Below are 230686 nucleotides of genomic sequence, written 5' to 3'. Positions count from 1 at the left end.
CATGGATACTGAACAGAACAACGAAACCAACGAATCCGCCCCGGCTGCGCAACCCGAGCGGATCGATATCATACTGGCATCGGGAAGCCCCCGTCGCAAGCAGCTACTCGAAGATGCGGGCGTCTGCTTCACCGTGCACGTATCAAAGGTCGATGAGGCGCTCGACGCCGATCTGCTCGCCGAGCCCACCGAGGCGGCGAAGAAGCTTGCCGAGCGCAAGGCCGGTGCGGTCGTGCAGGAGGTCCTTGCGAGCGATTACCGCGGCGCAGCCATCGTGATCGGGGCCGATACGATGGTCGTGCACGACGGCACGATCTTCGGCAAGCCTCGCAGCCTTTCCGATGCTACGGGTATGCTCCGCAAGCTGTCGGGCGATACCCATGAGGTGCATACCGCCGTGTCGGTTTGGATGGTGATGGCCCCCGAGCCCGAAAAGGTCTCGCTCGGGTTCAGGACGTTTTGCGATACGAGCCTGGTCACGTTCAAGGAGCTCGCCGATGACGAGATCGCGGCGTACCTGAAGTGCGGCGAATCGTTCGACAAGGCGGGGGCGTACGCGATCCAGGGAAAGGGAGCCGATCTCGTAGACCGCGTCGAAGGTGAGCTCGATACGGTGATCGGCCTGCCGGTCAAGCGTCTTCTCGCGGAGTTTCCCGATCTGCTCACCGGCGAATAAGCCCAGCACAGTAAGGCAAGAGCACCCACATGTGAAAATCGTGGGGGCTGGTGCCGTGTTACCGGATTGTGATTTAATCCCAACCTCGTAATGATACACTTATCGCTTGTGAAGGAAGGCGGAGCGACTCGGCCGCAGCTGAGATTTCGCAGCGGGCTCGGATCGTCGCTCTGAAGGCACGGATCAATTCGGTCCATCGTCGTTGAAGGGCTTGTTGTGCACGAAGACATACAGGAAGTATTGTTCTCAGAAGAAGAGATTGCCGCACGGGTAGCCGAAATCGGCGCCCAGATCACAAAAGATTACGCGGGTGTCGTGGAGCAAGACGGCCAGGGGATCATCCTCATATCCGTTCTGCGCGGCGCTGCGATCTTCATGGCGGACCTCGCTCGCGAGATCAAGCTTCCCCTCGAGATGGACTACATGGCCATCTCGTCGTATGGAAACGGCGCGAAGAGCTCCGGCGTCGTGCGCATTCTGAAGGACCTTTCGTCTGAGGTCGAGGGACGCCACATCATCGTGGCGGAGGATATCTTGGACAGCGGTCTGACGCTCACGTACCTGATGAAAAACCTTGCTTCCCGCAATCCCGCATCGATCGAGGTCGCCACGCTGCTTCGCAAGAAGACGCTCGCGCAAGCCGAAATCGATTGCAAGTACGTCGGCTTCGAATGCCCCGACCAGTTCATCGTCGGCTATGGGCTCGACTTTGCGGAGCGCTACCGCAACCTGCCCTACATCGGTATTTTGAAGCCCGAGGTCTACTAGGCTCGCACACCCGATTCGCCCACGCAAACTCGGCAACAGAAAGATATAGGCTACATGGCAAACCAACAACAAAGACAACCGCAACCGCCTAGCACGAGAACGACTATCATTTCGGTTGTTCTGTTCATGATCGTTGCCTTCTTCGTCGGCAGCCAGTTCATGAACATGTCCAACACGACCCAGACCGATACGCTCATTACATCGGAGTTCGTCCAGGCGGTCGAGCAGGATCGCGTCAGCAAAGTCGTGTACAACGCGGGCGATTATACCGTTTCCGGTACGTACTATCCCGCCATCACGTCGGGTTCGACCGCGTCTGCCGCGTTCAACGCAGCGTTCGATGCGCTCAACGCGAAGATGGGGATGCAGAAGAACCCGATCGACGGCAAGCCTCTTGGGGGCATTGCCACCGAGGAGCTCTCCATCCAGACGCTCGGCAACGAGCGCAACTACACCTCCACCTACGTCGGGCAGGATTCGCTCGGCGAACTGATGGCGGCCCATCCGAACATTCAGTACGAGATCAGGCTTCCCTCCGGCTTGCTTGAGCTTCTGGGAACGTTTCTGCCCTTCCTGCTGCTTGCGGGCCTGCTGATCTTCTTCTTCACTTCGATGCAGAAGGCCAACAACTCGCAGATGTCGTTCGGCAAGGCCAAAACGAAGAAGACCGCCGAGGAGCGCCCCGACGTCAAATTCTCCGACGTCGCCGGCGTTGACGAGGCCGTCGAGGAAATGACCGAGATCAAGGACTTCCTCGCCAATCCCGCCAAGTACCAGTCGATGGGCGCGAAGATCCCCCGCGGCTGCTTGCTCGTCGGACCTCCGGGTACGGGCAAAACGCTTCTGGCCCGTGCCGTTGCAGGCGAGGCCGGCGTTCCGTTTTTCAGCATTTCCGGTTCCGATTTCGTCGAGATGTTCGTCGGCGTCGGCGCTTCCCGCGTGCGCGATCTGTTCCAGCAGGCTAAAGAGGCATCGCCCTCCATCATCTTCATCGACGAGATCGACGCGGTCGGCCGCCAGCGCGGCGCAGGCCTCGGCGGCGGTCACGACGAGCGCGAGCAGACCCTGAACCAGCTGCTCGTTGAGATGGACGGCTTCGATTCGAACGATTCGGTCGTGCTCATCGCAGCCACGAACCGAGCCGATATCCTCGATCCGGCGCTTCTGCGCCCGGGACGCTTCGACCGTCAGATCGTCGTTGACGCACCCGACGTGAAGGGCCGCGAGAAGATCCTCAAGGTCCATTCCAAAGACAAGCCGATCGGCAGCGACGTCGATCTTGCCAAGGTCGCCAAGCTCACGCCGGGCTTCACGGGTGCCGATCTGGCAAACCTCATGAATGAAAGTGCGCTTCTGACCGCCCGTCGCGGCAAGAAGATCATCACGCAACAGGAGGTCAGCGAATCCATGGAGCGCGTCATCGCGGGACCTGAGCGCAAGGGTCGCGTCATGGACGAGCAGACCAAGCATACGATCGCCTACCACGAGAGCGGCCACGCGCTCGTCGGGCACACGCTTCCCAAGGCCGATCCGGTGCACAAGATCTCGATCATCTCGCGCGGCCGTGCGCTCGGTTACACGCTTTCGATCCCGAAGGAGGACAAGGTCCTCAACAGTTTGGGCGAGATGCGCGACGAGCTGGCCGTGTTCATGGGCGGTCGCGTGGCCGAAGAGATATTCTGCGAGGATATCACCACGGGCGCATCCAACGACCTCGAGCGTGCGACCAAGATGGCCCGCGCAATCGTCACGCAGTACGGCATGAGCGCCGAGTTGGGCACGCAGGTGTTCGGGCAACCCAACCACGAAGTGTTCCTCGGCCGCGATTACGGCAATACGCAGGATTACTCCGAGCAGACCGCCCGCCGCATCGACGACGAGGTTGCCCGCATCATGAAGGACGCGCATGACCGCGCCTACGAGATCCTCACGAAGAACCGCGAGCAGATGGACCTCATGGCGAGCGTTCTGCTCGAACGCGAGACCGTCGAGGGCGAGGCGTGCGAAGCGCTGCTCAACAACACCTGGTCTGACTACCTCCACCGCGAGAAGGATATCATCGCCCGCAAGGAGGCCGAAGAGGCCGAGGCCCGCCGCAAGGACGAGGAGGCCATGAAGGCCGCCGAGGAGGCGCGCAAGGCCGAGGAGCAGGCACAGCTTGCCGATCCGAACTGGCGCGACGCGGAGGTTGCTCCGGGCGATCAGAACCCGAACGACCCCGGCCGTCCGGCTGCGCCCGGGTCGCAGAACTTCTTCAACGAGCTGGAAAACCGCTTCCAAGAGCTGCTCGACGATTCGGCGGTCGATCCGAATGCGAAGAAGCCTTCGGACGGGAAGTCGACCGAGGCAGCCGAGGGTGACCATGCCGTCGATCCCCAACAGGAAGGCAAGCCGGTTGAAAAGTCCGAAAAGAGCGAGAAAGATGGCGATAAATAGACGATGAAATGGTCTTGCGCTGAATTCGAATTCGATTGGAGGATGCCCATCTTGATGGGCATCCTCAACGTTACCCCCGATTCCTTCTCCGATGGGGGCATGCATGCCGATTGCGACGACGCGGCGGCGCATGCTATGCGCATGGTGGACGAAGGCGCTCGCATTATCGATGTGGGCGGCGAATCGACCCGCCCGGGTTCCGCCGAGGTGGCGGTCGAGGAAGAGCTTGCCCGTACGGTGCGCGTAGTCGGCGAGCTCGCATCCCGCGGTCTCTGCGTGAGCATCGATACCCGCCATGCCGAGGTTGCCCGTGCGTGCGTAGAGGCGGGCGCCTCCATCATAAACGACGTGTCGGGCTTCCGCGATCCGGCGATGGTCGAAGTCGCGCGAAACTGCAATGCGGGACTGGTGGTCATGCATATGAGGGGCGAGCCGAAGACCATGCAGGACGATCCCGTTTACGACGATGTGGTCGATGAGGTAAAACGCTACCTCGCCGATCGGGCGGCCGAGCTCGAAGCTGCGGGCATTGCGCGCAATCGCATCTGCATCGATCCGGGTCCCGGGTTCGGCAAGACGCCGAAGCAAACCAACGAGCTGCTGCTCAACATGCAGGAGTTTGCGCGACTCGGCTATCCGCTCATGGCGGCCGTTTCCCGCAAGAGCTACATCGGCGCGCTCTACGGCATCGAGAATCCGCTTGATCGCGACGAGGTGTCGGCGAGCCAGGCGCTCGCCGCCGTCGAGCTCGGGGCGAGCATCGTGCGCGCCCACAACGTTGCCATGACAGCCGAGGCCCTCAAGGATCTGAGGCCGTATTGTTTCTTGGGGCTCGGGTCGAACGTTGCGCTCGTGGGCGAAGCGGGAGAAGAGCGCGAAGCGAAGATCGCCGTGCTCAACGAAGTGATCGGCAATCTGGTGGCGCTGCCCGATTCCCAGCTCATCGACATTTCGAGCTTCTATGAGAGCGAGCCTGCGTACTTCGAGGATCAGGATCCGTTCGTGAACGCCGTTGCTCTTATCCGTACCGGTATCGGACCCCATGATCTGCTCGCATACCTCCATGCGATCGAAGAGCGGTTCGGTAGGACGAGAACCGTCAAAAACGGGCCCCGTACCTGCGATATCGACATCCTCGATTACCAGTGTTACGTGTGCGACGACGAGCGCTTGACGTTGCCGCATCCCCTGTTGACCGAACGCGATTTCGTCGTGAAGCCGCTGCTCGAACTGAGGCCCGGCCACGTGCTCGCAAACGGCACGCCGGTAACCGAGGCTACGGTCGAGGTGGGTCGTGCAATCAAACTCGACCAGCGGTTCTAGGCGGCGCCCGTGCTCGATGCGCAGGCTATAGCGAAGGGGATGGGGCCGACGCGCGTCCCGTATGCGATTCGGTGCTTCGAAGAAGTCACCTCGACTAACGAGGAAGTGAAGCGGCTTGTAGCCGCAGGCGCGCCCGAGGGCTCGGTTGTAACGTCGATCGTGCAGACCGGAGGTTACGGACGCCAGGGAAGGCGTTGGTCGAGCCCAGCCGGCAGCCTGTACCTCTCGCTTCTGCTTCGTCCTTGCGATCACGGTATCGCTGCATGCGATCTTTCCACGTTAAGCCTTGCGCTTGCCCTTGCGGTGCACGACATCCTCGTGCCGTATGCGGCCACCGCCGACATTGCGGTCAAATGGCCGAACGATGTGATGTGCGCAGCGGGAAAACTCTGCGGCATCTCGCTTGAGGCTGTGGGCAATGCGGTGTGCATCGGCATCGGCATCAATGCATTCGAGCCCGAAAACGTAGTGCACACCACCGGCTCCTATCGGGCCGCTTACCTTGAGCGCATTGCCGACCAGGCCATAATGGGACCAGATAAGGAACAAACTGCTGTGCTCGAAGAGCTTGCGGCCAAGCTTTTGGTTTCGATCGATCGCCTGTACTTCCAATGGCTCGATAAGGGATTCGAGGCGTTGGCCGAGCGGTACAACGGGCGATCGTTTCTCAACGGTCGGGTTGTCGGCATTTCGTCGATCGACGGCACCGTTGTCGATGAAGGCGAAGTCCTGCATGTCGACGAGCGGGGAAGGCTCGTGCTTCTCGGCGACGATGGAACGAAGCGAGCGATCGCTTCGGGGGAAGCACACGTCGTCCTGTAAGCGCGCCGATCGTATCGAGCCGGTGTTCGCGTTGCCGACCTTCCGCTACCGAAAATCATCCGTAGACCCGTCCGACGTGGGGTTACGGGGGTCGATCTTCTTCCATTCCCCCTCAATAAGAGTAGAATGATGACTTTCGGAGGAAATCGCACAGCATAGCAGGGAAGGTACTTGGGCACATGTCAGCCGCAGCAGCACAGAAGCCGTCGACCGACGCACGCAACGGGAGCGCGGAGCCGTGTGAAAAGCCCGGTGCCGGATTGTTGCAACCCGGCGATCCGCACCGTACCGACGGGCCCGGAAAGCCGGCTCGAGACGATCGGGTAAGCCGTATGGGAACGGCTTCGATCCCCATGCTCATCACCGAATTCGCCATTCCCGCTATCCTCGGCATGCTCGTCAACGGCGCCTACAACGTCATCGATTCCATTTTCCTCGGCCAAGCTATGGGCGAGATAGGGCTGTCGGCTGCGACGGTCGCCAACCCGATCATGACCGTGTTTCTGGCCATCGCGATGCTGATCGGCAACGGCGGCAACGCGCTTGCGGCTTTGCGGCTCGGACAAGGCAGGCGCGACGAAGCGGAACGCAGCCTCGGCAACACGGTATCGCTCAGCATCTTCTTTGCGATCGTTATCGCCCTGTGCGCAGCGAGTCCGCCCGTTCTCGATGGGCTCCTCACGCTTTCGAGCGCAACCGACGAGGTGCGACCCTACGCCGCATCGTTCATACGCATCATCTGCTTCGGCTTCGTGTTCCAGTGCATCGGCATGGGCGTGAACAACTTCATCCGTACCGCCGGTGCGCCGAACCGCGCGCTTGTGACCATGCTGATCGGCGCGGTTTCCTGCACGGTGTTCAACTACCTGTTCGTGATCCGGTTCGGCTGGGGCGTCGAAGGCAGCGCCCTCGCAACGATCTGCGGCCAGGCTATCTCGTGCGCAACGGTGCTCTGGTACTTCATCGTAACCAAAAACGTGCCGCTGAAGCTCCGCCTTGCGGCCATGGCGCCCGATCCGAAGGTGCTCGGAACCATCCTTTCGCTCGGTTTGGCGAGCTTTGTAGTGCAGGCGGGCATGGCGGTGGTCAGCTTCGTGATCAACCTTTTGCTCGTGAAGTACGGCGCGATGAACCCCATCGGCGCCGACGACGCCCTTGCCTCCATCGGCGTGGTGCAGCGCGTTGCCATATTCACGACGTTGCCGCTCGTGGGCGTGTCGATCGCCATCCAGCCCCTCCTTGGGTTCAACTACGGTGCGAAGCTCATCGGCCGCGTACGCAAGACGCTGTGGTACGGAATTGCCGCCGCAACGTCTATTGGCGTTCTCATGTGGGCCATCGTCCACCTGTTCCCCGAAGCGATCGTGGGAGCCTTCGGCATCAAGCACCAAAACCTTGTCGAGTTCACCGTATTCGCGCTCAAGGTGCAGCTCATGATGATGCCGTTCATCGGTTTCCAGATCGTCGGGTCGAACTACTTCCAGGCGACGGGACAGCCGCTCAAATCCATCATCCTCTCGCTCACGCGTCAGATACTGTTCCTCATTCCATTGCTGTTCGTCCTGCCCGAGATGCTGCCGCACGTGCTTTCCCAGTTCACGAGCCTCGATGCAATCTACTTCGCTGCGCCCATGGCCGACTTCCTCTCCATTTTCACGACGGCGGTGTTCATCGCATTCGAAATGAAGCGGCTCGGGAAGCTCGAACGTGGGGAGATTGCCGCGAAGTTCTAGGTTCCTGCGCAGCGTGCGGTTTGACGCGGGAGTGCGCTGCGCCCACCTGCTTGTCCGCCGCGCTTGTCGCGAGAGCGCTTCGCGTCACCCTCGCGCTGTCGCCGCGCTTGTTCGCCTCGGCCTCTTCTGGGAACATGCATGTCCGAGGAGGTTTCAGTGAATGATACGATTGTGAAGAAGAAGACGGCGACGCGTACGCGATCGCTCGCGTTTTGCGGTTTGACGATTGCCCTTATGGCTGTTTCGGCTTGGATCTCGATTCCCTTGGGCCCGGTGCCGTTCACGCTCCAAACGTTTGTGATGGTGTTTGCGCTCGTTGCGTTGACGCCGGGGCAGTGCCTGGCTGCGATCGGGGGCTATCTGGTCATCGGAGCGATCGGCGTCCCGGTGTTCTCGTCGATGCGCGGCGGCATCGGCGTGCTTTTGGGGCCTACGGGCGGGTTTCTCTGGGGATATCTTATCGGTGCCGCCTTGGCGCTTGCGCTCTTGTGCGTGCTCGGCCGGTACGGCGGGGGGAGAAGCGATGAGAAAGGACGTGCTGCGGGCGGTTCGGCAAAGCGGGATCGCGCTGGTCTTGCCGTGAGCTTTGCCGCGGCGCTGCTGTTCATCGTTGTCATGTACGTGTGCGGTTGGGCTCAATACATGGCGGTGAGCGGTGTGGGTCCAGGCGTTGCGTTCGCTGTTGCGGTCGCTCCGTTCATCGTGGTCGACCTTGTGAAAACCGTTGTCGGCGTACTTACCGCACGGGCTGTCAAGCAGGCGATCCGCTGACCGTCCGCTTGACAGCGCGTGCGGGCGGCGGACGCTAAACCCACACTTGGTTGGGCTTGCGCACGGTGGCTATCGGCGCGAGCTTTTCGGAGATCATCGCAGCGACGGGTGCGGGAAGGACGCGGGCACCTTCGGGGCATGCGGATGCGCATCGCATGCATTGGAAGCAGGTTTGCCCGGTCGTGTTCGGCGCATCATGGGGTATGGCCTGAACGGGGCAGTTGATGGCGCATATGCCGCACAGGGTGCAGTCGTCGGTAACCGAGGGGGTCCAGGCTGCCGCAGGCGATTCCTTGTAGGGGCGGTTTCCCGGGATGCCTATCGGGGTGCTCACCCCCCCTCTCGGCCGCCGAAGCGAGTTTTTCGGCGATGCGCTTTGCGAACGCCTCTGCGTCACCGCAATCCTCCGTATCGGGTCTGCCTGCGGCGACCGCGGGAAGCATGGAATGGCGGGCGATGAATGCGCCCGATGCTATGACCGAAAACCCTTGGCGGGCGAGGATGTCATTGAGTTCGACGAGCGCATCGTCGAAATCTCGATTGCCGTACACGACAACGCTTGCGGCCCGCATTCCGTTGCCCCTGATGCGGGAGATCATTGCAGCCGCAGGTTGCGGTACACGGCCGGCGAATACGGGAACGGCAAACACTGCGATATCGGAGTCTTCCGGTTTGCCTGTCGGTGCAGAAACAGGATGCTCGCCGCCGAGTGTTGCGGGATCGGCAAGGTCGATCATCTGAGCATCGGCATCGAGGGCGAACCCGAGAACCGATGCGATGCGCTTCGTTGTTCCCGCGGGGCTGAAGTGATATACGTATGCGCTCATGCGACTATCCTTTCGAGATGGCATCAGATCGGATGCGTGCTGCCAACGATCATTATACCTCCGAAGGAATACGCGTTGACAAGCGGAAACGATGTTCTATAGTATGTGGGAGCGATATCATGTAGGTACTTGCGAAATGGTGGTGCCTTGAAAAAAGCCCTTTTTGTTGCGATCTTCGCGACCGCTATCGCGTCGACGGTTGCGCTACTCGGCTGCATGTCGACCGACGCGGTTGATGCCTCGGAGCCCCAAGGCGATATCAGTGCGCCGCTGTTCAGCAGCATTACATCCGAAGAGGCGAAGCGTATGATCGATGAAGGCGACGTTGCCATCGTCGATGTCCGTACCGAATCGGAATACGACGAAGCTCATATTCCCGGAGCCATATCGCTTCCCTTCGACGAAATAGGAACGAACAAGCTGGGCTCGCTTCCCGATCTCGACGAGACTATCATCGTGTACTGCCGTACGGGCGTGCAGAGCAAATTGGCCGTCGGAAAGCTCATGTACATCGGCTACACCGATGTTTACGATCTGGGCGGCATCAGGGATTGGACGTATTCCACCGAACGGGGATCTTCGATCGGCTAGTGTTTGACCAGCGGAAATGAAGCTGTTCGGGGGATACTAACCAGAGTAGTATGCCGAAATTCCGATCCCATCACCTTATTTTTCGTATACAGTCACGCGTTTTTCATTTCATGCTCTCGATTCGGCCGCCCGGCGAATGGCGGATGCTTTCCTCAACGTTCACGACGAGGAAGGATGGGAGTGAGAGTATGGATAAATCGGAAGGCATCAAGGTCCCTCACGAAAAACCGTACCGCTATCAAGAAGGCGAATACACGGTAACGCGCGGAAGCGCATGGTCGGGTCCCGGGTGCCATCTCGGGTGCGGTGTTCTGCTGTACACCGACAAGGACGACAAGCTGGTGAAGGTCGAGGGCGACCCCGAAAACCCCTTCACCCAGGGACGGTTGTGCGTCCGCTGCTTGGACATGCCCGAAATCGTCAACCACAAGGATCGTCTCAAGTACCCGATGAAGCGCGCTCGCGAGGATCGCGGCAAAGACAAGTGGGAGCGCATCACCTGGGACGAGGCGTACGATATCACCGTCGAGGAGTTCACTAAGATCAAAGAGAAGTACGGTGCCGAATCGGTGGTGTTCATCCACGGCACCGGCCGCGATATCGCACCGTGGCAATCGCGCCTGTGCTGGTCGTTCGGTTCGCCGAATTACGGCAACGTGCTCTCCGGCAACGCGTGCTACCTGCCCCGCGTAGCCGGCATGGCGGCGACGACGGGATCGTTCTGGGTCGCCGATGTTTCCCAGCACTACATCGACCGTTACGACAATCCCGATTGGGTCATGCCCGAGGTCATGTTCATCTGGGGCAACAATCCGATCATCGCTAATTCCGACGGGTTCTTCGGCCACTGGGTCATCGACCTTATGAAGATGGGTATGAAGACGGTCGTCATCGATCCGCGCGTCACGTTCCTTGCCGCGAAATCGGATCTGCATCTGCCTATCCGGCCCGGAACCGATGCAGCGCTCGCCCTCGGCATGCTCAACGTCATCATCAACGAGGAGATCTACGACAAGGAATTCGTCGATCTGTGGTGCTACGGCTTCGAGGAGCTCAAAGAGCGCGTGCAGCAGTTCCCGCCCGACAAGGTGGCCGAGATCACGTGGATTCCCGAAGAGAAGATCGTCCGCGCTGCCCGCATGCTCGCCGAGTGCAAGCCCGCAACGCTGCAATGGGGTCTCGCCATCGATATGACGCGCGAGGCGATTCCAGCAGGCCAGGCGATCGCTGCGCTCTTCCAGATCACCGGCAACGTCGACAACCCGGGCGGCATGGTGCCCCCCGCGGAGATCATGGCGTACTCCGGCGGCTGGGGCAGGGATCTTCTTCCTCCCGAGCAAGAGCCCAAGCGCCTCGGGCTCGATCGCTACAAGCTGCTTCAGATGGGCTTCAAGCAGTCGTCTCCCGACGTGCTCATCGAGACGATGGAAACGGGCGATCCCTACGAGATCCACGGAGCCCACTTCCAGACCACGAACGGCTTGGCGTGCATGGCCGCCGACCCGCAGCGCGTCTACAAGGCGTTCAATAAATGCGATTTCATCGTGTCGGTCGATCTGTTCATGACCCCGACGATCATGGCGCTCGCCGATGTGGTCATGCCGGCGGCAACGTTCGCGGAGCGCAACGGCATCCGCGTGGGCGACGGTCCGCAGCGCGGCGAGGTCATCAACAAGGTCACGCAGATCGGCGAGTGCAAATCCGACATGCAGATCAACCTCGAGCTGGGCAAGCGCCTCAATCCCGAAGCCTGGCCGTGGGAGACGCCCGAGGAGATGTTCACCGAGCTTCTGAAGCCGACCGGCTACACCTACGAGGAGCTGCGCGAAGCGGCGCCGGTGTATCTGCCCGTCGAGTACTACAAGTACAAGAAGGGCAAGATGCGCGCAGACGGCCAGCCCGGGTTCCAGACGGCGACCGGCCGCATCGAGTTGTGGTCGACGTTCTACAACGCGGCCGAACTCGATCCGCTGCCGTATTTCGAAGAGCCCGATCCGGGTCCCGGTTCGACCCCCGAGCTTTTCGAGCAGTACCCGCTCGTGCTCACGACCGGCGCCCGCAACTGGAACTACTTCCATTCGGAGCACCGTCAGGTCGAGCGCTTGCGCAAGATGCATCCCGATCCGATCGTGCAGGTTCATCCCGAGAAGCTCAAGGAGCTCGACATGGTCGACGGCGAGTGGGTCTGGATCGAGAACCAGAACGGTCGGGCGAAGATAAAGATCGAGGAGACGCCCATCCTGACCGATCCGCGCATCGTCGCTTGCGACCATGCCTGGTGGATGCCCGAGGCAGACCCCGAGAAGTTCTTCGATGTGTTCGAGTACAACATCAACAACCTTATGGTGTACAGCCCGGGTAAGAGCGGCTTCGGCTCGAACTACAAGACGAGCATCTGCAGGCTTTACAAGATCGAGGATGGTGAATAGTCTCATGACGAAGTACGGAATCCTGATTGACTACGAATGGTGCACGGGATGCCACTCCTGCGAGTTTGCTTGCCAGATGGAGCATCAGTATCCTGTCGGGCAGACCGGCATCCTCGTAAACGAGATCGGCCCCTGGAAGATCGAAGAGGACGTGTGGCAGCTGGCCTACATGCCGGTTCCCACCGACCAGTGCGATCTGTGCGCAGCTCGCACAGAGATGGGAAAGCTTCCCACGTGCGTATCCCATTGCCAGGCGAAGTGTATGGAATACGGAACCCTCGAGGAGCTTTCCGCTAAGCTGACGGAGAAGCCCAAGCAGGCGGTATTCGCTCTCGACTAAGTTTGGACCGGGGTTCGCCGACGATGCCGGCGAACCCCGGTTTGCACGAGCTTGCCCCGATCGATGCCCGAAGCGCGCGTCGGCCGGTGGGCTTTGCCGTTCAGCGCATGTGACCGATGGCATGCGCCGCTTCGAAAGGAAAGACAATGGACACCATGGTTTTGGTGGTAGCGGCGATAGCGGTTTGCGTCGTGATCGAGATGGTCGGGTTCAGAGCCTACAAGCGCCACAAGGCGAAAAAGGAATCCCGGTTCACCAAGGAGCATCTTGCGGAAGTCTACGACGATCTGCAGGATGCGCGTGCGTTCTGCTTGGCGGCAAGGCGCCGGTACAAGGACTTTGCGACGAGCGCTGTCGACGGGCATCGCCTGCGCGACGCGGCTATCCTCGAAGCCATGGCCGATGGCGAGAAATCCCATCTGACGGAGCTCGAGGAGTTCCGAGAGCGGTTGCACGCAGAGGCGGTGAGTCCGGCGAACCTGCAGGCAGCCGGAGCATCGCTCGACGATTCCCTGCGCGCTTTTGCGAAAACGGTCGACGGATGGGCCTCTGAGTCGTGTACGGATTTTGCCGCTCGTGCGCGCTTGCGTGGATACGGCGACATCGCACGCATGTACAAGCGCATGCAGGAAGTGGAAAACCTGTATGCGGGCATCTGCCTCGATATAGCGGAGGGCGTCGAGGACGGCCTCGACGATCTGTCGCGCTGCCCTACGTGCGGGACGATCGTAACGGGTCGAAGGCCGGCGTTCTGCACCGTGTGCACGCAGCCAGGATTCGAATTTGTCGGCGTGCCGGCGGCAGATGAGCGGCAAAAGGTCGATTCGGGTTTGAGGGAGCAGCAAGGTTGCCTGTGAAAAGCCGTGCATGCGTTGCCGATCGAATAGCGTTTTGATTTGAAGAAGAGGCGGATATCCGCCTCTTCTTGCGCTTCCGATCCGGATGCCCAATGCGTGATTGGAAGGCGTGCCCCGGCTTTCCGATGCGCAATCGCGACGAACTCGGGATTTCGCGCTGTCGCCGGGCTCTCCGCGGGATCGGCGTCGGCTTTGGTTCGATGCCGGCAGAGCGCTCCGCTGCTCGTGCCGGATCGCTGTCGGCAGGGGCTTTGTGTGATCTTGCTCGGAGGTAGCCGTCCATGGCTTCGAATGAGCGCGGGCCAGCCTCGGTTCGCGGACGGAGCATCTCGTCCGCCGGCAATCCAGCTTCGACGCCCTACTCGTAGATTCCGATGGCGATCTAAGGCTCTCAAGGTTTCGGACGTACGTGTGTCGATTCCGGTTTGCAGCAGAATCGTCCCTTTTGTTGCAACGATGCAATGCTGAAACGTAGCCGTGCTGCATCGTTAGGCGGGCTCTTGGGCGCTTGCCAACTGGCACAGCAACGCCTGCCTGCTGCGCCGTCGCAGGAGCAGAGCGCTTCCAGCCAGAAAGAAGCGGACCCGAACCTCGTGGGAGGTTCGGGTCCGCGGCTAACTCTTCGGGTTAGGCAGCTTGCGGTCAGTATCCCAGCATGCTGACGAGCGGAGCAAGGATGGTTGCGTGAAGAGCGACCATTGCGATAGTGGGGATGATTCCGGCTTTGAAGAAGTCGGCCATCTTCCATTGGTTGTACTTGAAGGTCATCATGTTGTTGCTGTCGACGCCGAGCAAGAACGTGCTGTTGGCGTTGAATGCGATGATGACGGCGAAAACCGCAGCAGAGACGCCCATGCTCGGGCCCATCGCCGCAAGGGGAATAAGGCTGATGGCGATCAGCGCCGGGCCTACGGGGATGATGAGGCGCATGAGCGGCAGGGCGACGGCGGTTGCCGCAACCACTGCGAAGGCGCTCACGGCGAGCTTGCCGACAGTTGCGCCGAACAGCCAACTTGCGGCACCCTGCTCTTTGATGCCGCCTGCGATCGATTGGACGCAGCCGATAAGCAGCACGATGCTCCACTGAACGCTGGCGATGTACTCTTTCCAGTTGAGCACGTCGATGCCCGGAAGGAAGAACACGGCGAGGCCGGCGACGGCGATGGCCGTGGCGTCCCAACCGGTCCAGTTGCTGGCAATCCAAGCTGCGATCATGGCGAGGAGGATGACGAGCACCTTCTTGTCGAATCCGTCGAGCTTGCCGATGGAAGCGCCGTTCTTCTCGATTGCCATCATCGTAGCTTCCGAGATACGGTCGGTTTTGAAGATGAGCGAGACCGAAAGCCAGCTGACGATGAGCACGATGATGGCAATCGGAGCGCAGATGATGATCCAGTCGAGGAACGAAATGGTGAACCCGGCGTTTGCCGCCAGCATGTTGAGCGTCATGATGTTGAGCGCGGAGCCGGCGGGCGTGATCATGCCGCCCATGATGGACGCGTACGCAATGCCGATCATGAGCGCTTTGCCGAGGTTCGCAGCGTGCTTGGCATCGCCGTTCTGCTTCTCGAGGTCGATGATGCTGCTCATGGCGATGCCTGCGAACAGCGCCGTGCAGGGCAGGTTGGAAACGAACGCAGAGACGACGGCCGTGGCGAGCATGAATGCGAGCACGGTTGTCTTTGCATTGCCCTTGGTGAGGTGCATGAGGGCAAACACGATTTTCGTCGGGATCTTCGTTTTCAGAAGTGCCGAAGTGATCCCGAACGAGGCGAGGATGAAGAAGATGACGTTGCTGATGAAGTTAGCCCAAACGCCCGGTGTGCCGTTGTAGGGAAATATTCCGAATCCTGGCATCAGGCACATCAAGGCGAGACCCGATATTGCCATCGGTACGGGTTCTGTGACCCACAAGACGATGCCGGCTACCATGATTGCGATGGCCATTTTCCCCTCGTAGGTCAATCCTTCCGGAACGGGAAGGAAGTGCGCGATGATAAGGATCACGATTGCAACGCCTATCAGGGCGAGGCGCTTGCCCAAAGGCTTCTCTTGCGTATCTTGTTTTGTTGCGGACATGTGATCAATCAACCCCCTTAGATATATGGTTCGTGGATACTGCTTGCACTGCGGCCACCCGTCCCCTTTCTCGCATGCCGCCGCAATGGCACAACTCTTGATGCCATTACTTTCCGCGTTTTCGCTTTCGAGGTAATCCGATTAATCTCACTAAAACGTGCTCCAATCATCAAAAAATGCGCCTGATGGCCCGCGAGTAGGCGAATCCTACTCTCAGTAGTACGGTTTTCGATGCTACGGGGGAGAAGGCCGATTATTGTATATGAAGCGCATGCCGAACGAAAGACGGAAGACGCGCTCGATGCCGGGAGGCTTGCGCGATGCGCGAACAAAACGCAACGCTTTGTGAAGCGGATCGGATTCTCCGGTTGCTAGGTAATGTGGTATATTGTGCGACTTGGTAGGCGTGGGGCCTCCGAAGCGTTTTGCAGCAGGAAGAAAACAAGAGGGAATGCGTCGGGCAGGGCGTTGCCAACTTAATATTTTCGCAGCTCATCGACTTTACTACTATAGGTAGTATCGGTGCTCGTTCTCCCGATGGTACTCATTTTGCGATGAGCGAAGCGGGATTTTCCGTTTTCAAGCCTGATTCGCAACCGATTGCCTGTCGGTATCGTTTCCCCTGGAAAGCCTCGGATAAGCATTCTTTGCCCGAAGCCGTTCACGTATTGCACGACGAGTAGAAGGGGATCGATCTGCAATGAAGGAAAAACGATTTACGGCAGACGGGGGGCCTTCGAACATGAAGCGAGCGCTCTGCATCGGGATCGCGGCGGTTCTCATTGCGGCGGCGTGGCTGGGGCCGACCCCCGAAGGTTTAGGCGAGGCGGGAAAGATGTCGCTCGCCCTCATGGTGGCCGGCATTTTCCTCTGGGTGACCGAGCCGATACCCGTGGCCATCTCGGGTCTGATCATCATGGTGCTCATGCCCGTCTTCGGTATCATGGAGTACAACGCAGGGGTGTGGTCGGGGTTCGTAAGCAGCGTCATCTTTTTCATCATGGCTTCGTTCGGCATTACGGCCGCGCTTCTGAAAACGAAGATCCCGACGAAAATCGTGTTCACCCTCATGAGGCTCACCAAGGGAAACTCGCGGGCGACGGTGCTCGCATTCATGATCGCGGCGGCCATCCTCTCGTTCTTCATCTCGGACCTGCCGTGCACGGCGCTGTTTGCAGGTATAGCGGTGAGCAGCATTCTCGAAATCGAGGGGTGCGAAAAAGGGTCGTCGAAGCTCGGCAAGGCGCTCATGATCGGCATCACCTACGCGTCGGTGGTCGGCGGCCAGGCTATTCCGTCGGGCAGCGCCATGAACATCATGGCAATGAACGTGCTGGAGGCGAACACGGGCATTGCGATCTCGTTTCTCGATTGGACGCTCATCTGCATGCCCATAGCGATCATCCTGCTGTTCGTCTGCTGGTTCTCCATTACACTCGTGTTCAAGCCGGAGCCCATTTCCGAAAAGACGATCGCCTGCATAGACAAAAAGGGCATGGAAGTAGGCAGGTTCGAAGCAATCGACTGGAAGGTGCTCGGCATCATGGCGATTGTCTTCACGTTGTGGATCGCGAGCAATTGGACGGGATGGGACGCCACCGCGATCGCCGTGCTCGCGCTCATCCTCTTCTTCGCACCCGGGATCGACGTGCTCGATTGGCGCGAGTACGTGGCCGCCGTTTCGTGGAACATCGTTCTGCTCATCGGGTGCGTGCAGTCGATTTCGGGCGGAGTCAAGGAGCAGGGTGCTGCCAGTTGGCTCTTCGGCTCGACCGTCGGCAAGGTGGCGCTGAGCGGAACCGCGATCGTGGCCGCTTCCGCTGCGCTGCTGCCGCTTCTGCGCCTCGTCATCCCCGTGGGCCCGGCCTTCATCGCCATCAGCCTGATTCCCCTGTGCGCCATTGCCGGCGCCATCGGCGTGAGCCCCGTGGTGTTTACGGTCATCGTCGCGGTGAACGCGTCGACGACGTTTCTCATGGGCGTCGACGGGAACAACATGCTCTCGTATCGCTACGGGTACTGGAAGATGGTCGATTTCTTCAAGGCGGGCGTCATTCCCACCGTTGCCATGATCGCTCTCCATGCGACGATACTGATGCCGCTGGTTGCGCTGGCGGGGTACTAGGAAGCCGTCTTCTTATCCCGCTCGTTGATAAGGATGACAAGGAAAGACCCCGCCGAGATTGGATCGAGTGGGGTCTCGTGGCTTTCTGCGGCCGCTTTATCGGATCAGTGAAATACGACTTCGGTGGAATCGACGATCGTGATGAGCTCCTGCTGGGAGTTGACTCCCATTTTCTGGTAGATGTGGTACACATGGGTTTTGGCGGTATATGCCGAGATGTTAAGCTGCTCGCTGATGAATTGCGCATTGCGACCCTTAGCGAGGAACAGGAGTATTTCGGTTTCACGATTGGACAGGCCGTATTCCTCTGCGGCTTTCGTGCAGCGTTGCTTGAAATGCCCCCCTTCGGCGATTTCGTTATCGATGCTTTTGTCCGCAAAGGCGTTGTCCTTGAAGGGGACGAACGCGGCGAGCATGGCTAAAGCCAGTACAAGACCGAGGCCTATGAAGGGTACGAAATCGAAGAGTGCGGCGTTAGCCTTTTCGATCGCGAGGCACGCTGCCCAGCTGATGGCCATGCCGAGTGGGAGTACGAGCTGGCCTCGCGCGATGCGCCAGAACGGCGACGGCTGCCCGCTTGCAAACCCGACGAGCGCTGCGAGGTTGGCGAAATCGAAATAGATCAAAGCTCCTAGCAGGAAAAGGCAGCACGGCGTTCTGAACGACTCATCGAGGAAGGCGAGCCCGAGGAAGCCAACCGCCACGAGCAGCAGCGTAAGTTTTTCGGCGATTCCGAATGGAATATAGCGCTTGATGAGGGTCGTACAGCCCATTTGCACCAGTCCTCCGACGGCTATTGCCAAGGCGACCAAGGCAGGCTCGAGATTCTCGATGCTGTCGCAAAGATGATAGACCGCGAAGCCGAACAGCACGCCGAAAATTGCGACGGTGAAACCGGTAAGAGGGAAGAGCTTCGTCTGCTCGACGGGTTGGTCGGGCATTTTCCCGCTTCCTGCAACATGGGTGCGAAGATAAGCGAACGTTGCAAGCGAGCAGAGCGGGAAGAGCAGGAGGGCGATATCGCCGTAGGGAGCCGTGAGGTTGCAGGAGAACAGGTAGACGATCGCCCCTATGACGGCGCCTGAAGCAAGAAACGCCCCGACATCTTTTTGCCAGGCGATCATGAACACCTTGGGCCACTCGAGAAAGATCAGGGAAAAGCCGCCGCCCGCGAGCGCCCAGACGACTATGTCGAACCCTAAAGGAGCCGATCCCGGGCTGGCGATAAGATTGAGTACGCCGATTGGCAAGGTAAGCGCTAGTGCTACAAGCGGCATCGGATCGGGATTTGATCTGTCGAACAGATTGCGTTTGAGGTAAGCGAGCATCATGACGGCGAACATTCCGGTGAGGAAGGCAAGCTTCACAACCATTGAGGTTTCGTGGCCAAGATGCCGTGAAGCGCTGGGGCCGAACATGAGCAAATAGAACCACGCCCAGAAAAAAGCAAACCCGACTGATGCCATGGGAAGCATGGTTCTGACATGTGCCTTTTTGAGATTCAGGTCAATCAATGGCATAGGCTTCTCGCATATCGGATAGGGGATCGTCATGGAGCATTATAGCCGATTGTTCTCAGGCGACGATTGGCTGCCGGACCCGAGGAGCATCCGTGAACAGGGTGCTCCTCGGGTAGCGGCCGATTGGAGGTTTCAACTAGTGCTTCGGGGGCGCGGGAGGGGTTTTGGGTGCTCCGGGTGCGCCCGGGGCCGACGGTGCACCCGGAGCACTTGGGGCCGACGGTGCACCGGGCATGCCTGGCATGGCGGGACTCGAAGGAGCTTCGGCGCCGCATTCGGGACATACGGCGGTTCCCGCTGGACAAGTTGCTCCACATTGGGGACACGTTGCATCAAGCGATACTGCTGCTGGTCTGAAGCACATATTCTTCTCCTTGCATTCTCGGTTTGCAGATTACCTGAATGCTAGGCGATGGGCGACGCATCCGAAACGCAAGGAAAGACGTATTCGTGCGAGAAGGGATACCAAGGTGGGTAGTAGGGATGGTAGTACGGTGGTTCATCCTTGGAATATGAAGTGGTGAAATGGGGAAACGTTATATTATTCCCGTGCGGGTTTCGAACTGCGTGCTTGTGCTTCTGCGCAGAACGCCTCGAACAGCACGTTGTTGTCGGCGAGGTATTCGGGGTGCCATTGTACGCCGATGCAGAATCGCTTCGACGGATCCTCGATGCCCTCGATCACGCCGTCGGCGCTTAGGGCGCTGGTTGAGAAGCCCGGAGCAACGGTGCGGATGCTTTGATGGTGCATCGAGTTGGTTTCAATGCACGTCGCATTGCCGAACAGCGCAGCGAGGCGCGTGCCGGGCTCGAGTAGCGTGACTTGACCGGTGCGGTCGAATGGCTGCTCCTGCAGGTGGTTTTCGTCGGTAATACCGCATGCGGCAAGGTCTTGATTGAGCGAGCCGCCGAATGCGACGTTCATGATCTGCATGCCTCGGCAGATGCCGAATGTGGGCATATCCTGCTCGTAGGCGGCACGGGCGAGGGCGATTTCGAATTCGTCGCGTTTGCGGGATACGCGGGAAACTTGTTCGAGCACTTTATCGTCGGTGTACAGGCGGGGATCGATATCGCCGCCCCCGGTGAGCATGAGGCCGTCGATGCGCACGAGAATCTCATCTATCGAAGAGCAATCTGGCTGGGGTGGCAGCAATATCGGCGTGCCCCCTGCTCGTTCGACGCTTTGCAGGTATTCGATCGTTACGCGTTCGATGTCGATGTCGTCGGTGGTCGTGCGGGTTGTCGTGATGCCGATGATCATAGCCGCTACGATACGGCGATCGAGGGGATTGCCACGATGAAGCAGGCGCCGCCGTCGGGCAGGTTGAGCGCCTCGACGGTGCCGTCGTGCGCTTCCACGACCGATTTGACGATGGCGAGTCCGAGCCCTGTGCCGCCCGTTCCGCGGCTGCGCGAGGTGTCGGCGCGGTAGAATCGATCGAATAACCGCTTCGGGTCGGTATCGCCGAAGCCTGCGCCGTCGTCCTTGACGGCTATCACGGAATTGCCGCGCAGGCCGAACAGCTCGATGGTGATGTGGCCGCCGGGTTCGATGAATCGGCTCGCGTTTTCCACCAGGTTGGAAAGCACTTGTTTCAAGCGGTCGGGGTTGCCGAGTACGTCGGGCGCTTCGCCGATGATTTCGGTGATTGCCCCGCGGTCGCGCAGGATAGGATCGAGTGCATCGAACACTTCGCGCGAGAGCGTCTTGAGATCGACGCGCTGCAGCTCGTAGCGGATGCTGTCGTCTTCGATGCGCTGCAGGGTCAAGAGATCGTTCGAGAGGCGGCCGAGCCGCTCGCTCTCGTCGATGATGATCTTGCAGAACTTCTCATGTAGCTCGGGGGGCAGATCGGGATCGAGCAGCATCTCAGCGTTGCCGTGGATGGCGGTGAGCGGCGTGCGCAGCTCGTGCGCCACATCGCTGATGAACTCGGCTTGCCTGCGTTCGCGAATGGCAAGGTCAGATTGCTGCACAAGGGCCTTTTCGGCGAGTTCCCCGAAGTTTTCAGCGAGACAGTCAGCTTCGTGAAGTCGTCCGTCGGGCGCTATGTGTACGCCGGCGTTGCCCGAGCAGAACGCTTTTACCTTCGCGCAGAGGATGCGCAAAGGCTCGGAAAGAAAGTGTCCGATGAGCAGGCTGATTATGAAGGTGATGCATGCGGCGGGCAGAAGCAGGGCGAATGCCATGGCGGGCGCATCGAACGCCAGAACGCACACCAGCACGACGATCGTGCAGGCCAAAAGCGTCAACAACGTCGAAAGCAGCGAGAAATATGTCTGCAGCCGTTTGATGGCGAGCCTTGGCGTCGCGCCGGGCTAGGGGTTACTGCTTGAAACGGTACCCGTAACCACGCACCGTTTCAACGAGGCCGGGATCGTAGCCAGCAGCACCGATCTTGTCGCGTAGGCGCTTGATGTGGGTGTCGACCGTTTTCGTTTCGGTCAGGTACTCCCAGCCCCACGCATCGCGCAACAGGTCTTCGCGAGAAACGACCTTGCCGGCGCTCTTCATGAGGCTTGCAAGGAGTTCGAACTCGCGCGGAGTCAGATCGATTTCGCCGTTTTCTCCCGAAGCGGTATGGGCGTCTTCGTCGAGCGTGATGCCGCTTGCGGTGATGGCATGGTTCGCACCGGGAAAATCGCCGCCGTTGCCGCGACGCAGCAGCGCGCGAACGCGGGCGATGAGTTCGCGGACGCCGAACGGCTTGGCGAGGTAGTCGTCCCCGCCGATCTCCAGGCCGACAACCTTGTCGAGCTCGGTGTCGCGCGCCGAAAGGAACAGGACCGGTGCGGTCGTCTTCGCGCGCAATCTGCGGCATAGCTCGTAGCCGTCCATGCCAGGGAGCATGATGTCGAGAACGAACAAGTCGTAGGCGTTCTGCATGGCGAGCGCAAGGGCGTCTTCGCCGTTGTCGACGACATCGGTGTAGAAGCCTTCCTTCTTCAGGGCGTAGCTTACGAACTCGGTGATGGACGGTTCGTCATCCACCACGAGGATGCGGCTGGGGGATTCGTTCATGTCCGACCTTTCTGAACAGGTATCAACGCCAGGGGGCGTCCCGTGATTGCTATAATAGCACTATAGACAGTATGGTTCTCGGTCAAAGGGATTGTCAAAAACATGTTACTTGCTATCGACGTCGGCAACACTCAAACGGTATTAGGCCTGTACGAAGCAGACAAATTGCTCCATATGTGGCGGGTTGCCACCAACAAGCTGCACACCTCCGACGAACTTCGCATCAAGGTTAAGCCGCTTTTCGAATCGGAAGGCATCGATGCTTCAGGGGTCGATGGTGCCGCGCTTGCGTCGGTGGTTCCCCGGCTGACGGAGTCGTGGCATGACGCCATGGTTACGATGCTCGGGAAAGAGCCGCTTGTGGTGGACGCCCGGGCTGCGGGCGACCTGTTCAAGTCGACGTATGCGCACCCGGCCGAAGTCGGTGCCGATCGCGTCGCCGATGCGGTTGCCGCCCGCATCCTTTTCGGGCCGCCCTGCGTCGTCGTCGATTTCGGTACGGCTACCAACATCGAAGTTATCGACGAGCAGGGGTACTTCATCGGGGGCGTCATCGCTCCCGGGGTCGAAACGTCGGCAAATGCGCTGTTCTCGCGCGCGACCAAGCTCGCCGCGATCGACCTTGTCGATCCGGGTACGGCTATCGGGGGCACGACCGAGCAGGCCATCCAAGCGGGCATCGTATACGGCGAAGCCGATCGGGTCGACGGGCTCATGCGCCGCATCTTCAAGCAGCTCGGTTACGAGACGCAGGTCATCGCGACGGGAGGCTTAGCAGAATCGGTGGCGCGCATCTCAGAAACCATTACCGTGGTTGTGCCCGAACTGACGCTTGACGGTTTGCGACTCATTTACGACGCTCAGAAGTAGCGGGCCCGTTCGCGCGCGGCTGCTCCATTTCGAAGCTTTGGGCCGGCCCCCTTCCAGCTCGGCCGCGGGAGCGCCTCGTCGTTGCCCGCCCGCCGTTGCGCAGCATCGGGCGTCGTCCGATGCTGTGAAATCCCGAGCCGCTGCGGGTCGTTTCTGGTTTCTCGCGGGATCGGCCTTCCGCTGTATGAGATTTACGATTGTGAACCCCATGGAGCCTGATTCCGGGCGATATCTTTAAGCATCTGCACTAGAACGCCTGATCAAAAAAGTAATATCTTATATCCTTGAGGTCACAATCGTAAATCTCATGCAGAATCGTTCCTTTCCGTCCCATGCAGAATCCCACCCGCCTTCCTGACGATTTGGGATCGGCAGGCTGTTCATACCGTTTTGGGCGGTCGACGGAAGCCGGCTCCAAGCTCATCCATCCGCCCTCGCGCCCGCGTCCGGTCTGCCGCCCTCGGGTTTCCCGCGTTTCCGTCCCCTCGGCTGGTCATCTTGTGCGCTTGGTGAAATACGGTATACGCTCGGTGCGCCGAACAAGTAGAATTGCCTGTATCCGGTGCGTGCGCCCGGGCGTTCAGACGAGTACGAAATGAGAAAGTGAGGGCCTTCGTGTTGAGCGACATTGAAATTGCCCAAGCAACAACCCCAAAGCACATCCGCGAGATAGCCGAGGCCGCCGGCGTACCCGAGCAGTACCTCGAGTTGTATGGGAACCACAAGGCGAAGGTCGATTACAACCTGCTCGCCGACGTCGACCATACGCCCGGAAAACTCGTGCTTGTGACGGCGATCAATCCGACGCCGGCTGGGGAGGGCAAAACGACCACGACCGTCGGTCTTTCCGACGCGCTTGCCCAGTTGGGCAAAAACGTTGTTGTCGCGCTGCGCGAACCGAGCCTCGGACCCGTGTTCGGCATCAAGGGCGGCGCTGCTGGCGGCGGGTATGCCCAGGTCATTCCCATGGAGGATATCAACCTCCACTTCACAGGCGATTTCCATGCGATCGGCGCGGCCAATAACCTGCTCGCTGCCATGATCGACAACCACATCCAGCAGGGCAACGCCCTCGGCTTCGACGTGCGCAAGATCACCTGGAAACGCTGCGTCGACATGAACGATCGTCAGCTTCGCAACATCGTCGACGGTTTGGGTGGAAAGCCCAACGGCATGCCGCGGGAAGACGGGTTCGACATCACGGTTGCAAGCGAGATCATGGCCATCTTCTGCCTTGCCACCTCGATTATCGATCTCAAAGAGCGCCTTGCGCGCATCGTGGTTGGCTACACGGCCGCCGACGAGCCGATCACGGCGGGCGATCTCAAGGCTCAGGGCGCCATGGCCGCACTTTTGAAGGATGCGCTCAAGCCCAACCTCGTTCAGACCCTCGAGGGAACTCCTGCCTTCGTGCACGGCGGGCCGTTCGCCAACATCGCGCACGGCTGCAACTCGATCATGGCGACGCGCATGGCCATGGCGCTCGGCGATTATTGTGTGACGGAAGCCGGGTTCGGCGCCGATCTGGGTGCCGAGAAGTTCCTTGACATCAAGTGCCGCCTCGCTGGGCTCAAGCCCGATGCGGTCGTAGTCGTCGCTACGGTGCGCGCGCTCAAAAACCATGGCGGCGTTTCCAAAGACGAGCTCGGCAACGAGAACCTCGAAGCCCTCGAGGCGGGCCTTCCGAACCTTCTCCAGCATGTTGAAAACATTACGGGAGTCTACAAGCTGCCCTGCGTGGTGGCCATCAACCGATTCCCCACCGATACCGAGGCCGAGTTGGCTCTCGTCGAAGAGAAATGCAAGGAGCTCGGCGTGAACGTTGCGCTTTCCGAGGTGTGGGCAAAGGGCGGAAAAGGCGGCATCGCGCTCGCCGAGGAGGTCGTGCGCCTGTGCGAGGAACCCAACGATTTTGCGTTCTGCTACGAGAGCGATCTTTCGCTTGTCGAGAAGATCGAGGCCATCGCCACGCGCATCTACCGCGCCGACGGCGTTGATTTCACACCCGCTGCGAAAAACGAGCTCGCTCAGCTCGAGTCTCTCGGGTTCGGGCATATGCCCGTCTGCATGGCGAAGACGCAGTACAGCTTTTCTGACGATGCGGCGCTGCTCGGCGCACCGCGCGGCTTCCGCATCACGGTTAAAAAGGCGAAGGTCTCGGCGGGTGCCGGATTCGTCGTGGCGCTTACGGGCGACATCATGACGATGCCGGGGCTTCCCAAAGAACCTGCGGCCTGCCGTATCGACGTCGATGAGACCGGCAAGATTTCAGGGCTGTTCTAAAACGAAGCACGGCAGCCCGAGATCCGGGCGTCGAGTGCAGGCAAGAGAGATGCCGCATGGGCGGCGAGGCGACCGAGCGCGACAGGAGAAGAGCATGCTCGATACGACGTTCATTATGGATTTGGCGAGCAAAGCCCCAACGCCGGGCGGGGGAGGAGCCAGTGCGTACATGGGCGCCCTTGCGACGGCGCTCGGATCGATGGTGGGAAACCTTACCGTGGGGAAGAAACGCTACGAATCGGTAGAGGCCGACACCTACATCGTTTTGGAGAAGCTCGCCGACCTGCGCACACGGTTGATCGAACTCGTCGATGAGGACGCGCGCGCCTTCGCACCCTTGGCGAAGGCGTACGGTATGCCGAAGGCAACGCCTGACGAGCAAGCCGCGAAAGATGCCGCCATGCAGCACGCCCTTACGGGTGCTTGCGAAGTGCCGCTCGATATCATGCGCTCGTGCGCCCGGGTTATCGAACTGTGCGAATTCTTGGCGTACAACGGAAGCCGCATGGTGCTTTCCGATGTGGGCGTTGCGGTCGTGTGCGCGAAAGCCGCACTCAACGGCGCAAGTCTCAACGTGTTCATCAATGCGAAGGATATCGCCGATCGCGAACGCGCCGAGGGCTACGCCGGCGAGGCCGATCGGCTCATCGGGGATTCGGGCGCCCTGGCCGACAAACTGTATGCGTACGTGCTCGACGAGATCAGATAGGCGGATTCATGGCAAAGCGTTTAGCCGGCAAGCCGGTAGTCGAGAAGATTGCAGAAGAAATCGGGGGCCGCGTTGCTTCTTTAGCGGATAAAGGCATCGTGTGCGGGCTCTCGCTTCTGCGCGTGGGCGAGCGTCCCGACGACCTGTCGTACGAACGTACGGCGGAGAAGCGGGCCGAATCGCTCGGCATCGAAGTGCGAAAAACCGTGCTTGACGAGGGGGTTTCCCAGGCTGGTATCGAAGCAGCCATCGACGAGGTGAACGGCGACGAGTCGATTCACGGATGCCTGATGTTCCGTCCGCTGCCGAGTGATATCAACGAGCAGGCCGTATGCGACGCGCTCGCAACCGAAAAGGATATCGACGGCATTTCGTCGGCAGCGCTTGCCGCCGTGTTCATGGACCGCGATTTCGGATTCGCCCCGTGTACGGCTGCTGCATGCATGAGGGTACTCGATTACTACGACGTTCCCCTCGAGGGCGCCCATGTCGTCGTGGTGGGTCGCAGCCTCGTGATCGGCAAGCCGATCGCCATGATGCTTCTACGCCGTAACGCTACGGTGACACTCTGTCATTCGAGGACCAAAGACCTTGCTGCGGTGATGCGGGCTGCCGATATCGTGGTGTGCGCAACGGGCCGTGCTCGCATGTTCAAGGCAGAGTGCTTTTCGCCCGATCAGGTTGTGCTCGATGTCGGTATCAACTTCGACGAGGCGGGAAAGCTCTGCGGCGATGTCGATTTCGACGAAGTCGAGCCGATCGTAGGCGCCATTACACCGGTTCCCGGCGGCATTGGCTCGGTGACCACCTCGGTGCTTATGGCCCATGTGGTCGAAGCCGCCGAGCGGACGACCTCGGCCTAGCATGTTCAGCAGGAAGTTCGTCATAGCCGACCCCGGTAAGTGCATCGGCTGCAAAACGTGTATGGCGGCGTGCCTCCATCGACACGATATCGAAGGCGACGTTGCTCTGCCCCGGTTGCAGCTCGTTACAACGCGCACCGTTTCGGCGCCTGTCGGCTGCCATCATTGCGTCGATGCCCCTTGCGTCGAGGCGTGCCCTACCGGGTGCCTCTACTCCGATGACGAGCGCGTGGGCGTGCGCAAGGAGAAGTGCATCGGATGCCGCAACTGTATTCTCGCCTGCCCGTACGGCGCGGTCGATATCGTAACCGAAGTGCTGGCAGCGCCCGAGCAGAGCGAAGGGGACGGCGACAAGAAGCCGAAGCGACGGCGCAGCCGCAGAAAATCGACGGTGATCAAGTGCGATCTGTGCGAGGGCCATGCGCAGGGATCGGCCTGCGTGAGGGCGTGCCCCACCCATGCGCTCAGGCTCATCGATCAGCGGTTTTTAGAAAAGGGAGCGCAGAGCAAACGCAGGGAGGCCGCGAAGGCTACGGCTGCGTACTCGACGCTGCATTTGAACCAGGACCTGGGCGGAAGGTAGGGCCATGGAGAAGCATATAACCGTATGTCCGTACTGCGGGGCGGGTTGCAAGATGAACCTGGTGGTAGAAAACGGCTATGTCGTCGAGGCAGAGCCTGCCGACGGCGTGACGAACCGAGGAGAGCTCTGCCTGAAGGGCCTGTACGGCCACGACTTCGTCAACGATACCAAGATTTTGACGCCGCGCCTTACCCATCCGATGATCCGTCGCGAAAAGGGTGCCGAGCTCGAACGCGTGAGCTGGGACGAGGCACTCGACTTCACCGCTGAGCGCCTCAAGCGCATCATTGACGAGCACGGTGCCGAAGCGATCATGCTCACCGGCTCGTCGCGTGGACCGGGCAACGAAGCGAACTTCGTCATGCAGAAGTTCGTGCGGGCGTGCTTGGGCACGAACAACATCGACAACTGCGCCCGCACCTGCCACGCGGCTTCGGTCATCGGGCTCATGGAATCGGTTGGATCGGGTGCCATGAGCGTGAGCATCCCCTTGCTCGAGGAAACCGATTGTATCTTTCTCATCGGCTACAACCCCGCGGCCAGCCATCCGATCGTTGCGAGCCGCATCGTGAAGGCGAAGGAACGGGGGGCGACTCTCATCGTCGCCGACCCGCGCGTCATCGAAACGGCGCGCATCGCCGATATGTACCTTGCGCAGAAGAACGGCTCGAACATCGCGCTCCTGAACGCACTCGCCTATACGATCGTCGCCGAAGATCTGGCAGATTGGGATTTCATCGAAGGGCATACGGTCGGCTTCGACGAATGGTGGAAGACGGTCGAACGCTACGCTCCCGAGGCGGTTGCCGATGTAGTCGGCGTGGCGCCTGAGCAGATTCGGCAGGCGGCGCGCTTGTACGCGATGGCGGAAACCGCCGTTATCGGATGGGGCATGGGCATAACCCAGCAGCGCCAAGGCGTCGATAGCGTACACGCCATCGCGGCGCTTGCGCTCATCACCGGTCATATCGGCAAGCATGCGAGCGGATTGGCGCCGGTGCGCGGTCAGAACAACGTGCAGGGCTCGTGCGACATGGGCATGTGGCCGAGCCTGTATCCCGGATACCAGCGCATCGACGACGACGCGGTGCGCGAGAAGTTCGCCCGCGCATGGAACGTGCCGATCGAGAAGCTCTCTCCTGTCGAGGGTCGCAAGCTCACCGATCTGCCGCACGGCGTGGCCGACGGCAGCATCCGCGCGTTCTACAACTTCGGCGAGGATCCGTTGCAGACCGAGCCCGACACGGCGCAGATGCGTCGTACGCTCGAAGACCTCGATCTGCTTATCAGCCAGGACATCTTCATGACGCAGACCACGACGCTTGCCGATGTCGTGCTGCCCGCCACTTCGTGGGGTGAGCACGGGGGTGTGTTCACCGCGTCTGATCGCACCTTCCAGCGATTTTCAGCTGCGGTGCCTCCCAAGGGCGAATGCCGCCATGACTGGGAGATATTCCAAGACCTCTCCTGTCGCATGGGCTATCCCATGTCGTATACGTCGACCGAAGAGATCTGGAACGAGATCCGCGAGCTGTGCCCGCTGTTCTTCGGTGCGACCTACGAGAAGATGGAAGGTCTCGGGCATGCCCAATGGCCTATCCCCGATATCGACCATCCCGGATCGCCCGAGCTCTACGGAGGCGGTGCGTTTACGACGCCTGACGGCAAGGCGCACTTCTTCGCGACCGATTACGAGTCGCCGACCGAGCTTCCCGACCGCGAGTACCCGCTCGTGCTCTGCACGGTGCGCGAGGTGGGGCATTACTCGTGCCGATCCATGACCGGCAACTGCAAGGCGCTCGCGGCGCTTGCCGACGAACCGGGCTACGTGCATATGAACCCCCTCGATGCTGAGGCGCGCGGCATTGACGAAGAGCAGCTCGTATGGGTGTATTCGCGTCGCGGCAAGATCATCTCGCGCGCGGCTCTCGACGATCGGATCAACGAGGGGGCCGTGTACATGACCTACCAATGGTGGGTCGGCAAATGCAACGAGCTCACCTTGCACGTGACCGATTCGCAATCGGGCACGCCCGAAGACAAGTACGGCGCCTGCCAGGTGGAGCCCATCGCCGACCAGCTGTGGGCCGAGCGCCATATGCAGGACCTCTACACCGAACTCAAAGACCGCCTATTCGCCGAGGCATCCCGTCAGGATGAGGTTGCCGATGTTGCTGTGGCCGAAGCGGACCCGTCGGCCGAGCTTGGCGAGGGAGATGTGCCGGGCACGGTGACCGAGGCGCGCACGCGTGCGATTGCCGAGGCCGAGAAAGCGGCGCGAAAGGCCACCGAGGCTCAGAACGCGCGTTTGGCGCTCGAGAGGGCATGGGGCTCGGAAGAAACGGCCGTATAGGGGCGGTTTTGTACAGGGAAGCGAGGTGAGGGCAGCTTGAACCGATTCGTCATCGTGAATCCGCATCGGTGCATCGGATGCGATGCCTGTGCCGTTGCATGCAGCGAGAGCCATCGAAAACTTGCGCTCCGTCCCGTTGCGCGCCTGTCGATCATCAAGACGAGGGATGTATCCGCTGCCGTCACCTGCCATCAGTGCGAAGGATCTCCCTGCATGGCCGTGTGCCCGGCCGATGCCATCGTCTGCGACGGCGATCGGATGCAGGTCGTCGAGGATCTGTGCACGGGATGCCTTCTCTGCGCTCTTGCGTGCCCGTTCGGGGCGGTGTATCCCTCGATGCCCTCGAGCTCGCGTCCCCGCGGCGTTCTGTTCGGCCGCGCTTCGACGGCACGCTCGTCGGGTCTACTGCGCCAGAAGGAGACGGGCGACTACTCGTGTGTTGCCGTATGCGACCTGTGCGCGAAAACCGCCGACGGACCTCAGTGCGTAAAGGCTTGCCCGACCGATGCGCTGCAGGTGGTCGATCAGGCGTCGCTTGAGGTGTCGAGCCGCGAGAAGCGCCTCGGTGCCCTCGAGAAGATGATGGTGGCCATGCGCGCAGGCGGACAAGGGGGTGCCCGTGGTTGAAGGATCTATCCCATCGCCTCGATCGGGCGGCGGGTGTAATGCGAATGCGCGCAGTGCTCGGATCTCGCACGGCAGAGGCAAGCCCCATCACGATTTCGGCGCGTGCATAGCCTGCGCCGCCTGCGCGGTGGCATGCGAGCCCCGCGCCATCGGCATCGTCGTCGACGAGGACGAGGGAACGCTTGTGTGGATGCTCGATTTCGAGCTGTGCACGTCGTGCGGCGCGTGCCACGAGGTGTGCCCGACGGGCGCGATGGGGTTGCTTTCCGGCGTCAATCCCGCCGATGAGGCCGAGCCGCCGAAGCGATGCGTGTTCGCGCTTGCCGAATGCGAGGAGTGCGGCAAGTACTATGCATCGAGGAAAGAGGTTGCGTATGCGAATCGCTTGCTTTCCCAGCTCGATCATGCTGATGCGGCGCTAGCCCGCACGATGACGAGGCTATGCCCCGAATGCAAGCGCACTCGCGATGCGCTGGCCGCGGATCGGCGGACGGGGATGGGCGGCGCGTAATGGGACAGGGTTCGCGTGCGTACATGACGAACGTCTCGGCTTTGCGCATCGCGCGCGATGGAAGCTCGTTGCGCGATGAGGCGATCGCAGCCGAGGTGCCCGTGGTCGTGCGATTCGGCAACGAAGCGATTTCCCTTACCTGCACGCCGTGCGATCTCGAGGATCTCGCCTTCGGCCTGTCGTTTTCTTCGGGGTTCATCGAGCGGGCCGAAGAGGTGCGTGCGGTGAGCGTATGCGAAGAAGCCGACGGTTTTGTCGTGAGCATCGAGCCGGGGTGCGAGGTCCGTCGCGCAATCAGCGGGGTTTCGGCTTCGACGAGTCCGTGTCCGGCCGTTGTTGCGCCAGCGCTTCCGGGGTTCGACGTAGGCCTTCTTCCCGAGGGCCCGCACATTGCGCCCGAGGACGTATGGAAGGCGAGCGACGAGCTTTTCGCCTTGCAGGGCATGCATCAGGATACCGGGGCAACGCATGCGGCGATGTTCGTGGACTGCGCAACCGGGCGGCGCTTTGTTCGCGAGGATATCGGACGCCATATCGCCATCGACAAGCTCATCGGCTCCCTGTTGCGCGAAGGCGTCGATCCGTCGAGCGGGTTTATGTTCCTCTCGAGCCGCTGCGCCCTCGATCTGGCCATCCGCTGCGCGCGTTTCGGCATTGCGATCGTTGCAACCATCTCGGCTCCCACGAGCGCCGTCGTTGAATTCGGCGAGCGTGTGAACATGACACTTGCGGCCTTTGCGCGCAAGGATCGCTTCACGGTGTACACCCATCCCGAGAGGATCGATCGGGCAGGTTGTTGATTGGGCGGCTCGGGCATTCGCGATCATGCTGCTTCGGCGACCGTGCTGGCGACATCGTCCGCGTGGTCTCCATGGCCGTGCTGACCTTGTGCATGCCTAGATTAGCGCTCGCGGTTGTCGTATCATAGCATGCATGGCTAACGGACTCACATACGTGCGGCAGACCACTTCGACCGAAGCGACCAAGCAGCTGGCGACGACGCTCGCCCCGTACCTGCGAGCCGGCGATGTGATCGTGCTCAACGGCGATCTCGGTGCCGGCAAGACGCAGTTCGTCCAAGGGGTTGCCGCGGGCCTCGGAATCGGCGGGCCGGTGACGAGCCCCACGTTCAACATCCTTTTGAGCTATATGGACGGCAAGCTTCCGCTGTTCCACTTCGATCTGTACCGGCTCGATGCATCCGATCAGCTCGAAGACATCGGCTATTACGAGACGGTTGACGGGCCGGGTGCAACGTTCATCGAATGGGGAGACAAGTTTCCCGATGCGTTGCCGTACGGCTATCTCCAGATCGACATTACCGTTAACGAAAACGGCATACGGATCGTCCAGGCGCACTCGTTCGGCGAACGCGCGCGCAACCTGCTGTTCGTATGGGCGAAGGATTCGAAATCCCGCCTTGTGCAAACCCAGTAGGATGCAGCCCGCGATGCGAATCGGCATGTGCGCGATAAGCCCCGAACCCACAGAATCGAAGATGTAACTACTATGAGCGAATTGACACACCCGTATATCCTTGCGTTCGACACGGCAAACGAGATCATAGCGATCGGACTCGGCGCACTCGATCCTGCAGACCGAAGCGTTTCTCTGGCTGCCTCGGTGGAAATCGAGGCCCATCGGGCGTCGAACACGCAGCTGCTGCCGCGCATCGACGCGCTGCTTTCCGAATGCGGTATCGACAAACATGCGATCGCTTGCGTGGTGTGCGGGCGCGGACCGGGATCGTTCACCGGCGTGCGCATCGCGATGGCTACGGCAAAGGGCGTCTCCGCAGCTCTCGAGGTTCCCCTGTACGGCGTCTCGACGCTCGATTCCATCGCATGGGGCTTGCAGCATGCTGGCGTGCGCGGGCATGCTGTGGTGGTAGCGGATGCCATGCGCAAGGAAGTCTATCCCGTTCGGTTCGAGCTATCGGATGAGGGCATTGCCCGTCTTGAGGCCGACAGCGTGGTCAAGGCCGACGAGGCTGCCGAACGCCTTGCGGGCGGGTGGCCCGCCCATTCGGCTGCAAAAGAGGGTGCGGCGAACGCTGCGGGTTTGGAGGCCGATGCGGTCAACGCCGCCGATGCGGCTGGCTGTACGGGCGCGGTTGCCGATGCGGCTGGCGGCGCATCCGCTGTTCCCGTCGTGGCGGGCGATGCACTCAAAAAATATGCCGATCTGTTCGAGCCGTGCGGCACGTTCGCCGACGAACCTCTCTGGACGCCGACGGGGCAGGGCCTGTTGCTCGCAGCTCAAGCGGCGTGGCGCGAAGGCGACATCGACCCGTTCGATGCCGCATTCGGCAATCCGGCGTTCGCTTTGCCGGTGTATACGAGGTTATCGGATGCTGAGGAAAACGAACGTATCCGATTGAGCAAGAACGAACCCAAAAATCTTCGCACCGGCGTACAGGATACGGGCATAAGGCGCGATCAGCGCGCAACGGTGCGCGACAGCGCGATCGAAAACGCCCAGGCGGATGAAAACGGCATCACGTACCGACCGCTCGATGCGGCGCATGCGCAAATGGTTGCGCATCTCGAAACGGAGCTCATGGGCACCGACGCGTGGAGCGAAGCGCTCGTGCTCGACGAGCTGCCGCGCAAGGATCGCGTGTGGTGGGCCGCTTACGATGCGGACGATGCGCTTGTCGGATATGCGGGGGGGTGGATCGTTGACGGTCAGGTGCAGATTCTCAAGGTTGCGACGGTGCCCGCCATGCGGCGTTGCGGCATTGCGCGATCGCTTTTGGCTCGCATCGCGAGCGATGCCCGCGATCTCGGCGCCAAGAGCTGCTCGCTCGAAGTTCGGGCGTCGAACGAATCGGCACAGGCTTTGTATCGCGCGCTTGGGTTCGAATCGATCGGCATGCGTCCGCGCTATTACTCGGATCGCGAGGATGCCGTTATCATGGAAGGTCCCCTTCCGCTCGATCACCACGATGTGGCGGGCATGGAGCTTATGGTGCACAGCGATGCCGAACCGTGCGATACCTCAGATGAAACGGCTGTTCAGCGGGCCGATTCACGCGAGCGTATCGAAGGCTCCCAACCGCTCGTCCTCGCCATTGAAACTTCGTGCGACGAGACGGCGGCTGCCATCGTCGACGGGCGGGGATCTCTTGTATCCGATGTGGTCGCATCCCAGATCGATTTTCATGCGCGGTTCGGCGGCGTGGTGCCCGAAATCGCCAGCCGCAAGCATATCGAAGCCATTTGCGGCGTTACGGACGAATGCCTCGACGTCGCGGCGGAGCGAATCGGCGTGCCTCGGCTTCGCTGGCGCGACCTTTCGGCGGTGGCGGTTACCTACGCTCCCGGCCTTGTGGGAGCGCTCGTGGTGGGAGTCGCCTTCGCGAAGGGTGCCGCGTGGGCGGCCGATCTGCCGTTTATCGGCGTGAACCATCTCGAAGGCCACATCTATGCGAACAAGATCGCCACGCCCGACATCACGCCGCCTTTGGTGGTGTCGCTCGTGTCGGGCGGGCACACGATGCTCGTCCATGTGAAGGCGTGGGGCGAATACGTTACGATGGGCTCGACGCTCGACGATGCGGTGGGCGAGGCATTCGACAAAGTTGCGAAGGCGATGGGCCTCGGGTATCCTGGCGGCCCCGTCATCTCGAAGCTCGCCGCCGAAGGCGATGCGTCAGCGATTGGTTTTCCGCGTGCCATGCTCCACTCGGGAGATCTGCGGTTTTCCTTATCGGGGCTTAAAACCGCCGTTATCACGTACTTGAGAAACGAGGAGGCGGCGGGACGCACGGTGGACAAAGCCGATGTTGCGGCATCGTTTCAGCAGGCGGTCATCGACGTGCAGGTGGCGAAAGCCGAGATGGCGCTCAAGCTGACCGGGGCGAAGGAGTTCTGCCTCGGTGGCGGTGTTGCGGCGAACCCCGCCCTGCGCGCGGCGTACGGGGTCATGTGCGAGAAGCTCGGGGTGCGGCTTACGCTGCCGCCGATGAGCGCATGTACCGACAATGCGGGCATGATCGCGCTTGTGGCGCTCGACCGCTATCGGGCGAAGCGCTTCTTCGGCCTCGATGCCGATGCTCAGGCGCATGTCGATATCGATCAGCCATATTAGGAACATAAGGTTAATGTCGACGATAGGATGACTTTTTTGGAATGCGGCCTCGATAATACTTTGCTGAAGAACCGAGGGGTGGCGGTAGGTGGGAGGTCTTGTGCGAGGGGAAAATAGCTTAGATAACGAACGGGGAAGGGGCCTGTTAACCGAGGCTATGGAGGTGCTTAGAGGCAACCTGCTTCTCGTACTTGGAAGTATTGCTTGGTGGGGAAGCCACTATCTGCTGCTTTGGAATGCTCGCATTGCTGCCGTCGATTCTCTTATCAGCGGATACGATGGTAGGTTCGTCTTGACTATTGCCGGAACCGTGATCGCCTTGGGCGTAGCAACTTTGGTTTCGCGCCGTAAGCCCCAGTTCACCTTTGCTGGATGGCGTGGCTCGTACGTGGTTTTCGCCGTTTGCGCCTCGGTGGCGCTCGGCCTGCTTGTTATACCCGCTTTGGGAGAATCGAATCCTATGGTAACGGCTGGCGGTGCGGTGCTTTCGGGCGTGGGGAACAGTTTCATGCTGCTTCTTTGCGGGGAGTTGCACGCGCGCATGGGAGTACGGTTCATGCCCTTGGTCTTTGCAGTTGAGACGGTTGCTGGAGTTGCGGTATTTTTCCTCCTTTCCTGGCTACCGGTTGTCGGAGAGATGGCTGCATCGGCGGTGCTCATAGTGATTGCCGCTGTATCTTGCTATGCTTATGCCCGTTTTGCCCGTCCCATGTATGCAGATCGGGTTCCCGCAAAAGTCGATATGACCGTAAAGCCGCTGGTGGTTCTTGCCGTGTTAACGGGCTTTGCCTACGGTCTCGTTCGTACTTTTGCGGCTGGGGGTCTTGAGCATTCAGGTGCATCCGCAGGAATGGAGTCGGAGTACATAGGTACCTGTATCTGCGCCCTTCTCCTGGTCGCTGTTTTTCTTCTCCAGGGTCGACAATCGCTTTTTGAGCAATGCCTCCTTTTCGTCGTGCCCCTCGTTGCTACGGGCATGCTGCTGGTATCGCTGCACGGGGTGATCGATGTTGTACCGACGGCTATCAATACAGGCGGGTTTGCCTGTTTCTTCAATCTGATGTGGTACTTCGCCGCGGTGTTGGCTGTACGCGATAAGAAATACCGGCTGACCTTTCTGGTTGCTTTACTGTTTTTCAGCAGTCAGCTCGGTCAGATGCTCGGTGCACTTGTGCCCACGCAATTCTCGAATGCATTCTCAAGTGGACTAACGTACCTTCTCTTGCTCGTGTCGACGCTCTTTATGTACTATCGTGCAAAAACCGCCCAGAAAAACCTGGACAAGGACGGCATGTCGGAAGATCCGTTTTCGATCGAAGGCGAAGAGTGCTTGGAAGACAGTGCAGTTGATGCATGGATCCAGCGGTTCGGTTTTAGCGCTCGGGAGGCGCAGATAGCGATGCTGCTGGCGCGCAGAATGCCTTATAAGCAAATTAGCGCTGGTTTGTTTATTTCGGACAATACGGTGAAAACCCATGTTCGCAACATTTATAAGAAAGCGGATGTCTCGTCGCGCGAGGAGCTTGTTGAGGCGTTGCGCGATATCGCGAAAAATGGGTGAGGAAATACGATTATTGTAGGGTATCCCCAGATAGGGACCCTGTGGGAAAATCACACATTATTCGCGATTGTTGAAGAAAAAAACGGTTCCTAAAATCCTTCCCAGGCAGTAAACCACACCGAATGGAGGGATTCGCTATGCGCGAAACAGTAAAAAGCTTTGATCGCCGTACGTTTATGAAAGGAGGTATCGTTGCTGCTGCAGCGGCTGCAACGGGCTCCCTTTTGGCATCATGCTCTCCGCAGGCAACCGAAGGCGTTGCAAGTGCAGAAGACAATGCTGACAATATGCAGCCAAGCGCTTCTCGAGTTGCGGTTGGGTATGCAAACCCCGATGGAATTGGCATACCCGTTGCGCCCGACTCTACGGAAGATGTCGATGTTGTCGTGATGGGTTCGGGCATGGGCGGCTTTACGGCGGCCATGTTTGTCAAAGAACAAGACCCCGATGCGATAGTGGTCATGTTGGAGAAGCAGAACGCGTTGGGCGGAAACACCAACTTTGCCGAAGGTGGTGCCGGGTATCTCAATATGTCGCCCGAAGAAGCGCGGGCAGCGGTCCAGGCCGAAATGATTCAGCGCAATTTCGTCGTGGATCCCTCTTTGTTTTACGCGCTTCGCACTCAGCAAGGTGACTGTGCCGACTGGCTGTTTGGCAAGCATGGAGTTAAGATCGAAGATTATGGCAGCGGACAGCCTCTGTACGAAGGCGGTACGGGGGCATCCGCCATCGCTACGCTGACGCCTCAAGCTCAGGAACTCGGCGTTGATATACGTACCGAAGCACGTGCTTTCGCTCTCGTTCTCGAAGACGACTACACGGTTTCCGGCATCCAGTACAAGGCCGCAGACGATAGCGTTGTCCAGCTCAATGCCAAGGCAGTTGTTATCGCTTCGGGAGGCATGAACACCAATCCCGAGCTGCTCAGCCTTTACTCGAACGTTGATTTAGGCAAGGTTATGCCGCTGGGTACCGGTCAAGATGGCGACGGCCATCTTATGGTGGAGCAAACGGCACACGGTCGAACCGGGCTGCAGACAATAGATGGGTTCTTTGCGGGAATTGGTACGGCCGATGATCCATGTGGTTTCAACTCCGATCTCAACACCGCTGCAGGATTTCAATTCTCCAGCATGTTCGTGAACCAGTACGGCAACCGATTCTACGATGAGTCGTTCGGATTCAACACTGGATCCCAGCTGTTCTTTACCTGTATCCCGCAGGTTGTTCTATCGCAAAGCCAGGCTTTCTCGGTGTTCGATGAATCCTATGTTAGTAAATGGGAAGAGGGCCAGTGGCAGAACGGCCACAACGGTTTCGATAGCGCTACGAAATCAGGTACGCCGCTTGAGATTCGTTCGGAAATCGAACGAGTAAAAGATAAGGATTGGTTCTATCAAGCCGATACGATTGAAGAACTCGGCAGGGCGATTGCCGCCGACGTGGAAAGCTTCGATGTTAATGCTTTTGTCGAAACCGTTGAGGCCTACAATAATGCAGCCGAGGGATCTGCAGATGAATACGGGAAGCCGCAAGAGTTTATTTGGCCGCTTAAAACCGCTCCCTTTTATGCGGCGAAGGCTGGTGTGAACGCATACAATACCAATGGCGGGATCCACATCAACACTCATGCCCAAGTGGTAGACCCCAATGGAAAAGCAATTGCGGGGTTGTACGCTTCGGGCATTGCTACCGCTGGATGGGATAGCCAAGTGTATGGCGGCGGCACCAATCAACCGGTTGCCCTCTGGTGCTCTTGTGCGGCGGCGCGCCATATAGTAGAAAGCCGTCTTGGCAAAACGGTTGCAGATGATTGGATGGGCGATATCCCCATGTCCACGATTCTCGGTGAAGGCTATACGAACGCTAATCCGCTTGGCTAGGCTATACTTTGTAAGAAAGAGCAAAGCAGTTGATTCTCGGTTCGCAGGGAATCAACTGCTTTGAGGTTTAGGGTGGTCGATTGACGGAATGGGAAGCGTGTGTGAAAGGATTCTCCAAACCGAGCGTCTCGCTTTGCGGAAGCTCGACAATGGCGATTTCGAGAACCTCTGCACGATCTTGCAGGATGAAAAAGCCATGTATGCCTACGAGCATGCATTCTCCGACGCTGAGGTGCGGCAGTGGTTGCGGCGGCAGATCGATCGGTACGTGCGTGATGGCTTCGGGCTCTGGGCGGTCATCCTGAAGGAGACTGGGGCATTCGTCGGACAGTGCGGCCTCACCTTGCAGGAGTACGGCGAGACGCAGGTTGTCGAGGTCGGGTATCTGTTCGCTCGCTCGCAGTGGCATCGTGGCTACGCAACCGAGGCGGCTTCGGCTTGCAGGGACTATGCGTTTGAAACAGTTGGCTCCGACGAGGTGTTCTCGTTCGTCCGCTCGACGAACGAGGCGTCTAAACGCGTTGCCGAGCGAAACGGCATGACGCCGCGCGGTACGTTCGTCAAACACTACTGCGGCATCGATATGCCCCACGTCGCCTATTCGATTACGCGGGCGGAATGGGAGAACGCATTGTCGGCCCAAAAACACGGTTTCGGCGGTGATTCCGTGTCTTTGGGTCGACAATAGCTGCGTGCCCGTGCTTGCAGCATGACGGCGGGCACGGGCACGCTTTACGGGCGTCGTTTCGGCATGGCGTGGACGGCTCCGCTGCCGAGCGCTTCGAGCGCTTCGCCGATCGCCTCTTCGAATGTGGGGTGGGGGCGGATCGCGGAGCCCATCTGCTCGATCGTGAGGCCGTTCGCCACTGCGACGGCGAGCTCCCCGATCATGTCGGTCGCGCGACCGCACATGAGCTGCGCGCCGATGATGCGACCCTCTTCGTCGGCGACGATCTTCGCGAAACTGCGATCCTGCCCGGTGATCACCGACTTCCCGTTGCCCGCCATGGCGAACTTGCCCGTGCGCACCGCGATGCCTGCCTCCTTCGCCTCCGCTTCGGTCATGCCGACGCAGGCGATTTCGGGCGACGAGTACACGCACGACGGTACAAGCAAGGGGTCGAAGGAGCTGCTCTGCCCCGCGATGGTCTCGACGGCTGCGATGCCCTGCGCCGAGGCGGCATGGGCGAGCTGCGCTCCTGCGGCGGCCACATCGCCGATGGCAAACACGCCCTCGACCGACGTGCGCATATGCTCGTCGACGGCGATGCGGCCGCGTTCGAGCTCGAGTTCGAATCCCCCGCTGAAGAGGCCTCCTGTGGCAGGGGTGCGTCCGGTGGCTATCAACACGGCGTCCGTATCGGCGCGGAATTCGCCGCTTTTTGCGCTGTAGCGAACGCTCAGCGTTCCGTCCGCTGTGCGCTCGATCGCTTCCACGAGGGCGTTTGCAACGATCGCGCAACCGCGCTTCTTGGCTGTCATCGCGAGGCTCTGGCCGAATTCGCGATCCATGGTCGGCAGGATGCGCGCAGCCGCTTCGAGGACGGTGACCTCGGCCCCGAGCGCGGTGTAGATCCCCGCGAACTCCATGCCGATCACGCCGCCCCCAACGATCACGAGACGGTCGAGTTCGGGCACGGTTTCGAGCAGATCGTCTGACGTGAGCACGCCAGCTTCGCCGATACCGGCGATCGGGGGCATCGAGGGGGCGGAGCCGGTCGCGATGATGAGATGGTCGGCGGAAAGCTCGCGGATGGCGCCGTCGGGCGAGGAAACCGCGATAGAGCCGAGCCCCGCGATGGTAGCCGTGCCGCGTAGAAGCGTCACGCCGTTCGCATTGACGAGCGCCTCGACGCCGTCTTTGAGCGAGTCGCGCACCTCGACGACGCGTGCGCGGAGCGCATCGTAGTCGACCGCAGCCGAGCCGAACTGTATGCCGAGCGGCGCGGCATGCGACAGCTCGGCATACAGTTCGGCGGTGTGAGCCATGGTCTTCGTGGGAATGCAGCCGCGGTTGAGGCACGTGCCCCCAACCTCGTCCCGCTCGATGAGCGCCGTCTTGATGCCAAGTTGCGCGGCCCTGATGGCGGCGACGTAGCCGCCCGGGCCTGCGCCGATGATCGCCAGTTCGAAGTATTCCATGCTGTCGTGTCCTTTCCTGTGCGGGCGGAGCCTGCGTGGGCGCCGCTGCCGCTCGGGGGCTCGAGGTTCTGTTCTAAAAGCTGCTGCGGAAGAGCGCGATGCAATCTGCGCGCATCGCACGTTGTGCGTCCGTTTCTGCTTCGAGGGCTTCAAGGTGCCGCTCGATTGCGCTGAATTCGTAGGGGCAGCCGATCAGGGCCTCGCCGAGCCGTCCGATGTATTCGGCATCGAGCGCATCGGAGAAGATGCGCGCATTCGCGATGGCTCCTTTTTCCACAAGCACCTCGACATCGAGGTTGCCCCATGCGAAGCGCTCGTCGAGCGCGTGGGTGAACGGTGCGGTGTGCCCGAGCCTCCACGCGTCCGAGGCGAAACGCTCTCGACGCCGTGCGACGTCGGCTGGGTCGAAGCGATCGGCATCGAGGGGTTGCGCTGCCGATCCGAACGATTCCGAAAGCGCTTCGATGAGCGCGATCGAGAGCGTTTCCACCGTGATGCGCGTGTTGAGCGCAGCGAGGTTCACCACGCGCGAGCGCACGGAGTCGACGCCCTTGGCGGCGAGCTTCTTCGGGTCGGGTTGCAGATAGCGGGCGAGTTTGCCCATGTCCACGTCGATCATGAGCGTTCCGTGGTGGCAGCGCTTGCTGCCCGAGCGGAAGAACGCGTTGCCCGAGAACTTCGCCCCGTCGACGGTGGCATCGTTGCGCCCCGACACGCGGGCGCCCAAGTCGAAAGAGCGCACGGCGCCGCACATGATGTCCAGGTAGCGGGCCACGTCGTAGACGCCGTCGCGTGCGACGAACGTGAAGTTGAGGTTTCCGATGTCGTGGAAGACCGCGCCTCCCCCCGACAGACGGCGGGCGATCCTTCCGCCGTCGGCTTCGAACTCGGCGATGCGGCATTCCTTCCATGGGTTCTGGTTGCGACCGATCACGATGGTGTTCTCGTTCTGCCAGAGAAACAGGATGCACTCGTCGGGCAAGACGGCGTCGACGAGCGCTTCCTCGGTCGCGATGTTCTCATAGGGGTCGGTCGACTCGCTTATAAGGAAACGTGGCGTGATCGTATTCGCCCCGGCTCGGCCCGCAGCGGCCGCGCGGGAAACCGGCGGTTTCGGCTCGGCAGGGACCGCTGCGGCCGAGCCCGATCCGGTCGGCTCCGTTTCGTCGGGGGCAGCATCGGCTGCGTGAGGCGCAATCGGGCTCGCCATGCCTACTCGGCGCCTTCCTGCGCGGCAGGCCTCTCGGGTTCCTCGGGCGTCCAGCGGACGACGGGCTTGCGCGCCGCCTGCACCTCGTCAGGCCTGCCGATTCTCGTCGTAAGCGGTGCGCTGTGCAGCGCTTCTGCGTTCTCGTGGGCCTCGTGCCAGATGGCGCGGAACGCCTCGGCCGCAGCGTCGAGCGTCTCGCGGCTTTCGGTTTCGGTCGGCTCCACCATGAGGGCCTCGTGCACGATGAGCGGGAAGTACATCGTGGGCGGGTGCATCCCGAAATCGAGGAAGCGCTTGGCAACGTCGAGTGCGCTTGCGCCCGTTTCCTCCTTGAGGGGGCCGAGGTCCATGACGAATTCGTGCATGCAGGGCCCGGGGTAGGGCATGGTGTAGAGGTCCTCGAGCTTGCGCATCAGGTAGTTTGCGTTGAGCACGGCGGTGCGCGCGGCCTGAGGAATGCCTTCTTTGCCGAGGGCGAGGATATAGGCGAGCGCGCGGACGGTTACGCCGAAGTTGCCGTAGAACGATTTCATGCGCCCGATCGAGTGCTCGGGTTCCACGAGAACGTAGGCGCCGTCACGCTCCTCGACGACGGGAGTCGGCAGAAACGCTGCGAGGTGCTCTTTGCAACCGACGGGACCCGAACCCGGTCCGCCTCCGCCGTGCGGCGTCGAGAACGTTTTGTGCAGGTTGAGGTGCACGCAGTCGAATCCCATATCGCCGGGGCGCACGATGCCCATGATGGGGTTGAGGTTCGCTCCGTCGTAGTAGCACAGGCCGCCCGCCTCGTGCACGATGGCGCAGATCTCGAGGATGTTGGGATCGAACAGGCCGAGCGTGTTGGGGTTGGTGAGCATGAGCCCTGCCGTATCGGGCCCGACCGCCGCTCGCAGCGCGTCGAGGTCGACGCCGCCTTGCTCGTTCGAGGGAACGTTGACCGTGTCGAACCCGGCCATCGAGGCGGTGGCGGGATTGGTGCCGTGAGCCGAATCGGGCACGATGATCGTGGTTCGGGCCGTGTCGCCCGCGGCCTTATGGTAGGCGCGGATGAGCAGAAGGCCCGTGTACTCGCCGTGCGCGCCTGCGGCGGGTTGCAGCGTGACGGCGTCCATGCCGGTGATCTCGGCCAAAAGGTCACAGGTGAGCGCCATGGTTTCAAGCGCTCCCTGCACGGTAGAGGCCGGCTGCAAAGGATGGATATCGGCGAATCCGGGAAGCGTTGCGATCTCTTCGTTGATGCGCGGATTGTACTTCATGGTGCAGGAGCCGAGCGGGTAGAACCCGTCGCACACGCCGAACGCCTCGTCGGCGAGGTGGTTGTAGTGGCGGTCGAGGTCGACTTCGGCCACTTCGGGGAGGTTGGGCGCCTTGGCACGGCAAAACCGCTCGTCGGGAAAGGCTGCTGGCACGTCGCATTCCGGCAGAAGGGAGGAAGCGCGGCCGGGTTTCGAGAGTTCGAATATGAGGTTCATCGCGCCCACTCCTTTACAAGTTCGACCGCCTCATCGATCTGAGCCTTCGAGTTCATTTCGGTGGCGCACCACAGGATGCCGCGCTCAGGGGAACCGTGCGGACGCCCTTGGGCTGCGGCTTCGGACGTGCCGGAGCCGCCGGATGCGGCATCGGGAACAAACTCGATGGGCAGCCCCATGAGTACGCCGCGCTCGGCGAGCGCTCGTTCGAGCGCGGCGGGGTCGAGCGGGCAGGTGGTCGCGAACTCGTTCATGAACGGCGCATCCCATGCGAGATCGAACCCGTCGATCTCGCAGAGGCGCTCGGCCAGATAGTGCGCTTTCGCATAGCTGGAGCTTGCCGCCCGAGCGAGGCCGTCGGGGCCCATGCAGGCCAGGTAGGTGCCCGCGGCGAGCGCGCAGAGCGCTTCGTTCGAGCATACGTTCGACGAGGCCTTCTCGCGGCGGATGTGCTGCTCGCGGGCTTGCAAGGTCAAGACGAACGCGCGATTGCCCTGCGCGTCTTGCGTTTGCCCGACGATGCGTCCGGGAAGCTTGCGCATGAGCGCCGAGGTGCAGGCGATGATGCCGAGGTAGGGGCCTCCGAACGAAAGCGGGAGTCCGAGCGATTGCCCCTCGGCCACGCAGATGTCGACACCGAGTTCACCGGGGCTTGCGAGGATGCCGAGCGATACGGGGTCGGCTGCCATGATCGCTTTAGCGCCCGCTGCATGGATGGCTTCGATCAGGTCGCCCGCATCTTCGAGGATGCCGAAGTAGTTGGGCTGCTGGATGATGGCGCATGCGGTCGCCTCGCCGAGCGCGGCAGCGAACGCGGGCGCGTCGGTGGCGCCGCCCTTGGCGGGGATCACCTCGACCTCGACCCCGCGGCTTTCGCAGTAGGTTTTCACCGTCTCGATGGTCTGGGGGTTCACGGTGGCCGATACCACAACGCCCGAACGCTTGCGATCCTGGCACATGAACACCGCTTCGGCGGCAGCGGTCGCCCCGTCGTAAAGCGAGGCGTTCGACACGTCCATGCCGGTCAGCTCGCATACCATCGACTGGTACTCGAAGATCGACTGCAGGACGCCCTGGCTGACCTCGGCTTGGTAAGGCGTGTAGGCGGTCACGAACTCCTCTTTGGAGATCACGGTTTTCACGAGTGCGGGAACGAAGCGCCGATAGGCGCCCGCTCCGCGGAAGACCGAGCGGAAGACGGTGTTTTCGGCGGCCATGGCGCCGAGCTTCTCGCGCAGTTCGAGCTCGGTCAGCCCGCTGGGCAGGTCGAGCTCGCCTGCGCGGGCGGCTTCGGGCACGATGGCGTACAGATCGTCGGTCGAGTCGAACCCGAGATCGGCGAGCATCTGCTCGCGTTCGCCCGAGGTCGACGGAAGATAGCTTCCCATGTAGCGGGCCCTTTCTGTTCGGGGTTCGCCGTGGCTGCTTATCGGGAATCGGGGCAACCGTGCGGCAGGGTGGTTATTGTGCGCAGCTTTCGGCGTAGGCGGGGGCGTCCATCGTCTCGACGGCGATCGAGGCGGGCTCCACGCGCACGAGCCAGGCATCCCAGGCCGATTCGTTGATGAGCGCCGGGTTGTCGAGCAGCTCTTCGTTCACCTCGACGACTGTGCCGTCGACAGGGCTGATGACCTCGGAGACCGCCTTGACCGATTCGACGTCGGCGAACGGCTCTCCTCCCACAAGCTCGTCGCCCACTTCGGGCAGGCCGACGAACACGAGGTCGCCAAGCTCCTTTTGCGCGTAGTCGGTCAAGCCGATCGTGGCGTTCTCGCCGTCAACGGCGACCCACTCGTGGGTTTCGGTGTACATGCGGTCCGCGGGGTAGTCCATGATGGTCCTTTCTTCGGGCGTCGGACGATCCGACGCTGTTTCCGGTGTACCGCGCGGGCTCCTTTGCCTGTGCGGCCGTGCTGCCGAAAAGAGGCGGAACGGGCGTTCCGTCTGAATCTATCGCTTCCTTTTGTAGAACGGCATGGGTGCGACGCGCGCCTCGACTTTCCGTCCGCGCACTTCGACTTCGAGCGAGTCGCCGATTTCGGCCGATCCCGTCTCGACGAGCGCCATGGCGCAGGCCTTTTTCAAGAACGGGCAGTACGTGCCCGAGGTGGTGGTGCCGATTCGCTTGCCGTCGGCGAACACCGGCTCGTGCTCGCGTACGATCCCGCGTCCCGTAACCTCGATGCCGATGCGCGTGCGGGCTGGCAATCCTTTTGCGGCGATGGCCTCTTTGCCGATGAAGCCGGGTTTTCCCATCTTCACGCCGAATGCGAGGCCCGCTTCCATCGGATCGACGGTTTCGTCCATCTCGTGACCGTACAAGGGCATGCTCGCTTCGAGGCGCAGCGTATCGCGGGCGCCGAGTCCGCAGGGGACGAGTCCGTCTTCGGCGCCTGCACCGATGAGCGCCTCCCATAGCGCGGGTGCTTCGGCGGGCGCACAGTACAGTTCGAAACCGTCTTCGCCCGTGTAGCCGGTGCGCGAAACAAGGCAATCGCAACCCGCAACCGCAACGTGCGGCTCGAACGTGTAGTACGCGCTCGGAAGTGCCGCTTCGTCGGCCACGCGGGCGAGGATCGTCTGCGCGAGCGGGCCCTGGACGGCGATCTGCGCGATCTCGTCGGACAGATCGCGCATCACGGTATCGTCGAGCAGATGGTCGGCCATCCAAGCCACGTCCTTGTCTTTGTTGGCGGCGTTCACTACGGCGAGAAACCGTTCGTCGTCGAGACGGTATACGATGAGGTCGTCGACCATGCCGCCGTCCTCGTAGCATAGCGCCGTGTAGCGGCAGCGCCCGTAGGCCATGTCGCTGAAATCATTGGTCATGAGGCGGTTGAGCGTTGCGAGTGCACCGGGGCCCTCGAACAGCACCTCTCCCATATGCGATACGTCGAACAGCCCGCAGGCGTTTCGCACGGCAAGGTGCTCTTTCATGAGGCCGGTGGGGTATTCGATGGGGAGCAGGTAGCCGGCGAAGGGCACGATTTTTCCTTCGGCAGCGAGGTGGACGTCGTACAGGGGCGTCTTCTTTTCCATGAGCCAAAACCTTTCAGGGCGGGGCCGGATGCAAAAAGGCGCGCTCAGGGATTGCCCCGGGCGCGCCTCTGTCTCCATACCTGAAAGATGAACCCCGCAGCCGTGCAACCCGCGTGGGCTTGCTTCTTCGGTGCCGATCGAACGGCTTTCCAGAGGTTTGTCGGATTCCAGTCCTTTTGCCTGAGAGTTTCTGCCCCTTCGGCTCCCGCGTGCGCGGGCATCTCCCGGAATCGTCATCCAAACGCTGTGTGCGGGGTCAGAATACCATGCGCTTTGCGCCGGGTAAACCAACGGCTCGCGAACGGTTTGCCGTGAGGATGATCGGGCGTCGCGGCGGCTTTCTGCTTGCGTTCGAGGTCCCTGCCAATCGCGGCGGCCCCCGATCTTGCGAATGTGGCAGAAATTTCGACCTGTGCCAAAATGTACTATAGTAAGTAATTGATGCGTGCGTTTTCAAAGATCCGCGACCAGGTGTTTCTCCGGAAGCTGCCGAAATATCAATAATGTATCTGATTCCATAATTGGCATAGGTCGAAATCTCTGCCATCTTCGGGTCATCCGCCGCTAAATCGGGGTCGGCGCGGTTCCCGCAGGGCCCCCGATGGCGATCCGGCGTTCTTGGAAGCCGAACGGGCTTATGCCGATGACAGTACGGGACGCTACCCGAAACTGGCCCCCGCTGTCAAACCGCCCTCGGCATGCGCCAGCCCTTGCCCACCCTTGCCCATCGCTCGCACGGCGCCCGTCGCCTTGCGCCCCGTTTGTCCGACACGGCGGCCAGAGTCGGCCTCTTTGGCTTATGCGCAGATGCCCGTCATCTTTATCCGATCTTAATACAGTGCCTGTGACCTTAACAACGCGTTAATGCGGCTCGGATTAACCTAGAGTCCAGCCCGGGCGGTAGTGCGCACGCAGCCCGGGCGCAAAGAAGGAAATTCGGAAAGGTTGGAATGAGATGGAAACAGTTGCCGGCGTCATCGGCGTCCTGAGCATCGCCTTGATGCTCTATCTGTTTTACGTGCTGCTGAAAGGCGGTGATGAAAGGTGATGGACGAACTGCTGGAATACGGTATCTACGTCGCCCTCCTCGTTGCCCTCGCCATACCGCTCAGCGGGTACATCAACAGGGTGATGGCCGGAGAAAAAACGCTGCTCGGCCGCGTGCTCTGCCCGGTTGAAGGCGTTCTCTACCGCGTGATCGGGGTCAGCAGGAACGAGAACATGAACTGGAAGCGCTATCTGCTGTGCGCTCTCGCGTTCTCGGCGGTATCGCTCATCGTCTTGTGGGCGATTCTCATGTGCCAAGGGTTCTTGCCGTTCAACCCCGAGGGGTTGCCCGGTCAATCGTGGGATTTGGCTTTTAATACGGCAGTGAGCTTCGTGACGAACACGAACTGGCAGTCGTACAGCGGCGAGAGCTCGCTGAGCTACTTCTCGCAGGCGATCGGCCTCACCGTGCAGAACTTCGTAACGCCCGCCGTTGGCATGGCGGTCCTGTTCGCCCTGTTCCGCGGCATGGTTGCCGAAAACAGTGAAGGCCTCGGATCGTTCTGGGTCGACGTTACGCGCGGCGTTATGTACGTGTTCATCCCGCTGTGCTTGGTCATGTCGATCGTCGGTATTGCGAGCGGCATGCCTGAAAACCTCAGCGAATACCAGGAAGTCGATCTCGTCGAGCCGGTGGGCATCGATGCGGACGGCAATGCGGTAGCGGCTGACGATCCGTCGGCGGTCGACACGGTCGACAAGCAGATCGTGCCCATGGGACCGCAGGCGAGCCAGGTTATGATCAAACAGCTCGGCACCAACGGCGGCGGCTACAACGGTGTGAACTCGGCGAGCCCGCTTGAGAACCCCACGCCGCTCACCAACATCATCCAGTGCATCGCGCTGCTGCTCGTGCCTATCGCGCTGCTGTTCAGCTTCGGACGCTTCGTCAACGACCGCCGGCAGGGCAGGGCGGTGTTTGCGGCCGTGTTCATCTTGCTTGTCGTATCGCTTGGCCTCATTGCGTTCTTTGAGCAGTCAGGTACGCCCCAGCTTGCGCAAAACGGCGCGGTCTACATGGGCGTCGATGGCCAATCGGGCGGCAACATGGAGGGCAAGGAGGTTCGCTTCGGCGTTACGGACTCGTCGCTTTGGGCCGCATTCACCACGGCCGCGTCGAACGGCTCGGTCAACTCGATGCACGACAGCTACACGCCCATCGGCGGCATGGTACCCATGGTGCTCATGCAGCTCGGCGAGGTCATCGGCGGCGGCGTGGGCTGCGGGTTGTACTCGCTCATCGGGTTCGTGATGCTCACGGTGTTCATCGCGGGGCTCATGGTCGGCCGTACGCCCGAGTACCTCGGCAAGAAGATCGGGCCGAAGGAGATGCGCATGGCGGTGATCCTGTGCATCACCACGCCGTTCGTGATACTCGTGGGGGCTGCGGCGATGAGCCTCGACCCTGCGACGGTCGATAGCCTCAACAACCCCGGTGCCCACGGTTTTTCGGAGGTGCTCTACGCGGCAACCTCGGCGGGGGGCAACAACGGATCCGCATTTGCGGGGCTCAATGCGAACACGCCGTTCATCAACGTCGTGCTCGGTCTGGAGATGCTCGTGAACCGCTTCGTTCCCATCGTTGCAACGTGCGTTCTCGCCGGCAGCTTGGCATCGCGTAAGAAGGTTGCGACCACGGCGGGCACGCTATCGACGAGCAATGCGATGTTCGTGTTCCTCCTGATCCTGATCATACTCCTCGTAGGCGCTCTGACGATGTTCCCGGCCCTTGCCTTGGGTCCGATAGCCGAACAACTTCAGATGGTAATGTAGAAGGTAAGGTGCGAGAAACCATGGCAACTGCCACACTGAAACAATACGACACGAAATCGCAGGCGAGCCGTGCCGTACGCGATGCGTTCGCGAAGCTGAATCCCAAGGACCAGGTGAAGAATCCGGTCATGTTCATGGTGTTCGTTTCCGCCATACTCACGACGATCCTGTTCGTGCTTTCGCTGGCGGGCATCGCCGATCAGCAGCCGGGCTTCATCCTGGCCATCGCCGTGATCCTCTGGCTCACCGTCCTGTTCGCGAACTTCGCGGAGGCGATAGCCGAGGGGCGCGGCAAGGCCCAAGCCGACTCCTTGCGCGCCGCGAAGCGCGATGTGCAGGCCCACAAGATCACCCAGGGCCTCCTCGCCGCAGGCCAGCATGAGGGCGATCCCGCTTCCCTGTACTTCGCGCGTTCCGAAGAGGTCAACTCGGCCACGCTCAAGAAGAAGGATTACGTTTTCGTAGCGGCGGGCGAGCAGATTCCCGCCGATGGCGAGGTCGTCCAGGGCGCCGCTTCGGTCGACGAGAGCGCGATCACGGGCGAATCGGCGCCGGTCATCCGCGAATCGGGCGGCGATCGCTCGTCGGTAACCGGTGGCACGACCGTGCTGTCCGACTGGCTCGTCGTATGCGTGACCCAGGAAAGCGGCAAAAGCTTCCTCGACCAGATGATCTCCATGGTCGAATCGGCAACACGTAAGAAGACCCCCAACGAGATCGCGCTGCAGATTCTGCTCGTAGCCCTCACGATCATATTCTTGCTCGTAGCCGCATCGCTGTTCACGTTCAGCGGGTTCTCGTCGGGCCTGTCCGATATGGCCAACCCGACCACGATCACCTCGCTCGTGGCCCTGTTCGTCTGCCTTGCGCCGACCACCATCGGAGCCTTGCTTTCGGCCATCGGCATCGCCGGCATGAGCCGTCTCAACAAGGCGAACGTGCTGGCCATGAGCGGGCGTGCGGTCGAGGCGGCGGGCGACGTCGACGTGCTGCTGCTCGACAAGACCGGCACGATCACGCTCGGCAACCGCCAGGCGAGCGAGTTCGTCCCCGTCGACGGGGCAACCGAGGAAGAGCTCGCCGATGCGGCGCAGCTCGCGAGCCTCACCGACGAGACGCCCGAAGGCCGCAGCATCGTCGTGCTCGCCAAGGAGCGCTTCAACATCCGCGAACGCGAGCTCGAGGGGTCGGGTATGGTGTCGATCCCGTTCTCGGCGGCTACGCGCATGAGCGGCGTCGATTTCGACGGTCATGAGATTCGCAAGGGCGCAGCCGATGCGATTAAGAGCTACGTTGAGAAATTCGGAGGTTCGTACAGCGATGAATGCAGGCAAAGGGTCGAAGACATCTCTCGCGCAGGCGGTACTCCGCTGCTTGTTGCTCGGGATCATCGTATTGTGGGCGTCATCTATCTGAAAGACATTGTCAAACAGGGCATCAAGGAGAACTTCGCCAGTCTGCGCAAGATGGGCATCAAGACCATCATGATCACGGGCGACAATCCGATGACCGCGGCTGCGATTGCCGCCGAGGCCGGCGTGGACGACTTCCTGGCCGAGGCGACGCCCGAGGCGAAGCTCGACATGATCCGCCGCTATCAGGCGGAGGGTCACATGGTGGCCATGACGGGCGACGGCACCAACGATGCGCCGGCGCTCGCGCAGGCCGACGTGGCCGTGGCGATGAACAGCGGCACGCAGGCCGCGAAGGAGGCGGGCAACATGGTCGATCTCGACTCGTCGCCCACGAAGCTCATCGACATCGTCATGATCGGTAAGCAGCTGCTCATGACACGCGGATCGCTGACGACGTTCTCGATCGCCAACGACATCGCCAAGTACTTCGCGATCGTCCCCGCGCTGTTCGTTCCGCTGTACCCCGAGCTCGATGCGCTCAACATCATGCGCCTTACGAGCCCCGAAACGGCGATCCTCGCAGCGATCATCTACAACGCGCTGATCATCGTCGCGCTCATCCCGCTCGCGCTCAAAGGCGTGAAATACCGCGAAGCGTCCTCGCAGAGCCTGCTTACGCGCAACCTTCTCGTCTACGGCCTTGGAGGCATCGTGTTGCCCTTCGTGGCGATCAAGGCGATCGATCTGCTGCTTACCTTGTGTGGCATGGCTTAAGGGAAATCGAGAAACGCGGCGTGCGGTCGGATGGACGGGCGCCGCACGGATACGACGGATATGCGATTGCGATCGAATGCGAAAGGAAGCGCGATCATGAAAGACTACAGCATAGGAAAAACGATCGGAAGGACTGTCGGGTTCTTCGTGATCATGAGTGTGATTTGCGGCGTTTTGTATACGGGCGTGTGCTTGGGGATAGGGCAGCTTATCTTCCCCTATCAGGCGAACGGCAGCATCATCGAGGTTGACGCCGATGGCGACGGCGTGAACGACAGCCGTTACTGCATGCTGCTCGGCCAGCAGTTCGAGGACGACGATCATCTGTGGGGCCGTCCGACGAACTACAACCTGTCTACGTTCACCGACGACGAGGGCAACCCGATCGCCTGGGCGGGTGCTTCTAACCTGACGCCCGCGGGCGAAGAGTTCGAGCAACTCGTAGCCGAGCGCGTCGAGAAAATCCGCGAGGCGCATCCCGAGAAGGGCGATGAGCCCATCCCGAGCGACCTCGTGACGGTTTCGGGCAGCGGACTTGATCCCGACATTTCGCCGGCGGCGGCCGAGTATCAGGTGGAGCGCCTTGCGAAGAACACGGGCAAGAGCGCTTCCGAGATCCGCGAGATCATCGAAGCGTGCACCGAGCAGCCGACGCTCGGCGTGCTCGGCGACGCTCGCGTGAACGTACTGAAGGTGAACCTCATGCTCGACGGGGTGCTATCATAGGCAAAGCGCGGATGGGCGCGCCGTTTCGTGCGGCGCGCCGCCGTGCTCTGAGGTGAAGCGAGGACATGGTTTATGGTTGACGACAGTGCCTTTGAGATACGGCGCGATCCCGATGCGATTCTGCGCCAGATCAAAGAGGCCGAGCGCAGCGACGAGCCGGGGCGCGGCAAACTCAAGATATTCTTCGGCTACGCGGCAGGCGTCGGGAAGACCTACGCGATGCTCGAAGACGCCCATGGATACAAAGAGAAGGGGTTCGATGTGGTTGCCGGCTATATCGAGCCCCATACGCGTGCCGACACCACGGCGTTGCTCGACGGGCTCGAGCAGCTTGAACGCCGCACGATCGAGCATCGCGGCATCGCCCTGCGGGAGTTCGACCTCGATGCGGCGCTCAAGCGCAAGCCGCAGATCCTGCTTGTGGACGAGCTCGCGCACACGAACGCTCCCGGTAGCCGGCATCGGAAGCGCTATCAGGACATCGAGGAGCTCCTGCGAGCGGGCATCAACGTGTTCACCACCGTGAACGTCCAGCATCTCGAGGGATTGAACGACAAGATCTCGGCCATCACGCAGGTTCGCGTTGCCGAGCGCATTCCCGATTCGGTGTTCGATCGAGCCGATTCGGTCGAGCTTATCGATATCGAGCCCGATGACTTGATCGAGCGGCTCAACGCGGGAAAGGTGTACGTCCCCGATCGCAGTTGGGTAGCACTTTCGAACTTTTTCACGAAGAAAAACCTTGCAGCGCTGCGCGAGATTGCGCTCAGGCGCATGGCCGACCGCATGACGCGCTCACCCGATGCGAACGGAACCGCCTGCCGCGTCGAAGCGGGGGAGGATGTGCTTGTCTACGTAACGCCCGACGCGGGCAACGTGAAGGTGATTCGCGCTGCGGCAAATATGGCCGAGGCGTTTCACGGGGCGCTCACGGCCCTCGTCATCGAGTCGTCGGAAAGCAAGAAGCTCGATGTCGAAGATCGGCAGCGGCTGCGCTCGAATATCGATCTTGCAGAGGAGCTCGGGGCGCATGTCGTGACGATGCACGGCGACGATGTTGCGGTGCTCATCTCCCAATACTCCATGACCGCAGGTATCACGCAGCTGGTGCTCGGCAGCAATTCAAGCGGCAAGGGTCTGTTCAGCTCGAAGGAAAACCTTGTAAACCGGCTGACGCACCTGTCGTACGGCGCGGTTATCAACGTGGTTCCGGTGAAGGATCTACCCGCTCAGTTCAGCCGGTTCCGGCCGGCGACCGGGTTCAAGCTTACGTCGGGCGATGTGCTCAAGGCGCTTTTGGCGGTTGCGCTCGCTACGGCCATCGGGTTGGCGGTGCACGAGCTCGGGTTGGCCTCGTCGGTCATCCTCATGGGCTACATGTTCGTGATCCTGCTGATTGCGACGCGCGCCGACGGATTCTTCTACTCGCTTATCGCAGCGCTCGGCAGCGTGCTCGCGTACAACTTCTTCTTCACGGTGCCGCGTTTCACGTTCGATGCGTACGGGATCAACTATCCGTTCATCTTCGTGTTCCTCATGGTCTCGACGCTGGTTGCCTCATCGCTGACGGTACGGATGAAGCGGCAATCGGAAGCCACTGCGCGACGCGCCTACCGCACGGAAGTGCTGCTCGAAAGCACCCGCGAGCTTCAGGCGTCGACGTCGATCGAAGCGTGCTTCGCCACGGCCGCCAAGCAGATCATGAAGATACTCGATCGTCCGGTGGTCATGTACAAGGCGGGGTCCGAAAGCCGCCTCTCGAAACCCGTGGTGTACGACGTACCCGGCAGCGGGGGAGGCGATGCGCAATCGGCGGAGCTCGTTTCGCCTTACGAAGTTGCCGTGGCCTCATGGGTTGCCGCGAACAACGAGCGGGCAGGCGCTACGACGAGCACGCTGGCCGAGGCGCGGTGTCTGTATCTGCCCATCCGGTCGAAGGGTGCGGTGTTCGGAGTGGCCGGTCTTGTGATGGAGGAAGATAGCGAGGACTTCGGATCATTCGAAAAGAACCTGCTCATCGCTTTACTCGACGAGTGCGGACAGGCATGCGAGCAGATCGATTCGGCGCGCGAGCGCCACGAAATGCGTACGAAGGCCGAAAAGGAAGAGCTCAGGTCGAACCTTCTGCGGATGATCTCGCACGATCTGCGCACGCCGCTTACGAGCATCTCGGGCGATGCCGATATGCTGCTTTCCGAGGGCGCGCGCTTGAGCGAGGCGCAGAAACAGCGCATGTACGAAGACATCTACGAAGATTCGAGCTGGCTCATCAGCTTGGTAGAGAACCTGCTTTCGGTAACGCGCATCGACGATGGGAGCATAGAGCTCAACATGCAGCCCGAAATCGTCGGGGATATCGTGCGCGAAGCGGTGTCGCATACCAATCGCAAGGGCGCCGCCCACGACATCCGCGTCGATGTTCCCGACGAGCTGCTCATGGTGAAGGCGGACGCGCGCTTGATCATGCAGGTCATCATCAATCTGGTGAACAATGCCATCTCGTATACGCCGCCGGGTTCGCGTATCGAGGTATCGGCCCATCGCGAGAAAACCGAAACGGGGCATGCGGTGCGCATTGCGGTGGCCGACAACGGCTCAGGCGTGCCCGATGCCGATAAAGAGCGCATATTCGGTATGTTCTTCACCGGTTCGATGGCGGGTTCGCTCAAGGAGGGCGGCGATGCTCATCGGAGCATGGGGCTTGGTCTGGCGCTCTGCCGCTCGATCGTGCGCGTGCATGGCGACGATCTGACGATTTCCGATGCCGAGCCTCACGGCAGCGTGTTTTCGTTTATGCTACCCGAAGCAACCATGGACGGGTTGGGCCATGGCGGCGGCTTATCGGATTCAGAACACGAAGATTAGGCAGGAAGGATAGGTAGATGGGCGAAAGCGCGCGAACGATTCTCATCGTCGAAGACGATGCGGCTATCCGCAATCTGGTAGCGACCACGCTCGAGGTGCACGGGTATCGCCATCGAGAGGCCTCCTGCGGCAAGCGGGCGCTGCTCGAGCTCACTTCGTCGACGGGGATCGACTTGGTGATCCTCGATCTGGGACTGCCCGACATGGACGGCGTCGACATCATCCGCTCGGTTCGCGGCTGGTCCCGTATGCCGATCATCGTGCTGTCGGCGCGCATCGAGGACGCCGACAAGGTCGAGGCGCTCGACGCGGGTGCCGACGACTACCTCGTGAAGCCGTTTTCGGTCGAAGAGCTGCTCGCGCGCTTGCGCGTTGCCCTGCGCCGACTCGACGCCGGCGCTTCGACCGAGGAGGAAGCGGTGTACGAGAACGGCGATCTGCGCATCGACTACCGTGCGGGAAGCGCAACGTGCCGTGGTGAGGAGATCCACCTCACGCCGATCGAGTACAAGCTTCTGTGTCTGCTTGCCCGCAATACCGGCAAGGTGCTCACGCATACCTACATTCTTCGGGAGGTGTGGGGTACGGCCTTTACCTCCGATATCCCCTCGTTGCGCGTGTTCATGGCAACGTTGCGCAAGAAGATCGAGCCCGATCCCTCGCATCCGATCTACATCCAGACGCACGTCGGCATCGGGTACCGCATGATGCGGGTGGGAGATTAAGCTGCCGGATCGCCCATCGCCTAACGGTGCGGCTCCCTCGCTTCGCGCGGAAACGCGAGCCGTGCGACCACGAGCGACAGCACGATGCAGACGATCACGCACCAGATGGTCGTGGTGAAGCCGAACGTGTCGTTGACGGCGCCCCAGACGATCGTGGCGATGCCGACGCCTACATCGGTGGCGAGCAGGTACAGCGCGTTGGCGGCGCCCCATCTCTCGGCAGGTGTGTTCTTGACCGCGACCGATTGGCAGATCGGCATGCTCACGCCGAGGCAGATGCCGTAGAAGAAGCCCGCTGCGTAGTAGAACGCCCCGTTCGCCTCGGATGCAAGCAATAGCAGGTATGCGATCACGCCGCATGCTACGGCTGCGGCGAATACCTTGAGAGGTGCGATGCGGTCCATATATGTGTCCGATTTCAGGCGTACGGCGATCATGCTGACAGCCGATACGGTGAAGAACAGCCCCGCGTTTCCGATGCCGAGCGACGTTCCGTACAAGCCGATGAAGAAGATGCCGAATCCGAACGCCGGGCTGAGCACGACCATCGGCAGTGCGCCCGGAAGTGCGCGCGCCTCGAATGTGCGACGGATGCCCGTTGGTTCGGGATCCTCCTCGGCCATGGTCGCCGCACCGCCCACGGTCTGCCCGTTTGCTGCAGCAGGTTCGCCCCCAGACGGCGCGTTTCCCGTTGCGTTCGCGATACGGTCGGAGTTCGCGGTGCTCGCCTGTGCTTGTGCACCCGCGGCCCCGGCATCGGGGGAAGCCGCGCTGTTTTTTCGATCGGCGTCCTTCGCCTCCGCGCGCATGCGGTACACGGAAGTTTCAGGGAGGGTTTGGGGATTGCGCTCGTAGCGGCAGAAAAGGGACAGGACGAGCACGGCAAGCGAGATGCCCGTGAGGCCGAAGTACAGGTTGTCGGGGGCATCCGTTGCCACGAGGAGCAGGGCGAGAGCGGGCCCGATCGACATGGCAAGTGCTTGGCCGAGTCCGTAGTAGCCGATGCCCTCGCCGAGTCGGGAATAGGGCAGCACGTCGGCTGCCGCCGTTGCGGCGGCCGTGGTGACCGCGGAAAATCCGATGCCTTGCAGGAAGCGGTACACGACGAACGCGAGGGGGTCGTTGAACACGACGGGTCCCGCTGTTCCCGCAACGAGGAACAGCGCTCCGATCGTCAAAGCGAACGCGCGTCCCCTCGAATCGATCACCGGGCCGCAGATGAATCGGGTGATAGCTGCGGCGACCGAGAAGACGGCGGCGAGCATTCCCGAATAGGTGGCAGTGCCTCCCATGCGATCGATGTAAACCGACGTTCCGGCATTGAGGCCCTGTCCGGTGACGAAGCAGCCGAGCGCCAGTCCGACGATCAGGATGAAGACAGGCGTCCAGAGCTTCGGCTGCGGTTTCCGGCTCGATTGTTCGGTTGGGGTATCCATGCTTCCATCATACCCGTTACGCAGCGTATTTGATCATCCCGAAGGAATGAAATGTCTGCAAGTCGGTAGACGAAGCGATTTTAGAGGTTTTGAAGCGATGTGGGAGTCCGCGGTCGCCGCATTGCGGTCAGTCCTTTTTCCACCGCTTCAGCGTGGCGAGATGCATGCCCAGAATGGCCCTTGCCTCGTCCTCCGAGTAATGCGAACCGTTTTCGGCGTTGAACTCGTCCAAGTACCGCAAATTCTCCTCGATCATCTCTTCCATGGTGCGGTTGTTGGTGAAGCCGCCGTTCTGGTAGCAATGCGAGCAGAACTCGCCGCTGACGCCGCCGTCGGGTTCCGTTCCCAGGTCTTCGGCCTCCCGAAGCGACATCGCGCAGCTTTGGCAGATCGCGGTCTCCTCGCCGCCGAGCAGTTCGTTGATCGAGACGTTGAACTCCTTCGAGATGAGCTTGAGCGATTCGGGGTTGGGCGTTGTCTTCCCGTTCTCCCAGCGCGAAACCGCCTGGCGCGTAACCAGCAGCCGGTCGGCCATCTCGTCCTGGGTGAGACCGTTTTTGCTGCGCAGATCCGCGAGCACCGTTTTCATTTCCATAATCGCGCCTCCTCGGCTCGGTTTCCCTGTTGTCTGTGGATGATGAGCCCAGTATAGAGTTGTTCGGGCACGCAGGCTAGCAACTGCGTGTTGCTCTTGCAGGTTCGCCGCACCCGTGTGCGCGCAAAGGTGCGGGCTCCGAGAGCTAACGGCACGATATCGGACTAGCCTCGGGTTTCCCCACGCACGCGCAAAGGTGCGGTGCCGTGCGGTGCCGCACCCGGAAGTTCGAGAGGGCGGCGTTGATGCCGCTACTTGACCGCCGTATGGACGGCGGCGATGCCGCCGGTGAAGTTCTTCCAGCTCACATTGTGGAACCCGGCGTCCTCGAGCATGGCGGCGTACGATTTCTGGTCGGGGAACGCTTTGATCGACCTGCTGAGATAGACGAACCCCTCTTTGTCGCCCGTGATAATCCCCCCCCAGAACGGGATCATGTGCTTGAGGTAGAAATTGTACAGTGCACGCCATATCGGGTTGGGCGGCGTGGAGAACTCGAGGCATACGAGGGTGCCGCCTGGTTTGAGCACGCGGATGATTTCGCTCAAGGCCCGCCCGCGGTCGGGCATGTTGCGGATGCCGTATGCCATCGTGACGATGTCGTAGCTGTTGTCGGGGTAGGGGATGTTCTGCGCGTCGACCACGTCGAAATCGATGGGAACCCCGCACCCGGCGCCCTCGTCGTAGTGGGTTTTGGCGACTTCGAGCATTTCCGGTACGAGATCGGTGATCTGGATATGCGCCGGATGAGCAGAGCAGGCAATGGTGAACGAGACGTCTCCCGTACCCCCGGCGATATCGAGTATGCTGCTCTTCTCGGTGATCGGGGCGAGTTCGATCATGCCCTTGAGCCAGCTTTTGTAGGCGCCGAAACTCGAGATGGCGTTGAACCGCTCGTATTTTTTTGCGATCGCCGAGAAAATCTCGTAGACGCGTTGCGAGGATATTTCCGCGGGCGCTTCCTTGCCGGTGGCGGTGTCGATGGTGCATGATGCAGATGCTTCTTCGCTAGACATGGGATCCTTCCGGCATGTGCCGTCTCGATTGCATTTACTGCAAATGATAACCGAAGAACCAAATTTTTAAAGCACGGCGGGCTGCCGATGTCCTCAGCGGTTACGACGCTTTTGCCCCGACTCCCGGGCTCCGCCGTCGCGAATCGGGGTTCAGCCGCCTAGCAAGAACCAACGTGCGCCGGGTTCGGGCTTCGAGACGCTCGGCTGTTATCGAGCGCCCATGGGAGCGAATAGGTTCTCGCTTGCCGGCTGGCGAGGGCCGCCGCGCACGTTGTCGGAGAAGGGCGCCATGCATGTCGTCGGCGTGCGAAGGCCGCCGTGCATGTTGTCGGCGAAGACTGCCGTGCAGGTCGTCGGCGTGCGAAGACTGCCGTGCAGGTTTTTCATCGTTGTGTTGCGTTTGGGGGCACCTCAAGGATTGCCCTTCCGTCTGTCTTCACAGTAATGCCTGATCAGAGGTTTACAGTGAACCTCAATTTGAAACGGATCCGCTCAGCGGGGTGGATAGCGACCCGTACGACGGCCCAAAGTGCAACACAACGATGAAAAACCCGTATCGCACAGCGCATCCGCCGTTAAATCAATGTCGACATGCGCCCGTTCGGGACTCCGGAGCGTCAGGTCGCGTTCGGGACTCCGGAGCGCCAGGTCGCCATCAGGCGCTACGCGAGGGCGCATCAATCCTGGTTTAGCAGCGGGGCAGCTCGTTGCCAGCAAGCGGCGGGTGCCGATTTTGCCGGATCGGGGGCTTTCCCGGAAGCGATCGAGATTGCTTCCGGGAAATCAAGAGTTCTCGGCTCTGAAAACTATCCGAAACATTGCGCCGATAGTTTGATAACAGCAAGTTAATCGTGTGTATTGATGCGGCCTCGTGATATTGTATCGGTCAGTACCTGATGAGACCGTTGCTTGGCATCGCACACGGCGTCTGCGAAAAGGCAACAGGTGAGGAGTGTTAACGAACATGGCGAAGGTTACCGATATTTACGGCAGCATGGTCTTCAACGATGTGACGATGCAGGAGCGTCTTCCCTCGACGACGTACAAGACCCTGGCAAAGACCATTGAAGAAGGTAAGCCCCTCGACGAAGAATGCGCCAACGACGTCGCGCACGCAATGAAGGAATGGGCCATCGAACACGGTGCGACGCACTACACGCACTGGTTTCAGCCCCTATCCGGTATCACCTCCGAAAAGCACGACAGCTTCCTCGATCCTACGGGCGACGGCCGCGCCATCATGAAGTTCTCCGGCAAGGAGCTCATCCAGGGCGAACCCGATGCATCGAGTTTCCCCTCGGGCGGCCTGCGAGCCACCTTCGAGGCTCGCGGCTATACCGCATGGGATCCCACGAGCTACGCGTTCATCAAGGACGAGGTGCTCTGCATCCCCACGGCGTTCTGCAGCTACACCGGCGAGGCGCTCGACAAGAAGACGCCGCTTCTGCGCTCGATGAGCGCAATCGAGGAGCAGGCGAAACGGGTGCTCGCGCTGTTCGGCGAGCCCGAGCGCCACGTGGTCACCACGGTCGGCTCCGAGCAGGAGTACTTCCTCATCTCCGAGAAAGACTACGAGCAGCGTCAGGATCTCGCCCTCACCGGCCGCACGCTCTTCGGCGCACCGCCCTGCAAGGGCCAGGAGCTCGAGGAGCACTACTTCGGCGCCATTCGCCCGTCGGTCAACGAGTTCATGAAGGAACTCGACGACGAGCTGTGGGCGCTCGGCGTTCCGGCCAAGACCAAGCACAACGAGGTGGCGCCTGCGCAGCACGAGCTCGCGCCCGTATTCACCAATGCGAACCGCGCCATCGACGAGAACCTGCTCACGATGGAGAAGATGCGCCTTCTGGCCTCGCACTACGGCCTTGTGTGCCTGCAGCACGAGAAGCCGTTCGAGGGCATCAACGGCTCGGGCAAGCACAACAACTGGTCCATTTCGGCGGGCAAGACAAACCTGCTCGACCCGGGCGATACGCCCATGGACAACCTGCGTTTCCTCGTGTTCCTCACCGGCGTCATCCAGGCGGTCGACGACTACCAGGAGCTTTTGCGCATGTCGGTCGCATCGGCCGGTAACGATCATCGCCTCGGCGCGAATGAGGCCCCGCCCGCCATCATCTCGATCTTTTTGGGCGACGAGCTCGGCGAGATCGTCGATGCGCTCGTCGACGGCCACGAGTACACGAACGCCGACAAGGTCGCCATGGATCTGGGCGTGGCGGTGCTGCCGAACTTCCTCAAGGACAATACCGACCGCAACCGCACGAGCCCGTTCGCGTTCACCGGCAACAAGTTCGAATTCCGCATGCCGGGTTCTGCTGTGAACCTTTCCGACGCGAACATGATCCTCAACACCGCCATGGCGAAGAGCTTGAAGGAATTCGCCGACGAGATGGAAGGCAAACAAGGTGCGGAGTTCGAGGCGGCTGCGATCGCCTACATCAAGAGGACGCTGACCGATCACCAGCGCATCATCTTCAACGGCAACGGCTATTCCGACGAGTGGCCGATCGAGGCAGAGAGGCGCGGGCTTGCAAACCACCGCACGACCGCCGACGCGCTGCCGTGCTACATAGACCAGAAGAGCATCGACCTGTTCGAGGAGTTCGGCGTGCTCAACGAGGCGGAGGTCCGCAGCCGCTACGAGGTCAAGCTCGAGAAGTACAACAAGCTTCTGAACATCGAGATCCGCGTCATGAAGCGCATGGCGCGTCGCACGTATCTGCCCGCCATCAACGAGTACCTCGGCGAGCTGGCCAGTACGGTGAACGCCGTCAAGGCAGCGGTGCCGGGTGCCGATACCACCCAGCAGGAGGAAGTGCTGAACAAGCTTCTGACCGGCGTTTCGAAGGCGAACGAGGCGCTCAAGGCGCTCGATGCGCTGCATAAGGAAATTGCGGCGCTCGATGACGAGCAGGAGAAGGCGAACCGTTACGCGCACGAGGGCATCCCCGCCATGGAGGCCCTGCGCACGGAGATCGACCTGCTTGAGAAGATCACCGATCGCGATCACTGGCCGGTGCCCACGTACAACGATATTCTGTTCTACGTGTAGGAGCTGCGGCGATCGGGCATTGCTCTGACCGAGTGCGTGCTATGGTCGGCGCACGGGCGCATGCACCCGTTTAGGGGCAACGGCGGCTGCGGAGTTTTCCGCAGCCGTTTTTTCATGGGCGTCCGGCTTCGGGCGGCTGCGGCTATGCGAAGGGCTCTGCCTAGATTCGAACCTCGGCGGCAGATGCGCCTGCCGCTTTGCCAGCCCGCTTTTCCTCGATGTCCTGCGTACCCCTGTTGAGAAGGTAGATTCCGCCAACGACCAGCGCGATGCCCGCGCAGGTGGTCCAGCCGAACGGATCGCCCCAGGCGGCAATGCCGATGGCTGCGGTGGCTACGGTGCCCACGCCGCCCCAGATGCCGTATGCCAAGCCGAGCGGCAGCTTCTTGAGCACAATCGTGAAGATGCTGAACGCGACAACGTATGCGGCGATGGTGGCTGCGGTGAACAGCGGATCGGAAAACCCGTGCGAAAGCTTCATGGCGGTCGTACCGCATACCTCGGCTGTGATGGAGATGGATAGCAGGATAAACGGGTTCATGGTCATACTCCGATCTTCAGGAACACCACGCCGACGATGATGGCCGCAATGCCGATCGCCTTCTTCGCGTTGAAGCCCTCATCCCAGACGATGGCTCCGATGATGGCTGTGAGCGCTACGCCGGCGCCTGTCCAGACGGCATAGACGAACCCGAGGGGAAGCTCGTTCAGCGTTTGCGCCATCAGGTAGAATGCGATCAGGTAGCCGATGGCGATACCGATGATGGGCACCTTTTTCTCGAAGCCGTTCGACAGCTTCATCATCGCTTCCGCAAACACCTCAGAAACGATGGCAGCTGCGAGCAGCAGGTATGCGCTCATAAGGGTCCTTTCTGTGCAGTTGCTCGGGGCGAAACAGGCCCGGCGGTTGTCGCATGCCCGCTTGTTCGCTTGTTTGTCCGCTGTGAAAGGGTAAACTATCCCATTATGGGAGAGTCAACGGTTTTCTACGTAAGATCGTCTGTTCATCAAACCGTCAAACGCAGTTACCTACCTGGATGCGAGGAGCCGGATATGCGCAACGAGCTGCTATCGATCGGCGAGGTTTCGAAGATGAAGAACGTCGGCGTGAAATCGCTGCGGTACTATGAGCGATTGGGCATCTTGCCTCCCGCTTTCGTGGATCCCCAGAGCGGGTACCGCTACTACTCGATGAACCAGATGGTCGATATCGATGTGATAACCACGTGCATCAGCCTCGGCATCCCGCTCAAAGAGCTTACCGATTACCTGCATCCGCACAGCGTGCTCGATATCGAACCGCTGCTCGAACGAGGACGGGGCATCGCGGTGCAGCGCCTTCGCGCGGCGCAGGCCGCCCTCATGCAGATCGACGAAGGCCTTGAGCAGATCAAGGTGCAAAACGAGCTAAAACGCGAAGCGGGTCCCTATTGCCGCGAACTCGACGAAAAGCTTGCGCTCATGCTCCCGTGGGAAGGCGAGGCGTTCGATGCGAAGCGCTATGTTGCGGCGATCACCTCGCTGTACGGCCAGCTCGACGGACTTGGTTTGGTGCCGCTTTTCGTCCAGGGCATGGCCCGGTTTCCCGATGGCGCCCATGCGGGATGGAACGTCGTCGTCGAAGTGTGCGAGGGGGAGGCGCTTTGCGGGGCGGGTGGGTATGCGGGAAGCGCAAAACCGCGTAAGAGCGAGCGGCTTGCCGATTGCAGCGTGTTCGAAAACGGTGCGGTGCTCGGCGTTATCCCCGGGGGAATGTTCACGGGAAGCCGCATCGTCGAAGACGGGTTCACGGGGTGCTTCGAAACCGCATGCGCTCAGGTTGGCGAAGCGCGCGTGACTTTGGCGCTGGAGGTCTGGGACGCTGAAACGCATGTCGAATCGTATGTGGTCGAACTGCTCGAGCGAGACTGAATCGCGCGTTTTCCTGGGCGGAAGAGCAGCCCTACCGGCCTACCGGCCATCGGGCGAGACGAGCGCTTTCGCATCCCAGGTTACGGTGAACGTCGTGCCTTTCTCCTCGGTGCTGCGGGCCGCTATGGCGCCGCCGTGCTCTTCGGCGACGCTGCGGGCGATCGCAAGGCCGAGCCCGTAGCCGCCGTCGCTGCGCATCCGCGCTTTGTCGGCGCGGTAGAAGCGGTCGAAGATGCGGGGGATGTCCTCGGGCGGAATGACGGCGCCCGAATTCGATACGGATAGTTCGACGTGGCGTTCGGTGCGGGCGAGCGCCACGTCGACGCGCCCGTGCTCGCCCGCGTACTTGTAGGCGTTGTCCAGAAGCGTGCTCACCAGACGTTCGAGCCGCAAGGCATTGCCGTCGATCCAGATGCTCTCTTCGACCGTCGATGAAACCTCGATCTCGTGCTCGAACGCGAGCGACTCGAATTGGAGCAGATTGCGCTCGACGATGTCGCTCAGATCGACGGGGGAGAACGCGTACTCGCGCTTCGGGGCGTCGGAGCTCGCAAGAAACAGCATGTCGCCCACGAGCTTCTGCATGCTCTCGGTTTCGGTTTCGATGGCCTCCACCCATTGGCTTTGGCTCGCGACGGTTTTCTCGGGATGCTTGAGCAGGATGGAGGTGTTTGCAAGCATCACGGTGAGCGGGGTTTTCAGCTCATGGGACGCATCGGCAACGAACTGCTGCTGCTTTCGCCATGATTCCTCGACGGGGCGCAGCGCCCACCTCGAAAAGAGCAGGCTGATCGCAAAGAACACGAGCAGCGCGCCGATGCCCACGGCTGCAAGCGTTAAAGCGAGCGTTTGCCATTCCGAAGCGGAGCTCATGTCGGCGAATGCCACGAACGTGCCGTTGTCGTTGGTGCGCTTCATGTAGTAGAGGCCGAGCGAATCGAGCTGGCCCGATCCGTCCTGTGCGGCGGCAACCTGCTCGGATGCCTGCGCAAGCACCTCGTCGGTCATCGAGGCCGTCGTCGCGTCGGAAACCGCCGCGAGCGTTTTATCGGAAGCGATCTCGTAGACTGCTACGGGGATGAACCGCCTGCCTTCCCCTTTGCCGCCGATCTCGAAGTGCTTTCCGCCTTCCGGATCGTCGGTGGGGACGTTCGCCTGCTCGCCGCCGTCAGGGGAATTCGTTGTGGGGGGCAGTTCTTTTTTCGGCATGGTGTCGTGGTCGATCGCCGAATCGAGCGCTGCGTACACATCGCCTACCGCCTGCTGGTAGTTGATGACGCAGATGGTCGAGAACACGGCGAGCAGGACGACGGCCACCATCGCCATGATGATCGCCACGAACTTGATGCGGAGCTTTCTCATCATGGCGTCTACGAGACGGCCCTCGCTTTGCTATCGTCGCTTGAGCCGTTGGCGCCGACCTCGGCGGTCAAGCGGTATCCGGCCTTTCGCAGCGTTTCGATTGAGGCGGACGAGCCGAGGAATTTAAGCTTCTTGCGTAAAAACGATATGTAGGCCTCGACGTTGTTGTCTTCGGCGCTCGATTCGATGCCCCACACTTTGGAGATGAGGGTTTCCTTCGATATGACCTGGTTCGGATTGAGCATGAGGATCTTGCAGATCGAAAACTCCTTCAATCCCAGGTGGATCGTCTTCTTTTTGCAGGCGAGGTCGAAGCTTTCGAGATTGAGGGCGATGTCGGCGAATTCGACGGTTTCGAAAACCACTTCGCCTTGGCGGCGGGTGAGCGCGCGGAGGTGGGCGAGCAGCTCGGCAGGCGAGAACGGCTTGGTCATGTAATCGTCGGCTCCGCTGTCGAGCCCGGTGATCTTCTCGGGGATGGCATCGCGGGCGGTGAGCATGAGGACGGGGGTGGTCACCTTGCGGCGCCTGAGCTCTGCCACGACGTCGAATCCGTTCATTTTCGGCAGCATCACGTCGAGGATGACGATGTCGTAGATGCTGCTTTCTCCCCATTCGAGGCCCGTTGCCCCGTCGTGCACGAGATCGACCCCGTAGCCGTTCTCCTCGAGGATGTGGCCGAGGGCGGCCGCAAGGCGCATATCGTCTTCGACGACGAGTATCTGCATGATGCGGCGCTCCTTTCCTTTTGAGCCGCCCCCGCTTCGTTTCGCAAGCGGGCGACGGGCTGCCGATGCGTTGCATCCATTGTACCCGCTTGGCTGAAATTGCCCTGAAACTGCATCGGTTCCGTGAACGCCGGCGGGCTGCGTAAGCGTTTCAGGGCGATTTAAGGAACGACCCGTAGCATACTGCATCATCGAAGTCCTGCATGCGGTTAACAACCCGCACAGGGGTTTCGGGCACGGGAAAGGAACAACGCCATGAGTACCTATGCAGACGTATTTGCGCGAAAGGAAATGAAGTACCGCTTGAGTCCCGAGCAGTACCGTTTCCTGCGCGCTGCAGTCGAAGAACGCCTCGAACCTTCCGAATTCGGTTTTTCGCAGGTGAGCAGCCTCTATTTCGACACGCCCGATTTTAGGCTCATCGAGCGCTCGCTCGACAAGCCGCTGTACAAAGAGAAGCTCCGCCTGCGCATATACGGCGCGGCGACCGATGATGCCCAGGCTTTCATCGAGATAAAGAAGAAGTTCGAAGGCATCGTGTTCAAACGGCGCGTCTCGATGACGCTCGCGGCGGCGCAGGCATATCTTGCGGGCGAGCCCTATGAAGGCGCTTGCGCCAAAGCCCCCCTCGCCGATCCGCTTGCCGCCGAACAGTCTCTTTCTCTCCGCAGCATCCAGATCGCCGCCGAAATCGACTTTTTCAGGGAGCGGTACGGACGCTTGGCCCCCTCGATGCTCGTCGTATGCGACCGCAGCGCGTTTGCCGACCCCTTGGGCGGCGAGCTGCGCATCACGTTCGATGCTGATATTGCGGCCGATTCCCAGGCGAAAGCCATTCACCGCACCGATCGCCTCGAGCCGCTTACGGATCCCGGCGAGGTGATCATGGAGATCAAGAACGCAGGGCCCTTGCCGCAGTGGCTCGTCGATGACCTAAGCGCGGCGCGCGCGTATCCCCAACCGTTTTCCAAATACGGCACGGCTTATCTCTCGCTGCTACGGGAACAGCCGCTGCATACGCAGGCGGACGCGGTCGTCCCGGCGGCGTCTTTCGCCGGTACGCGCCGCGGGCGCAACGAAAACGACACGGCGGTTCGTGCGCGGCATGCGGGTGAAGAAGCGCTTCGCGGGCGCCATGTTCGGGTAAACGAAAGGAAGAGAACCTATGCTTGATTCAATGTTCACGTCGGTGTTCGGAACGAGCGAATCGTTGGTTGCCAGCGTTTCGTCTGCCGATTTTTTGCTTTGCTGCCTTGTGTCGTTGGCGCTCGGCTGCGCCATCGCGCTCATCTACATGTTCAAGCACAACTACTCGAAGAACTTCGTGGTTACGTTGGCGCTTCTGCCCCTCATCGTGCAGATGGTCATCACGCTTGTCAACGGCAACCTCGGTGCGGGAATCGCGGTTATGGGCGTGTTCAACCTCGTGCGGTTCCGTTCGATTCCCGGCAGCGCCAAAGATATCGGCAGCGTGTTTCTCGCCATGGCCATCGGGCTCGCCACGGGTATGGGTTTTCTCTGGCTTGCGGCCGTGTTCACCGTTATCGTCGGCATCGCCAACGTGGTCTACGTTGTCTCGCCTTTCGGCAAGAAGAAGGAGCCGGGAAAATCGCTCAAGATCACGATCCCCGAAGATCTCGATTACACGGGTCTGTTCGACGATGTGTTCGAGCGCTACACGTCCGCGCACGAGCTCGTTGAAGTGCAGACCACCAACATGGGCAGCCTCTTTCAGCTTGAATACGAGATTCAGTTGAAAGGGCCCGAGTTCGAGAAGGGCATGATCGACGAGATGCGCTACCGCAACGGGAACCTCAAGATTACCTGCGGCCGGATGGCCGCTGCAAGGGATGTGCTGTAACTATGAGCCACACTATCGAAGAAGCACGAGAAGCGAAAACCGCCTGCGATCATCGCGGTTTGCCTATGCGAAAAACCATCGGATGCTTCGTCCTTTCGGTCGGGCTTGCGGCGGCGCTCTGCCTGCCTGCCTGTTCGACGCCTGCCGAACCTGCCGAATCGACTGGCGAATCGGCAACCGCCCCGATCGACGTCGCCTCAACCGACTCCTCGACGGCAAGCGGGGAAATCGTATCGTCCTCAAACGTTGCGGGCATGGACTTCGAATACACCGACCGCGATCAGGATGCGAGCTACGACGAAGCATCGGCGACGCGCATCGCGCTGTCGCAGGCGGGATCGGCCGTCGAAGGTTCGGGGGCGGCATCGGACGGGTCGACGGTAACCGTAACGGACGAGGGCACCTATATCGTTTCGGGCGAGCTTGCCGACGGGCAGCTCGTGGTAGAAGCCGCCGATACCGCCAAGGTTCAAATCGTGCTTGACGGCGCGACCATTCACAACGAGGACGGCCCGGCAATCTACATCAAGCAAGCTGACAAGTGCTTCATCACGTTGGCAGACGGATCGCAGAACACGCTCAGCGACGGGGCGCAGTACGCGCTCGACGAGGGTTCCGACGAACCATATGCGACGCTGTTCAGCAAGGATGATCTTACGATCAACGGAACGGGCACGCTTGACGTGACGAGCTCGTATCGGCATGCGATCTGCTCGAAGGACGATCTTGTCATCACGGGCGGCACCTACAACGTGGACGCGGCCGAGGACGGTCTGCGCGGCCGCGATTGCGTGAAGATCCTCGACGGGGCGTTCACTGTGAACGCGCAAGCCGATTGCATCAAGTCGAACAAGGATACCGACGATGTGCGCGGCTTTGTGAGCATCGACGGCGGGACGTTCGATCTTACGGCAGGCGATGACGGCATCCAAGCGGTCACCTACCTGCGCGTTACCGGCGGAACGATCGTCATCGACGCTGCGGACGATGCGATGCATAGCGATCTCGATGCGCTCATTGCGGGGGGCGATATAACGATCAACGCGGGCGACGATGCGGTGCATGCGGAAACGTCGCTCACGATCGACGGCGGCACCATCGATATCTTGAGCTGCTACGAAGGCTATGAAGCCGAGAAGCTCGTCATCAACGACGGTACGACCCACATCGTGGCAAGCGATGACGCCATCAACGCCGCAGCGGCTGAAACGCCTGCCGACAAAGCCCTAGCCGAAGAGGGCGGAACCGCAACGACCGAAGATGCTGCGGCGGCCGATACGGCAGATGCGGGCGCAGCGGGGTCGATGGAGCCGCCGACCGGCGGTACGGCCCCCGACGGCGAAAGCGCTTCCGTCGGCGAAGTGCCGAGCGCGCCCGACGGCGGGGATTTTTCAGGCAGCGAGGCTCCGGCAGGCGATAGGGTCCCCGGCTCATCAGATCAGTCGAGCGAGGGGGATAGCGAACGCATGCAGAACGGCGGCGCACCCGACAACGCTTTTGCCGAGGGAGGTGCGACCATGGGCGATGAGAATTGCCTCATCCAGATCAACGGCGGCTACACCGTGCTCGAGGCCGACGGCGACGGCGTGGATTCGAACGGCAACGTCGAGATCGCGGGAGGCGTGCTGCTCGTGACGGGGCCGACAAGCAGCGGCGACGGAGCATTCGACTACGACCTCTCGGCCACTATCACGGGCGGCACCGTGCTTATGGTCGGTTCGACCGGTATGGCGCAGAACTTTACGGGCGGCGAGCAGCCCTTTTCGTTCAATACCGTAAGCGGCAACGCCGGTGAGACGGTTGCCGTAACCGACGAGTCGGGGGCCGTACTCGTGTCCTACACCCCGGCCAAGCAGTTCGGCATGGTGCTTGCCAGCTCGCCTGCGTTCGAGGAGGGCGGCAGTTACCGGTTGGTCGTCGGCGGCGCGCTCACCGATGCGAACGGCGACGGATACGCCGATTCGGGTACGGTTTCCGGCGGCTCATCGACGTCGATAACCGCTTCGGCTACGGCAACGGGCGGTATGGGGGGTCTCGGCATGGGCGGGGGAGGGATGGCTGCCGGAACTCCCGGCGATGTGCGGCGCGGTATGCGCGGCTGAGATCGAGCCGGTGGTCGTCGGCCTCGGGAACCCTTCCCCGATCGATAGGTGCGCCCGCATCCGCGCGGGCGCATGCGCGTTTGAGTGCGATCCGCTTCGCAGCGCTGTCCAAGAAAATATGTAAAGTATTTCCTAAATCTGAGAAATATAGTATCCTGCATAAATAATAGGGAATCTAGTACATGAATGCGAAAAGGCAGCATATGAGGCAAACGATAGCGAACAAACGTATGACTCGGGGGGGGGTAGATTTTCATCGCCTCCTCAGCCTCCGGGCGACAACGGGCTTTTCTGCGGCGCGAGGCGGGTTGGGCGACGAACGGGCATCCGTTTGTCTGCGATGGCGACCCGCACGCCATCATCGTTAACGCACGCGTTTCGATCGTGCAGGCGACTCGATAAAGCATCGGCGTCGATAACGGGGACGGCTCCGCTTGCGGAGCCGTCCCCGCTTGCCGTTTCACTGGCGAGCAGACGCGTGCGTTGCACCCTTGCATCGAACCGGGCGAGTGGGGGGCGCCATGCATGAAGCTATGAAGGCCTGCCTCGACATCAAGAAGGAAACCGATACGCTCCTTCGATCCGAATACGGGCAGCTGACGGCGCGGCAGTACCTCATTCTTGCTGCGATTTCCGAACACGGGGAGTCCGCCAGTCTGACCGAGGTTGCTCGGGACAATCGGCTTTCTACCCAAGCGGCCCGAACGTTCGTCAACAGGCTCGAGGAGCGGGGCTATCTTACCGTCGTGGGGTCTCAGACGGGCGATAAGCGAAAGATCGTCATTCGCCTTACCGAAGCGGGCGAGGGGATCGTAAGCGCGTGTCCCGAAAGCCATCTCGATATCGATCACAAGCTGGTTCGGGAGCAGCTCAACGCGGTTATGGCCAATGCCGATCGCTTTTTCGAAGCATGGGCGTGCTCCTCTCGGTGATGCATGCGCCGTTACGCTACGGCTCGCGCAAGAGCGATCTTTTCGCCGACGGACATGGTGCTGTCGGCTGATGGATGCCAATGACGATTCGGAATCTGAAAGGGAAGCAATGAACAGGAAAACGGTTTCATCATCAAGAGCATTGCGCTTGGTTGTCGCTGCAATGCTCGCACTTGGGCTCGCGCCCGGGTTCGGTCTCATTTCGCCTCCGCATGCGAAAGCGGATGATGCCGATAGCGTTTCTTCGATTCAGCCGGGAGACTCAGCCGATGCTCTCGCCGACGCTGATGCAGATCGGGCAGGGGGTGCCGAAGGCGGACAGGATGCCGCTTCGGGAGAAGGCGCAGCAGAAGAGGATGCATCTGCGGATGTCGGGGATTCCTCTTTCGAGGATGGCGCGGTTGCCGCAGAAGTGCTTGATATCGACGGCGAGGCCGAAGACGAGGGAATCGAGCTCTTGGCCGGAGCGGAAATCGACCTTTCTTCGCTTGCTGCCAACAGCACGATCGCGATCGACGGAACCAACGTCGTCGTCGGAGGCGCGACAACGGCTCACGATGGCACGGTTACGCTCAAGGGATCTTCTTCCGCATCCGATGCGGTCATAACGGTGGCGTCTGACTTCCAAGGAACCATCGTGCTCGACACCGTCAACCTCGAAAAGACCGACGCGTCGAGCATTGCGATCCAAGCTGGGGCGGTTGTCGATCTCAAGGTGCGAGGATCGGCAAACAGCATCAAGAACACCGCGACCTCGGCCACCCGCAGCTATGCGGTGATCTCGGTTCCCGCTGGGGCGACGCTCACCGTCTCCGGCGAAACCGGTGCGGACGATGATGTTCTGGCGGTCGAGGCCACCCATATCCGCGCGAACAGCTCGGCGGCCATATTCACTACAGGGGCAACCATCGGCAGCGCAGGAAACACCGATTCGGGTCCGATCACGATCGAGAACGTAGCGCTTTTGGTCGATGCCCGCGTGGAGAACACCGATACGGCAACCACCATGTATCCCGGCGCGGGATTCAGGGGCGCCATCATCGGCTCGGGGTACATCGGCGTTTCGGGCGAAATCCTCGTGAGCGATGCCGTCGTCGACATTGCGGCGACTCCGGTCGTTGCGGGCTCCAAGGCTGCCGGCAGCGTGAACGGTGCGCTCATCGGCTCGGGCAGCGGAAACACATCGAACTATACCAACATCCCCGTCACGTCGGGCGCCATCACCATCGAGCGCTCCGAGGTGACGGCTGTCGCGAAGGCCGTTCAGGGCGGAAACACCGGTGCCGTCATCGGGTCGGGAGCCTACGGCTCGGCTGGGGGCAAGATCCTCCTTGCCGACAGCACCGTCAAAGCGATATCGGGATCGAGCGATACCGCGTACGGTGCGGCCATCGGCTCGGGGCGTTACGGCAGCGTCGCTGCGATCGAGATCGACGGGGGCGATGTGTTCGCCGTCGTCGAGGCGTCGCAGGGAACCTACGGTGCGGGCATCGGCTCGGGCGAGGGCAAGGATACGACCACGAACCGCGTGTCGGTCGGCTCCATCCTGATCGACGGCAATCCGACGGTCGTCGCCTCGTCGCAGGTGCCGCGCGACAGCGCCACAACCCTGTTCGATACGGGGCTCGGCCTGCCCGTTCCCGCATCGGAATCCACTTCGGGCGCCGGCATCGGCGGCGGCAAGGATACCGATCTTACGTCGCTTATCATCAACTCGGGTACGATCAAGGCCGCGTGCCTAGCGAGCTCCGCCTCGGGTGGCGGGTTCGCGTTCGGCCCCGGCATCGGCGCCGGCGGCCGTTACAGCTCGGGCAAGGGCGGCGTGCTCGGGAACCTGACGATCAACGGCGGCTTCATCGAGGCCACCTCCAACGGCTGGACCTCGAACTCCCACGCCATCGGCGCGGGCGACGGCAGCAACCTGAACAAAGGCGTCGTGACCATCAACGGAGGTACGGTGGTGGCGAAGTCCAAGCCGTTCAGCCCCACGGTGAGCAACGGCCGTGCCGGCATCGGAGCCGAGCTGGTGATCATCAACGGCGGATCGGTGTTCTCCGAGTACGGAAACCGTCGGGATACCGATATCATCGGATACGGGCAGAGCAACTGGAAGAACAGCCAGGGCGAAAACGTGTTCCCGAGCATTCTCACGGTGGGTGTTGCTTCTGCTGCGGTGACGGCTGGATCGGTTGACGGCGTCGCCTGCGCAACGACTCCGAGCGTGGGCGTGTACGGTATCAACGACGTGATCACCAACGCCGATGGTGAAGTGATACTCTGGTTCCCCGAGACGGCAACCGACGTCGAGGGCTCCGTCGAGCTGACGGCGTTCGATGGCACCGATTCCAAGGACTACGCGATCGACTACGTGCGCAACAGCTCCGTTGATAGGAACTACTTCGATCCGTCGAGCTGGAACGCGTACCGCCCGGCTCCGATGAGCCAGTACGTGACCGTTTCCTTCGTTACCAACACCGCTCAAACGGTTGCCGATGCGCGCGTGGAGGCGGGGGCGTCGGTGACCGAGCCGACCGGTCTTACCAAAGACGATCAGGTGCTCGAAGGTTGGTATACCGATGCGGGCTTTACGGCCAAATGGAACTTCGCTGATCCGGTAACCGCGGCCATGACCCTGCATGCGAAGTGGGAGGATCCGAGCCCCGACGTGTTGACCATAGCGCGCCTCTTCGGCGCCGACCGTTTCACCACCTCGAAACAAGTGGCAACGTACGGGCGCGACATCGCCACTGAAAAGACCCTGATCGTTGCATCGGGCGACGATCAGCACTTCCCCGATGCCCTTGCGGCAAGCTCCCTTTCGGGCGCTCGCGGCAATGCGCCGATCGTTTTGACCCAGCCCGATTACCTGGGCGATGCGGCTCGGTCGGTGGTGGAGGCTGCGCACGCGGTCGAGAAGATATACATCATCGGAAGCGTATACTCGGTGTCGGCCGAGGTGGAATCTGCACTGGGCGCAATCCATCCTGAGGCAGAGATCGTTCGTTTAGGCGGAGCCGCCCGTCAGCAAACGGCCGAGTTGATCTACGAGGAAGTCGGAGCGTCCGCATCGAAGACGGCAATCCTTGCGCGTTCCATGGATTTCCCCGATTCGCTCTCGGTCTCCTCATGGGCGGCGGCTACGAAGAGCCCGGTGTTCTTGAGCTCGTTCGACGAGCAGTCCTTCAACCGATCCACGGTAGACGCCATTGCTGCAGGCGGCTTCGATCGCGTGCTCGTACTCGGCGACGAGAATGCCATTCCCCAATCGGCTGTCGATGAGGTGCGCAACGCGGCGGGGCTCGCCCCCGGCGATGCGATTCGCCTTGGCGGAGCCGATCGCATCGAGACATCCCTGCTCATTGCAGAATGGGCAACCGATCCGGCGCGCGATCCTTCCGAACGCCTGTCGTTTGACAACCTTGCCATCACCCGCTCCGATAAGCATTCCGATGCGCTTGCAGGCGGAGCGCTCCAGGGGATGCACGGGTCGGTGGTGCTCCTTACGTCAACGGGTGCGGTCCATCAGGGCGTCCTTGAGAAGATAGAGGCTGCCTCGGGCGACATCGCCGAGATCCGCTTCTTCGGCGACGAATACTCCGTTGCTCTCGACGTGGCGAAAGCCTACATCAAGGCGATTCCCTGCGATGAATACGCGTGGAAACCCGATAGTTCGGTGATATTCGATCTGGATTAGCAGCGAGCGTCGGCAACGCATGGGCTGGCTGGCATGCGCAACGAGGCGCGCCGTTACGGCGCGCCTCTGCGTGCAGCAGCCGAATCTGTGCCTTTCGTTGAAAAATCCTCCCGCTGCCAGAAAACTCCTCTCGCTTTAGCCGATTGGAGTACAATGAACAGATTCATTAACCAGCACGAACGGCGAGAGGAAAGGGTGCGCGATGGCTGATATAACACCAGTCGATTACATCTGGAAGAACGGCGAGATGGTGCCGTGGGCTGAGGCCAATACGCATATCCTGTCGCACTCGCTGCACTACGGATCGGGCGTATTCGAGGGCATTCGCTGCTATCAGGATCCCGATAGCAAGAAGAGCTACGTATTCCGCCTGCGCGACCATATGGAGCGCCTGCATCGCAGCTGCAAGATGGTTTTGATCGACCTTCCCTATACGGTCGACGAGCTGTGCGATGCCACCGTCGAGCTCATCCGCAAGAACAACCTTCCGGCCTGCTACATCCGCCCGATCGTGTACCGCGGCTACGGCGTGATGGGGGTCGACCCCACGGGCGCTACCGTCGACGTTGCCATCGCAGTGTGGCCGTGGGACAGCTACCTCGGCGAAGATGCCCTCGACAACGGCGTTGCCGTAGGCGTGTCGTCGTGGCGTCAGCGTTCGAACAACGCCATCCCCCCGGCGATCAAGGCCACGGCGTCGTACATGAACTCGATCCTTGCGAAGCTCGAAGCCAAGCAGCATGGTTACGCCGAGGCCATCATGCTCAACGAGGCCGGACTCGTATGCGAGGGCACGGGAGAGAACCTGTTCATCGTGCGCGACGGCATCCTTTCCACGCCGCCGCTATCCGACGGTCTGCTCGAGGGCATTACGCGCGACACGGTGTTGTGCCTGGCCGACGATCTCGAGATCCCTTCGGTAGAGGAGAGCTTGACCCGTTCGGACCTCTACATTGCCGACGAGGTGTTCATGACCGGCTCCGCTGCGGAGCTTACCCCCATCGGCAGCGTGGACGGCCGCGTTGTCGGCAAGCCCGGCGAGATCACGCGTTCCCTCCAGAAGCGCTTCTTCGATCTCGTGTACGGTCGTATCGAGGAATACGCCGACTGGCTGACCGAGATTTAGCATACGCCGCATTGCAGGGCGAAACCGCTTCCGTACCGCTTCGGCGGATTGCGCCAAGCGGTTTCGCCTTTCGCTATGAGGAGGCCTGCGCCGCTTAGGGCGCGGACGATCTTCCGAACGAACCCGATCCCTGCGATCCGAAAAGGAGCGAAGCCGTAATGGACCAGCGAATACTGACATACGACAGCACGCTACGAGACGGGGAGCAGAGCGAGGGCATTACGCTCTCGCTTGAAGACAAGCTGCGCATCGTCGAGCGGCTCGATGCGTTCGGAATCGATTTCATCGAGGGCGGTTATCCGGCTTCCAACCCCAAAGACATTGCGTTTTTCAAGCGCGTGCAGGACATGGATCTCAAGCATGCGAAGATCGCCGCTTTTGGTTCGACCTGCAAGAAGGACACCGCTCCCGAAGACGATAAGGGCCTTGCCGACCTGCTCGGCAGCGGGGCGCCCATCGTGACCATCGTGGGCAAAACGTGGGATGAGCAGGTAACCCGCGCGCTGCTCACGTCGCTTGATGAGAACCTCCGCATGATCGGCGAATCGGTTGCCTACCTCAAATCCAAGGGCGTGAGCGTCGTCTTCGATGCGGAGCATTTCTTCGACGGCTACAAAGCGAACGCCGAGTATGCCATGGCGTGCGTGCGTGCGGCCAGCGCCGCTGGGGCCGATTCGATCGACCTGTGCGAGACCAACGGAGGAGCGTTGCCCTTCGAGGTTGAAAAGATCGTCCGCGCCGTCGTGCGGGAGCTTCCCGGCCAGCAGATAGGCATCCATTGCCACAACGATACCGGCTGCGCGGTAGCCAGCACGCTTGCGGCCGTGCAGGCGGGCGCAACGCAGGTGCAGGGCACCGTTAACGGTTTCGGTGAACGCGTGGGCAACTGCGATATCCTCACCACCATCGCCGATCTTGAACTCAAGATGGGGCGTTCGACCGTGGGTCCGGATAACCTGCGCCAGCTGACGGCCGTTTCGCAGTTCGTAGCAGAAACGTGCAACATGGCTGTGCCGACCCACCACCCCTACACGGGCGCTTCGGCGTTCGCGCACAAGGGCGGACTCCATGCGAGCGCCATCGCACGGTTTCCCGAAGCCTACGAACACGCCGACCCCGAGCTGGTAGGCAACACGACCCGCATGCTGGTGAGCGAGCTCGCAGGCAAGGCATCGCTCGTGGCCAAGGCGAAAAGCCTCGGCATCGATCTGTCCGATAAGCCCGAAAAGACCCAAGAGATTCTCGACACCATCAAAAAACGCGAGCACGAGGGCTATTCCTATGAAGTGGCCGACGGTTCGCTCTGCATGCTCCTCCAAGCGATTCTCGGCAATTTCAAACCGCATTTTCGCTTGGAGAGCTTCCGTGTGATCGTCGACGACTACGAGGACTCGGGGGCGCGTGCGAAAGACGCTATGAGCGAGGCGACCATCAAGATCCACGTCGGCGACCACCGCTTCGTAGCGACCGGTGAAGGCACCGGCCCCGTAGGCGCGCTCGATACGGCGTTGCGCATGGCGATCACCGAGTTCTACCCCGAGGTCGCGGGAATCGAGCTGGTGGACTTCAAGGTGCGCATCCTCGACGAGAACGTGGGCACCGATGCCATCACCCGCGTCGTCATCACCTCGCGCGATGCGCACGGCGTGTGGGGGACGATCGGCGTTTCCGAGAACATCATCGAGGCCTCGTGGAACGCGCTCGTCGATTCGGTAGAGTACGGCCTGATGAGAATGGGAAGGTAAATGAGCGATCTCAGAACACCCGAGGTTGACAACCTCGCCTTCGCCCTTGCGAAGCTCGACGATCCCGACATCATCTTCGCGCTCCTCGAGGACATGTGCACGATCCGCGAGATCAAGGAGACGTCGCAGCGGCTCGACGTTGCCCGACTGCTTGCGGCGGGCAAGTCATACTCGGCGATCGAGCAGATCACCGGCGCGTCGGCAACGACGATCGCCCGCGTCTCGAAATGCCTCTCGTACGGATCGGGGGGCTATGCGGCCGCCTTGGCCATTCTCGAAGAGAAGAACGCCTGATCCGCGAGGGCGTAATCCCGGTATACGACCTGCGCCGAGGGGTTCGTAGCCCGATCGGCAGCCACGCGGTCTTCGGGGTCTGCCGGTGCCCATCGACGGTTGGTGGATGCTCCGCTGCCTGAAAGCATGGATCCCCCTTCAGGGTGCTCGAAGATGGCAGAAAACAAAGGATTTTCGTCGTGTCGTAAGTTGGCCGAAGGAAAGCGCTTCTCGAGCGCGTCGCTGATCTGGAAGATCAAGCCGCTTGGATGCGGCTGGCTTGTCCGCAAATCAAAAGTCGCTTCGCGACGACGAAAAACAGCGGTTTTCTGCCGCGGATGCGACACGTTGCCGTCAGACGTTCGCCTGCGGACCTCGAAGGCATACGCTCGATGCGGTAGGCACGATTTCAAGTTCTGCCTGTATTATGTTTATCATACCCCGCATAAACATAATAACTTCCATATATGCGAAAATTCTCAATGTTGGTAATTAATTATATATTCTGGTACGGAATGCCGCCCGAATGCGGTATATTTACTATAAATAAAGTATCAATTAAGGGTTTCCCTTCGGCGAGGGCGGTGGCAGGTGGCTGGTGGTCATAACGAATCGGTATACTATCGCGTGTTCGACGACGCGCTGGCTCTTTCCGAGAAAATCGAACAGATGGGCAGGAAACGGTTCGATGAACTGACCGGCAGGCAGGTTATGTTCCTTGCCATGATCCGCTCGTTCGAAGAGCGCCCCTCCCTGGGCGACATGGCCCGTAAAGCCCGCTGCTCCCACCAGAATGCGAAAACGGTGCTTGCCGCGCTTCACAAGAAGGGCTTTCTCGATTTTCGTCTTGACGAGCGCGATCAGCGCATTTTGCGCATCCATCTGACCGAGAAGGGCGAATCGGTGGGTGCGCGCGCTCTCGAAGAACTCGACAAACTCATCGACCGTATCGGGGAGAACATCGACCACAATGCCGCTGAGGCGTTCGCCGATGTGATCGCCGAGCTATCGGAGGCGTTCGGCGGCACGTTCTCGGCGATGGGCGAATCTCAGGATAGGGCTGAAACGTCGTAGCTGCGCTTCGGCGTTCAGATGTCCGACAGACGGTTCGTCCGTTCGTCCCTTGCATTGCTCCGCCGCAGGGAAGCGAATGCGCCCGACGCCCTGAACCGGCATGCATTCCGCGATACAATGGTCTCTCGACTGCAAAGCATGGCATGCGTCCGATTCCGTCGGGCGACACCGATCATGCGCGATGCCGTGCGGCGGATGCCGCGTGAGGGAGAGACCACCATGACCATATCGACGGTGCGTTCGGCAGCGCTCGGCGCTGCAGCGCGATCCGATTCTGCCCGTTGCGCAACAAGCGCCGACGCCGATGTTGCGAGCGATGCGCATCAAAACGGGCAGGGCGGCAAGGTCAAGCGGTTTCTCGCCCGCAAGAACATCGAGATATCGCCCAAACGCTACGGCGTCGACGCCCTGTCCGCCATGGCGCAGGGGCTGTTCGCCTCGCTGCTCATAGGTACGATCCTCTCCACCGTCGGCGAGCAGGCCGGTATCGGAGCGCTCGTGACCATCGGGGGTTTCGCCAAGGCGGCGACGGGCTTCGCCATGGCGGTGTCCATCGGGTTCGCGCTCCAGTGTCCGCCGCTCGTGCTGTTCTCGCTTGCTGCGGTCGGCGGCGCGGCCAACGAGCTCGGGGGTGCAGGTGGCCCGCTCGCCGTATTGGTCGTATGCATATTCGCAGCCGAGGCGGGCAAAGCCGTATCGGGGGAGACCAAGATCGACATTCTCGTCACGCCTATCGTGACGATCGGAGTCGGAGTCGGCCTCTCCTTGTGGTGGGCGCCCGCAATCGGAGCTGCGGCGAGTGCGGTCGGCGGTGCCATCATGTGGGCCACCGATCTGCAGCCGTTTCTCATGGGGCTTATCGTTTCGGTCCTCGTGGGCGTTGCGCTGACGCTGCCCATCAGCTCGGCGGCCATCTGCGCGGCGCTGAGCTTGACGGGTTTGGCTGGCGGGGCTGCGGTTGCGGGGTGCTGCGCGCAGATGATCGGCTTTGCGGTCATGAGCTTTCGCGAAAACGGTGTTGGCGGGCTCGTCGCCCAAGGCATTGGCACTTCGATGCTCCAGATGGGCAACATCGTGAAGAACCCGCGCATCTGGATTCCCCCGACTGTTGCGGCGGCCATCACGGGCCCGCTTGCCACATGCGTGTTCGGTTTGCAGATGAACGGCCCTGCCGTAGCGTCGGGCATGGGTACCTGCGGGCTCGTCGGTCAGATCGGCGTCTATACCGGATGGGTGAACGATGTGGCGGCTGGACTCAAGCCGGCCATCACGGCCTTCGATTGGGCGGGGCTCGTGCTCATCTGCTTCGTGCTGCCTGCCGTGCTTGCGTGGGCGACCGGTCTTCTGCTGAGGCGCTTCGGCTGGATCAAGCCGGGCGATCTCAAACTCGATCTGTAGGCGAGCGAACCTTTCTCGCGCACCGCACGTACACCGTATGCACCGTGCGATCGGATCAGGGTCGCGCGCATGCACTCGCTTTGCTGCGCCCGACGCGAATGCCGCGCCCATTGGAAGCTCCAGGCGGATACGGCGACGAAGGTAAATGATCGGTCCCGATACGGTATCGTTGAAGTAACAATACGCTAATAGCCCGTCATCGGTTAACGAACGCCATGTTGATTGCTCAACGAAAACACCATCATGGAACCATGATACTAATCAACCGTTGATGGAGGTTGTTGTGAAACCCCGTACGAAAAAAAGCCTGCTCGCATACTTGATGGCAGCGCTGCTGGCGATCAATATCGTCCCGCTGTCCGCGTTCGCCTCAGGCGATGGGCAGACCGAACCAACTACCATAGAGCCCACCCAAGCGGTAGGCGAACAGCAGGGTGCCGTCTTGGGCCAACCTGCGGCCACTCCAGGCGAAGGCGATCCTGCCAACGATGCTTTAGCCGGTAATCCGAGCGAAGGCGATGCGGCGGGTTCTGATACCGAGGGCGCAGGCGAGGATGCGGCGGATAACTCCGGCTCCGATGCTCCAGACGGCCCAGACGCCGACGGCATGCTCGAAGGCACCGACATCCTGGAGGCTGGCGATAAAGGCGAAGCGTCTTCGAGCGAAGCGCTGCAAGGCGATGCCGTCGAGTTGCGCGAGGGCAATCCGGTTGACATCAAGACGCTCTGGCCCGCAGGCACGCCCGATGCCGACCGCACGATCGTCGGCGGCATGACCGTCGATCTGACCGACGCGAGCGGCAATCCTCTTCCGCAGGGCCAGGATCCGACGATCGACTCTCGCATCCATATGATGTTCCCCCTGAAAGTACCTGCGACCGTGACCGCTCAGATCAAGGCGGGCGATACCTACTCGTTCGACTTGCCGAAGGATATCTCGATCGGCAAGGGCATCAACGATGTAGCTCTTGCCGACCCCGACGATCCGAGCGTCGTGTATGCGACGTTCAAAGTGACCCCCTCGGGTAAGGATGCGCCTGCGAAGGTGACCATCGCCTTCGCCGATGCGATAAACGGCCAAGGCGACGTCGAGGGGACGCTCGGCTTCTCGGGCGGCTTCAACGCCGAAACGATCGGCGAGCCGGGCAAGATCACGCTCGAAGTGCCGTACGAGAAGAACATTCCGCCGACGAGCATCACGATCACGCCGGCAACCGACAGCGACGTAGCGAAGGCGGGTTCCTTCGACCAGCCCACCAACCCCACGGCGGTTATCTGGTCGGTTGACGTGAACAAGAGCCTCAAGCAGATGACGAACGGCTCGGTGTCCGAGGAATTTCCCCAAGGGCTCACCTTTGCCGGCGTCGACGTGTACCAGGTGCCCGTCGATTTCTACGGCAACGTGGTGGGCGATGTAGGCAGTGCGGGCTGGATCAAACTCGACGCATCCGACTACATGGCATCATCCGACGGATCGACCGTCGCGCTCAATGCGCCGTACGATTCGACTGACAAGGCATACCGGTTCGTTTACCGCACGACCATCAACGAGGATGTGAAGCCTCAGACCGGCGGCGGCGTCTCGTTCACGAATACCGCCGTGCTCCACTCCGATGAGGCGGGAACGGCGGGCTTGCCGGCGCAGGCTAGCGTTTCTGCGCATTTCGGGAAGACGCTCGACAAGTCGGGCGCTACCTACGATCCTTCGACCCGTACCATTACGTGGAGGGTGCAGTACAACTACGGCGGCCATGCGATTCCTGCGGGCAGCGCGTGGGTCGAGGACATCTGCGACTACCCCGATCTCGAGTACGTCGACGGGTCGGTGACGGTGCAGAAGATGAAGTTCGACAGCCAGGGCAAGGCGGTGGTCGACAGCGACATAGCCGAAGGCGCTGAAGCCGGCAGGTTTACCTTTTCCAACAATCCCGACGAGCACCGCATCAGGGTCGATCTTAACGGCGGCGTGGATTACCCCGTACTTGTGACGTACAAGACGAAGGTGACGAGCGTTGTCGATTCCAACAAGACGTATGTGAACACGGCTCTTACCGAGGGCACGCCCCCGCCGGTCGCCCACGACAGCATCACGATCGGGCAGCATAACATCATCAAGCGGATGAAGCATGCTGATCTGGACGCGAAGACCCTCACGTGGTCCATCGACATCAACACGAGCCGCTATGAGATGCAGGATTTCCGTCTGACCGATTCGCTCGTGCTCGGGCTCTCGCATACGATAGCCGACTCGGGGGCGATCGTCGTATACGACAAGACCGCCGGCACAACGGTTCCTGAAGTGCAATCGTTCGGCGAAGACGGATACCTCCTATTCCTCTCGACCGATGCAAACGGCAACCACATCGGGTTCAACATGCAGTTCACGGGCGCGTACGCCAAGACCGACCACGCATTCGAAGTGGAGTACACGACGAAGTACGATGCAATGCGCAATCCCCCCGACGGAAGCCAGACGTTCATCAACAGCGCGGCTTCGACGTGGGAGGATGCAGACGGCACGACGCATACCAACGACTACACGGCAACGTATCGACCCACGCCGCCCGACGGTTCGAACGGCATGAAGTCGGGATCGTACAACGCCGTCGAAAAGAGGATCACCTGGAGCGTTCTCGTCAACTACGCGCGAACCGGCTTGTTGAACGCATCGATCAAAGATGCGATCCTGCCGGGGCAAACGTATGTCGACGGGTCGCTCAAAATCTATCCGTACACGATTCGATCGAACGGTTCCACCGTCAAGGGCACCGAACTGACACCTGAACAGATGGCGAAATTCGACATCGATCTTCCGGGCGAGGGCAACAACCAAACCCTTACGGTCGGATTCCCCGACGGAGACAACCTGTACTGGATCGAGTTCGACACCTCGGTTTCGGGAACGGTCATCGCGGCCACGTACGACAATACGGCAATACTTCACAACGAGGCTGAAACTTCCGGCGACATATCGCTCTCGGCAAAGGTGTCGGTGAAGCATGGGGGTTCGCTCGTCGAAAAGAGCGGTATCCAGGATGCGGATGGCTACGCCTCGTGGAACCTGACGGTGAACCCCGCGAACTCGACGCTTTCCGACGTGCTCGTTACCGATACGCCATCGAGCAATCAATCGGTTGATCTCGATTCGCTTGTCGTAAACGGAACAACGGTGGATGCAGCGGGCAATTTGACCGTCGATCCCCAAGCCGTACTCAAGAAGGATACGGATTACACGGTCGATTACGTGCAAGACGGTACGGGACAATGGCAGCTCAAGATCGCCTTTGCGAACACGATCGAAAGCGCGTACGTGATCAGCTACCGCGCAACGGTCTACGCTGATTCGAACAACCCCATGAGTCAAACGACCAATACGGCGAAGATCACGGGCACCAACAAGATCGAGGTGGACGACAACACGACGAGCAGCGTGCTCGTTGAGCTGAACAAGGGCGAAGGCGTTCTGAAAGGGACGCGCAAAGATCTCGTCATCCACAAGGTGGATGCGGACGGCGCGAACCTCGCCGGAGCGAAGTTCCAGCTGTTCAACGCGAACGGCCAGCCCGTCGGCGGCGTCGCTCAAAGCGACGAGAACGGTACCATAACCTATGCGGGCATCGTGACGGGAACGTACACGCTCAAAGAAGTCGAACCCGCACCGGGATACACTATGAGCGAGGAGCTGGCGAACGGGATCGAAATCGAGCTCAAAGCCGATTCGACTCCCTTCGAACTCGAGAACGATCTGACCGAGGTAAGCATGGTGAAGCAGAATGCCGACGGCGATCCCGTTGCCGGAGCCAAGTTCGCGCTCGAGCGGTTTGACGGTTCGTCGTGGACTGCGGTCGCCGATCTTCCTGCCCCGCTCGATCTCGAGTCGGCGGCAGACGGCTCGATCGTCATCCGAGGGCTCGAACCCGGCCATTACCGCTTGAGCGAGATCGAAGCGCCGTATCCTTACGTGCTCGGAGAGCCGCTGGAGTTCGATGTTTCCTATCGCAGCGACAGCGCCAAGATCGTCGATCCCCTCGTTTTGCCCCCGTACGTGAACGAGCGCTTCGCAGGCGAGCTCCGTATCCTTAAAACCGACACGGATGGCAATCCGCTTGCAGGTGCCGAGTTCGAGATTCAAGATACGATGGGCGCCATCGTGGAGGAAGGCATCATGACCGATGCCGATGGCCGCGCAACGGTAACGGGGCTTGCCGAGGGATCGTACAGCCTTATCGAGACCAAAGCGCCTCAGGGTTACAAGCTCGATTGGACGCCCCATGCGTTCGAGGTCGCGTACAGCCAAGGGGGCCAGACGATAGAGATTACGCTGGAAAACGAGCTTGAGCCCGCAACGCCGAAACCTCCCGAGCCGAGCCCGAAAACGCCCGAACCGCCGACACCTCAATCGCCGGAAACCCCGCAGGTTCCCAAGGTGCTCGCGCAAACGGGCGATCGGGCCTGGGTGCTCGGTCCGGCAACGCTTGCGGGTCTTGCTGCGGTGGGAGTGCTCGGCATGCTGGTTGCGATCATCCTCCGCAGGCGCTCGGCTCGGGGCGAAGGCAGATAAGCCTGTACGACGATAGAACGGGGAAACGCCGGCATGCAAGCGCGTGCCGGCGTTTTTTCGCGCGCTTCAATCCGAAGTTGGAAGTTATTTAGTAATAACTTCCTTAATTTGAAAAATCATGCTATCCTACGTAAGTTATTACACTCTATCGAAAGGGATGCTATGGTTTTCGACACCGCCTTTTCGAGATTCGCCAAGCCTGTTCTTACGTTTATCGTGGCAGCGTGTGCGGCTTTTCTCTTAATGGTTCTTCCCCCGACGGCGCATGCGACGGTGATGCTCGACGGAAGCGCCCCCGAAACGCTGGCCGATGCTGGCAGCAACGAGATGTTCAACAAGCGCGAATATCGCGAGTCGACCATTCCGTACGCAGCTGAGAACCGCGCGTACTACCTGCTCACGCAGGATCCGATCTACGCCGCCTACGGGCCCGACGAAACGACGACCGTATCCTATGGCGGACAGGATTTCACCGCTCGAATAATCTACTGCGAGGATGGCCTGTTCAATTCAGGCGGCGGCCTCACGGGGGCGGGCGGGCTTCTGAGCGGCCGCGTCTATCCGGCTGAGGGTGTGACCATCTTCGTCGAGGGCGGCACGTTCCACAACCAGCACGTGAACAACTACACGGCGCTAACGGGCCCCAACCTTGCCATCGTCGGCCTCGCCGATCCGAGCGGATCGAATCCCGCGGTATTCACCAAGGCTCCGCGCACATCGACTCCGGGCCTCGAGCGGTATCTGGTCAACGATGCGAACGTACGCTACGAGAACCTCGTGTTCGACGGTCAGAACAACGGCATGTCCTCTGCGAGCAGCCGCGGCCACTACGTGATCTCCGTTAGCGCGGGGGACAAGCCCTTCTATATGAAGAACTGCACGATCAAGAACTTCGGATCGTCCAACAACCGCTCGGCCATCAACATGGTGCTCGCCAACACGGGGCAGGTGAACCTTGAGGACATCACGATCGACAACGTGAAGACGAGCAGCGCGTACGCTTACTTGCAGCTCAATGCGGGAACCAACGTCAACGTCGGCAAGATCACCTTCCTCAACGCGAACTCGACCAAGCGCCTGTACTTCGATCACACGACCGCTGCAACGGTGGGCCAACTGCGTCAGGGCGACGCCGCCTTCAAGGGTCCGCTCGTCACCGACGATGCCAGCAACTACATCACGGTGAGAAGCTATTCGCTCGGCAACCTCACGGTGCCCGCCGAGTACCGCTATGCGGTCATGAACACGAGCACGAGCACGTATACCACCGATACGATCAAGATATACAATTCGCTTTCCGCCATTCCCGACAACGTGGCGTATCCGATCTACGACATCGTCGACAAGTCGTGGATCGTGCGATCGGGCAGTGCCTACAAGTCGGTCGAATCGCAGCTTGCTGGCATCAATACCGTGCTGACGAGGGTGGCCCAGCCCTATCCAGCCGACACGACGACGATGGATGCGAGGTCGGGCCGCGGTTGGACTACGAAGGCCTATATCCGAATCGTCGCCGACGAAAACGGTGTTGTTCCCTCGTTCGACGTCCCGGCTTTTTCAGCCACGTTTTGCGACACGGCCGACCCCTACGTGCTCATCAGGGCGGCCGGCGATGCGTCGACGCCCTTTGCCGGCGATCTTGCCGAGGCGGATCTTGTGCCGTTCGGCAAGGACAGCCTTGTTGAGATGGATGCCGTTTCGGCCGACAAGGTGAAATTCTACGGCATTGACTTTCACGGAATCGATCCCGTTGCGGAAAACAACCCGCAGCTCACGCTTGAGCGAGTGCATACGGGCATCGCTGCCCAATCGATCGATCCGGTGATCGCGGGCGCGAGCGACGCATCGTTTGCGGCTTGCCGCTTTACCGGTTTGGTGAACGATCTTACCGTTACGGCACCTGCGCTCGAATCGAACAAAGCGACTGTCGAGCTGAAAGACGGCTCGTTCTCGGCTGCTGCCGAGCCGGGAAACGTGTTCGCTTCGCAGGGTACGGTGCTGCCCGCAACCGAGACGGTGTTCGCCGACGACCCGACGCTTGCGTGGGAATCGAGCGATCCGAGCGTGGCGACCGTCGATCCGGCAACGGGCGAGGTTACGCCCCTTGCGGTGGGAACGACGACGATTACCGCGAGGGCCGCCGATGCGCACAACGCCGGCGAGCTTGAGAAGCCCGCAGCGTCTTTCGAGCTCGAAGTGCTCGATACGCCCGATCCGCCCGATCCGGTCGATCCGCCCGATCCGGTGGATCCGCCCGAAAACCCCGACCCTGAGGATCCGGGCGACACTCCCAAGCCCATCGACACCTCGCCGAAGGATACGCCGAAGAAGGGCATCCCCCAGGTGGGCGATCCGCTCGGTGCGGTTTCTGCCGCAGTGCTCGCTGTCCTTGCGGGCCTGAGTGCGATCGCGATCTTCGCGAGGAAACGGCAACGCGGATAGCCGATCGGTTCACTTCAGCCCGAACCGCACGAAGCCGAGCTAAAGCAACCTAAACCGAACTTAACCGAACCAGACCGAACCAGACCGAACCGAGCCCCGTCGCGCGAGCCTATGCGCGGCGGGGTTCTTTGCGCTCAGTTGTCGTGCTCGAAACGCTCCCGCAACGGGCGCAGCACGGCGCAATAACGGTGAGATCACCAACGTTACAGCAGATCAAGGGGAATATTTCGAATCACGTAAAGCTCTTTATTCTGATTATATAACTGATAAAGTAATTGATATCAAACACATCATCTAACCGCAGCCGAGAGCTTTCGGGCTTTCGGTTCGAAGAGAAAAGAGGACGGTATGGGAACGATCAAACGCATGGCGCTGTTTGTGTTCGCCATGGCGACTATACTCGGTGTCGGCTTTCTTGCGATGCTCTGGTTCGCCTGGGATCCGGTTATGCCGGCGATCGGTTGGCTAGCAGGCCAGCAGTGGTTCTTCATCGTCGAGGCCGTGCTGCTCGGCATCGTGCTCGTCGGTACGATCGCCTTGCTCGTGTGGGCGATCGCGGCTCCGAGAACGTCGTCGAGACTGCGCATCGAACGCGAAGACGGCGAAGTCGACATCTCGCGCGATGCGATAGTCTCGACGGCGCGCAATACCATCGAAGCCCATCGGGGGCTTGCCGCCAAGGACGTTCGCATGAAGATCGTCGGCAAGCGCGATCCGAAACTGCGCCTGCGCATCAAGGTGGATCCCGGTCGCAGCGGCATGCTGGAGCAGCTGGGCACTACGCTCACCAACGAGGTGACGACCGCGGTGAACGCGCTGACGGGGCACCCGCTCGACAGGCTGCGCATTTCCTTCACCAAGGTCGAATCGGCTTACGCGGCCAAGGGCGCAGGAGCTGCGTCGGTGCAATCGTATCAGCCCCAACTGCCCCAACAGCCTGCCCGAGCTCCGCATCCCGCGCGCGTTCTGACTGCGGAGGAAATGGCGGACGAGGCGGTCGCCGGTTCCGAGGGAGCATCCCTTAACACGGCTGCCGCAATGGCGAGATAGGAGGTTTTCCATGGCACAAACAGCAACATGGGCGCCGTCTTCGGCGGCTCCGTCAACCCAGACGATGCCCGATCGGTTCGGATACCCCGACACCTCGCTGGCGCCCGATCTGAAGAGCGCCGATACGGCGCAGAAGTCATCGGCGCCGCAGGAAGCGCCTGCAGAGCAGGAGCGCAACGAGGAAATGTTCCCCAATGCGAAGCGGGCATGGTTCTCTTATTACCGAGCGCACCGCAACCAGGTTGTCTGCGCTTCGGTCGGCCTGCTTTTAGCGGCGGGTTTTCTCATCATCGGTTTTTGGCCAACCCTGCTTTTGGCAGTGTTCATATCCGCAGGCGTTCTGTACGGGCGCTACAAAGACGGCGACCGCAGAACGGCTGCCACCGTCAAAAGCATCATCGATCGGTTGGATTAAGGCATAGGCAATCATCCGTGAAAGGAGTCAGCAATGACACAGGAAGCAACGAGCACCGTGAACACCGCGAACAACACCATGAACCCGAGCGGGGGAGCCGCATCGTCAGCCGAACCTGACTACAAGCTCGTTATCGACGAGGTAGTCGTCGAGAAGATCGCGGCGTATGCGACGCAGAAGATCGACGGCATCGTCGAGATGAAGGGCAATCTGCTCTCCACCATCCAGGAGGGTCTCGGCGGCAACGACCGCACCAAGGGGGTCAACGCCGACGTCGAAGACGACGAGCGCGTTTCGGTCGATCTCTCGGTCATCCTCGAGTACGGCAAATCGGCCGTCGAGGTGTTCGACCGCATCAAGAAGGTCGTCGGCAAGAGCATCAAGGAAATGACTGGCCTCGACGTCGAGGAGATGACCGTGCATGTGGTCGATGTCATGACTCGCGACGAGTACAGGCAGAAGCAGGGTGGTAACGACAAGCCCCAAAGCGCGGCGGCGTAGCCCGGCAAGGCAAACCCAGCGTCGGGTTCGCCTCGGCGCTTTTCGATACCGGACCCCGTCTGAGGGCGGGGTCCGTCCAAAGAAAGGAGAACACCATGGTGTACAAAACCGGAGAGAAGCCCGGAAAGGGATCGTATAGGTGCCTGAATTGCGGGCAAGTCGTCGAGCTGAAAAGCGATGATGATCAATTGCCCCCATGCCCGAACTGCCATCACGAAGAATTCGAGAAGATAGCATAGGCTTCGGCGGATCGAAAAAACTCGGCAAAACGCTCCTGCACCCAACGGTTGCAGGAGCGTTTTTTTGCCTTCGGGCACCGACTCGCGCAACCGCCGTTCTGCTATGATAGGCGCATAAGAGATCCGCCGCCTTGGGCGGCTTTACTTTCTAGGGGGTTTCATGTCAACGATCCTGTTTGTCAACGCCTGCATGAGGGGCGAGAAGTCGCGTACGCTCAAGCTGTGCCGCGAATACCTCGCCGAAAAGGAAAATGTCGTCGAAGTCGATCTGGGGAAGCTCGCTCTTGTGCCGTTTGACGGCGAAGCGGCTGGTCGCCGAGCCGATCTGCAGAAGGCGGGAGCGTGGGACGATCCCGTGTTCGACCTCGCAAAGCAGTTTGCCGCGGCCGATGAGATCGTTATCGGGGCGCCGTATTGGGATCTGTCGTTTCCTGCTGCGCTCAAGACGTACATCGAGTACGTTTCGGTTTGCGACATCGCATTCCACTACAGCGAACAGGGGAGGGCCGAGGGCTTGTGCAAGGCGAAATCGCTCACCTACATCACCTCGTGCGGCGGTTTCGTCGAGGGGGCGAATTTCGGATACGAGTACCTTAGCGGCATTGCGACCATGTTCGGCATTCCCGAAACGCGTTTCGTTGCAGCGGAGGGTCTCGACGTTGTCGAGCTTGATGTGGAAACCCAGATGGCGAAAGCGTCGAAGACCATTGCCAAGTTGAACGGCCGATGAGCACAAGCGCTTCGGTTGCTGGGAGCACGCCCCGATCGCTCGCTGTTGCCGTTATGGTGCAGCGAGCGCTCAACCTTGTCGACGTGCGGTTGGTCGATCATGGGTTACGTGTGGCGGTGTACGTTGACGCGATGCTCGACCTCGATCGTTCGTTCGGGCCGGAAGATCGCCGCGATGCGTTTCTGATCGCGCTGTTCCACGATATCGGGGCGTACCGGACCGAAGAGATCGATCGCATGGTCGACTTCGAAACCGAAACGGTATGGGAGCATTCGGCATACGGATACTTGTTCCTCAGAGAACTCTCCCCGCTCTCCCGCATGGCCGAAGCGGTTCTCTACCACCATGCACCCTGCGATGCGTTCGATGGGGTCGAACCGACGATCGCCCATGTAGCCAAAATCCTCCATGTTGCGGATCGGGCCGATGTGTTTGCCCTTGAGTTCCCCGATGCTTCTCGCCAAAAGCTGCATGCGCGCCTCAGGCAGGGTGCGGGGCATCTGCTCGACTCAGAGGCTGTCGAGCTGTTCTGCGCTGCGGACGAGGTGTTTGACCTGGAGAGCCGCATAGCTGAGAACGCAAGCGTCGGGCGGGCTCTTGCCGCGTATCCCATCATCGATGTCGACGCCCCGTCCTTTCTCGAGATGCTCGTGCACGTGATTGATTTTCGAAGCCGGCATACCGTTGCCCACACGATGACGACGGCGCAAATCGCTTTTTCCCTTGCGCTTCGACTCGGTGTTGCCGACGAGGATCTCGGCGCCATCTACAATGGGGGATTGGTCCACGACCTCGGCAAGATCGGCGTTCCCCTTGAAATACTCGAGAAGCCCGGCAAGCTTACGGAAGCCGAGCAGGCGATCATGCGAACCCACGTCGAACTTACCGAGCGCATCATCGACGGATGCGTATGCCCTCAAGTTGCCCGCATCGCGCTTCGGCATCACGAAAAGCTCGACGGGTCGGGCTACCCCCATGGGCTGGCCGCCTCCGATCTGACCGAGCTCGAACGCATCGTTGCGGTGGCCGATATCGTGAGTGCGCTTGCGGGCACCAGGAGCTACAAGGAGGCGTACGGCAGAAAACGCGTAGTCTCGATCGTAGGCGATATGGCAAGCGAGGGATTGATCGACCGCACGGTAGCATCGGTGCTCATCGGCGAATACGATGCCATTATGGAAGAAGTGAGGCACGTTTGCGCGCCGATCATGTCCGCGTACGAACGCATTCAAGAGGAGTATGGTACCCTTATCGCCAAGCTGGTCTGACGGCTGGCGTGAAGGTACCGGATCGTTTTGAGCGCGTATAAGGAACGGGCATGAAGAAACTGCTGATAGTTGTTGATTACCAAAATGATTTCGTCGATGGGGCGTTGGGCTTTTCCGGAGCTGAGATGCTCGACGAACGCATCGCTGCCAAGATCGACGCCTACCGCGAGGCCGGCGATGAGATTGCCTTTACCCTCGACATGCACGGGCGCGACTACCTCGATACGCTCGAGGGAGCCAATCTGCCCGTCGAGCATTGCATCGAAGGAACGCCGGGCGCCGAACTTTTCGGTATGGTCGCCGAGCGGGTAAAGGCGTGCGATCCGGTATTCGAAAAGCCGACGTTCGGCTCGAAGGAGCTGTTCGGCCGTCTTGTCGCCATGCAGAAGGTTGCCGACGAGGTGGGTACGAAGCCGTTCGAAAGCATCGAGTTCGTGGGACTCGTTTCAAACATCTGCGTGATTGCGAATGCGGTCCTTGCCAAGACGGCATGCCCCGAAGTGCCGATCATCGTCGATGCCGCATGTACCGATTCGTTCGATAAAGAGTTGCAAGACAAAGCATTCGACGTGATGGAAGGCCTGCATATCCAGGTGATAAACCGCTAGGCGGCCGATGGGAATCGGGTAGCTTCCTTGCGGGCGCACCGCCGCACGGCATTCCGATGAGGGAACCCGGTATTGCGTAAAAACGGCCGCAGTACCGGGTCCTTCCGAAACCGGAGTACGCAGGCTCAGCAGCGCTGCAAAGCGTCGCGTGCATCGCGGGCGAACGATTCCAGAATGAGCTGGCATCGCGTTCCGATCGGGGTCTCGTTCTCTTCGAGAAAGCGCGCCGCATCGGCGATGGGCAGCGTAAACACTTCGATGAACTCCGAGGGTTCCGGCTCGGGATCTCTTTGCTTTTCGACGAAGGCGAACACGACCTGAACGCTCTCTTCCGAAAGCCCCGTCGACGAATAACCGGCTTGGGGCAGCGCGTGAAACTTCGGTTTCCCATCGATGAGATGGAATCCGTATCCCGTTTCTTCGCGAAGCTCTCGCTCAAGGCAGTCTTCGAGATCTTCGCCCGCTTCGATAAGGCCTGCGGGAAAGGCGATGCACCAGCTGTTCAGCGGATAGCGGAACTCGCGAATGAGCACGAGCTCGTTATCGGGCGTGCGGCCCACGATGCAGATGGCATCGGCTTGCTGCTCTCCCGATCCTGCGCGTTCGAGCTCCCGTCGATAGGTTTCGGCGTTTTTGCGGGAAACCGATTCGTAGGAGTAGAGGCTCCCGTCGGGCATGGCATAGGTAAGCTCGTATTTCTTGATCCATCCGTCGCTCACTTGCTTGACGTCGTGCAGGATGGGCTGTGGGCGGCTTTCCCGATTGCTGGCGAGCGTCGGGGCGCCGATGGTTTCGTGCTGCATGAATCCTCCTAGAAATCGAATACGTCTCCAACGTTTGCAGCGATGCAGAGATCTGCCTGCCGATCGCGCGGGGTGGGAGAGCGGTTGATGATGACGAGGTGCGATCCGCGGAAATAGTCGATGAGGCCGGCTGCCGGATAGACCGCAAGCGAAGTACCGGCAACGACGAGCATACCCGCCTGCGCGATGGCTTCGATCGACGCCCGCAGCACGCGTTCGTCGAGCGGCTCTTCGTAGAGCACGACATCGGGCTTCACGATACCCGCGCACGCAGGGCAGCGGGGGATGCCGTCGTCATCGAGGGCGTGCAGGGTGAGCACCTCGTCTGCCGAATAGGACATTCCGCAGTTCATGCAATAATTGCGGAGCACGCTGCCGTGGAGTTCGCGAACGGCCTTGCTCCCTGCCGCCTGATGGAGCCCATCGATGTTCTGGGTGATCACAGCCCGTATAGTGCCCTCGCATTCGAGTTCGGCGAGCTTGCGATGAGCTTGGTTCGGCTCGGCATCGGTGAATACCATGCGGTTGCAGTAGAAGTCGAAGAACTCGGACGGATGCTCGTCGAAGAAGCTCCGGCTGATCATGGTTTCCGCGGGGTAAGGGTACTTCTGCACGTACAGGCCGTCGGGGCTGCGGAAGTCGGGGATGCCGCTTTCGGTGGATACGCCCGCACCCCCGAAGAACACGACGCTGGCGGGCGGTGCTGCGGCAATCAGCTCCCTGAACCCTTCGATGGCCCGTTCCGTTTCGCTGTGCGCCATATATCCGTCCTTGCTTTCGCGGTGTTGCCGTATGAGCTACCGCTACCACTATACTCCGACGGCGCATCCGTGGCGATTCCGATGCGCGGATTGCGGGTTAACGGATAAAGGCAGGAAGGACGGCATCGCGTGCAATGCCGTCCTTCCTGGAAGTGCTGGGTGCGGTTTGGGCGTGCGTCTCGAGGCCCTTGCCCTAGCGGCTATTCGAGGCCCGCAAGCTGGCGTCCGACGAGGTAGCCGAACGTCATGCAGCGGCCGAGGCTGTTCCCTGCGAAGCGGGTACTGTACTGGTTGGCGTAAAAATCGCCTGCCGCCAACCCGATGGCGTACAGGCCCTCAAGCGGTTGGTCTTCTGCGTCGAGTACTTCGCAGCGCGCATTGACGTGCAGTCCTCCCATAGAGGCAAGCGAGGCTGGGCATGTGTAGAACGTAGCGAAATAGGGGCCTGTCAGCTCATGGAGCTCCTCGGCCTTCTTATGGAACGCCTCGTCGACGCCTGCTGCGCAGTAGCCGTTGTACTCCTCGACTGTTTCGGCAAGTGCATCGGCGGGAAGGCCGTAAGCTGCGGCGATCTCGTCGAGCGTGTCGGCTTTCATGAAGATGCCCTGTTCGACGAGTGCTTCCCACTTGGCAAGGAACTGCTCGGGCGTTGCCGTCCATGACGGATCGTCGGCTCGATACGATATGGCGGGCAGCTGCTCGGCGTACGCCGCGTTCCATAGAGCGCACATCTGGGCGCCCGGTTGATTGAACTGGGCGGCCGCCATATTCGATTGGCCGGCTGTTTCGTCGATGAAGCGCTTACCGAGCTTGTTGACCAGCACGTTCTTGATGCAGTTGGTCGATCCCCAGAACATCATAGGCGGATGGTCGCCGCTCGCCTGCATGGCTGCGCCCGCCCAAAGAGCCTGCTTGATGCCCGAGCCATCCCCCATGTTGAACAGAGGCACCTCGTCCCCGCACGGGTTGTTTGCGATGGTGGGGCAGAAGTGCGCGTGCATCTCCGGATCTTGATCGTAGGTTCCCGTGGCGATGACTACGCCCTTTGTTGCCGTGAACTTCTTGTACGAACCGTCGGCATCCGACGCTATGACGCCGATAATGCGCCCGGCTTCGTCTTTTACCAGCTGTTCGGACACATGCTTGAAATACACGTTCGCGCCTTTGGATTGAACGTGCTCGAGAAGCGCTTTGAGCAAATCGATTTCCGGAACGAAACCGAGGCCGAGATCTCCATTGTACGGATCGTTGTCGATGCCGTCAGTCGGCTCGTTTTCTCCGCCGATAAACAGAATCGTGCCTGGATAGATTTTCGTGATGGGCTCGTTGTCGGAATGCTGCAGCACCGGGTGCAGCCCGTACGGCTCAACGATTTCGGCGAACCAATCGGCCGCCTCGCCCGACCGTTTCGCCCACGTCCAGACAGCGTTTCCGTCAACTTTGTCGTTGGCTATATTGAGAAAGTCTTTCACCGCAAGCTCGACATCCACCTCCTGTCCAAGTTCGCGCTGCGCAGCGGAGTTGAACACGAAATGTGATCCGCCGTTGGCATTGAACGTATCGTTGCGCTCGAGCACAGCGACGGAAAGGCCGTTTTCGATTGCCGACGCGGCTGCGTAGGTGCCCGAAGCGCCGAGTCCGATGATGACGACGTCGCTCTCGATGGTTTCGGTGACGCTTGCTTCGTCGATGTCTCCAGGATAGATCTCCCAAGAGTGCACGTCGTTCGAAGCCGTAGCAGCCGATTGGTTTCCAGAATCGTCTGAGCCCGAGGCTGCGGGCTGAGAGCAGCCGGCAAGGCCTGCCGTTGCCGCCAATGCTCCGGCGGCTATGCTTCCGGCAAGGAAGTGGCGTCGTGTGATATTCGTTTTCATGATTCCTCCCTATTCCCTGAATGATGTCCGCTGGGCGGACCGTTCGTACCGACCGTATCGTGCGGATGGAGGATCGGCTATCGGGGAGATGCCCTGATTTCCAATATCACGTGATTCACGTGATAAAGAAAACGTACTTGCGTGGCATACAATGATCGGGTGAGGAGGTGTGTGATGCGGCTACGAAACAAAGAGCACCGAAGCGGCTCGGGCGTCCTGTTGCCGAAACGCCATGCGGCTGATCTCGGATGGGGATTCATTGTCGCGTGGGGCTTGTCGATCATATTCACCGGCACGTTCACCAACGACGATGCCTCGAATCTCGGAACGTTTTGGTTGGCGTCCATGGTGGGTACTCCTGTTGGATTGCTAGCGCTTTCGCTGGCGAAGGATCCCTTCCGGAGCGAAAGGGTCGTCGATATCGCACAGATGCTGGCGCTTGCTGGAATGGTGGTCGGCACGGCAATGCTCGCGCTCTCGCTCTGGTCCGAATCCGAGCTTGTTTTCGGTATGCAGCTGTTTGGCGGCGCCGTATCGTCGTTGGGCATGGCGGCGTTCACGGTTTTATGGGGTTCGTACTACACGAAGCTCGATATGCAGCGTATCGAGCGCTCTGCAGCGTATTCTCTCATGCTCGCGTTCGGCTGTTATGCGTGCGTACTCGTTGTGCCAACATCGATTGCGATCGTGTTCATCGTGTGCCTCCCGTTTTTCTCGATTCTTTGCCTCAGGAGCCGCAGTGCGAAAGGCGGCGAAGCGGAAAGCGGGGACGACGCGGTTTCTCGCAGCGAGTTCAATGTACTGGGGTTTGTGAGAATCGGACTGGGAATCGTGGGGGCGACGACGGTTGTCTCGTTGTTTTGGAGCATGGTGAACAGCGGAACCGTGCCGTTGCCCCATAACTTGTTCGAGGCTTCCGTTTTGTCGGGGACTGCGGTTGCCGTATTGCTGATGGTGTACATGACGAGGTTTTCCCGCTCGCTTAACCTCGCAACGCTGTACCGGTGGGTGTTGCCGCTGATCGCAACGGCTTTCGCTCTGCTGTTCGTTCCGGGCGTTGCGTCGGCGCTCGTGGCCTGTTTGGTGGTGTTCGCCGCACAGGCGCTGCTCAATTTACTGACGTTCGTGTATTTTGCCGAGTTATCCAAGAGGGCGCACGCTCCAGCTCACAAGGTGTTCGGGTTGGGAAGATTTTTCCTTGAGGTGGGATTCCTTTTGGGGATATTGCTAACACCGCTGGCAATGGCTTCCGTTTCCGACTCGTGGTCGTACCATGGCGTTTTTGCGGTGGCTTTGGCGGTTCTCATCGTGCTTGTGATGGGCTCGATCGCCATCCAAGATCGTCTTGCATTCACGCTCGAAGATCGGGCGCAGCAGGTAAAATCGAGTGGCACCGACGCCCTCGAAGCAGCATGCGATGGGGTGGCGGAGCGCTACCAGCTCACCAACCGCGAGCGCGAGATCCTCACCTATCTGTCGCAAGGCTATTCGTTGCCCTATATTCGCAACGAGCTTTATATCGCACAGTCGACGATCGACACGCACGTACGACATATTTACAAAAAAATGGGCATCCACTCCAAAGAAGAGCTCATCACCGAGGTACGTGAAAGCATCGAGTGATGGGACTGCGCATTCTACGAGAAGGGCCACGCTGCGATAGCGTGGCCCATGGTGCTTGCTTTTTTCGGGATTACGGCGATTATCCTTCGATCGCGATAACCTTTTTGGTCTCTTCTATCTTTGGCTGCTCCTTTTTCGGAACGGCGATCTTCAAAAGACCGTCTTCGAACTTCGCTTTGATGTCGTCTTCCGAGATGTCCTCGCCCACGTAGAAGTTGCGGCTGCATTTTCCGCTGAAGCGCTCCTTGCGGATGAAGGTGCCTTCCTCGCTCTTCTCTTCGTGCTCGGAACTCGTCGCCGCACTGATGGAAAGGTACCCGTCTTTGAGTTCGGCGGTGACGTCATCCTTCTTGAAGCCCGGGAGGTCGATGGTGAGCTCAAAGCCCGCATCGGTTTCCTTGATGTCGGTTTTCATGAGGGTGGGCGCCGGCTTGGCGAGGGCGGTTGCATTGTCGAGAAACGTCTCGAACGGGTCGAGCATCAGTCCGTCGATGAAATCCCTGGTTCTTCTTGCTGGCAACAACATTGCGATCATCTCCATTCTCTCGAGGCGGGCTGCATCAAATGGCATCGCTTCTGTTCAGTGTGTCTGTGCCCGCGAGCTTTGTACACCTTTACGTATATCGCGCACGCAAACGGCGGTCAACGGATACGGGGCAACGGTCACTGTCTTGTTACAATGGGTTCACACGGCATCTCGCATGGCGTGCAAACGGCAGCAGAATCCCGAACGGAAGGCGCATGATCGACAAGGCGGACACCATACTGGTCGGCATCATCTCGGATACGCACGGGCGGTTGACGAACGCTGCGCTCGTGGCGTTCGCCGAGTGCGATCACATCATCCATGCCGGCGATATCGGCTTGCCCGGGGTACTGCACAGTCTTGAGGCGCTCGCTCCGGTAACGGCGGTGCTCGGCAACAACGATTTCGACGAGTACGGTGCAAGGGTGCAGCGGTTCGCCCATCCCGTTATCGGGGGCGTGAGGTTTCTCGTGGCGCACTATCCGAGCGATGTCCGCATCGGGTGGAACGGCGGTCCGGGCATAGCGCCGGGAGATCCCATCCCTCGGGTATGCGTGCACGGGCACACCCACATCCCCGAAATCGTCGCCGGGAAAGAGGCTCGGCCCGCCGATTACATCGTCTGTCCGGGGTCGGTAACCTTTCCGCGCGGAGGTTCGTTTCCAAGCGTGGCCAAACTCGAAATCGCGGGGGGCAGGGTAGCTCGCGTGTGGATCGAGGAGATCGAGTAGCGAGGGCGGCGGCTTGTGCGCTGCGTTTTTGAAATGCCTGATCACCGAATTCCCAACCCATGAGGTAGACGGCATCTACTCCATCCTGGGTGATTTCTTTCCGCTTAATTTTTGTCGATTTCTGCCAGTACGGGTGATGCCCGTTTGCCATCCCGCCCGTAGCATCGGTTCTGTCGATGCGCTCATCGGGATGCTGCCGATCCCGATCCCTCCTCCTTTCGAAGAATATCCCGCTTCGAAGGCGGTACCCGATGGGCGTCGACGAAAAGCAGTCTCTAAGGATGCTTGGAGCGAACAAGCGGAAGGGGAAAGAAATGAAATCGATCGAAATGAACAGGCGTGCGTTTTTGGGGCTCGGTGCTACGGCGGCGGTTGCCGCGGGTATGGGTCTTGCGGGGTGTGCGCCGAGCGGTACGTCGAACTCAGCAGAGGTTGCCGATGCCGCAGAGAAAACGGTGGAGCTTCCGGTGGGAGCTCCATCGGGCACGCCCGAAACGGCTACCTGGTGCGCTATTCCGAAAGTCATAACCGATATCGCCGAAGAGAAGAGCTTCGACGTTATCGTCGTCGGGGCTGGTCTTGCGGGCCTCGCGGCTGCAGCGACTGCGGCAGAAAACGGCGCATCGGTGGCGGTTCTCGAAACGCTCAATACGTACCAAACACGTGGCCAGGATATCGGAACGGTCAATTCGTCGTTCCAAATCGAAAACGGTCTTGAGGCAAGCGAGCAGGATATAAACGACATGTGCCTAGCACTGCAGCGCTATGCGGGCAATCGCACCGACCAGCGGTTGTACCGCGTCTGGGGCGAGCGTTCCGGGTCGGACTTCGACTGGTGGTACAAAACGATGCTCGAACCGAAGGGCTACGGTATCGAAATTCCCCGTTGGCCGATGGAGGTCGAATACGACCCGGTTGACGGCGAGTGGTTTCCTCAATTCTGCAACCAACTGGAGTTCACGGTTCCCGAGGGCGTCGAATCGGGCATGAATGGCGGATTTCCGGGAGCGATCGGCGAACTCGAAGCGTATGCGAAAGAGCACGGGGCCGAGTTTTTCTACGAGCATCGCGGTCGTCAGCTGGTTCGTGGCGCCGACAACGCGTCGGGACGCGTAACCGGCGTGATCGCCGAAACGAGTGACGGAAGCTACATCAAGTTCACTGGCGCGAAGGGGGTTATTCTCGCTACCGGCGACTACGGCCACAACGTCGATATGATGCAGGCGTGGTGCCCGAGTCAGCTCGAACTCTCGCAGAAAACCAACGTGTACCCATCTACGAGCAACGTCGGAGACGGGCACCTTATGGGTATGTGGGTCGGCGGCATGATGCAGGCGATTCCCCATGCGTATATGGCGCACGGTACTCCGGGCAACCTCGGCTCCGATCCGTTTTTGCTCGTGGATATCAACGGCCGGCGCTTCACCAACGAAGATATTCCCGGTCAGTCGTTTTCCAATTTGGCTGAAGAGCAACCGCAGCTCGTGTTCTGGCAGATTGCCGATGCAAAATATCCCGAGCAGATGAAGTGGTCTTCGCCGACGCACGGTGCGCAGATGAGCTTCTCCGGCGACATAGACGCATGGAATGCCGCCATGGAAACGGGAGACAGGGAAACCATAGAGGCAATGCTTACCGAGCAGGGCGTCAGGATGGCGCATGCCTGGACCGTCGAGGAGCTTGCCGAAGGTATTCATGTGGATGCGGCGGTGCTCCAGGAGACGCTCGACCGCTACAACGGCTTTGCTCATGACGGCTACGATGCGGACTTCGGCAAGCAGGCTAAACGCCTATGGCCGGTCGAGAATCCGCCTTACTTCTACAGCAGCAGCGGGCAATGGGCGTTCATGCTCACCATGGGGGGCCTGAAGGGTACCGATAAAGCCGAGGTCATCGATCAATGGGGCAATCCCATACCCGGACTCTGGATGGCGGGCAATGTGCAGGGTATGCGCTTTGCAATCGATTACCCGACGATCGTATGCGGACTTTCGCACTCTCTCTGCCTTACGTTCGGTCGCGTTGCCGGCGAGCAGGCGGCTGCTGCGGATGCGAGCGGTACCGAATACGAATCGATTTACAAGACATGGAAGGAAGCGAATCCCGACGAGGATCAGGCGGCGGGATCGGGCGGCGGTGCTCCCGCGGGCGGCGGTGCACCTGCTTAGGCGTTGGCGCTGAACCGGGAAGCGTCGGGGCCGCAATGCGGCCCCGACGCTTTGCACGAGGAGCGTTCATGCGAGGGATCGGCGACGGGATGGAACCAGGGATATGCGAGCGTAGTCTGCTATACTCCAAGCACGAAGCAAGGGTGATGAGCGAGCGCTGTCGGGGCGCTTCGAGTTTAGTGCGGGAGAGTATAGTGGATACGATGGCGGTGCTGAAGAACCGATGGTTCATGCTCTCTGCGGCAGGCCTCGCTGCCTGCTTGATCCTGTTCGGCGAGGGGTCGAGCATCAGCAGCCGCATATCGGTTGATACGTTCGCGATCATGACGAGCGACGATCCCCTGACGGGCGGCATTACGATCATGGCTGCGTTCCTGCTTGCGCTCGTATGCTCGGGGTTCGCGGCACGGTGGATCGAATCGGTGCCGTTTCTCGTTGTTGACGGATTGGTGAACGTGCTCGGGGTTCTGGCGCTGTTCTCGGGCATGCTGGGATTCGGGCCGAGCGGCGAACTGTCAAAAATCGGAGGTCTTATCCTCGGTTTCGGCTCATCGTTTCTTCTGATTGCGTGGGCGGTTTTTCTCATACCCCGCGGTGCGAAAACGTCTTCACTCTGTCTGGCGGTTTCGTTGCTCATCGTGATTGCGTTCGACGTTCTGACAAAAGCCCTTGTCGATGTTGCCCTCGCAATCGTAATCGCCCTCGTTTGCGCAGCATCGCCCGTATTGCTGCGTATTGCTGCGAAGCGGTTCGGCGCCGAAGAGCAGGTGCAGGCGATCGAAGAGTATCGCGGTGTGGTTCCCGCGTGGCTCTCCTTTACTTCGATAGGCCTTTACGCCGTGGTCATGGGCGGTATCCAAGTGGGCGGCTCGTCGTTGCATGCTCAGGTTGACGGGGTGGGTACGATGCTTGTGGCCTCGGGGTTAGCCGTTGATGCGGGCATCCTTGTGGCCGCAATCGTGGTTTTCGTCGGTGTGCGCTACCTGCGCGGCAACAATATGGGATTTTACCGGCTCACCATTTTGGCGCTGCTTGCCGTTTCCCTGTATCTATCGGCGGTGCTGTCTGCAAATTGGAGCACGATGAACATCGTCACCATGACGATGACGCGCATGCTGCTCTTCGCCTATATTTGGACGATGTTCTCGACGCCTGCGAAAACCATGTCGCCGTTGCGGCTTTTTTCGGTCGGATGGCTGCTGTTTCTTGCGATGAACCATTTGTCAACACGGATCGGCCAAACGGTTGCCGATACGGAAGCTCCCCTCATCGCGTACGAGCTTGTCTTGGCGATTGGTTTGCTGCTGCTTTTCGTGTTCGAGTTTACGCCGATTTTGACCGAGCGCTACAACGACGATCCTGAACAGACCGAGGCGAAAAAGGGAACGTCTTCCGATGCTTTTGCCCGTCGGATAGCCGATCTTGTGGAGCAGGGAGGCCTAACGCCGCGCGAGCAGGATGTGCTCGTGGCGATGGCGCGCGGGCGGTCGGCGCAATACATCGCCGATACGTTCGTCGTCAGCAAGGAGACAGCGCGGACCCACATAAGACATGTGTACCAGAAGCTCAACGTGCATTCGCGCGAAGAGCTCATGGACCTTGTAGAGTCAGTCGAACCGAGTATCGCCTAGCAATCGACCTGGGTTATCTCGCCCGTTTCCGAATCCATGATCCATCCGCTCACGCGGATGCGCGCAGGCATGACCGGATGCTCCCGCACCATCGCCACACTTTCCCTCACCGCTTTCTCGGTATCGCCGAATCCTGCCAGCCAGCGGTTGAAGTCGACGCCGCAGCGCTGTGCGAGCTTGATGCGATCGTCTTCGACCCCCAGTTCCTCCATGGCCGCGATCATAGATGCGCCGTCCATATGCTGTGCTCCGCAGCTCGTATGGGCGACGATCATGACGTCTTCGACGCCGAGCTCGCATACGGCGATGAGGAGCGACCTCATGACGCTGCCGAACGGGTGAGCCACTTCGGCGCCCGCCACCTTGATGATTTTCGCATCGCCGTTTTTCAGGCCGAGCGCCGCCGGAAGAAGCTCGGTGAGGCGCGTGTCCATGCACGTGACGATGGCGAGCTTCTTGTCGGGGTACTTGTCAGTGCGATAGCGCTCGTATGCCCTCTCGTCCACGAAGGCGCGATTGTGCTTCAGGATCGCATCGATAACGGGTGAAGGCGTGTTTTCTTGCTGCATTGCTACCTGGCTTTCTCATTTCGAAGCATCTAGTGTAGCGCAACAAGGTGCAGAAACGAAAGCGGCCCCGCAGGAGTTGCGGAGCCGCTCGGGGTGTTCTGTCGTTTGCGGCTTAGAAAGCGGTGAACTTGTCCTTGGGCGCAAAGCAGATGGGGCACTTCTCGAAATCTTCGCCCTTGTGGATGTAGCCGCAGATGGGGCAAAGGTAGAAGGTGTCGTCATCGGCTGCGTCGAGGTTGTTGTACGCATCGAGGTAGCGCTCGGCGTGTACGGATTCGGCGAGCTTGGCGCGGGTGAAAACCTGCACCGCCTTGGTTTCTCCCTCTTCCTGAGCCTTCTTGATGAATGCGGGGTACATGTCGGAGGTCTCGTAGATCTCGCCGCAGGCGCCGGAGATGAGGTTGAGGTCGCTCGCCTCGGCTGCGGGGGCGTCGGCAGAGGGCTTCTCGTAGTCGGGGTCTATCTGCGATACGAGGCCGTACTCGAGGCCGATGTGGATCTGCTCGGCGGCAGCGGTTGCCTCGAACAGGCGCGCGATCTGATCGTAGCCCTGCTCCTTGGCGGCCTTCGCGAAGGCGGTGTACTTGGCGGAAGCGCCGGTCTCGCCGGCGATAGCGGCCTTCAGGTTGTCGAGCGTGGAGCCGACAACGGTCTTGCTGTCGCTTGCGATGCTGAAGTTGGTGGAGTTGTCGGGCGTAGGAATGGCGTCGCGTACCTTCATAGTCATTGAGCTCTCCTCTGTTGTTATTGGGTCTCGTCTCTTATTGAGAACTTATCTCGATAAGGTATCTTACACCGCCCGTCCGAGCATTTCAAGGGCGATGGGGCAACTGCAACGCACTTTCTGCAAGTCTGCACAACTTCTGCGTTTTGCATTCAGTTGCAAGCTTCTTCTGGCGGTGAAAACGAAGCAGCCGCAAGGGCGGCCGCTTCGAGGAGGGCGAATGTGAAGTTAGGGCTAAGCAGACAGATGCTCCGCGGCAAGCTTACCAGAGGTTGCCGCCCAGCCCTGCTGCGACCCCGAGCAGACGTCGACATCGTAATTGGCACCGTACAGCCCTGCGGCATCGCCGCCTGCCGCGTAGAGGCCGCTGATGGCGTGCCCGTCGGTCGCAACCACTTGCATGGCCTCGTTGACACGTAGGGCGCCGACTGTCGTAAACAAAGTGGGGGTGATGAACGCTCCATAGAAAGGAGCCTTTTCAACGCTCAGCAGCTGTTCCGCAGGCTTTCCGTAATCCTCGTCGAGGCCCGAAGCGCAGAATTCGTTGTAACGATCGACGGTTTCTCGGAGAGCGTCGGCATCGAGGCCGAGCTGCTCTGCCAGGTCTTCGATGGTGTCGGCTTTGGCAACCCCTTTGCATGATTCGATTCCCTTGCGGCACTCGAAGGGCTGACCCACGAAGGCACCGAGATTCGGCATCGGGCAGAACGGCCCCGCTTGCTCGATGTGATCGATGTAAGCATCGTCGAAGACAACGTAATTTGCCGCATTGGTGGTCAGGACATTGCCCGTAGCCGAAAAATCGCTCGTGACGGCTTCGTTGAAGTAGCGCTCCGCTGCCGCATTCACGCGCAAGGTGGGCTGCATGGTCAGCACGAAGTTCGGAATGTCGGAAAACGCGTCGGTGCCCTCGATGCGGCCGGTGTGATACATTACAGCGCCAGGAAGATGGGTGTCGGCATTCGCGGTTCCAGTCGCGGCGAGGATGCCGTCGCCGTCGCGGCCCGTCATGCCCCAGACGTGCACGGAATCGTACGGGCGGCCGGTGAACTTCTCGAAAAGCTCGGCGTTGTTCGCATAGCCGCCGCTTGCCAGAACGACGGCCGGCGCTTCGATAAGCGTTTCGTCGCCGTCACCTCCGAGGTAAACGCCGACAACGGCATCGCCTTCGACGGCGAGATCGGTCATGGGAGCCGAGGTGCGAAACTCAACACCGAGATCCTGTGCGTTCTTCTGCAGTACGTCGAGGACGGTTTTCATGGCGGTCGGTGCACCCGTTTCATCGGCGGGCAGGTGCCACACGGGGTACGATTCGCCGAGCGCGACCACGGAGGAAAATGCGACCCCTTGGTCTTCGAGCCAGTCGATCGTACTGCCGCAATTGTCGATGAACGAACGGACTACGGGTCCGAGGCAGGCGTAGTGATGGTAGCTCATCGTGTCGGCTAGGACAGCGGCCCTGTCGACTTCGATGCCTTGCTCCGTCTGAAAGCGCGAGCCGATACCGCAAAGACCCTCGGCAAAAACCGATGTGCCGCCAAGTCCTGAGTTCTTCTCCAGGCAGACGACTTTCTTGCCGAGCTCCGCGGCTCGCAGCGCTGCGCAGGTGCCTGCGGTTCCCGAGCCGACTACGACAACGTCGAACTGCTCGGTGGATACGGGATTGTGGGCCTTCACCTTGTCTGCGGCGTCTGTCGGGGCAGTGGTTTTATCGGCTGCGGCTTCGCTGGCCGGGGAGCAGCCGATCAGGCTTCCCGCAACAACGCCGGCACCTGCGAGCAGCGATCCCGATAGAAACGATCTCCTTGTGATAGCCATGGGTTCCTCCTAACCCTTTTGGTACAGTGTACCACATTGTAATGGTACACTGTACCAAAGTCAAGCTTGGGATTGATCCGCCCCCAGGAGGCAAACCATGGTGATGGGAACGCTATGTGCCCGTCGGATTGTTGCCGTTGCCTCGGGTATAATGGGTGTCACGAAAGAAAGGCGAGGTACATGGTTCAAACGGCTCGTAAGGGCGTATCGCTTACCAATGAAGAGCTGGCGAAAGCCGCGCTCGAGTTCGTCGACGAAGAGGGGGTCGACGCGCTGTCTTTTCGCAAGCTGAGCGAAAAGACCGGCATGCCCACGATGACTATCATGAACCGTTTCGGATCGAAGTACGACCTCATGAAGGCGGCTCTCGGGGCCATGCTCGATGAAACGGTCGTGGAGCCCGTTTCCGGGGAAACGTGGCAGGACAGTCTGCGCCGTGTCGCCCGTCTGAATCGCGCGATGGCCCTTCGCCATCCCAAGGCGTTCATGATGTTCGTGCTCGTACCCATTTTCGAATCCCCTGTACTCGAGTTTACCGACCGCGTATTCTCAACGCACGAAAGCCAGGATCTGCCCGAAGAAATGCCTTCGGTGTTCCTTTCGATGATGCATTCGTTCCTGCCGGGTTTTCAGCTAGCCGAGTCGTACGCGAACCAAGAGCGGACAAGGGGGAATGGAAGCTTTTCGACTGAAGCAGCTGAGCGATTCGACCTGTTTACCGAAGAGTCTTTCGAGCGCAATGTCGAGATTATCATAGCTGGCTTGGCGGCGAGGTACGATTTACCGCAGGAATAATCACCCTGCGTTCTTTGCCGAGCTGGGTGCCACACGTAGTTTCTGCGAAGGCCGCGGGCGTTTGGCGGGCGCCGCTCCATATTCGGCGGGCAGCCAGATTGCTCTTCGCAGCTGCAGCGTCTTTGAAGTTTCTGTGCCCGCTCATCTGGCTTCGATTTCACGAGGATAATGGTTATGAAATAAGAAGCGCATCCGCTCGATGGCGGCTTGCGGGCTCAGTGCTTGCGGGGTCGCCTGACGTGTGCATACGAAGGGAGCATCTATGGAACGTGAAAACGCATGGAAGTCGTACTCCGATGAAGATCTTGCCGCCCTCGAAACGCTTGCGCAGGGCTACATCGATTTTCTCTCCACCTGCAAAACCGAGCGTGAGTGCGCACGGTTCGCTATCGATTTGGCCGAAGAGAACGGATATGTGAGCCTGGAAGCGGCCATCAAGGAGAAGCGTCCTCTGCAGGCAGGCGATAGGGTGTGGGCGCATGCGCATGGCAAGGCGCTCATGCTGGTGGAAATCGGTTTCGAGCCGTTCGAGCGCGGGCTTAACATTCTCGGTGCGCACATCGATTCGCCGCGGCTCGACATCAAGCAGAACCCGCTGTTCGAATCGAACGGATTCGCGCTGCTCGACACGCATTATTACGGGGGAATCAAGAACTACCAATGGGTCACGGTTCCGCTCGCCATTCACGGTGTGGTGGTGAAGAAGGACGGCAGCGTTGTCGATGTCGTGGTCGGGGAAGCGGCCGACGATCCGGTGTTCTGCGTCACCGATCTCTTGATCCATCTGGCCTCCAAGCAGATGGGGAAGAAGGCCAACGAGGTCGTCGAAGGCGAGGACCTCGATATCCTCGTGGGCAACCGTCCGCTCGTGATCGAGAAGGGCGATGCAGACGACGCCGATGCGGACAGCACGCAGGCAAAGCGCGCCAAGCTCGCCGAGAAAGAGCCCGTCAAGGCCTATCTGCTCGACCTCTTGGCCGAGCGCTACGGCATAGAGGAGGAAGACTTTCTCTCCGCCGAACTCGAAGTGGTGCCTGCAGGCGCTGCGCGCGATTGCGGCTTCGACCGCTCGATGGTGCTCGGCTACGGGCAGGATGATCGCGTGTGCGCCTACACCTCGCTTCTAGCGCAGCTGGCCATCGAGGAGCCGGCGAAAACCTGCGTGTGCGTACTCGTCGACAAGGAGGAGATCGGCAGCGTCGGCGCTACGGGTATGGCCTCGCAGTTCTTCGAGAACACCATGGCCGAGATCATGGCGCTCGCCGGCGCTCCGGGCGATCTGCCGCTCAGGCGTGCGCTTACGGCGTCGAGCATGCTCTCCTCCGATGTGAGCGCCGGGTTCGATCCCGCGTACTCGGGCGTGTTCGAAACCAAGAACTCCGCCTTCCTCGGGCGCGGGCTCGTGTTCAACAAGTACACGGGCAGCCGCGGCAAGAGCGGATCGAACGATGCGTCGGCCGAATACATGGCGCGCATCCGCGCCATCATGGACGGGGCGAACGTGGCGTTTCAAACGGCCGAGCTCGGACGGGTCGATGCAGGTGGCGGCGGGACGATCGCCTACATTCCGGCCAAGTACGGCATGGACGTGATCGACTCGGGCGTCGCGGTTCTTTCGATGCATTCCCCCTGGGAAGTGTCGTCAAAGGCCGATTTGTTCGAAGCATACAAAGGATACAAATCTTTTCTTCGGGAAGCGTAGTACAATAAGTGCACATTTCGCATCGTTCGAGCTGATCGCAAAGGAGCATATTCCATGGCCTATTATTTCGACGAACCGTCCCGTACTTTTAACGAGTACTTGCTGGTTCCCGGATTTTCCTCTTCAGAGTGCATTCCCGCAAAGGTGAGTTTGAAGACTCCCCTCGTGAAGTACAAGAAGGGCGAAGAGCCTGCGATCTCGCTCAACATCCCGATGGTGTCGGCCATCATGCAATCCGTGTCCGATGACGGCATGGCCATCGCGCTCGCCACCGAGGGCGGCCTCTCGTTCATCTACGGCTCGCAGACCATCGAGAGCCAGGCGGCCATGGTCGCTCGCGTCAAGGATTACAAAGCCGGTTTCGTGACGAGCGATGCGAACCTTGCTCCCACGGCGACGCTCGCCGACGTACTTGCCCTCAAGGAAGAGTACGGCCATTCCACGATGCCCGTCACTGACGACGGTTCTGCTCACGGCAAGCTGCTCGGCATCGTAACGAGTCGCGATTACCGCGTCTCCCGCATGGACCCCTCCGAGAAGGTCGTCGACTTCATGACCCCGCGCGAGCGCATGATCGTGGCACCTGCCGATACGAGCCTCAAGACCGCTAACGACATCATCTGGGACAACAAGCTCAACTCGCTTCCTCTGGTCGATGCCGAAGACCATCTCATGTACATGGTGTTTCGCAAGGACTACGATTCCCACAAGTCCAACCCGCTCGAGATGCTCGACTCGCACAAGCGTTACCTGGTGGGCGCGGGCATCAACACCCGCGATTACGCCGAGCGCGTGCCGGCGCTCGTCGAGGCGGGGGCGGACGTTCTCTGCATCGACAGCTCCGAGGGCTTTTCCGATTGGCAGCGCATTACGCTCGAGTGGGTGCGCGAGCATTACGGCGATTCGGTCAAGGTGGGCGCCGGCAACGTGGTCGACGCCGAGGGCTTCCGCTTCCTCGCCGAGTGCGGTGCCGATTTCGTAAAGGTGGGCATCGGCGGCGGATCCATCTGCATCACGCGTGAGCAGAAGGGCATCGGTCGCGGCCAGGCCACCGCCATCATCGAGGTGGCGAAAGCTCGCGACGAGTACTTCGAGGAGACGGGCATCTACGTGCCGGTGTGCTCCGACGGCGGCATCGTCTACGATCACCATATGACGCTCGCCCTCGCCATGGGCGCCGATTTCCTCATGCTCGGCCGCTACTTCGCCCGTTTCGACGAGAGCCCCACGAACAAGGTCAACGTCAACGGCAGCTACATGAAGGAGTACTGGGGCGAGGGTTCGGCCCGCGCCCGCAACTGGCAGCGCTACGATCTGGGCGGCGACAAGAAGGGCCTCTCCTTCGAGGAAGGCGTCGACAGCTACGTACCCTACGCCGGCACGCTGAAGGACAACGTCGACCTCACGCTTTCGAAGGTGCGCTCGACCATGTGCAACTGCGGGGCGCTTACGATCTCCGAGCTGCAGGAAAAGGCGAAACTCACGGTGGTCAGCTCTACCTCGATCGTCGAAGGCGGCGCGCACGACGTCGTACTCAAGGAAAAGTCGGGCTACGGCACCGGCTCCATGCGCTAAACTGCGCAGCAACAGAGCAGATTAAGCGGGCGCCTCGGTTTTCCGGGGCGCTTTCTCTATGGTCGGCTTCGCCGGTTAATCGGCTGTGCGGCGGAATGGTCAACTTTTGTCGAGAAAACGGTTGCATTCGTCACCGCTGGCGCACTCTTCCGCAGCCGGTTTTCTGGCGATTCTCTGACCGATCTGGCACCGTGCTCTTTTCAATCGAGTAATGCACGCTTTTGTCAAGCAATTCTCACTTTTTCAAGCGGTTTTACTTGACAAAAGCGTGCATTATCACCGTAAAGCGAAAGTCTGCCGCTTTTTCGGCGATGCCGATCGGTTCCTTGCTCGAGAGCATCTCGCCAATCGAAACGTTGAACAACCATGCAATATCGTGCGATAAAGCGGCCGGGTTTGCCAGCCGCGCGTTTCGCCGCTCGAAGGGGCTTCGGACGACGAACGCGACCGTTTTGCTACGAACTCGGGAATCTGCCGCACAGCCGCCGCTAGAGAGCGTCCACGCCCGTGCGCCTATCGTTTGGAGTGGTTCCCGCGGCCCTCGTCCGCCTTCGAGGCCGCCTTCGCGTCCGAACCTGCGTCCGCTTTCGGGCTTGTCTTCTTTCCCGAAAGCACATCTGCGCTGGCGCGCGCACGAGAGCGCGGCGCATGGTTTCCGTACGAGGAGAACTCGGCGTCTTCGCGCGCCAAACGTTTTTCGCGTGCGGCGTTGCGGGCGGTATGGGCACCGGTTTCGGCTTTCTCGGCGGCGTTCTGCCGCGACATTTCGTAGCGGATGCGGAAGTATTCCCAGATAAGGAGTACAAACAGGATGCACATGACGATGAGGTAGCCGATAACGGCGCCGGGCAACCCCGTGAAGTTGATGAGAAGTATGGGGATGAACAGCGAGAACCCGAACGTGATGAGGTAGAGCTTCATGACCGCCTTCTGACGGCGCAGCACCGTGATCACCTGGTAGACGAACTCGATGGCCGCCGTTACGCCGCCGGCAGCGAGCATGATGAAGCACAGCTCGCGGAACGGGGCGAAGTCGATGCCGTACAAGAAGCTCATGACGGGCAAGCCGATCGATCCCATGATGAGAACCATGGCGAGCGTCATCACGACGATGGCGGCAAGGATTACGACGATGATGAGGTCGAACCGCTTGCGTTTGGCGGGGTCGGCCCATACGTTCGCCATCCGCAGGAGCAGCGGCTTGTAGATGAAGCCCGCAGTGAGCAGGATGCCGTGCGCGGGGAAGTACAGCGCGTTGAAGTAGAGCTGGTTGTCGTAGGAGAGCACGCCCTCCATGACGAATTTCGGCATGTTGTCGATCAGGTTGTACATGAACAGCGCGACGAATAGCGGGAAGCACTGCTTCAGGAGATCGAACACGCTGCCGAAGCTCCATGTACGGGATTTGGGGGTTTCGAACAGGGCGAGCGGGAACGTGAGGAACAAAAACGTTGCCGCCGCCGCAATGGCCATCGCAATGCATGCCGCTTCGAGGTTGCGCGATACGAACAGTACGACGCTGAACACGACAACTACCACGATCGAGCGGAACCCCTGCGAAATGCCCGCAAGGTAGAGCTTGTCGACCTGTTGAAGCCGGCCTTCGTAGACGTCGGCCAAGCCGTCGATCATCTTGTAGAGGTACACGCCTACGCTGATGAGCAGCATGGAGTCGGTATAGCCGCGAATGGCGCAGTACGACACTCCCGCAATGATCATGATGATGCAGGTGAGGATGCGGTTTATCTGATAATCGGAGAAGGAGTGCTCCTCGTTGATGTCCGAGACCTGGTAGGCGCGCACGCCGTAGTTCGCTACGAACATGAGCATGAGGCCGGTAACGAACGCGAGCGAGAACATGCCCGCCTGCTCAACGCCGACGAGCTGCGTTACGACGATGGTGAGAATGGGGAAGACCATGCCCCATATGCCCACGCCGACGGTGTTCCACGCGAAGTCGCGGGTAGTGCGGTGCGCGGCGTATTCCTCTTCCTGTTCGGCGAGCGACCGGTCGGAAACGGCACCGAGCAGGCGGTTGCACCAGGCGTTGACCGTACGGGTGATGAAGTTCGGCTTGCGCTGTTTGCGCTTCTTGCCGCCCGTCGGCCGTCCGGAGGATCCGAATGCCTTCTGCTCGGTTTGGGCTTGGGCTTTGGCCCGCCGCTCTTCGGGCGAGAGAGCGCGTTTGCCCTCGCGGTCGTTCGATCGCGTTGCGTCTTCGACCCGCTTTTCGTCCCCCGATGCACGGGCAGACGCATGGCTGGTATGGGCGCGTTCGCGATTCGAGGAGTTTTCGGCATGCTCGCGTTGCCCGGTGGATTCCGCGTTGAGCCGTTTCGTACGGGTATTCGGTTTGTCCGGGTTGGGCAGGTGCTGATTCACCGACGAGCCCGCCTTATCTCACGCATTGTGCATACCATGCCGATGTTCGCGACTTTCTTCGATACGGGGATTGGATTACCTGGAAAGTATAGTTCATTGATCGGCATCCGCCATGCAAGCACATCAGCAATCAACAAACCGTCCGCTTTCCGTGGCGTCTAGCCGGTTTTGGCATCGCGGGCGAGCAACGCTATACTGGTTTCCATGAAAACGAATACCATATCCGACCGAGCGTCCTCGGCCGTTCTTCCGAAGCGGGCGGAGCGCTTTGCGCGCACCGCGTTCGCGCTTTGTTGCGCCACCCTGTTCTGGTTCGTGCTTTCGAGCTTGCTCGGGGCGGTCGGCACGGCGTATGCCGACGAGGTGTCCGATGCCAAAGACGCCCTTGCGCAGGCAGAATCCGAGCTGGCCGATCTGCGGGAAGAGCGCGATGCGCTCGAAGCGGGGATCGCGGCGCTCCAGGAGGAGGTCGATTCCGTTGCGGCCCAGGCCATGGATGCGCAGCGTGCTTGCCAGGAGAGCCTCGATCGCCTGAAGAACAGCGCCGTGTTCCATTATAAGCTCGGGGGCGTGACGCTCTACGACATGGTGTTGTCATCGGAATCGTTTACCGATCTGCTTTCCACCGCAGACTATCTCGAGGCGATCGAAGCTTCGTTGGCATCGGAAGCGCGAGAGCAGCAGGATCGCACGACGGCGTTGAAGGATACGATCAAGGCGCTCGATGAGAAGAAAGCGGAGCAGAACGCGCTTCGGGAGGAGCTTGCGGCCAAGGAAGACGAGGCGCAGGTGCTGGTTGAGGAGGCGAGCGCTCGCGTCGACGAGGCCGAGCAGGAGCGGCTCGAAGCGCTTGCGGCCCTTGCGGCGCCAAGTGGTAGCGGTTCGGTGTTCGAGACGGGCGCAATCGACGGCAGCTGGCAACTCGGGTTCGCTTCAGCCTACAGCTTCGAGGATAACGACGGGTGGGATGCAACCGCTTCGGGCATTCCTCTCGATTGGACGTCGTATACGGTTGCGGTGCCCATCAGCCAGCGATACCTGCTCGGGCGTTCGGTGGAGATCAGCTACAACGGCATGAGTCTCGTAGCCACGGTCACCGATGTGGGCGGCTTTGCGGGGTACGGTCGCGCGCTCGATCTCGCGCCCGGTGTGTGGAAGGCGTTCGGCGCGAACTCGCCAGGCGATTGGGGCGTGCGACAGGTTGCGTACCGGTTCCTGTAGCCGCCGCGCCCGTGTGCTTCGCATCGGCTCTGCACCCATTCGCCGCATGCGGAGATTTCCCCCTGTCTGCTTCGCGAAACGGGGATTATCACTATAATAAGCACCACTTGTGATTATGCATGCTGCTGAATTGCACTGGAGATCGATCGGATGGCAGGCGGACCGGTCGGTGGCCAGGCGATCCGCGGCCCTGACGAGGAAGAAACGCTATGAGAGAATACAACCCGCATGAGATAGAGCCCCGTTGGCAGAAGATCTGGGAAGACGAGGGGCTCAACACGGTAACCGAGGACGCTTCGAAGCCGAAGAAGTACATCCTCGAGATGTTCCCCTATCCCTCGGGCGATCTCCATATGGGACACGTGCGCAACTACACGATCGGCGATGTGCGCGCCCGCTACTTCCGCATGCGCGGGTTCGACGTGCTGCATCCGATGGGGTGGGACGCGTTCGGCCTTCCCGCCGAGAACGCCGCCATCCAGCACAACAGCCATCCGGCCAAATGGACGTACGCCAACATCGATACGCAGAAGGAGTCGTGCAAGCGCATGGGCTTCTCCTACGATTGGAGCCGCACCGTCGTGGCGTGCGATCCCGAGTACTACCGTTGGGGCCAGTGGATCTTCACCAAGATGTGGGAGAAGGGTCTCGTCGAGCGCAAGAACTCGCCGGTCAACTGGTGTCCGAACTGCAAGACCGTGCTCGCCAACGAGCAGGTGACCGAGGGCGAGTGCTGGCGCTGCCACGGAGCGGTGGAGAAGCGCGACCTGACGCAGTGGTACTTCAAGATCACCGAGTACGCCCAGGAGCTGCTCGACGACCTCGATCAGCTCGGCGGCTGGCCCGACCGCGTGAAGCAGATGCAGGCCAACTGGATCGGCCGCTCCGAGGGTGCCGAGGTCGACTTCATCCTGTGCGATGCGGATGGCAACGCGCCCGAAAACCCCACCGATGACGATATCATCACCGTGTTCACCACGCGCGCCGACACGCTGTTCGGATGCAGCTTCTTTGTGCTGGCTCCCGAGTACAAGGGCCTCGCCGATCTGGTGCGCGGTAGCGCCTACGAGCAGCCGGTTGCCGATCTGGTTTCCGCTGCCGAGAAGGTGAGCGCCGTCGAGCGCGCGCAGGGCGATCGCGAGAAGCACGGCACCTTCACGGGCCGTTACGTGGTCAACCCTATCAACGGCGAAAAGGTGCCTGTCTGGGTGGCCGACTACGTGGTGGCCGATTACGGCACCGGCGCAGTCATGGCCGTGCCGTGCGGCGATCAGCGCGATTTCGAGTTCGCCCGCAAGTACGACTTGCCCATCATTCCGATCATCCTTTCCGAGGACGATCCGCTCTATCCCGAGCTCGGCGGCGTTGCCGAGCGCGTGCGCACGCAGGTTCCGTGGGATCACGCGTTCGACGCCGAGGGCATCCTCGTGCAGTCCGGCGCGTACACCGGCATGGTGGGCGGCAAGCATTCGGAAGGCGAGGCCGCTATCGTGGCCGACCTCGAGGCCATGGGCCGCGGCCGCCGCAAGGTCGAGTTCCGTCTGCGCGACTGGCTCATCTCGCGCCAGCGCTACTGGGGCAACCCCATCCCCGCGATCCATTGCGACAAATGCGGTGTCGTGCCGGTTCCCGAGAAGGACCTGCCCGTGGTGCTGCCGCTCGAGGTTGACATCACGAAGGGCGAGACGCTCAAGGATTACAAGCCGTTCTACGAGACGACCTGCCCGGTGTGCGGCGGTCCGGCGCACCGCGAGACCGATACGATGGACACGTTCACGTGCTCGTCGTGGTACTTCCTGCGCTACACCGATCCGCACAACGATGCCGCGCCGTTCGATTCGGCAAAGGCGAACCGCTGGCTGCCCGTCGACCAGTACATCGGCGGCATCGAGCATGCGATCCTTCATCTGCTCTACTCGCGCTTCTTCGTGAAGGTGCTGCGCGATATCGGGCTCGTGGATTTCGACGAGCCGTTCCAGAACCTGCTCACGCAGGGCATGGTGAAGCTCAACGGCGAGACCATGTCGAAGTCGAAGGGCAACACCGTGGCTCCCGAGGACATGATCGTCGAGTACGGTGCCGATGCGGTGCGCACCTACATCCTGTTCATGGCGCCGCCCGACAAGGATCTCGAGTGGGAGGAAGACGGCCTCGCCGGCATCTACCGCTTCCTCAACCGCGTATGGCGCCAGGTGAACGACCTTATGGGCCAGGCGGGCGACGATACGCTCTACCAAGGGGAAGCAACTCAGGAAGAGGGCATCGCCGCTTCCGATGTGCTCAATCGCGAACGTCATCGCGTGGTCGGCAAGGTGATCGACGACATCGACCGCAACAACTTCAACACCGCGCTCGCCGCCATCATGGAGCTCTCGAACGCCGCGGGCGACTACCTGCGCAAAGTGTCTCCCGAAACGCGCGCAGCATGCGACCACCTGCCCAAGCTCGACCGCGACGTGGCCGAGACCATCGTCGTGATGCTCGCGCCCATGGCCCCGCACTGGGCCGAGGAGCTGTGGCACACCGTGCTCGGCCACGAGGGTTCGGTGCACGAGCAGCCATGGCCCGAGTTCGATCCCGAGCAGGCCAAGGCCGACGAGGTGGAGCTGGCCGTGCAGATCAACGGCAAGGTGAAGAGCCGCATCATGGTTGCCGCCGACGCCGAAGAAGACGCGATCAAGCAAACGGCGCTCGCCGCCGTGTCGAACGCGATGGAAGGCAAGAGCGCCGTCAAGGTGATCGTGATCCCCGGCCGCTTGGTGAACATCGTCGTTAAGTAAGCCCTACGTCGTTTACGTTCGACGGAAAAGGCCCGCCAACGCCCATTGAGGTAGGCGGGCTTTTTTGCGGGTTCGAACGGAGCCGTAAATCGAGCGGTATGCGGAAGGCCATACGATAGTGTTCCTTGCGCGCGGTTTTTGAGGAAAGCGCGCGCGACGGCGTCTTCTTCTGAGCACCGCACTAGAGCAGCCTGCGTCGTAGCATTGGGTACGGTGTCATCGAACGGAAAGGGGAAATGCGCTATCGTCGCAACGTGCAATGCTGCACTAATGGAAGGCTCGGAGCGAGCCATCGGCGCGCAAGTCTTCGGGCGGTCCGTCGGGAGGCGCCGTATTCCTGAATAATGCTACCGCACAGGGGAATGCATGAGGTGGAGCATCGGAATGCGAGATCTTGCATAGACCTCCAAATAGCTTAAAACGGCAGAAAATTCGACCTGTGTCAAAATGTAAGATAGTAAATATATGTCATGTCTATCTCGAAGAATTAGCGACCAGGCATTTTCCCGCGATCAATCGCATTATCAATAAAGTAACTAATTCACAAATTGACACAGGTCGAAATTTTTGCCAAATCATGATAGGATACATGCATGAGCATCGTTATCGCATACGATTCGGCCCTCGCATATTGGCGATTGGTCGGCTCTGGCTTCCTCGGCGATAACAGGGCACGCCAAAAGGCGACTCGGCAGGCTCGGGCAACGTTGGAATCCAAAGAAAAACCGCGGCTCGAGGGCGACAACCGTCGTCCGGGCGGTTGTGCGCTCCCGGTGCACGTTCTGGTTAGCAATGGCGAATCCCGTGCGCGAACCAAAAGCATTGTGAGCACCGTATGGAGCACGTTGCCCGAAAAATCAATCATCGATGCAGGACAGGGATTCTTGATGAGTTCGCCCGAGTTCTGCTTTTTGCAAATGGCAAGCAGAATGTCGCTCGTGGAGCTCATACTGCTTTGCTTCGAGCTCTGCGGTACCTATTACCTCGTCGACAATGCTCCCGCCAAGCGCCGCGAAGCACCGCTCACCTCGGTTGCGAAGCTCCGAGCGTTTATCGAGACCGCACCGAATGCACCCGGTCGCGCAAGGGCCCTTCGCGCGCTCCGCTATGGACAGGACGGCTCCGCTTCCCCCATGGAGACGATGCTTGCCATGCTGCTCTGCCTGCCTTACGGGTTGGGCGGCTACGGTCTTGGATGGCCGAAGCTCAACTATCGTGTCGACGTGCCTGCGAGCATGCGAAAGCTGGCAGATCGCACCTATTGCGAGTGCGATCTGTGCTGGCCCGACGCCGCTCTCTGCGTCGAATACGACAGCAAGCTCTACCACACCGATCCCGAGCGTCAGGAGAGCGACGCGCGACGCCGTAACACGCTCGCCTCGCTGGGTTTCACGGTGGTGACGGTGTCACGGAGGCAAGTGATGGATGGCGGCGCCTTCAACCGCTTGGCTCATCAGGTGGCGAAGAAGACGGGCAAGCGCCTGCGCTACGAGGATCCGGGCTTCACGCGGAAGCACTGCTTCCTGCGCGATGAATTGATCGCATTGATGCATGCTTCGTTCGATTACGCCGAGTGAGCACATCGACGTGCGGATTGCTTCTTCGAAGCTTAAGCCCATCGAATTCTCGGCGAGTATCCGTGTTGTCTTTCAAGTTTGGATTGCTGAGCTTTCGCATCCTTGACTGTGGCCGAACGCGCCTTCCGAATGCGTCTTCGACTTTTGCTTATTTCGAGTGGTCGTGCGTTCGTTTTGCGGGATTTCGTGCCATCCTCAGGCTTTTCCCGCATGCTCGACGATATCGATGAGTTCTTGTTGCGAGTGGATGCCCATTTTCGAGTAGATGTGACGCACGTGGGTTTTCACCGTGTTGTGCGAGAGGAACAGCTTCTCTTGGATGATGGGGCTCGTACGCCCCCGCGCCAGCAGTTCGAGTACCTCCGATTCGCGGTTCGTCAAGCCAAAACGTTCGGCGACGGTGCGGCAGTTGTCTTCGAGGCTCGGCATATCCCCTGTGGCGTCTCCGATAGGCTCGATCGCCGCGGGAGCAACGGGAACGATGCCTTGGATGGCCGATTCGAAGCTGAATTTCTTCAGCACGACGAAATTGTAGAACATGAAGCCGAAGGTGATGAGGGCCGATGCCCAGAGTATTCCGTCGACATCGCCTGCCGTAATGCTGCCGATTGCCTGGCTTACGAGTGCGCCGATGCCGATGCCGCACCACGACGCTCCCATGGCGAAGGCAGCGGTCGTGATGCCGCCGAGCAGGTTGCGCGATCCGACGGCGGCTACGAGGAAGTACATCAACAGCGTGAAGGCGCTTGCTCCAGCATGGAGAAACACGCTTGAGAACTGCAAACCGCCGAGCGCGCCCGACCCTATGAGGACGAGCGGTGCGGTAAGGAATCCTGCGAATACGAGCAGCGTCGAGGTTTGGAACAAGGTATCGGCGTCGAGCTTCGCTTTGCCGATGACGACGGCTAGAAACACGATCGTGACCGGCAGATACGACAACAGCATCTGGGCGGGGGTCTCAACGGCGGTCTGCAGGTTCAAGGCGTATCCGTATGCGGCGTTGAACAGCATGATCGACACGAACACCGGGTGGGAGAACGGCAGGTACGACGAGGGGTTCGTCACGTCGAGCACGATGGGGGAATCGACCGATCGGATGGTCTCGATGGTCCCGAGCGCATAGGTGCGCACGAGAGCGAACGCAGCAACGATAACGAGGGCGTATAGCGTAAGCCCCGCAACGAAGGGCAGGGGTACCACGGAGAGCAGCAGGCTTATCGCGTAGCTCAATACGAACGCGCTCGGAATGCAGATCGCGCAACGCGTGACCCCGAGTCTCATGAGCGTGATGATGGCGAGAATCGTGGTCCATACCGTGCCGATGCCCCCAAAGGGGCTCCCGATGGCAAGCAGCAAAGGCGAGCGCGCCATGATTCCGAAATAGAGGAAGACAATTCCGATTCCCAGGGCGGCGAACGAGAACGTCGACCAGATCTTCTCGACGAAGACGCTCGGCTTGCGATAGGCGGCAACGCCGAGCAGCACGAAGAATACGACGCCGCAATACGTCGATATCTCGCGAGCGCCATCGTTGATTCCGATGAACTGAGGGAAAAGGAAATTGTTGAGCAGGAAACCGTTCACGAGCAGCAGCGCAAGAGCCGCACTGGCCCGTATCGCCATCACGTTTGACGACGTTTTCTCGTTCATTGAAGTTCCTCCCAAATCGTTCCCGACCCAAGTGTATACGACTCGTATCGAAAAAAGTAGGTGTGAAGAGCCATTTTAGTACGGTTCACCCTCTCGGGGCGAGCTGCGGCCCGAGATGCATCCAAGCGGTAGTCGAGTTGGAAAAGCAAAGTTCGCGTTCTCGGGGTGACGGCAAAACAGGCGGAGCGAGATAGGGTGGCAGCACGCGATGCGGACGGCACGCGAAACGCCGTCCGATCGGAACGAAAAACTCTGTGGAAGGGAAGTCATGGATATCACGAACGAAAAGAGGGGCGGGCTCACCCGCCGCGGATTCATCGGCCTCGGCGCTCTTGCGGCAGCCGGTTCGATGGTCGGCCTTGCCGGATGCGCACCTCAGAACGACGGCAGCGGTCAAGCCGATGCCGCGCCGAACGACAACGCCCAGGCGGGAACCGACTGGCTCGGTGCCGAGCCCGAGGTGACCGATATCGCGCGTACCGAGGAAACCGATTTCCTCATCATCGGCGCGGGTACGGCGGGCATGTGCGCGGCGGGTACGGCGGCCGACCTCGACCTCGATTTCATCCTGTGCGAGAAGAACGACAGCGTGCAGGAAACCCGCGAGTACCTCGGCGCGGTCAACACCATGTATACGCCCGAAGGTGCCGAGGTCGACAAGGCGAAGCTCTTGAACGAGCTCACGCGCTACGCATCGGGCAAGTGCGATCAGGAGGTCATCAAAGTCTGGATCGACGAGAGCGCCGAGATGATCGAGTGGTTCGCGCCCATGATGGAGGCCGCTGGCAAGCAGACCGTGTTCGATACGCCGCCCGCGCATCCCTCGGGTGGGACCGACTACTATATGCCGTACCTGCAGCATGTGTACCTGCCGCCCTATACGCCGCCGATGCGCAACGATGTTCTCGCCGAGCACATCGAAGGGCTCGGCCACGAGATCCGCTACAAGCACGAACTCGTGAAGCTCGTCCACGACGGAGCGAAGGTGACGGGCGCGATATTTTCAACGTCCGACGGCAACGTGCAGATCAACGCGAAGGATACGCTTTTGGCAACGGGCGGCTACCCGGCCAACCCCGTGATGATGAGCGCGCTGCAGCCTGCGGCCCTCGAGTGCTGCACCGCTTCGAGCTATGCCCCGAACAACGATGGCTACGGCCTCAAGGCGGGGCTGTGGGCCGGAGGCGTCAAGGATGCCGATCCCGCTCCGATGATCTTCGATCGCGGTGCGGTCGAGCCCGGGGTTGACTGCGGATACGTGGGCGAAGGCGAAAAGGCGATGCTTCCCGGCACGATCTTCCAGGAGAACATCGGCAGCCAGCCGTTCATGAAGGTCAACCGTAACGGCAAGCGCTTCGTCAACGAGTCGATGCCCTACGACTTCATGTGCTTCGCAGCGAGCTACCAGCCCGGCGGCGTGTGGTGCCAGGTGTTCGACGGCAACGCCTCCGACGACATCTTGCGCTTCTCGACGGTCGGCTGCTCGGCGTTCGCAAACCAGATGATGGCGGCGGGCATGCCCATCGACGAGTTCTGCGCGGTCGCGCTCGAGCAGGGCGTCATGGTGAAGGCCGATACGCTCGAAGAGCTCGCCGAGAAGATGCAGCTGCCGAAAGAGGAATTCCTCGCACAGGTCGACGAGTACAACGAGATGTTCGACAACCAGGAGGATACGCAGTTCGGCAAGGAAGCCTACCGCCTCTCGGCGCTCCGTACGCCTCCGTTCTACGGTTGCTGGTTCGGCGGATCGCTCCTGACCACGCTCGACGGCTTGCGCATCAACAAGGATTGCCAGGTCATCGGTAAAGACGGCGGCGTTATCGAAGGGCTCTACGCGGCGGGCGATGTGTCGGGCAGCTTCTTCTCGGGCAACTATCCCGAGTACATCGTGGGCTGCGCATCGGGCCGAACCTCCACGCAGGGCCGCCACGTGGCACGCCTGCTTGCAGGGGATCTTGCGTAAACCCGACATATCGGCGATCTCGCACGCCGGGATCGCCGGGCACCTTTCGGATGGGCGTCGAATCGATCGGCGCCCATTGCGGTTCGGACTGGTTCGATCTGCCCGATTCGGTTGTCGCGGAGCTCTTCGCGTTGTTCTCATTGTTGTGAAAGAGCTGTTCCTTTTCGGTAGGAGACGGATGAACGCGACCGATCGGTGCGGCACCTTTGCTATTATCACTGCATGGCCAAGGTAAGGAAACATGGACTCATGGGTACCGTATTGCTCGTTATCGTCGGGGCGATCGTTCTCGTTATCGCGTTAGCGGGGATAACGAACGCCGTCGTCATCAAGACGGGCGGCGATAGGATCGTGTCTGCCGAAACGGCGGCATCGGGCGATGCCCAGTGCATCCTCGTGCTCGGTGCGTCGGTTCTCGCCGACGGAACGCCGTCGGGCATCCTTCAGGACCGGATCGACCGCGGCATCGAGCTCTACTTCGCAGGAGCGGCTCCCAAGATCATCATGAGCGGCGACAACGGCACCGAATCGTACAACGAGGTGCTCGCGATGAAGAACTACGCCATATCGAAGGGCGTACCGAGCGAGGATATCTTCTGCGACCATGCGGGATTCTCTACCTACGAGAGCATGTACCGCGCAAAGCACGTGTTCGGGGTCGAGCGCATGATCGTCGTCACGCAAACCTACCATCTGTACCGTGCGCTGTATGCGGCCAACGGGCTCGGCATCGACGCGGTGGGAGTCGAGAGCGATCTGCATACCTACGGCGGCCAACCGATGTTCGATTTGCGCGAAATTCCCGCTCGAACCAAGGATTTCTTCCAGACGCTCATCGCGAATCCCTCGAAGTTCGTGGGCGATCCCATCAGCCTCAACGGCTCGGGCGACGACGTGGAGTAGACCGGTTGCCCAAAGACCGAACCTTCGATTCGGCGGGAATGCGGGCGATCGACGGGTGGGAGCGTAGGCGGCCGACGGCTGCGCTTCAGCGGTACTGCTCGATCAGATCGATGAGCTGCTGCTTGGAATGCAGATCCGTTTTTTCGAGGATGCGCCGCGTATGCGTGCGGATCGTGTTTTCCGACACGTACAGCGCATCGGCGATCACTTTTGCGGAGCGCCCGCGGGCCAGATAGGGGAGCACCTCCGCTTCGCGGCGGGTCAGGCTGTAGTCTTCGGCGATCATCTCGAATATCGATTCGTCCGACGGCGGCGTTTCGGCGGCACGCGTCTTTACGGAGCGCTCTGCCGTCGTCGGCGCCTCGTCGGATTCGCCGCGCTGCATGGCGGTTGGGCCGTAGGCGATCTGCGCCGCCGATTCTTCGGCGGTACCGGCTGCTGCGCGCTCGGGTGGATCGGGCGGAGCCGCTTCGGTTTCGGCGGCGCGCAGCGAGCTCGCACGTCGTTTGCGGTTGAACAGCGCGATCATGGCAAGCGCGTATACGGCCCCGATGGAGACGCCCACGATGAGGACGGGGGGACGGTCGGGTATGAGCATGACCACATAGCCGATGCCGATGCCCACGAGCCTTGCAAGGATCGAGAGCGCACGTACGATGGCTCCGATCACGAAGCCCGATACGGCGAAGTCGTAGGCGGTCGATGCAACCATGTACCAGATGATCACATCGAAGGCACCGTAGCTCGCGCTCATGACGGCGTTGAGCACGATGGGGTTCGTCTCCCAGAAAAACGGCAGGATGGCGAACAGAAGCACGATGACGGGCACGATAACGCGGAAGGCGAGCGCCAGATCGATTCGCTTATGCGCGTAAAGCACGAGCCCGACGAGCCCGACGGCGACTACGAGGTTGGCGACGAGCGGCGTTTGGTGCGCTTCGTTGACCGAGCCGACCGAGAGGACCGTGAACTCCCAGACAAACCCGAAAAGACACGAGAGTACGATGCTCGCCACGACGAGCGTAAGCAGCGATGTGAGCGCCGACAGGTAGCGTTTCGAGTTTGCCGAGCGTGCATAGTGCCCGTCAGGGACCTCGCTGCGGCACCGCCGCAAGCACAGAAGCGAAAGGATCGGCAGCGGGATCATGAGCGCAAGCGCGGGAACGCCGAGGGTTTCGGTTGCGAGCGAAATGCCGAGGAACAGGGCGGCGGTCAACAGGAAGGCGACCGGGACGTAGAACGACGTGCGCGAGGGATGCATGCGCCCGAGGTATTCCGCCCAACCGCCCCAAAAGTATCCGTAGCCGATTCCGGTGAAGGCCGATCCGAGCAAGAGTAGTATCAGCCTGACCTCGGGAGATTCCAGATATCCCGCTCCGTGCAAAAGGGAGATGCCGCCGATGATGCAGGCGCAGAACAGCCATGCGGGAAGCCGATCGAACGAATGGGGGTCGTGCTCCATGTGCGAGGCGATGGCGAACAGCGCGGTCATGTTTACGACGAACGATGCGATGACGACGAGCGTCTCGATCTCGGGGGTGTTGGCGGGTCCGACGAGCAGGATGGAGCTGCGAAACGTCAGCATGCTGCACGCCCAGAAAAACGCAAGACCGATATGGCGGAATCGCAGCGTTTTCCAGACCATCCTCATGCTGCGTCTGTCGCGCATTTCCGATGTCTGATCGTCCACGTTCGCCTCCTTGTCATTGCTCCCGTTCGCGTCTGAATGCATATGCAATACGTTTGATCTGGTAAAACGTATAAATCACCAGAAACTGATTACGTGCTCGGCTGCGCCTGAACCTACGATGTGGGCATCGGGAAAGGACGAAACCGTGCAAAACGCATCATTCATTGTAAACGTAATTGCATCTGTTGCGATCATGTTTACGCGTCAAAGCGAAGAGCGATACCGCGAAACGTGCCGATCCGAGGCCTGGGCGCTTGCGCGCGAAGCGGGGAAGCTCTATCTCGGGGACGTGCGAAAAGAAGGTCTCCGCCCCCTTGCGATGCTCGAACCTCCGACATGGGAGGTTCGGCGCGCGGTGCAGAACGAAGTGCTTACCGCCGGAATGCCGTTTTCGGCCTTGCCGGTTGAATCGCTCTACCGTCCGTGGTCGGCAGCTCGGGGGAGCAACTACGGAGCGCAGCGAGGATTGTACCTCGGCGATGCGGCTCATCATGTGCAATCGATCTACGACAGGCTCGGCATCGAGGTGCCCGAAGCTTTTGCGGCTTCGCCCGATCACCTTGCGCTGCTGCTCGAGCTCGTTGCGCTTTTCATCGAGAGCGGCAACGACGAGGCGGCGTGCAGCGTCGCCACCGACCACTTCGGCTGGCTCGGTGCTTACGACGAGGCCCTCGAAACGCGTGCTGAAAAAGCAGCCGCCGCCCGGCTGTTCGACGACGAGAAAAAGGCCGCCGTATGCGAGGGCGTCGCGCACCTGAGGGCGCTCGTTGCGTTGACCGGGGAGCTTGCTTTGGCTGTAGCCCGGCCAGGCGCCGCCGGTTTCGAGCAAGGGCGGGTGCGCGGTGCATCGTGCCTGCAGCCGTCCGATCAACAGGAACACCTCGCCGTATGCGGCGATGTTCGCTAGCGAATGACCATTCGCCTCAGGCGGGAAGATTACGGGAAACAAGACGAGGAAGGAAGATGTTCATGACGGGCATTTCAAGGAGGACATTCTTGAGGGGGACAGCCGCAACGGCAGCTCTTGCAGCAGCAGCCGGCTCCCTATCGTTCGGCGCATGGCAAGCCGAGCAGGCTCACGCGGCCGACGATGCGGTTGAAGAAGCGCCGTCGTTATGCAACGGCTGCTCGAGCAAATGCGGGCTCGTTGCCACGACGGTGGGAGGCAGGCTCTGGACGCTTCGCGGCAGCGATGTGCATCCCTACGCGAAGGGGCACATCTGCGGACGCGGCCACGGCCTTGCGCAGATGGCGTATTCCGACGAACGGCTCACGAGTCCGATGCGCCGCACCGAATCGGGCGAGTTTGAGCCGGTAAGCTGGGACGACGCCTTCGCCGAGATCGGCCAGAAAGTCAAGGAGATCATTGCGGCGAACGGGCCCGAATCGCTCGCCATCATCCAGGATCCGCGCCCCTCGGGCAAATACTACTCCAAGCGCTTCATGAACGCGCTTGGGTCTCCCAACGTGTACGCGCATTCCTCTTCGTGCAATCTGTCGAAGGAAAGCGCCTACACCTACACCATCGGCGCTTCGAACTACTCGACCGACTTCGGTAACGCGAAGATGGTCATGTTCATCGGACGCAGCTACGGCGACGGCATCCGCCCTTCGTCGGTTGCAAGCCTTGCTGCGGCGGCCGAGGCGGGAACGCGTATTGTGTCGGTCGATCCGAGGCTCAACAACTCGGGCATCTTCTCCGACGATTGGGTGCCGATCAATCCGGGAACCGACTTGGCGTTTCTCATGGCAATGTGCAACGTTCTCATCGAAGAGGATCTCTACGATCACGAATTCGTCGAGCAGAACACGGTCGGTTTCGAAGAATTCGCCGCTCAGGCGAAAGAGTGCACGCCCGCGTGGGCCGAAACGATCACCGATGTTCCCGCCGAGCGGATCGAGGAACTCGCCCGCGCTATGGCCGCGGCCGCACCGGCCGCCTCGATCGAGGCGGGGTGGCGTGCGGTTATCGGCTGCGCGTACAAGAACTCGTTCGATACGGCTCGCGCAGCTACGGCGGTGAATGCGCTTTTGGGCTGCTGGGGTCAAAAGGGCGGAGCGCTCTTGACCTCCTCGCCGAAAGCGGGAAAGCTCGATGACGCCCGTTTCGACGATCCGCCGAAGCCCGAGGCGAAGGCCATCGGTGCGAAGGAGTATCCGCTCGCGCTCGCGAGCGCCGGTACCAATGTCGCAGCGCTCGAAGCCGCGCTCGACGGCAGGCTCAAGGGCATGTTCTTCTACAACTCCAACGCTGCGAAGGGTTACGCCCAGCCGAAGGCCTGGACCGAGGCGCTCGGCAAACTCGACCTCGTCGTCACGATCGACGTGCAGATGAGCGAGACCGCGCTGCAGTCCGATTACGTGCTGCCCGAATGCACGTATCTCGAACGTCTCGAGCTTCCTGAGTGGATCGGCGGCAAGAAGCACTTCGTCGGTATGCGCACGCGCGTGCTCGAGCCCATCCATCCCGAAACGAAGGCTTGCGACGAGATTTTCAACGGCCTTGCCGAGGCGTGCGGTGTGGGCGAGTACTTCCAGTTCACGGCTGAGGAGCTGGCGGCAGCCCAACTGAAGACCGTCGGCGTGGACATCGAGACGATCAAGAAGGAGGGCACCGTCGAGCTCGCCGATCCGAAGTTCGCATACGGCACGCCGACCTTTAAGACGGCATCGGGCAAGTTCGAATTCAAGACCGATGCGGTCGGCGAAGCGGGGCTCAATCCCGTTATCGGCTACGTCGAACGCAAGGTCACCCCGAAGGTCGGCGAGTTTTACATCGTCGGCGGCAAGCAGGGCATTCATTCGCATACGATGACGCAGAACATCGCCGCGCTGAACGCCATCTCGCGCCAGTACAACATGGAGCGGCTCTGGATGAGCGCGAAGGATGCCGAATCGCTCGGCATCGCCGACGGGGATACGGTCGAGCTTTCCTCGAGCGAGCATACCGGCACCGTTGCCGTTCGTGTGACCCAGCGCATGAAGCCCGGCGTTCTGTTCCTTCCCACCCACTACGGCGGCGATTCTCCCTATCAGACGCGCGCCTACCAGTACGGCGTGGCGCTCACCGACTTCATCCCCTTCGACACGGAGCCGGGTGTCGGATCGATGATGAGCCAGGAAGTTGCGGTAACGGTTACGAAGGTGGAGGCATAACATGGCACGCTACGGAATGCTGATCAATACGAAGAAGTGCGTCGGCTGCTACGCTTGCCGCATCGCTTGTCAGATGAAGAACCACCTCGAACCCACCGAGGCGTTCATCCGCTACGAAGAACGCGAAACGGGCGAGTACCCGAGCGTGTACAGCGAGATCATCCCCCTGCAGTGCCAACACTGCGAGGATGCGCCGTGCGCGGCAGTCTGCCCGACGCACGCCACCTACATCACCGACTCGGGCGTCGTGCTCGTCGATGAGAACAAGTGCATCGGCTGCAAGTACTGCATGGCCGCATGCCCCTACGGCGCCCGCATCGTGCGCGAGGAGACCGGCGTAGTGGAGAAGTGCCGCTTCTGCTGGGAAGACGGCAAGCCGGGCGATCCGCCGGCCTGCGTGGGCACCTGCATATCGGGCGCGCGCGTCTTCGGGGATCTCGACGATCCGGCAAGCGAGGTCTCGAAGGCCATCGCCGAGTACAACGCCCAGCCGATTGCGGGCGATCTGACCAAGTCCAAGATTTTCTACGTGAGGTGATGAAGCATGATTTGGGGACCTATGATTGCATGGTACCTGTTTTTGGCCGGAGCGTCGGCAGGTGCCTTCCTGACTGCGGCGTTCGTCGAAGCGAAGTATCCCGACAGCAATAAAATGCGCATCGCCGGGCGCATTATCGCCCCCGTCTTCGTCGGCATCGGCTTGCTCATGCTGATGCTCGATGCCGAAGCCGGACTGATGAACCCGCTGCGTTTCTTCTATCTCATCTCGAACCCCGGTTCGGTTATGACGCTCGGCGTCTACTTCATCTGCATCTATATGCCCGTGGCGCTCGTCGTTGCTTTGCTCGAGATACTCAAGAAGAAGGTTCCGAAGTGGCTCACGTGGATCGGCATCGTGTTCGCGTTCGCCGTGGCCGCCTACACGGGCTTCCTGCTCGGCGTGGTCAAGACGTTTCCTTTGTGGAACAACGCCATTCTCCCGATACTCTTCGTGGTTTCGGCGCTCTCTGCGGGTCTGGCGGCTACGAGTCTTGTTGGTCTGGTCACGGATCGCGAGAAGTTCGAGCACATGTGGCTCGTCAAGAAGAGCCATGTAATCCTGTCGGCGGTCGAGCTCGTCATCCTGTTCACGATGCTCGTCATCGTGCATACGGGGAGCAGCGCGGGTGCTGCAACGGTCGATTCGCTCATCGCGGGGCAGTACGCGCTGCCGTTTTGGGCGGGAACCATCCTGCTCGGGTTGGTTGCGCCGTTCCTCATCGAGGGGTACCCCGTATTCATCACGAAGCGGGTCGAGACATCGACGACTTCTCTCGTGCTGAGCGTGATCGGGGAGTCGGGCGTGCTGATAGGCGGCTTCTTGCTCAGGCTGCTCGTCGTGCTCGCCGCATTGCCGCTCGTGTTCGTGTAGCGCGCTTCGCGCTCGCAACGCAGAGATGCCCGTCGATTTCTCGGCGGGCATCTCTGCGTCTGCGCCCGATCGATAACCTTGTTCCGCGTTTCCTCGTCGCCTGTCCGCTCGAACGAGGCCCGCACCCTGTGTTTCCTCGCGTTCCTGCGTCGACGGACGTTGTCGGACTCGGCGCTCGGCTGCACCCGAAGCCCGTATTGTGGAAATCGTTTGATCGCAGAACTTTCTCGAAAATACGGGGGTTTCCGACTGTTCTATACTTGCACACCGTGCATCTGCTGATCATGACATACGAACGGCTTACCAGCCGCCGACAACCCGGCCTTCGTTTTACGGACGCCGTCCGTTCTCGCTGTGCTGGGGAAGTGGGCGTTGGGGTATGGCAGGGATCGCTTTGATGCCTTTCTCGTTGCGGTGCGGCGCGTTTTTCTGCGCTCGTCCGCTGGCACATGCATCCGTCTCGCTTTCGAGCGACAGGCAGTAGCGCCGGGTTTTCCGTACACCGTATTCCCAACTGCAAACCATGCACGTGCGTGGCGCATCGAGGCTCGCCGCAAAAGCGGTGGGCGGCTCGGCAGCCGCCGCATGCGCGAACCCTGCCCGCCTATCGACGGCGGCACGGCTCGAACGAGAAAGGCGATGAAAGAGTTTTGCTTGACGAACAAGAATTGGTATCCCGACAGCACAAGGTCACGCGCAAGGAGATCACGATCATCGGGGTCGTGCTCGCCGGCGCGTTTCTGGCCATCCTGAACCAGACGGTGCTTTCGCCTGCGCTGCCGAAGCTCATGGAGACGTTTTCCGTCACGGCGGGAACCGCCCAGTGGGTAACGAGCATCTACATGCTCGTGAACGGTGTCATGGTTCCGGTTTCGGGATTTCTTATCGATAAGTTTCCGACGCGGAAGCTGTTCTTCGCGGCCATGATCATGTTCATCATGGGGACGGTCTGTGCCGCGATGGCGCCGACGTTTGAGTTACTGCTGGTCGGACGCGTGTTGCAGGCGGCGGGCGCAGGCATCCAGCTGCCGCTCGTCGCAGTCGTGCCGATGCTCATCTTCCCGCCCGAGAAGCGCGGCACGGCGATGGGAACGGCGGGTATCGTGATGAGCTGCGCTCCGGCGGCGGGTCCGGTGCTTGCAGGCATCATCATCGACTCGTGGGGTTGGCGCATGATGTTCTGGACGATGGTACCGCTGGCGATCGTGGTGTTGGTGGCGAGCGTCATCCTGCTCGACAACGTCGGCGAGCTCAAGAAGCCGCATCTCGATGTGCTCTCGGTGGTGCTGTCGACGGTTGCATTCGGGGGGCTGCTGTACGGCTTCTCTTCGGCGAGTACGCTCGGATGGGTGAATATCGTGGTCGTAGGCTCCATCGTGGTCGGGGCGTGCGCTCTGGTGTGGTTTATCCGCAGGCAGTTGACTATAGACGAGCCCATTTTGCAGCTCAAAGTGCTCGAAACGCCGACGTTCGCCTACTCTGCGATCATCGTGACCGTCGTCAATTCGGCGCTCGCCGTGGGCGCGGTCGTTCTGCCGCTGTACCTGCAGAACGTACTGGGTCTCACCGCATTCGAAACGGGTATCCTCATGACGCCGGGCGCGGTATCGACCATCTTCCTCAGTCCGATAAGCGGCATGCTGTTCGACCGCTTCGGGCCGCGCGTGATCGCGATCGTGGGCCTATCGGGTCTGACCGCCTCGTTCGCCGCGCTTGCCTTCATCGGGCAGTCAACGCCGGTTTGGTATCTCGTCACGTTCTACGTTATCCAGTCGGCTGGGTTGACCCTTGCGAACATGCCGGTGAACACCTGGGGGCTCAATTCGCTAGACAACGACAAGATCGCCCATGGCAACGCCATCTCGAATACCGGCCGTCAGGTAGGCGGTGCGATGAGCACGGCTCTGCTCGTCACCATCATGACGATGGTGACGGCCTCCCAGGCGCAGGCGGGTCCGATCGTCTCCCAAGTCGCAGGAATCTGCACGGTGTACGGGATCTCGGGCGTGATCGCGGCCATCGCGCTGCTGATCGCCATCCTCAAAGTCAAGAAAAGCATCCAAGGAGTGAACCGATGAAGCACCCCATTAGCGAAATTATGGAAACCGACGTCTATACGTGTCCGTATACCCTCAGTTTGGGAGATGTGGTCAGGGAGTTCAGGAAAAAGAAGGTTACCAGCTTGCCGGTGGTAGACGATAATCGCCGCGTCGTCGGCTTCGTCAGCGATGGCGATATCCTCAAGGCGGTTGCCGAACAGAAGACGAGGGCCATTGCGAGCGGGTACTCCACCATGCTCTTCTACGACAGCGAATCGTTCGAGGACAAGGTCGCCGCGCTGAAAGACCGCAACGTCATGGAGCTTGCGACGAGGAAGGTCATGTGCGCAGCGACGGACCAGTCGATCGGGAGTGTGGCCGATGTGCTCTCGAAGCGCAAGTTCAAGAAGCTTCCCGTGGTCGATGCCGAGGGCAAGCTCGTCGGAGTAGTCCGCCGCGCAACCATTACGCAATACATCTTCGATCTGCTGTTCGGCGAGGACGAATCGTAGGCAAGCCATTCTGATGGAGCCCGCCGATTCGCGTTCGTCCGCGTACCGGCGGGCTCGGCCTTGCTTCGATTCGGAGAGGCTTGCACCGGACGCGTCGGGTCTACGAGTCCGCGTAGGCTCCGGCGTGCTTGAGCATCGGGATGGTGGCGTGGTCGTTCCAGAACGTGATGAGCGGCCCGGTGAAGAACGCTGCGATGACGGTGAACACCCCGATCGGGCCTCCGACGAGAAACGCAATGGCCGTGACGAGGATATCCTGGCCCATGCGTGCCGGCGTGTAGGGTACGGGCGTCCTGGCGGCTACGATGATCGCGACGGCGTCGTAGGGTGCGACGCCCAAATCGGTGTTCATGTAGGTCGAGACGCCGAACGTGAAGAGCGCGACGCCGACGACGAGGCAGATTCCCGCCTGCAGCATACTGCCGTCAAGCGGGAGCGTGGCCGTGAGCAACCAGGTGAAGAAGTCGATGAGAAACCCGACGAACACCATGTTGATGACGGTGCCGATGCCGATCTGCTTGCGCCCGAAGATGAAGACGAGCACGAGCAGGACGATGTTGACGGCAAGCTGGTAGACGCCGAGCGATAACCCGAGGATGCCGCTGATGCCGATGTTCATGGCGGTGAAGGGGTCGACGCCGACGCCGCCGATGCGGCAGACGGTGGTCCCGAGCGATATGATCACGATGCCGATCGTGGAGAATGCGATGCGCTTCGCGAGTGCCTTGGTCTTTTCAGACGGGTTTCCTCTATCCATGATGCTGCCCTTTTTCGCAGGTCGAAGTTTCGTTGACTCTCAGTATCAACGAAACGGGCGAAGGCGGCCGGTTCTGTTTCGATGCGGAAAGGCTTCGGTTTCCCCTGCGTCACGTTGTCATCGAACGGTTGCCGTCAGCGCGCAGGAGGTCGAACAGCAGGGCGTGGGCCGCGCAGAGAACGGGATCGAGCACGGGAATGCCGGTCTCTTGTTCGAGCACGGGCGCAATGCCGATGGTGGCGAGTCCGGTGCAGGCGAGCGCTACGGCGTCCGCACCGTCGGCTGCGAGCGCCTGTGCGGCGGCGACGGTTGCGGCCATGCCCGCCTCGGTGCGCAGATCGAGCGTGTTTCGTACGCCGTCGGGAACAACGTCGGTGAAGAGCCGGTCCTTAAGGATGCGCCGGTACGATTCGGGAACGGCTTGGGTGATGCCGAGCACGGCTATCTTCTCGCCGAACCGTGTTGCGGCGCTTGCCGTGCATTCGCCCGCACCCACGACGGGAATGCTCGCTTGCGCCCGAACTTCGGCGACGCCGGGATCGTCGGCGCAGCTTATCATGATGCCGTCAAGTCCGTTTTGCTCCATTTCGCGTGCAAGGGCGACCACCTTCGGTACGGCGAGGGCTTTCGTTTCGGCGTCGTGAATGCCCTCTGGTTGATCGGGGATGCAACGCGATACGGTTTCGAACTCGGGAAACCACCGTTCGACGAGGCGCCCATGCGCATCGGTGGCCTCTTGGTTTTGAGTTATCACGCGGATGATGCCTATGCGATACACGGCGATCCTTTCTCGGTTGCAAAGCCCCGAAACAGCGCTACAGCGGTTGGCAGACGGGGCAGAAGTACACGTTGCCGCCGAGGTACGCCTTGCGCGTTATGGGACTGCCGCAACGCGGGCAGGGGCGGTCCTTGGTTTTCGCCGAGAGAAGGGTGGCGTATCCGCCGGGGTTTCCGAAGAGATCCTTGTCGGTGTTGCGCCCGCCCGCTTCCGTCATGGCGGAAAGCGTGCTCTTGATGCTGGCGAACAGCGCATCCAGATCGCTCTGATCCATGGCGCGCAGCTTTTTCTGCGGATTCACGCCTGCGTTGAACAGGATATCCTGCAAAACGCCGTTTCCGAGACCCGGTATGCGCTGCTTGGTGGCGAGCAGCTCCTTCGCTGAATTCTTTTCCTCGGCTTCGGCGACGAGGCCGTCGAAATAGTGCCGGTCGAACGCATCGCTGAGGGGGGAAGGTTTTTCGTGGGCAACGTTGTAGTAGAAGTTGTCGGTTACTCCATTCGGGTACACCATCATCGCACCGTACATCTGCACCGAGCAGACGATGCCGCTGCCGTCGTCGAACACTAGATGGAACTGGTACTTCTTCGGCAGCTTCGCGCCGGGTTCGACGTAGCGGATGTTCACGCCGTCGTTGAATGCGAGGTGCATATCGCCGATGGTCGCATCGACGATGCTGCCTGCGGGCGTGCACGCATCAAGCGTCTTTCCGACGAGCAGATCGGGGTACTCTTCGGCATCGTGGCTGTAGAAGGCGAATCCGTGGGCGGTGTGGGCCGCTTCAGCGAACGCGACGGTCCGCCCGGCAAGTGTTTCGGTAATCTGTCGGGAAACGGTTGTGCTCTCGGGTAGCTCAAGCATGGCGGCTCCTCGCGCAATAGGAAGTACCTCGGATGGTAACAGCGTACGCTTATTATACCGAGTTCAGATCGCTCGGATCGAACGATTCGATAAGATCGAGCAGTTCCTGCTTCTTGTGGATGGCGAGCTTCGTGTAGATTCGTTTGCTGTGCGTGCGGATGGTATTCTCGGAGACTACGAGTTCCTCGGCGATGCGCGCGACGCTGTTGCCGCGGGCGATGAGTTCCATGACCTCGGTTTCGCGTGCGGAAAGGCGGTAGTGCCGCTGCAGCGCCGCCGCCTGCTTGGATATGCGGTCGCGGTAAGAGGGCTCTTCTTGTTCCGAGCGGATGCGGGCGGGCCTCTTCGTTTCCTTTTCGAGCGCGTTCCCGGAAAGCGATGCGGCCGACCGCGCATGCCTGAGAGCTACCGCACGGCCTCTCTCGGCCTCGCCCCGTTCTGCTCGGGGTGCGAGTGCGACGAGCTCGATGCTTTCCGCATCGGTGCGGCGCGGCGAGAGGATCTGGCGAAAGCCCCCTTGCCCGATGAAGTACATGAGGCCGAGCAGGTAGAGCGCCATGATGGAGACTGCCACGAGCGGGGGGATGCTGATTACGGGGATTTTCTCGGCGAACGTTCCCGTGACGAATCCGACGTCGTGCAGCAGGTAGACGATGCCGCCGAAAAAGCCGTATATGAACACGGGGTTGATGCCTCGATCGCGCGATGCCTGGGCGCACTGGATCATCATGAGCACGATCGCGCAGCTGTAGACCGCATAGAGCGCGCTGGCGAGCGGGCCCGAGAACGGCTCGCCGAAGATGGGGAGCAGCAGAAACGCCGAGATGAGAAACGGGAAGAATATGCGGTATGCCGCCGTAACGTTGAGGCGGATGTTCTTGACCTGCCACACGAGGAGCAAAGCGACGGCGGCAACGAGCGAAGTTCCCATGGAGAGGATGTTGACGAGCGATCCGATCTGCGGATCTCCGATGGCGAGCGAACGCATGATGCCGCAGCAGAAGCCGAGCGCGCCGATGGCGAACGCGCTGCGCCAGTAGTCGTGGAGAATCTGCCGGTAGATGCGCGGATGGTCGCGGGGAACGTCTTCGAACATCGGCTGATTGGGATCGATCGTGCGGCTTTTCAACACGATGCACAGGCCGAAAAGCGGGAGGAACACAAGCGGGATGAGGTATACGGTTACGGCACCGGGTATGAGGTAGAGCGAAAAGTAGAAGATCGAGGCGTAGGCGGTGCCGAGGATGAGGTCGCGGTTGCCCGTTTCGGCCTCTTGGCTGGCGAACAGGCGCTGCCACAGCATGTAGAAGCCGGCGGAACCCAAGCCGAGCAGCGCGCCGCCGATTACGACGAGGGGCAGGGCGGCTTCGTCTATGTAGATGGCTCCGACAAGGCAGCACCATCCGAGAAAATAAGGGACGCTTGCGGCCACCACGAGAAAGCGGCGCGTGGGGCCGGGAAAGAAGTACACGCCGAGCGCGCTCGCAAAATAGCTGAGCGATACGACGAGCGATTGGGCGAGGAAGAAGCCGAAGATGATTTCCTGAGTTTGGAATTCCATGGGAAGAAACGGGAACACGCCGCCCCACACCCCGGCTGCATTGATGGCGAGGAACAAGGCGTAACCCAGCGACGTTACGTTGGGCTTGAGAATATGCAGCAGATGCGCAGCTTCCAAATTCCACCTCTCGCTTTTCTTTCCCTCAGGGGAAGTATACCGATATACTGGGGCCAAAGCTCGTTGATACGCGAATTGGATAGATTTTGGGTATGCTCTGAACAGGCATTTTATAAAATTCGCACGTTTTATGTGACAACGGAGCCGTCGCGCGTGCCTATGCTTTGGCCCGTTAGAGCGTTGCGCGGTGGGTGTCGTCGGCATTCGGCGAGGACGCCGCTTCGGCATCGGGGCTTGCGGTTGATGCCGAAGCGCCACGGGATGCGCAACCACAGGACGAGAGGGAAGGATGGATACGATGAACGATGCTATGGTATCGCGTCGGGGCTTCGTCAAGGGATCTGCTTTGGCGGGTCTGGGCGTTGCGGTAGCGGGCGGCGGCGCTTTCTCGCTGTTCGGCTGCTCCTCGCAGGGCGAGCAGCAAACGGGTGCAAGCGAGCCGACCGAGTCCGCAGAGCAGGTTTTCTGGGGTCATTGCTCGGTGAACTGCGAAGGCCGCTGCTCGCTGCAGCTCCATGTGAAAGACGACGAAGTCGTTTGGGTCGAAAGCGACAATACGGGCGACGACGAGTACGGTAACCATCAGATTCGCGCTTGCCTGCGTGGTCGCTCGATCAGGAGATGGATCAACCATCCCGATCGCCTGAGCGTGCCGATGAAACGCGTTGGAAAACGCGGCGAGGGCAAGTTCGAGCAGATCTCATGGGACGAGGCCTTCGACATGCTCGCCGAGAACTACACGAGGATACTCGACGAGTACGGTCCCGAATCCATCTGGAACCATTACGCTTCAGGCGTCAACGCGTCGAACATCGGCTCGTTCCTTTCCCGCTTCATCAATATGAACGGCGGTTGCCTGGGCCGTTACGGCAGCTACAGCTCCGCGCAGATATCGGCGGCTCTGCCTTACCTGTACGGTACGCGCGCCGCGAACTCGAATTCCGATATCGTGAACTCGAAGCTCGTTGTAATGTTCGGCGAGAACTCGGTCGAAACCAAGGCCGGCGGAGCGGGGCCGACCTATCATCTCGAACAGGCGCTCGAGCAGGGCGGGGCGAAGGTCATCGTCATCGATCCTCGCTACAGCGATACCGTGGCAACCCGCGCCGACCAGTGGATTCCCATTCGCCCCGGAACCGACGCCGCCCTCGTTGACGCCGTCGCCTACGTGCTCATCAGCGAGGACCTCGTCGATCACGATTTCTTGGCGAAGTACTGCATCGGGTACGACGAGGATTCCATGCCCGAATCCGCCAAAGGCCAGAACAAGTCGTACAAAGCCTACATTATGGGCGAAGGGGCCGACGCCGTAGCCAAAACTCCCGCTTGGGCGGAGGCAATCACCGGCGTTGCCGCCGATACCATCACCGAGCTCGCTCGTGAGATCGGCACGGCAAAGCCTTGCGCCATCTACCAGGGCAAGGGCCCGCAGCGCCAGTCGAACGGCGAGCAGACGGCCCGTGCCATCTGCATGCTTCCCGTTTTGACGGGCAATGTGGGGATCAACGGCGGCAATACGGGATCAGACCTCGACGGTTTCTACTTCTCGACGTTCTCGGTTCCAACGGGCGATAATCCGGTAGAAACCAAAATCGCTACGTTCACCTGGACCGATGCGATCGATCACGGCACCGATATGACCAAGCTCGCCAACGGCGTGCGCGGCAAAAACAAGCTCGAAGTGCCGATCAAGATGATATTCAACTATGCAGGCAATACGATTACGAATCAGCACAGCGACATCAACCGCACCCACGAGATCCTGCAAGACGAAAGCAAGTGCGAGTTCATCGTGGTGTGGGACACCTTCCTTACCGATTCGGCGAAGTATGCCGATCTGCTTCTGCCCGATCTCATGCCCGTCGAGCAGCCGAACTTCGTTTCCAACGACTATGCTGGCAACATGGGCTTCATCATCATGGGACAGCCTGTCACGTCGCCGAAGTTCGAGCGCAAGACGCTGTATTCGGTGCTATCCGAAGTGGCTGATCGCATGGGTATGAAAGACGAGTTTACCGAAGGCCGTGACGAGCAGGCTTGGCTCGAGTACTGCTACGAGGAGGCGCGCAAGAAGGACTCCGAGCTGCCGACGTTCGAGGAGATGCTCGCACAGGGCATCTACCGCCGCAAGGATCCCGACGGCCACCACGTTGCGCTCAAGGATTTCCGCGACGATCCCGAGGCTAACCCGCTCGAAACGCCGTCGGGCAAGATAGAGATCTATTCCGAAGCGCTCGAGGAGATCGTTGCAACGTGGGAGCTCGCCGAGGGCGATATCATCAATCCGCTGCCGGTGTATGCTCCCGGCGTCGAGGGATTCGATGACCCGCTGCGCGAGACGTACCCCTTGCAGATGCCCGGCTACCACTACAAAGCGCGTGCGCATTCGTCGTATGGTTGCATCGACGTGCTGAAGCAGGCGGCGCCTCAGGAGCTCTGGATCAATCCCGTCGACGCGGAGTCTCGCGGTATCGCCGACGGGGAGACCGTCAAGGTATACAACGACCGCGGTACGGTGGAGATTCTGGCAAAGGTCACGCCCCGTATTCTTCCCGGCGTTGTTTCGATGGGGCAGGGTGCTTGGCACGAGGCCGACATGGCCGGTGACAAAGTTGATCGCGGAGGCTGCATCAACACGCTCACTTCGCTTCGTCCTACGCCTCTTGCGAAGGCGAATCCCCAGCATACGAACCTGGTGGAAGTAGCGAAGCTGTAGACCGCAAACGGTCTGTGACCCATTGGATGAAAGGTAGTTTCCATGTCTCAATACGGATTTTACTTTAACGGGCCGAGGTGCACGGGATGCAAAACCTGCGAACTCGCCTGTAAAGATTACCATGATCTCACTCCCGAGATCGCCTTCAGGAACGTGTACGAGTACACGGGCGGCACGTGGAGCCAGAGCGGATCGCTATGGAGCGATGATGTGTATTCGTACTACATCTCGAGCGCATGCAACCACTGCGACATGCCGGCCTGCATGGCCAACTGCGCGCAGGGGGCGATATCGAAAGACCAGAAAACCGGTATCGTCACCATCGATGCCGAGAAGTGCATCGGCTGCGGACTCTGCGTCGAGTCGTGCCCGTACGGCGCCCCTAAGCTCGACGCGGAGAAAAACGTTGCGGTCAAGTGCGACATGTGCGCTGACCGTGTGGCGGAGGGCCTTGTTCCCGTCTGCGTCGAAGCCTGTCCTTTGCGTGCCCTCGAGTTCGGCGAGATCGAAGAGCTTCGCTCCAAGTACGGCGACGTGGCTGCGGTGGCTCCGCTTCCCGATCCTTCCGAGACGAGCCCGAACGTCGTCATGACCGAGCCGCGCCACGCTAAACCGATCGACGATAAGACCGGTGCGCTGGCAAACGAGATCGAAGTAGCATAAACTACTGCCGATCGAATGCACCCGGCTCCGTATTTCTTCGAGTCGGGCTACGACGGGGTGCGATCCACGCGAGGACCGCACCCCGTCGTGCATGGTAGTATGTATCGGCAAGGAGGTGAGGAGCTTTGGCGCAATACGGGTTCCATTTCAACGCGCAGCGTTGCACGGGTTGCAAGACCTGCATGCTTGCCTGCAAGGACTTCCACGACCTGCCTTCGGCGATTTCGTTTCGCCAGGTATACGAATACGGCGGCGGTGCGTGGAGCCAGAACGATCGGGGCCTGTGGACGCAGGATTGTTTTGCGTACTACCTCTCCGTCTCCTGCAACCATTGCTCGGATCCCGCCTGTACGAAGGTGTGTCCGACCGGTGCCATGCATAAGGGCGAAGGCGGCCTGGTGAGCGTCGACCGCAAGAAATGCATAGGGTGCGGCTACTGCGCCCTGTCCTGTCCGTATCGTGCGCCGAAAGTGGATCGCAGCCAGGGGTTCAGCGTCAAATGCGACGGCTGTGCGTCGCGTGTTCTTGCGGGAGAGAAACCCGTCTGCGTCGAAGCCTGCCCTTTGCGCGCCCTCGATTTCGGCGAAGTATCCGATTTGCGTGGGGCGTTCGGCGACGCGGCCGATCTGGCACCGCTTCCGCCGTCCGATGCGACGCAGCCAAACCTCGCCATCACGCTTCCCCGCCATGCCGCGCGGGCGGCGGAAGGCTCCATCGAAAACGCCCGCGAAATCGTCTGAGCACCCGTTCGGCTCCCGCTTTTGAAGATTTTGTTACATCTGCCGTCTAATCGGAGTAAAATTAACCATGGACTATGCGCACGAAATGGGACGAGAGCACAGAAGCGGAGTGAGGCACATGTTTGAAGTTGGAAGTACGGTCCTATACGGTAGCGACGGCGTTTGCACGATCCAGAACATCACCCACAAAGAAGTCGGCGGAGTTTCGGGGGAGTACTACGTCTTAGAGCCGGTGTATCAGAAGAAATCGACCGTGTTCGTCCCCCTCGACAACGAGCGGCTCATCGGCAGGATGCGCAATATCCTTTCGGCGGATGAACTGCTTGATCTCATTAAAACCATACCCGAGGAACCGCTCGTATGGATCGAGGACGAGGGAGAGCGCAAGCAAACGTACAAAGAGATCATTTCTCGGGGAGATTGCACCGAGCTCATGCAGCTGGTGCGGACCCTGTATCTGCATAAGGAGAAGCAGATCGAGCGGGGCAAGAAACTCCATGCGTGCGACGATCGGTTTTTAAAAACGGCCGAAAAGATGATCAACGACGAGTTCGCCATGGTGCTCCATATCGATCCCGACCAAGTTCCCGATTTCATTTCCAAGCGCGCCGAAACCGCCGAGCCTGTTCGGGCTGGACGCGGTTTGCGCAGGGGTTTTCTCGCTCGGTAACCAAAAATCGCATGAATCATGTGATAGCGCCTCGCGGTGCTTCGCTATGCTTGACCTGTGGTAGGGCACGGTGGGCGTGCGCTACAATAGGATGCACGCTTGCGTGTTCAAGGAGGAGACCAATGCACGAGAAACTCGATCAGGCGGACTTTCGCAGCCGCATCGCCTTCGTCGGCGAGACGCTGGGTCCGTTTTTTCTGCAGGATCCGGTCAAAGGCGATGCCCGCGCCGCTTTCGAGGCGGTCGCTGCGCTCGATCCGCATGAGGCGGGCGAGGAGTGGCCGTTCGTTTCCGACGAGCACGCCGAGCGCTATCTGGCGTTGATGACCGAAGGACTTGCGGAGGGCGTCGATAACGACGATCTGGTCTGGGAGTACCGCCGTCTGTTCATCGGCCCCGCCAAAAAGCCGGCTCCGCCCTGGGGCTCGGTCTACACCGATCGGGAGTGCGTAGTGTTCGGCGAGAGCACGCTTGCGCTGCGCCGGTGGATGCGCGAAAACGGCATCGAGCGTACGACCGACGAGAAGACCCCCGAGGATCATATCGGTCTCATGCTCGTGCTGCTCGCATGGCTTGCCGACGCCAAGCCCGAGCTGATCGAGCAGTATCTGGGCGACCATGTGCTTACCTGGTCGTCGCATTTCCTCGAACAGCTTGCCGACGTTGCCGAGCAACCTTTCTACGAAGGCTTGGCATTGCTGGCGAAAGAGAGCCTCGAGGGGCTGCAAAGCGAGCTCGAGATCGAGGTCGAGTATCCGAGATACTACCGCTAAATGATGACTACCGGATTCGAAACGGCGTTGGGGGAGATCACGCTCGTCCTGTTCACGACGCTTGCCCCCTCGGGCGTGCTCGGCTTTTCGATCATGGCGGGCGCGCTCGCTTTCGGCCGGTTCGATCGGGATGTGCGCAGCCGCATCAACCAGTTCCTCTGCATTCCGTTGATGATCTCGATGGTGGGCCTCATCGCTTCGGCAACCCATCTGGGAAATCCCGCCAACGCGCTCTACGTGTTCATGGGCGTTGGTCGCTCGCCTTTGTCGACCGAGGTGTTCTGTGCGGTCATCTTTCTGTTTCTGGCGGGCGTGTACTGGCTGTATTCGTTCTCGCAACGGCAGGTCGTGGGGCTGCAGCGCGTGTGGTCGGTCGCCATCATCGCGGCGGGCATCGCGTTCGTGACGGCGGTTGCCTTCGCCTACGATGCCGAAACCATCGTCTCGTGGAATACCGCATACGTGCCGATCGGGCTGTGGCTCAACGCCGTAGTGGGAGGGCCGTTGGTGGCTCTGCTCTCGTTTCGCGCAGCCAAGGCGGAGGCGATCGTCGGGCGCTACGGCCCGCTGCTGTGCGGCGTTTCGGCGGTTGCGCTCGTGCTCAACACGGCGGTGTACGCGATGCAGGGCACGGCGCTTGCGGGTATCGAGAATTCGTTTGGAACCGCAGCCGATCTCGTGCCGTTTTACGGGTTGGCCGTTGCGGCGTTTTTCGTCCTGTGCACCGCTGGCGTCCTGTCGATGCAGCTTGCCGTTCGCGCAGGAAGGATACCCGATCTTGCACGTGCTGCCGTGTCGTGCGCTCTTGCGTACGGCGGCATCTTCGTTATGCGTTTCGTGTTCTACATGATGCACATGACTATCGGATTGGGCTTCTGATCGAGTTTTCCGCCGCGTGCTTTTGCGGCGCGCAGCCATGCTCGCCGCCGTGCTGCTGCGCGTCTTGGGTTGCAGACGTCGTATCCCCTATGCGCGTCGTTCGCCGTTTCCGTAGATCGAAAAACGTCCTTTGCCTTCGTCTTTCGCTTCGTAGAGGGCGTCGTCGGCTCGGCGGTACAGCTCGGTGAGCTCGAAACCGCCTTCGGGAACGAGGGCGATGCCCGCGGTAACGCTGAGCTTCAGCGTTTGGCCGTCGGGCAGATCGATCGCCCATCGGTCGGCGCATATTTCGATGGCTTTGTTTTCGGCGGTTTTCCTCTCGACGCCGCTGCAGTACACGACGAACTCATCGCCGCCCCATCGGCAGACGATGTCGTTTGCCCTGAAAGAGCGGGCGAGCCGCTCGGCGCTTTCGATGAGGGCCCTGTCGCCCGCCAGGTGGCCGTATCGGTCGTTGACCTGCTTGAAGTCGTCGAGATCGAATATGAGGAACGCACCTGGCCCACCGTTCTTGTTCGCCTTGGCAAGAGCGTTTTTGATGCTGCGCAAACCAGCCGACCGATTCAGGAGCCCCGTCAGGGAATCGCGGTCGGCCCTCAGCTTCAGATCGAGCTCGCGGCGCTTTACCTCGTCTATGTCTTCGAGGTAGCCGATTGCGCGGATGGGGAGGCCTTGGTCGTCGAATACGACTTCGCTCGATACTTTGAACCAGCGGGCGGGACCCTTGTCGAAATCGATGGTTATTTCGCATTCGGCATTCTTACCGCGGGCGATCCCGGTAAACATTTCGATGAGCTTCGCTTTGCTCTCTTCGGGAAACACTTCAAGGGCAAGGATGTCGTCGGTGAGCACGTGGGCCGTTTTGTCGGGGCCGATCGGGGTGGTTGACGGAAGCAGCAGTTTCGCGAAGCTTCGGTCGGATATGTTTTTGAACGATATGGTTCGAGCGGCGATGTCGTAGAGCCATACGTTGAGATCGGCTTGCTCGATGATTCTCTTGAGCAAGAGGTCCTCGAGTTCCAATTCGGACTGCATCCGCTTGTTCTCCGATATGTCGACGCATACGCTTGCGATGGCCAAACGGCCGCTCCCCGTTTTTACAACGCGTCCGCGCGATGTTATCCACAGGGGGATGCCGTCTTTGCGCAGCATGCGGTATTGCATGTCGTACTCTTCTCCCTCGTTGAAGGAGGCGCCCATTTCGGCGCTGATGCGGGCGAAGTCGTCGGGCTGGATCGCATTGGCAACCCGCCCGTCGATCATCTGGACGAGATCGGCGTACGATTCGCATCCCAGCATGCGAATCATCTCGTTGTTGGCGAAAAAGATGGGGAAGCCCTCTTCGCAGTAGCCCCCGATGAGCCCGTTCGGGGTGCTTTGCGCGAATATCTGAGCGGCGATCTGCTGGTTTTCGGCGGTGAGCTCTCCGATCGCCTGATCCGAGCCGTGCATGCCCATGACTTCGCCGAGCGTCTCCTGCGATGCGCGCAGCGCGTCTTCCTGCATTTTGTCGTGCGTAACGTCGAGGAGCGTGGCGTAGAAGAGCTTGCGGTCCTCTTCGTTGCGAAGGTGGAACACTCTGAGGCGAATCCAGATGATGGCCCCGGAGGCGGTGTAGCGGCGAAACGTTCCGAGCGCGCCCGAAACGGTGTGTTTTTCCGCACGCTTGAACAGGTTGAGCACGTGCCCCCTGTCTTCGGGGTGAATGCATTCGAGGATCGTTTCGCGTTGTCTGGCAACCTCGTCGGGGTCGCACTGCATGATGCGGTAGTACTGCTTGTTGACTTGGAGCAGTTCGAACTGGTCGCCCGAGAGGGCATAGACCGCCATAGCCCCCACGATGTTGTCGATGATGGTACGGCTTGCCAGATCGTTTTTAAAGATGTCGTGGATCTCGATGATGTCGATCGGTTGGTAGTTGATGCCCCGATGGTCGATGATGCTCGGCTGCATGAGGAGCTGCTCGAGCTGCTCTGTCGAGAGGGGCCTGTAATAGTAAAAGCCCTGGACGTACGTGCATCCGATATCTTTGAGAAAATCGATTTGCTCTTGCGTTTCGGCTCCCTCGGCTACAACCGACAGCTCCATCAAGTGGGTCATGCTGACGATCGACTCGAGGATGCTCTCGCTGCGGTTGAGCTTGTCGCCGACCGTGTCGAGGAACTTCATGTCGATCTTCACCACGTCGGCTTTGATTTCGCGCAGCATGTTGAGCGAGGAGTATCCGCTTCCGAAATCGTCGATGAACACGGTGAAGCCGAGCTCTTTGAACCTGCTGACGGCTTCGATCATCTTTTCGTCTTCAGCGTAGGCGCTCTCCGTTATTTCGAGATGCAGAACCGAACGGTCGAGGCCGTACCTGTCGACGAGATCGGTGATCGATTGGACGATGTCGATGGAGTAAAGGTCGCCGCGCGATATGTTGACGCAGGCGGGAACGGGCGTTTTGCCTCGATCGACCCAGCTCTTGATGTGGCTGCAGGCTTCCTCCCATACGTAGAGATCAAGGCTTGCGATGAACCCGTTTCGTTCGAGGATGGGAATGAAATCGCCGGGTCCCACGAGCCCTCGTTGCGGATGGTTCCATCGGACGAGGGCTTCGACCCCGACGATTTTCCCTGAGCCGGTATGGCATTGCGGTTGCCAGTACACGACGAACTCGTGGTTTTCGAGCGCTCGCTGTACTTCGATGAGGATCTTGGGATCTTCCTCGAGACGATGGGTCATGTCTTCTTCGTACCACACCATGCGCTTCGTGTAGTTGCCCTTGATCGAAAGAGCGGCGGTCATCGCGTGATCGCAGACGGTCCGTATGGGGACCGAGGGATCCTGCATCAGGCAGGCCCCTATGGCGGGCTGGAATCCGATGCCCCTGTCAGCGGTTGACGAAATGGCCTTGAGCCTGCTTTCGAGGTCGATCGATTCGGCGGTACCCGCGGGGAGCAGGATGACGAAATCGTCGCCGCCGAGGTACCCGGCAAGCCCGGTATGCGTTGCGACGATTTCTTTGAGGTGATCGGCGATGGTTTCGAGCAGTCGGTCGCCTGCGGAGCGGCCGAACCATTCGTTGAACACCTTGAAGTTCTCGATATCGATGTAGAGGAATTCAAGCGTGCGGTCATCTCGTGCGGCGACGAACTCTGCTGCGGTTCTCATGAACGTACCCGAATCGTAAAGCCCTGTGAGCTGGTCTACACCCCCCTGTCGATGCGAAAGTTCGTCGCCTTCGGATCCGGCGCTGCCCTCCCAATCGGTTTCGGCTTCCGCGATGAAGCACATGAGCACCGGCTCGTTACCCGCGCCGCGTTTTGCCGAGACGACGGTTTGCGTTGCCCACTGCCACCCCCCGCCGACAAGTTTTTTACGAAACCGTTCCTGCAGCGATCCGCCCGATCGGTTCAGCCTCGCGACGATCGTATCGAAATCCCAGAATTCGGTGAACCTTTCGCGGTCGTCGGGGCATACCATGTTATCCAAAACGTCTTGGAACAGAGCGTCGAGCGCGCCCGACGGGGCGGGCATGACGAACTTGTCTTCCTCGCTGTACAGAACCTGATAGCTGTTCGTTTCGAGGTTGAGTTCGAACAGCTCGTCGTAGGCCGCCTCTTTCGTCAGCGCAAAGAAAAGGGACTTGCTGCTCTCGTCGATCTCTTGGGACGAGAACAGGATGCAGGAGCCGCTTCCCGGCCAGTCGGTTTCCAGACAGAGTATCTCGAACCAGCGATCGAGCCGTTGACTGTAAATGACCTCTTGGTTGAGCGACTCGTCGGATTCGGGGTGCCACGGACAATCGATGCAGGGTCTATCTCTGCTGCGGAAGGCCTCGAAGCAGAGATCGCCGATACAGCCTCGGGGGAAGAGCCTTTTGGCCAGTTCGTTCATGTAGACGACATGATACGAACGGTCGATGACATACGAATGTCTGCCGGTATGTTTCGAGTCAGTCACAGCCTTGCCGATCCGCTTTCCTGCGCGTGCCCACGTGCTCAGTCGGTCTTTCGTATTATGCAAGAATACCATGACTGAAACGATAATGGTTAGCGAGAAGGCGGTCGGATGCGCCGCTGAAAACCGAACCGGCCGTCTCCTTGCGGAGCGCAGCCGGTTCGGTTGCCTCGATCGGTTGGTTCGACGGCGTGAGGGGCTTAGCCCTTATAGGCGTTCGCGGCGCTCAAGATCGGCACGGGGTACTCTTCGCCCATGATGTCCATGGCGGCGAGCCACGATGAGACGACGTTGTGGCTCATGTTGAGTCCGCCGTAGTATTGCGCGTACATGCCGTTGAAGAATCCGCCGTGGTCGAGCCCCACGCACTTGAGGCCCTCGATGCGGTCGCCTTCGGGGGTTATCGGCGTATACGTGTTGTCGACGCGCACCCCGCTCATGGTGGAGAGCAGCCAGCCGGCAAGCTTGCAGGCATAGAAGGGGCCCTCGTCGATTGCCGTCAGCCTGAATGGCGCCTTATGGAAGTCTTCGTCGACGCCCTTCGCGGCAAGCTCGTTGTAGCGTTCGATGGTGGCGAGCGCTTCCTCCTTCGGCACCCCCATCATGTCGACGAGTTCTTCGATGGTGTCGGCCTTGATAAGCACGCCGTTTTCCACATTGGGGTCGATGAAGACGCTCTGCCATTCGTCTGCGTTCGTGCAGGGGTAGTACTGGCCGAGCAGAAGGCAGTTCTTGGCGCCTTCCTCGGCGACGACGCGCGAACAGATCGTCGTGCCGAAAGAGACTACGTCTTCCCAGCTGCTCGCATCGAAGATCTGCCACCAGTAGTGGCCCGGCTGCATGCAGGCTTGGTTGAATACGATGTCGTAGGGCCCATCTTCGTTGCAGTAGCGCTTTCCGAGGGCGTTGACGCGCAAAAACGGCTGAGAGCCCGGCCACCACAGCATCGGGTTGGCACCGCCCTGTCCGTCAAGCCCGATATCGCCGTTGGCGTCATCGCCGGTAATGCAGCCGCGATCGAAGATGTTGCAGGTGCCCTCGCAGGCGTAGTCGCGGTCGGCTCCTGCCCAGACCGCCATGCGGATGCCGTCGCCGTGCGCGTTTTCAGCACCGATGTGGCAGGAGCAGAACTTATGCGACATGACGCCCATCTCGTCCATCATGTCCTTGTTGCCCCCGAAGCCGCCGGTTGCGAGCATGACGGCTTTGCTCGTGTTGTACTGGATGTACTCGCCGTCCTTGTTCTGGGCTATGACGCCGCTTACCTTGCCTGAAGAATCCTGCACGAGCTCGACGGCGGTGGTATTGTACTCGATTTCTCCTCCCGCTTCGGCATAGAGTTCGAGCATGGCCGGGATGGCGATTTCCGACCCCATCGAGTTCGCGGTTTCTTTCAGGGGCGGTTTGTAGGCCGTATGGACGGAGGCGGGGGAGTACCAGATGCCCTCGGGGTCGAATTTCTTGCACACCGTATCGACCATGACGTCGAGGCCTTTTTGCTGCATCTGCGCTTGGTACCAGTCGATGAAGGCGCCCGCGTTGTAGGCCCACTGCCTGATGAGGTTCTCGTCGACCTTGCCCTGTCCGTAGCGGGCGAGGTCCTTGATGACCCATTCCTTGTCGATTTCGATGCCGAGGTCTTTCTGGATTTGGCTGTCGAGCGCATCGATGTCCCCGGCGTAGATGGTGCATGCGCCGGTCTGCTCGATCAGCAGCACCTTGGCACCGAGCTGTGCCAGTTCGAGCGCTCCGACCACGCCCGAGTTGCCGCCGCCGACCACGACCACTTCGTAGTCCTTGGTTTCGGATACCTGATCGGCAACCGAAGCCGGCTTGTCGAATACGGAAGCCTTCGCTTCGCTTTGGCTTGCGGCGCTGTTGGCTCCTTCGGCGGTTGTCGGCTTTTCCGGCGAGCAGCCCGCAAGGGCGCTTACGGCGGCAAGCGCCCCGGTTGCAGCGGCTCCGGTCAGAAAGCCGCGGCGCGATAGGTTGGCTGATTTACTCATAACGCATCCCTCCTGGGTCTTCGGTGGAGCGCATCTTCCCCGTTGATGCAGCGCTCCGATTCGCTTGCGAGTGTAGGACCGCATTCGGTTGCGCGACAATGTACAGAGCGGCTGTTTTGTCTGGGAAACGGGCTTGTCAACTGACATTTTCTTTTGAGTGTCAGCTTTTTTCGCCCATCGTTCATGCGCTACAATGGCGCTTGGGGTGATGAATATGGGACGGCAGATTGAAACGAGGCTGCGTTTCGTCGCAGCGCTTTCCGGTGTTATGAAGGAATGTCCGCTCGAAAAAGTGAAGGTGTCGCACCTGTGCGAAGCGACGGGCATATCGCGGGCAACGTTCTACGAGTACTTCCAGGACATATTCGATGTGCCCACATGGTTCTGGGACTATCTGATGAGCCGATCGCTGTACCGGATGGGCATCGATCAAAGCTGCTTCGCCGCTCATCTGAAAAAGTTCGAGCTGCTGCATGAGAACAAGGAGTTCTTCGTAAACGCGTTTAAATGCATCGACTACAACTCCGTGTGCGAGCACGGTGGACGCGTGGTGAAGGAGCATATACTCGAAAACGCTACGGCGAACGCGGGGCGGCCGCTCACCAAGCAGGAGCTGCTCGAAATCGAGTTTTACAACATCGGAGCCCAGTACATGACGAGGACTTGGGTGCGAGACGGCATGGTCGAGCTGCCGTTGCAGATGGCCGAACTGTATCAGAAGTTCACGCCAGAGTTTCTCGTGCGGTACCTGGAACCGCGTTGTCCGATCGAGGCGGATGGCTCTTCCCGATGAGTCAATCGCCTTTTCGATGCGAGGGGAACACCCTGTCTTCGAGGGCGGCAATGTCTTTTTCGAGCGCCTTCTTTTCGGCTCGCAGCGGAAGGTACTCGCTCACGACGATGCCTGCGAAGATGAGGCCGAATCCGACGAACAGCGGACCGGTGAGCACCTCGCCCAAAAACATGATCGAGAACACGACGCCGAACACCGATTCGGTTGCGAGGAACAACGAGGCGGGCGCGGGGTCCACATGGGCGATCGCGATGTTCTGCAGCATGAGCGCAATGCACGAGGCGAACACGATCAGATAGCCGAGGCTCACGTACGTATCGATCCCGAGGGTAGCGAATGCGGGCATGGGCTCGAAGACGAGCGCGGCGGCAAAACCGAGCAGCCCTGCAACAATGAACTGGATGATTGTCAGTACCATCATGTCGCGGCCGTCTGCGAATTTCGACGTGTACACAACATGGAAACTCAGGAACACGGCCGACAGAAGGGTGATGGCATCGCCGAACCTGATCGAGAAATCGGTCGATCCCGCAAACGAGACGCACCCGACGCCCGCTACGCATACGAGCGCGGCTGCGATGTTGAACCGTGTCGGCTTCGGGCCTGAGAGCACCCACATGAGAAACGGGATGATCACGCAGTACAGCGAAGTGAGAAAAGCGCTGTTCGAAGCCGTTGTATCGGTGAGGCCGGTTGAGTTCGTCCAGTAGGAAAGAAATACGAACGCACCGAGAATACCTCCCTTTTTCAGATGGTCGGCGTTGAGCGACTTCTTGAGCCGGGGAAAGAGCACGATGGCAAGTAGCAGCCCCGCGAAGGTAAAGCGGACGCCGACGAGCCATGCCGGGGGAAACGAATCGACCGTCGCCTTGATAACGACGGTCCCCATGCCCCAGATGGCGGCGGCAATGAGAAGGTAGCCCTTGTAGATCCAGAGGGGCTTGGGGGCTTTCTCGTCTGTTGTACGCTGCGGCATAGCACAGCATCATAGCACGGAGGCGGGTCAGCTTTGCCATCTCTTCCATGTTGGCATGACGGTTTCGAGCATGGCGCGCGCCTCGTCGACGGTCATCGGCGTATCGATGCTCTCGTTCCATTGGTCGATGTATTGGAGATTGATCTCCAGCATCTCGTGCATCGTGAGGTCTTGGGTGAAGCTGCCGTTTTGGTAGCAAAACGAGCAGTAATCAGCCGACGGGCTTCCGTCGGCTTCGGTGCCCCTCGACTCGTCGGTCAGCGGCATCCCGCAGCTTTGGCACATGATCAGGTCGGTCATATCTATCCTCTGTCGTTCGGATCGGCGATGGGTCGAGTATATCAGGTAATATCATATACTATTGTCGGACGTTTCTCGGTTTGCGGAAAATCAGTTGTTGTGCGAGAATGGCTATCCGCACAAAACATGGGCGATTGGCGCAGCGGGAGCGCAGGAGTTTTACACACTCAAGGCCGGGGGTTCAAATCCCTCATCGCCCACCATGCTGCATCATCGGGCCGTCGGTTTTCCGACGGCCCTTTCTTGTTGTCCGGTGCGATCCGTCGAATCTCCCTTTCTTTCGGTGGCCGATGGCGTGTGCAAGATTCGCGCTTTGCATGCGTAAGATACGCACGTCGTTTCCGCTTGAACGAGCGCTGTTCCGTGCAAGGTTTCAGCCTCGCCGACGGTTCCTGCCGGCGAAAAACGCTGCTTACCCAGACGGGTAACTCGTTGGTTCGCATCGAGCAGCCTCGGATTAAAGTGCAAGGCCTCTCTGCGATGCTGTGATGCATACGCTAGCCGCACTGCAACGGGAGGAGCACCATGAAAAGACCTGCAACGGTCGCCATCGGCATCATATGCGGCATCGTCTGCGCAGGGGCGGTGTTCGCTTACCTGCAGAGCGTCAAGGGGGAAGCAGAATCCGCGCGCGCCGAGGCGCTCGACCGATACGGGGGCGAGCAGGTCGAGGTATGCGTGGCAACGCGCGATATCGCTTCGGGTGAAAAACTCGACGCTTCGAACACCACGGCAAAGCTCTGGTTGGCCGATCTCGTTCCGTCCGATGCGGTTCGTTCGGTTCGGGACGTGTACGGGGAGCAGGTCGGCACACCGATATTCGAGGGGGAGGTCGTGACTTCCAAGCGGTTTTCTCAGGGGGAACGTCAAATCGACGTGCCGGCCGGTCTGAGCGTCTTGAGCATCCCCGTGAAAGACGTGCAGGCGATAGGCGGCTCGATAGCTCCCGGGCAGCATGTTGACGTATACGCGACGGGCGCAGCGGAGACGGAGCTTTTGGCATCCGATGTTGCCGTGGTCTCGTCAAGCAACGATTCCGAAGCGGGTTTGGGAGGCGGCTCGATCTCGTGGGTCGCCCTTGCGGTCGAACCTCGCTCGGTACAGGAGCTCATTGCGGCTTCCCAGAAGACGGAGTTGTACCTGGTATTGCCCGGCGACGAGCAAGGAGGTGCAAGCGATGAGGCCTGAAGTGGTGCTTTGCGCGGATACCGAAAGCGTGAAGAGCCCTGACCTGATCGGGCTCGAGGGCGAAAACCTCCTCTCCCAATCCTGGTTGCGGCTGTTTTGCAGCGCCGTCGAAGTGCGTGCTTTTCTTCGAAAGGCAGAGGGTATCCGAGAGGTATGGATTGCCTCAAGTGACGATATGGAGCCCATAAATCTTGCGGCCGCTATCAAAAAGGATACCCGCGAACAGCGCGTTTGCCTCTTGGCGTTCGATGGGGGAGGCTCGCTTAAAAGCCGGGCAAGCGCGGCCGGCATCGATGCGACATTGACCAAGCCCGATTTCGCCGCGCAGTACGGACGAAGAAAGCGCTCCTATGCGCATGACCGAGACGACGATTGCTTTCAAGCGGCCGACTGCCGACCGCCTTTCTCGGCAAGCGAGCCGACCGAGCCCCTTCGCGATTTGCCGACGATCGCACCGGCTGGGGGATGTCCTTCCGCCGTTTCCCCGTGTTTGAATGAGGGGGCGAGGGCGACCGTTCAGTCGTCGGTCGCCGATCCTGCAAGCATGTCGTGCGGCGAGTTTCGTGCTACGGCGAGAAAGGGGTCGTCCGAAAAATCCGCATGTACGCTTTCCGTAGTGAGCGCGAGCGGAGGCGCAGGTCGAAGCACGGTCGCCGTGCTCGCGGCGTTTTTCTCCCAAGGATTCGGGTATAAGACGCTTCTGCTTGACGCCGATATGCAATTCGGCGACATGCGCTACATGGCGGGAGTCGAGAACCCCCTGACGCTCGACGAGGTTGTAGCCGATCAGACGAAGCTCGAGAAACTTGTTTCCGATGGGCGGCATCCGGCGCTCCTGGCTGCGCCGAAACGGCTCGAGCAGTCGGAATTCGCAGGCGAAAGCATCGCTCGCATTCTTGAGCAGGCGAGCGCTTCATTCGACGTCGTCATCGTAAACACGTCGTCTCATTGGGACGAGTCGCTTGCTCAGGTTCTCGAGCGGTCGTCGCACGTGCTCTTCCTTGTCGATCAGCGCGCCGTTTCGCTTCGTGCAGGCAAACATGCTCTTGAGATGTGCTCGCGATGCGGGATCGCGACAACCCCGTTCGTTTTCGCAGTGAATCGCTGTGCGAAGAATGCGCTGTTCTCGTCGTTCGATGTCGCGTGTTCGTTGGGAGGATCGCATGCGGTCGAGCTGAAGGATGGGGGCAAAGAGGTTGACGAGTTGCTGGGGGCGGGCTTGCCGCTCGATTTGATAGGCTCTCGCAACGATTTGTGCTTAAGCCTCGAGCGCGTCCTCATCGACATCCTGCCCGGCAATCCCGAAAACCCCGAGCATAGTACGGCTCCCGTTCCCGGTCGGGCAAAGCGGTTCTCGCTCGGGCGGAAGGGAAGGCGGGCCGCATGTCTTTGACGGGAAGAGCGCTCCGTGTCGGGAGCGAAGGGGAGCTTTGTTCGCCCGATCGCGGTTCTCTGGTCGAGAAGCTGCGCGCATCGGTATACGAGCTCATACCTGCGGCCGAAATCGCCGTACAGGCTGCGCAGAAGCCCAATCTGGCTAAAAGCGAGATAAGAGGTGCGTGCCGACAGGTTTTTCAAAGAGATGCGTGGTCGGGGGTCGAGCCAGCCGAGCGTGCGCGCCTTGTGAGGGATCTTCTTGACGGTATGTTCGGGTTCGGGCCGCTCGAGGCGCTCCTCGACGATGAATCGGTATCCGAAATCATGGTCAACGCAACGCAGTCGGTCTATTTCGAACGTGCGGGCATTTTGCATCAGAGCCCTCAATCGTTTTCATCGGACGAGCAGGTGCGTGCTCTGATCGACCGCATTATCGGTCCCCTCGGCAGACGCATCGACGAGGCTTCGCCCACCGTCGATGCGCGGCTACCTCAGGGCCATCGGGTCCATGCGATCATACCTCCGCTCTCGATCGACGGACCGGTCATGACGATTAGGAAGTTCACCGCACGCGTCATGACGCTTGAGGATATGGTTGCAGGCGGTTCGCTCGACGAGCAAGCGAGACGGTTTCTCGATCGAGCCGTTGCCCTGCGCAAGAACATAGCGGTTTCCGGGGGAACGGGAACGGGAAAGACCACGTTGCTCAATGCGCTGTCATGCAAGATCCCGAACCGAGAGCGCATCATTACGATCGAGGATTCGGCCGAGTTGAGGTTTTTCGAGCATCCGCACGTCGTTCGTCTTGAGGCGAGGGCGAAAAACGCAGAGGGGGTAGGGGAAGTCACGATCAGGGATCTGGTTATCAATGCGTTGCGCATGAGACCCGATCGGATCGTTGTGGGGGAGTGCCGCGGCGCCGAAGCGCTCGATATGCTTCAGGCTATGAACACCGGACATGACGGTTCCATGACAACGCTTCATGCCAATGCGCCCGAGGAGGCCGTGATGCGCCTGACGACCATGGTTCGCTATGGTGCCGATTTGCCGGTCGATGTTATCGAATCGCATATCGCGAGCGCCATCGATCTTATGGTTCAGATAGCACGCGGCGCGGATGGCGTGAGGTTCGTATCGCAGATCGCGGAACTTGGTCATGCATGCGGGCATTCGGGATGCTGCGTCAAGCCGTTGTTCGAGCGGGCTCATGCGGGTGTGCCGGGTTCTTGGGATGCGATGCCTTCGTGGATGGACGTACAGCCCGAAAAAACGTGCGATGCTCCGGAGGTGGCGGCATGGCTGCAGCCGATGCGATCATGTGGATAGCGTTGTGCACCGCGTTTGCTTCGGGAGCTTTGGTCCTGCCGTCGGCGGTAGCGGGAATTCGCCGTATGAGGGCGTCCGAAAAAGCGCGCAGCAAAGCGATCGGAGACGACATGCATACGGCGGCGTTGCTTCGGCGCGGCGTTGGCTGGTTCGCGCCGTTGGCGGGTGCGCTGTTGAAGGTGGGGTTTGTCGCAAAGGCGTTCGACGAAGCCGAAGCGATGGCGTCCATGCGGGGATATGCGACAACGGCGAAGAACCTTTGCTCTATCTGGTGTGCCGCTTCGGTTGGCGCGATCGTCGTCGGGTCGATGGTGGCGTCTTCCCCCGTGTTCGGCATTGCCGCCGCCGTTTGCGCGAGCGCTGCAGGGTGGTTTCTCGTCGAGCGGGCCAGAGAATCCCGAACAAGAAGAATGCGGGAGGGTGTGCCCGATGTGTTTCGCGCGATGGAATCGTGCTTCTTCGCGGGCCTGTCTCTTCTGCAAACGTTTCAGCACCTTGCGGATGAATCGCCCGAACCGCTTGATGCGGTGTTCGACCAAGCGGCTCGCAAACTCGAGATGGGTGAAACTCCGAGCAGGGTGCTCGGTTCGTTTCGGAAGCAAGCGGCTTTGCCGGAACTATCGTTCGTCGCCATTGCGTTGGAGATTCAACATGATGCGGGCGGCAGCATGAGGCAGGTTTTGGCGGCGGCACGGGATTCGATTGAAAACGATCTGGAGCTTCGGCGTTCTTTGCAGGTGCAGACCGCTCAGGCGAAGCTCTCCGCTCGCGTGGTAACGGTTCTGCCGTTCGTTCTGATCGCGGTTTTCTCGCTTATCACCGAGGATTTCCTTGCGCCGTTTTTCTCGGGCGCTGCGGGCGTCGCTCTTTTAACGATTGCTGTTGTCATGCAGGCGGCGGGTGTGCTCAGCGTGAGAAGCATGCTGAAAGTGGGGTTCGATTAACGTGGATGCAACTGGTGCTATGGGGGTGCTGGCAAGCGTGAGCGCTGGCTGCATCGGCTACGTTGTTTCAAGGGCATGCGTTAAGTGGTCGACGGCGCGAAAGCGGAAACGGCAGGCTAAAGGAGGTTTGCTCGGGTCGTGGGCCGACGGGCTTGCGGGGCTGGAGTGCGGCGGCGTATCTGCATGGGAAATCGGTCTTGCATGCCGGGAGAGCATCAAGCCGACGTTCGGATCGGTTCGGCGAAGAGCCAACGCTTTATCCGGCAAACGGGTCGAGCGCTTCGACGCGCTGGCGCTCAGGGCGGGGCTCGGGTCAACCCTTACCCGCGTCGGGTTCGACTCGGCACGGCTCTGTCTGGCGCTGTTGTACTTCGGCGTGGGTTTGGTTGGCGGGTCGGTGTTCTCGCTCGAGTTAGCAGTGCTGCTCGGCTTCGGATGCTCGGTTGCGGGATGGCTTGCGCTGGGCAGCGCATTGCGAAAAGAGGCGGGTCTTCGGAGCGGGCGGCTCGGTTCGCAGCTCGGTGAGATGGCAGAGGTGGTTGCGCTTGGTTTGCGCAGCGGCCTATCGTTCGATCGGGCTTTGGCGTTGTACTGCACGCATTTCGATTCAGGCTTTGCGCGGGACTGCGAGCGAGCCCGCCAGCAATGGACCCTCGGTTTGGTTTCGAGGGAGAAGGCGCTGCGGGCTCTGGCGGATTCGTACGATTCGGCCATGCTTTCGCGGATCGTCGAGAACGTGGTTCGGTCGTTGAGGTTTGGAACCTCTTTGGCGGAAACGCTTGAATCCGCCGCAGTGGAGGCGCGCAGCGTGCATAAGGCTGAAGTGGAGGAACGGGTTGCCAAGGCGCCGGTCAAGATGCTTATCCCTGTGGGTACGCTCATTCTGCCGGCGATGCTGATCTTCGTGCTCGGTCCGATTATGCTCGATCTCATGGAAGGGATGTAGGGTCGTATGGGTCAGATGAAAGAAACGATGGGAAAGGTTCTCATGGGGGCACGCAGGCGTGCTCGGTCGCTCGTCCGCGATACGCGCGGGCAGGGCACGACGGAGTACGCGATACTCGTCGGTGTGCTCGTCGTTATTGCAATTATCGCGATCACGCTGTTCAGGCCGAAGATTCAGGAGCTTTGGGATGCGATTGCTTCGGGCATCAACGGTCTTTAGCAAATCGACGCATCAAGGCCGGAAAGCGGGATTTCGGGTGCGATTGAAAGGCGGGTGCGGTCAGGCGACGGTCGAGTACGCGCTCGTCGTCTTCGCGCTGCTTGCAATCGTCGTTGCGTGCGCCGTTTTATGGCACGCTCTCGATGAAGGCCTCTTCGTTTCCCATGCGGCTGCGGGAGCCTCGCATCACGTTGGCCGAGGTTCGCCGGGTGCCGCGGCCGACGTGCTGCTGTATTGACGAATAGATGAGGAGGTGCCATGAAAGAGGGAGGGCGGTTGCGAAACGCTGTTCGGCAGAGGACGTTGTCTCGGGTCGGGCGCGCTATCGGTGTCGATGTAGGGGGCCAGGCCACTGTCGAGGCGGCCTATCTTATACCCGTGGTGTTTCTCTGCCTGCTGTTGCTCGTGCAACCGGGTATCATCCTGTACGATTTCACGGTTATGCGTTCGGCAGCTGCGGAGGGGTGTCGGCTGCTTGCGACGAAGACGGACGCCGCGGGCAGCTCGGACGAGGCGTGCATCGCGTACGTAAAGCGCCGTCTCTCCGCCGTGCCCCCGCAGGATCAGTTTCATATCCACGATGGCGCATGCTCGTGGGTTATTGACGTCGAGGGGGATGAGTCATCCGAATACGTGCAGGTGACGATTACGAATAAGGTAAAACTGCTGCCTTTGGTCGATACGGGCGCTACGTTGCTCGGCATGACGGATGCCTCGGGGGAATACTCGATCGAAGCTTCGAGCCGAATGCCGACGCAGCCGTCGTGGGTCGGCTCGTCGAAATCCGGCCGCGATCCTCGTGCATGGGTTGGGGGAGATCGCTGATGGCCGTTGTGCTCGATGCGCTGAAAAACATGGTTGCCCGCAGTATGCGGATGGCGATTCGCCGTGCACCGAGGCCGATACCCGGCGAATCGCTTTCCCGGCATCGTCGAAGAAGCGTGTTCTATGCCGAAGAGGGCTTTTCGACGGTAGGCATGGTGTTCGCCTTGCTCATAACCCTTTCATTGATCTTTACCACCGCTCAGGTGTACGAGATCGAGACGACGAGTTCCCACGTGCAGAACGTAGCCGACGCTGCGGCGCTTGCAGCCGAAAACGAGGTTGCGGAGTTCTCCATCGTTGTGAGGTTGTGCGATGCTCTCGTGCTGACGATGTCGCTTACGGGCATCGCAACGATGGGCCTCGGCATAGCGGCGCTCTGCACGCCTGCAACCGCTCCTTTAGCGGATAAGCTCATCAAGGCGGCGACGGATGTCATCGATGCGAGAAATACGTTTGCGCGACGCGCCGCATCGGGTCTGAATCGGTTTCAGGCGTTCCTTCCGTTTCTTGCCGCAGCGAACGCCACATCGATCGTCCAGGCGAACTCCGACGTCTCGGCGGGAACCGAGTACTTCGGGTTCGCAGTAGTACTTCCTATCGAGGGGGACGCCATCGAGGTCGGTTCGCTCGATTCCGCGAAGGAGCTTGCAAACAACGTGGAGGAGAACGAGGCCCGGATAAAGGAAGCCGCCGAAGCCGCCGAAGAAGCTTCGGGTGAAGCGAAGGCCGAGAAGGAAAAGGCTTTTATGGCCGATTGCGGAAACGACCCGGGCTATTGCATGTATGAAAGAGCCGGGCATCTTGCGGGGCTGTCCGCAAAGGACAACCCGCTGTACCGCAGTGTCGATACGTGGAGCTTTTCGGTCGCGCTTAAGCGTGCGCAGGCGTATTATCCCGCGCGGCTCGCGCAGGAGGCACCCGAAGGAGCGTCGGTTGAGGAGCAGGCTCGATCGGCGCTTCGAACGAGATACTATCGCTTCGCTGTCGAGGAAATCGGGAAGGGGTACGTTCGGGAAGACGAGGACTCGTTCGAAACCCGGTTTCCCCTCTTGCCGAAGAATACCGAACAAATGCGGCGCACCGATCTGTTTACCGAAGCGGTCTATCCGGTGACGATCGATAGCGAGGGCGGAGCCGTCATGCATGCGTGGGCGGGCTGCCCGGGTGTTTCGGGCGGGCAGGCTGCGGGCGCCGGATCTTTGGCGCAGATGGAGGCAGGGCGGTTCGTTACCTGCTCGGCATGCGGATTCACTGCGGCGAGTCTGGGGAAGGTCGCTTCGGCATCGACCTCGATCGATAACGGATTCGAATACCATTACAACATCGTGGCGGAAGCGGCGGATGCATACCAGAAAGCACGCGAAAAGGCGCGCCCTTATGCCGAGGAGGTGAAAACGCTTACGAAGGATCTGCTCGACGATGTTGACGGCGCTCTTTTCGATGCGATATCGTACCGCATCGAATCGCGGCCGCCGGGGCGCTACGGTGCCGTGGCCTTTGCGGCCGACCTTGCCGACGTTTCGGCTGCTACGCGATTTCCGAGTGTGTTCGTCAAAGGAAACGCATCGGTCGGAGCGCGCGCCGCCGTTTCCGCCGCCGCGCTTGCAAGCGACGATCCGAGCGAAGGCGAAACGGTCATCACCGCTTTGCTCGACAACGTTGATGCGGATGTTGCGGGCGGCGCGGCGATGCCCCTCGGCATCGTGCTCGATCTGTGGTCGGCTCTTCTGTCTTGCTATGCAGGTGGAATGGAGTCGCTTGAGCGAGGTATCGAGAGCGCGCTGTCGCAGATGCCGCTTGCAAGCGAAAGCGGGCTCGGAACATGGGCGGCGAATGCCTTTTCGAATGCGGTCGGTTCGTTGGGGCTGAGTCCCGCCGAGCTCGATTCGCCTAAGCCGGTGCTCGTCAACACGGCTCATGTGCTCGCTTCCGATGCATCGGGGTTTTCCTCCGCATTGCTGAAGGCGAAGGAAGACTGCGTTGCCCTTGGCGATGCTGCCGGAGCCGACCTGTTTACAACGGCCCTTTCGGTATTCGAGTCGTCGTCTCTTGAAGCTCTCGACGGTTTTGAGCGGGGGATCGAGATTGCGGTTATCGAGCCGTTCGGCGAAGCGGGCCCGTCGATTCCGCTGACGCTCGCCTTGCCGCCTGCAGTCACGTCGATAGCCGGACGGGCTGTGCAGGGTTCCATCGACAAGATGAGAGCGGTGTACGCACAGGCGGGAGGTGTTCGCAGATGGGAGTAGCGGCGATATGCGGACGTGCAGCTGTTTCGAGGAAGCATCGGGATGATTCGGGGCAGATGACGGTTGAGTTCGCGGTGGCGTTTCCCGTCTTCGTCATCGTGGCGGTCATCGCGGTAAACGCTTTGCTCTTCTTTTCGGATTGTGCGGCGTTCGACCGCCTCGCCCGCGATGCGGTGCGCATCTGCGCTGCTTCGCCTGCCTACGGGCAAACGCTCGGCAACAGCGTTGCCCTGGTAGCGGACACGCTCGAAGGGTCGTTCGAGCGGGACAACCTTTCCATCGATGTGACGGCAGAGGGCGCAGCGGCGGGGCATACGCGGTTTACGGCAACGGTGCGCTTTGCCCCCACGCTTTTCGGCCTCGGCCTCAAATCATCGGTGTTCGGGGTTGCTCTTCCTGTGCTCGAGCATTCGGTTTCCTTGACGGTCGACACCTACAAGCCGGGGGTGCTGCTATGAGAGGGAGGCTCATGTGGGCGGTCGCCTTTATCCTGGCCGCGGTTGCCGGAGCCGTTGCCTTCGACGGTGTGGGAGACCGGGCGGGCTCTTCTGGGACGGGCGATCGGGCTACCCGGGGATGCGAGGTCGAGCTTTCGGATGCATTGAGCGTGAAACCGGTAGACGGTTCGGCATGTGCTTTTTCGATTGAGGGTATCGCCGAGGCGAAGGGTTTTGTTCGGGAGGTGCCCGAGGCGTTTGCCCGCGAAGCGTTCGGCATGGGGGTTTTCGACGAGGCGCTTGCTACCGAAGACGGAACGATCGTCGGCATGGTTGGAAGAGGCAGCGCCGCCGAATCGTTTAGCCGCCTCTCATCCGAGCTCGCTGACCGGGGATGGGCCTTCGTCGAAAGCGGTCAGGCACATGTTGGGACGTTCGTGAAGGGAAGCGGTTCGTATCGGTGGCTCCTGCTTTCGTGTTCCGAGGTCGGCGAGCTTGTCGCCGTGGTCGTTCAAGTTCGTTAGGAGGTTCGTAGTGGATGAGGAGGTGGCCGATGCGCGCAGTGGCGGCTTCAGGGTTTCGCCTGTGCTGGTTGCAGCCACGATGGCGGCGCGGGCGAAAGGCTTGCTCGGCACGCGCTCTTTTGAGGGGGCGCTGCTGCTCGTACCCTGTCGCAGAGTGCATACCTTCGGGATGGCCTATTCGCTCGACATCGCCTTCGTCGATCGTTCGGGCAAGGTGCTGCGATCCGTGCGCGCCATCGGCCCGAATCGTTTGACGGGGTGTCGGGGGGCGCTTGCGACGATCGAGCGGCAACATGATCCTTGCGACGAATGGTTCGCTCAGGGCGATACGATCGCGTTGGCGGCGGCAGAGCGAGAAAGGAAGCGAAGTGAAAGAATGTCCAGTGTGCAAGGCTACGACGTTTGACGATATGGAGGTGTGCTATGGTTGTCTGCACCGTTTCGATGGGAGGGGCTCTGGAAACCCCTTGTCGAAAGCTACGATCGGGGGCGATGTGCTTCAACCGTTTGACGAGGGGGAGAGCGGTAGGGATGGGGATGCCGGCGAAAGCGGGATGAAGCCGCCTGTGAAACCCGGTGCAGCCGATGTCGCATCCGAGCGGCTCCCGAAAGCGTATCGGCTGGAAATCATGCTGGTTCCCGTTGACGACGCCCAGGCCGTTTAGCCGACGGGGTCCGATGCGCCTGCGGGCAGCCGCTGCATGGTGGGCGAGCGTTGCGATTCCAGCTCGGCCGGCTCTTTTGCTAGCGGGTGCTTTCCGCCTCGTTCTCGCGCTCGGCGTCCCATGCATCAAGCACGTCGACAAGCCCTTCGACGTCGGTCGATCCGACTTTGCGGCATACCTTGCGTATGTAGGACTTTGCGGTTTTAGGCGATATGCCGAACTCGTCGGCTATATCGTGGGCATCGTAGTTTTCAAGTACGAGCAACAGCGTCTCCCCCTCGCGCGGGGTGAGCCCGAACGCTTCGGCGGCTTCTGCGCAGAATTCTTCAGCGGAAACGATCGGCTCGGGAAGGGGGAACAGGGTTGGCAGCGAGACCTCTTTTTCCGATGGATGGGCAAGCAGGCACGGTATACCGCAGACGAGCATTGCGAGTGCGCATCCCGAAACGATCGTTTCGGGATGGCGGCCGACGAGGCCTCCAAGCAGGGTAAAGTAGCCGATGTTCAACCCGATCAAAAGCCCGATCCACTGCGCAAGGGCGATTCTCGTCCAGCGGTCCGCCCGCACGATGAGCACGCTGAGGAAAGCCGATACGGCAAGTGCCGCCAAACCGATGACGCACAGAGCGGCATGGGTTGGCCATGCCGGCGCGAACAGCGACATGGCGGCAATGCCGGTTGCGCACGAAACGAGGCCGATGCCGACGAGCGATCGGGTGGTGCTTCGATCGAAGCCGTTTTGGATCTTTCGTACAAAAAAGGCGGGCCGAGATGCGGCATGCGGGGCAGCGTTCGATTCGTAGGATGCGGTCAAGTTGGCGTGACGTTCCGTTTTGGCAGCGCGCTCGACGGAAACCCGGTACAGGCGCACCGAGGTGATCAGGCATGCCGCAAAGCCGCCGGTGCACAATGCCGCTTGAAAGCAGACCAGGCCTTTGGCCAAAAGCGTCTGCGAAACATGCGGTGCGGCGGCTATTACGGCAACAGGTGCCGCGATCGCCAAGAGCACGCCGCCCGCAAACACGCTTACCCGCGGCTTGCGGGTGCGCGAACGGGGGGTTAGGGGGCGGGCGGTTATCTCGCCGATGGCGAAAAGGCAGGCCATAAGGTAGGCGAACACCAGCACGAACGTTAAGGCTCCGACTGGTTGAGCCGAAGCCGGGAGAATGGGTTTGACCGTTACGAGCGTGGCTATCGAGAGTGCGGGCAGAAGCAGAGTTACGGTAAACGAGCAGGCGATGCAGGTTTTTCGCGCTACCCCGAGACCTTGCGAACGCGCAGGGCCGACCGCATCTCTGAGTTCGCCGCCGGGGGCTTCGGATGGCTCTGCGGGAGCAGAAAACAGGTCGGTCGAAGCGCCATCGACTATGGGTTCCAGCTCTTGCCTCATTGCGTCCGTTCGGATAGTCCGTCATGCGAAGCCGATGCAATGTGCGCGACGGCTTCGCCCATTATAGCCGATGGCGCTTCGACAAGGCACGTTGCTCCGATGAACGCGCACGGACAAGACACGAGCCGAGCCGACACCCGACGAGACGGTGCTTGGGATGAGCCGAGCCGATACCCGACGCGAACCGAGGCGGCGCCTGCGCCTCGGTTCGCGCTGCAATCTCCTTGCGGGCGGGCGTTCGGTTGGGCCGTAGCGTCGACCGAACCGGTCGCTAGGCCGCGGCCTTCGCGCCCGCGTTGCCTCCGGCTTCAGCGCTGCGTAGGTTCAATCGCCCGACTGCGAGGCCGACGGCGAACAGCGCAATGGCGAATAGTGCGATGATGCCGATGTTTCCGAGAATCGGGAGCACGGTCTCGGGGGTGATTTCCGTGAGGTGGATTGCCTGCCCGATGGCTTCGGTGTACCAAGAGGTTGGGATGAACCGTGAAAGCGTCTGCACTTCGGGTGCGAGCAGATCGAGGCTGATCCAAGCTCCGCCGAGAAACGAGATCACCATGCCGGCGATGTTGCCGACGGCGTTGGCAACCATCTCGCTTGCGCCGATCTGCCCGAGAAAGAATCCGATCGAGAGCGGAACGAGCGAGAACACGAGTGCGGTCGCGAGTACGAGCGCGACGGCCGGCAGCGGCACGCCCCCGAGCGACGAGCCAAATGCAGCGAGGCCGATTCCGCAGGTGATCGCCCATACTGCAAGGGTGACGAGCAGGCAGGCCGCCGCTTTCTGCATGCCGAGGCGCAGGGTGCTTACCGGTGCGATAAGGTTGCGGCGGTGCACGTCGGTGCGGTTGAAAGCGCTCATGAGCAAACCGACGCATACGACGATGGCGGCCGTCATGGTGTAGGACCCCCATTGCAGGTAGAAAGCGAAGCGGTCAGCCGGTTTTGCCCCGTTCGGCGTCTGAACCGTTTCGACATCAGCCGATTCGGCGGCTGCTTGGTCGGCGCGTGCGAGCACCGAGGGTACCGAGGCATCCGGCTCGAGGGCTGCCGTTGCCCGCACGAGGCCCAGGTACTGGTTCACCTGCTCGTCGACCAGCGTTCCCGCCATCGTGCCGAAGCTGTACGTTGATTCGAGCGTCGGTTCGACGGCACCCGTGCGAGCAGCCTCGAGGTAGTCTTCGCCGTAACCTTGCGGGATGACGAGCAGATAGCGCACTTCGCCGGTAGCGACGGCGTCCTGCATGGCAAACGAGTCGTCGGCGACGTCAACGAGTTCCGCGGTTTCGCCAAGGTACGCTGTCAGGCTTTCGGAAAGCTCGCTCTGGTCGCGGTCGACCACGGCGATGGGCACCTTCGTGGCGGTGTAGCTTCCATCGTCGGCAACGCCCGAGTTGATGCTCGCCGAAATGAATACGCCCATGCAGCTCAGGAAGCCGACGTAGACGAGCAGGTACACGGGGTGGTTCAAAACGATGCGCAGGGCGGCTTTAAAGGCTTGCATAGCGCTGCCTCCTTACGAACAGAGCGGATACGGCGAACAGCACAACGGTCATGATGAGGAGGATGCCCGCCTTCTCGGCGAAGGGGACGAGCGAATCGTAGTAGTACAGGCTGTAGAACGCGTCGGTGACAACTTTTGCCGGATTGACGGCGGCGAGCACCGGGGCCTCGCGGGCGATCTGGTCGGCAAGATCCATGCACGGTTCGCCGTAGAGCCCCGCAAAGAGCGAGAGCAGGCACGTAAGGCCTGTGAGCAACCCTGTTTTCACGCCGAATCCCACTTTCGGAAGCGAACCGAGCAGGGTGCCGAGCGAAGTTGCGAACAGGGCGGCGACCGCAATGGCGACCACGCACATCCCCTCGCGGCCTGCAAAATCAACGCCTACGACGAACCTGATGAAGAGGAAGGCCACGAGAAGGCACGCAAACGAGATGGCCCAGCTTGCCGCCAAGGTGGCCACAAGCGTTTTGCCGCGGCTCGTCGCGCCGATCGCCCGGCGAGCACCGAGGGGCGTGAGGTTCGGCTGCGTTTCGCAGATGGCGAGCATGCCCACCTGTCCGCAGAAAAGCGCTGCCATGCCGAGAAGCGCATAGTAGTAGCGCACCGATTGGACGGGTGTTGAGTGCGTGAGCGATACCTGCACGGTGGCATTGCCGTGCGTGAGAGCCTCTTCGACAAGATCGGGGTCGGCCAGCGCAAGCGGGTTGTCTGCGGCGAGGGAGGCGAGCAGATCGGCGTTGCGCACGTAGGTGTTCATGACGGTGTCTAAGATGGTGCGCCCGATTTGCTCGACGCCGAGGCCTCCCGAATCGGGAGAGACGGCGAGTTTCGGGGTTCCGTCCGCTTCGACGGAAACGATGCCGATCACCTCGCCGGCCGTGAGCGCGTTTCGCGCTTCGTCGACGGTGGCGAACGTTCGGATATCGAGCAGCTGATCGTCGCCCTCTTCTCCCAATTCGTCGATGACGCTCGAGAAAGCCGTCGCCTCGTCGTAATGGGCGTCGGCAACCACGGCGGTTGCAACCGGATCGAACGCCGTCGCGTCATCGAGGTTCGCGAACATGAGCATGAACATGGTTGAAAGCAGGATGGGGAAGGCGAGCGACCATATGAAGAGCTCCCGCTTGCGCGTGAGCACCATGAGCGCTCCTTTGAATACGTTGAACATGGCTTTCTCCTAGTCCCTGAGCGCTTTGCCGGTGATCTCGAGGAACACGTCGTTCAAGGTCGGCGGCTCTGCGTAAATGCGCCCCGTGGCAACGCCCGCGGTGGCGAGCACGCCGAGCACATCGGAGACGTTGTGCGTTCCGTTGGTGCACGCTGCTTCGAGCGCCGTGCCGTCAAACGTTGCGCCGAGAACGTTCGGAAGCGCTCGCACCGTGCCGAGGAGCGCGTCGTCGAGGGCGTTCACTTCCACGCGAATGCGTTCGCCTGTTCCGATCATTGCTTTGAGTTCGTCGTTCGTTCCCGTTGCAAGCGCATGCCCCTGATCCATGATCATGATGCGCGTGCATATTTCTTCGACTTCCTCCATGTAGTGGCTCGTGTACACCACGGTCGATCCCTCGCGGTTCAAGCGCAAGATGCCCTCGAGGATGGAGTTTCGGCTTTGCGGGTCGACGGCTACGGTAGGCTCGTCGAAGAAGATGAGCTCGGGCTTGTGCGCGATGCCGCAAGCGATGTTCAGGCGGCGGAGCAGGCCGCCCGAGAGCTTGCGCGGGCGGAACTTCGTGTAGTCCTCGAGGCCGACGAACTCGATCGCCTCGTCGACGAGCGAGCGGCGCTTCTGCTTGTCCTCAACATAGAGCGCGCAGAAGTAATCGATGTTCTCGCGTACGGTCAGCTCTTCGAATACGGCGACGTTTTGGGGCACGATGCCGATCTTGCGTTTGAGGTCGTAGCGGGTGGGGGTCATCTTTTCCCCGAACAGTTTGATCTCGCCTTTGTCGTAGGTGAGCAGCTGCAGGATGCAGTTGATAGCGGTCGTCTTGCCGCTGCCGTTCGGCCCGAGCAGGCCGAACACTTCGCCTGGCTCGATATGGAGATCGAAATGATCCAAAGCGACCACTTCTTTGTAGCGCTTCACGAGGTTGTTGACATCGACGATATGCATGGGTCCTCCTGTTGTAGGTGTGATTCCATTGTCGGCTTTCCGTTGCGGCCCTGGAAGTGAGCGGTGTCATCGAACGACGTGACAAATGTCACGACTTTCTTGGCTGCGCCGTGCGGGCGCGCCGGCGTCCGACGTCGACGGTCGAGGCTTTTGCCTGATGAACGCTTCGCATGCGAGTACGGAAGAGCCATGGCCGCCTTGCAGCGGATGCTCGGCCTTGCGCCGCGCCGTCTATTCGCACGCCGTCCCGCTCCCGTTTCGGATACAATGGGCGCATGGAGAGGCTTCTGGATAAGACGATCGTGCTGGTGGGCTGCGTAGCGGTGATGTTCTTCATGCCGTTCGAGGCGGCGCAGGTGGTCGGCTTGTTAACGTCTCTTGCGATAAGCAGCCTGCACGAAGTGCCCGCTGTGCCCCGCGTGGTGCGCGCGGCGATGCTCGTCGCCTATTTGGCCGTCGCTCTTTTCGTCCATGACTTTTCCCTGTTCATACCTCTCATTGCTTACGATTGCATGCGCGCCGAGTCGTGGATCGTCCGTCTCTGCTGGGCGGTGAGCCCCCTTGTGGCCGCCGATGCGCTTCCCATTCCCGTGATCGTCTTCGTCTACGTCGCTTCGGGCGTGGCATGCATTCTGTCGTACCGCACGACCCAAAGGCTGCAGGAACGCACGCGGTTCCTCGCGCTGCGCGACGAACTGCATGAAGCGTCGATGGCGCTCGAGCTCAGGAACCGCGATCTACAAGAAAAGCAGGACTACGAGGTTACCCTTGCCACGCTCAACGAGCGGAGTCGCATTGCGCGCGAGATACACGACAACGTCGGGCACCTGCTGACGCGTTCGGTGCTGCAGGTCGAGGCGCTTCAGGTGGTGCATGCTGAAGACGGGCAGATCAAGAAAGAGCTTGAACAGGTCGGATCGACGTTACACGAGGCGCTCGATACGGTGAGGCGAAGCGTTCACGATCTGCATGACGAATCGCTCGATCTCCGTACTCAACTCACTTCCATTGCGGAAAGCGATCGCACCCTTTCCGTCGACCTCGATTTCAAGGCCGACGACGTGCCATCGGCGGTCGGGTACTGCTTCATCGCCATCGTGCGCGAATCGCTTGCCAATGCGGCCAAGCATTCCGACGCCGATTGCGTTCACGTCTCGGTGATCGAGTACCCTGCCTTTTGGCGTTTGACCGTGCACGACAACGGCGGCGCTTCGGATAAGCGACTCGCTTTCGATTCTTTTTCGGGAAAGGTGCCTGACGGCGAGGCGCGCAAAGGGCCCGGTATCGGGCTGCAGACGATGGAGGATCGCGCCCGCTCTCTTGGGGGCGTGTTCAGAACCGATTACGACAAGGGTTTTCGCATTTTCGTGACGATACCGAAGGAGACGGCATGAACGGCAGGGATACGGTGATTCGGGTCGCCATCGTGGACGACGACGAGTTCGTGCGATCGTCCCTTGCGACGATCCTTTCAGCTCAGAGCGATATCGAGGTGTGCGCAACCGGATCCGACGGGGCCGAGGCCGCGGCGCTGTTCTCCGAGTTCGCTCCCGATGTTCTGTTGATGGACATTCAGATGCCGGGCACGAACGGGCTTGCGGCGGCGAGGGGGATCCTTGCCGGCCATCCCGATGCGAAAGTCGTTTTCCTCACAACGTTCTCCGACGACGAGTACATCGTCGAGGCTTTGCGCATGGGTGCCCGCGGATACCTGATCAAGCAGGAAGTTGCGAACATCGCACCGGCGGTTCGCTCGGTCGTAGCGGGCCAAAGCGTACTCGGCGGCGAGGTCATCGGGAGGGTGGATACGCTGATGCGCGCCGAAGCGGGGGAAAAGAGCGGGTCGGATGCCGAAGACGCGGATGGGGATGTCGCAAAAACGCGCCGCGAAGCCGCGAAGGCGCACGGTCTTTCCGATCGCGAGTACGAGATCATCGAGCTTATCGCCCAGGGATTCGACAACAAGATGATAGCGGCCGAGCTGTTTATCGGCGAGGGAACGGTGCGCAACCACGTGAGCGCCATCCTTCAGAAACTCGATCTGAAGAACAGAACGCAGCTTGCCGTTTACTACTATCGGGATTTATCGAAAGCAGATGCTTAGAGGAGCTCTTTGAGGGCTTTCTCGGCCATTTCGCTCATGCGGGAATCAAGCTCGACGTACGCATCGAGAATCTTATCTCCCGCTTCGGTGAGCGTGCTGCCGTGGGCGCCGTCTCGATCGAGAAGCTGCACCCCAAGCGCCGCTTCGGTCTCCTTGATGATGCGCCAGGCTTTGCTGTACGCCATGCCCATGCCCTTTGCCGCTGCATTGAGCGAACCGGTCTCGCGAACGCCTAAGCATAGGTTCGCAATGCCTCGGCCGAACACCGAACCGCTTTCCGATGAGGGGTTTTCGATGCTCAGGCGAATGCCGGGCTTCAAAGCGCTCAGATCTGCCATAGGTTACCTGCCTATCCGGTCTTGGGCGGTTGTGCCGAGCGACGGGCTGGCTACCGCTGATCAAGAAACTTTACGATTGCCTGCTCGATGCTTTCAGGCGCACTGTCGATTATATCCGTAAACCTGATTTCCGTCTCGTCGAGATTCGCAAGGTTCGCCGGAATGTAATCGAGGCCGGTTTCTTTTGCGATAAGCTCGTTGAGTTCGCATCCGCTCAAGCAAGCCGCTTCTTCGGGAAGGGCGGCTCCCGGCGCGATGCCGTGGATGGCGCGGTAGACGCTTTCGCCGAACTTCGCCCAATGAGCCGTGCTCGCAATGAGCACCGGATTCTCGCCGCGAAGGTTCTGCGCTGCCTGGTAAGCCACCGCCGTATGCGGGTCGAGCAGGTAGTTGTGATGCTCGAAGACCTCTTTGATGGCGGCGAAGCAGGCGGCGCTGTCGATGGAATCGGCTGCAAAATCGCTGCGGAGCTTCGCGAAGGTTTCCTCGTCGATGCGGAAAGAGCGCTTATCGCGCAGGTCGGCCATCCACGAGCGAATGGCCTCGCCGCTGCGGCCCGTCATCTCGAAAAGCTGCCGCTCGAGGTTCGAGGACACGAGGATGTCCATCGAAGGCGAAGGCGTGAGCACGAATTCTCGTTCGGAGATGTCGTAGGTGCCGGTGTTGATGAAATCGGCGAGCACGCGGTTCTCGTTGCTCGCGCACAAGAGCATGTCGATCGGCGTACCGATCTGCTTGGCGTACCATGCGGCGAGGATGTTCCCGAAGTTGCCGGTGGGCACGCAGACGTCGATCGGCTGACCGGCGGCGACCTTGCCCGAGCCGACCAAGACGGCGTAGCTGGAAACGTAGTAGACGATCTGAGGCAGAAGCCTGCCCCAGTTGATGGAGTTGGCGCTCGAGAGGGCGATTTTCCGCTCTCCCATGAGGCTTTCGGCGAACGGGCCGTCGCCGAAGACGGCTTTCGCGCCGGTTTGGCAATCGTCGAAGTTGCCGCGTACCGCCCATACCATAACGTTGTCGCCCGACTGGGTGGCCATCTGCTTGTATTGGATGTCGCTTACGCCGCCGTGAGGGTACATGACGGCAATGTTCGTACCCGCTTGATCTTTGAAACCCTCGAGTGCGGCTTTGCCGGTGTCGCCCGAGGTGGCAACGAGGATGAGGAAATCGTTGTCGATAGTGCCGGCATCTTTGAGCGCGGCTGCGCTCGCCGAGAAGAAGCGGGGCAGGCACTGCAGCGCCATGTCTTTGAACGCGCTTGTGGGGCCGTGCCACAGTTCGAGCATATGCGTCGAGGCGTCGAGGGAGGTGATGGGGCAGATATCCTCGTCGTCGAAGTTCTCGCCGTATGTCTGGGCCATAAGCTCTTCGATCGTTTCGGCATCCAGGTCGATGTCGAAGGCCCGGTAGATGCGCGCAGCCCTCTGGGCATAGGGGAGCTCTGCCATCGAAACGATCTCGTCGAGCGTGAAGTGCGGCACGCTTTCGGGTACGTAGAGCCCGCCTCCCTCGGCTAGCCCGTTGACGACGGCTTCGGTGAAGGGGACGGGGGCGTCGCACAGCCCGCGCGTATCGATGTAGCGGTTCTGAGTCATCTGAGCATTCTTTCTGCCGGTGTCGAAAAGCCACATCAGTATACTATGCACCCAAATGAGCCGACTTGCGTAAGGAGGTTGATTTCATGCAATACGCATGAGGGCCGATGCGCTGCTCCATGCGGTGCCCGAAGCGCATTCTGCGCAACGTAGCAGGCTGTTCGACGGCGTGCGACGTTGCGCCGTTGCCTACTTCGGGTCGGCCCGCCCGCCCGCCGCGGGCTCTTCGCCTTCGACTTTGACCCAGGGGTTTTCCTTGCGCGCCTCGGCGATAAGCTCGTCGTTCGTCTTGAACAGCGCGCTTCCGATGACGCATACGACGGCGCACAGAAGGCCGCCGACGGGAAACGCGATCCAGCTCACGGCGAAGCCGCCGTGGCCGTTTCTGATGTATTCCTTGAGTTCGAACTTGTCGAAGCCACTCGATACGAAATCGCCCAAGCTCGGCAAGAAGCCCCATACCAAGAATACGATGACGGCGAGTATCATGATCGCGCCGCAGATGCAGCCGAGGATGTGGTCGCGCTTGAGCTCGGCTGCCGTTTTCGCACGGGGGTCGCCCGGCTTGACGGTGCCGTCTTTGGCGATGTAGGTGATCTCCGAGCGATCGTATTTTTCCTTCTGCATGCCCGCGTATACGAGTATGTAGACGGCGATTGCCAAAACAAACAGAAACGGTCCCATGAACAGATCGAAGTGGAACGTCGTGAAGCCGAGGTCGACGATGTCTCCGTGCTCGGGCGAAAAGCCGATAAGCGCTATGACGTCGAGCAGGATCAGTCCGACGCCGATGGCGATCATCGTCGTGAAGCGGCGACCGAACCGATCGAGCACGTCGGTCTCGTAGCGCGGGTCGATGCCGGCGTGCTTGCGTTTGAATTCGGTGTGGCCGAGTCCCGAGACGATGCCGATGACGGTCGCGATGATGATGAAGAAGAACATGACGACCGTCGAAAGGTTCGAGGGAAAGCCGCTCGCGTCGAGCATGATGAGCAGTCCGACGCCCAGTAAGACGAAAAACGGAATGGCGGCGATCGCTTTGCTATGGCGGTTCATGTGCACATCGTAGAGCTCGGTGTCGTGCACGTTGGCGATGCGCACGCTGCCGCGCATGAGATCGTCGAGGTTCGTGTTGTAGAGGTCGCACAGCATAAGAAGCTTGTCGGTCTCGGGGAAGTTGATGTTGGCTTCCCACTTCGAGATGGTCTGACGGGAAACGCCGAGCTGCTCGGCGAGGGCTTCCTGGGTGACACCGTAATGCTGGCGTATGTAGACGAGGTTGTCTGCAAAGCTCATGGGTTCGGGTCCTTTCGCGTTTGGTGGTATTGTATCCGATGCACGAGGTTCGCGGGCCCTGCGCACCTCGCTTCGGCGTTCCAAACGATACGGTTGCGCCGCCGCAACGCCCAGCAATCTGATGTTGCGTTTCGGTCTTTTTTTCGCGCGTTCAAGTTGCGGAGCTTCTGATCAGGCATTTTATAACGGATCAACCGATTGCTTCGTTTCGGTACGCGAAAGCCCCGAACGGGTTGCGAAGATCGTTTCCCGGTAAACGCCAGCGCTGTTCTAGGCTTAAGGCGGGTTTCGGCCCCGCGGTTGCCTGCTGTATTCCTCTTTCGGGTACGCCCTCGTTGTCCGCCAACCGCCTTCGTGCGACGGGTTTTTTTGCTCCCCGATGATTTCTGCTGGCAAAACGCCTGACGGGAAATCGTTCGGACGGCGAAAAGCGTGGAAAAGCTTCGCACGGAGGCGGTTGGCGGACATGGCCGTGCCCCGGAAGGGAGCCCACAGCGAATCGCGTGGTTTTCGCGCGGGTGTATCCGCCGTTTCCTCCATGACATGGCAACAGGTTTGTGCGACAATGATTTTGAAAGCAGACGACTCGCACGTAAGGTATCGATACACATGTCAGCCCAGTTCAACATTCTGGCGGCAAATCCTGCCGCCGTTGCTCTTTTGCAGCAAGATCTCGGCTTGCCGCATTTCGTAGCCGCTACGCTCGTTGCCCGCGGGATCGACACCCCCGCGGCCGCGCGGGAATTCCTCTCGCCCTCGCTTGAGCGCGACTGGCTCGATCCGTACACCATCCCCGGTTTGTCCGATGTAGCCGATGCGCTCGAAGCGTGCATTAAGCAAGACAAGCACATCATCGTGTTCGGCGATTTCGATCTCGACGGCATCTCGGCAACCGCCACGCTCACGCGGGGCCTACGCGATCTCGGCGGCCGCGTGACGCCGTTCATTCCGCTCAGGTTCGACGAGGGGTACGGTCTGTCGGCGGAGGCATTCGAGCGCATTAAAAAGCTCTCGCCCGATTTCATCGTCACCGTCGACTGCGGCATCGCCTCGAAGAACGAAGCGGAGCTCATTAAGGCAGCCGGCGTGGGCTTGGCGATCACCGATCACCACGAACCGGCCGATCTTGTTCCGCAAGGCGTGCCGGTGGCCGATCCGAAATGCGGACCCGATTGCCCGAGTTCGATTCTGGCGGGCGTGGGCGTCGCCCTCAAGCTCGTGCAGGTGCTCGGCGGGCGTTTGGGCAAGCCGCATCTGTGGCGCGAATACACCGATCTCGCCACGCTCGGCACCGTAGCAGATCTCATGCCGATGCTCTCGGAGAATCGCGCGCTTGTAGCCGACGGCCTCGCCCGCATGAACAAGGCTCCCAGGCCCTGCATTGCGGCGCTGCTCGCATCCGCAGGCGTTTCCGACAAGGAGCTCACCGCGACCAACATGAGCTTCTCGATCATCCCGAGGCTGAACGCGGCGGGGCGCATGGGCGACGCGCAGGCGGCCCTCGACCTTCTGCTCTCCGACGACTTCGAGGAGGCGAGCAGAAAAGCCGCCGAGCTCGAAACCATCAACGATACGCGCCGCACCATCGAGGCGGAGCTGTCCGAAATCGCGAAGGTGCAAGCCGCCGAGCTCTATCACGGGCAGCGCGCGCTCGTGGTGTCGGGCGACGGCTGGCACGAAGGCGTGAAGGGCATCGTGGCGAGCAGGCTCGTGAACACGTACGGCGTGCCGGCGCTCCTCTTCACAATCGATGGCGACGAGGCGCGCGGTTCGGGCCGCAGCGTAGGGCAGGTGAACCTGTTCAAGGCGGTCGAAGGTCTATCCGATCTGCTCATTCGCTTCGGTGGCCACGAAGCCGCCGTCGGCGTGACGCTTCCGGCCGACAAGCTTCCCGAATTCACCGAGCGTTTGTGCGCGCATCTCGACGAGCTTCCGCCCGACAGCTTCCACCCCCGCATCGAGATCGATGCGTGCGTCGATCTATCGGAGCTTACGCTCGAAAACGTGGCGGAGCTCTCTCGGCTTGCCCCCTTCGGGCAGGAGAATCCGGTTCCTCGCTACCTCGCCCGCGACGTTACGCTCGCGGGCTGTCGTGCGGTGGGGGCCGAGAAGAACCACTTCTCCTGCCAGCTTTCAGACGGCAAGCATACGGTTGCGGGCATCATGTTCCATTGCTCCGACCTCGAAACCCTCATGCACTGCGACAGCGTAGTCAACGCAGCGTTTGAGGTGCAGATAGACGAGTGGCGGGGCAGGCGTACGGTGAAAGCCATGCTCTCCTCGATTGCTCCCGCCCGCGCTTGCGCGGGACTCGAGGCGTGCCTCAATCCCGAAAACGTGAGCTTCGTCGGCGATCTGTACGCTACGAGCGATGCGGAGATATGCTCCGACTGCCAGGAAAGCGCCGAGGCGATCGAGGCGTACGAGGCCGAGCGCGAGAAGAACCGGCAGTTCTGGGAGCGGAAAGCCGCCGAGGACCCCGATGCGCTTCAGGCTGCCATCGTCCAGGCGCTTATCGGCGACGGCAGTTTGCACCAGTCGCAGCGCGAGGTGCTCGAGGCGCTCTCTCAGGGTGCATCCACGCTCGCCGTCATGGCGACGGGCCGCGGCAAATCGCTTACCTTCCAGGTCCATGCCGCCTGCGAGGCGTTGCTGCGAGGCGGGACGAGCCTGTTCGTGTACCCGTTGCGTGCGCTGATCGCCGATCAGGCGTTCCATATCAACGAGACGCTCGAAGCGTTCGGCATTGCGAGCGCGGTGCTCACCGGGGAGAACACGCCCGAGGAGCGCCGTCAGACGTTCGAGACCCTGAGCGAAGGTTCGTGCGACATCGTGCTCACGACGCCCGAGTTCCTCGCCTTCCATGCCGACGAGTTCGCCCGTGCGCGTCGCATCGGGTTCGTGGTGGTCGACGAAGCCCATCACATCGGCATGGCGAAAGCCGGCCAACGTGTTGCGTATGCGTCGATCGGGTCGTCGATCGCGAAGCTCGGCGAGCCTGTGGTACTCGCGCTCACGGCAACGGCGGATGCCGAGATGGCCGATGCCATCGTCTCGACGCTCGGCATCGAACGCACCGTTCTCGACGATACACGCCGCCGCAACCTCGAAGTCGACGATCAGCGCAACCTCAAGAATCGCGAGAGCTACCTTGCGAATCTCATCGCGAGCGGCGAGAAGACGGTCATCTACGTCAACTCGCGCGAGCAATCGGTCGCGCTTGCCCGTGCGCTGCGCAAGCTCGTTCCCCACATGGCGCCGCTCGTCGGGTTCTACAACGCGGGTTTGACCCGCGCCGACCGCAAGCGGATCGAAGAGCTGTTCAGAACCGATGCGCTCGCCGTGCTCGTGGCGACCTCCGCATTCGGCGAAGGCGTGAACATACCCAACATCCGGCATGTGGTGCTCTTCCACATGCCGTTCAACGAGATCGAGTTCAACCAGATGAGCGGCCGCGCGGGACGCGACGGCAGGCCGGCGGTTATCCATCTTCTGTACGGTCGCGGCGATGCGGCGATCAACGAGCAGATCCTGCGCGATACGACGCCCGATCACGACTGCCTCGCCCAGGTGTACCGCGAGTTGAGGCGCATGCAGAAGGAGAGCGCCGAAAAGTATTTCACCGCGAGCAACGCCGACCTTGCGGCCGTTGCGAGTGCTAACCAGCATGGTGCGGTGAGCCCGGCGTCGGCCGCGTGCGGCGTGACGGTGTTCCGGGAGCTCGGTCTTGTCGAAACTCACACCGCGTTCGTCTCGGGCGAATCGATGCGATCGATCCACGTGCGCGCCACCGACAGCAAAGTGGAGCTCACCGACAGCGTGAGGTACCGCGAGGGCCTCGGCGAACGCGAGATATTCCAATCTTTCAAGGAATGGGCTATAAAGAGCCAAAGAGAAAAACTGCACACGCGCGTATCGGGACCGATCCTCCCCGATCGCGCTAATCGATAGACAGGGGTGGTGCGCATGGAGCAATCCGAGCGGGGCGAAAGCCGCGCGGGTCGTGCCGCGGCGAGAGACGTCGTGGTGCCGACTACGATACATGCGGTTCCCGAAGGCGGCGAAAGCATAAGCGAAGCCGTCGGTTCGCCCGAAGAGCAACCCGAAAAGGGTAAGAGAAAGGCCCGCAAGACAAAAGAAGAGCTGATAGGCGAATCCGCCAAGACGGGAAAGGCGCACGCGGAGGAATCCGACGAAGAGCTTCTCGGCCGCGCTCGGGCAACCGAGAAGAGCTTCGCGCCCGAGGCGAAGGCTTCGCGCCCGCGTATCGAAACGCCCGAGATGCGGTTCTCCGAGCTGCAACGTCAGACGTCTGCCTACATGAACGAGCCCGATGAGGAGATGCTCGAGAAGGCGTTTCTGTTCGCGCGCGACGCCCATGCGGGGCAATGCCGCAAAAGTGGCGAGCCGTTCATCGCCCATCCGGTTGAGGTGGCCATCATCCTCGCCGATCTGCGCATGGACGTCGAGTCCATCTGCGCGGCGCTTTTGCACGATACCGTCGAGGATACCAAGGTGACAAGCGAGCAGGTGGCCGAGGAGTTCAATCCCCAGATCGCCCAGCTGGTCGACGGCGTGACCAAGATCACCCGCATCGAGGTGGAAAGCCTGTCCGACGAGCAGGCCCAGACCATTCGCAAGATGTTCGTCGCCATGAACAAGGATATCCGCGTCATCGTCATCAAGCTCGCCGACCGCCTGCACAACATGCGCACGCTCTCGGCGCTCAAGGAGGATCGCCGCATTTTCAAATCGCGCGAAACGCTTGAGATCTATGCGCCGATCGCGCATCGCCTCGGCATCAATTCCATCAAATGGGAGCTTGAGGATCTCGCGTTCTACTATCTGGAACCCAACAAGTTCAAGCAGGTTTCTCGCATGGTCACCGAAAGCCGCGAGGAGCGCGAGAACTACCTCGAGCAGATCATCGACATCCTGCACGAGGAGCTCGACAAGGTGGGCGTCCAGTCGCAGATCATGGGGCGCCCGAAGCACCTGTACTCGATCTACCAGAAGATGACGAAGAAGGGCAAGGGTTTCTCCGAGATATACGACCTCATCGCCGTGCGGGTGATTGTGAAGTCGGTGAAGGACTGCTACTCGGCGCTCGGCGCCGTGCATACGCTGTGGCATCCGATGCCGGGGCGTTTCAAAGATTACATTGCCATGCCGAAATTCAACATGTACCAGAGCCTCCACACGACGGTCATCGGCCCTGCCGGCCGTCCGCTCGAAGTGCAGATTCGCACCGAGGACATGCACCGGACGAGCGAATACGGCGTGGCTGCGCACTGGCGCTACAAGGAAAAGGGCGGCAAGGGCGATATGGGGCTCGACCAGCAGCTCGCCTGGCTGCGCCAAATGGTCGACTGGCAAGACGAGACGAAGGACTCGCGCGAGTTCCTCAAATCGCTCAAAGTCGACCTGGCTCCCAACGAGGTGTTCGTGTTCACGCCGAAGGGCGAGGTCATGAGTCTGCGTGCCGGATCGACGCCGGTCGATTTCGCCTATGCGATCCACACCGAAGTGGGCAACCACTGCGTGGGCGCAAAGGTCAACGGCTCCATCGTGCCTTTGACCTACGAACTGCAACTCGGTGATCGCGTGGAGATTCTCACCCAGAAGAGCGCAAGCCCCTCGCGCGACTGGCTCAACGTCGTCAAGACGCCGTCGGCGCGCAGCAAGATCCGCTCGTACTTTTCGCGGGTGAGCCGCTCCGACGACCTGCAGACTGGCCGCGATCGGCTGACGCGCGAGATGCGCAAGCACGGCCTTGGCATTTCAAGCGCTCAGAGCATGCGCGCTATCAAGACGGTGTCCGAGCATCTGGGCTACAACGATTCCGACGATATGCTCGTCCAGATCGGCACGGGCAAGGAAAGCGCCACCCATGTGGCCAATCGTCTGCTGAAGATCCTCGTCGACCGTGCCGAGAAGGATGCGGAGACGCCGGGCCTCGGATCGTCTGAGATATCGACAGGCAAGCTTCCGCCGATGCTCACCAGCGTGAAGCGCCCCAAGAAGCACGAGGCCCATACTTCCAACGGCATCGTGGTGAAGGGCATCGACGATGTGCTCGTGCGCTTGTCGCGCTGCTGCAACCCGGTGCCCGGAGACGACATCCTCGGGTTCGTCACGCGCGGGCGCGGCGTGTCGGTACATCGCGCCGATTGCCCGAACGCCGTGGATCTCATGCAGCATCCCGAGCGCATCATCGAAGTATCGTGGGAGAATGCGCCTACGCAGAACGCATCGTACAAGGTCGAGGTGTTCATCGAGGCGCTCGACCGCATGAACCTGCTGCGCGACGTAACGGTGATCCTCGCCGACATGGGAGCCAACGTGCTTTCGTGTACGACGGCATCCCATCGCGACGGCATGGTCGAGATGCGCTTTTTGTTCCAGGTATCCGATATCTCCTTCATCGATAAGATCACGACCAAGCTGCGCGGCGTCGAGGGCGTGTTCGACGCGCGGCGCATGCTGCCGGGCGAAACGTCCCGCAAGAAAGGGAAGTAACCATGTACAAGGTGAACAAGGGCTGCGTCGACATCGAGTTTCTCGTGCTGGGCATGCTTTCCAACAACACCTATCTCATCAGCGACGGCACGGCAACGCTGATTGTCGATCCGAGCTGCCATGCCGACGAGATTCTCGAGGCGTTGGGGAATCGCAAGCTCGATGTCATCGTTCTGACGCACGGCCACTACGATCACGTGGGGGCCGCAAACGAACTCAGGGAGGCGACGGGCGCAACCGTTATCGCCTCGGCCATCGATGCGCCGATGATCGAGAGCGGCAGTCCGGCGCTTGGCAGCGGCAGGAAGATGCCGCCGTGCCCGGTCGATTCCAAAGTCGAGGACGGGGACATCGTCGAGATCGGCTCCATGGCGTGGAAGGTTGTTCTGACGCCCGGTCACACCAAAGGGAGTATGTGCCTGTTCATCGATCCGCGGTTCGGAAACAATCCCGAAGGAAGCCCCGTGCTCATCTCGGGCGACACGCTGTTCTGCGCTTCGATCGGCAGAACCGATTTCGAGGGCGGCAGCATGGACGATATGCGCGCATCGCTCAAACGGCTCGCCGTCCTTCCCGACGAGACGCTCGTATTGCCGGGTCACAACGATCTTACGACGATCGGCGCCGAGCGCAGGCGTGTGTTCGCCCAGTTCGCATAGACGATTCAGCCATGATTGCGAAGCCGGTCTCCGTCTGGGGTTCCGGCTTCTTTTTATTTCGGCAGACGGTTCCATGCGACGTGCAGGGCTTGCGGACTGCCTGAATGGCACCGCATGCTCCCGCGTAACGCAAACCGAAGCGGTCATCGACTTTACGAGAATTTTACACAACAGGCTGTATTCCCTCGAAAAAGCGGGGTGCGCGGCCTTTTCCTTTGTTAAATATACGTTAAACTAATGCCTTGTCTGCGCTGTGCGCAGATGCGATTACGGCATCGTCGGAAGGTCATACGTGGTCATTGAATGGGGAGTATTCCTCACCGAGCTCATGTCCAACCCCGCCTTGGTGGCGGTAACCCTTTTGAACATCGGCGTCATCGTTGTCAACGGCGCTACCGATGCTCCCAACGCCATTGCGACGGTCGTCGGCACGCGGTGCATGTCGGCGAAAGCAGCCATCATCATGGCTGCGGTCTGCAACTTCTTCGGTCTGCTTGTCATTACGCTCGTGTCGTCGGCGGTTGCCAACACCATCTTCCATATGGTCGATTTCGGCGGCGATCACCATTCGGCGCTCATTGCGCTCATGGCGGCCATGGTCGCCATTATCGTATGGGGTGCCGTGGCGTGGTTCTTCGGCATTCCGACAAGCCAGAGCCACTCGCTTATTGCGGGATTGACCGGCGCCGCTATCGCGCTTCAGGGCGGTCTGTCGGGCATCAACGGGGCGGAATGGATGAAGGTCATCTACGGCATCCTGCTCTCGACGTTCATGGGATTCGGGCTCGGCTGGTTGTGCGCGAAGGTTATCGCGAAGTGTTGTTCGGGGGCCGATCGGCAGAAATCCGATCACGTGTTCAAGTGGGCCCAGATCGCGGCAGGGGCGGGCGTCGCTTTCATGCACGGAGCGCAGGACGGCCAGAAGTTCATGGGCGTGTTCGTGCTCGCCATCACGCTGGCCACTGGCATCGGTCAGGCCGATCAGATGATCCTGCCCGTGTGGCTCATGATATTCTGCGCGCTCAACATGGGTCTCGGTACCGCGATCGGCGGCAAGAAGATCATCAAGAGCGTTGGCCTCGACATGGTCAAGATGGAGAAGTACCAGGGCTTCGCCGCGAGCTTTGCCGCGACGATCTGCCTCATCATATCGACGTTCGGCGGTCTGCCGGTTTCCACGACGCACACCAAGACCACGGCCATCATGGGCGTGGGCGCTGCCAAGCGCAAGAGCGCGGTCAAGTGGGGTGTGGCAGTCGACATGGTCAAAACATGGGTTCTGACGTTTCCGGGATGCGGCCTTCTAGGGTTCATCGTCGCCAAGCTATTCCTCATGATTGTGTAAGGAGCAGGTAATGGGCAAGAAGAAGAACAAGAAATTCGACTACTTCGAAGCGTTCGAGCGCCAGACGGCGCTTGCGGTGAAGGAGTCGGAACTCCTTATCGAAGCCATCGAGAACTTCACGACGGCGGAGGCCATCAAGGACATCATGCCGCGCGCTCAGGACATCGAGCATGAGGGCGACGAGATCAGCCACGACATGTACACGGCAATCGCCACCGACTTCATCACGCCGATCGAGCGTGAAGACATCATCTCGCTCACCCAATACCTCGACGATATCGTCGACTACATCGAAGATGTGCTCCAGCGCTTCTACATGTACGACATCCACTTCATGCACGACCGTGCGCTCGAGTTCGCCCAGCTCATCAATAAGAGCTGCAAAGCGCTCGATCATGCGATGGAGGATTTCCGCGACTTCAAGAAATCCAAGACGTTCAAGCAGTCCATCATCGACGTGAACAGCTACGAGGAGGAAGCCGACGAGTTCTATATGGCAACCATCCGCGAACTGCACACGAAGGACCGCGACAACGCCCTGCGCGTGCTCATCTGGTCGCAGGTGTTCGCCCGCATGGAGAAGGTTACCGATGCCTGCGAGCATGCGGCCGATACCATGCGTACGATCATGCTCAAGAACTCGTAAGGATCGCTTTCGCTCGGCAGCGGTCGGTCCGCCGAGCCGCTCGGAAGCCGTTCACCGTTCGACCCGGAATTCGGCTATGCGCCGCGTTTCGGGTCGTTTGCTTTGCGAGGCTCGGGCGTTTGCGGCTCGAAGGGGTCTTTCGGCTTGGCGGGGGCCTCGTCGCGGATCTCGGAGAGGTCCTTGACGAAGATGCGATCGCTCGGATCGCTCGGCTGCACCGGTTGGTCGGGATTCGCTCGGTGCTTTCGCAACCGTATGAGCCGACCGCTCTTCTGCAGCTCCTTTTCCTTCTCGCGTTCGATCTTGCCCTTCGGCGGCCTGACGCGGCGCGCTACGCTCTTGACGGGGCGCGAGACGGCTCTCGTGACGACATCGGAGTAATCGCGCGGCGGCGAAGTGCGCCATCCGAAGAACAGCGACGCATAGCGAAGGATGAGCACGAGGGCCACGCAGGCGAAAGGCGCCCACTGTTCGAGCAGGTTGTTTAGCGCAGCCATCTGTTCGGGTAGGTGGTTCTGCTTCATGAGCGCGAAGGCGGTGGCTCCGACGAGTGCGGCCGAACCGTAGAGGGTGCCCGCTTGGAATGCTTCGGGTTCTCGATTCATGAACACGTCGCGCATGATGCCGCCGCCCACAGCGGTTACGGTGCCGAGGATGATCGAAGGAATGATGTCGAGGCCTGCCGAAAGTCCCTTGCCCACGCTGATGACCGCCCAGAGGGCGACCGAGATGTTGTCGAGCAGATCGACGATGGGGTCGAGGTAGGTGGCGAGCTTGCCGAAGTAGAACACGACGACGCCTGCGATGGCGCAGGCGAGAATCAGCGTCGGTTTCTGGAACGCGTAGATGCCGTAATTCTGGAGCAGCACATCGCGGATCACGCCGCCGAGCAGGCCGCAAGTGCAGGCGATGCAGACGGTGCCGAAGATGTCGTAGCGGGCGCGCACGGCGCTCATGGCACCGGAGATGCCACCGGTCAGCGCGGCGGCGAGTTCAAGCCAAAATGGTACGGCAAGGACTGGCTCGAACATGGCGCTACTCGTCGTCTACGACGACGAGCGTTGCGTTTGTCGGTTCGCCCGAGAAATCGAGGTCGCCTGTGATTCTGCGGGCAGCTTCGAGATCGAAATCCTTCGAGGCGAACGACGCGATGTTGGACTTCGCCTTTTCTTGGGCGTCGGCGAATATCTCCCAGAATCCGAGATCGCTCTCCTCCCCGGTGAAGGGGTTTTTCCAGACGGCGCGCTCGTGGTTGCCGAACTGGCTTTCCGTAATCTCGATGGGGCGGTGGCTCATCGAGCGGTAGAACGAATAGGGGCGGACGAGCTCCTCGACGCGGCTGATGACGGCGCGTAAGCTTCCGGTCGGCGAGTAGAAGAGGCCCTGGATGAAACGGAAGTTGCGCACGGCGGTGGCGAACATATCCGAAGGTATGAACAGACCGTACACGGTCATGGCAACAAAGGCGTACATCTTCGAGATCGCATCGAGTACGAAATCGCTTGCCTTGAGGATTTCAACCGAGGGGTTGAACGAAGCGATGGTCTGATGGCGAACCGTGAAAAGGGCCATCTCGTCGAATTCGCTTTCGATCGTGCCGTGGACCTCGTGGCCGTCGTCGCGGGAAAGGCCGTCGACGCCCGCATCGCAGACCGCGTACTCTTGGGCGAATACGAGGGGATGCATCGACGAATCGAGCGTGTAGTGGCAGAGAAAGCCGAGCGCATAGGCGCGTCCGATGGGCGCTTCGTCTTCGGCGAGCACCGAAAGCGAATCTTTGAAGGCGGCTATGAGTTCGGTGGGCTTGACGTTGTGCATGGTGGAGCCGAGCTGATGAAACTCGCGTAGGCTCGGGCTTATCACTGTATAGAACAGGGGGTCGGGCCCCTGGTTGCCTAAAAGAAACGCCTCGTACTCGTCGCGCGTCTCGCCGATCGACGCATGAAGCTCATGGTAGACATCCTGACCGAACAGGTCGTGGGTTATGATGGCCGGCATGAATCGCCTCGCATTCTTGTCATTTATTTTACTGAAGCGCCGCTTCCCATCATATACAATTGGAGTACAGTTGAAAACGTACACGTTACGCTCTTGTTGAAAGGATCATACGTGGCCAGACTAAAACTGACCAAGCAGGAGAAAAGCTGGGTTTTGTACGATGTGGGAAACTCAGCTTTTGTCTTGCTTGCAACGGCGCTCATCCCCGTGTACTTCCAGACGCTCGCCGAGCCGGGCTCGTCGGTGGTGGTGGCGTGGGGCTATGCGGAAACGATCGCCTCGCTGCTGCTCGCGCTGCTCATGCCGATTCTCGGCAGCATCGCCGATCTGAAAGGCAACAAGAAGAAGTTCTTCGTCGGCTGCGTGGGCACCGGCGCCGTCGCGCTCGCTGCGCTCGGACTTCCGACTACGGCTCTTCCGTTCTTGATCGTATACGTGGTGGCTTCCGTCATGCTCAACGGCTCGATGGTGTTCTACGATGCGTTCCTCGTCGATGCGGCGGCAACCGATGATCGCTACGACGAGGTTTCGTCGCTGGGTTACGCGTGGGGCTACATCGGTTCGTGCGTGCCGTTCATCCTCTCGTTGGCCATCGTGCTTGGGGGAGGAGCCGTCGGCATCGATATGGCGCTCGGCATGAAGATTGCGTTTCTGATCACGGCCGCGTGGTGGGTGGCATTCAGCATTCCGCTTATCAGGAACGTCCATCAGACCCATTTCAAGGAGCGTACCGCCCATATCATCAAGGATACGTTCTCGGGGCTGGTCTCGACGCTCAAAAAGATTGTGAAAGACAGGAAACTGCGTCTGTTCATGCTCGCGTTCTTCTTCTATATCGACGGCGTGCATACCATCATCAAGATGTCGACGAGCTACGGCACCGATTTGGGCATCGATTCCACCCAGCTCGTGCTTGCGCTGCTCGTCACGCAGTTCGTCGCCTTCCCCTCGGCGATCGCCTACGGAAGGCTTGCGGGCAAGGTGGGAACGAAACGCATGCTGCTCGTCGGCGTGTTCGCGTATCTGTGCATCACGCTGTTCGCGGCGTTCTTTCTTACGAGCGCCGTCGAGTTCTGGATCCTCGCAATCTGCGTGGGCCTGTTCCAAGGCGGTATCCAAGCGCTTTCGCGCTCGGAGTTCGGCAAGCTCATCCCCAAGGAGCACGCCAACGAGTACTACGGGTTCTTCGATATTTTCGGCAAGTACGCCGCCATCATGGGTACGCTGCTTGTCTCGGTGTTCACGCAGCTGACGGGTAATCCCTCGATCGGTGTTCTCTCGATCGCGGTGCTGTTCGTGGTGGGCTTCATCCTTTTGTGGAGGATGCCGGAGGCGGGGAAGTAGCCAATCGGGTTCGCTTCCCTTGACGGGGCAAGGGTCTTGAGTTCATCTAGCGCGCAACAAAAAACGTTGCTTTTTTAAAAAGCAACAAAAAACGTTGCTTTTCTTGTAAACAACGTTTTTTGTTGCTATAGTAGGAAACGTACACGGCTATGTTGCGAAGGACCCATGAAACCTTACTTTGTTCTTATTGCAGATGTTAAGAAGTCGAAGAAGTATACTTCGGACGCGCGCGGTCGGTTGCAAGGGCTCCTTTCTGCTTCTCTCGACTATCTCAACATCCTTTACTCCTATGGAATCGAGAAGCGAGTCGTTTTCAGCGGTGGCGATGAAATACAAGGCTTGTTTCGCGACCCCCTGACGCCGTTTCTGTATTATCGAATGCTTACGTTCATACTCGGGGCGAAAACCATCCGGGGTGGCATTGGCTTTGGCGATTGGAGCGTGCGCGTTGAAGGCGAGAGCTCGCCTAGCCAGGATGGCTCCGCTTACCACCATGCACGGCGCGCACTCGACGAAGCAAAATCGAATAAACCGTACGACGTCGTGTTTGTTGGCGATGGGCGCATCGACGAGTATCTGACGGTCCTTATGGACCATTCGATTGGTATGAGCGAGATGCGAACATCTGCGCAAAACGATACAGCGCTGATAATCGAGATGATGTTTCCTCTCGTCGGTGCTTCTCCCAACGACGAGGCGTTTTTCGGGACGGATCGAGTGCGCGACATCGAGCGCAGCCTCGCGAACCTACTTGATCTTCGCGAATCGATGAGCCGCAAGTCGCAGGCGAAGCCCGGTCTCATGCAGGGTATAACGGAAACGGCTCGTATGATTGACTCGCTTACTTTTCATCCTGTTGCAATTGAGCCGATTGGGGATGCGCATAGATGTCCGTCGTTTCCCAACGGTAAGGATATACAAGGAGTCTCTTCTATCCTTTCGAATCTGACGGGAATGACGAGGCAGGGAATCGATCGCCAGCTTGCTTCGAGCAGGGTCGTCCAGGAGCGCAATGCAGTTGTAGCTTATGCCTATTCCCTCAAGCTATCGATAGAGTGGTGAGATGCTGTGGGCTTTGGAATTGCGCTTGCTGTCATACTCGCCGGACATGTTGCCGCGGATTTCTACGTGCAAACCAATACGGTTGCGCAGGGGAAGCAGGATAGGCGGAGCCTGCTGGTTGTCCACTGCATTGCATACGGGCTGTGCCTTACTCTCTTCTCCGCCCTTGTTTTCCCAGCAGAAGCTTTCCTGATCGCAGGTCTCCTCTTTTTTGTTACCCATGCAGCCCTGGATTTTCTAAAGGTCGAGCTGGAAAAGCGGAAGATCCTGTCATCTTTCAAGCTGTTCTCCATCGATCAGGTCTGTCACGTAATCGTGTGCTTCGGCGCCGTACTTTGCTTTTACTCGGACCAGTCGGCCGACGGGCTCCTCTCGTGGGCGCGGGACCTTGTTGGGTCTGAAGCGCTCTCCGCTATGCTGTCTATTGCGTTGGCTCTTCTCGTATCGTGGCGACCCGCATCGATTGCCATCCAGCATCTGTTGAGCTCGGTCCGGAAAGACGGAGAATGCGGCGTTTCTGCCGAGGATGATGCATGCGCCGCGGAACAGCGTGCCGGGAGATGGATCGGCGTGCTCGAGCGCACTATCGTAGTCGTCTTGACCATGTACGGTCAGTTCGGAGCCATCGCGTTCGTTCTTACGGCGAAAAGCATCGCCCGGTTCAACAAGCTGAGCGAGGACAAGGACTTTGCGGAGTGCTATCTGGTAGGCACGTTGGCCAGCTCGGCTATAGCCATCCTGGCAACCTTGTTCTTCCAAAACATGGTTACATGGCAGATGCCCTGAGTTTGGATTGCTCGATGGTTAGTGGATGGGTTGCCCGCTCGCCTTGATGATTGTTCGGTAATCAAGCGCCCTCGCACGATTGGCTGGCGCTCTTTTGCTATAGTGTAAGATCGTTGGCTCGTTATTCAGAAAGACAGAGATATGTCGCTCATTGTTGCAAAATTCGGCGGAACCTCGGTTGCATCGCCGGAGCGCATCCAGATGGTTGCGAAGCGCCTCATCGCAAGCAAACAGGCCGGCAACCAGGTTGTTGCCGTCGTTTCGGCGATGGGCAAGACCACCGACGAGCTGGTGGGCTTGGCGCGGGCGCTCAACACCGACCCCCCGGCTCGCGAGATGGACCGGCTCCTCTCGACGGGCGAGCAGGTATCCATGACGCTGCTGGCCATGGCCATCGAAGCCCGCGGCTACCGTGCCATGAGCTTCACCGGCAGGCAGGCGGGCATCGAGACCGATTGCATCCACGCGCGCGCCAAGATTAGCTGCATCCACGCCGACCGCATCAAAGAAGCGCTCGACGAAGGATTCATTCCCGTGGTCGCGGGCTTTCAGGGTATCGATGGAAACGGCGACATCACCACGCTCGGGCGCGGTGGCTCCGATACGACTGCGGTGGCCGTGGCATGGGGCATCGGCGCCGACGTGTGCGAGATATACTCCGACGTCGACGGCGTGTACACGGCTGATCCCCGCGTGGCGCCGCGCGCTAAGAAGCTCGACGAGATCAACTACGACGACATGCTCGAGCTCTCGAGCGCGGGTGCGGGCGTGCTGCAGATGCGCGCGGTCGAGTTCGCACGCAAGTTCAACGTGATCATCCATTCCCGTTCTGCGTTTTCGGATTCGACGGGAACGTTCATCAAGGAGGCGACATCTTCCATGGAAGAAGCGGTTATCACCGGCATCGCACACGATACGTCCGAGGTCAAGGTGACCATCCGCGGCGTTCCCGATATGTCCGGCGTTGCGGCGAAGGTGTTCTCGGCACTGGCGGGCAATTCGGTCAACACCGACATGATCATCCAGAACATCTCGCAGGACGGCATCACCGACATCAGCTTCACGTGTCCTGGGGCCGATCTGCCCCGAGCGAAGGAAACGCTCGAGCGTATCGTCGGCGAGATCAGCGCGCGGGAATTTTTGGTGGACGACGACATCGCGAAGGTGAGCCTGGTGGGCACCGGCATGAAGTCGAGCCCCGGTGTCGCTGCGCGCGCGTTCACGACGCTTGGGGAGAACCAGATCAACATACTTGCGATCTCCACGTCGCCGATCCGTCTGTCCATGGTGGTCGATGCCGCTCAAGCCGCCGCCGCCGTGCAGTGCTTGCACAGCGCCTTCGGCCTCGATTCGGACAGCGTGTTCGAGGAGACGCAGCTATCGGCCGAGGAGATAGCGGCTAAGATGCAAAAAGGCCGCTAGCGGATTTTCGCAGGCAGAGGCACGTAAACCGGAATACGCGGCTTGCCGTGCAGATGAGGAGTAGATGAGATGGCTTGGAACAAAGTGATGCCGGCGAACCCCGTGGTCGCCATTGCGGGTGCAACCGGGGCGGTCGGGCAGGAATTCATGCAGGTGCTGCACGACCTCGATTTTCCCGCGTCCGAAGTGCGCGCGCTTGCTTCGGCGCGTTCGGCGGGCAAGAAGATCGAGTTTGCCGGATGCGGGCAGGTTCCCGCCGGTGAACTCACCGTGCAGGAGATGACCTCCGAATCGTTTAAGGATGTGGACATCGCTCTGTTTTCGTGCGGAGCAGGCATTTCGAAGGAGATGCGCGAGGCCGTCGTTGCCTCGGGTGCCGTGATGATCGATAATTCGAGCGCGTTTCGCATGGATGCGGACGTGCCGCTCGTGGTACCCGAGGTGAACCCGGGCGATGTATCGTGGCATTCGGGCGTCATCGCGAACCCGAACTGCTCGACCATTCAGATGGTGGTCGCCTTGAAGCCGCTCTACGACATCGCGCCCATCAAGCGCGTGGTCGTATCGACCTATCAGGCGGCAAGCGGCGGCGGTGCTCCTGCGATGGAGGAGCTGTACGGTCAAACCAAGGATTTCCTCAACGGGGACGAACTCAAGGTCGAGGTGTTCCAGCACCGTATCGCCTTCAACTGCATACCCCATATCGACGTGTTCCTCGAAGACGATTCCACCAAAGAAGAGTGGAAGATGGTCGTCGAGACGAAGAAGATCATGGGCGACGAGAACATCGCCGTGGCGGCGACGTGCGTGCGCGTGCCGGTGCTGCGCTGCCATGCCGAATCCGTGAACGTCGAATTCACCGGCGAGGTGAGCGTCGAGGCAGCCCGCAAGGCGTTTGAGGCGTTCGAGGGCATTACGCTCATGGACGATTGCTCGTCGAACATCTATCCGATGCCCGGGCTTCTCGCCGGTACGAACGATACGTACATCGGCCGTTTGCGCAAGGACTCCACCGTCGAGCACGGACTTGCCATGTGGATCGTGGCCGACCAGATTCGCAAGGGCGCCGCCCTTAACGCGGTGCAGATCGCGCAGTTGCTGCTGCCGTAGACCCCTTGCCTTTACGCTTTTGACGATCCGAGCCCGCCCGATGGCGGGCTCGCGTGCGCTATTGCGGCTTTCCGAAGTGAAAATCGTCGTTTTCGGGCGAGAATACCAGCATGGCGAAGAGGAATGCGCCGCAGAGCACGACGAACAATCCCAGTACCGCTCCAATTGCTGCCACCATAGTTGCCTCCTTCGCTTTGCATCAATCATAGAGTTTCGGATGTAAGCGGGGCCTTAAGGTTCTGCGCCACGGCATTAGGGACGCATTAAGATTTTGAATCGACGGGCTGCTGCGGCTCTTTTCGAAACGCGGTTTGCGGAAGCCGAGGCCAACGCGACGGGCCCGCGCAAAGGAGGTTCCGAGGTCGGTTCGCTTTCGGCGGTGTTCCGGCGCGGGCGTACGTTCGGTTACGTAATCATGTGCAAACCGTGTACGGGAAAATCACCTGCTTTTTCGTCCTCTATACTGGTGTGATTACGGCAAAGGAGGTGCGATGGACAAGAAGCTCGAAGGCCTTTCTTCTTCGGATGTTGCTGCACGCGTTGCGCGCGGTCAGGTCAATGTCGATGCATCGGTTAAGACGCGCTCGATCAAGCAGATCGTCGTGTCCAACGTATGTACGTTGTTCAACGCAATAAACCTCATTCTGGCCTGCTTCGTTTTCATCACCGGCTCCTATAAGAACATGCTGTTCATGATCGTCATCGTGTGCAACACGGCGATCGGCATCATCCAGGAGGTCCGTTCCAAGCGCACGACCGATCGCTTGAGCATCATTGCCAGTTCGAAAGTCGATGTGATGCGCGATGGCGCGCGCCAGGAGATTTCCGTCGACGAGGTGGTGCTCGGAGACATCATCGTGCTTGGGCGCGGCGATCAGGTTCCTTCCGACTCGGTGGTTGTGCACGGCACGTGCGATGTGAACGAGAGCCTGTTGACAGGCGAGAGCAAGCTCGTGCGAAAAGAGGCCGGCTCCGAACTCATGAGCGGAAGCTTCGTCAATGCGGGTACGGTGTACGCCCAGGTAACGCATGTCGGCGCCGACAACTACGCGGCTAAGATCAGCGCGGAGGCCAAGGAACACAAGGCCGTCAATTCCGAAATCATGAACAGCCTGAACGGCATCATCCGATTCGTGAGCATCATCATCTTCCCGCTCGGCGCGATACTCTTCGCGCGCGAGTACTTCACGGGCGCCTATATCGAGCTCAACGACGCCATCCTCTCGTCGGTTGCGGCGCTCGTGGGCATGATTCCCGAAGGCCTCATCCTGCTCACTTCGACGGTGCTCGCGGTGGCGGTTGTGCGCCTCTCGCGCAGCAAGGTGTTGGTCCAGCAGCTGTACTGCATCGAGACGCTTGCGCGCGTCGATACGCTGTGCCTCGATAAGACCGGCACGATCACGACCGGCAAGATGGAGGTCGATCGGGTGGTGACGCTCGGCGATTGCGACGAGGGCGAAGCCGACGGCGCATTCTATTCGATTGCGGATGCAGACGAAGATCCGAACGAAACGGCGCAGGCCATCATCGATTACTACCAGGACGTCATTCCGCAGCCAGGAGCTGTGCGCCATTCCCGGAGACGCACGAAGCCATCCGACCGATCCGTGAAAAAGTACGGCATCGAACGCGTTATCCCGTTCTCCTCCGACAAGAAATGGTCGGGCGCGGTGTTCGAGGGCGGAGCGAGCTACGTGATGGGGGCCGCTCAGTTCGTGCTCGGCAAAGACTACGCGACGGTCAAGAACCGGGTCGAAGAGCTCGCGCAAAACGCCCGCGTTATGGTGCTTGCCCGTGTCGATGGATTCGACGACGAGGGGAGGATCGCGGGCAGGCCCCAGCCGCTTGCGCTCATCGCCATCAAGGATCAGATCCGTTCGACGGCTGCTCAGACGATACAGTACTTCATCGAACAGGGTGTCGATCTCAAAGTCATTTCGGGAGACGATCCCCGTACCGTATCGGGAATCGCGCAGATCGTCGGCATCCCCCATGCGGATGCGTACGTGGATGCGACGACGCTTCTTTCCGACGCGGCGCTCGAAAACGCTGCAACCTGCTATCAGGTGTTCGGCCGCGTGACACCCGAGCAGAAGAAGAAGCTCGTGCTCGCGCTCCAGAAAGAGGGCCATACCGTAGCGATGACCGGCGACGGCGTGAACGATGTGCTCGCGCTCAAGGCTTCCGATTGCTCGGTGGCGATGGCCGCCGGGTCGGACGCCGCACGCAACGTTGCCCAGCTGGTGCTCGTGAACAACGACTTCGCCTCGATGCCGAAGGTGGTGGCCGAGGGCAGGCGGGCCATCAACAATTTGCAGCGCTCGGCTTCGCTCTTCCTCGTGAAGACGGTGCTCTCGATGGTGCTCGCGGTATGCTTCATCATCCTGCCGTGGCAGTATCCGTTCCAGCCCATTCAGATGACGCTCATCTCGGCGTTCACGATCGGATTGCCTTCGTTCGTGCTTGCGCTCGAGCCGAATAAGGATCGCATCAAAGGCAAATTTCTCGTCAACGTGATCGTGCGATCGCTGCCGGGCTCGATAACGGCGATCCTGGCCGTGCTCGGTCTCAACATCGTTTCCTATACGACGCTCGGGCTCGACTACGCACAGGTGTCGACCATGTGCGTGCTCGTTACGGCGTGGGTGGGGCTGCTGCTCATCGTACGCCTGTCGTTTCCCTTCACGCCCATCAGGGCTGCTCTTATCGTCGTCGTGATAGGCGGTGTAATACTCGGCTCGACGGTGTTTCCAAGCCTGTTCGGCATCGAGCCGTTCACCCAATCGATGGTCGTGGCGTTCGCGGTGGCCGCCGCAATCGCCGTGCCGGTGTTCAACCTGCTGTACCAGGCGTTCGGGTCATGGCATGCGAAGCGCCAGGAAGAGCTGGTGTAGGACGTGCTGCATGAAGGCTGCCAGAGTAAAACGGCTGTAGCGCAGGCAGTGCGCCCGTGAAGAAGATCCGCCTCGATACGCTGTTGGTCGAACAGGGCTATTTTCCCGATGTCGACGCCGCACTGCGCGCCGTGCTCGCCCACGAGGTCAAGGTCGACGACGTGTATGCGACGAGCGCCGCTGTGCGCGTTTCTCCCGATGCCGATGTGGTTATAAAGAACCGCAGGCGATTCGTTTCGCGTGGGGGGCATAAGCTCCAGGGGGCGCTCGACGCGTTCTCACAGGATGTGCGGGGTTTGCGCTGCATCGATATCGGATCGTCGACGGGGGGATTCGCCGACTGCTTGCTGCAGGCGGGCGCAAAAAGCGTCGCGTGCGTGGATGTGAACTACGGGCAGCTGGCTTGGTCGCTGCGGCAGGACCCTCGGGTTGCGGTGTTCGAGCGAACGAATATCAAGCTCGCCGACCCCTCGACGCTCGAGGCGCCGTTCGATGTACTGGTTGCGGATTTGAGCTTCATCGGCTTAGCGCAACTGGCGCCGGTGTTCGCCAGCCTTTCCGATCGGGGGTCGGTTTTTCTGGGGCTCGTGAAGCCCCAGTTCGAATCGAAGCCGGGCGAAACCGAAGGTGGCGTCGTCCGCGACGAAGCGGTGCGCGAGCGCGTGGTTGCCGAGGTTCGGGAGGCGCTCGCTGCTGCGGGGTTCGATCCGGCAGGGGTGGTCGAATCTCCCATTACGGGTCCTGAGGGCAATATCGAATACCTGGTGAGAGCGGTGTATCGGGGTGATGGAGCCGAGCGCGCCGGCGTTTCCCGCGGTTGCGATGCGACGGAGCGGGCCGCGTCGAGCGGCTCGTTCACCGAGTCGCACGACGGTGTTTCAAACGAGAAGCAAGGGAGCGGCTCATGAGCGTGATCGGCAACATCCTCTGGTTTGTTTTCGCAGGGCTTTGGCAGGGACTGAGTTGGATCCTCGTTGGATGCCTCTGGTGCATCACCATCGTGGGAATTCCCGGCGGCCTTCAGTGCTTCAAGATGGCGGGGCTAGCGTTTTTGCCGTTCGGCAAGGAAGTCGAGTACGGGGGAGGCGTTCCCTCCGCGCTTGCGAACATCGTGTGGCTCATCTTCGGAGGCATTTTTCTTGCGCTCGAGGCGCTCGTCAACGGCGTGATCCTCTGCATCACCATCGTCGGCATACCGTTCGGCTTGCAGTGTTTCAAACAGGCCAAGCTCGCTCTTATGCCGTTCGGTGCCGAGGTTCTGCCGAAGAGCTGACCCGCATGAGCGTACAGGGTCTGTAGCGGTTCGTCGTATCGTGGTGGTGCGGTGCCGACCTTTGTGCTATAGTAAGTTGTACGTACAACAGGAGGTACAATATGGCGGATGCAATGGTTACGGCGCGTATGTCGGCCGAGAAAAAAGAGGCGGGCAACCGCATCCTCGAACGACTGGGCACGAATTCATCGCAGGTGGTGAATCGCCTGTACGACTACGTGTTGGAAAAAGAGGAGCTCCCGTTTCCCGAAAGGCGGAAACGCGGGAGGTGCACGAAAGAGGAAGTTGCCGAGGCGATCGCCTGGGTGGACGGCATACCGAGGAAGAGGACTACCGGCCGGTTCTCCGATATGACCGTAAAGGAAGCGAAGCGCGATCGTCTTATTGCGGACGGGCTTATGCAACAGGGTGACAACTGATGAATTTTTTCGTCGATACGAATATTGTCGTCGATTATCTCGATAAGCGCCCAGAATTCTTCGAATCGGCGCGCAAGCTCATGATCCTCGGTTTCTTGCACGAATTCACGTTGTGGATGAGCTCTTCGCAGGTGACCGACTTGTTTTACCTCCTAACAAACGGTGGCTGCCCTTCCGAGGGGGACGTTGCGAAAAGGAGCATTCGGCAGATGCGAAAAATGGTTCGCATCTGCTCGCTCACCGAGGCCGACGTCGAAGCGGCGCTCGATTCGACGTGGGGCGATTTCGAGGATGCGTGCGTGTACCAATGCGCGCTGAGGGTAAAGGCCGATGCCGTCGTCACGCGCAACCAAAAGGATTTCGGGAAATCGTCAATCAAGGTGTTCGATTGCGATGAGCTGTTCGCATATCTGGCAGAGGAAAAAGGGCTAACGTACGAAGAGATACCCTGGTAGCGAAGCCCTGTTTGGTCTATAAGAGGTTGTATGGCAAAGCATGTGGGAAACTCCTGCATTGTTTCGAGGGTTTCGAAGGTTCGGCGGGTTACCTTGCCTGTTGAATGGGCGAAAAAGCTCGGTCCCGACGTCGAATGCGTCAGGACCGAGCAAGGATTGCTCATAAGGCCGCGAAGGCGCGGCGATTCTTAGTTCTTCAGCGCGTTCAGCGGGGCGGGGAAGCGGCCGCCGCGATGGGCGAACACGGTGCCCGCATACTGGTTCACGGGCATGACCGGAGCATAGCCCAGAAGGCCGCCGAAATCGAGCTTGTCGCCGACGGTCTTCCCGATGGCGGGAATGATGCGCACCGCAGTCGTCTTGTTGTTGATCATGCCGATGGCGCATTCGTCGGCGATGATGCCGAAGATCGTTTCGACCGTCGTATCGCCGGGGATGGCTATCATATCGAGGCCGACCGAGCATACGCAGGTCATGGCTTCGAGTTTCTCGATCGAGAGCGCGCCTTCCTCCGCAGCGCGGATCATGCCGGCGTCTTCCGAAACCGGAATGAATGCGCCCGAGAGGCCGCCGACCGAAGACGAGGCCATGACGCCGCCCTTCTTGACGGCATCGTTGAGCATGGCGAGCGCTGCCGTGGTGCCGGGGCCTCCGCAGGTGCCCACGCCGATGGCTTCGAGGATCTCGGCAACCGAATCGCCTTCTGCCGGGGTGGGGGCAAGCGACAGGTCGAGGATGCCCTGGCTTACGCCGAGGCGTTTGGATGCCTCGCGCGCCATGAGCTCGCCTGCGCGGGTGATCTTGAAGGCGGTTGCCTTGATCGCTTCGGCGACGCTCGTGATGTCGGCGTCTTTCGGCATGTCGGCGAGCACGGCGCGCACGACGCCCGGGCCCGAGACGCCGACGTTTACAACCGCATCGGCTTCCCCCGATCCGTGGAACGCGCCGGCCATGAACGGGTTGTCCTCGACGGCGTTGCAGAACACGACGAGCTTGCCGGCTCCGATGCACTGGCGGTCGGCGGTCGCTTCGGCGGTCGCTTTCACGATGCCCGCCATTTTGAGCACGGCATCCATGTTGATGCCCGCACGGGTCGAGCCGACATTGACCGACGAGCATACGTTGTCGGTAACGGAAAGGGCGTGGGGGATCGACTCCATGAGCTTGGTGTCGGCCTTCGACGCTCCCTTATGCACGAGTGCCGAGAAGCCCCCGACGAAGTCGACGCCGACCTCCTTGCCCGCTTTGTCCATTGCGATGGCCAAGGGGGTGAGATCGGCCGCATCGGTTGCCGCGCAGATCTCGGCGATCGGCGTGACGGAGATGCGTTTGTTGATGATCGGGATGCCGTATTCGCGTTCGAGCTGTTCGGCGGTGGGTACGAGCTGCTCTGCGGCGTTCGCCATGCGATCGTAGACCTTGGTCGCCATGACGTCGATGTCTTCATGCGTGCAACCTCGCAGATTCAATCCCAGCGTAATGGTGCGGATGTCGAGGTGCTGCTTGTTCACCATCGCAAGGGTTTCGCGGATTTCGGCTGGCGTGATCTGCATGGGTGCTCCGTCTTTCTCTTGGCATACGATTCGCTGCCGCAGGCGCAGGCCGTTCGGCAACGCGCAACAGCATAGCAAATAACGCACGTGCGGTTGCGTTGGGCGAAGCTTTATCCGTCAATACACCAAGACCCCCGCTTGCGCAGAGGTCTTGGTGCAAGCGGGGCTCGAACGTCGAAGGGACACTCGAGCCCCGCGAGGGTTAGACATCGGGCTCTAGAAGCCTATTTGGCCTTTGACCGCGCTTCGAAGGGCGAGCGAAAGCGTATTCGGAGAGCCGAGCCAGTACACGCCTTTCGCCGCAGATACGTTGACTACAGCGGAATAGTTTTGCGCATCGACGAGAACGAGCGGAGTGCGGGAGAGGCCGCACAGCGGACCGCCCGCGAGTGCATCGGGGAAGCCCTGCGCGGTGGCGAACGTTACGGTACCGCTGTTGAACCAGGCACCGTGGGGGTGCGTGAGCCATTGGGCTATAGTCGCAGAGGTGCCGTAGCGGCTTTGCGGGTAGGGATTGCCGACGCCGCCTGCAAGGCGGATCACCTCGGCAGAAGTTCCCCTCAAGGCCGATTCGATCTTGCTCGATACGGCGTTGTCGTCACCGACGATGATGATTCGGCTGCAGCCCGAAAGCTCTGCCAAAGAGGCGTTGTCGAGCGTGGTCCCAGGCGCCGCAAGGTACATGAGCGCGCCGTCTGCAGCACAGTAGGGGGAGATGGAAAGCGCGTCGGGAAAGTCGTTTGATCGTGCGATCACGGCCAGGTCTCCCGATACGCCGGCCTTTTTAGCATCTTCGCGCAGCAGCCGGGCCGTTTCGAATCTCGAATCGCCTCCGATCCTGCGAACCGTGGGAACGAACCTCTCCAGCTCCTGCTTTACGCCCTTTTCCGATAGCGCGTTCGAATCTCCGATGAGGATTGCTTCCTGGAGCGTTCCGCCCAGCCCGACGAGGTAGGTGCGCAGCTCGGGGCTGAAGCTGTCGGATGGATTCAGCAGGATCGGGTAGCCTTTGGCGCCTGCCAGCGTCGAGGCTGCGAGTGCGTCGGGAAAGTCGGTCGACTTCGCGATGATGACGCCGCTCGGACCTTGCGGATACGATTCTTTGGCAATCGAGATGGCGGTTCCGATGCGGGTCGAGCCGGAAAGCTCCTTTTCCGTCTTGCTTGGCTGCACGAGGCTGTAATACTGGTTGAAAAACGTCTCGAATTGCTCAACGGTCATGGTGTCGCCCGACACCTGCCCGGAAAACGTTTGCCCGTGGGTAACTCCGTAGCTCCCGTATTGATTTACCGCAAAGCCGGTGGTCTCGTAGTTCGAACTGACGATGTTGAGATAATGGCCGGCGCCCTCCGTCGAGCCTGTTTTCTTGTAGAGCGCCTTCTCCTCGTCGTACCAGCCGGCGAAGGGGTCGCTGTATCCCCATGCAAGGTTTTCTCCGACATTCCAGAATCCGGAATGCTTCACGTTGTGCGCCGACCAGTTGGCTTGCACCTGCGCTATGGCCATGAGCTGCAGATTTACCTTGAGAGGTTGCAGGGGCTTTCCCGTTCGGGGATCGGTGCCTTCTGCAGCTCGCAGCTGGTTGCACTTCTTGAGCCATGCGATGGAGGCCTTCATGTTCTCGAGGCTCGTCGCGTCGTAGGCTCTGCCGATGGTCGTAGTGCCGAGGATATTCGCGTTGGTGTTGCTCAGGATCTGGGCAGCATAGTTGCCCGAATCCCTCAGCGTCAAAAAGAACCCGAGGCTGCCCATGGCGTAGAGGTCGCGTTTGTCCTGCTCGGTCAAGGTGGCGTCTGCAAGGGTGATCTCGGGGAGGGATGGTTCTGATTCGAAGCTTTCGCTGAGTGCGAGACCCTCGTCCAGGGCTTCCTCGGAAGAGGCCTCGAGCGCTTCGTCATCGACGATGCCCAGGCTTTCGGTTGCATCCTGTCCGTCGGTCGAGCCGAGCTTCAGGCCGCCGCCTTCGATTGCTTCTTGGCTTCCGGCAGAGGCGGCTGCCCGATCGTCGGCGAGCGCCCGTGGGGGAGTCGCAAAAGGTATGGACAGGGCCAATGCTGTTGCCAATAGAGCGGAAAGGATTGTTCCCCCCATTCCCTTTTGGGCAGACGCGATGCTCGGGCTGCTAGGCTGGTGCTGTATTCCCATAATGCCATCCCCTTAAACCGTGCGGTTGTTGCTTGTGCGCATAGGCTAAAGTATACGGGGCTGCACGCGTTTTAGAAATACCTTGCAGGGAAGAGCGGCACGGACGGTCCGACATATGCGGCCGGCCGACGCGATCCTCGCCTTTATCCGCGGCTCGTGCTCACTTCTCCGTAGGGGAGTTCGAGGGTGGTCTTGTCGGGAAGCTCGATGACGAGCTTGAAATCCTCGGTCAAATCGACTGCCCTTGCGCGTATGCGCGTGCCGTTACGCGTTACGACGATGGGTTTTCCCAGCAGAAAGCAGCGGTTGCGGTATTCCTCGTAGAACGATCGCGATTCGATGGTTTGGTACAGCTCCCAGAAGTTCACGAGGATTCGGGCGGCAAGTTCGCTGCGCACCGCCCCCCTTCCGTCATCGCAGATCGCCCCCGCAACTTCGGCAAGTTCGGCGGGGAATCCGTCCTCGGGGCTTTTCACGTTCACGCCGATGCCGAGCACGGCGTGTTCGAAACAGCCCGATTCCATATCGATCGCGCCTTCGGTCAGGATGCCCGAAACCTTCTTCCCCTCGCAGTAGATGTCGTTCACCCATTTGATGAGCGCTTCCTTCTTCGCGACCCGTTCGATGGCTCGGGCTCCCGCCACGGCTGCGGCGGTGGTGAGATATTGGGCTTGGTCCGCTCGAAGCGAGGGGCGCAAGACGATGCTCAGGTACAGCCCTGTCGAGGCAGGCGAGTAGAACGATTTGCCGGGCCGCCCTTTGCCCCGAGTCTGCTCTTCGGCGACGACGACGGTTCCTTCGGGCGCTCCTTCAAGCGCGCGTCTGCGGGCTTCGGCGTTGGTGGAATCGACGCGCTTTCGAACCGAGATGTCGAAGGGATGGCTATCGGGAAGGTACCGCTCGATGCTTGCGGGCGAGAGGAGGTCGTTGTCCTGCGAGAGCGTGTACCCCTTGTTCGTGACGGCGGCAACATCGTAGCCTTCCTTGCGAAGCGATTCGACCGCCTTCCATACGGCATTGCGGCTTACGCCGAGCTCTTGGGCAAGCGTGACGCCGGAGACGTAGCGTCCCCGGCGTTCTTCTAGCATACGGAGCAGTTTGTCTTTCGTTGCCACTACGAGCCTTCCGATCGGTAGGCGCATGGTAGGTGAGCGCAGGGCTTCCGTCAACTGCAGCGAATTGATCGGGGTGACAATCGACGTTGCATCGCCGCAGCCGTTAATCCCCCGCCTCTTGCTCGCCGCCCGCTGTGATCCGCTCGATCGCGTCGAATACAAAGGCGAGGGCGGCGACATCGACTCTGAGGGCAATGCGGACGAAGCCGCGTCCGGCGTCTCCGAACGCGCTGCCGGGGATGACCGATATCCGTTCGCGTTCGAGCAGTGCTGCCGCGAATGCTTCGTCGGTAAACCCGCTGTTCCTCACGTCGAGAAACAAATACAGGCTTCCGCTCGAGGGTGAGGCGTCCACGCCGGAAATTCCTGCAACCCTCGAAAGCGCGTAGGCCATGCGCTTCTCGTACGTATCGTGTACGCATGCCCTGATGCTCGTTCGTGCATTGAGGGCGTGCAGCGCTGCGCGCTGCGAAACGATCGGCGCGGTGAACACGTTGCTTTCGTTGACCTTTCGCATAGCCGCGATAACGTCGGGCGGCGCCACGGTATAGCCGACCCTCCAGCCGCTCATGCAGTAGTCCTTGGAAAAAGATTTTACGGTTGCCACGCATCCATCGGATCCTGCAAGCCCGGCGAAGGGGACGAACGGCGAGCCGAAGTCGTAGGCCGTGTAGATGTCGTCGGCGATGAGCAGCAGTTCGTGGTTCACGCATATCGCGAGCAGGGGCTCCATCTGCTCGCGAGTCAGGCATGCACCCGTGGGGTTGCAGGGCGTGTTGACGATGACCGCTTTGGTGTGCGGCCCGATGGCGCGGCCGAGCGCATCCGCGTCGGGTATAAAACCGCCGTCAGGATCGGTGCCGACGATAACGGCAGCGCCGCCCGCTGCTTCGATCTGGTCGGGGTAGGGCGGGAAGTACGGGGCGAAAACGATCACCTCGTCGCCGGGATCGAGGATGGCCGAAAGCAGCAGCCACATCGCGTGGCATCCGCTCGCCGTCACCATGATGCGGTTCTCATCGACGCCGATGCCGTAATCCTCGTGCCAGGCGACCCTGATCGCATCGATGAGATCAGGGTCGCCGAGGGCGGGCGCGTAGTGGGTGAAGCCGCGCTTTGCGTCCTCGAAGGCTTTCTCGATTACGGCGGCGTCGGTATCGAGGTCGGGATCGCCGAGCGACAGGTCGATAACGGCTTTTGAGAGTGCGGCGTCGGATGCCGCCATCATGGCGCCGAGCCCGTCGCTGCCGAGCATGCGTTTCGAAGAGAAGTGCCTCATGAGGTGGCCTCCGCGCTAATCGAAGTTCCTGAGGAATTCGGATACGAGCGCGAGTCCTTGCCCGAGCTGCGAGGTGTCTTCCGCGTAGCAGTATCCGATGCGGAGCCATCCTTCCATGTCCATGGCGGATCCGGGCAGCAACAGCACGCCCTTCTCGTCGAGCAGGCGCTTGCAGAACGTCACGCTACCGATGTTGGCATCGTAGTGCAGAAACGCCGTGGTTCCGCCTTTGGGGGCGACGTAGGAGATGCGGGGTTCGCTTTGCACCCACTCATCGAGGACCGCTGCGTTGTCGGCGACGATCTTGAGGTTGCGCCGCAGCAGCGCTTCGCGGTTCTCGATGGCCATGGTTGCCAGGTAGTCGTCGATCATGCCGCAGCTGATCGTGTTGTAGTCGCGCCGACGGCTTATGCGCGTAATGAGCTCCTCGGGTGCGGCGACCCATCCGAGCCGGAGCCCCGCGAGCGAGAACGTCTTGGAGAACGAACCGACGCTTACGCCCTTCTCGTACAGGTCTGCCATGGCGGGGGCGAAGCTCTGCCCGTAGGGCGCATGGTTGAGGCCACGATAGGCCTCGTCGCAGAGCACCCAGGCATCGTGTTCGCGGGCTATTGCGACGATTTCGCGCATGAACGCCTCGCCCATGACCGCCCCCGAGGGGTTGTTGGGGTTGTTGACGCAGATGAGCTTCACGCCGTCCTGCGCGAAGGCGCGCATTTCGTCGAGGTCGGGAAGGAAACCGTTCTCCGGTTTCAGGTGGCAGATGCTCACCCGTGCGCCGAGCGATTCGGGAATCGAATAGAGCTGTTGGTAGGTGGGCAGTACGCTGATCACGTGGTCGCCGGGATCGACCAGCGCGTTGATGGCGAGGTCGTTGGCTCCGATGGCACCGTGGGTGATGGTGATGTTGGGAAGCCCGATCGTCTCGTACAGGCCGCTTATGCCCGTACGCAGGCGATCAGAGCCTTCGATCGCCCCGTAGGTGAGCTGCATCGCACGGATATCGTCCCATACGTCGTCGCCTCGGCCGGCGAGCGAGACGAGCTCGTCGACCGTGAGGGATTTCACGCAGGTCTCGGCAAGGTTGTACGTGCAGTCGTTCTCGTATTCGTTCATCCACATCTCTACGCCGAAATCACGGATATGCATGGTTTACTCCATTTCTCTGCCATGCGGCAGTACGGTTCGGTTCAAGCGAAATCTATCGATGCTCCTGCATCATTGGCTTCGGCGGCATCGAGGGCTGCTTTGGCGGCTGCCAGGTCTTGGATGGCGAGGCCCGTGGTATCGAACAGGGTTATGTCGTTTTCGGATCGTCTTCCTTGAACGGCACCGACGATGACGTCTCCGATTTCGCCTGCGATGCGTTCGATCGAGATGGCCTTTTCGGAAAGCGGCACTTCGATTTCGCCGACATCGACGCATTGCGTCGTATCGTCGGTGAACACGCGAGCGCGGGCAACGAGGGCGCTTTCGACTTCCTGCTTGCCTTTCATGTCGGCGCCGACGCAGTTTATGTGCGTGCCGGGAGACACCCAGCTATCCTTGACGATCGGCTCTCGGGCGGGGGTGATCGTCGTGATGACGTCGCTTCTGCGGACCGCTGCTTCGAGGTCGTCGATCGCTTCGAAGCCGACGCCCTGCGCATCGATGCCGAAATCGGCTTCGAGCCGTTCGGGCAGATCGACTGCCATTTTAACGGCTTGCGAAGGCGTTCTCGGATCGCAGACCGAAACACGGCGGATTCCCGGCAGGGCTGTGAGCATTGCGGCAACCTGGTAGGTGCACTGATGCCCGCATCCGATGACGAGGAACTCTTCGCTCGAACGCCGCGCCAAGTGCTTTGCGCCGAGAGCTGCGGCGGCACCGGTGCGCAGCCCGCCGAGATGCGCACCCTCGATAACGGCGCGCAGCAGCCCGTTCGTATCATCGTAGAGCATGATCGAGGCGTTGAGCGGGGCTATTCCTTTTTGGATGTTTGGTTCGAAGAACGAGACCAGCTTCATGCCGAAGATGCCGGCTGGTTTCAAGTGACCCGATTTGATGTCCATGTCGGCCGTGCCGGGCGCAAACTCGTGGAACACCAAGGGGAAAGTGGAAGTGAGACCTTCTGACTTCCAGACGTACGCCCGCTCCGCTTGATCGATGATCTGGGCGAAGGTGAGCAGGGGTTTCAGATCCGCACTGCTGAGAACGCGGATCGTGGCGGCGCAAGCGCCGCCGGTTAGCATACTTGTTCTGACCTCATATCTGATCCTTTCTGTCTGACTGTGCTGACGTGGCTTATTATAAACGGATTTCTGCGGAGCTGTGAAGCATCCGTTCAAAAGACCCAAATGATGGCAGAAAAGGCGAGCAATTCGTCGCCGTCGAAACCCATGCTCGCAGCCGACGATGCGGATAGGGGACTGAGCAGGGAGAACGATAAAGAAGTGAACGCCGATTGCGCAGGCTGCCGAGCAAGCGCCGCATCAACGACGAATTACTCGCCTTTTCTGCCATCTTGGGCGGCGACCACCTTCCGATGAAAGCGATCCGGCTGTCTTTGCGAAATGGTGTGATCTTTCCTATTGAATACGGTATCCCTGTTGAGAAAACCGCCCTTTTCCCGTACAATACGCTATTGAACAAAGTGTTGAATAATGATCGAATTGTTCATTATCAAAGGTGAACAGGAGCGATGTGCGACGGAAGTCGCGATGCCGCGGAAAGAAGGTGCCATGGCCGAAGCTGCAGCAGCACTTGACTGTGCGGCGCTCGGGGAATCGAGCGGAGCCGAAGGCTCTGCGGTTCCGACCGCATGTACGGTTGACCGGCGTATCACCCGCTCTAAAAAGGCGTTGCGCGATGCGCTGATCGTGCTTATGGAGGAATGCGGGTTCGACAACATCACGGTGAACGACCTCTGCGCTCGCGCCGATCTGAACCGCGGTACGTTCTACAACCACTATCAGGACAAAGACGATCTGCTTGCGTCGTTCGAGGCGGAAGTCATGACCGATCTCGAACGGTTCCAAGACAAGATGCGCAGCTTGAATCTCAAAGAGATCCTCGCGTATCAGCTGAGGAAGAAGCCTCTTCCCTTTCTGGTCGAGCTGTTCGACTATCTGCGCGCGGAGGGGGATTTCCTCCATGCTGTGCTCGGCCCCGGGGGAGATGTTGGTTTCGGCCCCCGCCTCCGTGACAGGGTGTGCGGCAACCTCATCCAATCCATTCTTCACGAGCGGTATCGCAGCAACCCAACGCCGTTCGTGAACTACTACATTGCATTTTTCGCTTCCGCCTATCTCGGGGTGATCATGCAGTGGATCGAAACGGGCATGCGGGAAAGCTCGGAAGAGATGGCCCTCATCGCTATGAGGCTTCTCTTCATCAAGCCGGGCGAATCGATCAAATTGTAACGATGAAGATAAGCAGCCGAAGGAGAAAATCGTGACCACCGAGTCCGTCCAACAGGAAAACGAAATCCTGCACATCGGCATCGATGTGGGGTCGACCACCGTCAAACTGGCGATTCTCGATAGCGAGAACGCCATCCGCTATTCCCTGTACCGTCGTCATCACGCCGATGTGCGGGCGACGATCATCGAGGTGCTCGAGGAGGCCGCGCAAGAATACGGCGACAAGGCGATGACCATCGCCATCACCGGTTCGGGCGGTCTGCTTTTGGCTCAATGGCTCAACATCGAGTTCGTGCAGGAGGTCATCGCCAGCAAGACGGCGGTAGAGACCTTCATCCCTAAAACAGACGTGGCCATCGAGCTCGGCGGCGAAGATGCGAAGATCATCTACTTCGATCAGGGCATCGAGCAGCGCATGAACGGAACATGCGCGGGCGGAACCGGCGCGTTCATCGATCAGATGGCGGCGCTTCTCAATACCGATGCGGGCGGTTTGAACGAGCTTGCGCAGAACCATACGACGATCTACCCCATTGCAAGCCGCTGTGGCGTGTTCGCCAAAACCGACGTGCAGCCGCTTCTGAACGAGGGCGCCCGCAAAGAGGATATCGCGGCCTCGATCTTCCAATCGGTTGTGACGCAGACCATCTCGGGCCTTGCGTGCGGCCGTCCGATCCGCGGCAACGTCGCGTTTCTCGGCGGTCCTTTGCAGTACCTTCCCGAGCTGCGCAAGCGCTTCTACGAGACGCTCGGCCTCGACGAGGAGCATATCATCGTTCCCCACGACGCCCACCTGTTCGTTGCTTCGGGCTGCGCCATAGCGGGCCACGAGGCCAAAGCCGAGCGACTCGGCGAGGTGGTCGATCGTCTGAAGGGTCTCGGCGATATCCAAGGTTCCGAAGTGGTGCGCCTCGCTCCCTTGTTCGCAAGCGCCGACGATTACGACGAGTTCAAAGAGCGCCACAGCAACGAGCGCGTGCGCCGCGGCGATCTCATGGCGTACGAGGGCGTGGCCTATCTCGGCATCGATGCGGGTTCGACCACGTTCAAGGCGGCGCTCATCGGAGAAGACGGCAGCCTTTTGTGGACGCACTATGCGAGCAACAAGGGAGATGTGCTCGGATGCGCCAAGGCGGCGCTTGCCAACATGTACAACGCGCTGCCCGTCGATGCCGAGACGGGGGAGCCTGCCGTGCGCATCGGCCACGCGACCGTGACGGGATACGGCGAAGGTTTGCTGCTTGAGGCGCTGCGCGTGGACTCGGGCGAGATCGAGACGGTCGCGCACCTGCGCGGCGCCCAGGAAATGCTGCCCGGCGTCGAGTTCATCCTCGATATCGGCGGTCAGGATATGAAATGCCTGCGCGTGAAGGACGGCGTGATCGACCACATCATGCTCAACGAGGCGTGCTCTTCGGGCTGCGGCAGCTTCATCGAAAGCTTCGCGACGGGTTTGAACCTCGATGTGGCGGAGTTCGCAAGCACGGCCATCGAGGCCGAAAACCCCGTCGATCTCGGCAGCCGCTGCACCGTGTTCATGAACAGCCGCGTGAAGCAGGCGCAGAAGGAAGGTGCGACGGTAGGCGATATCGCTGCGGGCCTCGCCATCTCGGTCATCAAAAACGCGCTGTTCAAGGTCATCAAGATCCGCGATCCCCATGATGTGGGAAGCAAGGTCATCGTGCAGGGCGGAACGTTCTTGAACGACGCCGTCTTGCGTGCGTTCGAACAGCTTTCCGAGGTCAATGCGGTGCGTCCCGACATCGCGGGCAACATGGGTGCGTACGGCGCAGCGCTGCTCGCGCGCGACCGATACGGCGAGGACGCGCTTCGCATGGGCGGCCGCGGCACCGTGCAGACCTCGATGCTCACGCTCGACCAGCTTGCGTCGCTCAGCCCCACGCACAAGACCGTTCGCTGTAAGGGCTGCTCGAACTCGTGTCTGCTCACGGTGAACGATTTCGGCAAAGACGAGGTCACCGGCAAGCATCGCCGTTTCATCACGGGCAACCGCTGCGAAAAGGGCGCTGGCACGCTCGACGAGAGCAAAAACGTCCCCAACCTCTACGAGTACAAGAGCAAGCGCCTGTTCGACTACACGCCGCTTGCCGCCGAAGCCGCTCCACGCGGCTCGGTGGGCATTCCGCGCGCGCTCAACATGTACGAGAACTACCCGTTCTGGTTCACGTTCTTCACCGAGCTCGGCTACCGCGTGGTGCTTTCCGATCCCTCAACCAAGAAAACCTACGAGGCGGGTATCGAGTCGATGCCGTCGGAATCGGTGTGCTATCCGGCGAAGCTTTCCCACGGCCATATCATGAACCTGCTCGACAAGCACCCCGATTTCATCTGGTTCCCCTGCTCGAAGTGGGAGCGACAGGAGGACGAAGGTGCGGGCAACCACTTCAACTGCCCGATCGTGGCGAGCTATCCTGAGGCGTTGCGCCTCAACATCGACGAACTGCGCGAATCCGAAACGGCGTTTTTGAACCCGTGGCTGCCCTACGATCAGAAGGAGCATCTGAAGAAGCGCCTGTTCGTCGAGCTCGTCGAAGCTCACCCCGAGCTTATGGGCGAAGGCGTTCCCGCACCGACTCAGGCCGATATCGATGCTGCCGTCGAGGCGGCGTGGGCCGAGGACGAGGCGTTCAAGCGCGACATCCGCGCCCAGGGCACCGAAACGCTCGCATGGATGGAGGAGACCGGTACGCACGGCATCGTCCTCGCTGGTCGTCCGTACCACAACGATCCCGAAATCAACCATGCTATCCCCGAGCTCTTGACGAGCTTCGGGCTGGCGGTGCTCACCGAGGATTCGGTTGCGCACCTGGGTACGCTCGAGCGGCCCATCCGCGTAGTCGACCAGTGGATGTACCATACGCGTCTGTACGCGGCGGCGAAGGTTGCCACCGAGCGCAAGGATCTCGACCTCATCCAGCTGAACTCGTTCGGCTGCGGGCTCGATGCGCTCACGACCGATCAGGTGCAGGAGATCCTCGAGGCGGCGGGCAAGGTGTACACCGTGCTCAAAATCGACGAGGTTTCGAACCTCGGTGCTGCTCGTATCCGCGTGCGGAGCCTGCTTGCGGCGCTCAAAGACCAGGCGGACGATGCTGCCGAGAGGGAAAGCATGAACCGCGGGTGCCCGGCGGCGAGCGCCGTCCTCGAGACGCTCGCGACAACGCCCGAAGCCGTGCTCGACAAGAAGACCGGTGCGACCGAGGGCCGTATCGCCGCAGAGCTTGCCGGTGCGTCGATCGTACCCGAGACGTTCACCGAAAAGGCCGATCCCGAGGCTGCGGAAGCGCTCAAGCAGCGTGAAGGTACGCCGACCGAATTCGCTCGCGCTCAGTATACCGAGGAGATGAAGGCTCAGGGCTATACGATTCTCGCTCCGCAGATGGCACCCATCCACTTCGAGCTTCTGATCGACATCTTCCATCGGTTCGGCTACAACCTCGAGCTTTTGCCGTCGGTCGATCACGGTGCGGTCGATGCGGGCCTCAAATACGTGAACAACGACATCTGCTATCCGTCGATCCTTACGACGGGGCAGGTCATGGAAGCGGTCATGAGCGGCCGCTACGATACCGACAAGCTCGCCATCATCATCACACAGACGGGCGGCGGCTGCCGTGCGACCAACTACATCGCGCTCATCCGCAAGGCGCTCAAGTCGGTCGGCCTCGAGCACATCCCCGTCATCTCGCTGTCGTTCAAAAAGCTCGACGAGGAGAATCCCGGCTTCAAGATCACGCCGAAGATGCTGCTGCAGGCGGTATACGCCCTGTGCTACGGCGACCTGCTCATGATGTGCTTGTACCGCACGCGTCCCTACGAGGTTGAGGGGGGGAGCGCAACGCGTCTGTTCGACTACTGGATGGACACGTGTAAGAAGCAGCTTGGGAGCGGCACCTCGCGCGGCGAGTTCAAACGGACGGTGCGCCAGATCGTCGAAGATTTCGATACGCTGCCGCTCAAAGGCGAAGGTGCCAAGCCGCGTGTCGGCGTGGTGGGCGAAATCCTCGTCAAGTTCCATCCTACGGCAAACAACCAGATCATCGATGTGATCGAGCGTGAAGGCTGCGAGGCTGTCGTTCCTGGCCTCATCGAATTCTTCCTGTTCGGCATTGCGGGCGGAATCTTCCAGAAAGACCCCCTCGGTCGTTCGGCGAAGGGTGCCATCGGCAGCCGCATTGCGCTCAAGGTGGTCGAGAGGTTCCGTGCTCCCGTTACCAAAGCGCTTGCAAAATCGAACCGTTTCGAGCCTCCGGCGAGCATCTACGAGCTTGCCGAGTACGCGAGCGAGATCTTGAGCCTGTGCAACTCGATGGGCGAGGGATGGCTGCTCACGGCCGAGATGGTCGAACTCATCCGCACAGGCGCACCGAACGTCGTGTGCACGCAGCCCTTCGCGTGTCTGCCGAACCACGTGGTGGGCAAGGCCGTTATCAAGGAGCTGCGCCGCCGCTACCCCGAGAGCAACATCGTCGCGGTCGACTACGATCCCGGCGCATCCGAGGTCAACCAGCTCAACCGCATCAAGCTGATGATCTCGGTGGCGAAGGCGAATTTGGCCGACAAGGTGGATGAGGCGAAGGCGTCGCGTGATGCGTTCGTGAAATCGGCAACGCCGGAACCTGCAAGCGAGAACGTCGGCGAGGTCGAATACCTCACCGAAAAGGCGTAGGATCATGCGGTGCCGCGGAAGAAGGCCGCGGCACCTTTTATGCTTGCATCGCGAAGATCGCCGCTTATTATGTGATCGTTTTCGTTATAATTGAAGCATCGAAACGAGAGCGGAAGGCGCAGGGCTTGCGTCGGTATGGCGAGGTGCGGATGATGGAGCGCAGGATGGGGGAATCGACGGACACGTCGGTTTTTTCTCGGCATTCATCGCATTCGTTAACGAGAAGGGGCTTCTGCGCGGCCGCCGCCGCTTCTGCGCTGCTGTTCTTGGCTCCGGGTTGCACTTCGAGCAGGAATGTCGTCGTCGACGATACGGATGTCGATGCCGCAGCGGTTCAGCTTACCTTTTTCGGCTTCAAGTACGAACCTTTGAACGTGATCGCCATCGAAGAGGCGCTGCACGGCTACATGGATGAAAACGGCGGCGTATCCATCGTGTACGAATCGATCAAAAGCCTTCCCTACTTCGACGCGCTCGATAAGCGCCTTGCGGCGGGTTTGGGCGACGACGTGTTCATGGTCGACCACGACACCGTACTGGAGTTCGAGGCGGCGGGCTACCTTGCGGATCTTTCCGACCTTGCGACCATCTCCTCGTTCAGCGAACTGGCTCTCAGTCAGATGCGTTCCGAGGGTGCAATCGACTACGTACCGACATCTATTTCGGCATTCGGGCTGTACTGCAACACGGATATGCTTGCGGCATACGGCGTTTCGGTGCCTCGCACCTTCGCTGAATTCGAACGGGCATGCGAGAAGTTTGTTGCCGAAGGAGTGCTTCCCGTTGTGGCGAACAACGACATTTCGCTCAAGACGGTTGCCATAGCTCGCGGGCTTGCCGACGTCTACGATTCGGCGGACCCGACTGCCGCCATCGTTTCGTTCAATGATGATCATGCGGGCTTGGTTTCGCATCTGCGTGAGGGGTTCGAGGTTGTGGAGCGGATGATCTCGGGCGGTTGGGTGGATGCGGGCCTCGCCCTCGAAACCGAAAAGACGGCAGACGATCTCAGTCAATTCGCCACCGGCGCATACCCGTTCATGCTGACCGGCGCGTGGGCGTCGGTGCGGATGCACGATCTGGCTCCCGACCTCGAATTCGATGTGCATCCCTATCCAGTGCTCGACGATCGTTCGGTGCTCGTGGTCAACGTGGACACGAGGGTGAGCGTGAACGCGAACGGCCCGCATGTCGAGCAGGCAAAGGATTTCGTGACGTACCTTACTCGGCCTGGGCCTATCGAGCTTTTCGCGAACAGCCAATGCTCGTTCAGCCCGCTTATCGGCAACGCGGCCCCGGATGACGGATCGTTGGCGCCGATAGCCGCCGCTTTTGAAAGCGGCGTTACCGTGATCGGATCGGATGACAATTTGCATCTTCCCATCTGGAGCTCTGTGCGGGAATGCGTAGCCGCGCTCTTGGAAGGCAGGACTGCCGAAGAGGCGGAAGCGCTGCTTGCCGAGCTGATAGCGACTGCATCCGGACAAGGGGGCGAATCCGTTTGAAAAGACGTACGCTTATCACCGTCCTCACGGTTGCGATCGCGGCGGTCATCGTGGTCGGCGCGGGAATGTTCGCCACGTTCGTGTACGGCTCGCTTTGGGACAAGTCGGTCACCGACACGCTCGAGGTTACCACTCAGGGCCAGCGCGCTTTCGACGTCTTCTTTGAAAAGGATCTCGACACGCTCGATCTTCTAGCCGGCGAGCTCGAGATGCAGGATTCATCGGACACCGGTCGCATCGAGGAGAAGATAACGCTGTTCGACGGGAACGACGGAAGCGCGAGCTATCTGTGCGTCAATGTTTCGACGGGCGATGTGTTTCGTTTGGAGGCCGATGGCCCAAAGGTTCTTTCCGAAGAGGATCGGCTTGCCGTTGCGGACAAAGACGGGCGTGGGGTGATCGAGCCGTTTTTGGATGAGATGACGGGCGTCAGCATGATCGGCGTGTACGAGAAGTTCACCTTCGCCGACGGGGTCGAGGGCCTTGTGCGCAAATCGCGCCCCTTGCAGGAGGTTTCCGACCGGTTCTCCCTTTCGTTTTACGGCGATAGCGGGTTCTCGTATGTGGTAAACGACGACGGTGACATAATTGTGCGCTCGACACATCGAAACAGCAACCGCACCATTTCCAACGTCTACGATATCGTGGAAAGCGAGGGAAACGACGCCGGGGTGATCTCGTCGTTTCGATCCGCGCTCGAACAGGGGAAGCGCGGCGTGGCCCAGTTCACCTATCTGGGTCAGGACTACGTGTTCTGCCATTCTCCCCTCGAGACGACCGATGGATGGGATATCGTATCCATAATTCCAAGCGGCGTAATCATGGAACAGGCCCGGGTTATCCTTCAGGCAACGTTCGTTCTGTGCGCCGTCATCGTTGCAGGGCTTCTGCTGATCTTGGTCGTGTACTGGCGGTCAAGCGCCGCACATCGCAAGGAAGTTGAGCGAATCGCCTACTTTGATACGCTGACCGGCCTGTATAGCTCCGACAAGTTCGGGATCGAGGGAGCCAAGATGCTCTCGGCGTTCCGCGATCGCGCGAGGCGGTCTTCGGGAGGTGCTGCGACTGCCGGTTCCGTCGGCGGGCCAGGGCTTGCAGCGGTGTACTTCAACATAGTCGACCTCAAGCTGATCAACGATGTCGAAGGGTATCAGTACGGCGACGAAGTGCTGTGCGGGGTTGCCGACATCATGCGAGAGGCAAGCGGCGAGGACGGTATTGCCTGCCGCGCTACAGCCGACCATTTCATTATCTTGCGCCCGTATGAAACCGTCGACGACATCGTGGCTTGCTGCCAAAAAGCTATTGATCAGGCAAAAGAGATTACCGCTGCGGGTAAGCCGTTGCTTTTGTCTGCCGGAGTATGCTGCAGCGAAGATGCTCCCGAGGCATCGGTGACCGAATTGACGGACCGCGCCCGCATCGCTAAAACCGAAGGACGAAAAATAAGCAAAGAGCTGTGCGTGTTCAACAGCTCGATGCGCGAATCGATGCTCCGCAGAGCGGAGATCGAATGCATAATGGATGCGGCGCTCGAGAACAACGAGTTCTTTCCGCTCGTCCAGCCTAAGTTCAACACCGATGGTACCAGCGTTCTTGGCGGGGAAGCGCTTGTTCGTTGGAGCAGGCCAGGTGGGGTAGTCGTTGGACCAGACGAGTTCGTGCCGATATTCGAGCAGAACGGATTCATCATCAAGCTCGACGAGTTCATGTTTACCGCCGTATGCCGTTCGCTGAGGCAGCGCATCGACGCCGGGCTTCCGGTAGTACCCGTTTCGGTGAATGTTTCGCGGTTGCATTTGCACAGTCGCGAGTTCGTGCCCACGTACGTTGCAATCAAAAACGCCTATGCGATACCCGACGGATTAACCGAACTCGAGTTTACCGAAAACATGGTGCTGGAGGATCTCGATCATGCGATCGAGGTGATCGACGAGTTCGGCAAGGCGGGGCTGCGATGCTCGATCGACGATTTTGGTTCGGGCCAGTCGTCGCTCAACGCCTTGAAGGACCTTCCCGTCAACGTGCTCAAGCTCGATCGGGAGTTTCTGTTTGACAGGGCCGCGTCCGACAAAGGCAAGGTGGTTGTTCGGACGGTGATCGACATGGCGCAGCGGCTTGAGATGGAAACCGTTATGGAGGGCGTCGAAACCGCCGAGCAGCTGGCGTTCATCCAAACTACTTCGTGCGATATGATCCAGGGCTTCGTGTTCTCCAAGCCGCTTGCGCTCGAAGAGTTCTACCGCCTCGTTGACGAAAAACGAGGTTGAGGTTAGCTGGCGCTTTTTACGTCGGAAGCTACGTTGGAAACGACGTCTTTGACGGCTTTTTCGGCTCCGTGGGCTGTTTCCTCCATGCTTTCAGCTGCTTTCGAGGCCTTTTTCTTCGTGTGAGAGGCGGCTTTGCCCGCTTTCTGCTTCGCCTCTTCGACGGCGCTCGAAGCGTTTGCGGCGATGGTGCCGGCAACCTCTTTCGGACTGCTGCCCATCATTTTCGAGCCGATCACAAAGGCTGCTCCCAGAGCTGCTACGGCTATCAGTGCGTTTTTCATGGCTTTCCTTTCGTCGGTTGCTTTAGAAGCGCACGTCGTTGCGTGCGGCGAGTTTCCACGCTCTGCGGGCGAAGAGCCTCTCGAAAAAGCTCTGTTTGTAGGTCAAAAGCTTCACGTCGAATGCTTTCGATGCGGGGTCGTACATGGCTCCTCCCTTCGTCTGTTGTCGAGCCGTGTCGGCTTTCTGTTTCTCTGACCATAGCAAAAGGGGAAGGCTGCAGGCGGGCCGGCGTACGTTTGGGAGGGAAGCGACAACCGCCTGTAAGTAGCCCGTTGGCAAAAACGCCTCGGCGACACGGAGCCGTAAGGGCGGCGTTGACGGGTAAGGTGTCTCGGCTTCTCGCCGAAGGGCGTCGAAAGACGGAAGCCGCAGAGGACTGCGGCTTCCGTGCGGTCTGATGGCTGTACGTCTCTTGCGCTAATCGGCCTTGGGGTTACGCATCCTGCGCGGCGAGCCACTCGTCTTTGCGATACCCCTCGGCGTTCTTCGTCTCTTCCCAGCTTGCGGGATGGCTCGGCACAAGGTCGCCGGTGAGTGCGTGGATGGTGGCGTAGCGTCCCGATGTCATGCACGAGCCGCATGACATATTGCCCATGTAAAGAGACCAATCGCCGTCCCCGCACATGTCGCCCGCCCCGAATCCGACAGCGTACAGGCCGGGGATCGGGTTGTTCTCGGCATCGGTCACTTGGTAGTTTCCATCAACCTTGATGCCGCAGCACATGGCCGTGAGCCTGATCCATTGGTGGATGCCCCAGAACGGCGGCTCGATGATGGGGGCGAGATACTGCTTCTCCTTGCCAAAATCAACGTCTTCGCCGGTTTCGCACAGCTCGTTGTAGCGTTCTACGCTTGCCTTGAGATTGGCCGCGGGGATGCCGAGCTCTTCAGCGAGTTCGTCGAGCGTATCGCAGCGGTGGGTGTCGATGAGATCGGTGATGACGCCTGTGGGGTCCTCGACTGCTCCGGGAACATATTTGAGCAGCGATTCCCGATCGGTGGGCTTGAATCCCCATGCGGTTGCAGCCTCGACGTAATTGTTATCGAAAATGCGGCAGAACTTGCCGGGGTCTTCGGCATCTTGGTATCGCAGCGTCTCGTCCCAGAAGTGCATGGGAACCTGTTCGTTCATGAACCGATCGCCGTTTTCGTTTACCGCGAGAAACGGGATATCGATCATCATGTAGGGCCCGGCATCCATGTCGTGCATCTGCTTGCTGTGGCCTACGGGGCTCATGGTGCCGCCTGCCAGGGCGGACATGAGGATGCCGTCTCCCGTCTTATTGGTCTGCTTGCAGGCGAAACGCGAAAGGTCGGGAGCAAAGTGCGAGATCATCGATTTGTTGTTCTGATAGTCGCCCGTCGCGAGGATCACGGCCTTTGTAGCGTTGAACCTGATGCGCTTATGATCCTTCGTCTCTCCCACCACGCCGGTGATGCGGCCGTCTTCCTTGATCAGCTGCACGCCGGGGGTGCTGTAGTAGATATCCGCTCCGATAGTCTCGGCGTAGTCGGCGAGCGCTCGAACGAGCGTGCCGTTGTTTTCGGGTTTGACGCCGAACGCGTTTTTGGTCTGCGTCACGTAATTGCCGTCGGCGAACTCGAAGTGCAGTGACCACGAATCCGCCGGAGGATATCCCGCCGCTTTGGACTGTTTGGCCATCCACATCGACGTTTCGCCGGAATGGTAGGCGAAGAAACGGGCGAGGTCCATGTTTACGCGGTAGTTGCACGATTCGCGCCATGCCTGAAGCCATTGAAGCACGCCGACTTCGGTGGAGGCCTCGAGGCAGATGCCTCCGTCGCCGCCCCCTTGGGCAATGGCGGTCGATTCTTTCTGCAGGCATGCAACGGTCGCGCCTTCTTCAAGAGCCGTCAATACCGCAGGCATGCCGGAGGTGCCGGCCCCGACAACGACGATGTCGTAGGTTTTCTCGTCGTCGAATTCGGTAATGGGTTCGACGACGACGTTCGAGTCGTCGAAATCCGCTTGGGTGAATCCTTCGGGGAGCGAGGCCGAATCGGCGGCGGCGTTTGCGTTTTGGTTGGCGGCGCATCCGGAAAGTCCGAAGGCGGCTACCCCCGCGACGCCCGCCACGGCTGCGCCCGTCGTTTTGAGAAAACTGCGGCGACTCTGATTGAATTCCATGATGGATCCCTTCCTTCGTGTTGATGTCGAAACTTCACCCCGTCTCGTTTGGCTGTGATTCGCGATTGGGGGTGCTTTCATCCTGCTTTTGCAATCGTTTCCGAACCAGCTCCATAAGGGGGCAACGCCCTCCCCCTAAAAGGGGTGTTTTGATTCTTGGGGGTATCGGGCGCACGGGGCAAGGCGAAAAACGCTACACTTCGTAGCGTTGAAAAACGCAAGGAGGTTGGCATGTTGTCGGGTGTTCGAACCGCGCAATCGGATACCGCTTCGGGAGGATCGTCGGGGCTCCGGGGCAATCCATGGCTTCATTGGTCGTATTTCGGCCTGTGGGCGTTGTACGTGTGGCGGCTTTGGGTGAGCAACAACAATTCAAACCTACCCGAAGGATTCGTGTGGCAAGGTCTGTTCGGTGTGATGTCTGCTGTTTTCATGGTGGCGGTCGGCTTCGGGTTGGGCACCGGGCGCATTGGCAAAGCGGCGATCTCGGTCGGGCCCCTGAGCGCGTGGGTTTCGGGCTGCTGCATGACGGCGGCAACGGTTTTCGTGGTGATTGCCAACGCGGATGCCGCCAATACGCTGTTCGGCGGTATTGCTATGGTCGTCGGAGGCGTCGGGATTGCAATCGCCTACCTTCAATGGGGCGTTTTCTTTTCGCACATTGATAGCAAATGGGCGGTGCTCTATTTGTTTGGAAGCGGCATCGTCGCATCGGTTGCGAAGATGGCTTTATTCTTCCTTCCCCCGATGGTTGGAGCGGCGGCGATGGCTGTGTTGCCGCTCGTTTCATCGTGGTGCATCAGGAGATCGCTTCTTCATCGACCTCCGCACGAGCCTGTTCGCATTCGCTACGGAGTAAAAAACTATGCGAGTCTTTGGAAGGTTGCAATTGTTGTCGTGACGTTTAGCCTTACCAACGCCGTGCTGCTCGCTTTGCTCAAGGGGCCTGCGGAAACTTCGTCGCCGATGATCTTTTTCGTAGGCCGTTTTATTGAAGTGGTGTTTTCGGCAGTCGTTCTCTTCTGGGTTTTCAGGCGCAACGGTTCGTTCGACTTTGTACAGCTGTGGCGCTTTATACTGTTGGCGCTTGGTACGGTGCTTCTGATGAACGTGCTGGTGGGTGATTTCTATTACGAAGACGCGTTGATTTCGGCTTCGTTCAACTTCATTACGCTGTTCGTATGGCTGACGTGTGCTGATATAGCACGGCATAGCGATTTGAACCCCGTGATCGTATTCGGATGCGGTTGGCTGGCCTATGCGGCGCCCCTGTTCGGGGGAGCGGTGTTGGCGCCCGCTTTGGCGTTGGATCAGTTCGGTGATTTCAAAATTGCGTTCGTGCTCATGTACGCCATGTCGATCGTCGTGGCGGTGTGTCTGGGCAATCGCGATTCCGATATGCGCTACATATTCTCCGACCTCAATGCGTCGAGCACCCCGCCTGAGGATTTCGCCTCTATCGACGAGCGCTGCGAGGCACTGGCCAGCCAATACGGTATAAGTCCTCGCGAGCTGGAGATCATGCAGATGATCTGCAAAGGACGCTCGAAGGCGTATATTGCCGAAACGTTGTTCATTGCCGAAAGCACGGTGAAGGGCCACTCGAAGCATCTCTATGCAAAGCTCGGCGTACATAGCAAGCGAGAACTGCAAGAGCTTGTGGGGGCATAGCTCGAGTTCTCGGTCTGCATGCGATTAAAAGACCGGCTGCGGAATGCGGCCGGTCTTCAGAATGCGCTGTCGGATTACGGCTCCGCGGGCAGCGGGCTCTTCCCTTGACCTCTGTCGTTTTATAGCGAAACCTTACTTCGCCCGCTTGTCGAGCCATTCGATCGCATCGCGAATCACCATGTCGCGATCGAATTCGTTGAATATCTCGTGGCAGAGTCCCGCGTAGACGCGCAGCGATTTGTCGGTCGACGATACCTCCTCGAACATGTCGAGGCTGTCCTTGGGATCGACCAGGCCGTCGTTGCCGCCATGGAGCAGGATGACCGGGTCGGCGAACGCTGCGGCGTTTTCCTTGAGCCATCCGTGGCCGTCGTGCACGGCGCGCATAAGGCCGACCGACATCTTCTTGGCGACGAACTTGTCTTCCTGGTAGGCCTTGACTACGGCGGGGTCGGAGCAGACGCCGTCTCCGAGTTCGTTGGGCAGATACGTATCGTTGTCGAGCGAGGGATCGACGTTCGCAAGGCCCTTGTGGTCGCGCGTCCATGCGCCTGAGAGCACGTAGCCTGCGAGTTTGCCGGGATGCGCAGTGCCGTAGCTTGCAGCGCCGAATCCTCCCATCGAATGCCCGATCATGTACACCGGCAGACCGGGGAAATCCCGCCTTGCCGCCTCGACAAACAGATCGGTGTCCTTCACGATCTGTTCGCGGTCTTTGAAGTAGACGAGCTTGCCCATGGAGCGTCCGTGGCCGCGGTGGTCGAACCGCACGACGGCGTACCCGGCAGCGTTGAGCTTTGCAACGAGGTAATCATAGCGTCCGTAATGCTCGCAGAGTCCGTGAACGATAACGATGACGGCCGATGGATCGTCGGGTGCGTCGATTTTTCCGCAGAGAAGGACGTTGTCGTGGGCCGTTTCGGTGAATTCCCTATGCATGAATGCTCCTATCAGGCTAGATTGCTCGCTCGTACAGGTCGTCGCCTGCGCTCAATCGTTCATTCTATCGTATGGAAGGCGTGGTGATGCGCAGGGTTCCAGTGGCAAAGGGCGGGATTTTGTGCAACGATATGCTCATCCGATGAAAGGAGGCGGCTATGGAATTGCAAACATGCACGACTGCGTGCCTTGGCGATACCGTGGTGCCGTTCGCAGCCATCGGGGGGATTGTCGTTGTAGCACTCGTCGTTCTCGTGATCGCCTTCGCGCTTTCGAGGCGCAAAAAGTAAGGATAACCATGCCGCCTATCGGCAAGCTCGTCATATGCCCGACGCCGCTGGGAAACCTCGGCGATATGCCTGCGCGCGCTCTCGATGCGCTGCGCGAAGCCGATACCGTATGCGCGGAGGACACGCGCGTAACGGGCAAGCTGCTCGCGGCTTTCGGCATCTCCAAACGCCTCGAGCGCCTTGACGAACAGGCGATTTCAAGCCAAGCCGATCGCATCGTCGAGAAGGTGGCGAACGGGTATGTGGTCGTGTACTGCAGCGATGCGGGCATGCCCGGGGTATCCGACCCCGGCTTACGGCTCGTTCGTGCCGCGCAGGATGCCGGTGTGCCCGTCGAGGTGCTTCCGGGCCCAACCGCCGTTGCGACCGCTTATGTTGCAAGCGGTATCGACTGCCCCCGATTCTACTTCGGCGGGTTCTTCCCCCGCAAGGCGTCCGAGCGCGCGGAAGCGCTTGAACAGCTCAAGCCCCTCGATGCGGCGCTCGTGTTCTACGAAAGCCCGAAGAGGCTCGCCTCAGCGCTTGCCGCCATCGCGCAGGTGTATCCGAATCGCGAGGTGGCGGTGTGTCGCGAGCTGACCAAACTGCACGAGGAAGTGGTGCGCGACCGAGCGGGAAAAGTGGCTTCCGTGTTCGCCGAGCGCGATCGTGAGGGTGCGATCAAAGGCGAAATCGTCATGGTCATCGGCAATCCGTCCGAACAAGAGGGTGCGCTCGATGCGCAGCAGGCCCTCGAGGCGGCCCGAAGCCGTGCAGCCGAGCTCAAGGCTGAGGGCGGGCATTCGAAGAAGGATATCGCCGCAGCCATACAGGCGGAGTTCGGTATTGCGCGCAACGAAGCCTATGCGATTGCGATCGGCTAGGCGCGTTCGATGGACGCTTCTCTGGAAGGCCCGATAGGCAGGCAGTTCGCACGCTATGTTGCACCGAACGTGCTCGGCATGATAGCCATGTCGGCCTACATTCTCGCCGACACCTTCTTCATTGCAAACGGCGTGGGCGCCAACGGTCTCGCCGCGCTTAACTTTGCCATCGTCATTTGGACGATCATGCAGGCCACGGGCTTGATGCTCGGCATCGGCGGCGCGACGAAGTTCCAGGTGTACAAATCGCAGGGCAACACCGACGCCGCGAACCGCACGTTTACGAACGCGGTGATGCTCGCGCTGTTCGCTTCGGCGGTGTACCTGGTTGCCGTCAACCTGTTCGCAACGCCCCTGTCCTACGTACTCGGCGCCGATGCCGACACGGTGGGGCTCACCGATACGTACCTGCGGGTCATCTTCAGCTTTGCGCCGTTCTTCCTCGTGAACAACGTGCTTTTGCCGTTCGTGCGCAACGACGGAAGCCCCCGGCTTGCGATGGGCGGTATGATCCTGGGAAGTTTGGCGAACATCCTGCTCGACTATCTGTTCATCATGGTGTTCGGATGGGGCATGTTCGGTGCGGCGTTCGCCACGGGCATCGCCCCGATTCTCAGCATGGCGGTGCTTTCGATTCACTTCATCAAAGGGCGCAATACGTTCAGGCCGGTGAAAACGCGTCCCGACCTGCGCCTGATGGGCAGCTTTGCGGCGCTCGGCATCTCGTCGTTCATCGTGGAGATAAGCGGCGGCGTCGTGCTGCTCATCTTCAACCTCATCATCCTCTCGTTCGAGGGCAATATCGGCGTTGCCGCGTACGGTGTGGTGGCGAATATCGCGTTCGTTGCGACGGCGCTGTTCGTGGGCACCGCCCAGGGCATTCAGCCCCTCGCGTCGCACAATTACGCCCAGGGCAACACGGCGAACCTCAAAAAGGTGCTGCGCTATACGATCGTGACGGCGCTTGCGATCTCGATCATCCTGATCGCGGTGGTATGGCTGTTCGCCGAGCCGCTCGCAAACGCATTCAACCGCGACAACGACCCGCACCTCACGATGCTCGCCGCCGATGGGTTGCGCATCTACTTCGTGGGATACCTGTTCGCGGGCGTGAACATCGTGGCCGCGGCGTTTTTCAGCGCGGTCGAGCAGCCGGGCCGCGGCCTCGCCATCTCGATCGGCCGCGGCCTTGTTGCCATCGTCGCGTTCGTCTTCGCGTTCGCGGCACTGTTCGGCATGACAGGCGTGTGGACCACGTTCCCCGCCGCGGAGGCGGCAACGGCCTGCCTGACGGTGTTCTTTCTCGTGCGGCTTTCGAAGGCGATGGAGGCCAAGCGTGTGGGGTAAGCGGAAGGATTCGAGGCAGCCGGACTCTTCGCCGAAGCCCTCGAGCGAAGATTCGGGAATCTCTGCGGGGTCGGACTCTCAGAAGGGATCACGCGAAGCTCTGGGATCTCTTGCGAAGTCGAACTCGCGAAAGAGGTCGCACGCGGGGTGCAAGGGTGCGGGAGCCAAGATCGAGATTCGCGAGCTTGAAGTCGATGGCATTGCGGTCTCGCTTACGATAAAGCGCATCAAGAACGTGAATCTCCGCGTGAAGCCTGACGGTACCGTGGCGGTATCGGCCCCGCCATGGGTGGGAGAGCATCAGATCGCGGCGTTCGTGCGGGAGAAGCGCGGATGGATCGAAGCCAGGAAGCGTGCGGTGGCCGAATCGCCGCAGAGCCTGGTCGAGAACGCATCGCCCGAGGAGATCACCGCATGGCGCGCGGCGGTCGAAGCGGCAGCACCGAGCCTCATAGCCTTGTGGGAGCCGGTGATGGGAGTGCGTGCGGGGAAGATCGTCTATCGGAACATGACGAGCAGATGGGGCAGCTGCAACCCCAAGACGGGGCGTATCTGCCTCAACATCCAGCTTGCCAAGTACCCGCCCGAGTGCCTCGAGTACGTGGTGGTACACGAGCTTTGCCATCTGCTCGAACGGGGCCACGGCCCGCGGTTCAAGGCGTTGATGGATACGTTTCTACCCGATTGGCGAAAGCGGAGAGCGAAGCTGCGCTCGTAGAGCGGCGGCAGTGCGAGGCTCGGCATAGGGCTGCGGTTGCTGCCGTCTTGCAAACCGTCGCGGATTGCGCAGCGGCTCGCCCGAAGCGCGTGCCGACAGCTCAGCCGGCGGGCGCAGGAACCGGTTCGGTGGTCGTTGCACCGTGTGCAGCCGGCGATGCCCTGGAAGCACCTGCTCCTGCCGAATCACCGTAGTTACGACTTGATCCGAGCCTCACGCTCAGGGTTGCCGTCGAGCATTGCACGCGGGTGCGGTAAGGCAATAGCAGAGTTTGCGGAAATCGTCAGAAGTTGGCAGGGATTTACGTTTCTGATCCGCCGAAGGTAAGAAGCGACGTTTTTGACCTGCTTCTCTCGTGTGGCTGCACAAAATTATCGGCGATAAATATGCGCATATACCCGCTTTTCGGGATCACGATCGTAAATCTCTGCCATCGTCGAGGTCTTTTTTAGAAAACATCGTAAACCCCAACCAGCATGGAGGCCTTTCGCAAAGACCTCTTCGTTTGCGTATGCCGGTCGGCTTTCCCTGCCCGCCCGGTCAACCACCGCTGCTTGTTGCGCTCAGCCTGGTACGCGGATGACGGCAATTGCCGTTTCGTTGCGCTCAAAGCGCCAGTTTCATGACAGGCGGTTTACCGAACGGTTGGCTATGGAAGCTCGTACTCATAATGGGGGAATGAAACGAAAAAGCGAAATACCCCAGCCTTTCGGCGAGCGCGAGCACAATACCGGATCAGTTGATGCCGTCGTTGACGGTGCGGCCTGCGATGGCGCCCGCAACCTCGGCTCCGATTCCGACCCCGGCTGCAACTCCGGCTCCAACCCCGGTTCGGGTTCCGACTCCGACGTCCCCATCGAAGCGGGCATACCGAAGCGCAAGCGCATGGTCGTGCTTGCCGTCATGATAACGGGCACGTTTATCGCATCGCTATCGCAGAGCATGCTTATCGCGGCGCTGCCTACCATCATGGATCAGTTCGGAGTTGACGCGACGCTCGGCCAATTGCTTACCACGTCCTATATTTTCACGCTCGGCTTGATATCGGCCATGACCGCCGCGCTCATCAGCAAGTTCAATACCAAGTACTTGTTCATGGCTGCCATGACGTGTTTTATCGTGGGTTGTGCGGCGGCCCTGTTCGCACCGAACTATTGGTTGCTTCTCGGTGCGCGGCTTCTCCAGGCCGGGGGAGCGGGCGTGGCTCTTCCGCTCGTGCAGGTTGTTGCCTTGTCGGTTTATCCGAAGGAGCAGTACGGGCGCGCCATGGGGCTTGTAGGCCTCATCATCGGCTTTGCGCCCGCTATCGGCCCCACCGTATCGGGTTTCATGATTGATTTTTGGGGATGGAAATCCATCTTCATCATCTTGGGCTCCATCGTTGCCGTTATCACGGTGGCATCGGCGTTCGTGCTTACCGATGCGGCCGAGCACGAGCGAGAGCGGTTCGATACGCTTTCAGCCGTTCTCTATACGGTCGGGTTTGTTTGCTTCATGATCGGTGTGACGGCAGTCGAGTCGCTCGGCCTGGGAGATATTCGAGCGTATGTTCCTTCGGTCGTCGGAACGGTCGCCCTCATTGTGTTTGCACGTCGGCAGTTCAAGATCGAGAACCCGCTGCTCAAGTTGCGATGTCTCATGAACAGGCAGTTCGGCATTGCAACGGTGCTTGTGGTGGTCACGCAGATAGCGCTCATGGTCGGTGCCATCATGGTGCCTTTGTTTGTGCAGGACATTCAAGGGAAAACTGCAATGGAATCTGGCCTTACCATCTTGCCGGGCGCAATGCTGCTCGGTTTCCTTAACCCGGTTACCGGAAGGTTGCTCGACAAGTACGGAGCCCGCCCGCTGATCGCCGCTGGATGCACGCTCCTTATCGTCGGTACGCTCGTGTTCGTGAAGTTCGGAGCCGCTGCCCCCGCTTGGGTCGTAACGGTGACGTACGGCATCCGCATCGTAGGCGTTGCGTGCCTTATGATGCCGATGACTGCCTACGGGTGCGCCGCTCTGCCTTCGGACGATCTTGCGCAGGGCACGGCTATCATGACGTCGTTCAGGCAGATATTCGGCGCGATCGGAAGCTCCATACTCGTCGCTGTCATGACGGGCAATGCCGAGACGGCTACGGGGATCGATCTGTTCGGGTTCGGCGTGAGCTTCGAGGTTCAGGCGGCGATCGTGTTCGCTGGATTGGTGATAGGGCTTGCGTTCATTCCTCGGAAGCGCAAGACTGTTGCAGCGCGAGTTTAAGAATGCGGCACGAGTTTAAGAAGGAAGCGAGCGTCATGACAACCGACGAACTGCCAAGTGCGGACAACGCAGCGTCCGCATGCTGGGTGGATATAGCCGCCACCTCGTTTGACCGGGATATCGAGCGAGCCCGCGAGTTGGCGTTGCGCTTTAACGGCGAACCTGGTCTTACAACTGAGCAGCGGGTAGATCTGCTCAGACCCCTGTTCGGGTTTATCGGCAAGGGGGTCACGCTTTCGCTCGGGTTGCAGTTCGGTTTCGGCTACAACATTTTCATCGGCGATCGAACCTTCGTCAACTTCAACGCGGTGTTTCTCGATGACGCTCCCATTGTGCTAGGGCGCGATGTATGGGTGGGGCCGAATGTTACCTTCGCGACGCCGCTTCACCCCTTGCTTGCCGAGGAGCGCAGGACGATCATCGACGACGATGGAATAGCGCATCAATACGAGCGTCACGAACCAATTACGGTGGGCGATGACGTGTGGATCGCCTCAAACGCGACGATTAACCCCGGTGTGACGATCGGCGACGGGGCGGTGATCGGATCGGGAAGCGTCGTGACTAAGGATATCGCGCCGAACACGCTCGCATACGGCAATCCCTGTCGGCCTATTCGCGAAATCACCGAAGCGGACCGCGTGGGATTGTGGCGCTAGATCATCTCCATTTGGGCGAGCGTGGTGTTGTACCAGTGCTCCCAGTTGGGCGGGCAGTACTTCTTGGCCGATTCGACCGAGATCGTGTAGCCGTAGCCGCGTGCAAGTCCGCGCACGTGGGCGTCGATGGCTTCTTCCCAGCTCGACCAGCTTACGCTGCCCCAGCCCCAGGCGTTGTGCGAGGCGAAGCAATTGGCGCCCTTGGAGCTCTCGGTGAACGAGATCGCGGGCGACCAGCGGGGGTCGACACCGTAGTTCCATGCCGCTTCGGCGAAGGTTTTACCCTGTCCCGCGAGGGGGGATCCTGCAAGATAGGCGTCGATGCGGGGTGTCCATTCGTTCACGAAAGCCTGCTTGTCGGTCGACCAATCGACGTTGCTGCTCGGGGGCTCGGACCCTTGGTCTTCGGGACCGGATGATTCGGGCTGCTGCTCGGGTTCGCTTTCCGCGGCCTCGTCGGCCTTTTCCTGTTCGGCTTCGGCGGTCTTTGCGGCCTCTTCGGCCGCTTTCTGCTCGGCGGCAGCCGCTTCGGCCGCTTTCTTTTGGGCTTCCTCGCGTGCTTCCTGTGCGCTCTTCAGCGCGTCTTCGGCGCGGATTTTCTCGGTTTCGGCGAGCTGCCGCTTTTCTTCGAGGGATTTTTCGGTCGCTTCAAGCTCTTCCTGCATCTTCGTGAGCTGGTTGATCTCGTTCACGTTCTTCGTGTAAATGCGGTCGATGTACTCGTAAGTGGTGAGGAAATCCTCGAGCGTTCCTACGTTGAGCAGCATGTCGACAAGCGAGTAGCCCTCTTGCTGCAGATTGTAGAGCGCCTTCAGGGCATCACCGCTTTTTTCCTGCTGATCCGGAAGCGATGCGGTCAGCTCGTCGATCCGGGCGTGGGTTTCTTCGATCTGCTGCTCGACCGATTCGAGGTTGGCGACGGCTTCGTTGTAATCGGTAGCCGTTTGTTCGATCTTCAACTGCAGCGCATCGGGTTCGGCGTCGATGTAGGGCGTATCGGCAGCGGCTGAAAGCGGGAGCGAGGCGGTGCTTGCGAGCACAAGCGTGAGGACGCACGCAGCGAAGCAGGCGAAAGCCTTGCGGGTGTGTAACGTTGGCGTGGCGCGTTTGTTAAGTAGAGTAGCCATACGAATCTCGAAGTATACCCGAGGCCGATTCTCGCGGCATCGCATGTCATGAAAGCCACACAAGAGCGAGCGGCTGCGTGCTCTTTGGCCCCCGCCCATTCGTAAGGGATAAACCCTATACATGCCATAGGGAAAGTCGCACTTGAAACGGGCGTGGTATCATCTCTGACGAGGAGATGCTCCACAAGTTCGGTTGCGCGGGGAGCGCACCGTGCAGACGGCACCGTTTCGGTGCGGGGGAGAGAGGCGAGATGAAAAGGGCACAGCTGCCGCTTCAGACGTTCGATCTGATTGCCGGTTTTATGGTTTGGGTCATCCTGTCATCGCTCTTACCTTACATCAAGCACGACATATTCATTCCCGACGACATGGTCGCTCTCGTAACCGCCGTACCGGTCATTCTCGGCTCGGTACTCCGTATCCCGTTCGGCTACTACGCGAACCTGCTCGGCGCTCGCACGGTGTTCCTTGCGAGCTTCGTCGCGCTGCTTTTTCCCGTGTACTTCATCAGCGAGGCTTCGACGTACGTCGATCTGCTCATCGGCGGCGTATTCCTCGGCTTCGGGGGTGCGATCTTCTCGGTCGGCGTTACCTCGCTGCCCAAGTACTATCCCAAAGAGAAGCACGGGTTCGTCAACGGCGTGTACGGTTTCGGCAACATGGGGACGGCGATCACCACCTATGCCGCACCGGTGCTGGCCGTGCACTTCGGTTGGCAGTTGGCGGTCAAGTTCTACCTCGGGCTTTTGCTGGCGATGGTCGCCCTTAACTTCTTCTTGGGCGATCGCGGCGAACCGCGGGTGAAGACGCCCATTGCCCGTCAGATCAAGGCGGTCTGGAAAAACGAGAAGCTCTGGTTCTTCTCGCTGTTCTACTTCGTTACCTTTGGGGCCTTTGTGGCATTCACGGTATTCCTTCCCAATTTCCTTGTATCCGATTTCGGGATCGATGGCGTAACCGCCGGTATTTTGACTTCGGTGTTCATCGTCACTGCGGCATGCGTACGCGTGCTGGGCGGATGGCTTTCCGATCGCCTCGACTGCTGGGGGCTTCTGATCGGCGTGTTCGCGGGCATGATCGCAGGTGCTCTCGTATTGGCGATGCTGCCCGGATTCGAGCTGTTCATGGTGGGCGTCTACGTGATCAGCATCGCATGCGGCATCGGCAACGGCGTCGTGTTCAAGCTCGTTCCGACCTATTTCGTCGAACAGGCCGGCCCCGTCAACGGCATCGTGTCGATGATGGGCGGGCTGGGCGGCTTCTTCCCCCCGCTCGTCTTGTCGGCGTTCCTTTCCGCAACGGGATCCTACACCCTGGGATTCGTTGCGTTCGCCTGCTTCATTCTGGCGTGTCTGGCCTCCGTCGTATGGCTCAAGCGCTCCGAGTCGAGGAAACGCCGCGGTGTTGCCGCCGAGTGACGGCGCTTGGCGTATGCCGTGCTAGAATAGCGGGCACGCATACAAACAAAAGGCGCGCGATGTCATCGGTCGCGAGAGCCGCACGAGAGGAAGCACCATGTCAAAAGGAACCTATTCGTTTACCACCCCCATCTACTACGTCAATGCGGCGCCGCACCTTGGCACGGCCTACACGACCGTCGCCGCCGACACCGTGGCGCGCTACCAGCGTATGAACGGCTACGATGTGGCGTTCGTGACCGGCCTTGACGAGCACGGGCAGAAGGTTGCCGAGGTGGCCGAGAAAAACGGGATGACCCCGCTTGCCTGGTGCGATTCCATGGAACCGAAGTTCCGCGACGCGTGGAACATGCTCGACATCACCTACACCGATTTCGTGCGGACGACCGAGCCGCGCCATGCACGCACCGTGCAGAAGTTCTGGACCGACCTCTACGAGAAGGGCTACCTGTACAAAGGCGCCTACGAGGGCTGGTACTGCGTGCACGAGGAGACCTACTACGCCGAAAGCGATCTCGAGAAGAACGAGGACGGCGTGTTCGTGTGCCCCGATTGCAAGCGTCCCGTGCAGCAGGCTTCGGGCGAGGAGAACTGGTTCTTCAAGCTTTCCGATTTCGAGGACAAGCTGCTTGCGTTCTATGACGAGAACCCCGACTTCATCCGCCCCGAGACACGCAAGAACGAGATCGTCTCCTTCGTGAAGAGCGGCCTCAAAGACCTTTCCATCTCGCGCTCCACGTTCGATTGGGGTGTGCCGCTGCCGTTCGACGAGGGGCATGTGGCCTACGTATGGGCCGATGCGCTTCTGGCCTACATCACGGGCATCGGGTACGCCGATCCGGAGCGCGAGGGCGAGTTCGACGAGCGCTGGCCTATGCAGTATCACTTCGTCGGCAAGGACATCATCCGCTTCCATTGCGTGATCTGGCCTGCCATGCTCATGGCGGCGGGGCTGCCCATCACCCATACGGTGTTCGGGCACGGCTTCCTCTTGACCAAGGGCGAGAAGATGTCGAAGTCCAAGGGCAACGTGCTTCTGCCCGAAGATCTCGTCAAGGTGTTCGGCGTGGATGCGTACCGCTACTACTTCATGAGCGATGTGCAGTTCGGCCATGACGGGTCGATCTCGGTTGAGCGCATGGTGCAGGTGTACAATGCCGACCTTGCGAACACGTGGGGCAATCTCTGCTCGCGTGTGTTCAACATGACTAAGAAGTACTTCGATTCAAAGGTGCCCGAGGCGCCCGCCTCGGCTGCCGAGAACCCGCTGCGCGAGATAGCCGATGAGCTGTACGCCGAATACGACCGCTGCATGGGGCTCGTGGACTTCTCGGGTGCCGCCGCCGCCGTGCAGAAGCTTGCGGGTCGCGTGAACCTGTACGTGGAGGAGTCCGCTCCGTGGAACCTCGCGAAATCCGAGGAAACCGCAGACGAGCTTGCGGCCGTCATCTACAACGCGCTCGAGGCCATCCGCATCATCGCTCTGTACATGGCGCCGTTCATGCCGAACACCTCGGCCGAGGTGTTCAAGCGTCTCGCGTTGGGCGATATCACGACGGTTGACGATATCGAAGCCGCGACTGCGTGGGGTCAGCTGCCCGCTGGAAACGCTGTGGAAACGGGCGATCCGCTGTTCCCGCGCCTCGATGTCGAAGCCATTGATTTCGGGGTGGAATAGGAACCGTCATGAGCGAGTCGAGCCCCGAACCCGATGCCGAATCGGTAGGTCAAACAGACCCCTTGTTTCCCGATGCGCTGTTTCGTAACAAGAAGAAAAAGGGCAGGTTCCGCATCGTTGAAGCGCCGACGCCTCCGCTCGAGGCGCCGGTAGCCGATACACATGCGCACCTCGACCTAGTGCGCGATCCTTCGCTCGCCTTGGCGCGCTGCGCCATCCATGGCGTGCGGTTCGTATGTGCGATGGCCGATGTGTTTGAGAACGAGGCGGTCGATTACGACAAACTCGATGCGTGGCGAAGCGACGCCGAAGCGAGGCTGCCCGAGGTTCTCGAGGCTTCGCAGCGCGCTTTGGAAGAATCGTCGAGCGACCCAAAAGCTGCCGAAGACGCGGTTCGGGCATCCGTTTGCCCCTTGGAGGTTCCGCATGTGCGTATCGCGATCGGGTGCCATCCCCACTATGCCAAGCACTACGACGATGCGCTCGAAGAGCGGCTGATCGCCCGTTTGGGCGACCCGCGCACTTGTGCGATCGGCGAAGTGGGGCTCGATTACCACTACGATTTCTCGCCGCGCACGGCACAACGTGAGGCGTTCCGCCGCCAGATCCGCCTTGCGCATAAGACGGGGCTGCCGATCATCCTCCATCTGCGCGAGGCGCACGAAGAGGCGTACCGCATCATGGAAGAAGAGGGGTTTCCCGAGGCCGGCGTGCTGCTGCACTGCTTCAACCTCGACTGGGCTGTGCTTGAGCCGTGGGTTGAAAAGGGCTGCTACGCCGCATTCGGAGGCCCGCTTACGTTCAAGAAGAGCGACGAGGTGCGCGAAGCGGCGCGGCATATGGCGAGGGGCCGCATTCTCACCGAGACCGATTCGCCCTACATGACGCCCGAACCCATGCGCGGCATGGAGTGCGGTCCCGAGCATACGGTGTTCACTGCGGCGCGTCTAGCCGAGGTGCTCGGCTCTGCACCGGGGGAAGAGCGGCGCGAACTGCTCGAGGCCGTGTACGAAAGCGCCCTTTCGCTGCTCGACCGCGCGCCGACGCCGTGGCAGGCGAGCCGGGAAGAAGGCCGATCGTGAACCGCTTGGTGGTATGCGGATCGATCCGTCCCGAGGGCAAGAGCGCGTTTCTGGCGAGCGCGTTGGTCGAACGCCTGCACGAGCTGTATCCCGACGACGAATTGCAGCTGTTCAGCCTTGCCGACGATATCGACGTGGATCCGTGCATCGCGTGCGACTACTGCAAGCTCGGCGAAGGTTGCATCATCGAGGATCCGATGCAGGATCTCTACGGCATGCTCGACGAGGCGGACAGCCTCGCCATCGTTTCGCCGATCTATTTTGCCGGACCCCCAGCCCAGTTCAAAGCAGTGCTCGACCGTCTGCAGCGCTACTTTTGGACCGATTTACGTACGCGGCCCAAGCGTCCTGCCGAGCTGTTCGCGATCGGGGACGGGGGAGATCCCCATGGTTTCGAACCGCTTGTGGGCATCATTCGCTCGTCGCTGGCCGTTGCGGGCTTTCACGTGGAAGCGGTGCACGACTGCGTCGACCGCTCGCCCGAGCAGCTCCAAGTTCTTGCGGCTTCCTGGGAGCCGAAGCTGGGTGGGAGGTAGTTTGATGACGAAGCTGTCACCGCTTGCATCGCCTTCCGCCACCCGTGCGGTGCTCGAAGCGCACGGGCTTGCCACCAAAAAGGCGCTCGGGCAGAACTTCCTCATCAACGATGCGATCCTTGAGAAGATAATCGCGCTTTCCCAAGTAAACGGGGATGATTTCGTGCTCGAGGTGGGGCCCGGCATCGGAACGCTGACGATTGTGCTCTTGAAGCATGCGGGTTTCGTGGTGTCGGTGGAGCGCGATAAGGATTTGCCTGCGGTGCTTGCCGAAACGCTCGAGCCGTGGGCCGATCGGTTTGCGCTTATCGGCAAAGACGCGCTCGATTTGACGAAGGCGGATTTGGCCAATGCGGCCGAACGGCTGGAGGCCGAATCGGATGCGGCGGGAGCGTTCGGCGATCAGGCGATCGCCCCCGCTTCTCGGAGCGCTCATCCGCTGCCGAACAAGTTCGTAGCCAATCTGCCTTACGCGGTGGCCGCTACGCTCGTGCTCGATTACTTCGAGCGGTTCGAGAGCATCGAGAGCGCGACGGTGATGGTGCAGGCCGAAGTTGCCGATCGCATGGCTGCAAAGGCGGGCACGAAAAACTACGGAGCCTACACCGTCAAGCTGTCGCTGTTCGCCGAGCCCGCCGGGCGGTTCTCAGTAAGTCCCGGCAACTTTTTCCCGCCGCCGCGCGTGGATAGCTCGGTGCTCAGGCTTAAGCGTTGCACGCCGGTCGACGGCGACGGCAATCAGCTGATCCGGGAGGCCGTGCGAGCGACGTGCATCATGGCCGATGCGGCGTTTTTCAATCGTCGTAAAACGCTTGCGAATTCGTGCAAGATGTACTTTGCGGGAAAAGGCGAGCAGGGCACTGCGGTGGCGAAAGCGCTCGATAGTCTGTTTGTACGGGCGGGGATCGATTCCCGCCGCCGTGGCGAAACGTTGACGCGTGAAGAGTTCATCAGGCTCGGCGAAGGCCTTCTTGATGCAACGAGCTGATTAGGTAAAACGATGAATCTATGAAGAGGTGCTTTTGGACTTCGATAGCTGTCCGCTGGCCGATATTCTTTGTTTGAGTTGCATATCATCCCAGTTCGCGCCCTTCGATACGTGATGGAAACGTGCAGATTCTGTTAAGGATTGACTCCCGTGATATAATCCCATGCTGTTATTTCTGTAATTTGAGACACATGTGAGGAATGAGTGAGCATGGATCTAGCTAAGCAGGCGAAAATCGTGGATGGAATCCACGATACGTTGCATGATTTCGTCGGCCAGCGACTGAAGGTACGCGCAAATATGGGCCGCTCCAAAATCGTCGAGAGCGAGGGCGTTCTTACGCAAGTGCACCCCCAGCTGTTCATCCTGGAAGTGGATCGCAAGCGCGGCCGCACTGCGCGCCAGTCGTACCAGTACGTTGACGTTCTGACCGGCATGGTCGAGCTTTCGCAGGACGGCGAGCCGTTGTTCGAACCCTTCATCGAGGAAACCCCCATCGACGAGGCGCCGATGGTTCTCGAAGAAGACGCCGAGGAAAAGGAGACGGTTCTCTCGTAGAACCGTGCTTTGCAACGCATGCAAGCAGGGCGTCCGGAAACGGGCGCCCTGTGTTTTGGGCTATGTTGGGCTGCTTTTGAGCAGAAAGCGTGATTTCATTTGACAAACAGGCGCGTTGCGGGGAAAATACTTTCTCGCGCAATGCGCACCTTCGTGGGGATGTAGCTCAGCTGGGAGAGCATCACGTTCGCAACGTGGGGGTCGTGGGTTCGAATCCCATCATCTCCACCACGGAAGTCAACAGGCCGGGAATAACTCCCGGCCTGTTTTGGTGAAATATGTTCCTTTGTTCTGATCTCAATCTTTTATCACGCGCTTCCTTGAGGTTTAATCATCTTCTGGAATATGGGTTGAATAGTATATCTGCGCCATTCTTTGTTCAACTGAACGATCGAAAATATCTTGATTGATTTTGCTAAGATTGCTCAGTTCGATAAACGTAATACAAAAAACAAAGCCGTAGTCGCGGATTATTTTACCGATAAGCTCATCTGCGAAAGACGAACTGGTAAGAGTGACGCCGTGAAAATCTAGTATTACTCTCTGCTTTGTTTCACGGATGATGTTCAACGTTGTATTTCGAAGCCTTATGGCAGCCTTGCGCGTGCCTGTTCCATATTCAAGGGATGCCACGTCTATCTCGTGTAGACCATCGTCTCTCTCAAGGCTTTCTAGCCATAGGTCAGTTGGGCGATGGTTTTGAAATGCGGCTGCAATGTCGACCTCTTGCGAAAAATCAAGTTGAAAGTCAATCGTAGTTGTTCCGTATTTTCTTCCAAGGTAAAGTGACCCTCTTTCACTGGTTGAGGGGGTTTTGTCAAAACTGTAGTTAGCACCTCCAGACGATACCTTATACACTCCTCCATTGGCTTGAACTATTTGAGAAAGATTCCACATGCCGTTGCCTTGGCCTATTGACTCGTCGCGGGTGATTCTTTCTTGTAGCGCTAAGGTAATTGCATCTAAGGCTGTTCGCGGTTTATGCTTTATCGACGTATTGAAAGAATTTTTGATGCCAATTCCAGCATCAAAAACGCAAATTGCAAGGCGCTTGTTCTCCTTGTGCACCTGTGCCATAACATATCCATGCTCTGTATTTGAATGTTGCAAAACATTGTCCATCGTTTCATTCAGGCACCATTCGATACCGCTTGCCACACCTTGGGCAAGTTCGTGTTGCTCTCTCATTTCCTTTAGTATCAGGTCTACCACGACTTTAACTTCTTCAGATGAACTGAATCTCCATACACGATCAAAGGGTGAAAGGTTGTTAATCTTGTTATCGAGTAGCTTGTTTGCAGGGAGCGGGCTAAAGCAGCAGGTATGCTTTACATAGCATTCGTCTTCGCTTGCGCTCCCGTAGTCAATTTCGAAGTCAACATTATGAGAGTCGCGATAGTATTGCAAAAGACCCGCGACCGGTGCGCAGGTGTTAGGGTAGGCGGATTTGTTGGTGCTTAAGCGTATAGCGAAATCTTGATAGCCGGCTTTTATCCCGTTGAATATTTCTTTATTAGCTATCGTCAGATTCGCAGGGGAGGACAAATCGAGATCAATGTGTTTTTCGTAATCCATCTCGCTCCTTTGGTCGCATAGATACTTCCGGCCCAATTTGTTTACTTCATTTGCTGCGGAGTGCAAAAGGAGCCGATTGTGTTTTGCGTCTCTCGAGACAGCGGACTCTTTTGGCTGACACTTTCAGGATATAGCATCAGTGTCCGAACTGTTCTCTCAGCTTTTGAGTGAATGACCTGCTTTTTGCAATTGCGGCAGATGCTCCAAGATCAACATATGTCCCATGTATTCTTTCGGCAATCCATCCCATTGTCGAATTTGAAGGTATTGAAATGTCCATGAGGTCATCTGAGTTGATCTCGAATCTTCCAGTCTGTTCAACGCATGCCATCAGTAATAAGTAGAATAAAATGTCGTTTTGCACGGCTCGATCATATTCAGATTTTTTGAGCCACTGTCTTACGCTTGCTGCGAGAAATCCGAGAGCTAAATATGAGTCTAGTGGAATGGATTCATTAAAAATTAAAGAGTACTTTTCATCGTCATTTAGTATTTGGGATGGCCGGGCTCGCGCATAGTCTGGTTGTTGCAGCAGGGTCGCAATTAGACATTGGCCTAAAAATGGGACGGAAATTATATCTTTTGGCTTAATTCCCTTGTTC

General features: G+C 60.2%; 184 protein-coding genes, 2 tRNA genes, 1 pseudogene and 1 riboswitch (1 of these 188 running past the window's edge). Of the genes and pseudogenes, 127 read left to right on the top strand and 60 right to left on the bottom strand.

Features of this window, described 5'->3' with window-relative positions; all coding sequences use genetic code 11:
• The first annotated feature begins 1 nt into the window (after position 1).
• The 7 genes from MWL89_RS14600 to MWL89_RS14570 all read left to right on the top strand — a co-directional run bounded on the left by MWL89_RS14600 (position 2) and on the right by MWL89_RS14570 (position 8529).
• A complete protein-coding gene (locus MWL89_RS14600; protein WP_102380063.1) occupies positions 2-676 on the top strand; it encodes a Maf family protein in 675 nt (224 codons plus the stop codon).
• A 216-nt stretch (positions 677-892) separates the two neighbouring features.
• Positions 893-1444 (top strand): hypoxanthine phosphoribosyltransferase, encoded by a 552-nt coding sequence (gene hpt, locus MWL89_RS14595; RefSeq protein ID WP_102380062.1) that lies wholly within the window; start codon positions 893-895, stop codon positions 1442-1444.
• Positions 1445-1498: 54 nt separating this feature from the next.
• On the top strand, positions 1499-3880 hold the full coding sequence (gene ftsH, locus MWL89_RS14590) for an ATP-dependent zinc metalloprotease FtsH (RefSeq protein WP_244387003.1): 2382 nt from the start codon (positions 1499-1501) through the stop codon (positions 3878-3880).
• A gap of 3 nt (positions 3881-3883) precedes the next feature.
• Entirely contained in the window at positions 3884-5203 is a 1320-nt protein-coding gene (folP, locus tag MWL89_RS14585; RefSeq protein ID WP_244387002.1) for a dihydropteroate synthase, read from the top strand.
• Between the two features lie 9 nt (positions 5204-5212).
• A complete protein-coding gene (locus MWL89_RS14580) occupies positions 5213-6025 on the top strand; it encodes a biotin--[acetyl-CoA-carboxylase] ligase (RefSeq protein ID WP_244387000.1) in 813 nt (270 codons plus the stop codon).
• Between the two features lie 332 nt (positions 6026-6357).
• Positions 6358-7758 (top strand): MATE family efflux transporter, encoded by a 1401-nt coding sequence (locus MWL89_RS14575; protein WP_425226292.1) that lies wholly within the window; start codon positions 6358-6360, stop codon positions 7756-7758.
• A 156-nt stretch (positions 7759-7914) separates the two neighbouring features.
• Positions 7915-8529, top strand: a complete 615-nt coding sequence (locus MWL89_RS14570; RefSeq protein WP_244386996.1) for a biotin transporter BioY — start codon at positions 7915-7917, stop codon at positions 8527-8529.
• Positions 8530-8563: 34 nt separating this feature from the next.
• Here the strand turns inward: MWL89_RS14570 and MWL89_RS16430 are convergent, their stop codons facing one another.
• A complete protein-coding gene (locus tag MWL89_RS16430) occupies positions 8564-8764 on the bottom strand; it encodes a hypothetical protein (RefSeq protein WP_425226291.1) in 201 nt (66 codons plus the stop codon).
• Positions 8724-9356: a flavodoxin family protein gene (locus MWL89_RS14565; protein WP_244386994.1), complete on the bottom strand. Its 633-nt coding sequence runs from the start codon at positions 9354-9356 to the stop codon at positions 8724-8726. The genes MWL89_RS16430 and MWL89_RS14565 overlap by 41 nt, the downstream gene beginning before the upstream one ends.
• A 147-nt stretch (positions 9357-9503) precedes the next feature.
• Here MWL89_RS14565 and MWL89_RS14560 point away from each other — a divergent pair, with 147 nt between their 5' ends.
• The 4 genes from MWL89_RS14560 (at position 9504) to MWL89_RS14545 (ending at position 13573) form a co-directional block, all read left to right on the top strand.
• The gene (locus MWL89_RS14560) at positions 9504-9947 is read left to right on the top strand and encodes a rhodanese-like domain-containing protein (RefSeq protein WP_102380054.1); all 444 of its coding nucleotides are present in this window, start codon (positions 9504-9506) and stop codon (positions 9945-9947) included.
• Between the two features lie 188 nt (positions 9948-10135).
• Positions 10136-12376, top strand: a complete 2241-nt coding sequence (locus tag MWL89_RS14555) for a molybdopterin-dependent oxidoreductase (RefSeq protein WP_102380053.1) — start codon at positions 10136-10138, stop codon at positions 12374-12376.
• Between the two features lie 4 nt (positions 12377-12380).
• On the top strand, positions 12381-12716 hold the full coding sequence (locus MWL89_RS14550; protein WP_244386992.1) for an oxidoreductase: 336 nt from the start codon (positions 12381-12383) through the stop codon (positions 12714-12716).
• Between the two features lie 146 nt (positions 12717-12862).
• The gene (locus MWL89_RS14545) at positions 12863-13573 is read left to right on the top strand and encodes a hypothetical protein (RefSeq protein WP_244386990.1); all 711 of its coding nucleotides are present in this window, start codon (positions 12863-12865) and stop codon (positions 13571-13573) included.
• 642 nt (positions 13574-14215) lie between these two features.
• Here the strand turns inward: MWL89_RS14545 and MWL89_RS14540 are convergent.
• A complete protein-coding gene (locus MWL89_RS14540) occupies positions 14216-15652 on the bottom strand; it encodes an SLC13 family permease (protein WP_102380050.1) in 1437 nt (478 codons plus the stop codon).
• 700 nt (positions 15653-16352) lie between these two features.
• On the opposite strand from MWL89_RS14540, the gene MWL89_RS14535 reads away from it, so the two are divergent.
• Complete coding sequence (locus MWL89_RS14535) at positions 16353-17777, top strand: SLC13 family permease (protein ID WP_244386988.1); 1425 nt, start codon at positions 16353-16355, stop codon at positions 17775-17777.
• A 104-nt stretch (positions 17778-17881) separates the two neighbouring features.
• Here the strand turns inward: MWL89_RS14535 and MWL89_RS14530 are convergent, their stop codons facing one another.
• From MWL89_RS14530 to MWL89_RS14520, 3 genes are all read right to left on the bottom strand, one after another.
• Complete coding sequence (locus tag MWL89_RS14530) at positions 17882-19150, bottom strand: helix-turn-helix transcriptional regulator (protein ID WP_180995282.1); 1269 nt, start codon at positions 19148-19150, stop codon at positions 17882-17884.
• Positions 19151-19838: 688 nt separating this feature from the next.
• Positions 19839-20561: a gamma-glutamyl-gamma-aminobutyrate hydrolase family protein gene (locus MWL89_RS14525; RefSeq protein WP_244386986.1), complete on the bottom strand. Its 723-nt coding sequence runs from the start codon at positions 20559-20561 to the stop codon at positions 19839-19841.
• Positions 20562-20566: 5 nt separating this feature from the next.
• On the bottom strand, positions 20567-21490 hold the full coding sequence (locus tag MWL89_RS14520; protein ID WP_102380419.1) for a sensor histidine kinase: 924 nt from the start codon (positions 21488-21490) through the stop codon (positions 20567-20569).
• Between MWL89_RS14520 and MWL89_RS16355 the strand changes: the two genes are divergently transcribed.
• Positions 21489-21623 (top strand): hypothetical protein, encoded by a 135-nt coding sequence (locus tag MWL89_RS16355; protein ID WP_279611933.1) that lies wholly within the window; start codon positions 21489-21491, stop codon positions 21621-21623. The genes MWL89_RS14520 and MWL89_RS16355 overlap by 2 nt on opposite strands.
• Positions 21624-21626: 3 nt before the next feature.
• On the opposite strand, the gene MWL89_RS14515 is transcribed toward MWL89_RS16355, so the two are convergent.
• On the bottom strand, positions 21627-22322 hold the full coding sequence (locus MWL89_RS14515) for a response regulator transcription factor (RefSeq protein ID WP_102380045.1): 696 nt from the start codon (positions 22320-22322) through the stop codon (positions 21627-21629).
• A 102-nt stretch (positions 22323-22424) separates the two neighbouring features.
• Here MWL89_RS14515 and MWL89_RS14510 point away from each other — a divergent pair, with 102 nt between their 5' ends.
• From MWL89_RS14510 to MWL89_RS14445, 14 genes are all read left to right on the top strand, one after another.
• Positions 22425-23192 carry a type III pantothenate kinase gene (locus MWL89_RS14510; RefSeq protein WP_102380044.1) on the top strand — a complete coding sequence of 256 codons (768 nt, stop codon included), beginning with the start codon at positions 22425-22427 and terminating at the stop codon, positions 23190-23192.
• 615 nt (positions 23193-23807) lie between these two features.
• Complete coding sequence (locus tag MWL89_RS14505) at positions 23808-25475, top strand: formate--tetrahydrofolate ligase (protein WP_102380418.1); 1668 nt, start codon at positions 23808-23810, stop codon at positions 25473-25475.
• Positions 25476-25569: 94 nt separating this feature from the next.
• A complete protein-coding gene (locus MWL89_RS14500; RefSeq protein ID WP_102380043.1) occupies positions 25570-26184 on the top strand; it encodes a cyclodeaminase/cyclohydrolase family protein in 615 nt (204 codons plus the stop codon).
• Between the two features lie 8 nt (positions 26185-26192).
• Positions 26193-27047, top strand: coding sequence for a bifunctional 5,10-methylenetetrahydrofolate dehydrogenase/5,10-methenyltetrahydrofolate cyclohydrolase (locus MWL89_RS14495; protein WP_244386984.1), 855 nt, complete (start codon positions 26193-26195; stop codon positions 27045-27047).
• Position 27048: 1 nt separating this feature from the next.
• The gene (locus MWL89_RS14490; RefSeq protein WP_244386982.1) at positions 27049-27630 is read left to right on the top strand and encodes a 4Fe-4S dicluster domain-containing protein; all 582 of its coding nucleotides are present in this window, start codon (positions 27049-27051) and stop codon (positions 27628-27630) included.
• 4 nt (positions 27631-27634) lie between these two features.
• Entirely contained in the window at positions 27635-29983 is a 2349-nt protein-coding gene (gene fdhF, locus MWL89_RS14485) for a formate dehydrogenase subunit alpha (protein ID WP_244386980.1), read from the top strand.
• 36 nt (positions 29984-30019) lie between these two features.
• Entirely contained in the window at positions 30020-30610 is a 591-nt protein-coding gene (locus MWL89_RS14480; RefSeq protein WP_102380040.1) for a 4Fe-4S binding protein, read from the top strand.
• The gene (locus MWL89_RS14475) at positions 30603-31121 is read left to right on the top strand and encodes a 4Fe-4S dicluster domain-containing protein (RefSeq protein ID WP_244386978.1); all 519 of its coding nucleotides are present in this window, start codon (positions 30603-30605) and stop codon (positions 31119-31121) included. The genes MWL89_RS14480 and MWL89_RS14475 overlap by 8 nt, the downstream gene beginning before the upstream one ends.
• Positions 31121-31921 (top strand): formate dehydrogenase accessory sulfurtransferase FdhD, encoded by an 801-nt coding sequence (gene fdhD / locus MWL89_RS14470; protein WP_180995279.1) that lies wholly within the window; start codon positions 31121-31123, stop codon positions 31919-31921. The genes MWL89_RS14475 and fdhD overlap by 1 nt, the downstream gene beginning before the upstream one ends.
• Before the next feature lie 133 nt (positions 31922-32054).
• Positions 32055-32558: a tRNA (adenosine(37)-N6)-threonylcarbamoyltransferase complex ATPase subunit type 1 TsaE gene (tsaE, locus tag MWL89_RS14465; protein ID WP_244386976.1), complete on the top strand. Its 504-nt coding sequence runs from the start codon at positions 32055-32057 to the stop codon at positions 32556-32558.
• Between the two features lie 72 nt (positions 32559-32630).
• A complete protein-coding gene (gene tsaD / locus MWL89_RS14460) occupies positions 32631-35213 on the top strand; it encodes a tRNA (adenosine(37)-N6)-threonylcarbamoyltransferase complex transferase subunit TsaD (protein WP_244386974.1) in 2583 nt (860 codons plus the stop codon).
• Positions 35214-35370: 157 nt separating this feature from the next.
• The gene (locus tag MWL89_RS14455) at positions 35371-36774 is read left to right on the top strand and encodes a helix-turn-helix domain-containing protein (protein ID WP_244386972.1); all 1404 of its coding nucleotides are present in this window, start codon (positions 35371-35373) and stop codon (positions 36772-36774) included.
• Positions 36775-36911: 137 nt separating this feature from the next.
• On the top strand, positions 36912-38657 hold the full coding sequence (locus MWL89_RS14450) for an FAD-binding protein (protein WP_244386970.1): 1746 nt from the start codon (positions 36912-36914) through the stop codon (positions 38655-38657).
• A gap of 97 nt (positions 38658-38754) precedes the next feature.
• On the top strand, positions 38755-39345 hold the full coding sequence (locus MWL89_RS14445) for a GNAT family N-acetyltransferase (protein ID WP_244386968.1): 591 nt from the start codon (positions 38755-38757) through the stop codon (positions 39343-39345).
• Positions 39346-39389: 44 nt separating this feature from the next.
• On the opposite strand, the gene lpdA is transcribed toward MWL89_RS14445, so the two are convergent.
• The 6 genes from lpdA to gcvT all read right to left on the bottom strand — a co-directional run bounded on the left by lpdA (position 39390) and on the right by gcvT (position 46520).
• Complete coding sequence (lpdA, locus tag MWL89_RS14440; RefSeq protein WP_244386966.1) at positions 39390-40799, bottom strand: dihydrolipoyl dehydrogenase; 1410 nt, start codon at positions 40797-40799, stop codon at positions 39390-39392.
• A gap of 73 nt (positions 40800-40872) precedes the next feature.
• The gene (gene lplA / locus MWL89_RS14435) at positions 40873-42009 is read right to left on the bottom strand and encodes a lipoate--protein ligase (RefSeq protein ID WP_244386962.1); all 1137 of its coding nucleotides are present in this window, start codon (positions 42007-42009) and stop codon (positions 40873-40875) included.
• 2 nt (positions 42010-42011) lie between these two features.
• Positions 42012-43481 carry an aminomethyl-transferring glycine dehydrogenase subunit GcvPB gene (gcvPB, locus tag MWL89_RS14430; RefSeq protein WP_244386960.1) on the bottom strand — a complete coding sequence of 490 codons (1470 nt, stop codon included), beginning with the start codon at positions 43479-43481 and terminating at the stop codon, positions 42012-42014.
• Positions 43478-44869 carry an aminomethyl-transferring glycine dehydrogenase subunit GcvPA gene (gcvPA, locus tag MWL89_RS14425; protein WP_244386958.1) on the bottom strand — a complete coding sequence of 464 codons (1392 nt, stop codon included), beginning with the start codon at positions 44867-44869 and terminating at the stop codon, positions 43478-43480. The genes gcvPB and gcvPA overlap by 4 nt, the downstream gene beginning before the upstream one ends.
• Before the next feature lie 73 nt (positions 44870-44942).
• Entirely contained in the window at positions 44943-45314 is a 372-nt protein-coding gene (gcvH, locus tag MWL89_RS14420) for a glycine cleavage system protein GcvH (protein ID WP_102380028.1), read from the bottom strand.
• 117 nt (positions 45315-45431) lie between these two features.
• Complete coding sequence (gene gcvT, locus MWL89_RS14415) at positions 45432-46520, bottom strand: glycine cleavage system aminomethyltransferase GcvT (protein WP_102380027.1); 1089 nt, start codon at positions 46518-46520, stop codon at positions 45432-45434.
• A 158-nt stretch (positions 46521-46678) separates the two neighbouring features.
• A riboswitch (glycine riboswitch) is annotated at positions 46679-46757 on the bottom strand.
• Between the two features lie 810 nt (positions 46758-47567).
• On the opposite strand from gcvT, the gene kdpA reads away from it, so the two are divergent.
• From kdpA to MWL89_RS14390, 5 genes are all read left to right on the top strand, one after another.
• On the top strand, positions 47568-49340 hold the full coding sequence (gene kdpA, locus MWL89_RS14410; RefSeq protein ID WP_244386956.1) for a potassium-transporting ATPase subunit KdpA: 1773 nt from the start codon (positions 47568-47570) through the stop codon (positions 49338-49340).
• A 20-nt stretch (positions 49341-49360) separates the two neighbouring features.
• On the top strand, positions 49361-51469 hold the full coding sequence (kdpB, locus tag MWL89_RS14405) for a potassium-transporting ATPase subunit KdpB (protein ID WP_244386954.1): 2109 nt from the start codon (positions 49361-49363) through the stop codon (positions 51467-51469).
• Between the two features lie 96 nt (positions 51470-51565).
• Positions 51566-52195, top strand: coding sequence for a K(+)-transporting ATPase subunit C (gene kdpC, locus MWL89_RS14400; RefSeq protein ID WP_244386948.1), 630 nt, complete (start codon positions 51566-51568; stop codon positions 52193-52195).
• Between the two features lie 72 nt (positions 52196-52267).
• Complete coding sequence (locus MWL89_RS14395; RefSeq protein ID WP_244386947.1) at positions 52268-55060, top strand: sensor histidine kinase; 2793 nt, start codon at positions 52268-52270, stop codon at positions 55058-55060.
• A gap of 17 nt (positions 55061-55077) precedes the next feature.
• Positions 55078-55785 (top strand): response regulator, encoded by a 708-nt coding sequence (locus tag MWL89_RS14390; RefSeq protein ID WP_102380023.1) that lies wholly within the window; start codon positions 55078-55080, stop codon positions 55783-55785.
• Positions 55786-55805: 20 nt separating this feature from the next.
• Here the strand turns inward: MWL89_RS14390 and MWL89_RS14385 are convergent, their stop codons facing one another.
• The 3 genes from MWL89_RS14385 to MWL89_RS14375 form a co-directional block, all read right to left on the bottom strand.
• Positions 55806-57221: an MFS transporter gene (locus MWL89_RS14385; RefSeq protein ID WP_219724322.1), complete on the bottom strand. Its 1416-nt coding sequence runs from the start codon at positions 57219-57221 to the stop codon at positions 55806-55808.
• A 127-nt stretch (positions 57222-57348) separates the two neighbouring features.
• Entirely contained in the window at positions 57349-57816 is a 468-nt protein-coding gene (locus tag MWL89_RS14380; protein WP_102380022.1) for a zinc ribbon domain-containing protein, read from the bottom strand.
• A gap of 251 nt (positions 57817-58067) precedes the next feature.
• On the bottom strand, positions 58068-58832 hold the full coding sequence (locus MWL89_RS14375; protein ID WP_102380021.1) for a class I SAM-dependent methyltransferase: 765 nt from the start codon (positions 58830-58832) through the stop codon (positions 58068-58070).
• Between the two features lie 964 nt (positions 58833-59796).
• Between MWL89_RS14375 and MWL89_RS14370 the strand changes: the two genes are divergently transcribed.
• Positions 59797-61887, top strand: coding sequence for a glutamine synthetase III family protein (locus tag MWL89_RS14370; RefSeq protein ID WP_102380020.1), 2091 nt, complete (start codon positions 59797-59799; stop codon positions 61885-61887).
• A gap of 160 nt (positions 61888-62047) precedes the next feature.
• Here MWL89_RS14370 and MWL89_RS14365 read toward each other — a convergent pair whose 3' ends face one another.
• Both MWL89_RS14365 and MWL89_RS14360 read right to left on the bottom strand, forming a co-directional pair.
• Positions 62048-62434, bottom strand: a complete 387-nt coding sequence (locus MWL89_RS14365; RefSeq protein ID WP_244386945.1) for a DMT family transporter — start codon at positions 62432-62434, stop codon at positions 62048-62050.
• Positions 62431-62748, bottom strand: a complete 318-nt coding sequence (locus tag MWL89_RS14360) for a DMT family transporter (RefSeq protein WP_244386942.1) — start codon at positions 62746-62748, stop codon at positions 62431-62433. The genes MWL89_RS14365 and MWL89_RS14360 overlap by 4 nt, the downstream gene beginning before the upstream one ends.
• A gap of 192 nt (positions 62749-62940) precedes the next feature.
• On the opposite strand from MWL89_RS14360, the gene MWL89_RS14355 reads away from it, so the two are divergent.
• On the top strand, positions 62941-63798 hold the full coding sequence (locus MWL89_RS14355) for a MerR family transcriptional regulator (protein ID WP_244386941.1): 858 nt from the start codon (positions 62941-62943) through the stop codon (positions 63796-63798).
• A 39-nt stretch (positions 63799-63837) separates the two neighbouring features.
• Here MWL89_RS14355 and MWL89_RS14350 read toward each other — a convergent pair whose 3' ends face one another.
• Together MWL89_RS14350 and MWL89_RS14345 are read right to left on the bottom strand one after the other, a co-directional pair.
• On the bottom strand, positions 63838-65163 hold the full coding sequence (locus tag MWL89_RS14350; RefSeq protein WP_244386940.1) for a sensor histidine kinase: 1326 nt from the start codon (positions 65161-65163) through the stop codon (positions 63838-63840).
• Between the two features lie 5 nt (positions 65164-65168).
• Complete coding sequence (locus MWL89_RS14345; RefSeq protein WP_244386939.1) at positions 65169-65888, bottom strand: response regulator transcription factor; 720 nt, start codon at positions 65886-65888, stop codon at positions 65169-65171.
• A 255-nt stretch (positions 65889-66143) separates the two neighbouring features.
• Between MWL89_RS14345 and MWL89_RS14340 the strand changes: the two genes are divergently transcribed.
• The 19 genes from MWL89_RS14340 (at position 66144) to MWL89_RS14250 (ending at position 91907) form a co-directional block, all read left to right on the top strand.
• Positions 66144-67061, top strand: coding sequence for a polyphosphate polymerase domain-containing protein (locus MWL89_RS14340; protein WP_102380015.1), 918 nt, complete (start codon positions 66144-66146; stop codon positions 67059-67061).
• Complete coding sequence (locus tag MWL89_RS14335) at positions 67054-67749, top strand: DUF4956 domain-containing protein (protein ID WP_244386938.1); 696 nt, start codon at positions 67054-67056, stop codon at positions 67747-67749. The genes MWL89_RS14340 and MWL89_RS14335 overlap by 8 nt, the downstream gene beginning before the upstream one ends.
• 2 nt (positions 67750-67751) lie before the next feature.
• Positions 67752-69851 carry a carbohydrate-binding domain-containing protein gene (locus MWL89_RS14330; RefSeq protein WP_244386937.1) on the top strand — a complete coding sequence of 700 codons (2100 nt, stop codon included), beginning with the start codon at positions 67752-67754 and terminating at the stop codon, positions 69849-69851.
• A 521-nt stretch (positions 69852-70372) separates the two neighbouring features.
• The gene (locus MWL89_RS14325) at positions 70373-70783 is read left to right on the top strand and encodes a MarR family winged helix-turn-helix transcriptional regulator (RefSeq protein ID WP_102380013.1); all 411 of its coding nucleotides are present in this window, start codon (positions 70373-70375) and stop codon (positions 70781-70783) included.
• Between the two features lie 109 nt (positions 70784-70892).
• A complete protein-coding gene (locus tag MWL89_RS14320) occupies positions 70893-74477 on the top strand; it encodes a cell wall-binding repeat-containing protein (protein WP_244386936.1) in 3585 nt (1194 codons plus the stop codon).
• Positions 74478-74679: 202 nt separating this feature from the next.
• The gene (locus tag MWL89_RS14315; protein WP_244386934.1) at positions 74680-75603 is read left to right on the top strand and encodes a branched-chain amino acid transaminase; all 924 of its coding nucleotides are present in this window, start codon (positions 74680-74682) and stop codon (positions 75601-75603) included.
• 158 nt (positions 75604-75761) lie between these two features.
• The gene (gene cimA / locus MWL89_RS14310; RefSeq protein WP_244386933.1) at positions 75762-77348 is read left to right on the top strand and encodes a citramalate synthase; all 1587 of its coding nucleotides are present in this window, start codon (positions 75762-75764) and stop codon (positions 77346-77348) included.
• Positions 77349-77642, top strand: a complete 294-nt coding sequence (locus MWL89_RS14305; RefSeq protein WP_102380009.1) for a YerC/YecD family TrpR-related protein — start codon at positions 77349-77351, stop codon at positions 77640-77642. It begins immediately after the preceding gene.
• Between the two features lie 570 nt (positions 77643-78212).
• Complete coding sequence (locus MWL89_RS14300; RefSeq protein ID WP_102380008.1) at positions 78213-78695, top strand: helix-turn-helix domain-containing protein; 483 nt, start codon at positions 78213-78215, stop codon at positions 78693-78695.
• A 219-nt stretch (positions 78696-78914) separates the two neighbouring features.
• Positions 78915-80093: a PTS sugar transporter subunit IIC gene (locus MWL89_RS14295; protein WP_244386932.1), complete on the top strand. Its 1179-nt coding sequence runs from the start codon at positions 78915-78917 to the stop codon at positions 80091-80093.
• Positions 80094-80376: 283 nt separating this feature from the next.
• The gene (locus MWL89_RS14290; RefSeq protein WP_244386929.1) at positions 80377-84654 is read left to right on the top strand and encodes a collagen binding domain-containing protein; all 4278 of its coding nucleotides are present in this window, start codon (positions 80377-80379) and stop codon (positions 84652-84654) included.
• Between the two features lie 162 nt (positions 84655-84816).
• A complete protein-coding gene (locus MWL89_RS14285; RefSeq protein WP_244386915.1) occupies positions 84817-87096 on the top strand; it encodes an Ig-like domain-containing protein in 2280 nt (759 codons plus the stop codon).
• Positions 87097-87444: 348 nt separating this feature from the next.
• Positions 87445-88146 (top strand): alkaline shock response membrane anchor protein AmaP, encoded by a 702-nt coding sequence (gene amaP, locus MWL89_RS14280; protein WP_244386907.1) that lies wholly within the window; start codon positions 87445-87447, stop codon positions 88144-88146.
• Between the two features lie 10 nt (positions 88147-88156).
• Entirely contained in the window at positions 88157-88561 is a 405-nt protein-coding gene (locus tag MWL89_RS14275; RefSeq protein WP_244386904.1) for a DUF2273 domain-containing protein, read from the top strand.
• A 33-nt stretch (positions 88562-88594) separates the two neighbouring features.
• Positions 88595-89062 carry an Asp23/Gls24 family envelope stress response protein gene (locus tag MWL89_RS14270; protein WP_102380003.1) on the top strand — a complete coding sequence of 156 codons (468 nt, stop codon included), beginning with the start codon at positions 88595-88597 and terminating at the stop codon, positions 89060-89062.
• Positions 89063-89121: 59 nt separating this feature from the next.
• Entirely contained in the window at positions 89122-89301 is a 180-nt protein-coding gene (locus tag MWL89_RS14265) for a zinc ribbon-containing protein (RefSeq protein ID WP_279611970.1), read from the top strand.
• Between the two features lie 160 nt (positions 89302-89461).
• Positions 89462-90031 carry an NAD(P)H-dependent oxidoreductase gene (locus MWL89_RS14260; protein WP_102380001.1) on the top strand — a complete coding sequence of 190 codons (570 nt, stop codon included), beginning with the start codon at positions 89462-89464 and terminating at the stop codon, positions 90029-90031.
• Entirely contained in the window at positions 90028-91299 is a 1272-nt protein-coding gene (locus tag MWL89_RS14255; RefSeq protein WP_244386903.1) for an HD-GYP domain-containing protein, read from the top strand. Before MWL89_RS14260 ends, MWL89_RS14255 begins: the two co-directional genes overlap by 4 nt.
• Positions 91300-91349: 50 nt before the next feature.
• Positions 91350-91907: a cysteine hydrolase family protein gene (locus tag MWL89_RS14250; RefSeq protein WP_102380000.1), complete on the top strand. Its 558-nt coding sequence runs from the start codon at positions 91350-91352 to the stop codon at positions 91905-91907.
• A gap of 125 nt (positions 91908-92032) precedes the next feature.
• Here MWL89_RS14250 and MWL89_RS14245 read toward each other — a convergent pair whose 3' ends face one another.
• The 3 genes from MWL89_RS14245 to MWL89_RS14235 form a co-directional block, all read right to left on the bottom strand.
• A complete protein-coding gene (locus MWL89_RS14245; protein ID WP_244386902.1) occupies positions 92033-92710 on the bottom strand; it encodes an NUDIX hydrolase in 678 nt (225 codons plus the stop codon).
• Positions 92711-92718: 8 nt separating this feature from the next.
• Positions 92719-93471, bottom strand: a complete 753-nt coding sequence (locus MWL89_RS14240) for an NAD-dependent protein deacylase (RefSeq protein ID WP_244386900.1) — start codon at positions 93469-93471, stop codon at positions 92719-92721.
• A gap of 200 nt (positions 93472-93671) precedes the next feature.
• Positions 93672-95345, bottom strand: a complete 1674-nt coding sequence (locus MWL89_RS14235) for an FAD-dependent oxidoreductase (RefSeq protein WP_244386899.1) — start codon at positions 95343-95345, stop codon at positions 93672-93674.
• 174 nt (positions 95346-95519) lie between these two features.
• Between MWL89_RS14235 and MWL89_RS14230 the strand changes: the two genes are divergently transcribed.
• Positions 95520-96968: a helix-turn-helix transcriptional regulator gene (locus tag MWL89_RS14230; RefSeq protein WP_244386898.1), complete on the top strand. Its 1449-nt coding sequence runs from the start codon at positions 95520-95522 to the stop codon at positions 96966-96968.
• A 79-nt stretch (positions 96969-97047) separates the two neighbouring features.
• Here the strand turns inward: MWL89_RS14230 and MWL89_RS14225 are convergent, their stop codons facing one another.
• Positions 97048-97500, bottom strand: coding sequence for an Hsp20/alpha crystallin family protein (locus tag MWL89_RS14225; RefSeq protein WP_102380412.1), 453 nt, complete (start codon positions 97498-97500; stop codon positions 97048-97050).
• A gap of 209 nt (positions 97501-97709) precedes the next feature.
• Here MWL89_RS14225 and MWL89_RS14220 point away from each other — a divergent pair, with 209 nt between their 5' ends.
• From MWL89_RS14220 to MWL89_RS14210, 3 genes are all read left to right on the top strand, one after another.
• Complete coding sequence (locus MWL89_RS14220; protein ID WP_102379995.1) at positions 97710-98225, top strand: metallophosphoesterase family protein; 516 nt, start codon at positions 97710-97712, stop codon at positions 98223-98225.
• Positions 98226-98539: 314 nt separating this feature from the next.
• Positions 98540-100393, top strand: a complete 1854-nt coding sequence (locus tag MWL89_RS14215) for an FAD-dependent oxidoreductase (protein WP_244386896.1) — start codon at positions 98540-98542, stop codon at positions 100391-100393.
• Between the two features lie 203 nt (positions 100394-100596).
• The gene (locus MWL89_RS14210; protein WP_244412614.1) at positions 100597-102024 is read left to right on the top strand and encodes a response regulator transcription factor; all 1428 of its coding nucleotides are present in this window, start codon (positions 100597-100599) and stop codon (positions 102022-102024) included.
• On the opposite strand, the gene MWL89_RS14205 is transcribed toward MWL89_RS14210, so the two are convergent.
• From MWL89_RS14205 to MWL89_RS14195, 3 genes are all read right to left on the bottom strand, one after another.
• The gene (locus tag MWL89_RS14205; protein ID WP_102379994.1) at positions 102021-102593 is read right to left on the bottom strand and encodes a beta-class carbonic anhydrase; all 573 of its coding nucleotides are present in this window, start codon (positions 102591-102593) and stop codon (positions 102021-102023) included. The genes MWL89_RS14210 and MWL89_RS14205 overlap by 4 nt on opposite strands.
• A 112-nt stretch (positions 102594-102705) precedes the next feature.
• A complete protein-coding gene (gene ngr, locus MWL89_RS14200; RefSeq protein ID WP_425226275.1) occupies positions 102706-103320 on the bottom strand; it encodes a nigerythrin in 615 nt (204 codons plus the stop codon).
• A 231-nt stretch (positions 103321-103551) separates the two neighbouring features.
• Positions 103552-105135 carry an FAD-dependent oxidoreductase gene (locus MWL89_RS14195; RefSeq protein WP_244386892.1) on the bottom strand — a complete coding sequence of 528 codons (1584 nt, stop codon included), beginning with the start codon at positions 105133-105135 and terminating at the stop codon, positions 103552-103554.
• Between the two features lie 180 nt (positions 105136-105315).
• On the opposite strand from MWL89_RS14195, the gene MWL89_RS14190 reads away from it, so the two are divergent.
• The 3 genes from MWL89_RS14190 (at position 105316) to MWL89_RS14180 (ending at position 109207) form a co-directional block, all read left to right on the top strand.
• Positions 105316-105930 (top strand): TetR/AcrR family transcriptional regulator, encoded by a 615-nt coding sequence (locus tag MWL89_RS14190; protein ID WP_180995271.1) that lies wholly within the window; start codon positions 105316-105318, stop codon positions 105928-105930.
• 262 nt (positions 105931-106192) lie between these two features.
• Positions 106193-107632, top strand: a complete 1440-nt coding sequence (locus tag MWL89_RS14185; RefSeq protein ID WP_244386889.1) for an aminopeptidase — start codon at positions 106193-106195, stop codon at positions 107630-107632.
• A gap of 54 nt (positions 107633-107686) precedes the next feature.
• Positions 107687-109207, top strand: coding sequence for an IMP dehydrogenase (locus tag MWL89_RS14180; RefSeq protein ID WP_102379990.1), 1521 nt, complete (start codon positions 107687-107689; stop codon positions 109205-109207).
• 513 nt (positions 109208-109720) lie between these two features.
• On the opposite strand, the gene MWL89_RS14175 is transcribed toward MWL89_RS14180, so the two are convergent.
• Positions 109721-111589 (bottom strand): lipopolysaccharide biosynthesis protein, encoded by a 1869-nt coding sequence (locus MWL89_RS14175; protein WP_244386886.1) that lies wholly within the window; start codon positions 111587-111589, stop codon positions 109721-109723.
• Positions 111590-111793: 204 nt separating this feature from the next.
• Between MWL89_RS14175 and MWL89_RS14170 the strand changes: the two genes are divergently transcribed.
• The 3 genes from MWL89_RS14170 to MWL89_RS14160 all read left to right on the top strand — a co-directional run bounded on the left by MWL89_RS14170 (position 111794) and on the right by MWL89_RS14160 (position 117167).
• Positions 111794-112810, top strand: a complete 1017-nt coding sequence (locus tag MWL89_RS14170; protein ID WP_102379989.1) for an RlpA-like double-psi beta-barrel domain-containing protein — start codon at positions 111794-111796, stop codon at positions 112808-112810.
• 209 nt (positions 112811-113019) lie between these two features.
• Positions 113020-115590 (top strand): leucine--tRNA ligase, encoded by a 2571-nt coding sequence (gene leuS / locus MWL89_RS14165; protein WP_244386883.1) that lies wholly within the window; start codon positions 113020-113022, stop codon positions 115588-115590.
• 845 nt (positions 115591-116435) lie between these two features.
• Positions 116436-117167 carry a hypothetical protein gene (locus tag MWL89_RS14160; RefSeq protein ID WP_244386880.1) on the top strand — a complete coding sequence of 244 codons (732 nt, stop codon included), beginning with the start codon at positions 116436-116438 and terminating at the stop codon, positions 117165-117167.
• 195 nt (positions 117168-117362) lie between these two features.
• Here the strand turns inward: MWL89_RS14160 and MWL89_RS14155 are convergent, their stop codons facing one another.
• Positions 117363-118817 carry a response regulator transcription factor gene (locus MWL89_RS14155; RefSeq protein ID WP_102379987.1) on the bottom strand — a complete coding sequence of 485 codons (1455 nt, stop codon included), beginning with the start codon at positions 118815-118817 and terminating at the stop codon, positions 117363-117365.
• A 268-nt stretch (positions 118818-119085) separates the two neighbouring features.
• Between MWL89_RS14155 and MWL89_RS14150 the strand changes: the two genes are divergently transcribed.
• Together MWL89_RS14150 and MWL89_RS14145 are read left to right on the top strand one after the other, a co-directional pair.
• Positions 119086-120780 carry an FAD-dependent oxidoreductase gene (locus tag MWL89_RS14150; RefSeq protein WP_244386878.1) on the top strand — a complete coding sequence of 565 codons (1695 nt, stop codon included), beginning with the start codon at positions 119086-119088 and terminating at the stop codon, positions 120778-120780.
• A gap of 249 nt (positions 120781-121029) precedes the next feature.
• The gene (locus tag MWL89_RS14145; protein ID WP_244386874.1) at positions 121030-121683 is read left to right on the top strand and encodes a SanA/YdcF family protein; all 654 of its coding nucleotides are present in this window, start codon (positions 121030-121032) and stop codon (positions 121681-121683) included.
• A gap of 85 nt (positions 121684-121768) precedes the next feature.
• On the opposite strand, the gene MWL89_RS14140 is transcribed toward MWL89_RS14145, so the two are convergent.
• Entirely contained in the window at positions 121769-123334 is a 1566-nt protein-coding gene (locus MWL89_RS14140; RefSeq protein WP_425226290.1) for a helix-turn-helix transcriptional regulator, read from the bottom strand.
• A gap of 184 nt (positions 123335-123518) precedes the next feature.
• Here MWL89_RS14140 and MWL89_RS14135 point away from each other — a divergent pair, with 184 nt between their 5' ends.
• The 6 genes from MWL89_RS14135 (at position 123519) to MWL89_RS14110 (ending at position 130491) form a co-directional block, all read left to right on the top strand.
• A complete protein-coding gene (locus MWL89_RS14135) occupies positions 123519-124280 on the top strand; it encodes a molecular chaperone TorD family protein (RefSeq protein WP_244386865.1) in 762 nt (253 codons plus the stop codon).
• A 56-nt stretch (positions 124281-124336) separates the two neighbouring features.
• Positions 124337-126529 carry a molybdopterin-containing oxidoreductase family protein gene (locus tag MWL89_RS14130; RefSeq protein WP_244386863.1) on the top strand — a complete coding sequence of 731 codons (2193 nt, stop codon included), beginning with the start codon at positions 124337-124339 and terminating at the stop codon, positions 126527-126529.
• Position 126530: 1 nt separating this feature from the next.
• The gene (locus MWL89_RS14125; protein ID WP_102379983.1) at positions 126531-127067 is read left to right on the top strand and encodes a 4Fe-4S dicluster domain-containing protein; all 537 of its coding nucleotides are present in this window, start codon (positions 126531-126533) and stop codon (positions 127065-127067) included.
• 6 nt (positions 127068-127073) lie between these two features.
• A complete protein-coding gene (nrfD, locus tag MWL89_RS14120; RefSeq protein WP_244386861.1) occupies positions 127074-127940 on the top strand; it encodes an NrfD/PsrC family molybdoenzyme membrane anchor subunit in 867 nt (288 codons plus the stop codon).
• Between the two features lie 650 nt (positions 127941-128590).
• On the top strand, positions 128591-130018 hold the full coding sequence (locus MWL89_RS14115; protein WP_244386859.1) for an MDR family MFS transporter: 1428 nt from the start codon (positions 128591-128593) through the stop codon (positions 130016-130018).
• Entirely contained in the window at positions 130015-130491 is a 477-nt protein-coding gene (locus MWL89_RS14110; RefSeq protein WP_244386857.1) for a CBS domain-containing protein, read from the top strand. Before MWL89_RS14115 ends, MWL89_RS14110 begins: the two co-directional genes overlap by 4 nt.
• A gap of 100 nt (positions 130492-130591) precedes the next feature.
• Here MWL89_RS14110 and MWL89_RS14105 read toward each other — a convergent pair whose 3' ends face one another.
• The 4 genes from MWL89_RS14105 to MWL89_RS14090 all read right to left on the bottom strand — a co-directional run bounded on the left by MWL89_RS14105 (position 130592) and on the right by MWL89_RS14090 (position 134449).
• On the bottom strand, positions 130592-131248 hold the full coding sequence (locus tag MWL89_RS14105) for a YczE/YyaS/YitT family protein (RefSeq protein WP_102379979.1): 657 nt from the start codon (positions 131246-131248) through the stop codon (positions 130592-130594).
• 109 nt (positions 131249-131357) lie between these two features.
• On the bottom strand, positions 131358-132026 hold the full coding sequence (locus MWL89_RS14100; protein ID WP_244386854.1) for an aspartate/glutamate racemase family protein: 669 nt from the start codon (positions 132024-132026) through the stop codon (positions 131358-131360).
• 37 nt (positions 132027-132063) lie between these two features.
• Positions 132064-132888 carry a zinc finger domain-containing protein gene (locus MWL89_RS14095; RefSeq protein WP_244386849.1) on the bottom strand — a complete coding sequence of 275 codons (825 nt, stop codon included), beginning with the start codon at positions 132886-132888 and terminating at the stop codon, positions 132064-132066.
• Between the two features lie 52 nt (positions 132889-132940).
• Entirely contained in the window at positions 132941-134449 is a 1509-nt protein-coding gene (locus MWL89_RS14090; RefSeq protein WP_425226289.1) for a helix-turn-helix transcriptional regulator, read from the bottom strand.
• 406 nt (positions 134450-134855) lie between these two features.
• Between MWL89_RS14090 and MWL89_RS14085 the strand changes: the two genes are divergently transcribed.
• From MWL89_RS14085 to MWL89_RS14060, 6 genes are all read left to right on the top strand, one after another.
• Positions 134856-137282: a DMSO/selenate family reductase complex A subunit gene (locus MWL89_RS14085; RefSeq protein WP_425226274.1), complete on the top strand. Its 2427-nt coding sequence runs from the start codon at positions 134856-134858 to the stop codon at positions 137280-137282.
• 42 nt (positions 137283-137324) lie between these two features.
• Entirely contained in the window at positions 137325-137945 is a 621-nt protein-coding gene (locus MWL89_RS14080; RefSeq protein ID WP_102379975.1) for a DMSO/selenate family reductase complex B subunit, read from the top strand.
• A gap of 125 nt (positions 137946-138070) precedes the next feature.
• Positions 138071-138685: a DMSO/selenate family reductase complex B subunit gene (locus MWL89_RS14075; protein ID WP_244386841.1), complete on the top strand. Its 615-nt coding sequence runs from the start codon at positions 138071-138073 to the stop codon at positions 138683-138685.
• A gap of 118 nt (positions 138686-138803) precedes the next feature.
• The gene (locus tag MWL89_RS14070; RefSeq protein ID WP_180995269.1) at positions 138804-139355 is read left to right on the top strand and encodes a CarD family transcriptional regulator; all 552 of its coding nucleotides are present in this window, start codon (positions 138804-138806) and stop codon (positions 139353-139355) included.
• A gap of 122 nt (positions 139356-139477) precedes the next feature.
• Positions 139478-140128 carry a Tat proofreading chaperone DmsD gene (gene dmsD / locus MWL89_RS14065; RefSeq protein ID WP_102379972.1) on the top strand — a complete coding sequence of 217 codons (651 nt, stop codon included), beginning with the start codon at positions 139478-139480 and terminating at the stop codon, positions 140126-140128.
• Positions 140129-141007, top strand: a complete 879-nt coding sequence (locus tag MWL89_RS14060; RefSeq protein WP_244386839.1) for a dimethyl sulfoxide reductase anchor subunit family protein — start codon at positions 140129-140131, stop codon at positions 141005-141007. It abuts the gene before it with no gap.
• Positions 141008-141094: 87 nt separating this feature from the next.
• Here MWL89_RS14060 and MWL89_RS14055 read toward each other — a convergent pair whose 3' ends face one another.
• Both MWL89_RS14055 and MWL89_RS14050 read right to left on the bottom strand, forming a co-directional pair.
• A complete protein-coding gene (locus MWL89_RS14055; protein ID WP_244386838.1) occupies positions 141095-144955 on the bottom strand; it encodes an EAL domain-containing protein in 3861 nt (1286 codons plus the stop codon).
• A 197-nt stretch (positions 144956-145152) separates the two neighbouring features.
• A complete protein-coding gene (locus MWL89_RS14050) occupies positions 145153-146958 on the bottom strand; it encodes an FAD-dependent oxidoreductase (protein ID WP_244386836.1) in 1806 nt (601 codons plus the stop codon).
• Between the two features lie 214 nt (positions 146959-147172).
• On the opposite strand from MWL89_RS14050, the gene MWL89_RS14045 reads away from it, so the two are divergent.
• Positions 147173-147751, top strand: a complete 579-nt coding sequence (locus tag MWL89_RS14045; protein ID WP_244386834.1) for a TetR/AcrR family transcriptional regulator C-terminal domain-containing protein — start codon at positions 147173-147175, stop codon at positions 147749-147751.
• Between the two features lies 1 nt (position 147752).
• On the opposite strand, the gene MWL89_RS14040 is transcribed toward MWL89_RS14045, so the two are convergent.
• Both MWL89_RS14040 and MWL89_RS14035 read right to left on the bottom strand, forming a co-directional pair.
• A complete protein-coding gene (locus MWL89_RS14040; RefSeq protein ID WP_244386832.1) occupies positions 147753-148727 on the bottom strand; it encodes a DMT family transporter in 975 nt (324 codons plus the stop codon).
• Between the two features lie 27 nt (positions 148728-148754).
• Positions 148755-149027: a zinc ribbon domain-containing protein gene (locus MWL89_RS14035; RefSeq protein WP_102379967.1), complete on the bottom strand. Its 273-nt coding sequence runs from the start codon at positions 149025-149027 to the stop codon at positions 148755-148757.
• Positions 149028-149155: 128 nt separating this feature from the next.
• Between MWL89_RS14035 and MWL89_RS14030 the strand changes: the two genes are divergently transcribed.
• From MWL89_RS14030 to MWL89_RS13965, 14 genes are all read left to right on the top strand, one after another.
• Positions 149156-149230, top strand: a tRNA-Val gene (locus MWL89_RS14030).
• Positions 149231-149552: 322 nt separating this feature from the next.
• A complete protein-coding gene (gene cpaB, locus MWL89_RS14025) occupies positions 149553-150215 on the top strand; it encodes a Flp pilus assembly protein CpaB (RefSeq protein ID WP_102379966.1) in 663 nt (220 codons plus the stop codon).
• Positions 150205-151608 carry a CpaE/TadZ family protein gene (locus MWL89_RS14020; RefSeq protein WP_244386830.1) on the top strand — a complete coding sequence of 468 codons (1404 nt, stop codon included), beginning with the start codon at positions 150205-150207 and terminating at the stop codon, positions 151606-151608. The genes cpaB and MWL89_RS14020 overlap by 11 nt, the downstream gene beginning before the upstream one ends.
• The gene (locus MWL89_RS14015) at positions 151599-152918 is read left to right on the top strand and encodes a TadA family conjugal transfer-associated ATPase (RefSeq protein WP_244386827.1); all 1320 of its coding nucleotides are present in this window, start codon (positions 151599-151601) and stop codon (positions 152916-152918) included. Before MWL89_RS14020 ends, MWL89_RS14015 begins: the two co-directional genes overlap by 10 nt.
• Positions 152888-153862: a type II secretion system F family protein gene (locus tag MWL89_RS14010; protein ID WP_180995266.1), complete on the top strand. Its 975-nt coding sequence runs from the start codon at positions 152888-152890 to the stop codon at positions 153860-153862. The genes MWL89_RS14015 and MWL89_RS14010 overlap by 31 nt, the downstream gene beginning before the upstream one ends.
• Before the next feature lies 1 nt (position 153863).
• A complete protein-coding gene (locus tag MWL89_RS14005) occupies positions 153864-154808 on the top strand; it encodes a type II secretion system F family protein (RefSeq protein ID WP_244386825.1) in 945 nt (314 codons plus the stop codon).
• Between the two features lie 6 nt (positions 154809-154814).
• Positions 154815-155027: a class III signal peptide-containing protein gene (locus MWL89_RS14000; protein ID WP_244386824.1), complete on the top strand. Its 213-nt coding sequence runs from the start codon at positions 154815-154817 to the stop codon at positions 155025-155027.
• A gap of 37 nt (positions 155028-155064) precedes the next feature.
• The gene (locus MWL89_RS13995; RefSeq protein ID WP_102379961.1) at positions 155065-155265 is read left to right on the top strand and encodes a hypothetical protein; all 201 of its coding nucleotides are present in this window, start codon (positions 155065-155067) and stop codon (positions 155263-155265) included.
• Between the two features lie 20 nt (positions 155266-155285).
• Positions 155286-155852 (top strand): TadE/TadG family type IV pilus assembly protein, encoded by a 567-nt coding sequence (locus MWL89_RS13990; RefSeq protein WP_244386823.1) that lies wholly within the window; start codon positions 155286-155288, stop codon positions 155850-155852.
• Positions 155852-158098 carry a molybdenum cofactor biosynthesis enzyme gene (locus MWL89_RS13985; protein ID WP_244386822.1) on the top strand — a complete coding sequence of 749 codons (2247 nt, stop codon included), beginning with the start codon at positions 155852-155854 and terminating at the stop codon, positions 158096-158098. The genes MWL89_RS13990 and MWL89_RS13985 overlap by 1 nt, the downstream gene beginning before the upstream one ends.
• Positions 158089-158556 carry a TadE/TadG family type IV pilus assembly protein gene (locus tag MWL89_RS13980; protein ID WP_244386821.1) on the top strand — a complete coding sequence of 156 codons (468 nt, stop codon included), beginning with the start codon at positions 158089-158091 and terminating at the stop codon, positions 158554-158556. The genes MWL89_RS13985 and MWL89_RS13980 overlap by 10 nt, the downstream gene beginning before the upstream one ends.
• Entirely contained in the window at positions 158553-159059 is a 507-nt protein-coding gene (locus MWL89_RS13975; RefSeq protein ID WP_244386820.1) for a hypothetical protein, read from the top strand. Before MWL89_RS13980 ends, MWL89_RS13975 begins: the two co-directional genes overlap by 4 nt.
• Positions 159060-159081: 22 nt before the next feature.
• Positions 159082-159465 (top strand): DUF192 domain-containing protein, encoded by a 384-nt coding sequence (locus MWL89_RS13970; RefSeq protein ID WP_244386819.1) that lies wholly within the window; start codon positions 159082-159084, stop codon positions 159463-159465.
• Complete coding sequence (locus MWL89_RS13965) at positions 159428-159724, top strand: hypothetical protein (protein WP_244386818.1); 297 nt, start codon at positions 159428-159430, stop codon at positions 159722-159724. The genes MWL89_RS13970 and MWL89_RS13965 overlap by 38 nt, the downstream gene beginning before the upstream one ends.
• 79 nt (positions 159725-159803) lie before the next feature.
• Here MWL89_RS13965 and MWL89_RS13960 read toward each other — a convergent pair whose 3' ends face one another.
• The 4 genes from MWL89_RS13960 to MWL89_RS13945 all read right to left on the bottom strand — a co-directional run bounded on the left by MWL89_RS13960 (position 159804) and on the right by MWL89_RS13945 (position 164728).
• The gene (locus MWL89_RS13960) at positions 159804-161114 is read right to left on the bottom strand and encodes a helix-turn-helix transcriptional regulator (protein WP_244386816.1); all 1311 of its coding nucleotides are present in this window, start codon (positions 161112-161114) and stop codon (positions 159804-159806) included.
• Between the two features lie 271 nt (positions 161115-161385).
• A complete protein-coding gene (locus MWL89_RS13955; RefSeq protein ID WP_102379954.1) occupies positions 161386-162615 on the bottom strand; it encodes an ABC transporter permease in 1230 nt (409 codons plus the stop codon).
• On the bottom strand, positions 162602-163783 hold the full coding sequence (locus tag MWL89_RS13950) for an ABC transporter permease (RefSeq protein WP_244386815.1): 1182 nt from the start codon (positions 163781-163783) through the stop codon (positions 162602-162604). The genes MWL89_RS13955 and MWL89_RS13950 overlap by 14 nt, the downstream gene beginning before the upstream one ends.
• A gap of 9 nt (positions 163784-163792) precedes the next feature.
• Positions 163793-164728: an ABC transporter ATP-binding protein gene (locus MWL89_RS13945; RefSeq protein ID WP_102379952.1), complete on the bottom strand. Its 936-nt coding sequence runs from the start codon at positions 164726-164728 to the stop codon at positions 163793-163795.
• A gap of 275 nt (positions 164729-165003) precedes the next feature.
• Here MWL89_RS13945 and MWL89_RS13940 point away from each other — a divergent pair, with 275 nt between their 5' ends.
• Positions 165004-166122, top strand: coding sequence for a sensor histidine kinase (locus MWL89_RS13940; RefSeq protein WP_244386814.1), 1119 nt, complete (start codon positions 165004-165006; stop codon positions 166120-166122).
• Positions 166119-166832 carry a response regulator gene (locus tag MWL89_RS13935; RefSeq protein ID WP_244386813.1) on the top strand — a complete coding sequence of 238 codons (714 nt, stop codon included), beginning with the start codon at positions 166119-166121 and terminating at the stop codon, positions 166830-166832. The genes MWL89_RS13940 and MWL89_RS13935 overlap by 4 nt, the downstream gene beginning before the upstream one ends.
• Here MWL89_RS13935 and MWL89_RS13930 read toward each other — a convergent pair.
• The 3 genes from MWL89_RS13930 to MWL89_RS13920 all read right to left on the bottom strand — a co-directional run bounded on the left by MWL89_RS13930 (position 166829) and on the right by MWL89_RS13920 (position 170064).
• Positions 166829-167170: a winged helix-turn-helix domain-containing protein gene (locus MWL89_RS13930; protein WP_102379950.1), complete on the bottom strand. Its 342-nt coding sequence runs from the start codon at positions 167168-167170 to the stop codon at positions 166829-166831. The two genes, MWL89_RS13935 and MWL89_RS13930, sit on opposite strands and share 4 nt — an antisense overlap.
• Before the next feature lie 50 nt (positions 167171-167220).
• The gene (thrC, locus tag MWL89_RS13925) at positions 167221-168768 is read right to left on the bottom strand and encodes a threonine synthase (protein ID WP_244386812.1); all 1548 of its coding nucleotides are present in this window, start codon (positions 168766-168768) and stop codon (positions 167221-167223) included.
• A gap of 189 nt (positions 168769-168957) precedes the next feature.
• On the bottom strand, positions 168958-170064 hold the full coding sequence (locus MWL89_RS13920) for a helix-turn-helix domain-containing protein (protein WP_341801925.1): 1107 nt from the start codon (positions 170062-170064) through the stop codon (positions 168958-168960).
• A 609-nt stretch (positions 170065-170673) separates the two neighbouring features.
• Between MWL89_RS13920 and recJ the strand changes: the two genes are divergently transcribed.
• The 5 genes from recJ (at position 170674) to MWL89_RS13895 (ending at position 179233) form a co-directional block, all read left to right on the top strand.
• A complete protein-coding gene (gene recJ / locus MWL89_RS13915; RefSeq protein ID WP_244386811.1) occupies positions 170674-174015 on the top strand; it encodes a single-stranded-DNA-specific exonuclease RecJ in 3342 nt (1113 codons plus the stop codon).
• A gap of 15 nt (positions 174016-174030) precedes the next feature.
• Positions 174031-176583, top strand: coding sequence for a RelA/SpoT family protein (locus MWL89_RS13910; protein WP_102380402.1), 2553 nt, complete (start codon positions 174031-174033; stop codon positions 176581-176583).
• Between the two features lie 2 nt (positions 176584-176585).
• The gene (locus MWL89_RS13905; RefSeq protein ID WP_244386810.1) at positions 176586-177242 is read left to right on the top strand and encodes an MBL fold metallo-hydrolase; all 657 of its coding nucleotides are present in this window, start codon (positions 176586-176588) and stop codon (positions 177240-177242) included.
• Between the two features lie 292 nt (positions 177243-177534).
• Positions 177535-178587 carry an inorganic phosphate transporter gene (locus MWL89_RS13900; protein ID WP_102379946.1) on the top strand — a complete coding sequence of 351 codons (1053 nt, stop codon included), beginning with the start codon at positions 177535-177537 and terminating at the stop codon, positions 178585-178587.
• Between the two features lie 10 nt (positions 178588-178597).
• A complete protein-coding gene (locus tag MWL89_RS13895) occupies positions 178598-179233 on the top strand; it encodes a DUF47 domain-containing protein (protein WP_102379945.1) in 636 nt (211 codons plus the stop codon).
• 74 nt (positions 179234-179307) lie between these two features.
• Here the strand turns inward: MWL89_RS13895 and MWL89_RS13890 are convergent, their stop codons facing one another.
• Positions 179308-180264, bottom strand: a complete 957-nt coding sequence (locus MWL89_RS13890) for a trimeric intracellular cation channel family protein (protein WP_244386808.1) — start codon at positions 180262-180264, stop codon at positions 179308-179310.
• A 4-nt stretch (positions 180265-180268) separates the two neighbouring features.
• Positions 180269-181231, bottom strand: coding sequence for a peptidase (locus tag MWL89_RS13885; protein WP_244386805.1), 963 nt, complete (start codon positions 181229-181231; stop codon positions 180269-180271).
• 111 nt (positions 181232-181342) lie between these two features.
• On the opposite strand from MWL89_RS13885, the gene MWL89_RS13880 reads away from it, so the two are divergent.
• The 10 genes from MWL89_RS13880 to MWL89_RS13835 all read left to right on the top strand — a co-directional run bounded on the left by MWL89_RS13880 (position 181343) and on the right by MWL89_RS13835 (position 191996).
• Positions 181343-182575, top strand: a complete 1233-nt coding sequence (locus MWL89_RS13880) for an MFS transporter (protein WP_244386803.1) — start codon at positions 181343-181345, stop codon at positions 182573-182575.
• Positions 182576-182740: 165 nt separating this feature from the next.
• Positions 182741-183637, top strand: coding sequence for a SatD family protein (locus tag MWL89_RS13875; protein WP_244386801.1), 897 nt, complete (start codon positions 182741-182743; stop codon positions 183635-183637).
• A gap of 6 nt (positions 183638-183643) precedes the next feature.
• On the top strand, positions 183644-184423 hold the full coding sequence (locus MWL89_RS13870) for a DUF3307 domain-containing protein (RefSeq protein ID WP_102379942.1): 780 nt from the start codon (positions 183644-183646) through the stop codon (positions 184421-184423).
• 141 nt (positions 184424-184564) lie between these two features.
• Positions 184565-185845: an aspartate kinase gene (locus MWL89_RS13865; protein ID WP_102379941.1), complete on the top strand. Its 1281-nt coding sequence runs from the start codon at positions 184565-184567 to the stop codon at positions 185843-185845.
• Between the two features lie 69 nt (positions 185846-185914).
• A complete protein-coding gene (locus MWL89_RS13860) occupies positions 185915-186955 on the top strand; it encodes an aspartate-semialdehyde dehydrogenase (RefSeq protein ID WP_244386796.1) in 1041 nt (346 codons plus the stop codon).
• Between the two features lie 491 nt (positions 186956-187446).
• Positions 187447-189849, top strand: a complete 2403-nt coding sequence (locus tag MWL89_RS13855) for an HAD-IC family P-type ATPase (protein ID WP_244386793.1) — start codon at positions 187447-187449, stop codon at positions 189847-189849.
• Positions 189850-189905: 56 nt separating this feature from the next.
• On the top strand, positions 189906-190757 hold the full coding sequence (locus tag MWL89_RS13850; RefSeq protein WP_244386791.1) for a TlyA family RNA methyltransferase: 852 nt from the start codon (positions 189906-189908) through the stop codon (positions 190755-190757).
• The gene (locus MWL89_RS13845) at positions 190754-191122 is read left to right on the top strand and encodes a YccF domain-containing protein (protein ID WP_244386789.1); all 369 of its coding nucleotides are present in this window, start codon (positions 190754-190756) and stop codon (positions 191120-191122) included. The genes MWL89_RS13850 and MWL89_RS13845 overlap by 4 nt, the downstream gene beginning before the upstream one ends.
• A gap of 101 nt (positions 191123-191223) precedes the next feature.
• Positions 191224-191541, top strand: a complete 318-nt coding sequence (locus MWL89_RS13840) for a type II toxin-antitoxin system RelB/DinJ family antitoxin (protein ID WP_244386787.1) — start codon at positions 191224-191226, stop codon at positions 191539-191541.
• Positions 191541-191996, top strand: coding sequence for a type II toxin-antitoxin system VapC family toxin (locus MWL89_RS13835; protein WP_244386785.1), 456 nt, complete (start codon positions 191541-191543; stop codon positions 191994-191996). Before MWL89_RS13840 ends, MWL89_RS13835 begins: the two co-directional genes overlap by 1 nt.
• Before the next feature lie 188 nt (positions 191997-192184).
• Here MWL89_RS13835 and MWL89_RS13830 read toward each other — a convergent pair whose 3' ends face one another.
• From MWL89_RS13830 to MWL89_RS13805, 6 genes are all read right to left on the bottom strand, one after another.
• The gene (locus MWL89_RS13830; protein WP_244386783.1) at positions 192185-193549 is read right to left on the bottom strand and encodes a PFL family protein; all 1365 of its coding nucleotides are present in this window, start codon (positions 193547-193549) and stop codon (positions 192185-192187) included.
• A 216-nt stretch (positions 193550-193765) separates the two neighbouring features.
• A complete protein-coding gene (locus tag MWL89_RS13825; protein ID WP_244386782.1) occupies positions 193766-195694 on the bottom strand; it encodes a cell wall-binding repeat-containing protein in 1929 nt (642 codons plus the stop codon).
• 143 nt (positions 195695-195837) lie between these two features.
• A complete protein-coding gene (locus MWL89_RS13820; RefSeq protein ID WP_244386780.1) occupies positions 195838-196782 on the bottom strand; it encodes a biotin--[acetyl-CoA-carboxylase] ligase in 945 nt (314 codons plus the stop codon).
• A gap of 130 nt (positions 196783-196912) precedes the next feature.
• The gene (locus MWL89_RS13815) at positions 196913-198088 is read right to left on the bottom strand and encodes an aminotransferase class I/II-fold pyridoxal phosphate-dependent enzyme (RefSeq protein WP_244386776.1); all 1176 of its coding nucleotides are present in this window, start codon (positions 198086-198088) and stop codon (positions 196913-196915) included.
• Between the two features lie 15 nt (positions 198089-198103).
• Positions 198104-199237, bottom strand: coding sequence for an aminotransferase (locus MWL89_RS13810; protein WP_244386769.1), 1134 nt, complete (start codon positions 199235-199237; stop codon positions 198104-198106).
• A 41-nt stretch (positions 199238-199278) separates the two neighbouring features.
• On the bottom strand, positions 199279-200319 hold the full coding sequence (locus tag MWL89_RS13805; protein WP_244386767.1) for an ornithine cyclodeaminase family protein: 1041 nt from the start codon (positions 200317-200319) through the stop codon (positions 199279-199281).
• Positions 200320-200808: 489 nt separating this feature from the next.
• Between MWL89_RS13805 and MWL89_RS13800 the strand changes: the two genes are divergently transcribed.
• From MWL89_RS13800 to MWL89_RS13785, 4 genes are all read left to right on the top strand, one after another.
• On the top strand, positions 200809-201489 hold the full coding sequence (locus MWL89_RS13800) for a TetR/AcrR family transcriptional regulator (protein WP_102380397.1): 681 nt from the start codon (positions 200809-200811) through the stop codon (positions 201487-201489).
• A gap of 31 nt (positions 201490-201520) precedes the next feature.
• Positions 201521-206179, top strand: coding sequence for a 2-hydroxyacyl-CoA dehydratase (locus MWL89_RS13795; RefSeq protein ID WP_244386765.1), 4659 nt, complete (start codon positions 201521-201523; stop codon positions 206177-206179).
• A 164-nt stretch (positions 206180-206343) separates the two neighbouring features.
• Entirely contained in the window at positions 206344-207684 is a 1341-nt protein-coding gene (locus MWL89_RS13790) for an ABC transporter substrate-binding protein (protein ID WP_244386763.1), read from the top strand.
• Positions 207681-209954, top strand: coding sequence for an EAL domain-containing protein (locus MWL89_RS13785; RefSeq protein WP_244386761.1), 2274 nt, complete (start codon positions 207681-207683; stop codon positions 209952-209954). The genes MWL89_RS13790 and MWL89_RS13785 overlap by 4 nt, the downstream gene beginning before the upstream one ends.
• Positions 209955-209956: 2 nt before the next feature.
• Here MWL89_RS13785 and MWL89_RS13780 read toward each other — a convergent pair whose 3' ends face one another.
• The 3 genes from MWL89_RS13780 to MWL89_RS13775 all read right to left on the bottom strand — a co-directional run bounded on the left by MWL89_RS13780 (position 209957) and on the right by MWL89_RS13775 (position 212385).
• Complete coding sequence (locus tag MWL89_RS13780) at positions 209957-210235, bottom strand: hypothetical protein (protein WP_244386758.1); 279 nt, start codon at positions 210233-210235, stop codon at positions 209957-209959.
• A gap of 22 nt (positions 210236-210257) precedes the next feature.
• Positions 210258-210380 carry a hypothetical protein gene (locus tag MWL89_RS16350; protein ID WP_279611932.1) on the bottom strand — a complete coding sequence of 41 codons (123 nt, stop codon included), beginning with the start codon at positions 210378-210380 and terminating at the stop codon, positions 210258-210260.
• A gap of 289 nt (positions 210381-210669) precedes the next feature.
• Positions 210670-212385: an FAD-dependent oxidoreductase gene (locus MWL89_RS13775; protein WP_244386757.1), complete on the bottom strand. Its 1716-nt coding sequence runs from the start codon at positions 212383-212385 to the stop codon at positions 210670-210672.
• 231 nt (positions 212386-212616) lie between these two features.
• Between MWL89_RS13775 and MWL89_RS13770 the strand changes: the two genes are divergently transcribed.
• Complete coding sequence (locus MWL89_RS13770) at positions 212617-214056, top strand: helix-turn-helix transcriptional regulator (protein ID WP_102379923.1); 1440 nt, start codon at positions 212617-212619, stop codon at positions 214054-214056.
• A gap of 132 nt (positions 214057-214188) precedes the next feature.
• On the opposite strand, the gene MWL89_RS13765 is transcribed toward MWL89_RS13770, so the two are convergent.
• Entirely contained in the window at positions 214189-214995 is an 807-nt protein-coding gene (locus MWL89_RS13765) for an alpha/beta hydrolase (protein WP_244386755.1), read from the bottom strand.
• A gap of 158 nt (positions 214996-215153) precedes the next feature.
• On the opposite strand from MWL89_RS13765, the gene MWL89_RS16345 reads away from it, so the two are divergent.
• From MWL89_RS16345 to MWL89_RS16425, 6 genes and pseudogenes are all read left to right on the top strand, one after another.
• Entirely contained in the window at positions 215154-215285 is a 132-nt protein-coding gene (locus MWL89_RS16345; protein ID WP_279611931.1) for a hypothetical protein, read from the top strand.
• A gap of 8 nt (positions 215286-215293) precedes the next feature.
• The gene (gene rsmI, locus MWL89_RS13760) at positions 215294-216148 is read left to right on the top strand and encodes a 16S rRNA (cytidine(1402)-2'-O)-methyltransferase (RefSeq protein WP_244386754.1); all 855 of its coding nucleotides are present in this window, start codon (positions 215294-215296) and stop codon (positions 216146-216148) included.
• A 9-nt stretch (positions 216149-216157) separates the two neighbouring features.
• Positions 216158-217495: an MATE family efflux transporter gene (locus tag MWL89_RS13755; RefSeq protein WP_244386753.1), complete on the top strand. Its 1338-nt coding sequence runs from the start codon at positions 216158-216160 to the stop codon at positions 217493-217495.
• Positions 217485-218213 carry a M48 family metallopeptidase gene (locus tag MWL89_RS13750; RefSeq protein WP_244386752.1) on the top strand — a complete coding sequence of 243 codons (729 nt, stop codon included), beginning with the start codon at positions 217485-217487 and terminating at the stop codon, positions 218211-218213. The genes MWL89_RS13755 and MWL89_RS13750 overlap by 11 nt, the downstream gene beginning before the upstream one ends.
• A 678-nt stretch (positions 218214-218891) precedes the next feature.
• Complete coding sequence (locus MWL89_RS13745; protein ID WP_219724319.1) at positions 218892-220463, top strand: DHA2 family efflux MFS transporter permease subunit; 1572 nt, start codon at positions 218892-218894, stop codon at positions 220461-220463.
• 473 nt (positions 220464-220936) lie between these two features.
• Positions 220937-221045: pseudogene (locus tag MWL89_RS16425) on the top strand (DapH/DapD/GlmU-related protein); the annotation flags it as partial.
• A 73-nt stretch (positions 221046-221118) separates the two neighbouring features.
• On the opposite strand, the gene MWL89_RS13735 reads toward MWL89_RS16425, so the two are convergent.
• Positions 221119-222249, bottom strand: a complete 1131-nt coding sequence (locus tag MWL89_RS13735) for a coiled-coil domain-containing protein (RefSeq protein ID WP_244386751.1) — start codon at positions 222247-222249, stop codon at positions 221119-221121.
• A 251-nt stretch (positions 222250-222500) separates the two neighbouring features.
• On the opposite strand from MWL89_RS13735, the gene MWL89_RS13730 reads away from it, so the two are divergent.
• The 7 genes from MWL89_RS13730 to MWL89_RS13700 all read left to right on the top strand — a co-directional run bounded on the left by MWL89_RS13730 (position 222501) and on the right by MWL89_RS13700 (position 228740).
• Positions 222501-223667 carry a nitrate/nitrite transporter gene (locus MWL89_RS13730; RefSeq protein WP_102379917.1) on the top strand — a complete coding sequence of 389 codons (1167 nt, stop codon included), beginning with the start codon at positions 222501-222503 and terminating at the stop codon, positions 223665-223667.
• 97 nt (positions 223668-223764) lie between these two features.
• A complete protein-coding gene (gene metG, locus MWL89_RS13725; RefSeq protein WP_102379916.1) occupies positions 223765-225345 on the top strand; it encodes a methionine--tRNA ligase in 1581 nt (526 codons plus the stop codon).
• Between the two features lie 8 nt (positions 225346-225353).
• Complete coding sequence (locus tag MWL89_RS13720) at positions 225354-226427, top strand: TatD family hydrolase (RefSeq protein ID WP_244386750.1); 1074 nt, start codon at positions 225354-225356, stop codon at positions 226425-226427.
• Positions 226424-226963, top strand: coding sequence for a flavodoxin family protein (locus tag MWL89_RS13715; RefSeq protein WP_244386748.1), 540 nt, complete (start codon positions 226424-226426; stop codon positions 226961-226963). The genes MWL89_RS13720 and MWL89_RS13715 overlap by 4 nt, the downstream gene beginning before the upstream one ends.
• A gap of 4 nt (positions 226964-226967) precedes the next feature.
• Entirely contained in the window at positions 226968-227951 is a 984-nt protein-coding gene (gene rsmA / locus MWL89_RS13710; RefSeq protein ID WP_244386747.1) for a 16S rRNA (adenine(1518)-N(6)/adenine(1519)-N(6))-dimethyltransferase RsmA, read from the top strand.
• A 210-nt stretch (positions 227952-228161) separates the two neighbouring features.
• Positions 228162-228509: a Veg family protein gene (locus MWL89_RS13705; protein WP_102373686.1), complete on the top strand. Its 348-nt coding sequence runs from the start codon at positions 228162-228164 to the stop codon at positions 228507-228509.
• A gap of 155 nt (positions 228510-228664) precedes the next feature.
• A tRNA-Ala gene (locus MWL89_RS13700) sits at positions 228665-228740 on the top strand.
• Between the two features lie 96 nt (positions 228741-228836).
• On the opposite strand, the gene MWL89_RS13695 is transcribed toward MWL89_RS13700, so the two are convergent.
• Both MWL89_RS13695 and MWL89_RS13690 read right to left on the bottom strand, forming a co-directional pair.
• On the bottom strand, positions 228837-230084 hold the full coding sequence (locus MWL89_RS13695) for an STAS-like domain-containing protein (protein WP_244386743.1): 1248 nt from the start codon (positions 230082-230084) through the stop codon (positions 228837-228839).
• 136 nt (positions 230085-230220) lie between these two features.
• Positions 230221-230686, bottom strand: the 3' portion of a protein-coding gene (locus MWL89_RS13690) for an AIPR family protein (RefSeq protein WP_244386740.1). The gene runs 1205 nt beyond the window's last position; the window shows 466 of its 1671 coding nt (coding positions 1206-1671); its start codon lies off the right edge, out of view — the gene reads right to left on this strand; the stop codon is at positions 230221-230223.

The sequence above is a fragment of the Raoultibacter timonensis genome (genome assembly GCF_022845715.1).
In the GTDB taxonomy this organism is placed as follows: Bacteria; Actinomycetota; Coriobacteriia; order Coriobacteriales; family Eggerthellaceae; genus Raoultibacter; species Raoultibacter timonensis.
This window is presented reverse-complemented; position numbering and strand designations above follow the sequence as displayed.

What these genes read in the sequence shown, in the direction of transcription:
- MWL89_RS14600 (WP_102380063.1), top strand. Translation starts at nt 2, where the DNA reads ATGGATACTGAACAGAACAACGAAACCAACGAATCCGCCCCGGCTGCG.
- ftsH (WP_244387003.1), top strand. Translation starts at nt 1,499, where the DNA reads ATGGCAAACCAACAACAAAGACAACCGCAACCGCCTAGCACGAGAACG.
- folP (WP_244387002.1), top strand. Translation starts at nt 3,884, where the DNA reads ATGAAATGGTCTTGCGCTGAATTCGAATTCGATTGGAGGATGCCCATC.
- MWL89_RS14575 (WP_425226292.1), top strand. Translation starts at nt 6,358, where the DNA reads ATGGGAACGGCTTCGATCCCCATGCTCATCACCGAATTCGCCATTCCC.
- MWL89_RS14565 (WP_244386994.1), bottom strand. Translation starts at nt 9,356, where the DNA reads ATGAGCGCATACGTATATCACTTCAGCCCCGCGGGAACAACGAAGCGC.
- MWL89_RS14555 (WP_102380053.1), top strand. Translation starts at nt 10,136, where the DNA reads ATGGATAAATCGGAAGGCATCAAGGTCCCTCACGAAAAACCGTACCGC.
- MWL89_RS14550 (WP_244386992.1), top strand. Translation starts at nt 12,381, where the DNA reads ATGACGAAGTACGGAATCCTGATTGACTACGAATGGTGCACGGGATGC.
- MWL89_RS14545 (WP_244386990.1), top strand. Translation starts at nt 12,863, where the DNA reads ATGGACACCATGGTTTTGGTGGTAGCGGCGATAGCGGTTTGCGTCGTG.
- MWL89_RS14540 (WP_102380050.1), bottom strand. Translation starts at nt 15,652, where the DNA reads ATGTCCGCAACAAAACAAGATACGCAAGAGAAGCCTTTGGGCAAGCGC.
- MWL89_RS14535 (WP_244386988.1), top strand. Translation starts at nt 16,353, where the DNA reads ATGAAGGAAAAACGATTTACGGCAGACGGGGGGCCTTCGAACATGAAG.
- MWL89_RS14530 (WP_180995282.1), bottom strand. Translation starts at nt 19,150, where the DNA reads ATGGTTGTGAAGCTTGCCTTCCTCACCGGAATGTTCGCCGTCATGATG.
- MWL89_RS14525 (WP_244386986.1), bottom strand. Translation starts at nt 20,561, where the DNA reads ATGATCATCGGCATCACGACAACCCGCACGACCACCGACGACATCGAC.
- MWL89_RS16355 (WP_279611933.1), top strand. Translation starts at nt 21,489, where the DNA reads ATGGCGGGCGCATCGAACGCCAGAACGCACACCAGCACGACGATCGTG.
- MWL89_RS14520 (WP_102380419.1), bottom strand. Translation starts at nt 21,490, where the DNA reads ATGGCATTCGCCCTGCTTCTGCCCGCCGCATGCATCACCTTCATAATC.
- MWL89_RS14515 (WP_102380045.1), bottom strand. Translation starts at nt 22,322, where the DNA reads ATGAACGAATCCCCCAGCCGCATCCTCGTGGTGGATGACGAACCGTCC.
- MWL89_RS14510 (WP_102380044.1), top strand. Translation starts at nt 22,425, where the DNA reads ATGTTACTTGCTATCGACGTCGGCAACACTCAAACGGTATTAGGCCTG.
- MWL89_RS14500 (WP_102380043.1), top strand. Translation starts at nt 25,570, where the DNA reads ATGCTCGATACGACGTTCATTATGGATTTGGCGAGCAAAGCCCCAACG.
- MWL89_RS14495 (WP_244386984.1), top strand. Translation starts at nt 26,193, where the DNA reads ATGGCAAAGCGTTTAGCCGGCAAGCCGGTAGTCGAGAAGATTGCAGAA.
- MWL89_RS14490 (WP_244386982.1), top strand. Translation starts at nt 27,049, where the DNA reads ATGTTCAGCAGGAAGTTCGTCATAGCCGACCCCGGTAAGTGCATCGGC.
- fdhF (WP_244386980.1), top strand. Translation starts at nt 27,635, where the DNA reads ATGGAGAAGCATATAACCGTATGTCCGTACTGCGGGGCGGGTTGCAAG.
- fdhD (WP_180995279.1), top strand. Translation starts at nt 31,121, where the DNA reads ATGGGACAGGGTTCGCGTGCGTACATGACGAACGTCTCGGCTTTGCGC.
- tsaE (WP_244386976.1), top strand. Translation starts at nt 32,055, where the DNA reads ATGGCTAACGGACTCACATACGTGCGGCAGACCACTTCGACCGAAGCG.
- tsaD (WP_244386974.1), top strand. Translation starts at nt 32,631, where the DNA reads ATGAGCGAATTGACACACCCGTATATCCTTGCGTTCGACACGGCAAAC.
- MWL89_RS14455 (WP_244386972.1), top strand. Translation starts at nt 35,371, where the DNA reads ATGGAGGTGCTTAGAGGCAACCTGCTTCTCGTACTTGGAAGTATTGCT.
- MWL89_RS14450 (WP_244386970.1), top strand. Translation starts at nt 36,912, where the DNA reads ATGCGCGAAACAGTAAAAAGCTTTGATCGCCGTACGTTTATGAAAGGA.
- lpdA (WP_244386966.1), bottom strand. Translation starts at nt 40,799, where the DNA reads ATGGAATACTTCGAACTGGCGATCATCGGCGCAGGCCCGGGCGGCTAC.
- lplA (WP_244386962.1), bottom strand. Translation starts at nt 42,009, where the DNA reads ATGGCGAGCCCGATTGCGCCTCACGCAGCCGATGCTGCCCCCGACGAA.
- gcvPB (WP_244386960.1), bottom strand. Translation starts at nt 43,481, where the DNA reads ATGAACCTCATATTCGAACTCTCGAAACCCGGCCGCGCTTCCTCCCTT.
- gcvPA (WP_244386958.1), bottom strand. Translation starts at nt 44,869, where the DNA reads ATGGGAAGCTATCTTCCGTCGACCTCGGGCGAACGCGAGCAGATGCTC.
- gcvH (WP_102380028.1), bottom strand. Translation starts at nt 45,314, where the DNA reads ATGGACTACCCCGCGGACCGCATGTACACCGAAACCCACGAGTGGGTC.
- gcvT (WP_102380027.1), bottom strand. Translation starts at nt 46,520, where the DNA reads ATGGAAAAGAAGACGCCCCTGTACGACGTCCACCTCGCTGCCGAAGGA.
- kdpA (WP_244386956.1), top strand. Translation starts at nt 47,568, where the DNA reads ATGGACGAACTGCTGGAATACGGTATCTACGTCGCCCTCCTCGTTGCC.
- kdpB (WP_244386954.1), top strand. Translation starts at nt 49,361, where the DNA reads ATGGCAACTGCCACACTGAAACAATACGACACGAAATCGCAGGCGAGC.
- kdpC (WP_244386948.1), top strand. Translation starts at nt 51,566, where the DNA reads ATGAAAGACTACAGCATAGGAAAAACGATCGGAAGGACTGTCGGGTTC.
- MWL89_RS14395 (WP_244386947.1), top strand. Translation starts at nt 52,268, where the DNA reads ATGGTTGACGACAGTGCCTTTGAGATACGGCGCGATCCCGATGCGATT.
- MWL89_RS14390 (WP_102380023.1), top strand. Translation starts at nt 55,078, where the DNA reads ATGGGCGAAAGCGCGCGAACGATTCTCATCGTCGAAGACGATGCGGCT.
- MWL89_RS14385 (WP_219724322.1), bottom strand. Translation starts at nt 57,221, where the DNA reads ATGGATACCCCAACCGAACAATCGAGCCGGAAACCGCAGCCGAAGCTC.
- MWL89_RS14380 (WP_102380022.1), bottom strand. Translation starts at nt 57,816, where the DNA reads ATGGAAATGAAAACGGTGCTCGCGGATCTGCGCAGCAAAAACGGTCTC.
- MWL89_RS14375 (WP_102380021.1), bottom strand. Translation starts at nt 58,832, where the DNA reads ATGTCTAGCGAAGAAGCATCTGCATCATGCACCATCGACACCGCCACC.
- MWL89_RS14370 (WP_102380020.1), top strand. Translation starts at nt 59,797, where the DNA reads ATGGCGAAGGTTACCGATATTTACGGCAGCATGGTCTTCAACGATGTG.
- MWL89_RS14365 (WP_244386945.1), bottom strand. Translation starts at nt 62,434, where the DNA reads ATGACCATGAACCCGTTTATCCTGCTATCCATCTCCATCACAGCCGAG.
- MWL89_RS14360 (WP_244386942.1), bottom strand. Translation starts at nt 62,748, where the DNA reads ATGAGCGCATACCTGCTGCTCGCAGCTGCCATCGTTTCTGAGGTGTTT.
- MWL89_RS14355 (WP_244386941.1), top strand. Translation starts at nt 62,941, where the DNA reads ATGCGCAACGAGCTGCTATCGATCGGCGAGGTTTCGAAGATGAAGAAC.
- MWL89_RS14350 (WP_244386940.1), bottom strand. Translation starts at nt 65,163, where the DNA reads ATGATGAGAAAGCTCCGCATCAAGTTCGTGGCGATCATCATGGCGATG.
- MWL89_RS14345 (WP_244386939.1), bottom strand. Translation starts at nt 65,888, where the DNA reads ATGCAGATACTCGTCGTCGAAGACGATATGCGCCTTGCGGCCGCCCTC.
- MWL89_RS14340 (WP_102380015.1), top strand. Translation starts at nt 66,144, where the DNA reads ATGAGTACCTATGCAGACGTATTTGCGCGAAAGGAAATGAAGTACCGC.
- MWL89_RS14335 (WP_244386938.1), top strand. Translation starts at nt 67,054, where the DNA reads ATGCTTGATTCAATGTTCACGTCGGTGTTCGGAACGAGCGAATCGTTG.
- MWL89_RS14330 (WP_244386937.1), top strand. Translation starts at nt 67,752, where the DNA reads ATGAGCCACACTATCGAAGAAGCACGAGAAGCGAAAACCGCCTGCGAT.
- MWL89_RS14325 (WP_102380013.1), top strand. Translation starts at nt 70,373, where the DNA reads ATGCATGAAGCTATGAAGGCCTGCCTCGACATCAAGAAGGAAACCGAT.
- MWL89_RS14320 (WP_244386936.1), top strand. Translation starts at nt 70,893, where the DNA reads ATGAACAGGAAAACGGTTTCATCATCAAGAGCATTGCGCTTGGTTGTC.
- MWL89_RS14315 (WP_244386934.1), top strand. Translation starts at nt 74,680, where the DNA reads ATGGCTGATATAACACCAGTCGATTACATCTGGAAGAACGGCGAGATG.
- cimA (WP_244386933.1), top strand. Translation starts at nt 75,762, where the DNA reads ATGGACCAGCGAATACTGACATACGACAGCACGCTACGAGACGGGGAG.
- MWL89_RS14305 (WP_102380009.1), top strand. Translation starts at nt 77,349, where the DNA reads ATGAGCGATCTCAGAACACCCGAGGTTGACAACCTCGCCTTCGCCCTT.
- MWL89_RS14295 (WP_244386932.1), top strand. Translation starts at nt 78,915, where the DNA reads ATGACCATATCGACGGTGCGTTCGGCAGCGCTCGGCGCTGCAGCGCGA.
- MWL89_RS14285 (WP_244386915.1), top strand. Translation starts at nt 84,817, where the DNA reads ATGGTTTTCGACACCGCCTTTTCGAGATTCGCCAAGCCTGTTCTTACG.
- amaP (WP_244386907.1), top strand. Translation starts at nt 87,445, where the DNA reads ATGGGAACGATCAAACGCATGGCGCTGTTTGTGTTCGCCATGGCGACT.
- MWL89_RS14275 (WP_244386904.1), top strand. Translation starts at nt 88,157, where the DNA reads ATGGCACAAACAGCAACATGGGCGCCGTCTTCGGCGGCTCCGTCAACC.
- MWL89_RS14270 (WP_102380003.1), top strand. Translation starts at nt 88,595, where the DNA reads ATGACACAGGAAGCAACGAGCACCGTGAACACCGCGAACAACACCATG.
- MWL89_RS14260 (WP_102380001.1), top strand. Translation starts at nt 89,462, where the DNA reads ATGTCAACGATCCTGTTTGTCAACGCCTGCATGAGGGGCGAGAAGTCG.
- MWL89_RS14255 (WP_244386903.1), top strand. Translation starts at nt 90,028, where the DNA reads ATGAGCACAAGCGCTTCGGTTGCTGGGAGCACGCCCCGATCGCTCGCT.
- MWL89_RS14250 (WP_102380000.1), top strand. Translation starts at nt 91,350, where the DNA reads ATGAAGAAACTGCTGATAGTTGTTGATTACCAAAATGATTTCGTCGAT.
- MWL89_RS14245 (WP_244386902.1), bottom strand. Translation starts at nt 92,710, where the DNA reads ATGCAGCACGAAACCATCGGCGCCCCGACGCTCGCCAGCAATCGGGAA.
- MWL89_RS14240 (WP_244386900.1), bottom strand. Translation starts at nt 93,471, where the DNA reads ATGGCGCACAGCGAAACGGAACGGGCCATCGAAGGGTTCAGGGAGCTG.
- MWL89_RS14235 (WP_244386899.1), bottom strand. Translation starts at nt 95,345, where the DNA reads ATGAAAACGAATATCACACGACGCCACTTCCTTGCCGGAAGCATAGCC.
- MWL89_RS14230 (WP_244386898.1), top strand. Translation starts at nt 95,520, where the DNA reads ATGCGGCTACGAAACAAAGAGCACCGAAGCGGCTCGGGCGTCCTGTTG.
- MWL89_RS14220 (WP_102379995.1), top strand. Translation starts at nt 97,710, where the DNA reads ATGATCGACAAGGCGGACACCATACTGGTCGGCATCATCTCGGATACG.
- MWL89_RS14215 (WP_244386896.1), top strand. Translation starts at nt 98,540, where the DNA reads ATGAAATCGATCGAAATGAACAGGCGTGCGTTTTTGGGGCTCGGTGCT.
- MWL89_RS14210 (WP_244412614.1), top strand. Translation starts at nt 100,597, where the DNA reads ATGGCGGTGCTGAAGAACCGATGGTTCATGCTCTCTGCGGCAGGCCTC.
- MWL89_RS14205 (WP_102379994.1), bottom strand. Translation starts at nt 102,593, where the DNA reads ATGCAGCAAGAAAACACGCCTTCACCCGTTATCGATGCGATCCTGAAG.
- ngr (WP_425226275.1), bottom strand. Translation starts at nt 103,320, where the DNA reads ATGACTATGAAGGTACGCGACGCCATTCCTACGCCCGACAACTCCACC.
- MWL89_RS14195 (WP_244386892.1), bottom strand. Translation starts at nt 105,135, where the DNA reads ATGGCTATCACAAGGAGATCGTTTCTATCGGGATCGCTGCTCGCAGGT.
- MWL89_RS14190 (WP_180995271.1), top strand. Translation starts at nt 105,316, where the DNA reads ATGGTTCAAACGGCTCGTAAGGGCGTATCGCTTACCAATGAAGAGCTG.
- MWL89_RS14185 (WP_244386889.1), top strand. Translation starts at nt 106,193, where the DNA reads ATGGAACGTGAAAACGCATGGAAGTCGTACTCCGATGAAGATCTTGCC.
- MWL89_RS14180 (WP_102379990.1), top strand. Translation starts at nt 107,687, where the DNA reads ATGGCCTATTATTTCGACGAACCGTCCCGTACTTTTAACGAGTACTTG.
- MWL89_RS14170 (WP_102379989.1), top strand. Translation starts at nt 111,794, where the DNA reads ATGAAAACGAATACCATATCCGACCGAGCGTCCTCGGCCGTTCTTCCG.
- leuS (WP_244386883.1), top strand. Translation starts at nt 113,020, where the DNA reads ATGAGAGAATACAACCCGCATGAGATAGAGCCCCGTTGGCAGAAGATC.
- MWL89_RS14155 (WP_102379987.1), bottom strand. Translation starts at nt 118,817, where the DNA reads ATGAACGAGAAAACGTCGTCAAACGTGATGGCGATACGGGCCAGTGCG.
- MWL89_RS14150 (WP_244386878.1), top strand. Translation starts at nt 119,086, where the DNA reads ATGGATATCACGAACGAAAAGAGGGGCGGGCTCACCCGCCGCGGATTC.
- MWL89_RS14145 (WP_244386874.1), top strand. Translation starts at nt 121,030, where the DNA reads ATGGGTACCGTATTGCTCGTTATCGTCGGGGCGATCGTTCTCGTTATC.
- MWL89_RS14140 (WP_425226290.1), bottom strand. Translation starts at nt 123,334, where the DNA reads ATGAGGATGGTCTGGAAAACGCTGCGATTCCGCCATATCGGTCTTGCG.
- MWL89_RS14130 (WP_244386863.1), top strand. Translation starts at nt 124,337, where the DNA reads ATGTTCATGACGGGCATTTCAAGGAGGACATTCTTGAGGGGGACAGCC.
- MWL89_RS14125 (WP_102379983.1), top strand. Translation starts at nt 126,531, where the DNA reads ATGGCACGCTACGGAATGCTGATCAATACGAAGAAGTGCGTCGGCTGC.
- nrfD (WP_244386861.1), top strand. Translation starts at nt 127,074, where the DNA reads ATGATTTGGGGACCTATGATTGCATGGTACCTGTTTTTGGCCGGAGCG.
- MWL89_RS14110 (WP_244386857.1), top strand. Translation starts at nt 130,015, where the DNA reads ATGAAGCACCCCATTAGCGAAATTATGGAAACCGACGTCTATACGTGT.
- MWL89_RS14105 (WP_102379979.1), bottom strand. Translation starts at nt 131,248, where the DNA reads ATGGATAGAGGAAACCCGTCTGAAAAGACCAAGGCACTCGCGAAGCGC.
- MWL89_RS14095 (WP_244386849.1), bottom strand. Translation starts at nt 132,888, where the DNA reads ATGCTTGAGCTACCCGAGAGCACAACCGTTTCCCGACAGATTACCGAA.
- MWL89_RS14090 (WP_425226289.1), bottom strand. Translation starts at nt 134,449, where the DNA reads ATGGAATTCCAAACTCAGGAAATCATCTTCGGCTTCTTCCTCGCCCAA.
- MWL89_RS14085 (WP_425226274.1), top strand. Translation starts at nt 134,856, where the DNA reads ATGGATACGATGAACGATGCTATGGTATCGCGTCGGGGCTTCGTCAAG.
- MWL89_RS14080 (WP_102379975.1), top strand. Translation starts at nt 137,325, where the DNA reads ATGTCTCAATACGGATTTTACTTTAACGGGCCGAGGTGCACGGGATGC.
- MWL89_RS14070 (WP_180995269.1), top strand. Translation starts at nt 138,804, where the DNA reads ATGTTTGAAGTTGGAAGTACGGTCCTATACGGTAGCGACGGCGTTTGC.
- dmsD (WP_102379972.1), top strand. Translation starts at nt 139,478, where the DNA reads ATGCACGAGAAACTCGATCAGGCGGACTTTCGCAGCCGCATCGCCTTC.
- MWL89_RS14060 (WP_244386839.1), top strand. Translation starts at nt 140,129, where the DNA reads ATGATGACTACCGGATTCGAAACGGCGTTGGGGGAGATCACGCTCGTC.
- MWL89_RS14050 (WP_244386836.1), bottom strand. Translation starts at nt 146,958, where the DNA reads ATGAGTAAATCAGCCAACCTATCGCGCCGCGGCTTTCTGACCGGAGCC.
- MWL89_RS14045 (WP_244386834.1), top strand. Translation starts at nt 147,173, where the DNA reads ATGGGACGGCAGATTGAAACGAGGCTGCGTTTCGTCGCAGCGCTTTCC.
- MWL89_RS14040 (WP_244386832.1), bottom strand. Translation starts at nt 148,727, where the DNA reads ATGCCGCAGCGTACAACAGACGAGAAAGCCCCCAAGCCCCTCTGGATC.
- MWL89_RS14035 (WP_102379967.1), bottom strand. Translation starts at nt 149,027, where the DNA reads ATGACCGACCTGATCATGTGCCAAAGCTGCGGGATGCCGCTGACCGAC.
- cpaB (WP_102379966.1), top strand. Translation starts at nt 149,553, where the DNA reads ATGAAAAGACCTGCAACGGTCGCCATCGGCATCATATGCGGCATCGTC.
- MWL89_RS14020 (WP_244386830.1), top strand. Translation starts at nt 150,205, where the DNA reads ATGAGGCCTGAAGTGGTGCTTTGCGCGGATACCGAAAGCGTGAAGAGC.
- MWL89_RS14015 (WP_244386827.1), top strand. Translation starts at nt 151,599, where the DNA reads ATGTCTTTGACGGGAAGAGCGCTCCGTGTCGGGAGCGAAGGGGAGCTT.
- MWL89_RS14010 (WP_180995266.1), top strand. Translation starts at nt 152,888, where the DNA reads ATGGCTGCAGCCGATGCGATCATGTGGATAGCGTTGTGCACCGCGTTT.
- MWL89_RS14000 (WP_244386824.1), top strand. Translation starts at nt 154,815, where the DNA reads ATGGGTCAGATGAAAGAAACGATGGGAAAGGTTCTCATGGGGGCACGC.
- MWL89_RS13990 (WP_244386823.1), top strand. Translation starts at nt 155,286, where the DNA reads ATGAAAGAGGGAGGGCGGTTGCGAAACGCTGTTCGGCAGAGGACGTTG.
- MWL89_RS13985 (WP_244386822.1), top strand. Translation starts at nt 155,852, where the DNA reads ATGGCCGTTGTGCTCGATGCGCTGAAAAACATGGTTGCCCGCAGTATG.
- MWL89_RS13980 (WP_244386821.1), top strand. Translation starts at nt 158,089, where the DNA reads ATGGGAGTAGCGGCGATATGCGGACGTGCAGCTGTTTCGAGGAAGCAT.
- MWL89_RS13975 (WP_244386820.1), top strand. Translation starts at nt 158,553, where the DNA reads ATGAGAGGGAGGCTCATGTGGGCGGTCGCCTTTATCCTGGCCGCGGTT.
- MWL89_RS13960 (WP_244386816.1), bottom strand. Translation starts at nt 161,114, where the DNA reads ATGAGGCAAGAGCTGGAACCCATAGTCGATGGCGCTTCGACCGACCTG.
- MWL89_RS13955 (WP_102379954.1), bottom strand. Translation starts at nt 162,615, where the DNA reads ATGCAAGCCTTTAAAGCCGCCCTGCGCATCGTTTTGAACCACCCCGTG.
- MWL89_RS13950 (WP_244386815.1), bottom strand. Translation starts at nt 163,783, where the DNA reads ATGTTCAACGTATTCAAAGGAGCGCTCATGGTGCTCACGCGCAAGCGG.
- MWL89_RS13945 (WP_102379952.1), bottom strand. Translation starts at nt 164,728, where the DNA reads ATGCATATCGTCGATGTCAACAACCTCGTGAAGCGCTACAAAGAAGTG.
- MWL89_RS13940 (WP_244386814.1), top strand. Translation starts at nt 165,004, where the DNA reads ATGGAGAGGCTTCTGGATAAGACGATCGTGCTGGTGGGCTGCGTAGCG.
- MWL89_RS13935 (WP_244386813.1), top strand. Translation starts at nt 166,119, where the DNA reads ATGAACGGCAGGGATACGGTGATTCGGGTCGCCATCGTGGACGACGAC.
- MWL89_RS13930 (WP_102379950.1), bottom strand. Translation starts at nt 167,170, where the DNA reads ATGGCAGATCTGAGCGCTTTGAAGCCCGGCATTCGCCTGAGCATCGAA.
- thrC (WP_244386812.1), bottom strand. Translation starts at nt 168,768, where the DNA reads ATGACTCAGAACCGCTACATCGATACGCGCGGGCTGTGCGACGCCCCC.
- MWL89_RS13920 (WP_341801925.1), bottom strand. Translation starts at nt 170,064, where the DNA reads ATGAGCTTTGCAGACAACCTCGTCTACATACGCCAGCATTACGGTGTC.
- recJ (WP_244386811.1), top strand. Translation starts at nt 170,674, where the DNA reads ATGTCAGCCCAGTTCAACATTCTGGCGGCAAATCCTGCCGCCGTTGCT.
- MWL89_RS13910 (WP_102380402.1), top strand. Translation starts at nt 174,031, where the DNA reads ATGGAGCAATCCGAGCGGGGCGAAAGCCGCGCGGGTCGTGCCGCGGCG.
- MWL89_RS13905 (WP_244386810.1), top strand. Translation starts at nt 176,586, where the DNA reads ATGTACAAGGTGAACAAGGGCTGCGTCGACATCGAGTTTCTCGTGCTG.
- MWL89_RS13895 (WP_102379945.1), top strand. Translation starts at nt 178,598, where the DNA reads ATGGGCAAGAAGAAGAACAAGAAATTCGACTACTTCGAAGCGTTCGAG.
- MWL89_RS13890 (WP_244386808.1), bottom strand. Translation starts at nt 180,264, where the DNA reads ATGTTCGAGCCAGTCCTTGCCGTACCATTTTGGCTTGAACTCGCCGCC.
- MWL89_RS13885 (WP_244386805.1), bottom strand. Translation starts at nt 181,231, where the DNA reads ATGCCGGCCATCATAACCCACGACCTGTTCGGTCAGGATGTCTACCAT.
- MWL89_RS13875 (WP_244386801.1), top strand. Translation starts at nt 182,741, where the DNA reads ATGAAACCTTACTTTGTTCTTATTGCAGATGTTAAGAAGTCGAAGAAG.
- MWL89_RS13865 (WP_102379941.1), top strand. Translation starts at nt 184,565, where the DNA reads ATGTCGCTCATTGTTGCAAAATTCGGCGGAACCTCGGTTGCATCGCCG.
- MWL89_RS13860 (WP_244386796.1), top strand. Translation starts at nt 185,915, where the DNA reads ATGGCTTGGAACAAAGTGATGCCGGCGAACCCCGTGGTCGCCATTGCG.
- MWL89_RS13855 (WP_244386793.1), top strand. Translation starts at nt 187,447, where the DNA reads ATGGACAAGAAGCTCGAAGGCCTTTCTTCTTCGGATGTTGCTGCACGC.
- MWL89_RS13845 (WP_244386789.1), top strand. Translation starts at nt 190,754, where the DNA reads ATGAGCGTGATCGGCAACATCCTCTGGTTTGTTTTCGCAGGGCTTTGG.
- MWL89_RS13840 (WP_244386787.1), top strand. Translation starts at nt 191,224, where the DNA reads ATGGCGGATGCAATGGTTACGGCGCGTATGTCGGCCGAGAAAAAAGAG.
- MWL89_RS13835 (WP_244386785.1), top strand. Translation starts at nt 191,541, where the DNA reads ATGAATTTTTTCGTCGATACGAATATTGTCGTCGATTATCTCGATAAG.
- MWL89_RS13830 (WP_244386783.1), bottom strand. Translation starts at nt 193,549, where the DNA reads ATGCAGATCACGCCAGCCGAAATCCGCGAAACCCTTGCGATGGTGAAC.
- MWL89_RS13825 (WP_244386782.1), bottom strand. Translation starts at nt 195,694, where the DNA reads ATGGGAATACAGCACCAGCCTAGCAGCCCGAGCATCGCGTCTGCCCAA.
- MWL89_RS13820 (WP_244386780.1), bottom strand. Translation starts at nt 196,782, where the DNA reads ATGCTAGAAGAACGCCGGGGACGCTACGTCTCCGGCGTCACGCTTGCC.
- MWL89_RS13815 (WP_244386776.1), bottom strand. Translation starts at nt 198,088, where the DNA reads ATGAGGCACTTCTCTTCGAAACGCATGCTCGGCAGCGACGGGCTCGGC.
- MWL89_RS13810 (WP_244386769.1), bottom strand. Translation starts at nt 199,237, where the DNA reads ATGCATATCCGTGATTTCGGCGTAGAGATGTGGATGAACGAATACGAG.
- MWL89_RS13805 (WP_244386767.1), bottom strand. Translation starts at nt 200,319, where the DNA reads ATGCTAACCGGCGGCGCTTGCGCCGCCACGATCCGCGTTCTCAGCAGT.
- MWL89_RS13800 (WP_102380397.1), top strand. Translation starts at nt 200,809, where the DNA reads ATGGCCGAAGCTGCAGCAGCACTTGACTGTGCGGCGCTCGGGGAATCG.
- MWL89_RS13790 (WP_244386763.1), top strand. Translation starts at nt 206,344, where the DNA reads ATGGGGGAATCGACGGACACGTCGGTTTTTTCTCGGCATTCATCGCAT.
- MWL89_RS13780 (WP_244386758.1), bottom strand. Translation starts at nt 210,235, where the DNA reads ATGAAAAACGCACTGATAGCCGTAGCAGCTCTGGGAGCAGCCTTTGTG.
- MWL89_RS16350 (WP_279611932.1), bottom strand. Translation starts at nt 210,380, where the DNA reads ATGTACGACCCCGCATCGAAAGCATTCGACGTGAAGCTTTTGACCTAC.
- MWL89_RS13775 (WP_244386757.1), bottom strand. Translation starts at nt 212,385, where the DNA reads ATGGAATTCAATCAGAGTCGCCGCAGTTTTCTCAAAACGACGGGCGCA.
- MWL89_RS13770 (WP_102379923.1), top strand. Translation starts at nt 212,617, where the DNA reads ATGTTGTCGGGTGTTCGAACCGCGCAATCGGATACCGCTTCGGGAGGA.
- MWL89_RS13765 (WP_244386755.1), bottom strand. Translation starts at nt 214,995, where the DNA reads ATGCATAGGGAATTCACCGAAACGGCCCACGACAACGTCCTTCTCTGC.
- MWL89_RS16345 (WP_279611931.1), top strand. Translation starts at nt 215,154, where the DNA reads ATGGAATTGCAAACATGCACGACTGCGTGCCTTGGCGATACCGTGGTG.
- rsmI (WP_244386754.1), top strand. Translation starts at nt 215,294, where the DNA reads ATGCCGCCTATCGGCAAGCTCGTCATATGCCCGACGCCGCTGGGAAAC.
- MWL89_RS13755 (WP_244386753.1), top strand. Translation starts at nt 216,158, where the DNA reads ATGGACGCTTCTCTGGAAGGCCCGATAGGCAGGCAGTTCGCACGCTAT.
- MWL89_RS13745 (WP_219724319.1), top strand. Translation starts at nt 218,892, where the DNA reads ATGAAACGAAAAAGCGAAATACCCCAGCCTTTCGGCGAGCGCGAGCAC.
- MWL89_RS13735 (WP_244386751.1), bottom strand. Translation starts at nt 222,249, where the DNA reads ATGGCTACTCTACTTAACAAACGCGCCACGCCAACGTTACACACCCGC.
- MWL89_RS13730 (WP_102379917.1), top strand. Translation starts at nt 222,501, where the DNA reads ATGAAAAGGGCACAGCTGCCGCTTCAGACGTTCGATCTGATTGCCGGT.
- metG (WP_102379916.1), top strand. Translation starts at nt 223,765, where the DNA reads ATGTCAAAAGGAACCTATTCGTTTACCACCCCCATCTACTACGTCAAT.
- MWL89_RS13720 (WP_244386750.1), top strand. Translation starts at nt 225,354, where the DNA reads ATGAGCGAGTCGAGCCCCGAACCCGATGCCGAATCGGTAGGTCAAACA.
- rsmA (WP_244386747.1), top strand. Translation starts at nt 226,968, where the DNA reads ATGACGAAGCTGTCACCGCTTGCATCGCCTTCCGCCACCCGTGCGGTG.
- MWL89_RS13705 (WP_102373686.1), top strand. Translation starts at nt 228,162, where the DNA reads ATGGATCTAGCTAAGCAGGCGAAAATCGTGGATGGAATCCACGATACG.
- MWL89_RS13695 (WP_244386743.1), bottom strand. Translation starts at nt 230,084, where the DNA reads ATGGATTACGAAAAACACATTGATCTCGATTTGTCCTCCCCTGCGAAT.